This is a genomic window from Actinokineospora cianjurensis, assembly GCF_003663795.1.
Lineage (GTDB): Bacteria > Actinomycetota > Actinomycetes > Mycobacteriales > Pseudonocardiaceae > Actinokineospora > Actinokineospora terrae.
Window position 1 is genome coordinate 3038943 of sequence record NZ_RCDD01000001.1, and the last position, 230053, is coordinate 3268995.

Consider the following 230053-nt stretch of genomic DNA (forward strand, 5'->3'; position numbering starts at 1 on the left):
GACCTGCGGGTCGAGCAGACGTGGCCGGGGCTGACCCTGGCTCCCGGGCCGACCGCGGCGCCGGTGGCGCCCGCCCGCCAGGCCCGCCGGTCCGCGCGCGAGGCGCTCGTTGAGGCCAAGGCGGCGGTGAAGGAGGCGGAGTCGCAGCGCGCCGAGGCCGACCGGGCCGTGTCGAGCGCGGAGAAGGCGGTGACGAAGGCCGAGGAGCGGGTCCGGCAGCTCAACGCGGCCCTGGACGAGGCCGAGCACGCCGAGCTGGATTCCCGCCGGGCACTGCAATCGGCCCGCCGCGACGCGAAGGCCGCCGAGCGCACCGCGAGCCTCGCGTGGCGCAAACTGCAACAGGTCGAGGCGGAGTAGCCGATCCCACGACCTGGGCGGCAGACAGCCCCCGGGCGCGCTCCTCCCGACAAGGCCGCGGAAGGCCCGGGGCGGACTGGGTCCCGGGTGCCCGAGGGCTGGGTGACTGCCTGATATTCACCGGACCGCGCCCCGTCGGGCGCCTGCCGGCTCCAGTGCTGCTGATTGGGCGGTCCTAGCGGACAGCCACCTCACGAGTCCTGTCGGAATACACCGGTGGACCACCTCCTCTCTCGTGTACCACCAACGTAGGCGGTGCCGCCGGAGCCTTCAATCGGATTTCCACCGACCCAGGGACGGGTGCTGCTAGGGTTGCCCACCACAAAGGCGTGAGGTGTGAATATCACTCACTGTCGGCAAAGGGGATGGCCGGTGCGCGCTCATGAGGACCAGCCCCGCCGCGTCGCCGCGGGGGTCGTGGTCGGTGCCGTCGCCGCCGCCCTGTTCTACGAGGGGATCGCCGCGGCCCCGGTGGACCTGCCGAGGGCGCGGCCTGCCGCCGAGTCGGTGCCGGAGCCGATCCCGGCGTCGGGGCCCGTGCAGACCGCGCCGCGAACGCCTGTCTCGCACCAGGTCTTACCCGTGTCGTCGACGGCGAGCTTATCCCCGTCGGCATCGTCGTCCGCCTCTTCCGCCGCGTCGACAACAACGGTCTCGTCCACGACCACGACGACAGCGGAAGTCACCACCACGACAACGAAGTCGACTACGACAGCCCCTCCGGTCACTACGACCACCACCACGCGACCCACCCGCACGACGACCCGTGAACCGTGCGGCCTGATCTTCTGCTAGCCGACCGGCCCCGGCTGGCAAGTCGGGCAGTAGTAGGCGACCCGCTCCATGGTGCCCGCCCCCTGCGTGGTCGCGACGACCTTCCCGCCGCACACCAGGCACGGTGTGGTCCGGTGCCCGTACACCCACAGCCCCCGGTCGCGCCGCAGGTCCCCGGTGGTGCACCGGTCGTGGGTCATCTTGTTGCGGTCCAGCAGGTCCCGGCTCACCGCGACGGCGCGCTCGGCGTCCACATCGGACACCGGAGTCCACGGGGACACCCCGAGCACGAAGCAGATCTCGGCCTTGAACACGTTGCCGACACCCGCCATCACCCGCTGGTCGAGCAGCGCCAACCCGATCTCGCGGGCCGGATCGGCGCTCAGCCTGGTCACCGCCTCGGCCGCGTGCGCCGGTCCCCAGTCCGGGTCGAGCAGGTCGGGGCCGAGGTGCGCGACGAGCCGGTCCTCGTCGGTGGTCTCGACCAGGTCCATCTCCTGCAACAGGAACCCGATCGCCCTGGTGTCCGCGGTGTGCAGCACCGCGCGGGCCTGGTGCTCGGGACGCCGCCACCTGGCGCCGACGGGGGAGACCTGCCAGATGCCGTCCATCGCGAGGTGGCTGCGCAAGCTCAGGTTCTCGGAGAAGCGCAGGAACAGGTGCTTGCCCACCGGGCGGGTGCCCAGCACCAGCCGCCCTTGGAGGTCCACAGTGGAGAGTCGGGGGTGGCGCAGCTCGCCCTTGGTCAGCTCCCGGCCCGCCAGTGCCGTCGCCAGCACGGCGGCCGTGCGGTAGATCGTGTCGCCCTCGGGCATCAGGTCATTCGCCCGGGTCGTCGTCGTCCGGCCACGCGATCGCCTGGTGGCGACCCCGGCCGCTGGTGCGCAACACCCTGGCCAGCAGCAGGTTGAACGCCAACGCCACCTCGCGCGCGCCCGGGGTGTGCCAGTGGTGGATGGGCGTGCACGCGCCCTGCGCCTGCTGCACCGCCAACCGGTCCGGTAGGGCTACCGGCATCACCAGCGTCCCGAAGCTCTCCCGCAATTCGGCGATACGGAACTGGTGCTCGTAGGAATGCGTGCGCACCTTGTTGACCACCACGCCGAGGGTGACGAGGTTCGGGTTCTGCTCGCGCCGGGTGTCCTCCACCGCCTCGAACGCGCGCTGCGCACCCGACACCGCGTACATAGTGGGCTCGGTCACGAGCAGCGCGCCGTCAGCGGCTACCAGCGCCGACCGGGTCAACCGACCCAGCGACGGTGGACAGTCCAAGAGCACCAGTTGGTACGGCAGCTCACCCTCGGCCAGCAGCGTCCCCAGCTCCGCCAGCGCCCGGCCCAACTTCTCCAGCCTGCGCATCCCCGGGTCGGGGTCGTTGAGCGACTCCAGGTCCTCGGAGCCGACCATCACGTCGACCTCCTCGCCCCACGCGCTGGGGGCGATCGCCGCGCGCAACACCGCCGGTCGCGGGGTCTCCAGCACGTCGGCCAGCGTGGCCTCCGTCTCCCCGGGGTCCAGCGTCGAGGTGGCGTTGCACTGGGGGTCGAGGTCCACCACCAGCGTGCGGATGCCGCGGCGCAGGGCGGCCGAGGCCAGGCCGAGCGCCACCGTGGTCTTCCCCACGCCACCCTTGAGGCTGAGCACTGCCACCGTTTGCACGACCTAGACCTTAGAGTCTCTACAGTTCGTGTCCATGCGACCCGATGTTGTCCGCCGTGTGCTCGACGCCGAGCTGATCGCCGCGCGTGAGCGCCGAGGTGGGGAGGCGCCACGCGTCCTCGACGTCGGGGGCGGCAGCGGGGTCTTCGCCGTGCCGCTCGCCGTCGCTGGCTGCGCGGTGACCGTGGTCGAGCCCAGTCCCAACGCGCTGGCGACGCTGCACCGCCGCGCCCACGAGGCGGGCGTGTCCGACCGCATCACCGCCGTGCAGGGCGACAGCGACGCGCTCGGCGAGCTGGTCGCGCCCGAGTCCGCCGACCTCGTGCTGGCGCACGGGCTGCTGGAGGTCGTCGACGACCCCGCGGTCACCGTCGCCGCGCTGGCGGGCACCGTCGCCGCGGGCGGGGCGCTGTCGGTGCTGGTGGCCAACCGGTACGCGACGGTGCTCCAGCGCGCGATCTCCGGCAGGCTCGTCGACGCCCGCCGCCTGCTCGACCACGAGACCGGGGCGCTCGGCCTGTCCGGCGAGGCGCTGCTGCGCCGCTTCGACACCGAGGGCCTGCGCGACCTGCTCGCGGCCACCGGGCTGACCGTGGAGCTGCTCCAGGGCCAGTCCGTGGTGTCCGACCTGGTCGGCGGCGCCGTGCTGGACACCTCGCCCGCCGCGGTCGAGGCGCTGGCCGAGCTGGAGCAGCTCGCCGCCGTCACCCCGCCGCTGCGCGACATCGCCACCCGGCTGCACGCCGTCGCCCGCCGCTGAGCCGGTGCTGACCCGGGCGGCCCGCCGGCCCCGTCGGTCTTGTCGGCCCTGTCGGTGCGCTGTGGTTCGCTAGGGCCATGGGGCGCAGCGGGGACCTGCCCAAGGGGCTCGTCGAGCGGTACAAGGCCGGACCGCACGGGTGGCCGGACGACTCCGGCTGCCCGGTGCTGCACGTGGACATGGACGCGTTCTACGCCTCGGTCGAGATCAGGGAGCGCCCCGAGCTGGTCGACCGGCCGGTGGTGGTCGGCGGGGTCGGCGCCCGCGGCGTCGGCGAACTACCTGGCCAGGGGCTTCGGGGTGCGCTCGGCCATGCCGACCAGCCAGGCCCGCAGGCTGTGCCCGCAGGCGGTGTACCTGCCCCCCACCTTCGCCCTCTACCAGGAGGTCTCGGCCGGGGTGCAGGCGATCTTCCGCGAGATCACCCCGCTGGTCGAGCCGCTGAGCCTGGACGAGGCGTTCCTCGACGTCTCCGGCGCGCTGCGCAGGCTGCGCAGCACCCCGGCGGGTGTCGGCGCCGAGATCCGCCGCCGGGTGCTGGCCGAGCAGGGCCTGGTGTGCTCGGTGGGGGTGGGGCCGACCAAGTTCGTCGCCAAGCTCGCCTCCGGCCTGGCCAAGCCGGACGGCATGCTGGTCGTGCCGCGCGGCGAGATCACCGCCTTCCTGCACCCGCTGCCGGTGTCGGCGCTGTGGGGTGTCGGCAAGCGCACCGCCGAGAAGCTCTTCGACGTCGGCCTGGAACGGGTCGCCGACGTCGCCGCCGCGCCGCTGCCGAGGTTGCGCCGGATGCTGGGCACCGCGATGGCCGAGCACCTGCACGCCCTGTCCCTCGGCCACGACGACCGCGCCGTCGTCCCGGGCACCGCCGAGAAGTCGATCGGCGCCGAGGAGACCTTCGAGGTCGACCACTTCGACCGCGACCTGCTGCGCCGCGAGCTGCTGCGGCTCTCCGAGCGCACCGCCGCCACCCTGCGCGAACGCGGCCTGCGCGGCCGCACGGTCGCGATCAAGGTCAGGTTCGCCGACTTCACGACCATCAGCCGGTCCAAGACGCTGCCGGTCGCCACCGACGTCACCCAGGAGATCTTCCGCACCGCGGCCCAGTTGCTCGCCGAGCAGACCCCGCCGGGTGCGGTCCGCCTGATCGGCGTCCGGGTCGAGCAGTTGGGCAGCGGCGGCGCCGAACAACTGCTCATCGACGCCCCCGCGCAGGGCTGGCGCGAGGCCGACCAGGCAGCGGACAAGGCGCGGACCCGGTTCGGCGCGGCCGCGATCCGCCCCGCCGCGCTGCTGGGGGAGCGGCCGACCCGGGTCGGCACCACCGAACCCCGACCCGAGCGCTGATCCGGCAACCCCTGCCGCCCCCGGCTGCCGCCACGCCCGGCGGGGGCCGCGCTCGGTGATCGCTCGCCCACCGGCTGTGTCCGGTTGGTGCCAGGGCCACCACGGCGTCGCTCCGCTCCGGTAGTCCAACTCATGACCGAGTTGTCGATCACCGGAGGTCCCCAGCCGATGGCCCGTTCCCGCGCCACCGCCGCCCTCGCCACCGCGCTCGCCTGCCTCGCCCTCGTCCCGGTGGCCCCCGCCGCCCAGGCCGCCCCCGCCGCCGTGTCCGACGCGGCGCTGGCGAGCAGGTGGGCGCCGATCCACTACCAGGACACCGACTCCAGCGACTACGACGCCGACTACCTGTCCAAGGTCGATTTCGACGGGGAGTGGAACACGCTCAACAACTGGGAGTCCCAGGACGACTCCGTGGCCCGCCTCACCGGCACCGCCTACTTCTCGGTGGTCGAGACCGGCACCCACTGGTTCGTGACCTACTCCTTCTACCACCCGCGCGACTGGGAGGACTTCCCCGACCCACTGAGCCTGTTCACGCACGAGAACGACATGGAGGGCGTGCTGCTGACCGTGCGCAAGGACGGCTCCACCTACGGCGCGCTCGAGGCCATGGTCACCGTCGCGCACTCCGACTTCTACTCCTACGTCCCCGCGGGCAGCCCGTACACCAGCGGTCGGGAGAGCGTGGACGGCCCGTTGCAGCTCCAGACCTACAACGGCGCCGCGCACCCCACGACGTTCCAAGAGGCCAAGGGCCACGGCATCTACGCCAAGAACGGCGACCACGCCCCGGACAGCGACGGCGTCGTCTACTACCCGAGCGGTACAGCCGAGGTCCCCGCAGGCGGCACCGACAACTTCGTCGGCTACACACTGGTCGACGTCTTCGCTGGTGGCGGCCTCTGGGCCCGCCGCGCCAACGCCGAGACCTATGCCTCTTACGGCACCTTCCGCGGTGACAACGGCAAGGACAACGCCGCCAACGCGCCGTGGGGCTGGGACGACGGCAACGACGGCGGCGACATCCCCCGCGGGTTCCTCGCCACGGACCCCGCGCACCTCGTCTCGGAGTACTTCGCGGGCGAGGGGACCTTCGCCACCGCGTACACCAGGAATTCATACCGGTAGCGGGTTTGAACCCGGACCCGACCGGGTAACAACCACCAGGGTCCTGCCCCGCGATCTTCTCGCTGTGGGGCGGGGTGGCGACGGCACCGCGATGTGACACCGAGGTGCGAATCCCACCCCGCTCCACATTTTTCCGTGTCGCGGTACGGTCCACCGCAGCGTAAGGACGGCAGGAGGAAAGCGTGTCTGAGGTCGAGACCAGCCCGGTAACCCGCACGAACGGGGTCCGTGACGTCGAGGTCCGCGTCTGGGCGGACGCCGAGCAGGTGCCGCTGCTGCGCTCCTTCGCCGCCGACATCGCGATGCGGCTCGACTTCGACCTCGACGCCATCGAGGACCTGCGGATGGCCGTCGACGAGGCGTGCTCGCTGCTCGTGCGCGCCGCGGCCGCCGACAGCGCGCTGCTGTGCTGGTTCGAACCCGAGGACCACGGGATCCGGGTGCGGGTCCGGGTGGACGCCGAGCACGGCGAACCGCCCTCGGGCGACGCGATGGGCTGGCAGATCCTCACCGCCCTCGCCGCCACCGTCACCGAGACCGTCGAGGCCGTCGACGGCGGCCACCGCATCACCATCGAGCTGCTGGCCGTGCCGGGTCCAGGCGAAGTGGACCCCCGGTGACCACGACCCCGGGCCCGGTCACACCGGAGCCAGCCGACAGCGCGGGCACTCCCGACAACCCGGCCGAGGACGAGAAGGGCGGCAAGGGCACCGACGCCAACGTCGAGCGCTTCCGCGCCCTCGCCGCGCTCGACCCCGACGACCCCAAGCGCGCCGCGCTGCGCGGCGACCTCGTCGCCGACCACATCGACCTCGCGCGCAACCTGGCCCGCAAGTTCGACCGGCGCGGCGACCAGCTCGAGGACCTGGTGCAGGTCGCGACCATCGGCCTGATCAAGGCGGTCGACCGGTTCGAGGCCGACCGCGGCAACTTCTACGCCTTCGCCATCCCCACCATCATGGGTGAGCTGCGCAGGCACTTCCGCGACACCGGCTGGGCGGTGCGGGTGCCCCGCCAGCTCAAGGAACTGCACGTCACCGTGGCGGCCGGGCGCAACGAGCTGAGCCAGAAGCTGGGCAGGGCGCCCAAGCCCAGTGAGCTGGCCGACCACTTAGGGCTGACCAAGGAGCAGGTGTACGAGGCGCTGGTGGCCAGCGCGGCCAAGCAGGGCACCTCGCTCGACGCCAGGCTGGCCGAGCCCGCTGGTGACCGCTTCGGCTACGAGGACGACCGGCTCGCCGAGGTGGACAACCGCAGGGCACTGGGCCCGCTGATCGCCGAGCTGCCCGAACGGGAGCAGAAGATCATCGTGCTGCGGTTCTTCCGCGGCCTGTCGCAGGCCGACATCGCCCGCCGGGTGGGGGTCTCGCAGATGCAGGTCTCGCGGTTGCTGGCCAAGACGCTGGAGCGGCTGCGCGCCGCTCTCGGCGAGGACACCCTGGCGGGCTGAGGTGCTGACCGACACGGTGCTGACCGGTGACGTGCTGACCGCCACAGTGGCGCGCGTGGCGGTGTTCCCCGCTGAGGTGTTGGCCGCGGTGGTGCTGCCCGCTGCGGTGTCTCCTGTGCAGGTGCGGCGGACCGCACCGCGCTCAGGAAACCCTGAGCGCCCGCCTGCGCTGCGCGATCAGCGTGCGCCGCTCACCCTCGCCCATGGCACCCCAGATGCCGTAGGGCTCCTGCACCGCCAGCGCGTGGTCGCGGCACTGGGCCAGCACCGGGCAGGCGCGGCAGACGGCCTTGGCGCGCTCCTCGCGGGCGTGCCTGGCCGGGCCGCGCTCGGCGTCGGGGTGGAAGAAGACCATGCTGTCGGCGCCGCGGCAGGAGCCGTCGAGCTGCCAGGCCCACTCGTCGGAGACGGGCTTGGGCAGGCGGGTGATCTCGGCCATGACGCTTACCTCCTCGGTGCCCGCTCCGCACAGCGGGTTCGACCGGGAACTACCCCCGCCCCCGGCCGCCGAAACGGTCGGTGTTGGCGGGTGTGCGACAGGCCCCAGCGGGCACCGGGTCGGCGGCGTGCCACCCCGGTTGGCAACTACTGTGACGTCGGCGTGGACGGCCAGCGCGCGAGCGCGGCGACACGGCCGCGGTGAGGAAGGACCGATAGTGGAGATCAACAGCGAGGGCACCGACCCGGTCGTCGTCTCGGTCACCGGCGAGGTCGACCTGGCCACCGCGCCCCAGTTGGAGCAGGCCCTCGACGCCGCGCTCGGCCAGGAGGGCGGCACCGGCGTGCGCGTCGACCTGTCCGCGGTGGAGTTCATGGACTCGGCCGGCCTGCGGGTGCTGGTCGCCGCGTTGCGCAAGGCGGAGGACAGCGGCAGGTCCCTGGTGCTCGACGCCCCGCACGAGCGGGTGCGCCGGATCATCGAGATCACCGGGCTGGCCGAGGTGTTCGGTCTGGCCGGGTCGCAGGGCACCGCCTGATCGGCGGTTGATTCACCCGGTCACCGCCTGGGTACCTCACCCGGCGTGAAGGCAGCGGTCGCGGGCTTGGTGGCCGGTTCCCCCGGGAGCACGAGAACCGGTGGGGTCGGGCCGGTGCGCAGGGGCACCAGGGGTCCGGCGGCAGTGCGACATCGACGGCGCGCCAGTCGCGCTCGAGGGGTGGTGGCGGGTGACGTGAGCGAGTCGGCGAACACCGGGCGGGTGCGCCAACTGGCCACCCGCCTGCCACCGGCGAGTACCTCGGCAGGCGACGCCCGCGACTTCGTCAGCACCGCGCTGCGGTCGTGGTCGGTGGCCGAGGACCTGGTCTGCGACGTGGTACTGGCCACCTCGGAACTGGTCACCAACGCCATCGAGCACAGCGTCGGCGAGATCCGGGTCGAGCTCTCGCTCACCGGCGGCCGGGTGCTGCTGCGGGTCGGCGACGATGCCGACACCGTCCCGGTGCGCACCGCACCGGACTTGCTCTCCGAGCGCAGCCGCGGGCTGACCATCGTCATCGCGCTCAGCGAGTCGTGGGGGCACGAACCCGACCACATCGGGAAGTGGGTGTGGGCCGAGTTCGGCCAGGTCAGCGTCTCCGTGGGCGGGGCAGCGGCGGCGACGCGCCTGGAGTCGGCCGCGTCATTGCCGCTCGACAACCAGTAGGCTGGTCCGGGTCCCCACCCGCGGAACGGAAGCGTGGCGCAAACGATGTCCGGACCGAAGCATGCCGCCGAGCCGATCGAGGCGAGCATGCCGCCGCTGGGCGCGCACACCGCGCAGGCGCCCGACGAGCACCAGTTGCTCGCCCAGGCACGGCAGCGGGCCGCGCTCGCCGGGGAGATCACCACGCAGCTCGCCGGGTCGCTGAACCTGCGCCGCACCATCCTGCGCCTGTTCGCGCTGATCACCCCGGAGTTGGCCGACTGGGCGATGCTCGCCATGGTCGACCACCGCGGCGACCGGCTCGCCCTCTACGGCGGCGCGGAGCACACCTTCGCCACCAGCGTCGACCGCTCGGCCGTCGAGGACCTCGGTGTCGGCCGGGTGCTGCGCTCGGGCCGCGGCGAACTGCTGCACGTCGCGCTCGACGAGGACTACGCCGACGGTCTCGACAGCATGATCCCGCACGATCAGCTGCGCGAGGAGGCCACCTCGCTGCGCCCCGCCGACGTGCTCGGCCTTGCCCTGACCGCCCGCGGCACCACTGTCGGCGTGCTGGTGATCGTGCGCGGCGCGGGCCGCGGGTTCCCCGAGGACGACGTCGCCCTGGCCGAGCAGATCGCTGGTCGGGCCGCGATGGCCCTGGACTCCGCGCGGCTCTACGAGGACCGCACCAGGATCGCCTCCGTGTTGCAGGCTGGTCTGCGCCCACCGACCCTGCCCAGGGCGGCCGGGCTGCGGCTGGCCGCCCGGTTCCGCGCCGCCGCCGAACACCTCGACATCGGCGGCGACTTCTACGACGTGCACGGCTCCGGCCGCGACTGGGTGCTGGTCACCGGCGACGTCTGCGGCAAGGGCGTCGAGGCCGCCGTGCTCACCGGCCGCGCCAGACAGAGCATCCGCACCGCCGCGCACTTCGACCGCAGCCCGCACAGCGTGCTCGCCGCGCTCAACGCCGTCCTCTACGACGAGGAGTCCGACCAGTTCGTCACCGCGGTGTGCGCGCGGGTGCGCCCGGCCGACGACGGCCGCACCGCGCGGGTCGACCTCGCCGCGGCCGGTCACCCGGCGCCGCTGGTGCTGCGCGCGAACGGCACGGTCGAGCAGGTGCTGGTCGGCGGGACCGTCGCGGGCGTGGTGCCCGAGGTCGGCTACCTGGAGAGCACCATCCACCTCGCCTCGGGCGACACGATGCTGATGTTCACCGACGGCATCTACGAGGCCCGCGGCGCCGACGGCTTCTACGGGATGGACCGCCTGGTCGCGCTGCTGCCCGCCTACGCGGGCGCCGGGCCGGAAGCGGTCTGCGAGGCCGTCGAGCAGGACGTGGTGGAGTACCTCGGCGGCCGGGCGCACGACGACATGGCCCTGTTCGCGGTCTCGTGCGGAAGGTAGCCCGCCGGTGACAGGCGGAGCTCTCGACTCGGTGCTCGACGGTCTTGCCCGGTTCGACGGCGCGCTCGCCTCGGTGGACGTCGACGCGGCCATCGACGTGGTGGAGGACCTCGTCGCCGGGGGCGTCGACCCGATCACCGTGCTGGTGGACGTGATCGCCTCGGCGCAGCGCACCGTCGGCGAGCGCTGGCAGCGCGGCGAGTGGAGCGTCGCCGAGGAGCACGCGGCCACCGCGGTGTCGGTGTCGGCGACGGAGGCGGTCGCCCGCTGGGTCCGCCGCACCCCGGCCACCCGCGGCCGGGTCGTGGTCGCCTGCGCCGAACGCGAGTGGCACGCCCTGCCCGCGATGATCGTCGGCACCGCGCTGCGCGCCGAGGGCTGGGACATCACCCTGCTCGGTGCCTCCACCCCGCCCGCGCGGCTGAGCCAGTACCTGCACGACCTCGGCCCCGACGCCACCGCCGTGAGCTGCTCGGTGCTCGGCGCGCTGCCCACCACCCGCCGGTTCATCGAGGCCAGCACCGACGCGGGCATCCCGGTGGTGGTCGGCGGTTCCGCGTTCGGCGGTGACGACCGGCGCGCGGTCGCCCTCGGTGCCACCGCGTGGGCGTCCGGCGCCCGCGAGGCCGTCGCCGCGGTGCGCTCCCTGCCGACCGTCGTCGCCGCGGCCACGCCGCTGTCCAGCCCGGCCGCCGCCGAGCAGTCGACGCTGGAGCTGAACCACCGGCGGCTGGTCACCGGGCTGCGGGAGGGCTGGTCGCTGGCCGCCCAGATCGTCACCACCGAGACCCTGCCGCTCGACAGCCTGCACGCGGTGGCCGCCGACGTGGTCAACCAGGCGTTCCACGCGGTCAGCGCCGCCCTGCTCACCGGCGACCCGCGCACCATCTCCGGCACGGCGGCCTGGGTGGCCGACCTGCTCGCCGCCCGCGCGGTGGACCCCTCCCTGGTCGGCGAGCTCGGCAGGCTGCTGACCAAGGACCTGCGCGACTACCCCATCGCCCGCTCCCTGGTCCAACACCACTGGACAGACCCCATCACGACTGGACCCCGATGACCGAGTTCGCCCACACCACCGCCACCGACCAGGACCGCGCCACCATCACCGTCACCGGGGAGCTGGACACCCACACCTCGGTCGAGTTCAAGCGGGTCCTGCTCGCCCTCGCGGACAACCACGACGAGGTGGTCGTCGACCTGGCAGGGCTGGAGTTCATCGACTCCAGCGGGCTGAGCGCCTTCATCGCCGCGCACAAGCGCACCCTGGTCCGGGGGAACCGGGTGCTGCTCGACCGGGTCCCCGGCTTCCTGTCCCGCATCCTCGCCATCACCGGCCTCGCCGAGATCATCCACGTCGTCGACACCCCCGACCTGCCCCTCGCCGAGCAGTCCGCCGCCGACTGACCCCGACTGACCCCGCAAACGGCTCAGCGCCGACTCCCTGGAGCGGGTGTCGGCGCTTGGGCCTTGATGGGGATGGGGGTTAGTGCTCTTCGTCGAAGCGCTTCTTGAAGCGCTCCTCCATGCGTTGGGAGAACGAGCTCCTGCGGTGGTGGGCGGACGCGCCGCCCCCACCGTGGGGGGACTCCTGACCTGGCTCCGGTTCGGAGCCGCCCTGGCGTAGTGCTGTCAGCGTCAGCATGGCGCCGACGAACATCACCAGGAAGCCGAGCAGGCTCACCACGGGGATACCAGCCGGTTTGAACGGCAGCATCACACCGAGCACGAGGAGGGCGACGCCCAGGACGAACAGGGCGATGCCTTGCAGTCTGCGCCGCCGGGATGGCTTGCGCAGGCGGGCACCTCGGACGGTGGAGGCGAACTTGGGATCCTCGGCGTAGAGCGCGCGCTCGATCTGGTCGAGCAGTCGCTGCTCGTGCTCGGAGAGTGGCATGCGTTCCTCCTCCGGCACAGCGGTCGCGGGCGCCGGGCGATCACGGTTGCCGCCGGACCCGGCGGGCACCCCTCGGTGGAGGTGTCGCCTCCAGGATACGGGGCGTTTCCCCCCGCGACTACCCGATCCCGGATCACGACGCGGTCGCTGAGTCGGAGTCCTCCTTCCGGGGTAGTCCTGCCTGGTTGTGGACGCGCTGCGCGTCCTGTCGATCACGCTCGGCGCCCAGCGCGATCGGGGCGGCGATCAACTCGTCCGGGATGGCGAACGCCTCGACCAGGACCCCCGCGTGCGGGCGGAGGTGGTGGCAGAGGTCGTTGACCGCCCCGGTGACGGCCTTGGCCCGGCTGGTGCTGATCCGGCCGTGGCCGAGGAACCAGTCGAGGTCGGACTCGACCGAGCTGAGCACGTGCAGATCGCACACGCGGCCCAGCAGCGCGGCGGCGCCGGGGTCGGCGCAGCGGTCGATGGCGGCGACGAACGCCTCCAGCACGATCCGCTCCACGTGCACCCTGGCCGCGCGCAGCACGTGGTCCTGCGCGGCGTTGAACACCTCGAATGCCGACTCGCCCGGCTCACCCGCGCGCCGCAGCCTGCGGGCGAGGGTGTCCAGGACGTGCTTCTCCCGGTCCTCGAACAGCCGCAGGTGCCACCCGCGGTCGAGCAGGTCGGCGTCGTCGTCCCTGGTCACGGCGCCGACGAGGCGTTCGATGAGGGACCGGGCCGCGGTGCGCTCGATGACCGTGCCGACGAACTGATCCGCGATGAACCTGGCCATGCCGACGCTGCCCAGTTCGTGCAGGTCCTGCTGGTAGCCGGTGAGCAGGCCCTTGGCGACCAGTTGGTAGAGGACGGTGTTGTCGCCCTCGAACGTGGTGAACACGTCGGTGTCGGCCTTGAGCTGCGGGAGCCGGTTCTCCGCCAGGTACCCCGCGCCGCCGCACGCCTCGCGGCAGGTCTGGATGGTGCGGGTGGCGTGCCAGGTCGCGGCGGCCTTGATCCCGGCCGCCCGCGACTCGAGTTCGCGCTGTCCCCGGTCGTCGATGTCACCGTCGTGCAGCGTGGCGACCAACTCGGCCTGGGCGAAGTGCAACGCGTAAGAGGTGGCGAGCGCGGGCAGGAGTTTGCGCTGGTGGGCGCGGTAGTCGAGGAGGGCGACCTCGCCGCCGCCGTCAGGGTTGCGGAACTGGCGGCGGACCAACGCGTACCGGACAGCGATGGTCAGGGCGCTCTTGGTGGCGCTGCCCGCCGCCCCCGCGACGCTGATCCGGCCGCGGATGAGGGTGCCGAGCATGGTGAAGAACCGGCGGGAGTCGCTCTCGATCGGGCTGGCGTACGTGCCGTCCTCGGCGACGTCGCCGTACCGGTTGAGCAGGGCCTCGCGCGGGACGCGGACCTGGTCGAACCGGATGCGCCCGTTGTCCACGCCGTTGAGCCCGGCCTTGCGACCGCAGTCCTCGATGGTGATGCCCGGCAGCGGCCGACCCTCGTCGTCGCGCAGCGGTACGAGCAGTGCGTGCACCCCGCGTTCGGCCCCGCCCGCGTCGAGTTGCGCGAACACGACCGCGATCCGACCGTCCCGCGCGGCGTTGCCGATGTAGTCCTTGCGGGCCGACACATCGGGGGTGTTGACGACGAACTCGCGGCTGCTCGGGTCGTAGATCGCGGTGGTGCGCACGTGCTGGACGTCGGAGCCGTGGCCGGTCTCGGTCATCGCGAAGCAGCCGGGCAGCCCGAGGTCGATGATCTCGGGCAGGTACCGGTCGAGGTGGCGTTCGGTGCCCAGCGCCTCGACCGCGCCGCCGAACAGGCCCCACTGCACGCCCGCCTTGACCATCAGCGACAGGTCGCCGAAGCCGAGCATCTCGAACGAGGTCAGCGACCCGCCCACATCACCCCCGCCGCCGTGGCTGGTCGGGAAGCCGACCCTGGGGTAGCCCGACTCGGCCAGCTCGTGCAGCTCGGCGAACACCTGCTCGCGGTGCTGCTCGGTGCTGAGGTCGTAGGTCGCGGGCGAGGGCAGCGCGGCCATGCGGAGCCGCGCCTCCCGCCGGATGTGCGCCCACCGGCCGTCGAGGACCTCGGTGAGGACGTCAGCCGCGACGGGGCTGGTGGCCGGGACGGGCATGCTGCCTCCTCGTGCGGTGGGGTTCCCCGACGCTAGTGCGACCGGACCGCGCGCGCCGGTTGTGCGAGAACGCGCCGGGTGCGCTACCTATGGGCCCATGGACCCCGTCGCGGCGTTGAAGCAGATCGCGCTGTACCTGGAGCGCGCGGGTGAGGCGACGCAGAAGGTGCGGGCGTTCCGGCGGGCGGCGGCCAAGGTCGCCGAGATCGACCCCGACGAACTCACCGCCAGGGCCACCGCCGGGACGCTGACCGACCTGCCCGGCATCGGCAACTCCATCGCGCTGGTCATCGCCGAGTCGGTCATGGGTGGCGAACCCAGCTACCTGCTGAACCTGGTGGAGAAGCAGTCCGCGCCGGTGACGGGCGGCGGTGCACTGCGCGCGGCGTTGCGCGGCGACTGCCACACCCACTCCGACTGGTCCGACGGCGGCAGCCCCATCCGGGAGATGGCGGAGGCGGCCATCGCGCTCGGCCACGAGTGGATCGCGCTCACCGACCACTCGCCGCGGCTGCGCGTCGCCAACGGCCTGAGCGCCGAGCGGTTGCGCCGCCAGCTGGAGGTCGTCGCCGAGCTGAACGTGGAGCTGGCGCCGTTCCTGATCCTCACCGGCATCGAGGTCGACATCCTGCTCGACGGGTCGCTCGACCAGGAGCCGGAACTGCTGTCCCAGCTGGACGTCGTGGTCGCCAGCGTGCACTCGAAGCTGCGGATGCCCAAGGCGGAGATGACCGAGCGGATGCTCACCGCGGTGGCCAACCCGCACGTCGACGTCCTCGGTCACTGCACCGGGCGGCTGGTGGTCGGCAAGGGCAGGCCGGAGTCGGAGTTCGACGCGGCCGCGGTGTTCGCGGCGTGCGCGGAGCACGGGGTGGCCGTCGAGATCAACTCCCGGCCGGAGCGGCTCGACCCGCCGCTGCGGCTGCTGCGCGCGGCCGTCGAGCACGGCTGCCGGTTCGCGATCGACACCGACGCGCACGCCCCCGGCCAGCTCGACTGGCTGGCGCACGGCTGCGAGCGCGCCGAGCTGTGCGGCATCGGACCGGAGCAGGTCATCAACACCAGGACCGCGGGCGACCTGCTCGCCGACCTCGCCGCACGGGGCTAAACCGGCAACAGGGGACCAGCCGCGCGCCCGCCCGCGTGTGCGAGAGTGGTGCGCATGGCGCTGCGGCAGGTGGACGAGGTTGCCGAGACCGAGGTGGCCGCGCGAGCCCTCGGCCTGGTCCTCACCAGGGCGAACACCGACGTCTACCCCAAGGTCCCGCCGATGCAGCTGCGCGCGCTGCACTTCGTGGAGTCCCTCGAACCGGTCAACCTGACGCGGCTGACCGAGGAGCTGGGCACGATCCCGTCCTCCACCAGCAGGCTGTGCGACCGCCTGCAAGCCGCGGGCCTGCTCGACCGCCGCCCGGCCACCACCGACCGCCGCGAGGTCGAGATCGTCCTCACCATCACCGGCCGCGAACTCCTCGACCGCCTGCGCGCCGCCCGCCGAGCCGACCTCGCCGAGGTCCTCGCCGCCATGCCGCCGCAGTCCCGGGCCGCTCTCCTACACGGCCTGCGCGAGTTCACCGCCGCGACGCACCGCCGCTGACCAGCGCGGCCACGCGCGCGACCACCTCGTCGAGCGGCGCCCGGGTGTCGATCTCGACGGTCGCCGACGCCCGCAGGAGCGGCTCGACCCCAGCCGTGTCCGCCGCGATCTTGGCCCGGTCCTCGGCGGTCTTGCCGAAGGGGTTGGTGTCGCGGGCAGCGACGCGGTCGAGCATCACCGCCAGCGGCGCGGAGAGCAGGACGACCTCGGCGAACCGGGGGTAGAACCGGCCCTGGTTGACCACCGTCCCCGCGATGACGAGCGGCTCACCTGACCGCTCGTGCTCGGAGATCAGCGCGTCGATCCGGTCCTCGCGCCATTGGGGCTCGCTGGTGCCATCCGGCAGCGGGAGATCCGCCACCCAATCCCCGTGATCGCTGTCCACCACCCGGTACCCGAGCCGCGCCAACCCACCCAGCACGGCCGACTTGCCGACACCGGACATGCCCGTCACCAGGACCACGGCCACGTTGATCTCCACACCCGTTCTGAGCGGCCCCCGATGCACAGCCTACCGAGGCAGGGCGACAGGGCGTGGTGTGTGCGGGGCGGCCTGTGGACAACTTGCCCTAGTCCGGTTTCTTGGACTTTCGCTTCGGGGACACGACCGACCGGGGCAGCAGGCGACCCTTCCAGTCCAGGGGGGAGGACTTGCGCATGCCGGACACGACCTCGTCGAAAGCGCGGCCCAGTTCCGGGTCGCGTTCCGCGTGACCCCCGTACCAGGACCGCTCGACCGAGTTGACCACCGTGCGCAATGCCTGCTTCGAGCCGTCGTCCAGGCTGTGTTCCTTCGCCAGGCGGCGGGCGGCGGTGCGGACGGTGTCGGTGTCCGAGGTTTCCGCGCCCCGGTCCCAGGACTCCGCCATGAGTTCCGTCCACGCCGCGGTGGCCGCGTCCTCGCTGGACAGGGCGGTGCGGCGGCGTCGGCGGTGCAGGTCGCGGACTGTCGCCGGGATGGCGGACAGGGCGAGGACCACCAGCAGGGCGCTGAGCCACCACGACAGCAGGGACAGCAGGAACACGCCCGCCCCCAACGCCGCGATGATGGCGAACGGTCTCGCCACGGGCCTGCCCCCGGTCGTCGCGAGGATCGACAGCAGGACCGCGACGATGCCCAGGCCGATGCCGGTCCACGCCTGCCACGGCCACGCCGAGTCAGTCGAGCCGTTCGCGCCGAGCTTGCCCGCCTGCTGGTCCGGGTCGGGCCGTTCGCTGCGGGGAGCGGCGGTAGTGCTGGCCGAGCCCGTGGGGACGGTTTCCTGCGTGACGCTCGTCGACGGGCGGGTGCTGGCATCGGAGCTGACGTAAGGGGGCTCGTAGGCGCGACCGTCGGCGAGGGGGGTGGGGTCGAAGGTGACCCAACCTTGGCCGGGGAAGAAGACCTCGACCCACGCGTGGGCGTCCTGCGTCGTGATCGAGCGGTAGTCGCCGGACAGGAAGCCCGCCGTGTAGCCGATGGCGACGCGGGACGGGATGCCCGCCGCGCGGGCCAGGATGGCCATGGCGGAGGCGTACTGCTCGCAGTAGCCCACCTTGGAGTTGAACAGGAACTCCTTGAGGGCGTTCTCGTCGCTGGTGAGCGCGGTCTGCGTCTTGTACTGGAAGCCGTTGGTGGTCGCGAAGTACTTCTGCAGCGCGATCGTCTTGTCGAACACCGACTGCTGGTTGTCGGTGAGCAGCTTGGCCAGCGTCACCACCTCGGCGTCGATGCCGTCGGCGGACAGGTACACCGGGTCGATCTCGTCGTAGTCGGTGCTCGTCCGGCGCAGCTGGTCCGCGCTCGGCTGGGTCAGGTCGGCGTCCTCGACGTACCGGTCGAGCTTGCGCATGCTGTGCGAGAACACCATGCCGCCCGCCTGGTCGTAGAACATGCCCTCCGGCAGGTCGCGCAGGTTGCGGGGGGTGCCGTAGACCGGCGCCCACAGGTCCTCGTAGTTGACCGGCTCGATCTCGATCCTGGTGACCTCGCCCTGGCCGTCGTCCCCCGGCGCGAGCGGCAGGGCGAGTCCGGCGGGGACGTTGTTGGGCAGCGCGTCCGCGGCCACCCAGCCACCGTCGCGCTCGTAGCGGGGAAGGGTGATCGCGCGCAGGTAGCGGCTCTCGTTGCCGAGACCGCGCACCCGCAGCAGCTCCACGTTGCTGCCCTGGTCGAGCATGCCGCGCAGCTTCGTGAACGGCTTCAACGCCAACCCGCCGCCGCTGCCACCGCCGTTGCCGCCACCCGGCAGACTGCCGACGGTCCCGATCCAGGTGATCAGCGTGCCCGCGAGGAGACCGAGCACCAACGCGGACGAGACCATCGCGACCGGTGACCCCACGCTCGTGCCCGTCGCGGGCAACGCCGGTCGGTTGCGCCACAGCCGGTGCCGGTGCGTCCCGTCGACCGCGAGCAGCGCCGCGAACGAACTCGCGCCGAGCACGAACGACCACCAGGGCAGCAGCTCGTCGGCCAGCGACGCGGGCACCGCGTACACGCACAGCAGCACCAGCCCGCACGCCGCCGGGGCGCCCGCGGCGACCGCCAGGGTGTCGACCAGCACCGCGACCAACCCGATCGCGATGACCACCAGGCACAGCACCGGTCTCGTCTCGGCCACCGGCGGCACCCCCGTGCGCACCGCCTCCACCGAGTCGCTGAGCACGGAGCCGAGGTCGTCCAACGCGTCCGGGCCGGGGAAGATCCCCAGCACCCCGCTGTCGGTGAACAACGCGACCAGCAGGAACAGCAACCCCACCAGCTGCGCCACCCCGACCAGCAGCGTCGGGACCCGCATCGCCCGCAGGCCGAGGCCGATCGCGGTCACCACGATCACCGCGACACCGGCGTGGCCGAGCCACCTGCCGCCGGAGATGACCCCGGACAGCGCCGTCGACGCGCACAGCGTGGTCACCGCCGCGACCACCGGGGTGACCGTGGTCGACCATTGCGCCCGCGCTGCCTGCGGCGGTTGCTCATTCATGTCCCGGCTCCCGCGATCATCGTGTCGCCGCGCCGGTTGCCGGTGCGGCAGACCCCGGCCCACACCTGGGTCATCGGCACGTCCGGCCGCGCGATCGTGACGCCCCACCCGGCGCCCGCGAGCAGGCTCGCCGCCGCCGTCGGGTCCACGTCCGGGCCGTCGCCGGTGCCCCACGCCGGGGTGTCGAGCAGCACCGCGAGGCTGCGCGTGCCCCGGGTGCGGTAGCGGATCAGCTGGCTGACCGACTCCGGCGTCGCCGCGCCGAGCACCGCGATCAGCTCCTGGCCGTGCCCGGGGTCGGCCGGGCACGAGATGTCGCGCTGGTGCACCGGTTGCAGCGCGGCCAGCGCGTCGAGCACCGCGGTGTCGCTGTGCGCGCCGTCGCCCGCGTCGCTGACCAGCACCCCGCCGGTCTCGGTGACCAGCCGGATCTGGTGGCCGTGGCGGTGCAGGTGCACGCACACGCTGGCGGCGAAGGACACCGCCCACTCCAGGCTCGACCCGGCCCCCGCGCCGCGGTGCCCGGCGACCCTGCGGTCGAGCAGCACGGTCGTGCCGCCGCGCCACGGGCTCTCCTCGACCCGCACCATCATCTCGTCGCGCTTGGCGGTCGAGCGCCAGTGCACCTTGCGCAGGTCGTCGCCCTGCCGGTACGGCCGGACCACCGCGTCGTCCTCGCCCTGGCCCGCGTTCAGCCGCACGGACCCGTCGTCACCGGAGCCGAGGCCCGACCCGCCTGGCACCCCGGCCAGCCGCACCACCCTGGGCACCACGACCATCCGGGACGTGCCTGCCAACTCGCGCTCGAACTCCGCGAGTCCGAACGGGTCGGTGACGGTCGCCTTCAACGGGCCGATCTGCTGGATACCGCGCAACATCGGCTGCAGCGTGTAACGCAGCTGTGTCCCCGTGTGGCGGGGCAGGTGTTCGATGAGGAATCGGGGCTTGCCACCTAGCGCGTACGGCACCCCGTCGGAGACAAGCAAACCGACCGTGGGCAGCCTGCCCGTGCTCTGCACGGACAGCGCCACCTCCGCGCGACCCCCCACCGGGACCCGGACAGGGGAGATGTGCCGCTGCGCCCGTAAGCCCACTCGGGACACCGCGGTCACCACGCACACCAGCAGCGGTAGCGCGACCACGAACACCGACACACGCATCAGGTCGCGCTCGTTGAGCACGACCGAGCACACCGCGGCAGCGAGCCCGGCCGCGATCAGGCACCGTCCGCGGGTGGTCAGTCCCGACAGGGCTCCGGGCATCCGATTCCCCTAGCGCCCGCGCGGCCCGGTCCACGGCGCGCCACCGGCGTCCGGCGTGGCCTGCGGCACCGGGACCCGCTGCAGCAGACCCCGGATCAGGTCGGCGGGGGAGCGGCGCGACGCCTGCGCCTCCGGGGTGAGCACCAGCCGGTGCGCGAGCACCGGGACGGCCACCACGTGCAGGTCGTCGGGCACCACGAAGTCCCGGCCGGACAGCGCCGCCTGCGCGCGGGCGGCCCGCACCAGGTGCAGCGTCGAGCGCGGCGAGGCACCGATGCGGATCTCCGAGAGCCGCCGGGTCGCCGACACCAGCTCCACGGCGTAGCGGCGCACCTCCTGCGCGATCTGCACCGAGCGCACCGAGTCGATCAGCCCGCGCACCTGGTCGGCGTCGGACACCGGGCGCAGCGTCGCCCACACGTCGCGGGCCGCGTGCTCGTCGACCATCGCCAACTCGGCCTGCGGGTCCGGGTAGCCGATCGACACCCGCGCGGTGAACCGGTCGCGCTGGGCCTCGGGCAGGGCGTAGGTGCCCTCCATCTCGATCGGGTTCTGCGTCGCGATCACCATGAACGGCGAGTCGAGCGGGTAGGTGTTGCCGTCGACGGTGACCTGGTGCTCTTCCATGCACTCCAGCAGCGACGACTGCGTCTTGGGCGAGGCGCGGTTGATCTCGTCGCCGACCACGATGTTGGCGAACACCGGGCCGGACCGGAACTCGAACTCGTTGGTCTGCCGGTTGAAGATGGACACCCCGGTCACATCGCTCGGCAGCAGGTCCGGGGTGAACTGGATGCGGCTCACCGTGCAGTCGATCGAGCGGGCCAGCGCCTTGGCCAGCGACGTCTTGCCGACGCCCGGCACGTCCTCGACCAGCAGGTGGCCCTCGGCGAGCAGGGTGACCAGCGCGATGCGCACCACCTCCGGCTTGCCGACCAGCACCCGCTCCACGTTCTGCGCGATGCGCTGCGCGGTGGCGTGCAGGTCGTCGAAGCGACCCGGCTGGCGCTGCTGGGCCTGCTCGTGCGGCGCGGGGTGGGCGCCTGGCTGGGCCGGGTACCCCCCGTTGTGCCCCGCGTACGGCTCGCCACCAGGGCCTCCGTACGGGTTGCCCGGCAGGGCGGCATGCGGGGTGCTCGACGTCACGCGACCTCCTGGTGTTCCTCGGCGGCTGACCGAAGTTCTTCGGCGCCGACCGCCTACCGCCGCCACCGGTGTTCCGGGCGCGGTCGGGCTCGGCGCGCGGCGCCCCCCACGTGCTCGCCACCACATCGGCGTGGCCGCGACAGCCTGCCACGGAGTGTGTCAAACGAGGGCGAAGTACCCAACGCCTTCCACCGGGTGACCGCGCGACGGGTGGCCATCGCCCGGGCTCGCGCCCAAGGATAGGCCGCCGCGCCGCCGTGCGGTCACGATCGTGTCCACGCCCGCGACGTGCTGTTGTGGATCTTGTCACGGCACCGGTGCCCGGGTCGGCGGTGGGCGGCCCCGCCGCGCCGGGCACCCGCCCCGGCCCCAGCGGCGGCGATGACGGTCGGTGATCGGTCGGCGACACCACGAGCGGTACCCGAATGGGTGAGCACGCCGGGCTCCCCACCGCGCCCCACCGGAGCGCTCCCACCGCCACCACAACGCCCCACGCAGGGCTTTGACATGCGGTTCGGGCTGGACAGCGCGTCGGATTTGTCCGTTATAACGCAGCGGGTGGGATAGCCCGGCCCGGTTGGGCCCCCACCGCCCCCCACATCCACCCCAGCGGCTCTAGCTGCGAAAACGCCGAACCGGCCGGTCCGAATCCCGCGCGATTCGCGTTGACTGTGGTGAAAAGTGGGGTACTGTGGCGCCAAGTGGGGCAGACGGGGGCCCCATGACCGATCCGACCGGTTCGGTGGGAGGTGGGTGTGGCGGATGTTCCTCGGCACGCACACCCCCAAGCTCGACGACAAAGGGCGGCTCACGCTGCCCGCCAAGTTCCGGGAAGCGCTCGCGGGTGGGTTGATGGTCACGAAGGGTCAGGATCACTGCCTTTACGTGTTCCCACGCGCGGAGTTCGAGGAGATGGCACGCAAGGTCGCCGCGGCACCCCTGACGAACGAGGCGGTCCGCGCCTACCAGCGGTACCTGTTCGCCGGAACCGACGAACAGCGACCAGACGGGCAGGGGCGGGTCGCGATCGCGCCTGAGCTGCGCAAGTACGCGGGGCTCAGCAAGGACTGCGTGGTCATCGGTGCGATCACCAGGTTGGAGATCTGGGACGCGCAGGCGTGGCAGACCTACCTGGACGAGCACGAGGACAGCTACTCCCAGGCCCGGGAGGAGGTCCTGCCCGGCGTGTTCTGACACGGAGCGCGGGGCGCGGGTGCCGTTTGGCCTCGGTCCGCTCGCCTTCGGCCCTGGCACACCTTCCCCGGTGCCAGGTCCGACGAGCGGGCGGGGACCTGGCGGCACCCGGTGCTCATCTCGGGCGGGTTGACCTGGTGCGGAGAGGGGTGGTTGCCATGGCGGCGCGGCGCGCGTCCGGTGTGGCTGGTCGCGTGCGTGGGTCCGGTGTGCGTGGGACTTCCGGTGTGTGTGGGACCGCTGGTGTATGTGGGACTGGAGTGTGCTGGTGACGGATCGACCCAGCCACGAGCCGGTCCTGGTGCGGCGGGTGCTGGAGTTGCTGCACCCGGCGATCGCCGACCGCCCCGCCGTCCTGGTGGACGCCACCCTCGGCCTCGGCGGGCACTCCGACGCCCTGCTCTCGGCACACCCCCGGCTCACCCTGATCGGCCTGGACCGCGACCCCAACGCCCTCGCCCTCTCCGGTGAGCGCCTGGCCCGCCACGGCGACCGGGTGCACCTGGTGCACACCGTCTACGACGGACTCCCCGACGCCCTGGTCGACCTGGGACTGTCGCGTGTGGATGGGGTGCTGTTCGACCTCGGCGTGTCCTCGATGCAGCTGGACGTGGCCGACCGCGGCTTCGCCTACTCCAAGGACGCGCCGCTGGACATGCGCATGGACCAGACCACCGGGCAGACCGCGGCCGACGTGCTCAACGGCTACTCGGCAGGGGACCTGGCCAGGGTGCTGCGCGAGTACGGCGAGGAGCGCTTCGCCGCCCGCATCGCCCGGGCCGTGGTGAGCGAACGCGAACGCGAGCCGTTCACCACCAGCGCCCGCCTCGTCGAACTGCTCTACGACGCGGTCCCCGCGGCGAGCAGGCGCACCGGCGGCCACCCGGCCAAGCGGACCTTCCAGGCGTTGCGCATCGAGGTCAACGCCGAACTCGACGTCCTGCGCCGCGCCATCCCGGCCGCGCTGACCGCCCTGTCGGTCGGCGGCCGGATCGTGGTCGAGGCGTACCAGTCGCTGGAGGACCGCATCGTCAAGCGGGCCATCACCGAACTGGCCAAGTCCACCGCGCCGCACGGACTGCCGGTGGAACTGCCCCAGCACGCCCCGCAACTGCGCCTGCTCACCCGCGGCGCCGAGGTGGCCGACGAGACCGAGGTCGCCGCCAACCCCCGCGCGCAGTCAGTCCGGCTCCGCGCCGCCGAACGCGTCCGGGAGGCACCGTGACCGCCCCACCGAGCAGCACCGGCCGCCTGCCCACCCAGTCCCGCCACCCCACCCCTGACACCACCCCCGACGGCGGCACCCCAGCCCCCGCGGAGCGGCTGCCGAGGGCGCGGCGCGGCTCGGTGCGCGCCCAGCGCGAACCCGGCCAACAGCGGGAAACGACCCGGTCCGACGAGGACGACCGGGGTGTCGGTGCGGAACATGGTGAATCGGTGACCGGTAGAGCACAAGCAAGGCAAGACCCCATCCCCCCGGACGCGGACGGTCCCACCCAGACCACCCGCGTCCTCGGCACACCCCCCAGGCGAACCCCGCGTTCGACCCGGACCACGACCGCCGACCAGGAGACCTCCGGCTCACCCAGCCGCTCCCGCCGCCGCTCACCCGACACGGACGCCGACGGCCCCGGTTCGACCAGCCGCGCTGGCAGCACTCGCCGGTCGACCAAGGCCGACGTCGACGGGTCTGGTTCCGGTGGTCGTCGGTCGGATGTGGAGGGTTCGGGGGCGTCCGGGCGTCGGTCGGGTAGGGCTGACGGGGAGCGGTCTGTTCGCGGCGCGCGGGGCACGGTGCCCACTGGACGCGCGGTCCGCAAGAGCCGGGCAGCTCAGTCCACTGTGGAGACCCCTGCTCAGGTGGGCCTGCTCGAGACGCCCCCCAAGCCGCGGCGAGCTGTGCAGCGACCGCGCACGGCCGCCGCGGAACGCGCCTACGCCCGGCGGGCCCAGCGTGAAGGCGTCCGCCCGCACACGTCGTCGGCTCGGGTGGCCGAGGAGGCCAGCGCGGGCCGGGCGTCGTTCGTGGTCCTGATCATCGCGCTGCTCGCCGTCGGTGTGGCGACGACGCTGTGGTTGACCACCCAGGCCATCGCGGACTCGTACCGCCTGGAGAGCGCCAAGCGCGCGGCGGGCGAGCTCGCCGAGCAGGCCGCCCTGCTGCAGCAGGAGGTCACCCAGCAGGAGGCCGCCCCCGCCCTCGCCAAGCGCGCCCAGGACCTGGGCATGGTCCCCGCTGGCGACTCCGCCTGGCTCAGGCTCAAGCCCGACGGCACCGTCGAACTGGTCGGCACCGCCAAGCCCGCCGCCCCACCGGCCGACCCGACCCCACCCGCGGCCACCCCCACCCCCGCGGCCACCGACCCCACTCCACCGGCGGCGGACGGCACCACCCCGCCCGCAGGCCAGGCGAGCACGGGCCAACCCGCCGCGGGCCAGCCCGCGGCTGCCCAACCCCCGGCCGAACAGCCCACCCCCGGGGCGGGCACAGGCCAGGCAACCCCACTGAGCCCCAACCAGGCCCGCATCGACCCCGCCGAGGGTCAGACCACCCCACCCCCGGGCGGAGCAGGCTGATGCGGCCCCGCCGCTCGGCGACCACAGGCCCGGGGTCCCCCCGGACCCGGATCGCCCGAACCCGGCGGACAACAGCCCCCACCCGGACCACAGCCCCCACCCGGACAACGGGCCCCGACCGCGGCACCAGCCGCCCTTCGGACTCCCTCGCCGGGCCGACAAACGTGTCCGCCACCCCCGTGTCCGCCACCCCCGTGTCCGCCACCCCCACCCGAGCGATGGACCACCGCAGGTCGGAAATCTCCGCTGGATCACCTCGCCTCTCTCGGCTGCGGTCACGCGAGCCACAGGCAGTTCGACGTGATCTCGACTGGCTCCCCTCGGCCGCGGTCGGTCGGGCGCCGGGACCGGCACGCCCGTTGAGGCGGTTCACGGTGGCCCCGACTGAGTGGGTGTGCGGAAGGACGACGGACGTGGGAGCGGTGGAGAACCGCGCCGTGGGGATGAGGACAGCGTGAGTGGTGTGCGGCGGGGTGGCGGCGCGGGTGACGGCCGCGACGGTGGCGGGGACGCGCGTCCTGGTGATGGCGGCGGCGGTGCGGATCTGCCGCGGGGACACGGTCACGGACACGCTGGAAGGCCGCGCGGTGGGGACAGGGACGGCGTGAGTGGTGCGCGGCGCGGCGGTGGTTCGGGTGACGGGCGGGACAGTGGTGGGGAGCTGCCTCGCGGCAGTGGTGGTGCTGGCTCGCGGCGGGGCAGGGGGACGGGTGACGGTCGCGGCAGGGAATCGCTCCGTGGCGGTAGTGGCGGTGCTGGGGCGGGGCGGGGTAGCGGCGCGGGTGATGGGCGGGACAGTGGTGGCGAACGGCCCCGTGGCGGGGGTGCTGGGGCGTTGAGGGGTAGTGGCGGTCGGGGCGGTGGTGTGGGTGATGGGCGAGACAGCGGTGGGGACCTGCCTCGTGGCAGCGGCAGCGGCAGCGGTGCGGATGACGGACGCGGTAGCGGCGGGGAATCGCCCCGTGGCGGCGGCAGTGCTGGTATCGGCGCGGGGCGGAGTAGTGGCGTGAGTGGCGATCGCGGTAGCGGTTCGGGTGAGGGGCGGGGCAGTGGTGGGGAGCTGCCTCGTGGCAGTGGTGGTGGCTCGCTGCGGGGTAGCGGTACGGGTGGCGGTCGCGGTCGCGGTTCGGGTGAGGGGGGCAGTGGTGGGGAGCTGCCTCGTGGCGATGGCTCGCTGCGGGGGAGTGGTGGGCGGGGCGGTGACGCGGGTGAAGGGCGGGGTGGCAGTGGTGGTCAGGGTGTTGGGGCGCGGCGGGGTGGCGCTGGTGGTGGGGGGCGGGATGGTGGCAGGGAGTTGCGTCGTGGGGATGGCGGCGGTGGGGCGGGTGTTCGGCGGGTGAGTGGCGTGGGTGATGGGCGGGATCGTGGGCGGGAACTGCGTCGTGGCGATGGGGGTGCCGCGGGGCGGGGGAGTGCGCGGGATGTGCGCCGGGGGGATGGTGCCGGTGGTGTGCCGCGGGGTGGTACCGCTGGTCGGGCTGGGGGTGCGCAGCCGGGGCATGCTCGGGGGAAGGGCAAGGGGCCCAAGCGGCGGGGCGTCTCGCCGATGCGGTTGCGGCGGGTGACCAAGCGGGCGGCGGGGACCGATCACCGGGTGCGGGTGGTCGTGGTGCGGTTCCTGTTGATCGCGTCGCTGGTGGCGGCCGGGTTGAAGCTGGTGCAGGTCCAGGGGTTCGAGGCGGAGGCGCTCGCGGCCCGCGCGGAGAAGCAGCGGCTGTTGAACCTGCCCATCCCGGCGACCCGCGGCTCCATTGTGGACCGCAACGGGGTCGAGCTGGCGTTCAGCGTGGACGTGAAGGCATTGGCCTACCGGCCCGCCGCGCAGCGCAAGGCGTTGGAGGAGTTGGCGGCCAAGAGCAAGGCGAAGGACGTGGTGACCTTCGACGAGGAGACCGCCTCCATCGCCGCGGACATGGCCAGGGTGCTGGGGCCGCAGGTCTCCGAGCAGGACCTGCTGACCAAGCTGCGGTCGGAGGACAAGTTCACCTACCTCGCCACCGATGTGGAGCCCGCCAAGGCGCGTGAACTGGTGGCGTTGCACGGCTCGCTCAACGTCGAGGACCGGGCCAAGCGCGAGTACCCCGGCGGGTCGCTGGCGGCCAACGTGCTCGGGTACGCGAACTGGCGGATGGAGGACCCGGAGCAGAAGAAGCACAGCCTGCACGGCCTGATCGGGCTGGAGATGCTGCGCGACAACGACCTGTCCGGCACGCCGGGCGTGCAGGTCGTGGAGACCGCGAGCGGCACCGACGTGGTGATCGTCGGCGCGCCCAACAAGGTGCAGCCCGCCGTCAACGGGTCCGATGTCGAGCTGACCATCGACGCCGACCTGCAGTACTTCGTGCAGCAGAAGGCCGCCGAGTTCGGCAAGCGCAGCCAGGCCAAGAGCGTCAGCGTCGTGGTGCTCGACGCCAAGACCGGCGAGATCTACGCACTGGCCAACGACAAGACCTTCGACCCGAACGCGCCCGGCGGCCTCGACCCCAAGCTGCTCAACGACGCCGCGGTCACCACCCCGTACGAACCGGGCTCGGTGAACAAGATCGTCACCGCCATGGGCGCGATCGAGTACGGCATCACCACCCCGGACGCGGTGCACTCGGTGCCCGGCTCCATCCAGGTCGCCGACCGGACCGTCAGCGACGCCTGGCCGCACGGCCGGATCAACCTGACCACCACCGGGGTCTTCGCCAAGTCCTCCAACGTCGGCACGTTGATGCTGGCCGACCAGATCGGCCAGGACCGCTACGCCGCGCTGCTGGACAAGCTCGGCATCGGCAAGCGCACCGGCGTCGGGCTGCCGGGCGAGAGCCCGGGCAGGCTGCTGCCGCGCAACCAGTGGTCCGGCAGCACCTTCGGCAACCTGCCCATCGGCCAGGGCCTGTCGATGACCGTGCTGCAGATGGCGGGCATGTACCAGGCCATCGCCAACGACGGGGTCAGGGTGCCGCCCAGGATCGTGCGGGCCAAGATCGCCCCGGACGGGACCCGGGTGGAGGAACCGCGCCCGGAGGCGGTGCGCGTGGTGAGCCCCGAGACCGCACGCACGACCCGCGACATGCTGCGCGCGGTGACGCAGAAGGCGCCCAACGGCAACAGCGGTACCGCACCCGCCGCGGCGGTGACCGGCTACCAGATCTCCGGCAAGACGGGCACGGCGCAGCAGTTCGACCAGTCGGCAGGCCGCTACAGCGACTCCAAGTACTGGATCACCTTCGCCGGGATCCTGCCCGCCGACTCGCCCCGGTTCGTGGTGGGCATGGTCTACGACACGCCCTCCTACTCCACTCCGGACGGTCACTCCGCCGCGCCGTTCTTCCACGACGTGGCCTCGTTCCTGACCCAGCGCTACTCCATCCCCCTCTCCGCCTCGGCCGCGCCGGTGGTCCCGCTGGTCAAGTAGCGGTTCGCGGGGGGATCGTCCGCTGAGGACCGTGTGCCGGGGCGGGCCCGGCGACCACCCGGGCCCGCCCCGCTTCGCTGCGCGCCGTGCGCGCTGGATCGTGGTGAACACAAGTTCGACGGTACGCCGATCGCGGGGCTGTTGACCTGCGAAAACGACGACCACCCGATCGTGTGACAAGGCCGAGGTTCGGGCCGGGTGGTGATCACGGTGCGCTCACCTACCGCATACCGCCGGGGTCCCGCGATCGAGGGGCCGCGTGGTCGCCCTCCGTGCGCAGGTAGCCTTCCGCGACGTGCCCGCCAAGCTCGAAGGCAAGGCTGTCACAGCGCCGCCTCGCCCCACCCGGATCCAGCCCGTCCCGCTCGCCTCGCTGATCGCGCGCGCGGACGCCCGGCTCTCGACGGGGGACGCCACCGCGGACCCGGTGTCCGATGTGGTCGTCACAGGCGCGACGCTGCGCGCACAGCACGTCCTTCCCGGAGACCTGTTCGCCGCGCTGCCCGGCGCCCGTGCGCACGGCGCCGACTTCGCCGCCCAGGCGGTCGCCTCCGGCGCCGTCGCCGTCCTCACCGACCCGACCGGTGCCGAGCACCCGGCCGTGCGGGACTCGGGTCTGCCGGTGGTCGTCCACCCGGACCCGCGCGCCGCGCTCGGCCCACTCTCCGCGTGGGTCTACGGGGAGCCGTCGTTGGCGCTGAGCGTGCTCGGTGTGACCGGCACGTCCGGCAAGACCACTACCAGCTACCTCGTCGACGCGGGCCTCGCCGCGGCGGGCCTGACGACCGGGTTGATCGGCACCGTCGAGACCCGCATCGCGGGCAACCGGCTGGCCAGCGCGTTCACCACGCCCGAGGCCCCCGACTTGCAGGCGCTGCTGGCGGTGATGGTCGAACGCGGTGTCACGCACGTGCCGATGGAGGTCTCCAGCCACGCGCTGCGGCTGGGCCGGGTCGCGGGCACCCGCTTCGCCGTCGGGGCGTTCACCAACCTCTCGCAGGACCACCTGGACTTCCACCCCGACATGGAGGACTACTTCCAAGCCAAGGCGCTGCTGTTCGACGGCCGTTCCGCCGCCGAGGTCGTCTGCGTCGACCAGGAGTGGGGGCGCAGGCTCGTGCGCGACCACACCGCCACCGTGTCCACCACCGGGGCGGCCGACTGGACCGCGTCGGACCTGCGCGTCTCGCTCAGCGGCGAGCAGACCTTCCGGATCCACGCCCCCGGTGGCCGGACCGCCGGGGCGAGGTTGCCGATGCCCGGCACCTTCAACGTCGCCAACGCACTGCTGGCGGCGGCGATCCTGGACACCGCTGGCGTGCCGATCGAGGCCATCGTCGAGGGCTTCGCCCAGGTCAGGGTGCCCGGCCGGATGGAACGGGTGGCGCTGGGGCAGGACTTCACCGCGGTCGTCGACTACTCGCACAAGCCGGAGGCCGTCGCGCTCGCCCTCGACGCGATGCGGGCACGCACCGACGGGCGGGTGATCGTCGTGCTCGGCTGCGGTGGCGACCGCGACACCGCCAAGCGCCCGCTGATGGGCGCGGCCGCGGCCAGGCGCAGCGACCTGCTCGTGGTCACCGACGACAACCCGCGCAGTGAGGACCCGGCCGCGATCCGGGCCGCCATGCTCGCCGGGGCCACCGAGGTGCCGTCCGCGGAGCGCGGCGAGGTTGTCGACATCGGTGACCGCAGGCGGGCTATCGTCACCGCGGTCGCGAACGCGCGCGATGGGGACGTGGTCGTCATCGCGGGCAAGGGCCATGAGACCGGCCAAGAGGTCGCGGGCGTTGTGCATCCCTTCTCAGACCGCGACGAGCTCGCCGCGGCCATCCGCGAGCGACTGGGCACGGTGACCGAATGATCCCTCTTACCTTGCGAGAGGTCGCTGACATCGTCGGCGGCACGGTGCACCAAGCGGATCCGGCGGCAGTGGTGACCGGCACCGTGGAGTTCGACTCCCGGGAGATCACGGCAGGCGGCCTCTTCGTCGCGCTGCCCGGCGACAAGGTCGATGGCCACGACTACGCCGCGAAAGCGGTCGAGTCCGGCGCGGTCGCGGTCCTGGCCGCGCGGGCGGTGGACGCTCCGGCGATCCTCGTGCCGCCGGTGTCCGAGGCGCACACGCGCTCGGTGGCGCTGACCGGCGACAAAGACGGCTCGGGCGCGGCGGTGCTCGCGGCGTTGGGACGACTTGCCCGGTTTGTCGCGGACAGGCTCACCGCTGACGGTCTGACCGTTGTCGGTATCACGGGCTCCTCGGGCAAGACCTCCACGAAGGACCTCATCGCGCAGGTGCTCGCGCCGCTGGGGCCGACCATCGCGCCGCCCGGGTCGTTCAACAACGAACTGGGTCACCCCTGGACCGTGCTGCGAGCGGACAGGCAGACCAAGCACCTGGTGCTGGAGCTGTCCGCGCGCGGCCCTGGCCACATCGCCGCTCTGTGCGACACAGCCCCGCCCCGCGTCGGCGCCGTGCTCAACGTCGGCACCGCGCACCTCGGCGAGTTCGGCACCCGTGCGGACATCGCCCGCACCAAGGGCGAGCTGGTCGAGTCGCTGCCCGAGGACGGCATCGCGGTCCTCAACGCCGACGACCAACTGGTGGCCGCGATGGCGTCGCGCACGAAGGCCAGGGTCGTGCTCGTCGGCGAAGCCGAGTCCGCCCAGGTGCGCGCACTCGACATCACTCTCGACGACCAAGCGCGTGCGAGCTTCCTGCTGCGGACCCCCCAGGGCGACGCTCCGGTCTCCCTCGGCCTGCACGGAGCCCACCACGTGGGCAACGCTCTTACCGCCGCCGCCATCGCGCTGGAACTGGGTGCGACGGTGCAACAGGTGGCGGACAGCCTGACCGGCGCGCAGCGGGTCTCCGCGCGTCGGATGGAGGTCGTGACCCGCGACGATGGCGTCACCGTGGTCAACGACGCGTTCAACGCGAACCCCGAGTCCGTGCGCGCGGCGCTCAAGACGCTCGCCACGATGGCCCGCTCAGGCAACCGCCGCCGGTCCTGGGCCGTCCTCGGGGTGATGGGTGAGCTGGGCGAGGAGTCCGTGCGGGCGCACGACGACATCGGCAGGCTCGCCGTTCGACTGGACATCAACCGCTTGGTGGTCGTCGGCGAGCAGGCTCGCGCGATGCACCAGGGGGCGAGCCTGGAAGGCTCGTGGGGAGAGGAGTCGGTGCTGGTGCCGGACGTCGATGCCGCGGTGGCGCTCTTGCGCGCCGAGTTGGCGCCAGGTGACGTTGTGCTCGTGAAGGCGTCCAAGGCCGCCGCCCTGTGGCGGGTCGCCGAGGCGCTGCTGGCGGAGGGCGCCCGGTGAAGAGCATCCTGATCGCCGCCGCGATCGCCATGGTCATCTCGATCCTGCTCACCCCGTACCTGATCCGGGTCTTCTCCCGGCAGGGCTTCGGGCAGGAGATCCGCGAAGAGGGCCCCGAGGGCCACAAGAGCAAGCGCGGCACCCCCACCATGGGTGGCGTGGCGATCATCATCGCCATGTGGGCCGGGTACGGCACCTCGCACATCGTCAACGCGTGGTCCGGGCGGGGTGACTCGCCGACCGCCTCCGGCCTGCTGGTGCTGATGCTGGCCACCGGTCTCGGCCTGGTCGGGTTCCTCGACGACTTCATCAAGATCCGCAAGCAGCGCAACCTCGGCCTGAACAAGACCGCGAAGATGGTCGGCCAACTCGTCGTCGCGATCGCGTTCGCGCTCCTGGCGCTGCGTTTCCCCGACGAGCGTCAGCTCACCCCCGCCTCGGACAACCTGTCCTTCGTCCGTGACATCACCATCATCTCCTTCGGTGGCATCGGCTTCATCGTCTTCTGCTACCTGGCGGTGTCAGCGTGGTCGAACGCGGTGAACTTCACCGACGGCCTCGACGGTCTCGCGGGCGGTTCGTCGGCGATGGTCATGGGCACCTACGTGGTGATCTCGTTCTGGCAGTTCAGCCACGACTGCTCGCGGGTGGCCGAGCCCGCCTGCTTCGACGTGCGCGACCCGCTGGACCTGGCGATCGTCGCCGCGGCCGCGATGGGCGCCTGCATCGGCTTCCTGTGGTGGAACGCGGCACCCGCCAAGATCTTCATGGGTGACACCGGCTCGCTCGCGCTCGGCGGCCTGGTCGCTGGTCTGTCCATGACCACCCGCACCGAGCTGCTGATGATCGTGATCAGCGGCCTGTTCGTGGTCGAGATGGTGTCCGTGGTGCTGCAGATCGCGATCTTCCGCACCACAAGGCGGCGGCTGTTCCGGATGGCGCCGTTCCACCACCACTTCGAGTTGGCAGGCTGGGCGGAGACCACGGTCATCATCCGGTTCTGGCTGCTCGCGGGCGTCTGCGCGATGTTCGGCCTCGGCCTGTTCTACGCCGACTGGCTCGCGCTGGGCGGCGGCGTGTGACCGGGCCCTTCACCGGCCTGGTCACCGGCAGGGTGCTGGTGGCCGGTGCCGGGGTGACCGGGCGGTCGGTGGCCGTGGCGCTGCTGGAGATGGGCGCCGAGGTCACGGTGACCGACGGGAACGCCGAGCGGTTGGCGGAACTGGCCGATACCGGCGCCACGCTGGTGCCTGGCCTCACCGAGCCGCCGACGGGCACCTCGCTCGTAGTCACCAGCCCGGGTTGGCGGCCGAGCAGCCCGCTCTTGGCGTCAGCGGTGGCCGCGGGCATCGATGTCATCGGCGAGGTCGAGCTGGCCTGGCTGATGTCGCAGCGGTTGCCCCAACCGCCCGCCTGGCTCGTGGTCACCGGCACCAACGGCAAGACCACCACCGTCGGCATGCTCGCTGAGATCCTGCGCGCTGACGGTCGCAACGCCATCGCTTGCGGCAACGTGGGCCTGACCGTGATCGACGCCATCCGCGCCGGACATGACGTGCTCGCGGTAGAGCTGTCCAGCTTCCAGTTGCACTGGCAGCGGTCGCTGCGCGCGCACACCGCCGTAGTGCTCAACCTCGCCGAAGACCACATCGACTGGCACGGCTCCATGGAGGAATACGCCAAGGCCAAGGGGCGTGCCTACGCGGGCGCGGGGGTCGTCGTCCGCAACACCGCCGACGAGTGGTCCGGCCGTCTCGCCGCCGAGCACGGCGGTGTGCGGGTCGGGTTCGGCCTCGGCGTGCCGCGGCCCGGCGAGCTGGGCCTGGTCGAGGACCTCCTGGTGGACCGGGCGTTCGTGGCCGACCCGGGCGAGCAGGCCGTGGAACTGGCTGACCTCGCCGACCTCAACGTCGTCGGTGCGCACAACGTCGCCAACGCCTTGGCCGCTGCCGCGCTGGCGCGATCCTTCGGGGTGTCACCCGATGCGGTACGCGCGGGGCTGCGCGCGTTCCAGCCGGGCGCGCACAGGGCCGTCCCGCTCGGTGAGGTGAACGGGGTCTCTTACGTCAACGACTCCAAGGCCACCAACCCGCACGCGGCGTCAGGTTCCCTGCTGTCGTTCGAGTCCGTGGTGTGGATCGCGGGTGGTCTGCTCAAGGGCGCGACGGTGGATCCGCTGGTCGAGGCGGTCGCCGGACGCCTGCGCGGCGTCGTGCTGCTGGGTGCGGACGCCGACGCGTTCGCTGCCTCGCTGGCGCGACACGCCCCGGATGTCCCCGTCCGACGGCCGGCCCCGGGAGACCATGAACCCATGATCGCAGCGGTCAGCGCGGCAGGCGCCATGGCACGTCCGGGTGACGTCGTGCTGCTCGCGCCCGCTGCCGCCTCAATGGACATGTTCCGCGACTACGCCCACCGCGGCGACGCCTTCGCCGAGGCGGTCGCCCGCGCCAGGGTGAACTCGACCTTCGACGGCAGCGCGGCCACGAGCGACGGCGCCACCGGGGGCCGGTGATGACCGCGCACGATACCGCCGGGAACGTCGGTACCGCTGCCCGTCCGCGCCGCGCCGCCAGCACCGGTGGGCGGTTCCTCGCGGTCCGCACGGCGTTGACCGCGTGGCTGGGTCGACCGCTCGCCTCGTTCCACCTCGTCTTGGCCGTGTTCGCCTTGCTCACCGCGCTCGGCCTGGTGATGGTGCTGTCGGCGTCGTCGGTGATCTCGCTCAAGACGGGCGCGGGTCTCTACACCGTCTTCAAGAAGCAGCTCCTCTATGTGCTCATCGGGGCGGTCCTGTTCTGGTTGGGCCTCCGCGTCCCGCTTGAGCGCATCCGGGCGCTGAGCCCAGCCGCGCTCGCGGGCAGCATCCTGTTGCTCATGGCCGTGCTCACCCCGCTCGGTAGCACGTTGAACGGCACGCAGAGCTGGTTCAGGCTCGGACCGTTCTCGTTCCAACCGGTCGAGGTCTGCAAGCTCGCGTTGGCGCTGTGGGGTGCGCACGTGCTCGTGTTGAAACGGGCTGTCCTGCACCGGTACCGCCACCTGCTCGTGCCAGTCGTACCGGTGGCGTTGCTCATGTTCGCCCTGGTCATGTTGCAGCCAGATTTGGGCGGCACCATCACCCTCGGCGTGGTGCTCGTCGCGCTGCTGTGGTTCGCCGGGGCCCCACTGCGCCTGTTCGGCGCGCTTGCCCTGGGCGGTCTCGCGGGTGTCGCGCTGCTCGCGGTCGGTACCGACTACCGGCTGGCCCGGGTGCTGAGCTTCCTGAGCCCCGAGGAAGACCTCGCGGGCAGCAGCTACCAGGCGTTGCAGGCCAAGCTCGCCCTGGCCGACGGCGGTTTGTTCGGCCGTGGTCTTGGCCAAGGGCCGTCGAAGTCCGGCTACCTGCCCAACGTGCACAACGACTTCATCTTCGCCCTCATCGGCGACGAGCTCGGGTTCCTGGGCTGCGTCCTGGTGCTCGGCCTGTTCGCGATGCTGGCCGTGGTGGGCATGCGCATCGCCACCCGCAACATCGACCCGTGGATCCGGATGGTCGCCGCCACGCTGACCGTGTGGCTGGTCGCGCAGGCCGCGATCAACATCGGGTACGTGGTCGGGATGCTCCCGGTCACCGGCATCACGTTGCCGCTGATCTCCTCCGGCGGCACCTCGGTCGTGGTCACCATGCTGGTGTTCGGCATCCTCGCCAACTGCGCCAGGAACGAGCCCGAGGCGGTGTCGGCGCTGCGGTCCCAGGGCCCCGGCCGGTTCGGCAAGATCATGAAGCTGACCGCGCCCCAGCCGTACAAGCCGCCGAAGAAGCGCAAGCCCGCGCGGCCGACCACACCGCCGAGGGGCACCGCGCAGCGCAGGAGCACGCCGCAGGCCGAGCCGCGCAAGCGCGCCCCGGAACGTCAGGGTTACCCACGGGCGGGCGGTGCGGCCCTCGCCCGGCAGAAGACAAGCCGCGGTACGCCGCGGAACTCCAAAGGAGGACGTCGTTGACCGTTGGTCCCACCGGTGCCAGTCAGCCCACCCGCACGGGTCCGTGCGTGGTGATCGCGGGGGGTGGCACTGCCGGGCACATCGAGCCCGCGCTAGCGCTGGCCGACGCGGTCATGAGGCTGCGCCCGGACGCCCGTGTCGTCGCCCTGGGGACCGAGCGCGGGTTGGAGAAGACCATCGTCCCCGCGCGTGGCTATCCGCTGGAGATGATCCCACCCGTCCCCATGCCCCGTAAGCCCAATGTGGACTTGTTGAAGCTGCCGCTGAAGGTGCGCTCCGCGGTCAAGACCACCCGCGAGGTCCTCGAACGCGTCGGCGCTGACGTGGTGGTCGGCTTCGGCGGCTACGTCGCCCTCCCCGCCTACCTCGCCGCCCGCGGCCGCGTGCCGATCGTGGTCCACGACTCCAACGCCAAGGTCGGTCTGGCCAACAAGGTCGGTGCCCGGTTCGCCGAGCGGGTCGCGGTGGCCGTGGCCGACTCCGGCCTGCCCGGCGCGGAGGTCATCGGCATCCCGCTGCGCGAGTCGATCATCAACCTGGACCGGGCCGCGCTGCGCGCCGAGGCCCGCGCGTTCTTCGGCCTCGACCCGCACGCCCCGACCCTGCTGGTGTTCGGCGGCTCCCAGGGTGCCCGGTCCATCAACACCGCCGTGTCCGGCGCGGCGCGCGAGTTCGCCGAGGCTGGAATCGGGGTCCTGCACGCGCACGGCCCCAAGAACACGCTCGCGGTCCAGGCAGTCCCAGGCGCGCCGTCTTACGTCGCCGTGCCCTACCTGGAGCGCATGGACCTCGCCTACGCGGCCGCGGACGCCGCGTTGTGCCGCTGCGGAGCGATGACCGTCGCCGAGGTCTCGGCGGTAGGTCTGCCCGCGGTGTACGTGCCGCTCCCGCACGGCAACGGCGAGCAGGCGCTCAACGCCCAACCGGTGGTCAACGGCGGTGGCGCTGTCCTCGTCGATGACGCTGACCTGACCCCGGCCAAGGTCGCCGAACTGGTCGTCCCGATGCTGACCGACCACGGGCGCCTGTCGGCGATGAGCACGGCGGCGCAGGGCACCGGTCACCGCGAGGCCGCCGACGTGCTCGCCCGCATGGTCCTCGACGCCGCGGCCAAGGGCGTGTCGTGAACGGCCCGCTGGAGCGCGCGCACCTGGTCGGCATCGGCGGCGCGGGGATGAGCGGCATCGCCCGCATCCTGCTGGCCAGGGGCGCGGCGGTGTCGGGGTCCGACGCCAAGGAGACCCGCACGTTCCTGACCCTCCGGGCCCAGGGCGCGCGCATCGCAGTGGGGCAGGTCGCCGAGAACCTGGACCTGCTCCCCGGCGGCCCTACCGCGGTCGTCGTGTCCACCGCGATCAAGGACACCAACCCGGAGTTGGTCGAGGCTCGGCGGCGCGGGTTGACGGTCCTGCACCGCTCGCAGGCGCTGGCCGAACTGATGGTCGGCCACCAGATCGCCTGTGTCGCGGGCACACACGGCAAGACCTCGACGACCTCGATGCTCACCGTGGCGCTCCAGCACTGCAGGCTCGACCCGTCGTTCGCCATCGGCGGTGACCTCAACGAGTCCGGTGCCAACGCCCACCACGGCACCGGGGGCGCGTTCGTCGCGGAGGCCGACGAGAGCGACGGCTCGTTCCTCGTGTTCTCGCCGTCGGTCGCCGTGGTCACCAACGTCGAGGCCGACCACCTGGACCACCACGGCACCGTGGAGGCGTACGTCGCGGTGTTCGACGCGTTCCTCGACCGCATCACCCCTGGCGGCGTGCTCATCGCCTGCGCGGACGACCCCGGTTCGGCCGCGCTCGCCGAGCGCGCCCAGAACAAGGGCATCCGCGTTCGCAGGTATGGCCGCCTGGCCACGGGACCGGATGACGCCACCATCCTCGACTACCGGCCCGCGGACGGGGTTGGCCTCGCTCGGCTCACCCTGGGTGGCCAGGAGATCGAGCTCGGGGTGGCGGTACCTGGCGAGCACATGGCGGGTAACGCTGTCGCGGCCCTCTTGGCGGGTATCGAACTCGGGGCGCCGTTGGCCGAACTCGGCGAGGGCATTGCCGCGTTCGGTGGTGTGCGAAGGCGTTTCGAGTACAAGGGCACCGCGGCCGGCGTTCGCGTGTACGACGACTACGCCCACCACCCCACCGAGGTCGACGCCCAGCTGCGGGCTGTACGTCCCGCCGCGCAGGGTGGTCGTGTCGTAGTGGTGTTCCAGCCGCACATGTACTCCCGCACCGAGACCTTCTCGACCGAGTTCGGCACCGCGTTGGGTTTGGCCGACGAGGTCGTGGTCCTCGACGTGTTCGGTGCGCGAGAGGAGCCCAAGCCTGGTGTCAGTGGCGCCCTTGTCGCCGACGCGGTGCCCCTACCGGCTGAGCGCGTGCACTACGAGCCCTCGTTCGAGCGCGTGCCCGCGTTGGTCGCGGGTCTGGTCAAGAACGGCGACCTGGTGCTGACCATGGGCGCGGGTGACGTGACCATGCTCGGCCCCGAGGTGCTCGCCGAGCTGGAGCGCGAGGCGTGACCAGCACCGTCCCCGGCAGGCGTACCCGGCGCAGGCCGCGTGGCGCACAGCGGCCCGCGCGCAGGCGCACGGCACGCCGCTACCTCGTCCGCCGGTGGACGGTGCTCGGCTCGCTCCTGGCCGTGACCGGCCTTGTCGTGCTCGTGTTCTTCACCCCCGTCCTCGGGGCCAACACCGTCGAGGTCACCGGCATCAAGGACCTCACCGCGGACGAGGTCCGCGCGGCGGCCGCCATCGAACCGGGCACGCCGCTGGCCACGCTGGACACCGACGAGATCGCCGCCAGGATCCGCCAACTGCCCCGGGTGGGGTCGGTCGACGTGAGCCGGTCCTTCCCGGCGACGGTGGAGCTGGCGATCACCGAGCGGACACCGGTCGCGGTCGCGGTACGCGACGACGGCGCACACCTGCTGGACGCGGCAGGCGTGGACTACGGGACCATCAAGGCGCCCCCACCCGGCCTGCCCGTGCTCGACGCCAGCGGTGACAACGCCACCAGGGCGGCCACCGCCGTCCTCGCGGGCGTCCCGCCCCAGCTGGCCAAGGTGGTCGTCTCGGTGACCGCGCGCACCCCGACCGACATCCGGCTGACCCTCGCCGACCGGCGGGTGGTCAAGTGGGGCGACGCGAAGAACGTGACCCGCAAGGCCGCCGTGCTCGGCGCCCTGCTCACCCAGGAGGGCAAGACGTTCGACGTGGCCGCGCCGGACTTCCCCACAATCTCCTGAGTTGTCCACAGGGGACGGAAATCCGCTGTGCGGTCCCGCCGACCTCGGACACACTTCCCCCATGACCGAGATCCACGACCCCAGGGTCGAGCCGCCGTACCAGGGCGACGAGCGACTGCTGCTCACCGCGTTCCTCGATTACCTGCGCGCCACAATCGCGCACAAGTCCGCGGGCTTGTCCGAAGCGGACGCCCACCGCTCTGTCCTGCCCTCGCCGCTGATGACCGTCGCCGGGCTCTTGTCCCACCTGCGCTGGGTCGAGGCTTACTGGTTCGACGTCGCGCTGCGTGGCCGGCCCAACCAAGCCCCGTACAGCGCCGAACGCCCCGACGGCGAGTTCGAGATCGCCGCCGACCTGTCACTCGAGCGGTTGCTCGCCGACTATGCCGAGCAGTGCGCGCACAGCCGCGAAGTGACCGCGGCGATGGGCCTCGACGACACCGTCACCTTCCGCGGCGACAAGGTGCTGACGCCGCGCTGGGTGCTCATCCACATGATCGAGGAGACCGGGCGGCACGCCGGGCACCTCGACGTGATCCGCGAGCTGCTCGACGGCACCACGGGGGAGTGAACGGGGCGCCCGCACCGTCGGTGACCAACAACCGGGGCCGCGCACGGCGTGGCGGCTGGATCGAGACCAGTCCTGTGCATACCTTCCTTGCCAGGTCCGGGGTTGACATCACCCTCACTCTCTGGTTGAGGTCGAGGGTTCCCCGGATCGGGTACCCGCACCACTGATGACGACAAGGAAGGCGGCTTCGATGACGCCCCCGCACAACTACCTCGCCGTGATTAAGGTCGTCGGCATCGGTGGCGGCGGCGTGAACGCCGTCAACCGGATGATCGAGGTCGGTCTCAAGGGTGTCGAGTTCATCGCGGTGAACACCGACGCGCAGGCGCTGCTCATGTCCGACGCCGACGTCAAGCTCGACATCGGCCGGGAACTGACCAGGGGCCTCGGCGCGGGCGCCAACCCCGAGGTCGGCCACAAGGCCGCCGAGGACCACCGCGAGGAGATCGAAGAGGTCATCAAGGGCGCCGACATGGTGTTCGTGACCGCGGGCGAGGGTGGCGGTACCGGAACCGGTGGCGCCCCCGTGGTCGCCTCGATCGCGCGCAAGCTCGGCGCGCTCACCATCGGCGTGGTCACCCGCCCGTTCTCCTTCGAGGGCAAGCGGCGGGCCAGGCAGGCCGAGGACGGCATCACCGAGCTGCGCAACGAGTGCGACACGCTCATCGTCATCCCCAACGACCGGCTGCTGCAGCTCGGCGACGTCGGGGTGAGCCTGATGGACGCCTTCCGCTCCGCCGACGAGGTGCTGCTCTCCGGTGTCCAGGGCATCACCGACCTGATCACCACCCCCGGTCTGATCAACCTGGACTTCGCCGACGTCAAGAGCGTGATGTCCGGCGCGGGCAGCGCGCTGATGGGCATCGGCTCCGCCCGCGGCGAGGGCCGCGCGGTCATCGCGGCGGAGAAGGCGATCAACTCGCCGCTGCTCGAGGCATCGATGGACGGCGCGCACGGCGTGCTGCTGGCCATCGCGGGCGGCTCCGACCTCGGCCTGTTCGAGATCAACGAGTCCGCGTCGCTGGTGCAGGAGGCCGCCCACCCGGAGGCCAACATCATCTTCGGCACGGTCATCGACGACTCGCTCGGCGACGAGGTGCGGGTGACCGTCATCGCCGCGGGCTTCGACAGCGGTGGCCCGACGCACAAGAAGCTCGACCCCGTCGCGTTCGGCACCAGGGCCGCGACCACGACCGCCGCCGCGCAGGCGGGCCAGGTCCACGCGGAGCCGCAGCAGGCGCCCGCGCAGCACCAGCACCAGCCCGCGCAGCACCAACCGCCCGCGCAGCAGCAGGTCCAGCAGCCGGTGTCGCTGCCGGAGCAGGGCTACCAGACCCAGCAGCCGGTCCAGCACCAGCAGGTCCAGCACCAGCAGCCGCAGCAGACCCAGCACCAGCAGCCCGCGCAGCACCAGCAGCAGCCGGTCGGCTACCGCCAGGACTACGCGCAGCAGGGCGCCCCGGCGCAGCCGCTGCCGAGCGTGCGGGCCAGCCAGGGCGGCGTGCACGGCAGGGCGGTCCCGGTCACCGAGGACCCCGACGACGAGGTCGACGTGCCGCCGTTCATGCGGCGCTGACACCGGGGCGGTTCGCCGGGGCGCTAGGTTTGGGGTCGGCGAACTCCTCTAGCGGTGCGGGGTGTGGTGTGCGGATTCGGCGCGTGGTCACGACACGCGAAGGCGGGGCGTCCCAGGCGCCGTACGACTCGTTCAACCTGGGTGACCACGTCGGCGACGACCCGGCGGCCGTGGCCGCCAACCGCGACCGGTTGGCCCGCGAGCTCGGGCTGCCCGCCGACCACCTCGTCTGGATGGAACAGGTGCACGGCCGCACCGTCGGCGTTGTCGACGGCCCCGTGCCGGACAAGCTCGAGGCGACCGACGCGGTGGTGACCGCGCGGCCGGGCCTCGCCCTCGTCGTGCTCGTCGCCGACTGCGTCCCCGTGCTGCTCGCCGACCCCGAGGCCGGGGTCGTCGGCGCCGTGCACGCGGGCCGGGTCGGTGCCCGGGTCGGCGTCGTCCCCGCCGCGCTGGCGGCGATGGTGGACGCGGGCGCCGACGTGCGCCGGGTCGAGGTCCTGCTCGGCCCGTCGGTCTGCGGCGAGTGCTACGAGGTCCCGCAGGCCATGCAGACCGATGTGGAGCAGCACCTGCCCGGCACCGCCTGCCGGACCCGCAAGGGCACCGCGGGGCTCGACCTCAGGGCCGGGCTGTGGCGGCAGTTGGCCGACGCCGGGGTCGCCAGGATCGGGATCGACCCGCGGTGCACGAACGAGGAGCGTTCGCTGTTCAGTCACCGCAGGGAAGGCACCACTGGGCGATTGGCCGCGGTCACCTGGGTGGAGCCGTGACCGACCGCGCCGCCGAGATCGCGGCCAACCTCGCCGAGGTCCGGACCAGGGTCGACGCCGCGTGCGCGCGCGCCGGGCGCGACCCGGCCGAGGTCCGCCTGCTGGCGGTCACCAAGACGTTCCCGGTCGAGGACGCCGCCGCCCTGGTCGACCTCGGCGTGCTCGACCTGGCCGAGAACCGCGAGCAGGAGGCCGGTCCGAAGGCCGAGGCGATGGCCGGGCTGCGCCCCGGCGCCCCGGTCCGCTGGCACATGGTGGGCAGGTTGCAGCGCAACAAGGCCAGGTCGGTGCTGCGCTGGGCCGCGCAGGTCCAGTCCGTCGACTCCGGACGGCTCGCCGACGCCCTCGCCAGGGCCGCGGCAGCCGCGGTCGAGGCGGGGGAGCGCGCCGAGCCGCTGGAGGTCCTGCTCCAGGCCAGCATCGACGGCGACCCGGCCCGCGGCGGCTGCCCGCTCGAGGACCTCCCGGACCTCGCCGCGTCGGTAATTCGATCGAGTGATCTTCGACTCCGCGGGATCATGGCGGTGGCGCCGCTGGGCACGCAACCCGAGGTGGCGTTCGAACGTCTTGCGGTTGCCGCGGGCAGGCTGCGGGCCGAGTACCCCTCGGCGACGGAGCTGTCCTGCGGCATGAGTAACGATCTCGAGCAGGCGATCGACTACGGGTCGACGTGCGTGCGTGTCGGAACCGCCCTGCTGGGGGGACGCGGGCTAGCCTCCCCTTAGCAGGAACGGACCCCGGCAGGCAAGATCGCCGAAGCCCGGGGTTGAGCCTTGCGAGGACGTGGTAGTCGGACAACGCGCGCACGACCCGCTCGGGGAATCCGGAGGAACGGCTATGAGCACGCTGCAGAAGCTGAAGGCCTACTTCGGCATGGTTCCGGCGGACGAGCTCGACGACTACGAGGCCGAGGAGTACGACCGGCGCGGCTACCGCCCGGAGTACGCCGAGGACGAGTTCGAGGACTACCCGGGTGGCAGGCGCCGGTGGTTCGGCGGCCAGCGTGGTCCCTACCGGGACGAGGCCGAGGAGGACTACGAGCCTGCCGAGCGCGCCCGTCCACGTCCCGCGTGGACCCCCGCGGTGGCCCCGGAGCAGCCGACCCACGGCGCGTTGGCCGTGGAGGCCCGCCGTGAGCCGCCCGCCGTGCGCCAGCGGCAGCCGGAGCCCGCCGGATATCCACTCGGACGGGTGATCACGCTGCACCCGCGCAGCTACATCGAGGCCCGCACGATCGGCGAGCACTACCGCGACGGCCGCCCGGTCATCATGAACCTGACCGAGATGGACGACGCGGACGCCAAACGCCTGGTCGACTTCGCCGCGGGCCTGGCGTTCGCCATGCGCGGCTCGATGGACAAGGTCACCAACAAGGTGTTCTTGATCTCACCACCCAACGTCGACCCCACCGCGGAGGACAAGCGGCGGTTGGCCGAGGGTGGGTTCGCCACCCGAAGCTGAGTGATGGCACAGTTGACTCGTGGAACCACTGCTCCTCGCCGCCTTCTGGGTGTTGTTCGCCTTCTGGCTGCTGCTCACCGCGCGGGTCGTGGTGGAACTCGTCCGCACGTTCGCCAGGGACTGGCGCCCGGCGGGTGGGGTTGCGGTAACGCTGGAGACCATCTACACAGTGACCGATCCTCCGGTACGTCTTGTTCGTCGGCTCATCCCGACGATCCGGATCGGAGGCGTGGGCCTGGACCTATCGATTATGGTGCTGCTGTTGGTCGTATTCATTCTGATGCGACTGGCGTATCCCGGGTGAACGGGGAACCCCGGGAAACCCGCAGCCCTGGAGTGCGTGAGGTGATCAGATGTCGTTGACCCCCGCTGACGTGCACAACGTCGCGTTCAGCAAGCCTCCCATCGGCAAGCGGGGCTACAACGAGGACGAGGTGGACGCGTTCCTCGACTTGGTCGAGGTGGAGCTCTCCCGCCTGATCGAGGAGAACAACGACCTGCGTGCGCAGGTCGAGCAACTCGACGCGCAGCTGGAGTCCACCCGCGCCGACCTGGAGGACGCCCGCAGCGCGGGTGCCCCGGTCGCGCCGGTGCGCCCGGTGGAGGAGCCCCGGCGCTTGCAGCCGGTCCCGCCGCCGAGCTCGCTGGAGCAGACCAACCCCGGCGGTGGTGGTGACCACCACGTGCAGGCGGCCAAGGTCCTGGGGCTCGCCCAGGAGATGGCCGACCGGCTCACCGGCGAGGCCAAGGCCGAGGCGGACGGGATGCTCGCCGAGGCGCGCACCAAGTCCGAGCAGTTGCTCTCGGAGGCCCGCGCGAAGTCGGACACCATGGTCAACGAGGCCCGCACCCGGGCCGAGACCATGCTCAACGACGCGCGGACCAGGGCCGAGACGCTGGACCGGCAGGCCCGCGAGAAGGCCACCACGCTCGAGCGGGACGCCCAGCGCCAGCACACCGAGATCATCGGTGCCGTGCAGGCCGAGCGGACCACGCTGGAGAAGAAGATCGACGAGCTGCGCACCTTCGAGCGCGAGTACCGCACCCGGCTCAAGACGTTCCTGGAGTCCAGCCTGCGTGAGCTCGGTGACCGCGGTTCCGCGGCGCCGACCACCGAGGGCAGGGGCGCCGGGCAGCAGAGCGGCTACTCCTTCGGCCCGCGCGCCGAGGCGGGCTGACCAGTCCACGGGCAGGCGGCGGGTGCCTGACACCCGCCGCGCCCTGGCTGGGGACGCATGGTGCTGTTCCTCGTCTTGGTCCTCGTGCTCGGCGCCTTCGGGTTGCTGGTCGCCGCGCTCACCACGGCCAACACCGTGTGGGCGTGGATCTCGGTGGTCATCTCCGTGGTGGCCGCCGCGATCCTGCTGGTGGACTGGCTCGGGTCCCGTCGGCGCCGCGCACCGGTGGACACTCGCGCACCGGTGAATACTCCCGCGCCGGTCGACGCTCTTGCGCTGGGGCCGGTCGGGCCCCCGGACATCGAGCGGATCGACCCACCCCCACCGGGTGATCCTCCCGCTACCGACGCGCCCGCTGCCGGACCTGGTGTGGTCGACCTCGACCACGACCGGGAGCCCGCGGAGGAGGCGACCGACGCCGCCGACCTGCTGGTGATCTCCGACCTGCGGGTGGACGTCCGGGTGCTCGACGAGCGGCCGCGCTACCACCTGGCGCGCTGCGACTGGCTCGGCTCGCGGTCGTCGATAGCCTTACCGGTCGCTGAAGCCCGGCAGTTGGGTTTCACCCCGTGCGCTCACTGCACCCCGGACGCCGTTCTCGCTACCCGTCACCGCGAGGGCCGCGGTCCCAAGCGGACCGAGGAGTCGGACCAGTAGCCCCACCGGCGGGATGATCGATGTCACCCCGGATCGCCCCTGCCCAGCGGGCGGTGTCGGCAAGCTGATCCGGTGACGACCACCACACTGCCCGCTCTGGGGCCTGACTTCGCCCGCCTGTGGACGACCTCGGCGGTCACCAACACCCGCCGCTGCAACCACGGGGCGAGCGCGGAGCCGACCACCCGCCCGCGGCCACCGCGGCGAACAACAGGCCGAACCCGACCTCGGGCAGGCCCCGCCGCTGCTGGTCGTCGGCGGCTCGGTGATCGGCTCGTTGGTGGGCGGGTTCGTCGCGCGCGGGTTCGGGATCACCGCTCCCTTCTGGGCCGCAGGCGTCGCTATGGTTGTGCTGACCGCCGTGGTGTGGCGCGGGTTCCGGCCCGCGGCGTTCGCCGCCGAGGCGGGGCACCCCTAGCGGAGGTGGACATGCCGGTCGACGGGTACTGCGAGCGCACCGGGCCGGAGTTCTGGTCCGAACCGGTCAACGCCTGGACCAACGTCGCGTTCCTGATCGCCGCGTTCTTCGCCTACCGGCACGTTCGCCGCACGGGCGCGCCATGGTGCGTGACCGCGCTCGTAGTGCTCCTCGCGGTCATCGGGCTCGGTAGCTTCACCTTCCACACAGTCGCGACGCGCTGGGCGGCGACGTTGGACGTGGCGCCGATCATCGCTTTCATGATCACCTACGTGGTCGTCTTCCCCAAGGCGTTCCTCGAGCTCCGGTGGCGTTGGGCGTGGCTGGGCGCCCCGGTGTTCATCGCGTTCGCCGTGGTCGTGAACCTCGTCATCGGCGGTGGGAGCTACCTGCCCGCGTTGCTCGGGATGGTCGTGTTCGCGGTCCTGCTCCTGGTCAGGGGCGACCTGCACTACGCGCTGTGGTTCGCGGGTATCGCTGCCCTCTTCGGGGTGTCGCTTACCCTGCGCACGGTCGATGCCGCTGTCTGCGCGGGGTTCCCCGTCGGGACGCACTTCGCCTGGCACCTGTGCAACGCCGTAGTGCTCTACCTGCTCATCCGGGTGGCGGCGAACCGGGTTGCGCGGCGGAGTTAGACTCGACGGCACAGGCACTGATCCGGCCATCACCGGGGAGCCTCCGGAAGAACGGGCGCTGGCCCTGTAGAACCGGACGGGACGGCCCGTCACAGCCGACCGACGAGTGGTCGCCCGGACAGGGTGGCAAGCGGGGTGGTACCGCGGCGCGGGACGGCAGGAGCCGTCCTGGTCGTCCCCGTGTGGGTCCGACCGATCCGTACGAGGAGTACCACCCATGGGCTACCCCAGGGCGTTCAGCGGCGAGCCGACCGTGCCCGCCCAGCCGTCCTTCCCGAACCTGGAGACCGCGGTACTGGAGCACTGGTCGGCCGACCGGACGTTCCAAGCCTCAGTGGACGCCAGGCCCGCCGGGGACAACGGCGCCAACGAGTTCGTGTTCTACGACGGCCCGCCCTTCGCCAACGGCCTGCCGCACTACGGCCACCTGCTGACCGGGTACGTCAAGGACCTGGTGCCGCGCTACCAGACCATGCGCGGCAAGCACGTGGAGCGCCGGTTCGGCTGGGACACCCACGGCCTGCCCGCCGAGGTGCAGGCGGAGAAGCAGCTCGGGTTCGCGTCCAAGAGCGACATCGAGTCCTTCGGCATCGAGAAGTTCAACGAGGTCTGCCGCACCTCCGTGCTGCGCTACACCGACCAGTGGCGCGACTACGTGACCAGGCAGGCGCGGTGGGTCGACTTCGACAACGACTACAAGACCCTCGACCTGGACTACATGGAGTCGGTCATGTGGGCCTTCAAGTCCCTGCACGACAAGGGCTTGGTCTACGAGGGTTTCCGGGTGCTCTGGTACTGCTGGCGTTGTGAGACGCCGTTGTCCAACACCGAGACCAAGATGGACGACACCTACCGCGACCGTCAGGACCCTGCCGTCACGGTAGGGCTGAGGGTGCAGGCTCCTGGTACGGATCTAGACGGCGTCCAGGCTCTCGTGTGGACGACCACGCCATGGACGCTGCCGTCTAACCTCGCTGCCGCGGTGCACCCCGATGTCGACTACGTCGTTGTCGAGTCCAACGGTCAGCGCTACCTGCTCGCCGAGGCTCGCGTTGGCGCGTACGCGCGTGAGCTGGGTGAGGACCTACCCGTTGTCGCGCAGTACAAGGGCAGCGACTTGCTCGGTACGCGCTACCTGCCGCCGTTCGACTTCTTCGTCGGTCGCACCAACGCACACCAGTTCCTCGCGGCCGACTACGTCACCACCGAGGACGGCACGGGCATCGTGCACATCGCCCCTGCCTTCGGTGAGGAGGACAAGGTCGTCACCGACGCGGCGGGCATCGAGGTCGTGATCCCGGTCGACCCGCACGGTAGGTTCACCGCCGAGGTCGCGCCCTACGAGGGGCAGCACGTCTTCGACGCCAACAAGCAGATCATCCGCGACCTCAAGGACGCGGGACTGCTGCTGCGGCACGAGACCTACGACCACCCGTACCCGCACTGCTGGCGCTGCGACAACCCGCTGATCCAGCGCGCGGTCTCGTCCTGGTTCGTCGCGGTCACCCGGTTCAAGGACCGCATGGTCGAGCTGAACCAGCAGATCACCTGGGTGCCCGGCCACATCAAGGACGGCCAGTTCGGCAAGTGGCTGGACAACGCCCGCGACTGGAACATCTCCCGCAACCGGTTCTGGGGCTCGCCGATCCCGGTGTGGGTGTCGGACGACTCCGACCACCCCCGCGTCGACGTGTACGGCTCGCTCGACGAGTTGGAGCGCGACTTCGGCGTGCGCCCGACCGACCTGCACCGGCCCGCGATCGACGAGCTGACCAGGCCCAACCCGGACGACCCCACCGGGGCCTCGACCATGCGCCGGGTGCCGGAGGTGCTGGACTGCTGGTTCGAGTCCGGCGCGATGTCCTTCGCCCAGGTGCACTACCCGTTCGAGAACCGCGAGTGGTTCGAGGACCACTACCCCGGCGACTTCATCGTCGAGTACAACGGCCAGACGCGCGGCTGGTTCTACACCATGCACGTGCTGGCCACGGCGCTGTTCGACCGGCCGGCGTTCACCACCTGCGTGGCGCACGGCATCGTGCTCGGCGACGACGGGCAGAAGATGTCCAAGTCGCGCAACAACTACCCGGACGTCAACGAGGTCTTCGACCGCGACGGCTCCGACGCGATGCGCTGGTTCCTCATGGCCAGCCCGATCCTGCGCGGCGGCGACCTCGTCGTCACCGAGCGCGGTATCCGTGACGCGGTCCGGCAGGCCGTGCTGCCGCTGTGGAACTCTTACTACTTCCTTGCCCTCTATGCGAATGCCGAGGGCAAGGACGGTAGGTGGCGCACGGACTCGAAGCACGTGCTCGACCGCTACGTACTGGCCAAGACCCGGCAGTTGGTCGAGTCGGTCACGGCAGCGTTGGACGTCTACGACATCTCCGGCGCCTGCCAGACCGTGCGCGAGTACCTGGAGGTCTTGACCAACTGGTACGTGCGCCGGTCCAGGGACCGGTTCTGGGCGGGGGACACCGACGCGATCGACACCCTGCACACGGTGCTGGAGACCGTGTCCAGGTTGACCGCGCCGCTGCTGCCGTTCACCACCGAGGTCGTGTGGCGCGGGTTGACCGGCGGCCGCTCGGTCCACCTGACCGACTGGCCGGACGCCATCGACCTACCCGAAGACGACGCACTCGTCGCGGGCATGGACCGGGTGCGGCAGGTGTGCTCGTCGGCGCTGGCGTTGCGCAAGGCCAACAAGCTGCGCGTGCGGCTGCCACTGGCGAAGCTGCTGGTCGCCGCGGCCGACGCCGAGGTGCTGGCGCCCTTCACCGACCTGATCCGCGACGAGGTCAACGTCAAGGCGGTCGAGCTGACCACCGACGTCGCCGCGCACGGGCACTTCGAGCTCGTGGTCAACGCCAGGGTGTCCGGCCCCCGGCTCGGAGCGGACGTGCAGAAGGTGATCCGCGCGGTCAAGGCGGGCGAGTGGTCGACCAGCGAGTCCGGCGCGGTCGTCGCGGCGGGCATCGAGCTGCGCGAGGGCGAGTACGAGCGGCGGCTGGTGGCCACCGATCCCGGTGCGACGGCCGAGCTGCCCGCCAGCTCCGGCTTGGTCGTCCTCGACACGGAGGTGACCGCCGACCTGGCCGCCGAGGGTGCCGCGCGCGACCTGGTCCGGATCGTGCAGCAGGCCCGCCGCGATGCGGGACTTGAGGTGTCCGACCGGATCGTGCTGACCGTGGACACCTCCGCGGCGCCCGAGCTCGACGCTGTGCTCGCGGCGCACCGGGAGTTCATCGCGAAGGAGGTCCTCGCGGAGGCGGTCGACGCCGGTACGGCTACCGCTGCCGAGGGCACTGTCGGCGATGGCCTCGTAGTGCGCGTGGATGTGCGCAAGGTGTGATGGTGTGGTGCCAGGCCCGTGGCTTTCCGAAGGTTTGCTGGTAGCGGGACGCCACGGCCTGGCATCGTGTGGCCCAGTCGCGTGAGAGGCACGCGACTCGGGACGCACTGGGGGTAAGGGCGTGTCGCAGGCGCGTAGGCGGTGGATCATCGCGGTAGGTGCGGTGGCCGTTGTCGCTATCGTCGGATTCGCGTTATTCGTGTTGGTACCAGGTGATCCTGAGCAGGCGCCGGACCTTGCGGGCGCGCGAGGTGGAACTGGTCAGACCAGCACGGTCGCGGAGCCCCAACTCAGTGCGTCTCAGGTAGCCGAACAGTTCTTGCGCGCCTTCGGGACACAGCAGTTCGGTACTGCCGCCCAGATGACCGATGATCCTGCCGCCGCGGAAGCGGTTCTTACCGCGGTCAACACCGCGCTGCGGCCGGACGCTGTAATCGCTACCGCGAGCGCCTTGCCGGAAGAGGGTGCTGCGCAGCCCACGGCTACTTTTCAGCTCTCTTGGCAGATCAGCGGCGGGCAGACTTGGAAGTACGCGAGTTCCTTCGGTCTAGTCCACGCCGGGCAGCGCTGGGTGGTGCGGTGGACGCCCACGCTGGTGCACCCGCGGCTGGTACCGGGCAGCAAGCTCGCGCTGATCGGCGCCGCGGGCCAACCCACCGCCGTAGTGGACAAGGACGGCGCACCGGTGTTGACCTGGCAGGGCAGTTCGGCGCGGGCGACCGATCCCAAGCTCGCGCCGATGCTGGTCGGGGCCATGTCCAGGACGGTGACGCCGCAGGACGTGGCGGGCACCAGCCGGATCGCGCTGGTCGACGGCGGGGGCAAGGAGATCGAGAACCTGTTCGGCACCGTCACCCCGCCGAAGGAGCCGCTGCGCACCACGGTCAGCGTCAAGACGCAGAACGCCGCGCAGGCCGCGGTGGACTCGGTGTCGGCGCCCGCGTACCTGGTCGCGATCCAGCCGTCGACCGGCGGGATCCTCGCGGTGGCGCAGAACACGACCGCGGGGACCGCCCCCAAGGCGCTCAACGGCCTGTACCCGCCCGGGTCGACGTTCAAGGTGGTGACCGGCGCGGCCGTGCTCGGCTCGGGGAAGACGACGGTGAACACCGTGCTGCCCTGCCCGGGGTCGAAGGTGATCGGGACGCGGACCATCCGCAACGCCGACTTCGACCTCGGCGACGTGCCGCTGCACACCGCGTTCGCCAAGTCGTGCAACACCACCTTCGCCCAACTCGCCGCCGACCTGCCGCTCGACGCGCTGCCCAGGGCCGCGGCCCAGTTCGGTTTCGCCGCCGACTTCGAGGTCCCCGGGTTGACCACCCAGACCGGCCGGGTCGACGCGGCGAGCGGTGTCGCGCAGCAGGCGGAGAACAGCATCGGGCAGGGCACGGTGCAGACCAGCCCGTTCGGCCTGGCGATGATGGCGGCGACCGTGGCCAGGGGCGGACCGGTGACACCGCAACTGTTCACCACGGTCAAGACGACGGTGAAGAGCGGCTACCGAGCACCGTCCGGCGCCGTGATCGCGGACCTGCGCTCGATGATGCGCGAGGTCGTCACGGCCGGGCGCGGCGAGGCGCTGAAGGGGTACGGCGCGGTGCACGGCAAGACCGGTACGGCGCAGTTCGGCGACGGGTCGCAGGCGCACGGCTGGTTCGCCGGGTACCGCGATGATGTCGCGTTCGCGGTCCTGGTGGAGAACGCCGGTGCGGCGGCGCCCGCGGTAGCGGTAACGGGGAAGTTCCTCGGGGCCATCTAGCCGAACGGGATGAGCAGGCCCGCCGGGGTGCCTGCCGGGTAGCGGATCAGGACGCCCTCGGTCGTGGTTGTGACGGATTCCGGGCGCAGCACGCCGTTCTGGCTGGTGAAGAACTGCGCTATCTCGTCGGCAGGCTCCTCTGCGGCCGTGAGCAGTGCCTGTCGACGTGGCTGGTTGGCGGCGTCTTCACCCGCTACCTCAGGTAGCGCTGTTACCCGTACCGGGCGCGTTTGTGACAACGCGGCCAGCGTTGTGAGTAAGCGAGGGTCGGTGCGGCCGGTTCTTAGGGTCTGGTCGACCGTGATCGGCGCGGCGATCCTGGGGGAGTCGGCCACCTTGGCACCGACCTCCGCGCGGGCCTGTCGCTCCTCTTCGGTGTCTGTGGTGCCCACGATGGAGGGCCGATGGATCTCGACACGGTCGTCACCCGTGCCGAAGACGGCGACGGTCTCGCCTGTCGCCGCTGCTTGAGCCAGTGCTGAGCGGCGCGATAGGACTAGTCGAAGTCCGGGGGTGACCACGAGCCACGACTGGGCTGAGCAGGTGGCGGGACAGTCGATGACGAGCTTGGCCGCCTTGGGGTCGCGGCCGCCACGGACCAGTTCGACCCAGGTTATGCCGTCGGTGACCACAGGAGTGGCCAGCAGGTTCTCTTGCAGCCAGCGAGAAGCGTCCGCGACCGGCTCAGGGTCGACGCGGTTGGAGATAGACGCGCGAAGGCCACCTACCCATGAGGGGACTGCTGTAGCCGCTAGGACCACGCCCAGGATCACGGCCGGTATCCGTGGGGGACGGGTCGCCCGCTCCACTATGCCGGTGACCAGTAGAGCCGCTGGGGCGACCGCTAGGGCAAGAGCTGCCGTCCCTGGTCCGCCGGGGATGACGGCGACAGCGACAAGAGCGAGCACTCCGACTGCCAGTGGGCGTAGGCGGTAAGAGAAGAGCGCCAGCAGAGTAGCTAAGAGGCCGGCAGTTGCCAGCAGCGGGTCTGTGGCGATCCACTCCTGGGCTCGGGGCCCTTCGGCGGCGATGAGGAGTCCGGCCAGCCCTGCCGCGAGGCCCATGCCGATGCCGGTGCCCAGGACGAAGAGGGACGCGAGCATCAGGGACAGCCGTTTGCGTCTGCGGCGCCAGATCAACCAGGCGGCGGTGACGATCAGCAGCGCGGTCACCGGTGCCGTGATCACGGCGATGACGAGGAACAAGGTCGCCCACAGGTCCGGCGCGAGTCTTCGGTGCTTGCGCGGCGTCCACAGCAGGGCGATCCCGGCCAGGGCCCAGGGCATCGCGACGTTTTCGGGTCTTACGCCTAACTGGAGCCCTAGCGCCATGGGAGAGAGGGCGACAATACCGACCGCTATTGCCCCCGTCAGCCGCGATAGCCCCATCCTGCGCGATAGCACCCACATCAGGATGCCTGTGATTACCGCGAATAGGACCATCGGCTCTCTTGCGGCACCTAGCGCTGTTTCGTGCCTTACGAATGCCTCGGTAAGAGCCGTGTAGCCACCTGCTTGTAACCACGCCAAAGGAGAGGCGTTGGCATCCAACAGCGCACCCAGCGAATCGACGGCGAACACCTGCGACACGTTCCGGCCCTCGCCCGCCTGCGCGGGGGAACCGAGCGCCCCGAGCCGCAACACGGCCGCGAGGGCCGCGACGGCGAGCACCGCGGCGATGGTGAGGATGTCGAGGTCCAGAGCCCTGGCCCGCGCCTGCGCCGCGGTCCACACGCCCCGCACGCCCACCCGGTCGGCCGACTCCACGCTCCAGCGGTGAGAGGTCATGTGGCAGCCCGCTCGGCCGTCCCGGCGAGCACCGGGCGCGAGCCGGAACCCCCTTCGATGGCCGATCCGGCGTGACGGTCGCCCCATCGTAATCCCGTGCAAACGCAAGTGCACAGGGCAACTTTACGTGTTCGGCCCTAGGGCCTTACGAGTGATGCAGCAGCACCCACTGCGCCATTCGGGTGCCTGCGGTCGGCCACTCGCATTCGTTCCCCTCGCGCGCTCGGTTGGCCCTCGATCGGGTGAATTCCGCTTTCCGCCGCGCTGACCTCCAGGTCGCGCTCATCCACAACCCCGCGGTTGTCCACATGCCGGTTCGCATTTCCGCGAAACGCAACCGGGGTGCGATAAACTGGCGCAGGGACGCCCCCCGGGTGGGTGGGGGCTGGGCGAGGGTCGACCCGCGCGCGGGCGCGAACCTGGGGGGCGGGGGTAAGGGGTGGTGCGGGGGCTAAGGGCGTGGGTGGGTGCGGGCGCTGCGGTGGGGTTCCGGGTTTGGGGCTGGGCGCTGATGAGAGTGGGTTGCGCGGGGGTTGGGTGTTGTAGGTGAGGCAGTCGCGGGGCCTGGGCCTTGGTGTTATTCGCATGATGTGCGGAGGGGTGGGGAACCGAGGTGGTGGCTGCCCTGCCAAGCCTGTGGGACGTGGGGGCGATGGGGCGGGTGGCTGCCCTGTCGAGCCGGGGACGGTGTCGGGTGGGGATGAGGGGTGGGTGGTGGGGAAATGAACTCAGCGCAGGCGGCGGAGGGTGTGGACCCAGGGGGTCCAGTGGGCGGGGTGTGCGGGTGGGGTGCCCAGGGCGTGTTGGACGTTGTCCAGGAGGTCTTCCATGAGGGCGTCGTGGAGCCAGCGGAAGATCAGGGGCCAAGTGAGGTGGCCGAGGCCCTGGGGGCGGCCGTAGAGGTCGTGGCGGAGGACCGACGTGTCTGGGGTGGGGCCGGTCAGCAGGGTGAGGGCGTGGCCGCCGCGGACGGGGGCGTCGGGGGCGAAGGTGAACTCGGCGCGGTGGCCGGGGGTGTAGTCGGTGCAGGTGTAGTGGATGGGGCCGTGGCCGCCGGTCGCGCCGGGGGACAGGGGGCGGTCCAGGCGGAGGGCGGGCCAGTGCTCGGTCGGCCACGTGGTGGTGTCGGGCAGGGCTAGGTCGTCGAGGAGGTGGGCGGCTTCGGCTGGGGGGACCTGGAGCGCGCGCTGGTGCCGGTTGAAGATCATCGGATCGCCTTCCATACGGGACCGTATGGTTTGACCGTACGCTAACGTATGGCCGTGGTGCGCAGGACTCGGGAGGACTGGACGGCCGCGGCGTTGGCGGCGCTGGCGGAGGGCGGGTTGGCGGCGGTCGCCGTCGAGCCGCTGGCCGCGCGTGCCGGGGCGACCAAGGGCAGCGTCTACTGGCACTTCCCGACCCGCGACGCGTTGGTCGAGGCGACCCTGTCGCGCTGGGAGCGCGAGCACACCGAGGCGGTGATCGCGCACGCCGAGCAGGGCGCGACGCCGGTGGAGCGGCTGCGCAGGCTGATCAGCGCCGTGGTGCGCCCGGAGCGGGGGGTGGACGTGGAGTTGGCGCTGCAGTCCAGCCTCGGTGACCCGCTCGTCGCCGCTGCCGTCGCCAGGGTCGGGTCGCGGCGGATGGACTACGTGGTCACCCTCTTCACCCAACTCGGCTTCACCCGCGCCCAGGCCCGCCGCCGGGCCGCCACCGCTTACTCGATCTACCTCGGACAGGCCCAACTCCAGCGCGCCAACCCCGCGGTCGTCCCGCGCACCCCCGCCGCCAAACGCGCCTACGTGGCCGACGTGATGCTCATCCTCTTGGCCCAACCGGACGGTGACGGATGAGGTTCGCGGTGCGCGTGAAACCTGGCGCGAGGCGGGAAACCGTCGGCGGGCGCTGGGGCGATGGGGACGCGGTGGTTGTCGCGGTCGCCGCGGCCGCGGTGGAGGGTAAGGCGAACGAGGCGGTGCGGCGGGCGCTCGCCGACGCGTTCGGGGTGCGGTCGCGGGACGTGGTGATCGTGGCGGGGGAGCGCGGCCGGGACAAGGTCGTGGAGATCGACCCGGCGCCACCGGACGCGCCCCGGGTGCTCGCACGGCTGCTCGGCGCCGGTTCGTGATCATCGCCTCACCTTCGGGTGGGTGCGCGACCGCGGCGGGGGGCAAGGGACAATGCTCGCGATACGGACGGGATCTGGAGGTGGCGTGCAGGAGCTGACCTTCGCGTTGGGGATCGGTGCGGCTGTTCTGCTGGTCGCGGTGTTCGCGGTACGCGCATCGGTCCGACTCGGGTTGCCGTCGCTCTTGCTCTACCTGGGGCTCGGGCTGGTCATCGGCGAGGCGGGGCTGGGGATCGAGTTCTCCAACGCCGAGCTGACCCAGTCCCTCGGGCTCGCGGCGCTGGTGCTCATCCTCGCCGAGGGCGGGCTCACCACGCGCTGGAGCGAGGTCAAGAGCGCGCTGCTGCCCGGGATCCTGCTGTCCACACTGGCCGTGGTGATCACCATCCTGGTCACCGGCGCTGGGTTGCACTGGCTGCTCGGGTTCGACTGGCGGCTCGCGTTGTTGTGGGGCGCGGTGCTGGCCTCGACCGACGCCGCCGCGGTGTTCAGCGTGCTGCGCCGGTTGTCGGTGTCGCGCAAGCTGGTCGGGTCGCTGGAGCTGGAGAGCGGCATCAACGACGCCCCCAGCTACATCGCCGTCGTTGTTCTTACCTCGTCCGACGAAGTCGACTGGTTTCTCTCCCTCACCGCTGCCTACGAACTCGGTGTGGGTGCTGCGATCGGCTTGGTGCTCGGCTGGGTCGGGTCGCACGCACTGCGCCGGGCGGCCCTACCGTCGACCGGTCTCTACCCGCTGGCCACAGTCGCCGTGTGTGTGTTGGCGTTCGCTGGTGGACAGAGCCTGCACGCTTCCGGACTGCTGGCCACATACCTGGCCGCTCTAGTCCTGGGCAACGCACGATTGCCCCACCGCTCCGACACCATCTCCTTCGCCGAAGGACTGGGCTGGCTCGCGCAGATCGGCCTGTTCGTCCTCTTGGGACTTTTCGCCTCCCCGTCCAGGCTGCTCGACGCCGTCGTGCCGGGGTTGGTCGCGGGCGCGGTGATCACGCTGATAGCCAGACCGCTGTCGGTGGTCATCTCGATGCTGCCGTTCCGGATGCCCTGGCGCGAACAGGTCTTCCTGTCCTGGGCGGGCCTGCGCGGCGCGGTGCCGATCGTGCTCGCCATGATCCCGTTGTCGCAGGGCGTTCCCGGCGCGCAGCGGCTGGTCGACGCGGTGTTCGTCCTGGTCATCGTGCTCACCCTGGTGCAGGGCAGCACGCTGGGCCGCCTGGCCAGGCTGCTCGGCCTCGACGGCGGGGCGCGCCCCAAGGAGGTCGAGGTCGACGCCGCCACCCTCGACGAACTCGACGCCGAACTCCTCCAGCTCACCATCCCCACCGGGTCCAAACTGCACGGCGTCTACCTCTCCGAGTTGCGCCTCCCCGAGGGGGCGACCGTCAGCCTCGTGGCCAGGGACGGCGCCGGGTTCACGCCGGTCCCCACGACGCGCCTGCAGGAGGGCGACCAGATCCTCATCGTGGCGACCCAGCAGGCCAAGGCCGCGACCGAGCGGCGCATCCGCGCGGTCGACCGGGCGGGCCGCTACGCGCGGTGGCGGGGGGAGACCGGCGAGGGGTGATCCGGGCCTCACCCCCTCGAGTGGGCGGCCGAGCGTCCGATAGAGTGCTCGACAAGGTAATGAGCGCCAGCGTCAAACCCCGGTTTGCTGGCCGGCAACCCTCCTCCGCGGTGGGGTGCCCCGGGTGAATACCTGGTCCTCCCGCGCTGTGCGGGCGGACAAGCGCGGACCCGCCGATCACCGCTCCGGGTCCCGGACCTGGAGGTCGGCATGACGCTTGCTGTTCCCACCGCCCGAGCCGAGCAGGCTCCCCTCGCGCCCACCGTGCCCACGGTCGCCGGTGCGCGCCTCGACGTCCCGCTGGTCGACGGCACGCAGGTGTCTTACGCCAACCTGGACCACGCCGCCAGCGCACCGTGTCTCGACACCGTCCGCGACGCGGTCGACGAGCTGCTGCCCTGGTACGCGAGCGTGCACCGCGGCGCCGGGTTCGCCTCCCAGGTCAGCACCAAGGTCTACGAGCGGGCGCGCCGCGTGCTGCGCCGGTTCGTCGGCGCCGACGCCTCCGACACGGTGGTGTTCACCCGCAACACCACCGACAGCCTGAACCTGCTGGCCAAGGCCCTGCCCAGGGCGACGTCGGTCGTGCTGTTCGACACCGAGCACCACGCGGCGCTGCTGCCGTGGCGCGGCCCGAACGTGCACCGCGTGCAGACCCCGGCCAACGCCGGTGACGCCGTGCTCGCGCTCGACGAGGCTCTGCGCGCCACCCCGGTCGGTCCGCGGCTGGTAGTGCTGACCGCCGCCTCTAACGTCACCGGCGAGGTCTGGCCGATCAAGGCGCTCAGCGAGGTCGCCCGCCGCCACGGTGCCCGGGTAGCGCTAGACGCCGCCCAGCTCGCACCGCACCGTCCTGTCGACATCCGCGCGCTCGACGTCGACTACGTGGCGTTGTCCGGCCACAAGCTCTACGCCCCGTTCGGCACCGGCGCGCTCATCGGCCGCGCCGACTGGCTCAAGGCCGCCGAGCCGTACCTGGTCGGCGGCGGCGCCACCGCCCAGGTCGTCGACTGGGGCGACCGGCTCGGCGTCGCGTGGTCCGCGGTCCCCGAGCGGCACGAGGCTGGCTCGCCCAACGTCGTCGGCGCGCACGCCCTCGCGGTCGCCTGCGACACCCTGGCCGAGAACTGGGACGCGGTGGTCGACCACGAGCGCGCGCTGCTGCGCAGGCTGCGCGTCGGCCTGGCCTCGGTCCCCGGCCTGCGGTCGCTGAGCCTGTTCGGCGACGACCACGACCGGGTCGGCGTCGTCAGCTTCACCGTCGACGGCATCGAGTCCGGCCTGGTCGCGGCCGTGCTGTCGGCCGAGCACGGCATCGGCGTGCGCGACGGCGCGTTCTGCGCGCACATCGCCACCCGCAGGCTGCTCGGCCGGGCCGGGGCGCAGGAGGAGCGCGCCGTCCGGGTCAGCATCGGCCTGGGCACCAGGGCCGAGCACGTCGACCGGGTGATCGCCGCGCTGCGCTCGCTGGTGGCCGACGGACCGGCCGTCGAGTACGCCGTCGTGGACGGTCGCTGGGCCCCGGTCCACGACCCGCGGCCGCTGCCCGCCTTCCTGGCGGAATAGCCTGCGCGCGCTCGTGGACAATGGTCCGGTGGACAATGGCCCGGTGAGCACCGAACGTGACGACGACAGTCCCGACACCCAACAGCAGGAGGGCGCGCCCGAGCAGGGTGGGCTCGGCCGCAAGCGGGGGCTGATCCTGATCGTCGCCGCGGTGCTGGTCTACGCCGCCGACCTGGTCACCAAGATCATCGTCACCGCGGCGCTGGAGGGTGAGGCACCGATCCGGCTGCTCGGCGGCGCGGTCTACCTGCAGCTGGTGCGCAACCCCGGCGCCGCGTTCTCCATGGCGACCGGCATGACCTGGCTGTTCACCCTGGTGGCGGCCGGTGTCGTCGTCGCCATCATCTGGATCATGCCCAAGCTGCGCTCCACCGGCTGGGCGCTGGGCCTCGGGCTGGTGCTGGCAGGCGCCATGGGCAACCTGACCGACCGGATCTTCCGCGCCCCCGCGGTGTTCCAGGGCCACGTGGTCGACTTCGTGTCCGTGTTCGCGCCCGACGGCGACTTCTTCCCGGTGTTCAACGTCGCCGACGCGGGCATCTCCGTGGGCGGCGTCCTGATCGTGCTGCTCGCCCTGCTCGGCCGCGACTACGACGGCACCATCACCCGCAAGCAGCGCAAGGGGGAAGACGCGTGAGCGACTCCCGAACCCTCCCGGTCCCCGACGGCCTCGACGGCATGCGGGTCGACGCCGGGCTGTCCAAGCTGCTCGGCCTGTCCCGCACCGTGGCCGCCGCGATCGCCGAGGCGGGCGACGTGCTGGTCGACGGCAGGCCCGCTGGCAAGTCCGACCGGCTGCTGGCCGGGACCTGGCTCGAGGTCACCCTGCCCGAGCCGGAGCGGCCGGTGGAGATCAAGGCCATCAAGGTCGACGGCATGGAGATCGTCTACCAGGACGACGACGTGGTGGTGGTGGACAAGCCGGTCGGCGTCGCCGCGCACCCGAGTCCGGGGTGGAGCGGGACAACGGTGATCGGTGGCCTTGCCGCCGCCGGTATCCGGGTCTCGACCTCTGGCGCTGCCGAGCGTCAGGGAGTCGTGCACCGACTCGACGTCGGTACGACCGGCGTGATGGTCGTCGCCAAGAGCGAGCACGCGTACACAGTCCTCAAGCGCGCGTTCAAGGAGAGGACCGTCGAGAAGCGCTACCACGCGCTGGTTCAGGGACACCCCGACCCGAGCGTGGGCACTATCGACGCCCCCATCGACCGCCACCCGCGTCACGACTACCGGTGGGCGGTCGTGGCCGACGGCAAGCCGAGCATCACGCACTACGAGACGATCGAGGCGTTCCGCGCGGCGTCCCTGATGGACGTCAAGCTGGAGACCGGTCGCACTCACCAGATCCGCGTCCACTTCTCCGCGCTGCGCCACCCGTGCGTCGGCGACCTCACCTACGGCTCGGACCCGGTGCTGGCCAAGCGGTTGGGCCTGAGCAGGCAGTGGCTGCACGCGCGCTCACTCGGCTTCCACCACCCCGCCGACGGCTCCTGGGTGGAGTTCACCAGCGAGTACCCGCCGGACCTCGCGGGCGCGCTGGCCGTGCTGGAGGCGGACTACTGACCGTCGCACCCGGACCGGCCGCTGGACAGAACACGGACACCGGCTAACCCCGGGCGCGCCCGGTGCGACTACGCGGGTATGCGGAAGCTCGCGATCCTGCTCGCCGTCCTCGCCGCGGTGGCGGGCTGCGGGAACCTCGAGGTGTCGGTGCGCACCCCGGACGTCTTCCCGGTGTCGTTCAGCCTGACCGTGGGCGAGAACAAGGTCGAGGTCAAGGGCGAGGTGTCGCTGGTGACCCCGCTCGGCGAGGTGGCCATCGGCTTGCAGTTCACCGAGCCGCTGCGGCCCGACACCACCCGGGTCGTGTTCCGCGACTACCGCAGGGGAACCGACCAGGGCTTCGACCTGCGCACCGCGGGCGACGAGTTCCACGCGGTGCTGGAGGGCAAGGCGCCGCTGACCGCGAGGCCGCACGAGATCACCATCGACATCACGAACGCGACCCTGTCGGAGGTGGGGTTCCGGCAGACCGAGGCGTCCCACGACCTCGCGAACAGCTGGTGGGCCAACACCTTCTACCACCCGTTCGACGGGTTCCGGCTGGTGTACGACGACTCCGGCATCGGCTCCAGTCCGCCGCTGGGGTTCCTCGTGTTCGTGCTGCGGCTGATCCTGGCGATCCTGCTCGGGATCCTGGAGCTCTACCCGTCCGCGGTGTTCGTGATCGGGTGGCTGGTCTCGTTGGTGGCGGGCAACGCCGGGGGCAACGCCGCGACCGGGCTCGTGGTGCTGGCCACTCTTGTCGCGATCGGAGCGCTTCTTACCGCGCGCGGTAAGAAGAAGACCGCGGTCAGGGAACAGCGGTGGGCCGAGTGGGAGCGGCGCAACGTCTGGTGAGCTACTCCACCGACCAGGTCAGCGTCAGCGCTTCCTCGTCGGGGCGCGGGCTCCAGCGCACCGAGGTGATCACCGTCGGCTCCGGCACCACGTACACCGTGTGCCCGCTGGCGATCTCGCCCGGCTGCACCCCGATCCGGTGCGGCGGCCGCGACGACAGCGACACCGGCGCCTTCGAGATCGACTGGCCGTCCGGGCTGACCAGCACCAGGTACAGGTCCGGCAGGGTGGCGAACGGGGTGGTTCCCCGGTTGGTCAGCTCGGTGTGCACCACGATCGAGCGCTCGCCAGGCTGCAACCGGTAGCCCGCCGCGGTGAACAGGTAGTCGGCCGGGTCGACGACCTCGACCAGCTGGATGGCCAGCCGCTCACCCTCCAGGCCGGAGGTCTCCAGCACCGCGCCGACCTTGCCCTGGCGCGGCGTGCGCACCGCGGGCTGGGTGCGGTCCATCGGGCCGCCACCGGTGTTCGGCGGCTGGTCGCCGCGGGCCCAACTGGAGCTCTGCGGCGGCCCCCAGGTGCTGATCGGCTCGCCGACCGCCGGGAACGGCTGGCTCGGCGGACCGGTCGGCACCGGGAACGGGGTGCTCGGCGGGCCGGTGCGCACGGGTCCGCTGTGCGGCTGCTGGTAGTTCTGCCCGAACGGGTCCGGCTGCGGGACGTACTGCTGCACCGGCTGCGGCATGACCGGTTGCGGGTAGGGCTGCTGGTAGCCGGGCTGCTGCGGCGGGTAGCCCATCGGCGCCGACATCCGCGCGAGCGCCGCGCGCAGGCCGTTGGGGTCGCACTCCACGCCGACCAGCAGGGGCAGCCCCGAGCCGGAGAGCGCGACCAACCGGGCCGCCGCCTCCCTGGGGTCCATGCCTAGCCGCGCGGCCACCTCGTGCACCGCGGCCCTGCCCATCTCGGCAACCACACCGAGCAGGCGGGCGTCAACCGGATCCGTCACGCCCACGGACGCTACCCGGTCGCCCCACGGCCCGCCCCGGAAGCCGTGGGCCGACACGTGATCTTGGCCCTCGGTGATCACCCGCTCACACCGGGCGTTCGTCGAGCACCGCGGGGTGGCGCGGGTCGTCCACCCGGACGCCGAGGTCCGCGGTGTGCAACGGCCGCACCTCGGCGTCGTAGCGGGCGAACGCGGGCAGCGCCCAGTGCTCGGCCGCGGGCAGCCGCCTGACCAGCGCGGGTGCCGACAGCCACAGGTGCGCCGACACCTCGTGCGGCAGGCCCCTGCCCAACAACAACTCGCCGTCCAGCAGCAGTACGCCACCCGGGGGAAGGTCGACGTATTCGGCGCGGGTAGCCCTATCTGTCGCCGCGTTCCACAACGAGGGGAGGACCTTGCCGGTGCCTGTCTCTCCTAGAGGCGAGAGGACCTCGCGTCGCAGGCCGCTCTCATCGAGCCAGGTTTCATACCGCGCGTCCGGGTCGTGCTTGCCGCGTTCAAACCGCAACGAGGCAGGGCGGAGGAAGTCCACCGCGGACACCCGCAGCACGGGCCGACCCAGTACCCGCAGCCGCTCGGCGACGGCGTCGGCCAGGTCGGCGGGCGCGGTGGGCGCGGCGCCGTCGAGCAGCACCCTGACCCGGCCGCCGCCGGTCCGGGTGTGGACCATCGCGGTCAGCTCATCGATCACCACGTCGGGTGACACCGGGCGCAGGCGCATGGTCACACTCTGTCCCCAGCGGCGTCCTTCGTCATCCGTTTTCCCGCTTTCCCAGTCATACCAACGACTTCCGGCGCGTCGCGCACCCAATGCGGGACGATCGCCGCCCGGGTCGCTAGGGTGACCGGGTGGCTGACTCCTTCGCTCACCTTCACGTGCACACCGAGTACTCGATGCTCGACGGAGCGGCCAAGCTCAAGGACATGTTCGCCGAGTGCGAGCGGCTCGGCATGACATCGGTGGCGATCACCGACCACGGGCACACCAACGGCATCTACGACTTCTTCCGGCAGGCGAAGGGCGCGGGCATCAAGCCCATCCTCGGCATCGAGGCGTACATCGCGCCCGCCTCGCGGTTCAGCAAGGACCGGGTGCGCTGGGGCGACCCGGGTCAGAAGAGCGACGACGTCTCGGCGTCCGGCGCCTACCTGCACCAGACGATCTGGGCGCGCAACGACACCGGCCTGCGCAACCTGATGAAGCTCTCCAGCCTGGCCTCGATGGAGGGCCAGCTCGGCAAGTGGCCCAGGATGGACCAGGAGCTGATCGCGGCGCACTCCGAGGGCCTGATGGCCACCACCGGCTGCCCCTCCGGCGACGTGCAGACCCGGCTGCGCCTCGGCCAGGAGAAGGAGGCCATGGAGGCGGCGGCCACCTGGCAGGAGATCTACGGCAAGGAGTACTTCTCGGTCGAGCTGATGGACCACGGCCTGGAGATCGAGAACCGGGTCCGCAGCGGGCTGGTCGAGATCGGCCGCAAGCTCGACATCCCGTTCGTGGTCACCAACGACTCGCACTACACCTACAAGACCGACAGCGACTCCCACGACGCGCTGCTGTGCGTGCAGACCGGCAAGACCCTGCAGGACCCGACCCGGTTCAAGTTCGACGGCGACGGCTACTACCTGAAGTCACCGGAGGAGATGCGCGCGGTCGACCAGTCCGACCCGTGGCAGGAGGGCTGCCGCAACACGCTGCTGGTGGCCGAGAAGGTCGACATCGCGGGCATGTTCGAGTTCCGCAACCTGATGCCGCGCTTCCCGATCCCGGACGGCAAGTCCGAGGACGAGTACTTCCGCGAGCAGGTGTGGGAGGGGATGCGGCGGCGCTTCCCCTCCGGCGTCGACGACGTGCACGCCAAGCAGGTCGAGTTCGAGATCGGCGTCATCCTGCAGATGGGCTTCCCGGCCTACTTCCTGGTGGTCGCCGACCTGATCCAGTGGGCGAAGAACAACGGCATCCGGGTCGGCCCCGGCCGAGGATCCGCCGCTGGCGCGCTGATCGCCTACGCGATGGGCATCACCGACCTCGACCCGCTGGCGCACGGGCTGATCTTCGAGCGGTTCCTCAACCCGGACCGGGTCAGCCCCCCCGACATCGACATCGACTTCGACGAGCGCCGCCGCGGCGACGTCATCCGCTACACCACCGAGAAGTGGGGCGCCGACAAGGTCGCCCAGGTGATCACCTTCGGCACCATCAAGGCGAAGGCCGCGATCAAGGACTCCGCCCGGGTGCTCTACGGCCAGCCCGGCTACGCCATCGCCGACAAGATCTCCAAGGCGTACCCGCCCGCGGTCATGGCCAAGGACATCCCGCTCAACGGCCTGTTCGACCCCAGCCACAAGCGCTACGCCGAGGCCACCGAGATCCGCGAGCTCTACAACAGCGACCCGCAGGTCAAGGAGATCATCGACACCGGCCGCGGCCTGGAGGGCCTGATCCGCAACGCCGGGGTGCACGCCTGCGCGGTGATCCTCTCGGCCGAGCCGCTGATGGACACCATCCCGCTGTGGAAGCGGCCGCAGGACGGGTCGATCATCACCCAGTTCGACTACCCGACCTGCGAGTCGCTCGGCCTGCTGAAGATGGACTTCCTCGGGCTGCGCAACCTGACGGTGATCGACGACGCGCTGCGCAACATCGAGCGCAACGGCAAGCCGGTGCCCGACCTGGAGACCCTGGGCCTCGACGACAAGAACACCTACGAACTGCTCTCCCGCGGCGACACCCTCGGGGTGTTCCAGCTCGACGGCGGCCCCATGCGCGACCTGCTGCGGCTGATGCGCCCCGACAACTTCGAGGACATCTCGGCGGTCGGCGCGCTCTACCGGCCGGGCCCGATGGGTGCCAAGTCGCACACCAACTACGCGCTGCGCAAGAACAAGCAGCAGGACATCACCCCGATCCACCCGTCGCTGGCCGAGGCGCTCGAAGACATCCTCGGCACGACCTACGGCCTGATCGTGTACCAGGAGCAGGTCATGGCGATCGCGCAGAAGCTGGCGGGCTACACGCTCGGCCAGGCTGACCTGCTGCGCCGGGCCATGGGCAAGAAGAAGAAAGAGGTCCTGGACGCCGAGTTCGTCAACTTCTCCGGCGGTATGGAGAACAACGGATACCCGAAGGACGCGATCAAGACCCTCTGGGACATCCTCGTCCCGTTCGCCGACTACGCCTTCAACAAGGCGCACTCGGCCGCGTACGGGCTGGTGTCCTACTGGACGGCCTACCTCAAGGCGAACTACCCGGCCGAGTACATGGCCGGTCTGCTCACCAGCGTCCGCGACGACAAGGACAAGGCCGCGGTCTACCTGTCCGAGTGCCGCCGGATGGGCATCACGGTGCTGCCGCCGGACGTCAACGAGTCGGAGAAGGAGTTCGCCCCGGTCGGCCACGACATCCGCTTCGGCCTCGGCGCGATCCGCAACGTCGGCGCCAACGTGGTCGACTCGATCATCAAGGCGCGCACCGAGAAGGGCGAGTTCGCCGACTTCTCCGACTACCTGCGCAAGGTCGACGCGTCCGGCTGCAACAAGAAGGTCGTCGAGTCGCTGGTCAAGGCGGGCGCGTTCGACTCGCTCAAGCACCCGCGCAAGGGCCTGTTCCTCATCCACACCGACGCCATCGACGCCATCATGGAGACCAAGAAGGCGGAGGCCGTCGGCCAGTTCGACCTGTTCGGCGCGGCGGGCGGGGCCGACGAGAGCGTCTCCAGCGTGTTCGACGTGCGCGTGCCCGACGACGTGTGGGAGACCAAGCACCAGTTGGCGCTGGAGCGGGAGATGCTCGGCCTCTACGTCTCCGGGCACCCGCTCAACGGCGTCGAGCACATCCTGACCTCGCAGTCCGACACCTCCATCGCCGCCATCCTGGAGGGCAACATCCCCGACGGCACCCAGGTGGTCATCGGCGGCATCCTCGCCTCGGTGAACCGCAGGGTGAACCGCAACGGCGAGTCGTGGGCCTCGGCGCAGCTGGAGGACCTGGCAGGCGGCATCGAGGCGCTGTTCTTCCCCAAGACCTACGCGGTGATCGGCATGGGCGTGCTCGAGGACGCGATCGTGCTGGTCAAGGCCAGGGTGGCCAAGCGCGACGACCGGATCTCGCTGATCGCCAACGACCTGGCCGTGCCCGACCTGTCCAACGCCGCTGGCGCGCCGTTCCGGCTGAGCATGGCCGCGACCAAGTGCACCCCGCCGCTGGTCGCCCAGCTCAAGGACGTGCTCGGCGCGCACCCCGGCACCACCGAGGTGCACCTCAAGCTGATCAACGGCCCGCGGCAGACCCTGCTGCGGCTCGACGACGCGCTGCGGGTCAGCCCGTCGCCGTCGCTGATGGGCGACCTGAAGGCGTTGCTCGGCCCCGGTTGCCTTTCCTGATCCTGCCGTTCGCTTTCCTGACTCCCGGTGTGATCGCGGGTACGGTGGGTGGTGGACGCGCACCTAGGGGGAACCGTGACTGTTGAGGACGAGGTGGTCCGCATCGGCGCGGACTTCTTCCAGGACCCGCACCGGCTCTACGCCGACCTGCGCCGCACCGGTCCGGTCCGGCCGGTCGTGCTGCCGCGCGGTGTGCGGGGCTGGCTGGTCACCCGGTACGCCGACGCCAAGGCGGTGCTGTCGGACCCCAGGGTCAGCAAGGACTACGTCCGGGCGGGCGCGCTGCTGGAGATCAACCGCGAGCCGGGCAGCCCGCGCCCGGAGTTCGGCCAGGACCTGCAGGCGCACATGCTCAACATGGACCCGCCCGACCACACGCGGCTGCGCAAGCTGGTCAACAAGGCGTTCACCGTGCGCGGGGTCAGCCACCTGCGGCCCAGGGTCGAGCGGATCACCTCGGACCTGCTCGACGCCCTCGACGGCCTGGACGAGGTCGACCTCATCCCCGCGCTCGCCTTCCCGGTCCCGATGACGGTGATCTGCGAACTCCTCGGCGTCCCCGAGTCCGACCGCGAGGCGTTCCACGGCTGGACGAGCACCCTGCTGTCCACCGCGTCCTCCGCCACGGAGATCACCGAGGCCGGGGTCGCGGCGGGCGGGTACGTGATGGAGCTGATCGAGTCCAAGCGCTCCACGCCGGGCGAGGACCTGCTGACCGCGTTGGTCGAGGCCCGCTCCGACGGCGACCGGCTCAGCGAGAACGAACTGCTGTCGATGGCGTTCCTGCTGCTGCTCGCGGGCCACGAGACAACGGTCAACCTCATTGCGAACGGGGTGCTGTCGTTGCTGCAATCCCCCTCGCAGGCAGCCGCGTTGCGCGCGAACCCGGCCCTGTTGCCGCGCGCGGTGGAGGAACTGCTCCGCTTCGAGAGCCCGGTCAACACGGCGACGATGCGCTACACGACCGAACCCGTAGTGGTGGCAGGAGTGGAGATCCCGGCCGACGAGTTCGTGGTGGTCGCCCTCAGCTCAGCCAACCGGGACGACACCACCTTCCCCAACCCGGACGTCCTCGACATCGAACGCGACCTCAACACCCACCTCGCCTTCGGCCACGGCATCCACTACTGCGTCGGCGCCCCCCTGGCCCGGATGGAGGGCGAGGTGGCCATCGGCGCCCTGCTGGCCCGGTTCCCCGATCTCGCCCTGACCTCGACCCCGTTGACGTGGCGCGAAAGCACCATCGTCCGATCGCTGCACACCCTCCCCGTCAGACTGCGTTAGTCCGGCGCGCTTGAGGGCATTCGCGGATCACGCCATTTCGGCGGCGTCAACGCCAAGGGTTGACATTCGTCCTCAATACCGCGTTTTGCGAGTCCGGTTGGGTACCGTGACCGGGTGCGGGGGCGAGATGAGCAGGTGGCAGGTGGGGTAGTGGGTGCCCGGCTTCGGCGGGTGCGGCCGCACCTCGGCCTGGTCGTCACCGTGGGTCCGGTGCTCGGGGTGGTGCTCACCGCGGTGGGCGGCTGGTTGCCGGGTCTGCTGGTCCCCGCTGTCCTACTGGGACTGGGCGCCTGGTACTTCCGCAGCCGCCGGTTCCGGCCGCGCCGGTGGCCGGTCGCCGGGGCGGTTCTCGGCGCTGCCAGTGGTTCCTACCTGGGTGCCATCAGCCCGTGGCTCTCACCCGCGGCCGTCCTCTTCGGACTGGGTGGCTGGGTGGTCGCCCGCCGGGCGCGCGACAGCGTGCTCGAGCCGTACACGCCCGAACTGGCCGACTCGCCGGTCGAGGTGCCGTGGCAGGCGCGCGGGGCGAAGGGGCTCGAACTGCTCGTCGCCCACGACCGGATCACGTTGTCCGGCGGGCGGGGGCCGTTCCGGCTGGTGCGGCCGATGGTGGCGTTGAGCGGCGTGGGGACCGTCGAGCAGGTGATGGTGGCCCGCCGGGCGACGCTGCCGGTGCCCGGCGTGGGGGAGCTGCGCGTCACGGTGACGCCGGGGCCCGCGGTGCGGATCACGGTGCCGCCGGGCGAGTGGATCGTCCCGACCGACCACGGCCGGGAGATCGCCCGCCTGGTCGCCCGCCGCAAGGAACTCGCGGGCATCTAGCCGCTCGCCGTGTGGGGAACAGCGCAGGCGGTCGACGGCCAACTCGGGGACGCGGTGCCGGGCGGACGGTGCCAAGTCGGGAACGATGCCGGGTGGGCGCTGCCACGTTGGGAACGGTGCCGGGTGGCGACGTGGTGCCGGGCGGACGGTGCCAAGTCGGGAACGATGCCGGGTGGGGACGAGGGGGCGGGCGGTGGGAGAGAATGGGCACGTGTCTCTGGATGAGTTGGTTGCTCTTGATCGCGCGCATGTGTGGCACCCGTACGGGCCGATGCCCGGGACCCAGGAGCCTTTGGTCGTCGAGTCGGCGCAGGGGGTTCGGCTGAGGTTGGCCGACGGTGGTGAGCTCGTCGACGGGATGTCGTCCTGGTGGGCGACGATCCACGGGTACCGGAACCCGGTGCTCGACGCGGCGGTCACCGACCAGCTCGGTCGGATGAGCCACGTCATGTTCGGCGGCCTCACCCACGAGCCCGCCGTGCGCCTGGCCGCCCGGCTGGTGGAGATCACCCCGGAGCCGTTGCGGCACGTGTTCCTCTGCGACTCCGGCTCGGTCGGCGTCGAGGTCGCCATCAAGATGGCGTTGCAGCACTGGCGATCCTTGGGCGACACCCGCAAGACCAAGCTGCTGACCTGGCGCGGCGGCTACCACGGCGACACGTTCAACCCGATGAGCGTCTGCGACCCCGACGGCGGCATGCACAGCCTGTGGCGCGGTGTCCTGCCCGAGCAGGTCTTCGCCGACGAACCGCCCGCCGGGTTCGACCACGACTACGTCGCCCACCTCGCCGACCTGATCGAGACCCACGCCGACGACCTGGCCGCCGTGATCGTCGAGCCGGTCGTGCAGGGCGCGGGCGGCATGCGCTTCCACGACCCGCGCTACCTGCACGTGCTGCGCGAGCTGACCCTCGCCAACGACGTCCTGCTGATCTTCGACGAGATCGCCACCGGCTTCGGCCGCACCGGCGCGCTGTTCGCCGCCGACCACGCGGGCATCAGCCCCGACATCCTGTGCCTCGGCAAGGCGCTGACCGGTGGCTACCTCAGCATGGCCGCGACGCTGTGCACCGAACGCGTCGCCGACGCCATCTCCCGGGGCGAGGTCCCCGTCCTCGCCCACGGCCCCACCTTCATGGGCAACCCGCTCGCCTCGGCCGTGGCGCTCGCCTCCATCGACCTGCTCCTGGCGGGCGACTGGCGCGGCACCGTGCGGCGCATCGAGACCGAGCTGACCCACGGCCTCGCCCCGGCCAAGGACCTCCCCGGCGTCCGTGACGTCCGCGTCCTCGGAGCCATCGGCGTCGTCCAACTCGACCACCCGGTGGACATGGCCGCTGCTACGAAGGCCGCCGTCACCGCGGGCGTCTGGCTCCGCCCGTTCCGCGACCTCGTCTACACGATGCCGCCCTACATCAGCACCTCCGGCGACATCGCCACCATCACCGCGGGCGTCCTCGCCGCCGCTGCGGCGGGCTAGCCAGGAGCCGCTCACCAGGCGGGCTCACGGCCGGATCGCCGCACCTCGGCCCGCAGCCCCGCCCTCGCTCCTCGCCCCCGCCCCTTGCCCCTGCCGTCGCCCTTCACCCCCGCCGTCGCCCCTTGCCCCCGCCGCACGGCCGTCGCCCCCGCCGCCCGCCCGCCGCCCGTTTCCGGAGGCCGCCCCCGAACCGACCCCAGCCCCCACCCTCTCCGGGGGGCTGCCCCGACGCCAGTCTATCGGGCGACGGTTGCGGAGCCGGGGAGTTGGCGCGGGCTGTGGACAACTCCGGGGTTGTGGATGGCGCGACCTGGGCGTTTCGCGGGGAGGGCGGCGTGGTGGCGGGGGAGTTCACCCGGCAGGGGCAAGCGGGGTCAGCCGAGGGCGGTGGCGAGTTCGGCGTTGGTCGGTTCCACGAGCACGCCGCCGCCCGGTAGGAGCAGGACCGGGATGGTGCGGCGGCCTTCGGCGAGTGCCATGGCGATGGCGCGGGACTCGGGGTCGTTCTCGACGTCGATCTCGGTGAAGGGGATCGCGTTGGTGGTGAGCCAGGACTTGGCGCGGCGGCAGTCGCCGCACCACCCGGCGCTGTAGAGCACGACGGTATCGGTGGTCACACCCGACCCTAGCCCGGCCGGGGCGTCGTGGAAGTTATCAACCGCTAACCTGTGTGCCCGTGAGTGTCCTCGTGATCACCGGGACCGGCACCGGCGTCGGCAAGACCGTCGTCACCGCCGGGATCGCCGCGCTGGCCGCGGCCAACGGCCAGCGGGTGGCCGTGCTCAAACCGGCGCAGACCGGTGTCACCGCGACCGAGCCGGGTGACGTCGACGAGGTCGCCGCCCGGGTCCCGGCGGTGACCACCAGGGAATTGCGCCGCTTCCCCGACCCGCTCGCCCCCGACACCGCGGCCCGCCGGGTCGGCATGCCGCCGGTGCGCCCGTCCGAGGTCGCCGCCGCGGCCGTCGAGCTGGACCGCGACCACGACCTGGTGCTTGTGGAGGGCGCGGGCGGCCTCCTGGTGCGCTTCGACCCCGACGGCGGCACCCTCGCCGATGTCGCGTGGGCCCTGGGCGCGCCGGTCGTGGTGGTCGCGGAGGCCGGTCTCGGCACCCTCAACGCCACCGCGCTGACCGCGGAGGCCCTGCGCCGTCGGGGTGTCGTCTTCTGCGGCGTCGTCATCGGCTCCTGGCCCGAAACCCCCGACCTCGCCACCCGGTGCAACGTGGAGGACCTGCCGGTGGTCGCGGGCGCCCCGCTGCTCGGCGCGATCCCCGCGGGCGCCGCCGCGCTCGACCCGGCCGCGTTCACGCAGGTCGCGCGGGCCGCGCTGGCCCCCGTGCTCGGCGGCACCTTCGACGCCAAGGACTTCGCCGACACGCACCCCGCGTGACATTCATCGCTCATCCAGGCCAGGTCGATGCGGCAGACTGACGCACTGACCCCAACCTGGGCCAACCCCCCGAGGAGGACCCCTGTGACCGCCGCCGCCGACGAGCGCACCCACGACAGCGCGCCCGCAGATGACGTGCTGGCCGTCGCCCGCGAGCAGGTGCTCGAGCGCGGGGTCGGCCTCACCGAGCAGCAGGTGCTCGAGGTCCTCCGGCTGGCCGACGACCGCCTCGACGACCTGCTCGCGCTCGCGCACGAGGTCCGGATGCGCTGGTGCGGCCCGGAGGTCGAGGTCGAGGGCATCATCAGCCTCAAGACCGGCGGCTGCCCGGAGGACTGCCACTTCTGCTCGCAGTCCGGCCGCTTCCCCACCCCGGTCCGCTCCGCCTGGCTCGACATCCCCGGCCTGGTCGAGGCCGCCAGGCAGACCGCGCTCACCGGCGCCACCGAGTTCTGCATCGTCGCCGCCGTGCGCGGCCCCGACGCCCGGTTGCTCTCCCAGGTCCGCGACGGCATCAAGGCCATCCGCGAGTCCGGCAACGACATCCAGATCGCCTGCTCGCTGGGCATGCTCACCCAGGAGCAGGTCGACGAGCTGGTCGCGATGGGCGTGCACCGCTACAACCACAACCTGGAGACGGCCCGCTCGCACTTCCCGAACGTGGTCACCACGCACTCCTGGGAGGAGCGCTGGGACACCCTGCGGATGGTGCGCGAGGCGGGCATGGAGGTCTGCAGCGGCGGCATCCTCGGCATGGGCGAGACCGCCGAGCAGCGCGCCGAGTTCGCCGTGCAGCTCGCGGAGCTGGACCCGCACGAGGTCCCGATGAACTTCCTCATCCCGCAGCCGGGCACCCCGTACGAGGCGTACGAGCCGATCGAGGGCCGCGAGGCGCTCAAGCTGGTCGGCGCGTTCCGGCTCGCCCTGCCGCGCACCATGCTGCGCTTCGCGGGCGGTCGCGAGCTGACCCTCGGCGACCTCGGCGCCGAGAAGGGCATGCTCGGCGGTGTCAACGCGATCATCGTCGGCAACTACCTGACCAACCTCGGCCGCCCGGCCCAGCGCGACCTGGACATGCTGGCCGACCTGAAGATGCCGATCAAGGCACTCAGCGACACGCTCTAGGAGCCACCCGTGTACTGCGTGCACTGCGGCCGACCCGACGCCGAGGGCGAGCACCCCGGCTGCCGCGGTCCGCGCGCCGCGTTGGAGCCACCGCGCTTCTGCCCCGACTGCGCCCGCCGGATGGTGGTCCAGGTGACCCCGGTCGGCTGGTCCGCGCGGTGCAGCAGGCACGGTGACACGACCAGCGCGGCGCGGACGGGCTAGTCTCGCTGGCGGACCGGACCCGGTCCGAGTGCGGTGAGGTGGAGGTCGACGGGTGGCGGATCAGCCGGTGCGGACGCAGGACGCGCAGGAGCCACTACCCGTGCCGCCCGGAGCGCTGCCCGCGTACCCGACGTCGGTGGCCGACCGCGTCCCGCCGCAGGTGCACCTCAAGCGCGACCTGCTGCCCGCGGTGAGCGTCCTGTCCACGGTCTCGTTGCTCGGTCTCGCCGTCGGCTACCTGTGGTCGAGGCTCGCGCCGGGGCTGCTGGTGCAGGTCGTGGAGGACGGCACCCCGGTCGCGCTGCGCACGGAGAGCTACCACCGGTTCGACGACCTGGTGCTGTTCATGCTCCTCGGCCTGGCCGCGGGCATCGTCAGCGGTGCCGCGGTGTGGCTGCTGCGCGAACGCCGGGGCCCGGTGCTGCTGGTCGCCGCCGTGCTCGGCTCGGCGCTGGCCGCGTGGTTGGCGTACCAGGTGGGGCTGTCGTGGGCGCAGGCCCGGTTCGCGCTGCCCGCCGCACCCGCCGTCGGTGACGTGCTGACCCTGGCCCCCCGCCTGGAATCCGCCTGGGCCGTCCTCGCCTGGCCGCTCGGCACCGCCCTCAGCTACGGCATCGCCGCCGCCTGGAACGGCCACGACGACCTGGGCCGCCGCCTCGGCTGACCCGCGCCCCACCGGAGTCCAAGGCAGACCGCGACCCCGGCCGACGCCCCCGCCCGCCGCTCGCGCACTACCGCGACCGGCAGCGACCGCGGGACCGTCACGCCACTCGCGAGTCACCCACAGGACCACCGCCTGCTCCGCGAACCACGGAGTCGTCCACAGCCACATTGTCCAACCACGCCGTCCACAACCATCTTGTCCACATCCCCGTGACGCTCCACAGCCTCCCGCCCGCGCACCGATCCCTGTCGGTGCGCGGCGGAAGGCTGTGTATCGGGGGCTGCTCGATACGGATGATCTTGGGCGGGAAGCGGCTAGTTCAGGCAGAGCGGGGTGTTGAACTCCGACGGTGGCGCCGGAACCGCGTGCAGGGCCGAGAGGATCCCCGCCTCCCGGTTGAGCAGTTGCCCGACCATCCGCAGCCGGTGCAGCGGCCTGGTCTCCTCGAGCAGCCGCTGCCGGTCCTCCAGGCTGAGCAGGCAGTCCGCCGCGAGGGTGTGCGCCAGCTTCACCGTCTCGGTGTCGGCGTCCGGCTCGGTCCAGTCGTCGCTGCGCCAGGCCGCGTTGCAGTAGCGGCGGTGCGCGGCCCTGGCGGCGTCCACCAGCATCGTCACCGACTCCACCGCCGAGGTGGGCTGCTCGGTGTCGGGCACCCACTCCACGGTCCCCATCAGGTAGGGGGCGGCGGTGGTGTCGATCTCCAGCAGCCGGAACCGGCGGTCACCGGTGCTGATGATGTCGTAGCGGCCGTCCGGCAGCCGCTTGGCCTGCCGCAACGCCGCCGAGCAGCCGATCGGGCGCAGCTGGGAGATGTCGGTGACCTCGTGGTCGGTGGAGGGCTGCAGCGCGACCACGCCGAACACGCGTTCGGGCAGCGCGCCGGTCACCAGGTCGACGGTCAGCTGCCGGTAGCGGGGCTCGAAGATGTGCAAAGGCAGGTTCGCCCCGGGGAGCAGCACCGCCCGAAGCGGGAACAGCGGAAGCGAATCGGCCACGCGACAACGCTACGACGAAGCGCAACCGCCCGCTGTCCGATAGTGGCGGCCGGTCGCTTCCCGGCTACCTCCCGCGCTCGGCTGCAGGGGGCTTGAGCACCGCGAACGGGTCGGTGACGGCCATTGTGCTGTCGGCGAACCGGAACTGCGCCGCCGGTCGCCCACCGGCCCGACCCGGTCGCGCGGTCTCCCCGGTCGGCTCCAGCAGCCCCCGCCGCGACAGCACCCGCTGCAGGTTGGTCGCCGACACCCGGTAGCCCAGCGCGGCCGAGTACAGCTCCCGCAGCGCGGAGATGGTGAACACGGGCGGGGCGAGGGCAAAACCGATGTTTGTGTAAGACAGCTTCGCGCGCAGCCGATTACGTGCGCGTAAGGCGATCGACTCGTGGTCGAAGGCCGTCCGCGGCAGCGCCGACAGCGGCTGCCACGCGGTGTCCTCCGGCAGCTCCGGGTCCAGGTGGGAGGGCACCAGGCAGAGGAACGCGGTGGCGACGACCCGGGGACCGGGGACCCGCTCCGGCGCGCTGAACACCGCCAGTTGCTCCACGTGCGACACCTGCCGCACGTCCACCTTCTCCGCCAGCTGCCTGCGGATCGATGCCTCGACGTCCTCGTCGGCGCGCAGCCGCCCGCCCGGCAGTGACCAGCGGTGCGCGTGCGGTTCCATGGCGCGCTCCCACAGCAGCACGCGCAGTGATCCCTGCCTCACCTGCAGCACCGCGGCCAGTACTTCGTGGACGAGCGGTGGGGCGCCGGTGGTAGCATCGGTCATGTTTTCGATCCTAAGGCGAAAACCTCGGGATCGGAAATCGGACACGACAGGAGGACCCCATGACCGCGGACACGATCGACCTGACCCCCTACGGCGGGGTGGAGGCGGACGCCGCGTGGCGGGACGAGGTGCGCGAGCTCGCGCGGGAGCGGGACGCGGTGCTGCTGGCGCACAACTACCAGCTGCCCGAGATCCAGGACATCGCCGACCACACCGGTGACTCGCTGGCGCTCAGCCGCATCGCCGCCTCCAGCTCGGCATCGACCATCATCTTCTGCGGCGTGCACTTCATGGCCGAGACCGCGAAGATCCTGAGTCCCGAGAAGACCGTCCTGATCCCGGACGAGCGCGCGGGCTGCTCGCTCGCCGACTCCATCACCGGCGCCGAGCTGCGCGCGTGGAAGGCCGAGCACCCCGGCGCGGTGGTGGTGTCCTACGTGAACACCACCGCCGAGGTGAAGGCCGAGACCGACATCTGCTGCACCTCGTCCAACGCCGTCGACGTCGTGCGCTCGATCCCGGCCGACCGCGAGGTGCTCTTCCTGCCCGACCAGTTCCTCGGCGCGCACGTCAAGCGCGAGACCGGCCGGGAGAACATGCACATCTGGGCCGGGGAGTGCCACGTGCACGCGGGCATCAACGGCCCGGAGCTCGCCGAGCGGGCCGCCGCCAACCCCGACGCCGACCTGTTCATCCACCCCGAGTGCGGGTGCGCGACCTCGGCGCTCTACCTCGCGGGCGAGGGCATCGTGGCCCCGGAGCGGGTCAAGATCCTCTCCACCGGCGACATGGTGACCCAGGCGCGGGCGACCAAGGCCACGTCGGTGCTGGTGGCCACCGAGATCGGCATGATCCACCAGCTGCGCAAGGCGGCGCCGGACATCGAGTTCTCCGCCGTCAACGACCGCGCCTCGTGCCGGTACATGAAGATGATCACCCCGGCGGCGCTGCTGCGGTCGCTGCGGGAGAACCGCGACGAGGTGCACGTCGACCCCGACACCGCCGCCAGGGCGCGCGGCGCGGTGCAGCGCATGATCGAGATCGGCCAACCCGGCGGTGGGGAATGAGCCCGTGCTGGGAGGCCCGCGCCGACCTGGTCATCGTCGGGACGGGCGTCGCGGGGCTGACCGCGGCACTGCGCGCGCAGTCGTTGGGGCTGCGGGTCCTCGTGGTCACCAAGGGGGCCGCGGGCGACGGGAACACCCGCTGGGCGCAGGGCGGCGTCGCGGTGGTGCTGCCCGGTGAGCACGACGAGGGCGACTCGGTCGAGCGGCACGTCGCGGACACGCTGGTGGCCGGTGCCGGGCTGTGCGACGAGGCGGCCGTGCGCGAGATCGTCTTCGGTGGCCCGGCCGCGGTGGCCCGGCTGATGGACCTGGGGGCGGTGTTCGACTCCGGTGCCGACGGCAGGTTGGCGCGGACCCGCGAGGGCGGGCACACCGCGTTCCGGGTGGTGCACGCGGGCGGGGACGCAACGGGTGCGGAGGTCGAGCGCGCGTTGCTCTCGGCGGCTCGCGACGGCCGGCTCCCGGTGCTGGAGAACCACGTTGCCGTGCAGGCGCTGAAGACGCCGTCCGGTGCGGTGGCGGGGCTGCACGTGCTCGACGGTGCTGGCGTGCCCGGCGTGTTGACGGCCTCGGCGGTACTGCTCGCAACGGGCGGACTCGGACAGCTCTACCAGGCGACGTCGAACCCTGATGTCGCAACGGGGGACGGCCTGGCGCTGGCGTTGCGCGCTGGGGCGCCTGTTGCGGACGTCGAGTTCGTGCAGTTCCACCCGACTGTCCTGTACACGGGGCAGGGTGCGCGGGGACGGTGCCCGTTGGTCACCGAGGCCGTGCGCGGCGAGGGCGCCGTTCTCATCGATGCGCTGGGGGAGCGCGTGATGCAGGGGGTGCACCCGCTGGCCGACCTGGCCCCGCGCGATGTCGTGGCCGCCGCCATCACCCGCCACATGGCCCTGGAGCGCGGCGGCGTCGACGACCACGTCTTCCTCGACGCGACCCACCTCGACGCCGCGACGTTCCGCACGCGGTTCCCGACGGTGTACGCGGCCTGCGCCTCGGCAGGCGTCGACCCGTCCGTGCAGCCGATCCCGGTGGCGCCCGCCGCGCACTTCGCGTGTGGCGGTGTGATGTCCGATGTGGATGGACGCACGCCGGTCGTCGGCCTGTACGCGGCGGGTGAGGTCGCGAGCAACGGCCTGCACGGCGCGAACCGGTTGGCGTCCAACAGCTTGCTGGAGGGACTGGTCGTGGGGGCGCGGGCCGCCGAGGCGGTCGCCGCTGATCTGGCCTGTGGCCGGTTGGCTGACCCTCGCGCGGCCGTCGTCGGCGCGCTGCCGGTCGCCCCGGTGGCGGATCGCGACTCGCTGCAGCGGGTGATGAGCCGCTACGCCGCCATCGGCCGTGACGCCGAGGGGTTGGCCGTGGTCGGATCGGTCCTCGATGTGTCCGTTGTGGATCGTTCGCTGACGTCGCGGGTGCTGGTCGAGGACGCGGCGCTGACCCTCGTCGGCCGTGCGCTCATCGCCTCGGCCTCGCAACGGCGGGAGTCCCGCGGCTGCCACGTGCGCCTCGACTTCCCCCAGCGCGAGGAAACCTGGCGGCACAGCCAACTGGTCCGGCTGACCCCCACCGGTCAGCCGGTGCTGGGCACCATCAACGCCCACCGCGGTGCGGCGTGATCACTCCGGGGTGGGCGAACGTGACGGCTGGGCGAGGTGCGGCGTGATCGACCGGGATGACATGGTGCGGGCCGTGCGGACGGCTCTCGAGGAGGACCTGCGCTACGGGCCGGACGCGACGACGGAGGCCACGGTCCCCGCGTCGGCGGTGGCGGTCGCCGAGTTCACCCCGCGCCGGGGTGGGGTCGTCGCCGGGGTGCCGGTGGCGCTGGAGGTGTTGCGGCTGGTCGTGCCGGACCTGGCCGTCGAGTCCTGTGTGGAGGACGGGTCGGCCGTGCTGCCGGGCAAGCCGGTCCTGGTCGTGCGGGGCAACGTCCGGCAACTGCTGACCGCCGAGCGCACCGCGTTGAACTTCCTGTGCCACCTGTCGGGCATCGCGACCACCACGGCCGCCTGGGTGTCCGCGGTCGCCGACACCGGCGCCCAGGTCCGCGACTCCCGCAAGACCCTGCCCGGCCTGCGGCTGCTGGAGAAGTACGCGGTGCGCTGCGGCGGCGGCGTCAACCACCGCCTCGGCCTCGGCGACGCGATCCTCATCAAGGACAACCACGTCGTCGCCGCCGGTTCCGTGCGCGCCGCCCTGCTCGCGGCCCGCGCGCACGCCCCCCACCTGTCGGTCGAGGTGGAGGTCGACACCCTGGACCAACTCGACGAGGCCCTGGCCGAGAACGCCGAACTCGTCCTCCTGGACAACTTCACCATCCCCGACTGCGTCGAGGCCGTCCGCCGGGCCACCGGCACCAACACCCACCTCGAAGCCTCCGGCGGCCTCACCCTCCCCCAAGCCCCCGCCTACGCCGCCACCGGCATCGACTACCTCGCCGTCGGCGCCCTCACCCACTCCTCACCCGCCCTCGACCTCGGCATGGACCTCCGCGCGGACTAGCCGTCGGGCAGGCCGCGCCAGTCGCTCGCCGAAGCTCGGCTGCCCGCTGCCGCTCCCTGCTCAACGAGTGGTTGGCACGAGGCGTATCACCGTGCGCCCGTCACGTCCCCGTGGATCCGACCGACGCTGGTGATCGTCGGCGCAAGTCCTTTGTGGAGCGAACGGGGTCCATCCCGCCGCCTCCCGCTCGCAGTTTCTCCCGACTTGTGCCGCCCGCGCCCGCCGCCACCCGGCCTCACCCCCACGACCTGCGCCTCTTCGTGCGCCTCCGCGCCGGAGTTCCCCCATGTGGGCGACAAAAGTTATCCACATCTGGATCTTGGGACCCCCTGTTCCAAGATCCACTGTCGGGGGGTGCCGGTAGAGTGGGACCTGGGACGCCCCCCGGAGTGGGTGGGGGCTGGGCGGGGTCGGGACCGCGTGCGCGCGAAGCGGTTGCGGTGGGGGTACCTGCGGCGGGTTGTAGCGGTTCTGGGTGGGGCCACGGTTGGCCTGGTTGGCGCGGGCTGGTTCGCCCAGAGGTGCTGGGTTTCGCCTAGGGGGCCGGGTGCTCGCTGGCGTGTAGGCGCCGCAGGGTTGGGTGGTGGGCGAATCGTGTGGGGTTGGGGTTGCCGGGCAGGGGTAGGACCTGGCCCGGCAGTGGCAACGGGTCAGAGGCGGCGGTTGGCCAGGACTGGGATGGCGGCGCGGGCCTGCTCGACCAAGGTGGGGTCGATGTCGGTCAGGATGGTCGCGGGGGCGGGGCCCAGTTGGGCCAGGATCTCGCCGCGGGGGCTGATGGTGGCGCTGTGGCCGATGCCGAGGGGGGTGTTGCCCTCGATGGGGCCGGGGTCGGCTTGGGCGGCGGCCAGGAGCAGGGTGGTGGAGTCGAGGGCGCGGGCTCGGAGTAGGAGGTTCCACTGGTCCTGCTTGCCGGGGCCCGCACCCCACGACGCGCCGAGCAGGATCGTGGTGGCGCCCTTGTCGGCCAGGGCCAGGAACAGTTCCGGGAAGCGGATGTCGTAGCAGGTCGCGAGGCCGAAGGTGTGGCCGTCGAGGTCGAAGGTGACGACCTCGGTGCCGGGGGCGACCGTGCGGGACTCCTGGAAGCCGAAGGCGTCGAACAGGTGGATCTTGTCGTAGCCCAGGTGCAGGCCCTGGCCGGTCACCAGGGTCGTGTTGAGCACCCGGCCGTCCGGCGACGGGGTGAACATGCCCGCCACGACCACCACCCCGGCGGCGTCGGCGATCTGCCGGACCGCGGTTGCCCACGGGCCGTCCAGTGGTTCGGCGATCGGTCCCAGCGGCACCGAGAAGTTGGCCATCGTCGCCTCGGGGAACAGCACGATCCTGGCGCTGTCGGCGGCGGCGAGCGCGACCTGGGCGCGGACCTGGTCGAGGTTGGCCGCCGGGTCCGGGGTGGAGCTGATCTGACTCAGCGCTACGCGCACGGGGGTCTCCCTGGTTGTGGACTAGTGTCGGCGTCTGTGCCGATCCTGCCGCGCCGACCGGTTCTCGTCATCGTCCTGGGGGTACTTGGCTGCGCGACGCTCGCCTGCACCCCGGATCCCGCGCCGCCCGCCTCGGGTGACCCGGCGGGCACGTCGGTGGTGATCGGGGTCGCCACGGAGCCGAACTCGCTGGACCCGGTGGACGGGTACGCGCTGTTCGGGGCCGCGAAGATCTTCGACGGCCTGGTCGAGCACCAACCGAACGGCACGCTGCGCGCCGTGCTGGCCAGTGCCCTGCCGGAGCCGAGCGCGGACGGCCTGTCCTGGACCGCTCGCTTGCGCGACGACGTGTCGTTCACCAACGGCGGGGCGCTCGACGCCGCCGCGGTGACGGCCGCGTACCGCAGGGTGCTCGACCCGGCGTCTGCGCTTCGCGACCGGTTCTGGATGCTCGACAAGGTCAACGCCGTCGACCAGCGCACTGTGCGATTCGACCTCCGTCAGCCCTATGCGGACTTCTTGGACCTGCTCGTGCTCGGTATCCCCGCGCAGGCCAGCACTCCGGCGAAGCCGATCGGCACCGGGCCGTACCAACTCGTCGAGTGGCGGCCAGGTCAGCAGATGACGCTGACCGCGAACAAGGCTTACTTCGGCGGTAGGCCCGCCATCACGACCGTGACCGTCGAGTTCATCCAGGACGACCAAGACCGCGCCAAGCGCATGCGTGAGGGCAAACTCGACGGGACAGAGCTACCGCCGCGGTTGGCGCAAGAGTTCAGCAAGGCCGATGGCCTCACCGTCGTCGAGCAGCGCGCGGCGGACGTGCACGCTGTCGCGTTCGCAGACCAGGGAGTGACCGCTGACCCTGCCGTGCGGCTCGCGCTCAACCTCGCGGTGGACCGGCAAGAGATCGTGAACGACGCGCTAGCTGGCCAGGGCGTGCCGTTGTCACTACCGGTGCCGCCAGTGCTCCCGGAGTTCGTCGAGCCAGGCGCGCACATCGACCACGACGTCACTCGCGCCAAGTCCGTCCTCGACGCTGCCGGGTGGGTGCCCGGTCCGGACGGCGTGCGGGTCAAGGCGGGGGAGCGGGCCGAGTTCGCCCTGGCCTATCCGCCGACCGACGTGGTCGACCGCGACCTGGCCACCGAGTTCACGAAAGCGGCCGCCGCGATCGGCATCAAGGTCACCGCCGACTCGACGGCCAAGTCACCACCGTGGCTGTTCTCTTACGGCGACCCGTTCACCCTCGACCAAGCCCTCTACCCGCTCTTGCACCCCGCGGGCGGAGAGACCTCTTCCGCACTCGACGTCGCGCGCACCACGACCGACCCGGCCCAACGCGCCGTCGCGTTCCGCGCACTGCAGCGCGCTTACGCCACCGCGCCGTCGATGGCCGTGTTGGCCGTACCGACCCATAGCTACGTCCTACGAGACAACTGGACCGGCTACACGCCGGTGGTGGACGCCACCGGTACCGACCACACCTGGGGGCCTTGGTGGAACCTGCAAGCGTGGACACCCAACTGATCTCGGCAGAACTTGCTCAGGAAGACACCCCTAGCGCGGCCACGCAGGTCTTCCTCGACAGCGCGGGTTCGTCCCTACCGTCGCAGTCCGTGGTCGACGAGGTCATCAACCACGTTCGCCGTGAGGCCGAGGTCGGTGGCTACCGCGCATACGGAGAGCGTCTCGACGACCTAGAGGCTGGCTACGGGCTCGCGGCCGAGTTCTTCGGGTGCGCGCCTGATGAGGTGGCCTTCACCGACAGCGCTACCCGTTCCTGGTTGTCCGTCCTCGACGCGGTCCCGTTGGGGCAAGGAGACCGAATCCTCACTACCGAGGTCGAGTACGGCGGCAACGCCATCGCACTCTTGAACCTGGCCCAGCAGGTAGGCGCAACGGTCGAACTAGTGCCATCGGGCGCGGACGGCCTGATCGACTTTGACGCACTACGCGACACCCTGGACGAACGGGTCAAGCTGGTCTCGCTGGTGCACGTGCCCACCAACGGTGGCGTGGTCAGCCCGGTCGCGGGGGCCGCGGCCATCGCTCGCGAGGCTGGGGCTCTAGTCCTCCTCGACGCCTGCCAGTCGATCGGCCAACTGCCGGTCACCCTCGCGGGCACCGGTGCCGACGTGATCACCGGCACCGGCCGCAAGTGGCTGCGCGGCCCGCGCGGCACCGGCGTCCTCGTCGTCCGCCGCGACGCCCTCGCCCGCCTCCGGCCCCGCCTGGTCGACCTCGCGGGTGCCACCTGGACCGGACCGAGCGAGATCGCCCTCCGCGAGGACGCCAGGGTGTTCGAACTGTGGGAGAACAGCATCGCCGACCGGCTCGGCCTGCTCGTGGCCTTCCGCTACGCGCTGGACCTGGGCCTCGACCGCATCGCCGCTAGCGTCACCGACAGGGCCAACCGCCTCCGGGCAGGACTAGCGCCGTTGCCCAGGGTTACCGTCCGCGACCTGGGCGAGCACCCCAGCGGCATCGTCAGCTTCACCGTCGACGGTATGGCCGCCGACGACGTCAAGGCCGCTCTAGCCGAACGCGACATCACCGTCACCGTCAGCAGGGTGACCTCGACCCGCCACGACATGAGTCGGCGCGGCCTTGAGCAGGTAGTTCGGGCGTCACCGCACTACTTCGTCGCCGACGGTCAGATCGAACGGGCCGTCGACGCGGTCGCGAGGCTGTGACCTGCGGTACCGGGCGCGGACGGTCATAACGCGAGCGCATATTCTTGACGGGTCCCGTCGATGGAAGGACCCCATGCTCTCCCGTACCGATCTGCGTTCCGCGCTCCCGTCGTCCGCCGAGCTGCGCACCACGCTGCCGCGGGCCGAGGTCGACGTGGACCAGGTGCTGCATCGGGTCCGGCCGATCGTCGAGGACGTGCGCGCCCGCGGGGTCGCCGCCGCCCTGGACTACACCGAGCAGTTCGACGGCGTCCGGCCCGCCTCGGTGCGGGTGCCCGCCGCCGAGCTGACCACGGCGCTGGCCGAGCTGGACCCGGCGGTCCGCGCCGCGCTGGAGGAGTCGATCGCCCGTGCCAGGCGCGTGCACGGCGACCAGCGGCGCACCGACGTCACCACCCAGGTCGTCCCGGGCGGCACCGTCACCGAGCGCTGGGTCCCGGTCGGCCGGGTCGGCCTCTACGTGCCGGGCGGGCTGGCCGTGTACCCGTCCAGCGTGGTCATGAACGTCGTCCCGGCGCAGGCCGCGGGTGTCGAGTCGCTCGTGGTGTGCTCGCCTGCGCAGGCCGACTTCGGCGGTAGGCCGCACCCGGCGATCCTGGCCGCCGCCGCGCTGCTCGGCGTCGACGAGGTGTGGGCGGTCGGCGGCGCGCAGGCGGTCGCCCTGCTCGCCCACGGCGGCACCGACACCGACGGCGCCGCGCTCGACCCGGTCGACATGATCACCGGGCCCGGCAACATCTACGTGACCGCCGCCAAGCGCCTGCTGCGCGGCCTGATCGGCATCGACTCCGAGGCCGGGCCGACCGAGATCGCGATCCTCGCCGACGCCGGGGCCGACCCGGTGCACGTCGCGGCCGACCTGATCAGCCAGGCCGAGCACGACCCGCTGGCGGCCAGCGTCCTGGTCACCGACTCGGTCGAGCTGGCCGACGCGGTCGACGACGAACTCGCCAGGCAGGTCAAGGCGACCAAGCACAGCGAGCGGGTCACCACCGCATTGTCCGGCCCGCAGTCCGGCACCGTGTTGGTGTCCACTGTGGAGGACGGGCTGCGCGTGGTCGACGCCTACGCGGCCGAGCACCTGGAGATCCAGACCGCGAACGCCCGCGAACTGGCGGCCCGGGTGCGCAACGCGGGCGCGGTCTTCGTCGGCGCCTACGCCCCCGTGTCACTCGGCGACTACTGCGCCGGTTCGAACCACGTGCTGCCCACCGGCGGCTGCGCGCGGCACTCGTCAGGTCTGTCTGTGCAGACGTTCCTGCGCGGCATCCACGTCGTCGACTACACCGAGGACGCGCTGCGCGAGGTCGCCGGTCACGTCGTCGCGCTCGCCAACGCGGAAGACCTGCCCGCGCACGGCCAGGCTGTCACCGCGCGTTTCCGGGACCTCGCATGAGCGCCCCCGGGGAGCGGGCGGCGCTGTCAGACCTGCCGCTGCGTGAGGACCTGCGCGGTCGCACACCATATGGGGCGCCACAGTTGGACGTACCTGTCCAGCTCAACACCAACGAGAACCCTTACCCGCCGCCGCCGGAGTTGGTCGCTGATCTCACCGCCGCTGTCGCGGAGATCGCGGAGACCCTGCACCGCTACCCCGACCGCGATGCCGTCGCTCTACGCACCGACCTGGCCTCTTATCTCGCCGGAGCGACCGGTGCGCCGCTGACCGTGGCGAACCTGTGGGCCGCCAACGGGTCCAACGAGATCCTCCAGCAGATCCTGCAGGCATTCGGCGGCCCGGGGCGCACCGCGCTCGGCTTCGAGCCGTCGTACTCGATGCACCCGATCATCGCGGCGGGCACCCGCACCGACTGGGCACCCACCCCGCGCCGCGCCGACTTCTCGCTCGACGTCGACGCGGCGGTGGCCGTGCTGGCCGAGCGGGCGCCGGACGTCGTGTTCGTGACCAGCCCCAACAACCCCACCGGGCAGTCGATCCCGCTGGCCGACCTGCGCAGGCTGGTCGAGGCCACCGCGGGGATCGTGGTCGTCGACGAGGCGTACGCCGAGTTCTCCCCGCAGGACAGCGCGGTGCACCTGATCGACGAGTTCCCCACGCGGGTCATCGTCAGCCGCACCATGAGCAAGGCGTTCGCCTTCGCCGGGGGCAGGCTCGGCTACCTCGCCGCCGCGCCCGCCGTGGTCGACGCGCTGCTGCTGGTGCGCCTGCCGTACCACCTGTCCTCGCTGACCCAGGCCGCCGCCCGCGCCGCGCTCCGGCACGCCCCGAAAACGCTTGCGTCGGTGCACGCCCTGGCCGCGGAACGGGACAGGGTGGTCGCCGAGTTGACCGGGCTCGGGTTCGCCGTCGTGCCCAGCGACGCCAACTTCATCCTCTTCGGACAGTTCGGGTCGCCGCAGGCCGCCTGGCAGTCCTATTTGGACCGTGGCGTGCTCGTGCGCGATGTCGGCATCCCCGGTCACCTGCGCGTCACCGTCGGCACCCCGGCCGAGAACGACGCGTTCCTGGCCGCCAGCAAGGAGATCGTGTGATGAGCAACCGCGTCGGCCGCGTCGAGCGGACCACCCGGGAGTCCTCGGTGCTCGTCGAGGTCGACCTCGACGGCTCCGGCAAGGTCGAGATCGACACCGGCGTGCCGTTCTACGACCACATGCTGACCGCATTCGGCAGCCACGGCGCGCTGGACCTGGTCGTCCGCGCGACCGGCGACACCCACATCGACGCGCACCACACCGTCGAGGACGTCGCGATCGTGCTCGGCCAGGCCCTGCGCACCGCGCTCGGCGACAAGTTGGGCATCCGCCGCTTCGGCGACGCCTGGATCCCGATGGACGAGACCCTGGCGCACGCCGCCATCGACGTCTCCGGTCGGCCCTACTGCGTGCACACCGGCGAACCCGAGGTCATGGTCGGCTTCACCGTCGGCGGCAACTACCCGACGGTGCTCAACCGGCACGTGTTCGAGTCGATCGCCTTCCACGCCCAGATCGCCCTGCACCTGCGCGTCATCCACGGCCGCGACCCGCACCACATCACCGAGGCCGAGTACAAGGCATTCGCCCGCGCCCTGCGGGCCGCCGCCGAGCCGGATCCCCGGATCGGCGGCATCCCGTCCACGAAGGGTGTGCTGTAGTGCCCCGCGAAGTAGTCGTGGTAGCCCTGATCGCCCTGGCGGGCATCCTGGTCGGCGGCGTCTACACGACGTGGAAGACGGCCAAGGTCGTCGCCGGTGTGCTGGCGGTGCTCGCCGTCCTCGCCGTCGGCGGCGCCATCGCCTGGTACACCTCCTGAGCCGTCACCGCTCGACGACCACCTGGTCCATACCCTTGCGGACCAGGTCGGGCACCACGGCGTCGTCGGCCGGGTAGCCGATCGGGATGACCGCGAACGCCTTCTCGTTGCGCGGCCGGTCGAGCACCTCGGACAGGAAGCGCATGGGGCTGGGCGTGTGCGTCAGCGCGGCCAGACCGGACAGGTGCAGCGCGGTGAGCAGCATGCCGACCGCGATGCCGACGGACTCGCCGACGTAGTAGTGCTTGTGCTGGGTGTCGCCGTCGAGGAAGTAGCGCTGCTCGAAGACCACCAGCAGGAACGGTGCGTCGGTGAGGTGCGGTTTGTGCGTGTCGGTCCCCAGGGGGAGCAACGCGGACAGCCACTCCTCGCCGAGCCTGCCCTCGTAGGAGATGCGTTCTTCCTCTTCGGCGGCGGCCCGGATCCTGGCGCGTACGTCGGGATCGCGCACGAGGACGAACGTCCAGGGCTGCTGGTGTGCTCCGGATGGCGCTGTCGCCGCTACTGCGATCGCGTCGAGCACGAGCTGTTCTGGCACCGGGTCGGCGGAGAAGTGGCGGACTGTGCGCCGCTCCTGCATCCGTTGCCGCAGTTGGGTGGCGACCTGCAGGGACTCGTCGACCGGCATCCGCGCGGGGCGGTAGGGGACCGGGGCGAACGGCCTGCCGTGGATGGGGCTCCAGGGTTCCATCGGACCATCATGGACCCCCGGGTCAGTCGATGCCGCCCTCGCTGGCGGCCTTGAGGCGCGGGGCGCCTGGGCCGAACGCGGCCAGCCGGTCGTCGGTGTTGACCAGGTGGCAGGACTTCAGCGACAGGCAGCCGCACCCGACGCAGGAGGTCAGGTTGTCCCGCAGGCGTTGCAGCGCGTCGATGCGGGCGTCGAGTTCGGTCCGCCACGCCTTGGACAACCTGGCCCAGTCGAGCTTCGTGGGGGTGCGGCGCTCGGGCAGCGTGTCCAGGGCGGCGTGGATCTCCTCCAGGCTGAGGCCGACCCGCTGCGCGGTGCGGATGAACGCGAGCCTGCGCAGCACCGCCCTCGGGTAACGCCGCTGGTTGCCCGACGTGCGCTCCGAGAAGATGAGCCCGCGCTCCTCGTAGAACCGCAGTGCCGTGTGCGGGACACCGCTGCGGTCGGCGACCTCGCCGATGGTCAGAGAGTCGGGCAGTGTGGACACCCCATCGACCCTACCCGGCAGCTCCAGGTAGGTCGAGGTACTCCACGGGCACGTGCGCGGTGAGCCAAACACCGTTCTCGCTGATCAGGAACACGTACCCGGCCTCGGCCATCCCCTTGGCATCGACACCGAGCACGACCGGCTTGCCCCGCCTGGCACCGACGTTGGTCGCGGTCTCGAGCGTCGCGGAGAGGTGGACGTGATGCCGTTTCATGGGGCGCAACCCCTCGGCCCGGATTCCGGTCATCGCCGCAGCCACAGTGCCGTGGTAGAGAACCGGCGGAGGCGCCGCCTCCGGCAACCCGAGCTCCACGGCAACGGTATGCCCCTGGCTCGCCCGAATCCGCGTCCCACCCTCGTCGAACGCGAACCGGGACTTATTGTTCTCAGCCACAACGCGATCCAGAGTGCTCCGCGACATCCTCGTACCGTGCCGAGCGAGCGCCCGGAGCAATTCCTCCACGTCGATCCACCCAGCCGCGTCCAACGTGACACCGATACTGCCGGGATCGTGCCTGAGCACCTTCGAAAGCCTCTTCGAGAGGCGAATGATCATCTTGTCTTCCATGTCACGGAAGTAGAACACGCCCGAACAGCCACCCACACCCCATTTCCCCCACGTTCGGAGTATCCCCACCGATCCACCGGTTGCCACCGGGGCAACCCCGCTACGGTCGCCCCCGTGAGCGAGGAGACTCCCCCCGACCCCGGCCCACCCGGAGCCATCGGGGCCGCCGTGGGCCAGTTCGCCGCCTTGGCCGCCCGCGGCGCCTTCGCCGTCAACGAACACGGCGGCCAAGCCCTGCTGAAGCCCATCCGTGACATGGTGGCCTGGATAGATGACCAACGTGACCGCTTCGAGGTCCTGCGCAACGTCGCCAAGCTGGGCAGTTCGACCAATGCCGAGGTGATGAAGCCGTTCCTGCAGGACGTCGCGGGCGACGAGGCCGGGTTCATCACCCAGGTGCTCCTGCTCAGGGTTTCCTTGATCGCGGCCGAGGAGGCCATCCTGCAGGCCATGGCAAGCTATCAGCAGTCGGACGACCAAGCCGCCGACCGGCTCGGCGAGAGGTGAGGGCGATCCAGTGAGGCGTACATGGCTGCTTGGTCTCGCGTCTGCTGCCGTGTTGGTGACTGGGTGCACTTCGCAGACACCCGGAACGGCGATAGAGGTCTCGGGCGGGGATCCCGCGACGACAACGACGCGCACGACCTCGGCCGCGCCGACTACGTCCCAGTCGAACTCGATCAAGCCGTGTTCGCTCCTGTCCGCCTCGGATCGGACCGCGTTGGGGATCACTGCTGACGGCAAGCCGGATGGGGTCAAGGGCGCGAGTGTGTGCCGATGGCGAGTCGAGAAGCCCCGCGCCGCCGACAGCTACACCGTCAGTGTGACGTTCTACGCCGAGCACGGCGTCGACGACCTGGTTTCGAGCCAGGAGAAGACCCCGGTGCAGTTGGGCAAGCACAAAGGCGTCAAAGCCCTTGGCGACATGGACGCGGGCTGCGTCATCGCCCTGGAGATCTCGGCGACGTCCCGAGTCGATGTGCGAGCGATCGGTGGGGACTCGGCCGCGTTGTGTGAGCCCGCGATGGTGGCGGCGGAGAAGGTGGAGGCTCGGCTGCCGTAGCAGGCCAGATGGCGACATCGAGCCATTGGTGCGCGGTCTATGCCTCTGGTGAGTGCCCTCGACACGTTCGGAGTATCCCCTTCCGTTCCCGGATTGCGTGTGGGGCAACGTCGCTACGGTCGCTTGCGTGAGTGAGGAAACGCCGCCTGGTGACGGTGGGTTGGGTCCCGTGGGCGCGGCCATGGGGGAGTTCGTGGCCTTGGCGGCGAGTGGCGGGTTCTCGGTGAACGAGCACGGTGGCCAAGCCTTGTTGAAGGCCATCCGTGAGATGCTGGCGTGGATCGACAGTGAGCGCTACCACTTCGAGCACCTGCTCCAGCGGCCCATGCTGGGAGGTTCGACCAACGCAGAGGTGCTGAAGCCCTTCATGCAGGCGGTCGCCGGTGATGAAGCTGGGTTCATCACCCAGGTGCTCAAGCTCGAGGAGTCGTTGCTAGCGGCTGAGCAAGCCATCCTGCTGGCGATGGCGAGCTACCAGGAGTCCGACGAGAAGGCCGCTGACCGGCTTGGCGAAAGGTGAGGCATTCAGTGAGGCGTTCGTTGCTGGGGCTTGTGCTGGGCTTCGCCGTGGTGGCCGGGTGCACGTCTCAGGTAGTGGGGTCCCCGACCGCAGTGGTGGGGGACCCGCAGGTCACCACCACGCGAGACACCGCCCCGACCTCGGCGGAGACCGCGCAGTCGATCAAGCCGTGTTCGCTGCTGTCGGCCGCTGATCTCAGGGTGCTGGGTGCGGGCGCGGGGGCGGTCGAGCAGGACAAGAACTCGGAGTCCTGCCTGTGGCGCGTGGAGAAGCCGCTCGCTTCCGAAAGCTACTTGATCGGCGTGACGTGGGAGAAGGATCTCGCGGTCGGGGAGCTTGTCGCAGGGCCAGGGAAGACGCCGGTGGAGGTTGGTAGGCATAAGGGGGTCAGGGCGCCCGGGCTCACTGGTCCTGGGTGTGTTGTCTCGTTGGGGATCACCGCTACTTCGCGCGTGGATGTCCGGACCGTCGGCCGTGGGGACGTGGCGGCGTTGTGTGCGATCGCGATGGCGGCGGCGGAGAAGGTGGAAGTGCGGTTGCCGTAGGGGAGTTGGGGCCGCCGCGCGGTGGGGGCTGCGCGGCGGTGGGGGTTAGGGGCGGGTGAAATCGGTCTTGGGGAGGGTCGAAATCCAGGCGATCAGGGTGGGGGTGGGGAAGTGGAGGGCGGGGGTGTGGGGGGACTTGCTGTCGCGGATGGCGGATGTGGTGGGGAAGTGGGCTAGTTCGACGCAATCGCCGCCGCCTTGGCCGCCGCCGCCGGAGTACGTGCTCTTGCGCCATCGGGGCTGGTTGGCCATCTATGCCTCCTGGAAGTGTTGGGCGGCATCGGTTATGACCTTCACCGACTCGGCCGCTGAGAGGGACTCGGCCGTGAGCCTACCGAAGCGAAGTGTGTAGGACCGGACTTCCTCTCGGTCCTCTACGTACACGGCGCGGAGTGGACCTTCCGCGTATCCCAGGTCTGGCACAGGGTCTGGCAGGGTGAGGATGGAGAACGGCCCCTCCAGAGCAGGGCTGGCGCCCACCGATTTCGGCAGGACTTGAATCGTGATGTTGGTTTCTTCCGCGGCTTCGCCGACAAGGCTCGATTCCCACTTGTGGAATGCGTGGAAGTCCTGCGGGAGGCTCTTGCGGATGTCGAGCATCCAGCCGCGTTGGTGGGCGGTGTTGGCCAGGTCGACCAACTCCTCGCGCAGCGCCGGATCCGTCACCTGGTAGACGTCCAGGAGTTGTTCGACCTCACGGGTCTTGACGCCCTGTTCGCGGCACGCGCTGGCGGTGTTCGGCGGGCGCGCGGAGGTGACGCCGCGCGTGGTGTGGGTGGCCGACTAGGTCGACCGGTTCGCCGCTCGTCCGCGGTGGGCGAGCGGCCTAGCGGGTCGCCAGGCCGGTCGAGGGCGACATGGTCCAACCCTCCAGGGCGAGGGCTTCGCGGGCGGTGCGCGGGGCGGGGATCTCGGCGGGAGCCGGTGCGGGGAGCAGGAGCGCGGCGGCGAAGCTGATCCAGATCACGGCCAGGGCGAGGGGCCACCAGACGCCTTCAGACAGGGAAAGGTAGACGTCGGCACCGGCGGCCGCGGTGAGAACCGCGGCTAACGACCAGCGGACGCGTCTCGTGTTCCCCATGGGTGCCTCCATCCCCAGACCCACCATTCGACCAGGGTGTACCCGCCTTGGGCGCCGCTCAATCGCGGGTGGATGTCACGGTTTTGTCACAGCGGGCGGCGACTAGGCTGACCTGCGTGGCATCAGTCGTCGTGTTGGATTATGGGTCTGGGAACCTCCGGTCGGCGGAGCGGGCGTTGCGCCGGGTGGGGGCGGATGTCGAGGTGACCGGGGACTTCAAGACGGCCCTGGAGTGCGACGCGCTGGTGGTGCCCGGGGTGGGTGCGTACGCGGCGTGCATGAAGGGGTTGTTGGCGGTCCGGGGTGAGCGGATCATCGGGCGCAGGCTCGCCGGTGGGCGGCCGGTGTTGGGGATCTGTGTGGGGATGCAGATCCTGTTCGGCCGCGGCATCGAGCACGGCGTGGAGACCGAGGGCTGCGCGGAGTGGCCCGGGGTGGTCGACCGGCTGGAGGCCGACGTCGTGCCGCACATGGGGTGGAACACAGTGCGCGCGCCGGAGAAGTCCGTGCTGTTCGAGGGCATGGACGCGGACACGCGGTTCTACTTCGTGCACTCCTACGCCGCGCGCACCTGGGAGCTCAACCCCGAGCCGCCGATGCCCGCGCCACTGGTCACCTGGGCCACCCACGGCGACGACTTCGTTGCCGCCGCGGAGAACGGGCCGCTGTCGGCGACCCAGTTCCACCCCGAGAAGTCCGGTGACGCGGGCGCGCGGCTGCTGGAGAACTGGCTCGGGAACGTCACCGGTTAGGCTGTCCGGGTGAGCTTCCAGTTGCTGCCCGCCGTCGACGTCGCCTACGGACAAGCCGTCCGCCTGACCAAGGGGGAGGCCGGGACCGAGACCCAGTACGGCTCCCCGCTCCAGGCCGCCCTCGCCTGGCAGGAGGGCGGCGCGGAGTGGGTGCACCTGGTGGACCTCGACGCCGCGTTCGGGCGCGGTGACAACCGGGCGCTGGTGGCCGAGGTCGTGGGCACGCTGGACGTGAAGGTCGAACTGTCCGGCGGGATCCGCGACGACGACACCCTCGCCGCCGCCCTGGCCACCGGCTGCGCCAGGGTCAACCTCGGCACCGCCGCGCTGGAGGACCCCGAGTGGTGCGCCCGCGCCATCGCCGCGCACGGGGACCGGATCGCCGTCGGCCTCGACGTCCGCATCACCGACGGCGCCCACCGCGTCGCCACCCGCGGCTGGACCAAGGACGGCGGCGACCTCTGGGAGGTCCTCACCCGCCTCGACCGCGACGGCTGCGCCCGCTACGTGGTCACCGACGTCGGCAAGGACGGCACCCTCCAGGGCCCGAACGTCGACCTCCTGCGCGACGTGTGCGCCAAGACCACGGCCCCGGTGGTCGCCTCCGGTGGTGTGTCCAGTGTGGACGACCTGGTGGCGTTGTCGAAGGTGTCCGGTGTGGAGGGTGCGATCATCGGCAAGGCCCTCTACAACGGCAACTTCACCCTTCCCGAGGCGCTGGCGGCTGTCGCCTGACCCGGCGCTCCCGGTGGGCTCGCGGCGGCGGATCCGGGTCAGGCCGGAGGGGGGTCCTGGCTGATGGCCACGCCGATGGTGCCCTTGGTGCCTCGGCGGAGGCGGCTGCCGCCGATGGTGAGCCTGCCGAGGATGCCGTACTTGCGTTGGATGAGGCGGCGGACTCGTTCGGAGGTGGGGTCGTCCAGCAGCCGGGCCCTGGCTGCTGTCGACGGGCCGAGGGGGTTGCCGCGCAGGTCGGACGGGCCGACCTCGACGCGGGGGTCGCGGCGGAGGCGTTTGACCTTCCACGAGTCGCGGACGGTCCAGAACACCAGGTCGGTGCCGTCGACGGCGACCCAGACCGGGGTGGCGACCGGGGTGCCGTCCCGCTTGAACGTGGTCACCAGCAGGTACTTGCCCTCGCCGAGGGCGGTCCACGCGTCCATCCGGCCAGGCTAGGCGCTGCGGATTCCCCCCACCACTCTGCTTATTCCTCCCACCACCCACCCCCACGTCCCCGCCCGGCATCGTTCCCGGCCTTGCTGGGCGGGCCTCGCTGGGCGGGTGTGGCTGGGCGGGCGTGGCTGGGCGGGTGTGGCGGGTGTGGCGGGTGGGTCTGCGGGTGGGTCTGCGAGTGGGCGCGACCAGTGCGGCGGGGGTCAGCCCAGGGTCGCCAGGAGTTCGCCGAGGCGGTCGTAGGAGTCGCGCACCCCGTGCTCCATGCCGCTGGCGAGGAACTCGTCGCGGCTCTCGACCGAGAAGCCGACGCTGATCGAGTGCACCGTGGTCTTGCCGTCGACCTCGGTGAACCGGACCCGTTCCAGCGCGACCTGCCCCGGCGCGCCCTCGAACTCGAAGGTCTGCACGATGCCGTCGTCGACCGACGGGGTGCCGTGGAAGATGCCGCGGAAGTGGTACTCGCCGCCCTCGGGGTCGAGGTGGGTGTAGCGGTAGCCGCCCTCGTGGCGGGCCTCCCAGTGGTCGACCTTCATGGTCAGCCTGCGCGGCCCCAGCCACCGCGCCACCAGGTCCGGGTCGGTGTACGCGCGGAACACCAGGTCCGCTGGCGCGTCGAACTCGCGGGTGATCTCGACGTAGGGGCTGCCGGGTGCGGCGGTGATGACGGTCTCGCTCATCGGTCCTTCTCCTGTAGTTCGGTCAGCAGGTCGTCGAGGCGGTCGTGGCTGTCCAGCCAGTACGCGCGGTAGTCGCCCAGCCAGTCGCGGGCCGCGCGCAGCGGCTCGGCCCGCAGGTGGCTCAACCTGGCGGTGGCCCGCCGGGTCCTGGTGATCAGGCCCGCCTGCTCCAGCACCTTGAGGTGCTTGGACACCGCGGGCTGCGACATCGCGAACGGCTCGGCCAGTTCGGCCACCGTCGCCTCGCCGTCGCGCAGCCGCGCCAGGATCGCCCGGCGGGTCGGGTCGGCGAGTGCGGCGAAGACCGCGCTGAGCTGGTCCACCACGATCCATCTCCATAACCAGTCTGTTCTGAAACCAACGAGTTAAGAATGCAGGCCAGGCGGTCGGTAGTCAAGGGCGAGTTCCGATGATGTTCACCCCAGAGGTGGGTGTGACACTTACCTTGCCGGTGTATCACTGACAGGCGTGACTCCTATTGAGCCCACCACCACACCCTCCGCCCCGAACCGCCGCGTCTTCCTCAAGTCCTCGGCGATCGCGGGTGGCGCCCTCCTCATCCCCGCCACCCTCGCCGGAACCGCCTCCGCCGCCGCTGTCCCGCAGTTCGCGCACGGTGTCGCCTCCGGTGACCCGCTGCCCGACGGCGTCCTGCTCTGGACCCGTGTCACCCCCACCCCCGAGTCGACCCCCGGCTCCGGCGCGGGCCCGACCGTCGAGGTCCGCTGGGAGGTCGCCACCGACGCCGGGTTCGCCTCCGTCGTCTCTTCCGGCGCCGTCACCACCGGCCCCGACCGCGACCACACCATCAAGGTCGCCGCGGCGGGCCTGGCCCCCGCGACCGCCTACTACTTCCGCTTCACCCTCGACGGCGTCCGCTCCGGCACCGGCCGCACCCGCACCGCCCCCGCCGTCAACGCCGACGTCAGCAAACTGCGGCTGGGCCTGGTGTCCTGCTCCAACTGGCAGGCGGGCTACTTCTCCGCTTACCGCCACCTCGCCGCCCGCAGCGACCTCGACGGTGTCCTGCACGTCGGCGACTACCTGTACGAGTACCAGGCCGGCGGCTACGGCGCCCGCGGCGTCACGATCCGCCCGCACGTCCCGGCGAACGAGATGCTGACCCTCTCGGACTACCGCCGCCGCCACGCCCAGTACAAGACCGACCCGGACCTGCAGGCACTGCACGCGGCCCAGCCGTGGTTCATCACCTGGGACGACCACGAGTACGCCAACGACACCTGGTCCGGCGGCGCCGAGAACCACCAGCCAGGCGAGGGCGACTGGTCCGCCCGCAAGGCAGCCGCCCGGCAGGCGTACTTCGAGTGGATGCCGGTCCGCCAGGGCGCGGGCGGCGAGATCTACCGCCGGTTCCGCTGGGGCCGCCTCGCCGAACTGTCCCTCCTGGACCTGCGCAGCTACCGCTCCAAGCAGACCACCCCGTCCTCCGGCGACCCGGGCGACCCCAACCGCACCATCACCGGCGACCCGCAGATGGCCTGGCTCAAGAGCGGCCTGTCGGGCACCGACGCCAAGTGGAAGCTCGTCGGCAACTCGGTGATGATCACGCCGATCTCGCTGGGCACCGTCGAGTCGAAGTTCCTGGAGTCACTGGGTTCCCTGCTCGGCCTGCCCATCGGCAGCGTCGCGGCCAACGCCGACGCCTGGGACGGCTACACCGCCGACCGTCAGGAGCTGCTCGGGCACCTGCGCGACAACCGGGTCAAGAACACCGTGTTCCTCACCGGCGACATCCACTCCTCGTGGGGCGCCGAGGTGCCGATCGACCGGTCGAGCTACTGGTGGAACGGCAACTCCGTGGCCACCGAGTTCGTCACGACCTCGGTCACCAGCGACAACATCGACGACCTGCTCAAGGTCGCCCCGCGCACCCTCTCGGTCGCCGCCGAGGCCGCGCTGCACGTGGGCAACCTGCACGTGCGCTACGTCGAGTTGGACTCGCACGGGTACTCCGTCGTCGACGTGAACCCGCAGCGCGTGCAGACCGACTGGTACTACGTGGCCGACCGGCTCAGCCCGACCTCGACCGCGAGCCACGCCAAGTCGCTGGCCACCGCCGACGGCACGCAGAAGGTCAAGACCGTTTCCGGGCCTGTCGCCTAGGTCTCGGTTCCAGGTCAGGGGTGCCGCCCGTTCACGCCGCGGGCGGCACCACCGGCCAGACCTGCTCGGCGAGCCGCGTGACCTGCGCGCACGCCGCCGCCATGTCGGGGTTTCCCTTGAGTGTCAAGGCAAGCGATGCCTGCTCGACCTGACCGTCGGACACCGGCGCCTTGGGGCCGTTGGTCATCAGCACGCAGGTCGCGTCGCGGCCGCCGGGTGCTTCCAGCCTCAGGTTCGGCCTGCCCGCGACGGTGACCACGGGCAGGTGGCCGTTCCACAACGGGTCCGTGCGGCCGAAAGTCAGGCGCACGGTGTTGCCCGCGGTGTCGTTCCACTCGCAGGTGTGCTTGGCGGGCCAGTCTTTCCGCGTCGGGAACGGCGCGAGCGCCGCGGCCGGGGTGACCTGGCACGGGTCCATCGCGGCCATCGAGCCGGGCGGGAACGTGTGGTGCTTGACCGACTTCGGCTTCTTCTTCAAGCGCTCCAGGATCTTCTCGAAGCCCGTGCCGACCTGCGGGCACACCACGGAGGCATGCCCTTCCCCGGACAGCATCACGTGCACCGACAACGCCGTGCCGTCGCCCAGGTGCAGGAGCCTGCCGCACGGCGCCATCGGGCTGGCGTGGATGGAGGTCGAGAAACCGTCCTTGAGTTCGGGGTTGGACACCGCCTGGAAGGTGTCCAACCTGCCGACCGACCCGACCGAGACGATCTGCGACCCGCTCACCGCGGGCAGCGACACCGGGCACTCGTCCCACGAGCCGGACTGGATGACCTTGCCGCCGCCGAAGTCGGACGGCTCGAACAACGAGCACGGGTCCAGGGTGCTCAGATCACCCAGGACCTTCTTGACGTCCACCGGCTCGGGCCGGTAGCTCGGTACTGGTTTGGCGCGGTTCAGCGGTGGTGCGACCACCTGAGTGCACCCCGACACCGCCAGTACCGCGACACCGAACACGGCTAACCGAAACAGACCACGCATCAACACTCCCCGACCGTGTTTCCACTGGGGACGGATCGTAGGCGATCACCCGGTGTAGAGGACCAGACCATGGGTGTTGAGCACCGGGCGGATCGGCGCGAAGTAGCTCGTGCCGCCCGAGGAGCAGTTCCCGGAGCCGCCGATGAGCACGCCCTGCGCCTGCTTGCCCGCGAGGACCGGCCCACCGGGATCGCCCGGCTCCAGGCAGATGCTCGTCCTGGACAGGCCGGAGATCGGGCCGCCGGGGAAGTTCACGGTCTGGTTCTTGGCCTGCAACGTCCCGCACCGCCAGCCGGTGGTCGGTCCGTAGCGGCACACCGTCGCGCCGATCGCGGCCTCGGTCGTGCCCGCGACGACGGCCGTCGTGCCCGGACCGGTGCGCACCAACGGGGTGGACGTCGAGTCCGCGGGCGCGGCGACGACGGTGATCGGTGTGCTCGCGCCCGTGCACGCCCCGGTCGTGATGATCTTGCGGGCGCCCGCGGGGGTGTGGGCGTTGAAGCCGATCACGCACAGCCTGCCGTTGATGGTGACCCGGTCGCCGCCCACGAGGACCTGCCCCGCCGCTGCCGCGGTGGGAGCGGTGAGCACGCACAGCACCAGGGCGCACAGAGTTGCCAGGAACCTCATCGCAACCGCCTTCCCCGAAAGGACGAGCCCTGACGGTAAGAGGCGGACCGGACACACCGGAAGCCGCTGATCGGCCTATGTGGTTCCCGTTCAGTCCGTCTTACGGCGCAACGTGCCCGCTCCGAGCGCGAGCGCGGCGACGACGCACCCGGCCACCACGGCCAGGTCGAGCACGAGCGTGGCGTCGACGGCCGCGGACGTGGTGACCCTCGTCAGCGCGTCCACCGCGTACGACAGCGGCATCACGTCGGACAGCCAGTTCAGCAGCCAGCCCATGCGGTCCCTCGGTTGCAGCAGCCCGCACAGCAGGAACTGCGGCAGCACGAACAGCGGCATGAACTGGATCGCCTGGAACTCGCTGGTCGCGAACGCGCTCACGAACAGGCCCAGCGCCATGCCCAGCAACGCGTCCAGCACGGCGATCAGCAGCAGTGTCCACACCGAACCGACCACGTCCAACCCCAGCCACAGCACGCTCACCGTGGTCGCGATGCCGACCTGGACGACGGCGATGGCACCGAAGGCGATGGCGTAGCCCAGGATCAGGTCGAGCTTGCCGATCGGCATGGTCATCAGGCGCTCGAGCGTCGCTGTGGTGCGTTCGCGCAACGTGGTCACCGAGGCGACCAGGAACATGATGACGAACGGGAACACGCCGAGCAGGGCGGGCGCGGTGCGGCTGAACGCGTGCTCGTCGTTGAACACGAACCGCAGCAGCGTCATCAGCAAGGTGGGCACCAGTAGCAACATCACCACCGTGCGCGGGTCGTGGCGGAGTTGGGTCAGGACGCGCCGCGCGGTGGTCGTCGCCTTCACGCCGCCCTCGCCAACCGCAGGAACGCCTGCTCCAGGTCGTGCTCGCCGGTCTTGGCGCGCAGCCCGTCGGGGGTGTCCTCGGCGAGCACGTGGCCGTCGCGCAGGAACAGCAGTCGGTCGCAGCGCGCGGCCTCGTCCATGACGTGGCTGGACACCACGAGCGCGGTCCCGGCGGCGGCGAGGCGGTGGAACAGGGCCCACAGGTCCTCGCGCAGCACGGGGTCGAGGCCGACGGTCGGTTCGTCGAGCACGAGCAGTTCGGGTTCGCCCAGCAGCGCGACGGCCAGGCTCGCGCGGCCGCGCTGGCCACCGGAGAGGCTGCCGACGAGTTGTGTCGCGCGGTCGGCCAGGTCGACCTCGGCCAGGACCCGGTCGACGTCCGCGGCCGGGGCGCCGAGTACGGCGGCGAAGTAGCGGAGGCACTCGCCGACGGTCAGGTCCGCGTAGACGGCCGGGTTCTGGGTGGCGTAGCCGACGCGGGCGCGCAGGTCCGGGTGGCCCGCGGGCCTGCCCAGCACCTCGACGGTGCCCTCGGCGACGTTCTGCACGCCCACGATCGCGCGCATCAGGGTGGTCTTCCCGCAGCCGCTCGGCCCGAGCAGGCCGGTGACCGAGCCGCGCGGGATCGCGAACCCGACCCCTCGCAGCACGTCCCGCCCACCGCGGACCACCCGCAGCCCGGTCCCGGTGACCGCCGAATTCGTCATGCGTTTAATTCTGCGCCCGGCGAGTTTCGCCCGTCAAGGTCTTCACCCGGCGCCCGCTCCGGCCTAGCGTGATCACCCCCACCCGACCCGGAGGTCCGATGCCCGCCGACTCAGCCGCCCTGACCCAGGAGCTGGCCTGGACCTCCCTGCGCGGCCACCCGGCGCCGGAGCTGTTCCTCACCCGGCTGCGCGCGGGCATCGCCACCTGGGAAGCGGCCATCGCCGACCTCGACGCGGGCGGCTCGGCCGCCGCCGCGCTCGACGAGGTGACCGGCGCGTTCGACATGGAAGCCGACTTCGCCGACCAGACCCGCGACGCCATCGAGATGACCCGCCTCGACGTCGGCACCGCCGCCCACCGCTTCCTCGTCCTGCTCATCCCCATCCGCCGCGACCTCATCCGCGCCAACCACCGCCCCGTCGCCCGACTCCGCAAGGCGGTGTCGCTGGAACGCCGCACCCAGAGCCGCTGGCGCGGCCCCGACGGCCGAGCCGCCGCCATGGTCGACCGCGACCTGGAACTGGAAGAAGTCCGCGTCAGCGCCAAGGCCATGCTCGAGGAAGCCGCCACCACCGCCGACCACCTCACCCGCTGGCGCACCAGCACATAGCCCGACCGGCGTCGTCCCGGTGCACCCGGCTCTGGCCGCGGTCGCCGCGCTGTGCTGAGTCGGGACGGCGCTGAGTCGGGACGGCGCTGAGTCAGGACGGCGCTGAGAGGCAGGACGGCGGCGCGGGGCGCGGGAAGCCGGTCGGACTCGCCTGCCCGCCCTCCACCTCGCCGCTCGCCATGATCAACTCCGCGGCCGGGGCCCACCCTCCCGGGGCCCGGGGCCCCATCTCTGAACCTATCGACCCCGCCGGTTTGTCAATAGGGGGTGGCGGAGGGGTGTGGATGGTTCGCGGGGTTGTGGATAGAGGAGGGGTGTTCGGGATGTGATCCCCGGTCTTGCGACCCCGATCATGTAGGCGGCGGCCCGGGTGGAGTCGGACTTGAGGTTGAGGCGTGCCAGAGCGCCGTCACCCGCTCCTGCCGCCGCGGTCGGTGCTCGTCGCCGCGGTGGGGGCGCGAAGTAGGCTCGGCGCATGCCAGTAGCGGTCCGTGTGATCCCCTGCCTCGACGTCGACGCCGGGCGGGTGGTGAAGGGGGTCAACTTCACCGACCTCGTCGACGCCGGTGACCCGGTCGAGCTCGCGGCGGCCTACGACGCCGAGGGGGCCGACGAGCTGACCTTCCTCGACGTCACCGCGTCCTCTTCGGACCGGGAGACGACGCTGGACGTGGTGCGCCGCACCGCCGAGCAGGTCTTCATCCCGTTGACCGTCGGCGGCGGCGTGCGCACGGTCGAGGACATCGACCGGCTGCTGCGCGCGGGCGCGGACAAGGTCGGCGTCAACACCGCCGCCATCGCCCGTCCCGAGTTCCTCCGCGAGGCGTCCCACCGCTACGGCGCCCAGTGCGTCGTGCTGTCGGTCGACGCCCGCCGGGTGCCGGAGGGGTTGGCGCCGACGCCGTCCGGGTTCGAGGTCACCACGCACGGCGGCAGGCGCGGCACCGGCATCGACGCCGTCGAGTGGGCCGCGCGGGGCCAGGAACTGGGCGTCGGCGAGATCCTGCTCAACTCCATGGACGCCGACGGCACCAAGGCCGGGTTCGACCTGGAGCTGATCCGGCTGGTGCGCGCGCGGGTCGACGTGCCGCTGATCGCCAGCGGGGGCGCGGGCGACCTGGCGCACTTTCCGCCCGCGGTCGCCGAGGGCGCCGACGCGGTGCTCGCCGCCAGCGTGTTCCACTTCGGACAGTTGCGGATCGGCGAGGTGAAGGACGCGCTGCGCGGCGCCGGGGTCGAGGTCAGGTGAGGCCGCTGGAGATCAGGGTCGCCTGCCTGCTGCTGGTCGGGTCGGCGGTCGCGTTCGTCGTGATCGGCCTGGTGCGCGGCGACTCGGCCGCGCTGCGGTTCCCGGTGATCGTCGGCGCGCTCGGGGTGCTGGCCGGGGTGAGCGTGTTCCTGGGCAGGTTCGCGGGCGCGGTGGTCGCGTTCGCCGTCCTGGCCGCGGTGGCGCACGCCACGATCGCGTTGGACCCGGCGCAGGCGTGGATCCGCGTCGGCTCGGGGTTGTTGGCCGCGGCGCACGTGTACGCCGGGGTGTTGGTGCTGACCCGCCCGGCGCGGGAGTTCATGGGGAAGGTGGCACGGTGACCGGTCTCGACCCGGCGATCGCGGCGCGGCTCAAGCGCAACGCCGACGGACTCGTGTGCGCGGTGGCGCAACAGCGCGGCACCGGCGAGGTGCTGATGGTGGCCTGGATGGACGACGAGGCGCTGCACCTGACCCTCACCACCCGCCAGGCCACCTACTTCTCCCGCAGCCGCGGCGAACTCTGGGTCAAGGGCGCCACCTCCGGCAACACCCAGGCCGTCCACGACGTCCGCATCGACTGCGACGGCGACACCGTCCTGCTGACCGTCGAGCAGACCGGCGGCGCCTGCCACACGGGGGACCGGACCTGCTTCGACGCCGGGCCGCTGCTCAGTCCAGCGGCCCCGTGAGGTAGCGCTGCAGGGTCGGCCCGACCGCCTTGACCACGGTCTCCACGTCGCTGGCCGCGATCGGGTCGAACCTCGCCACGTACCGCACCACACCCAGCCCGATCATCTGCGACGCGACCAGGTTCGACCGGATCTCGCCGTGGTCGGCCGCGACGCCAGCCAGTTGGCCGAACACGTTGTTGTGGAAGAACTCCCGCAACGCCTTCGCGACCTTCTCGTGCGAGGCGACACTGCGGATCATCGCCGCGAAGATCCCGCCGTCGTGCGCGTCCCAGATGGTGAGGAACGTCCGGACGATCCGCTCACCGAGGGTCGCCGGATCGCCGCTGCCCAGGACCTGGCTGATCTGCTCGCGCGGGTTGAACGGCAACCGCAGCACCGCCTCGGCGAACAGCGCCTCCTTCCCCCCGAACCAGTGGTTGACCATGGCGGCGTCCACCCCCGCCTTGCGCGCGATGGCCCGCACAGTCGCCCCGTCGTACCCCTGCTCGGTGAACACCTCCCTGGCCGCCGTCAGCAGGGCAGCCCTGGTATCGGTCCCACCAGGCCGCCTGCCGCGCTTGCGCTCGCCGTTGGAGCTCGTCACCCGACCATCATGGACTACCGGCCCGGGGGGCTCAACACGCGTTGAAATATCGGGTGCGCCAAGCGGCGGGCCAAGCCGACCTCGGTACCTGATCGCGAGGGTTCGCTGCGGACACCCGCGGTCGCCGACTGACTGGTTGCTGGGGCACTCGACGACGAGAACGGCGAGTTGCTGCTCGTTGTCATGTTTCTGCCATCCGGTCACGACAGGCTCTGTCGTGAGGTGTTCGTGCTGGTCGGTGGGGTGGTGGTCGCGCCCGGGGGAATTGGGTCGCGGGGGCACGGCAGAATGACGCCATGGTGAGTGCGATCGGTGTGGCCGCCCGGACCGCGGTTGGTGTGGGTGGGATGGGTGGGGTGAGTCCCAGTCGGGAGGAGTTCCACGCGTTGGCGGCTGATCGGCGGGTCGTGCCGGTGGTGCGGCGGGTGTTGGCCGATGCCGAGACGCCGGTGGGGGTGTACCGGAAGTTGGCGGGGGACCGGCCGGGGACGTTCCTGCTGGAGTCCGCGGAGAACGGGCGGTCGTGGTCGCGGTGGTCGTTCATCGGGGTGAGCAGCCCGGCGGCGTTGACCGCGACCGGGGGCGAGGCGCACTGGACCGGGACGCCGCCGATCGGGTTGCCGCAGGGGGGTGACCCGCTCGACGCGCTGCGGGAGACCGTCCGGTTGCTGCACTCGGACCCGCTGCCCGGCCTGCCCCCGCTGACCGGCGGCATGGTCGGCTTCATCGGCTACGACGCGGTCCGCAGGCTCGAGCGGCTGCCCGAGCTCGCCGAGGACGACCTGGAGCTGCCGGAGCTGGTGATGCTCCTGTCCACCGACCTCGCCGCGCTCGACCACCACGAGGGCACCATCACCCTCATCGCCAACGCCGTGAACTGGGACGACTCGCCGGAGCGGGTCGACGCGGCCTACGACGACGCGGTGGCCAGGCTCGACGCGATGGTGCTCGGCCTGCAGACCACCGCGCCGCCCACCGTGGCGACCTTCGAGCAGCCCGCCCCCAGCTACACCCGCAGGCGCGAGCCCGAGGAGTTCCAGGCCGCCGTGCTCGCCGCGAAGGAGGCCATCCGCGCGGGTGAGGCGTTCCAGGTGGTGCTCTCGCAGCGGTTCGAGGTGCGCACCGAGGCCGACCCGCTCGACATCTACCGGGTGCTGCGGACCACCAACCCCAGCCCGTACATGTACCTGCTGCGGCTCGACGGCTTCAGCATCGTCGGCTCCAGCCCGGAGGCGCTGGTCACCGTGCGCGACGGCCGGGCGACCACGCACCCCATCGCGGGCACCCGGTGGCGCGGGGTCGACGCCGAGGAGGACAAGATCCTGGAGAAGGACCTGCTGGCCGACGAGAAGGAGCGCGCCGAGCACGTCATGCTGGTCGACCTGGGCCGCAACGACCTGGGGCGGGTCTGCAAACCGGGCAGCGTGCAGGTCGTCGACTTCTTCCGGGTCGAGCGCTACAGCCACGTCATGCACATCGTCTCGACCGTCACCGGGGAACTCGCCGAGGGCAAGACCGCATTCGACGCCGTCGCCGCCTGCTTCCCCGCAGGCACCCTCTCCGGCGCGCCCAAGCCCAGGGCGATGGAGCTGATCGAGGAGCTCGAACCCACCCGCCGCGGCCTCTACGGCGGCGTCGTCGGCTACCTGGACTTCGCGGGCGACGCCGACACCGCGATCGCCATCCGCACCGCCCTGGTCCGCGACGGGGTGGCGTACGTGCAGGCGGGGGCCGGTGTGGTCGCCGACTCGAACCCGGCGGCCGAGGACACCGAGTGCGTCAACAAGGCGGGCGCCGTGCTCGCCGCGATCGCCACCGCCGAGACCATGCGCCCGGCGACCGAGGCCCGTGGCTGACCCGGCGCCGACCCCGGCCCGACGTCCACTGTGGATCGTGGCGGGCCTGCTGCCGCTCGCCGCGGCCGCGCTCTGGGGCGCCTCCGCGCTGACCTGGGAGCACTCGGTGCGCGGCAGGCCGGGCACCGACCTCACGGTCACCGTCGACATCCCCGGTGGCGAGGTCGCGCCCGCGTTGGTCCCGTTGGCGGTACTCGCGGTCGCGGCGGTGGCGGGCACCCTCGCGCTCAGCGGCCTCTGGCGGCGGCTACTGGGCGTGGTCGTGGCCCTGCTCGGCTTGGTCCCGGTGTTCCAGGGGCTGGTCGAGGGCACCGGGTTCGCGGGCCGGGCACTCGCGGTGGCCGGTGGCGCGCTGATGCTCGCCGCGGGCGCCGTCCTGGTGCTCCGGGGCCACCGCGCACCCCGGCTCGGCGGCAGATACCGCAGCCCAGGAGCGGTGAAAGAGGCCGCGCGGGATGAAGAAGACCTGTGGCGGGCGTTGTCCGAGGGGGAGGACCCCACGCGTTGAAGCGAGGACCCGGTTCCGAGGAGGGGGACGGGCCGGAGTTAGCATCAATTCGGCGGGAAGGGGCAGTGGTTGTGAGGGACTACACCAGTCAGACATCGGTCCGGGGTGCGAAGTGAGCATTCTGGACTCGATCATCGACGGTGTCCGGGAAGACCTCGCCGAGCGCGAGGGGGCCGTTCCCTTCGACACCATCAAGGAGTTGGCGGCGCGCGCCGCGGCACCGCGCGACGCGCTGACCGCGCTGCGCGGCAACGACGTGGGCGTCATCGCCGAGGTCAAGCGGCGCAGCCCGTCCAAGGGCGACCTGGCCACCATCGTCGACCCGGCCGCGCTGGCCGTGGACTACGCGGCGGCCGGGGCGCGGGTCATCAGCGTGCTCACCGAGGGGCGGCGCTTCGGCGGGTCGCTGGCCGACTTCGACGCGGTCCGCGCCAAGGTCGACATCCCGTTGTTGCGCAAGGACTTCATCGTCAGCCCGTACCAGGTGCACGAGGCCCGCGCGCACGGCGCCGACCTGGTGCTGCTGATCGTGGCCGCGCTGGAGCAGAACGCGCTGGCCTCGCTGCTCGACCGGGTCGAGTCGCTGGGCATGACCGCGCTGGTCGAGGTGCACACCGCGGAGGAGGCCGACCGCGCCCTGGAGGCGGGCGCGCGGGTCATCGGCATCAACGCCCGCAACCTGCACACCCTCGAGGTCGACCGGGACGTCTTCGGCAGGCTGGCCCCCGGGCTGCCTGCCGAGACGATCAAGATCGCCGAGTCCGGGGTGCGCGGCCCGAGCGACCTGATGACCTACGCGGGCGCCGGTGCCGACGCGGTGCTGGTCGGCGAGGGCCTGGTCGCCACCGACGACCCCAAGGCGGCGCTGGTCCAGCTGGTCACCGCAGGCTCGCACCCGGCGTGCCCGAGGCCCGGCCGATGACCGACGCCCCCAAGATCGATCCGCACGTGCAGGGCGAGCACGACCCCGACACAAAGGGCCACTTCGGCCCCTACGGCGGCCGCTACATGCCGGAGGCGCTGATCGGCGCCCTCGACGAGCTGTCTGCCGAGTACGACAAGGCCAGGCTGGACCCGGGGTTCACCGCCGAGTTCACCCGGCTGCTGCGCGACTACGCCGGACGGCCCTCCCTGCTCACCGAGGCGCCGCGCTTCGCCGAGCACGCGGGTGGCGCGCGGGTGTTCCTCAAGCGCGAGGACCTCAACCACACCGGCTCGCACAAAATCAACAACGTGCTCGGCCAGGCGCTGCTCACCAAGCGGATGGGCAAGAAGCGGGTCATCGCCGAGACCGGCGCGGGCCAGCACGGCGTGGCCACCGCGACCGCGTGCGCGCTCATGGGCCTGGACTGCGTGGTCTACATGGGCGAGGTCGACACCGAGCGGCAAGCGCTCAACGTCGCCAGGATGAAGCTGCTCGGCGCCGAGGTCATCCCGGTCAAGTCCGGGTCGCGCACGCTCAAGGACGCCATCAACGAGGCGCTGCGCGACTGGGTGACCAATGTGGACACCACGCACTACCTGCTCGGCACGGCGGCAGGCGGGCACCCGTTCCCGGTGATGGTGCGCAACTTCCACAAGGTCATCGGCATCGAGGCGCGCGCGCAGTACCTGGAGCTGACCGGCAGGCTGCCCGACGCGGTCACCGCCTGCGTCGGCGGCGGGTCCAACGCCATCGGCATCTTCCACGGCTTCATCGACGACGCGGCGGTCCGGTTGGTCGGCATCGAGCCGGGCGGCAAGGGCATCGACTCCGGCGAGCACGGCGCGACGCTGAGCGAGGGCAGCCCCGGCATGCTGCACGGCGCCCTGTCCTACCTGCTGCAGGACGAGGACGGCCAGACCACCGAGGCGTACTCGATCTCCGCCGGTCTCGACTACCCGGGCGTCGGTCCCGAGCACGCGTGGCTCAAGGACACCGCCCGCGCCGAGTACCGGTCCGCGACCGACGACGAGGCCATGCACGCCTTCCAGCTGCTCTCACGCACCGAGGGCATCATCCCGGCGATCGAGTCGGCGCACGCCCTGGCCGGGGCGCTGGAGCTGGGCCGGGAACTGGGTCCCGAGGGGCACGTCCTGGTCAACCTGTCCGGTCGCGGCGACAAGGACATGGACACCGCGGCCAAGTACTTCGGCTTCTACGAGGAGAGCTAGATGGGGCTGGACCCGGTGTTCGAGCGGACCCGCGGCGAGGGCCGGGGCGCGCTCATCGGCTACCTGCCCGCCGGGTTCCCCACCGTCGACGGGTCCGTCGACCTGCTCAAGGGCATGGTCGACGCGGGCTGCGACCTGGTCGAGGTCGGCGTCCCGTACTCCGACCCGGTGATGGACGGCCCGGTCATCCAGGCCGCCGCCGAGACCGCGCTCAAGGCCGGGTTCCGGCTGCGGGACCTGTTCACCGTCGTCGAAGCGGTGTCGGCGGCCGGGGGCAAGGCCGTGGTGATGACGTACTGGAACCCGGTGTTCCGCTACGGCGTCGACAGGTTCTCCCGCGACCTCGCCGCCGCCGGTGGCCTGGGCATCATCACCCCCGACCTCATCCCGGACGAGGCCGACGACTGGCTCGCCGCCTCCACCGCGCACGGCCTGGACCGCATCTTCCTGGTCGCCCCGTCCTCGTCGGAGCAACGCATCGCCAGCACCGTGGCCGCCTCCTCGGGCTTCGTGTACGCCACCGCGGTCATGGGCGTCACCGGCGCCCGCGACCAGGTCGGCGTGTCGGCGTCGGGCCTGGTGGAGCGCACCAGGGCGCACACGTCGCTGCCGATCGGCGTGGGCCTCGGCGTGCGCTCGGGCGCCCAGGCAGCCGAGGTGGCCTCCTTCGCCGACGCGGTCATCGTGGGCTCCGCCTTCGTCACCCGCGCCCAGGAAGGCGTCCCCGGCGTCCGCGCCCTGGCCACCGAACTGGCCGACGGCGTCCGCACCACCCCGCAGCCGATCGGGTGAACAGAGCGCCCAGGTCTTCCCGATAGGGCCGGTAGGGGCACCACTTCACGGCCAGGCCACCCGGTCCCGTTACCGTAGCCCCCGTGACGAGCGCCTCCACTGTCTTCCTGGCGAGCATCCCCAGTCCGGACCGCGGCGTCTGGGAGCTGGACCTGGGGGTCTTCACCCTCCCGCTGCGGGCCTACGCGTTGTGCATCATCGCGGGGATCATCGTGGCGATCTACTGGGGTGAGAAGCGGTTCGTCGCGCGCGGCGGGCAGCCGGGGACGGTGCTCGACGTCGCGGTGTACGCGGTGCCGTTCGGGTTGGTGGGTGGGCGGCTCTACCACGTGGCCACCGACTACTACCGGTACTTCGGCGAGGGCAAGAACCCGCTCAACGCGCTGCGCATCTGGGACGGCGGGCTGGGCATCTGGGGTGCCATCGCGCTCGGGGCGGTCGGGGCGTGGATCGGGTGCCGCCGCAAGGGCGTGCCGCTGCCGGTGTTCGCCGACGCGATCGCGCCCGGGATCATCACCGCGCAGGCGATCGGCCGGATCGGCAACTACTTCAACCAGGAGCTCTACGGCGGGCCGACCGACCTGCCCTGGGGCCTGGAGATCTACCGGCGGGTCAACGAGTTCGGCCAGGAGGACCCGCTCAACGGCGTGGCCATCGACCACACGCTCATCGACGGCAGCCCGGTCCACCCCACGTTCCTCTACGAACTGGTGTGGAACCTGCTGATCGCCGTCGTCGTGGTGCTGCTCGACCGCAAGCTGCGCCTGGGCCACGGCCGCGCGTTCGCCATCTACGTCGCCGGGTACACCGTGGGCCGCGGTCTGATCGAGATGATGCGCACCGACCCGGCCACCATGGTGCTCGGCCTGCGGATCAACGTGTGGACCTCGATCCTGCTGTTGCTCGGCGCGCTCGTCTACTTCGTGCTGGCCGCCAAGCGCGGACCGCGCGAGGACCTGGCCGCGCTGACCCCCGCGACCGATCCGCCCACCGAGTCGGACGAGTCGGAGGACGAGTCCGATGAGTCCGACACCGACGACGAGTCCACCGCGGACGACGAGGACGAGGACGACGCGGACGACAAGCCCGCCAAGGAGAAGACCCCCGCGCGGGGCCCGGCGGAGTCGACCGAGGACGGCGGCACCCCCACCGCCGACGGTGGGGACACCCCCGCCAAGGCGTAGGTCGGAACATGCCGACCCTGTTTCCGGGCTGTTAAGCTCGAACCACACACTCGCGGGCCGCTGCCGTCCCGCGCCCAGGACCGGTTCGCCACCGTGCGCACCGGCCGAGCGCGTGATCCGCAGACAGGAGCCTCCATGCTGTTCTCGGCCGTTCCGCGCCCTGACGGCCTCTACGACCCCACCGCCGAGCGGGACTCCTGCGGCGTGGCGATGGTCGCCGACATCCGGGGCCGCCGCTCGCACGGCATCGTCGCCGACGCGCTGACCGCACTGGCCAACCTGGAGCACCGCGGCGCCGCCGGGGCCGAGCCGACCAGCGGCGACGGCGCGGGCATCCTCGTGCAACTGCCCGACGACCTGCTGCGCGCCGAGGTCGGCTTCACCCTGCCCGAGCCGGACGAGAGCGGCGCCCACGGCTACGCTACCGGCCTGGCGTTCCTGCCCGCGGACACCGACCGCCGCGCCGAGGCCGTCGCGCTCATCGAGCGCACCGCCGCGCAGGAGGGGCTGCGGCTGCTGGGCTGGCGGCACGTCCCGGTCGACCCGGACGCCGCCGGGATCGGGCCGACCGCGCGGTCGGTCATGCCGCACTTCGCGATGCCGCTGCTGGCCGGGTACCCCGACGGCGAGGGCAGCTGCCCGACCGGGATCGAGCTGGACCGGCTGGTGTACTGCCTGCGCAAGCGGGTCGAGCACGACAGCGCCGCCGCCGGGTGCGGGGTGTACTTCCCGTCGCTGTCGGCGCGGACGCTGGTCTACAAGGGAATGCTGACCACCGCGCAGTTGCCCGCGTTCTTCCCCGACCTGCGCGACCCCCGGCTGCGCAGCGCCATCGCGCTGGTGCACTCCCGGTTCTCCACCAACACCTTCCCGTCGTGGCCGCTGGCGCACCCGTTCCGGTTCGTCGCGCACAACGGGGAGATCAACACCGTCCGCGGCAACCGGAACCGGATGCGCGCCAGGGAGGCGCTGCTGTCCTCCAGCCTGCTGCCGGGCGACCTGAGCAGGCTGTACCCGGTGGTCGACCCGGACGGGTCGGACTCGGCGTCGTTCGACGAGGTGCTGGAGCTGCTGCACCTGGGCGGCCGGAGTCTGCCGCACGCGGTGCTGATGATGATCCCCGAGGCGTGGGAGAACCACGCCGGGATGGATTCCGCGCGCCGGGCGTTCTACCAGTTCCACGCGAGCCTGATGGAGCCGTGGGACGGACCGGCGTGCGTCACCTTCACCGACGGGTCCCTGGTCGGGGCCGTGCTGGACCGCAACGGGCTGCGTCCGGCGCGGTGGTGGCGGCTGGCCGACGACCGGGTGGTGCTGGCCAGCGAGACCGGGGTGCTGGACGTGCCGCCGGAGCAGGTCGTGGCCAAGGGGCGGTTGCAGCCGGGCCGGATGTTCTTGGTGGACACCGCCGCGGGCCGGGTGGTCGACGACCAAGAGGTCAAGGACGCCCTCGCGGCGCGTCACCCGTACGAGGAGTGGCTGCACGCCGGGCTGCTGAAGGTCGCCGACCTGCCGGACCGCGAGCACGTGGTGCAGCCGCACGAGTCGGTGCGGCGCAGGCAGCTCACCTTCGGTTACACGGAGGAGGAGCTGAAGGTCCTGCTCACCCCGATGGCGGTCACCGGGGCGGAACCGATCGGCTCGATGGGCACCGACACCCCGCCCGCGGCGCTGTCGCAGCGGGCGCGGCTGCTCTACGACTACTTCAAGCAGATCTTCGCCCAGGTCACCAACCCGCCGCTGGACGCGATCCGCGAGGAGATCGTCACCTCGGTGCAGCGGATCATGGGACCGGAGCAGAACCTGCTCGAACCGGGGCCCGCGTCCTGTCGGCACATCCAGCTGCCGTACCCGGTGATCGACAACGACGAGCTGGCGAAGCTGATCCACGTCAACGACGACGGCGACCTGCCCGGGCACTCCTGCACTGTCCTGTCCGGACTGTATGAAGTGGATGGTGGCGGCGCCGCGCTGACGGCCGCGGTGGAGCGGGTGCGGCAGGAGGCGTCGGCCGCGATCGCCGCGGGGGCCAGGACGTTGGTGCTCTCCGACCGCGACTCCGACCACCGGCTGGCGCCGATCCCGTCGCTGCTGCTCGTCTCGTCGGTGCACCATCACCTGGTGCGCACCAAGGAGCGGCTCCGGGTGGCGCTGGTGGTGGAGAGCGGCGACGCCCGCGAGGTCCACCACGTCGCGCTGCTGCTGGGCTACGGCGCGGCTGCGGTGAACCCGTACCTGGCGTTCGAGACGATCGAGGACCTGATCTCGCACGGCGCCATTACCGGCGTCGAACCGCGCACCGCGATCGGCAACTACGTCAAGGCGCTGGTCAAGGGCGTCCTGAAGATCATGTCCAAGATGGGCATCTCGACCGTCGGCGCTTACACGGCCGCGCAGGTCTTCGAGTCGTTCGGGCTCGCGACCGAGGTGCTCGACGAGTACTTCACCGGCACGACGTCGAAACTCGGCGGGGTCGGTCTTGCCGTCATCGCCGCCGAGGCGCGCGCCCGGCACCGTCGGGCCTACCCGGACAACCCGGCTGATCGCGTGCACCGGCGTCTGGACGTGGGTGGCGAGTACGCGTACCGGCGCGAAGGCGAGCTGCACCTGTTCACGCCGGAGACGGTGTTCCTGCTCCAGCACGCGACCCGCACCGGCCGTGAAGAGGTCTACCGGCAGTACAGCGCCGAGATCGACCGGCTTAACCGGGCCGGTGGGGCACTGCGTGGCATGTTCCTGTTGCAGCAAGCGGCTTCGCCGATCCCTCTAGACGAGGTCGAGCCGGTTGAGGCCATCTTGTCGCGGTTCAACACCGGCGCGATGTCCTATGGCTCTATCTCCGCCGAGGCGCACGAGACGCTCGCGATCGCGATGAACATGATCGGCGGTCGGTCCAACACCGGCGAGGGCGGCGAGGACTCCGACCGGTTGCACGACCCGGCGAGGCGATCGGCGATCAAGCAGGTGGCGTCCGGCCGGTTCGGGGTGACCAGCGAGTACCTGGTGAACGCCGACGACATCCAGATCAAGATGGCGCAGGGCGCGAAGCCGGGCGAGGGCGGGCAGCTGCCGCCGAACAAGGTGTACCCGTGGATCGCGCGCACCCGGCACTCCACCGCGGGCGTGGGGCTGATCTCGCCGCCGCCGCACCACGACATCTACTCGATCGAGGACCTCGCGCAGCTGATCCACGACCTGAAGAACGCCAACGAGAACGCGCGCGTGCACGTGAAGCTGGTGTCCGAGGTGGGCGTCGGCACGGTGGCGGCGGGGGTGTCGAAGGCGCACGCGGACGTGGTGCTGATCTCCGGGCACGACGGCGGCACCGGCGCGTCCCCGCTGAACTCGCTCAAGCACGCCGGGACGCCGTGGGAGATCGGGCTCGCCGAGACCCAGCAGACGCTGGTGCTCAACGGGCTGCGCGACCGGATCACCGTCCAGGTCGACGGGGCGCTGAAGAATGGCAGGGACGTGGTCGTCGCCGCGCTGCTCGGCGCCGAGGAGTACGGGTTCGCGACCGCGCCGCTGGTGGTGGCGGGGTGCGTGATGATGCGGGTGTGCCACCTGGACACGTGCCCGGTGGGCGTGGCTACGCAGAACCCGGTGCTGCGCGAGCGGTACACGGGGCAGGCCGAGCACATCGTCAACTACTTCCGGTTCGTCGCCCAAGAGGTGCGGGAACACTTGGCAGCGCTGGGGTTCCGCACGCTCGATGACGCTATCGGGCACGCGGAGCTGCTGGCGGTCGATGACACTATCGAGCACTGGAAGGCGCAAGGGCTTGATCTGACGCCGGTGTTCGCGGTGCCTGAAACGCCCTATGGCACCGCGCGTCGTCGTGTTCGCGTGCAGGACCACGGGCTCGCACATGCCTTGGATCGAACCCTGGTGCAGTTGGCGGAAGCCGCGCTTGAGGACGCCCACCCGGTGCGGTTGGAGCTACCGGTGCGCAACGTCAACCGGACCGTAGGCACGTTGCTCGGCTCGGAGGTGACTCGACGCTTCGGAGGCGATGGGCTGCCGGACGGGACTATCCACGTACGGCTAACCGGGTCGGCAGGGCAGTCGCTCGGTGCGTTCCTCCCGCACGGGATCACGCTAGAGCTGTTCGGTGACGCTAACGACTACGTGGGCAAGGGGTTGTCGGGCGGGCGGATCGTGGTACGGCCACACGAGGACGCTGTGTTCGCAGCCGAACAGCAGGTCATCGCGGGCAACGTGATCGCCTACGGCGCGACCTCGGGCGAGGTGTTCCTGCGCGGCCGGGTGGGGGAGCGGTTCGGGGTGCGCAACTCGGGCGCGGTGATCGTCGCGGAGGGGGTGGGCGACCACGCCTTCGAGTACATGACCGGCGGGCGGGCGGTCGTCCTCGGCCCGACCGGCCGCAACCTGGCCGCGGGCATGTCCGGCGGCGTCGCCTACGTCCTGGACCTGGACCCCGCGCTGGTCAACCCGGACATGGTCGAACTCCAGCACCCCGCCGCCGACGACCTGCGCTGGCTACGCGACACCATCACCCGCCACCACGCGTGCACCGGATCAGCCGTCGCCGCCTCTCTCCTCGGCGACTGGACCCGCCGCGCCGCCGGTTTCACCAAGGTGATGCCCCGCGACTACCAACGCGTCCTCGCCGCCATCCGCCTCGCCCAAGCCGAAGGCCGCGACGTGGACACCGCCATCATGGAGGCATCCCGTGGCTGACCCGAAGGGATTCCTGGCTCACGCGCGCGCCGACGCGGCGAAGCGGTCGGTTGACGAGCGGTTGGGGGATTGGCGCGAGGTCTACCGGGACCTGCCCGTCGTCGAGCGGGACCGTGAGGTCGGTACCCAGGCGAGCCGGTGCATGGACTGCGGGATCCCGTTCTGCCACTCCGGGACGGCGGGGTGCCCGCTGGGCAACCTGATCCCCGAGTGGAACGACCTGGTCCGCCGCGGCGACTGGGCGATGGCGGGGGAGCGGCTGCACGCGACCAACAACTTCCCCGAGTTCACCGGTCGGCTGTGCCCGGCGCCGTGCGAGGCGGCCTGCGTGCTGGCCATCTCGCCGGACGCGGGCGGCGCGGTGGCGATCAAGCGGGTGGAGAGCACGATCGCGGACGTGTCGTGGGAGCGCGGCTACGTCGAGGCGGTGCGCTCCACGGTCTCCTCGGGGCGTCGGGTCGCGGTCGTGGGGTCCGGCCCGGCCGGGCTCGCGGCGGCGCAGCAGTTGACCAGGGCCGGGCACGAGGTCACCGTGTTCGAGCGCGACGACCGGCTCGGCGGGTTGCTGCGGTACGGCATCCCGGAGTTCAAGCTGGAGAAGAAGGTCCTGGACCGGCGGCTGGCGCAACTGCGGGCCGAGGGGACCCGGTTCGTGACCGGCTGCGAGGTCGGCGGGACCGGGCCTGGTGCGTTGCCGGTAGAGCGGCTTCGGGCGGACTACGACGCCGTGGTGCTCGCTGTGGGGGCATTGCGCGGTAGGGACGTTGCTGAGGTCCCTGGGCGCGCGTTGCGCGGCGTGCATCTAGCGATGGACCATCTCGTTCCCGCTAACCGTGCCTGCGAGGGCGATGGCCCTACCTCCATCGACGCGCGCGGCAAGCACGTTGTCATCATCGGCGGCGGTGACACTGGCGCCGACTGTTACGGCACAGCGGTCCGTCAAGGCGCGTTGTCGGTGACGCAGCTGGACCAATACCCGATGCCACCACGCCAGCGCGACTCCGACCGCTCTCCTTGGCCCGTGTGGCCGTGGATCCTGCGCACTTATCCCGCGCACGAGGAGGGCGGGGAACGTCTCTTCGCGGTGGCAGTGGAAGAGTTCTCGGGCGATGCAAGCGGCGCCGTTAAGTCGCTGCGGCTGCGTGAGGTCAAGGTAGCCAAGGATCCCGCTACCGGTGTGCGTTCAGTCGTCCCGGTGGGCGACCGCGTGCAGGAACTCCCCGCAGACCTGGTCCTACTGGCAATCGGCTTCGAGGGCGTCGAACACATGCCCCTCCTAGAGGGACTCGGCCTGACACTTAGCCCCCGCAGCACCATCTCCTGCGGCCAAGACTGGCAAACCACAACCCCCGGCACTTTCGTCTGCGGCGACGCCCACCGCGGCGCCTCCCTAGTCGTCTGGGCCATCGCCGAAGGCCGCTCGGTGGCACACGCCGTAGACGCATACCTGACCGGCGCGTCAGACCTGCCCGCTCCAGTTAGGCCCAACGCGCTTCCATTGTCCGTGCTGTGATTCCACGCGATCCCCTGCCAGCTGTCTGCCGCCATCACCGTTGGCGCTGCTGACAGGACTGACAAGCGGGCCTCTTACTCCAACATCGGCTCCTGCCTGGATCTGGTTCGCCTGATCGTCTATTTTATGTTTCTTTCGGCTTGCGCTAGCTGCTATCAAGATAATGGAGTCGAGTTGGAGTGGTCGCGGCTCCGGGATGCGACCACCCTGCGTCTTGTGCACGACGCGCCTGGGTGCGGGGTCAGGGTTTGTGGACCAGCAGGTGTCCCTGCTGGAACCGCTCGCCGACGTGCGGTTCGCGCAGCACTCGGGCGACTTCCACGAACCCGGCCTGCCGCAACAGGTTCATGAGGCTGGTCGGTGACCACCGGTAGGCGGGCGCGACCTTGTGGTCGAACTCCTGCGGCACCGGATCGTCGCCCGCGAAGAACCCGAGCAACAGGTGACCGCCGGAAGCCAGCACCCTGTGGAACTCCCCGAACACCTCAGGTACCTGCTCCGGTCGCATGTGGATGATCGAGTACGACGCGAGCACCCCGCCCAGAACCCCATCGCCGAGGTCCAGCGCCGCCATCGACCCGACCTCGAACCGCACCCCCGGATGCGCCCGCCTCGCCAACTCCACCATCGCCGACGACAGGTCCACCCCGAACGCGTCCACCCCCAACCCGCCCAGGTGCGCCGTCACGTGCCCCGGCCCGCACCCCACGTCCGCGACCGGCCCCGCACCCCGAACCCGCACGAGCTCGGCGAACGCAGCCAACACCCCCCGCTCCACCGGCAACCGATCCAGCACGTCCCCGAACAGCTCCGCGTACAACCCCGCAACGGCGTCATAAGCGGCCCCGACCCCACCCAGGTTCTCCACCACACCCCAAACCTAGCCCGCCCCCGGGAGCTCGCCGATGGGGTTCTCGCGCCGCGCCCGGCTGTACGTTTGGGATCGACTCACGGGAGGCTGGCGCCATGCGGAAACTGACCTTTGCGATGAACGTGACCCTGGACGGCTACACCGCCGCGCCCGGTGATGACCTCGGCTGGAGTGGGAGTGACGGACCGGACTCGTCGCCGAGTGATGAGTTGTTCCAGTGGTGGTCCGACCGGGTGGCGGCGACGGGTCTGTCGTTGTACGGGCGCAAGCTGTGGGCGGGGATGAACTCCCACTGGCCGACCGCCGACCAGCAGCCCGGTGCCACGCCCGCGGTGGTCGAGTACGCCCGACGCTGGCGGGATGTGCCGAAGGTGGTGTTCTCCTCGACGATCGGCGCGGTCGACGGGAACGCCCGTCTGGTCACCGGTGACGCGGTCGCCGAGATCGCCCGGCTCAAGGCCGAGGACGCGGGCCCGATGGACATCGGCGGGGCGACGCTCGCCGGGGCGGCCATGCTGGCCGGGCTGATCGACGAGTACGTGCTGGTCACCGTGCCGGTCCTGGTGGGCGGCGGCACGCCGTTCTTCACGGCGCTGGACAGCTGGGTGAACCTGACCCTGGTGGAGACCAGGACGTTCCCCGGCGGCGTGCTGCTGACCCGGTACGAGACGAGGCGATGAGCTCGGGGCCGGGCGATCGGCTCGTGCGGACGGCCCGGACGCGCGCGTGGGAGACTGCGGGGCGATGAGTGCGCAGCCTGACATCCCCGCGTCCCTGGCCCTGGTCAACTACGGGCACTTCACTTCCATGCTGCTCACCGGAGGCAGAGTAAGAGGTCTCGCACGGCACCTAGAGCGGCTGGATCGTGATGCCTGGGTCGTGTTCGGCAGGGGGGTGGATGAGGGGCTCGTCCGGCAGGCGATCCGAGGAGCGGTCGAGGGGGCGACCGGGCCGCTTGCCGTGCGGGTGACGGTGCACGCGCCGGGGTTCGACCCTCGGCGGCCCGAGGTGGACGTCGAGCCGGAGGTCGTGGTGACGACCAGCGCGCCGCCCGCCGAGTCGGGGCCGTTGAAGGTGCGCACCGCCGGGTACCAGCGGGAACTGCCGCAGGTCAAGCACGTCGGCACGTTCGGGTTGTTCTACCAGCGCAGGCTCGCGCGCCGCGCCGGGTTCGACGACGTGCTGTTCATCGGGGGTGACGGGCAGGTGAGCGAGGGGTCCACCTGGAACGTCTGCTTCCTCGACGAGGACGGCACCCTCGTCATCCCGACCGCGCCCGCGTTGCCGGGGATCGCGCTCGGGCTCATCCAGAGCGGCGTCGCGCGCACCGGTGCCAAGGTCGTGGCCCGGCCGGTGCAGGTCGGCGAGCTGCCCGAGTTTCGGGCCGCCTTCGCCACCAACGCGCTCGCGCCGGTGCGGGCCATCAGCCAGGTCGACGAGGTCGAGTACAAGGTGGACGAGGACGCCACGGCGCGGTTGGCGCGGGCGTACGAGTCGACCGCGGGGGAACGGGTATGAGCTTCGACGGGTTCGGGGAGTACGCCGTCGACTTCTACGACGGCCTGGTGGTCGACAACTCCAAGACCTACTGGGACGCGAACAAGGCCACCTACGACACCGACGTGCGCGCCCCGATGACCGCGCTGCTCGGCGAGCTGGAGAAGGAGTTCGGCGGCGAGTTCGGCAGCCCGAAGGTGTTCCGCCCGCACCGCGACGTGCGCTTCGCCAAGGACAAGCGGCCCTACAAGGACCACTGCGGCGGCGTCATCGAGTCCGGCCGCGGCGCGGGCGCGTACTACGTCGAGGTCGGGCCGGACGGGCTGCGGGTCGGCGGCGGGTGCTTCCACATGGAGTCCGACCAGCTCGCCCGGTTCCGCGCCGCGGTCGCCGAGGAGATCCACGGCGACCCCCTGCGCGACATCCTGGCCAAGCTCGAGCGCGCGGGCTGGACCATCAACGGCGACCGGCTCAAGACCACCCCGCGCGGGTACGCCAAGGACCACCCGCGGCTGGACCTGCTCCAGTACCGGTCGGTCTACGCGGTGCGCGTGTGGCAGCCCGACGACACGCTGCACGAGCCCGGCTGCCTCACCCGGGTGCGGACCGCGTGGCGGCAGCTGCGGGCGTTCAACGAGTGGGCCAGTGACCACGTGGGGTTGTCCGATCGCGGTCGGTAGCTGACACGTAACCAGAGGTGGAACACTCTGAATCGAGTCGGCCAATCGGCGAGTTCATCCTGATCGGTACAGCGGGCGCGGCTAAGCTGTTCAGGTGTGAACCGACGAGCGAAGATCGTGTGCACTATGGGCCCGGCCACCGCGACCCCCGAGCGGGTGCGTGACCTGGTGGCCGCGGGCATGGACGTGGCGAGGATGAACTTCAGCCACGGCAGCCACGGTGACCACAAGCAGGTCTACGACCTGGTCCGCGCCGCGGGTGACGAGGCGGGCCGCGCGGTGGGCATCCTGGCCGACCTGCAGGGACCGAAGATCCGCCTCGGCACGTTCGCCAACGGCCCGGTCGAGTGGCGCACCGGCGACGTCGTGCGGATCACCGTCGAGGACGTGGCAGGCACCCACGACCGGGTCTCCACCACCTACAAGGGCCTGGCCAACGACGCCAAGGCGGGCGACCGGCTGCTGGTCGACGACGGCAAGGTCGGCCTGGTGGTCACCTCCGTCGAGGGCCAGGACGTGGTCTGCGAGGTCACCGAGGGCGGTCCGGTCAGCAACAACAAGGGCCTGTCGCTGCCGGGCATGGACGTCTCGGTGCCCGCGCTGTCCGAGAAGGACATCGAGGACCTCGAGTTCGCCCTGCACCTGGGCGTCGACTTCATCGCGCTGAGCTTCGTGCGCTCGCCCGCCGACATCGACCTGGTGCACCAGGTGATGGACCGGGTGGGCCGGGGCAGGCTGCCGGTGATCGCCAAGCTGGAGAAGCCGGAGGCGGTGGACAACCTGGAGGCCATCGTGCTGGCCTTCGACGGGGTCATGGTCGCCCGCGGTGACCTGGGCGTGGAGCTGCCGCTGGAGCAGGTGCCGCTGGTGCAGAAGCGCGCCATCCAGATCGCGCGCGAGAACGCCAAGCCGGTCATCGTGGCCACCCAGATGCTCGACTCGATGATCAACAACTCCCGGCCGACCCGCGCCGAGGCATCCGACGTGGCCAACGCGGTGCTCGACGGCGCCGACGCGCTGATGCTCTCCGGCGAGACCAGCGTCGGCCGCTACGCCATCGAGTCGGTGCAGACGATGAGCCGCATCGTCGAGGCCGTCGAGGCCGAGCGCCCGACCGTCCCGCCGCTGACCCACGTCCCCCGCACCAAGCGCGGCGTGATCTCCTACGCCGCCCGCGACATCGGCGAGCGCCTCAACGCCAAGGCCCTGGTCGCCTTCACCCAGTCCGGTGACACGGTCAAGCGGCTGGCCCGCCTGCACACCCGGCTGCCGCTGCTGGCGTTCACCCCGGAGGCCGGTGTTCGCAGCCAGCTGGCGCTGACCTGGGGCACGGAGACGTTCCTGGTCCCGGAGGTCGACTCCACCGACCGCATGGTCCGCCAGGTCGACCAGTCCATGCTCTCCATCGGCCGCTACCAGCCCGGCGACCTCGTGGTCATCGTCGCGGGCTCCCCGCCAGGGACGGTCGGCTCCACCAACCTCATCCGCGTGCACCGACTCGGCGAGGAAGACCACGCCTGATCATTGGGCATGGGTGCCGGGGCGGATGCTCCGGCACCATGGGGCCTTGTGATCGAGTTGACCCCGGTGGCGTTGACGGACAAGGCACTGCTGTCCCGCTGGATACAGACCTACCTGCGCGACACCTTCGGCGGCATCCACGCCGGCGGTTATCCCTACCTGGACCAGTACTTCACCGACCCTGACCGCGAAGCACACTTCATCGTGTCAGCAGGCGACCTAGCCGGCTTCGTCTTGGCCCGCGTTGATGCGAGCGCGTGGACTGTCGCGGAGTTCTATGTCGCGCCCTGGTATCGACGCCAGGGAATCGCCCGTGCGGCCGCTCTGGCCCAGTTTGCCCGCCACCCCGGCCCGTGGACGGTCGAGTTCGACCCCGCCTCTGCTGCCGCTGCCGGTTTTTGGCACTCGATGATCCCCGCGCCGGTCTCCTCGGTTGTTGTTGGCGAGCGCATCCGCTTGTCCTTCACCGTTTCCGCGCCGCTGTAGGGTCCTGCATTGAGTGTCCACTGTGGATGGTGCTGCGCTCCGCCGCGGCGTTGTTGATCACTCGCCGATCGATTCCGCGCTGTGTCGAGGGTGCTGATGGCCTTTGGTGGCCTTGACCAGGGGGTTCTGCGGTCGGGGTCGTGCGGGATTCACCCGGTTCAGGGACAGAAGTTATCCACATGTGGATCTTCGGCGGCCTGTTTCAAGATCTTTTGTCGGTGGGTGCCGATAGACTGGCACTGGGACGCCCCCCGGAGTGGGTGGGGGCTGGGCGAGGGTCCTCGCGGGCGCGCGCGAAGCGGGTGTGGTGTGGGGTTAGAGGGCTTGGCCGGTGTGGTGGGCGGCGGCGGTGGGGGCTAGACCTGGCCGGGAGCCGGGAGCCGGGAGCCGGGAGCCGGGAGCCGGGAGCCGGGAGCCGGGAGCCGGGAGCCGGGAGCCGGGAGCCGGGAGCGGGGCTTGACGGTAGGGGGTAGAGCGTGCGGTGGGCACGAGAGGGCTGGCGTGTGCGGTTGACGCTGGAGTTGGTGGGGTTGGAGCGTTCGGTGGGCTGGCGCGGTGGGTGGGACTAGGGCGTGAGGCTGGAAACTGCGGTGGGGGCTGGGTTTTGAGTGGGGGGCGGAGTGGTTACGGGTTCAGCAGGTGGAGGCCCGCGGTGATGGCGTTGAGGACCGCGGTGGCGGTTTCCTCCGGGGTCTGGTCCGTCGTGTCGATGGCGTGGTGGGACAAGGGGCCGAGGTCGGCGAATTGCTGGTGCAGGGACCTGATAGGGGCCGGGTCGGTCAGGGCGGGGGCTGGGCGGGAGGTGGCTCGGTTCAGGGCCGTGGTTTCGGTGGGGTTGAGGACCACGTAGTGCAAGGGGCGGCGGAAGGCGGGGAGGAACCAGGGGTCGATGATGCCGTCGCAGAGGACTTGGTAGTGGGTGGCGTAGGTGGCCGCCGCGGCGGCGAGGGCTTGGATGACGATGGTGTTCTGGTGGTGGGATTCGGGGAGGTGGGGTGGGAGGTAGCCCTGCCTGATGAAGTGCCAGAAGTCGTCGGCGTGCAGGTGGGCGCTGGGGGTGAGGCGGGCGGACAGCAGGCGGGCGGTGGTGGTCTTGCCCGCTCCAGGGGGGCCGGTGATGATCACCAGGTTGCTCATGGGGGTGACGGTAGCCGGGTGTCCACTTCGGACCGGGAGGGTGTGGGCACTAGCCTGGGGGGCATGACCGACTTCGCGGAAGACGGGGTGGCCCGGGGGCAGGGTGTGCTCGACCGGTTGGTCGAGCTGCTGGACCTGGAGCGGATCGAGGACGACAGCTACCGCGGGGTCAGCCCCGAGCACTCGTCGGTGCGGGTGTTCGGCGGGCAGGTCGCGGGGCAGGCGCTGGTGGCGGCGGGGCGGACCGTGCCGGTCGAGCGGGGGGTGCACTCGCTGCACGCCTACTTCATCCGCGGCGGCGACCCGAGCGTGCCGATCGTCTACGAGGTGGACCGGATCCGGGACGGCCGGTCGTTCACCACGCGGCGGGTCGTCGCGGTGCAGCACGGGAAGGCGATCTTCGCGTTGTCGGCGTCGTTCCAGGTCGCCGAGCGCGGGGTCGACCACGCGGAGCCGATGCCGCGGGTGCCGGACCCGGAGTCGCTGCCCACCCACGGCGAGCGGATGACACCCGACCTGCGGGCCAAGTTCGGCGCCTGGGCGGACCGGCCGCGGCCGATCGACGTGCGCTACGTCAGCGAGCCGCCGTGGCTGTCGCGGGAGAACGGGCCGAGGGACGCCCGCAACCAGGTGTGGATGCGCACCGACGGCACGCTCGCCGACGACCCGCTGCTGCACGTCTGCGTGCTCGCCTACGCCTCCGACATGACGCTGCTCGACGCGGTGCTCGCCAGGCACGGCGTCTACTGGGGAACCGACAAGGTCCTCGGCGCCAGCCTCGACCACGCGATGTGGTTCCACCGCCCGTTCCGCGCCGACGAGTGGATCCTCTACGACTGCGCCTCGCCCAGCGCCTCCGGCGGCCGCGGCCTGGCGACCGGCCGGTTCTTCACCCGCGACGGCAGGCTCGTGGCGACCGTGGTGCAGGAGGGCCTGCTGCGGCTGGTCGGCTGAGGGGTGGGACCCGGGTCGTCGGGGGAGATGACCCGGGCCCCACCTGGCGGGGCGCGCGAGGGGGGGTGGGTTCGCGACGCCCCGGGTCAGCCTGCCAACCTGGCGCGGTGGCGGTCGACGAGCCTGCCGCTCACGCGGCGCCGGTCGACGACCCGGTGCCCCTCCGCGGTGTCCTCGGGCGCGCAGTCCTCGGTGACCAGCACGCTCAGGTGGGCCGTCAGGTACGCCCGGCACGGCGAGGGCGCGCGGGTGAACAGCCGGGTCCGGCAGGTGGGGCAGCGACCGTCGCGGCCGGGGCGGTGTTCGTCGAGCACCGCGCGCAACGCGGCCACGACCCGGGGTAGTTCGGTGCGGGCCAACCGGGCCGCGTCGAGGTCGGACCCGGTGCGCGCGTGGTCGCTCAACTCCTCCAGGTAGTCCCGCAGCGATGCCGCCATGTGCCCGAAGATCGACCCGCTCACCCTGTGGCCTCCCGCCCTGTGATCAACACCCGCCCGACACCGCCCGTGATCAACACCCGCCCGACTCCACCCCGCTGACGGCGAAAACCGCGCCACGCCGGGAATCGGCGCACCGGTGGGCACCGGACCTGCCTCGGATCCGTGCCCGGCCAACCGTTCCCGCTGGACGCTCTCAAGCGGACGACCGAATCGGCCGATGACTCCCAGGTGCGCCCCACGCCCCCCGACGGGTTCGGCTTCCCTGTCCGCCGCGTCCGATTCGCCTGCGTCCGCGCTTTCATAACCAGAATGCATTGTGGCAGCGACATTCTGCAAGTTGCACCACACGATCGGGTGACCGTCATCGATTCGGCCGCGCGTTCCCACCTGGTGTGAGCGCGACCGCGCCGCTGCTTGTGTTCGACAAGATCAGCATCGACACTTGCCCACGGCGCGCGGATGGATCCGCGCCGAGAACGCCGGACACCCCCCGACGACCAACCCGCCCATGACCGCGCAGGCCGCGGTCGGAAACGAGGTGCAGAAGTGACGCGTGGACCCAGTCCGACGGTTCGCCGCCGCAGGCTCGCCGCCGAACTGCGGCGGTTCCGGGAAGCGGCCGTGCTGACCATCGACGAGGTCGCCGAGAAGCTCGAGTGCTCCGCGTCGAAGGTCAGCCGCATCGAGACCGGCCACGTCAGCGTGACCCCCCGCGACGTGCGGGACATGGCCGAGCTCTACGGCATCGTCGACGAGCAGCGCGACGCGCTGGTGCAGCTGGCCAGGGAGGCGCGGCAGAAGGGCTGGTGGCACGCCTACAACGAGGTGTTCACCGGCGCGTTCGTCGGCCTGGAGGCCGATTCGTCCTCGCTGCGCGCCTACCAGGCGTTGATCGTGCCCGGTCTGCTGCAGACCCCCGCCTACACCAGGGCGATGTTGCGCGCGATCCGCCCGGACGCCCAGCCTGCCGAGCTCGACATGCGGGTCGAGGCCAGGCAGACCAGGCAGCGGCTGCTCACCGACCCCAGCCCCCCGGAGTACTGGGCGGTGATGGACGAGGCGGTGCTGCGCAGGCTCACCGGTGGGCCCGAGGTGATGGTCGAGCAGCTGCGCAAGATGGTCGAGGTGGCCCAGTTGCCCAACGTGACCCTCCAGGTCGTCCCGTTCGCCGTGGGCGCGCACGCGGGCATGGAGGCGCCGTTCCTCATCCTCGGCTTCCCCGACCGGATCGACCCGGACGTCGTCTACGTGGAGAGCACCGCCAACGGCGTCTACCTCGAGTCCCCGGCGGATGTCCACAAGTACTCGTTGTTGTTCGACCACTTGCGTGCGGCGGCGTTGCGACCGGACGACTCAGTCGACCTGGTCCAACGGATCACGGAGGAGTTGACCGTGATTCCTGAATAACACGAGAGGAGTGGGGCGTGACTGTTTCTGACCTCGCGAGCGCCGAATGGCGCAGGAGTAGCCGCAGTGCGGGCAACGACTGCGTGGAGCTCGTCATAGGCGGAAGCGGCGCGACGGTGCGCGACTCCAAGAACACGGAGTTCGGGCACCTGTCGTTCGCGGACATCGAGTGGACCGCCTTCGTCGGTGCCGTGAAGGGAAACCTTCTGGCGGCCGGGTGATCCAGGCCGCGCGGCGCCCGAGCCCGGGATGATCGACAGCATCCCGGTCCCGGACCCACTCGGTGGCGGGGCCACGGCACGCCGTGGCCCCGTTCCCCATCCCACCCCTTACCCCACTGGCTCGGCCAGACCCCTTACCCCGCTCAGCGACCCCCTCCGACTGCCCCGGGTAAGGGTGGGTAAGGCCGAGACTGCGCGTTCACCCGATCTCCCACCCCCGCCCTCAGCGGCACCGTTGTCGTCAGCCGGGGAACACCGGTGGACACGGCAGAGGGAGTGATCCACGTGGAGTGGACGATCGAAGCGGTCAAGGCCGAGGTCAACTACCGCAGGAACGGCACGCTGGACCGCACCAGCCGCCTGCACCTGCGCGAGGTGCGCCGGGCGCCCTGGTGGCGGCGGCTGTCCGGGCAGCGCCCGGATCCGAGGCAGGGCGACCGCGCGGCCTGATGGTCGCGGGAACCGTCGGTGGGGTGTGCGAGCATGCTGGACATGCCGCGTCTTGGTTCCGGAATACCCCTGGTCGCGCGCGGCCGTGAACTGCGCAGGCTGCGTGCGGCGGTGGAGGCCGCCGCGGCAGGCAGGGCCGCGGCCGTGCTGCTCGCCGGGGACGCCGGTGTCGGCAAGACCAGGATGACCGAGGAGGTCGGCGTCATCGCCAGCGGCCTGGGGGCGTTGGTGCTGACCGGTCGCTGTCTTGACGCGGGCGAGACCGGCCTCCCGTACCTGCCGGTGGCCGAGGCGTTGGCCGCGGTGCGTGACCGCGCCGCGGCCCGTCCGGCGCTGGGCAGGCTCTTCCCCGAGGTAGCGCTACCGGCGCTGCCGGACCCGGGGCGGGTCGCGTCGGGCATGGCGATCCCGGTCGTCGGGCCGCGCTTCGAGCAGGACATCGGGCAGTTGCAGCTGTTCGACGCCGTCCACGGGCTGCTCACCGACCTCGCCGAGCAGACGCCGGTGGTGCTGGTGCTGGAGGACCTGCACTGGGCGGACGCCTCGACCCGCAGCCTGCTGTCGTTCCTGTTGTCGCGGTTGCGTTCGCAGCGGCTGCTGGTGCTGGGCACCTACCGCGGCGACGACCTGCACCGCCGCCACCCGCTGCGCCCGCTGCTGGCCGAGCTGGTGCGGTTGCCGCAGGTCGAACGGGTCGAGTTGGCCCCGTTCGGCACCGCGGACGCCCGCACGTTCGTCGCCGCGCTGGCCGAGGACAAGCTGTCCGAGCGGGTGTTGCGCGAGGTCGCGGGCCGCTCCGAGGGCAACGCCTTCTTCGCCGAGGAACTGCTGGCCGCCTACTCCAGCTCCGACGACGCCGGCATCCCGGCGATGCTGGTCGACGTGCTGCTGGCCAGGGTCGAGCGGCTGAGCCCGACCGCCCAGACGGTGGTGCGGGTCGCCTCCGTCGCGGGCAGGCGGGTGCCGGACGCCCGGCTGCGCGCCGTCGCCGAACTCGACGAGACCGACCTCGACGCCGCCTTGCGCGAGGCGGTCGCCCACCACGTCCTGGTCCCGGCCGAGGACGTCTACAGCTTCCGGCACGCGTTGATGCGCGAGGCTGTCTACGGGGACCTGCTGCCGGGGGAGCGGGTCCGGTTGCACGCCGCTTACGCCAGGCAGCTCGCCGACGACACGGGGGTGCGCGGCGCCGCGGCGGCGTTGGCGCACCACAGCATGGAGAGCCACGCGTTGCCCGCCGCCCTCGCCGCCTCGGTCACGGCAGGCTGGGAGGCGGAGCGTTCCGGCGCGCCCGCGGAGTCGTTGGAGCACGTCGAGCGGGCGTTGAAGCTCTGGGACGCGGTGCCCGCCGAGCAGCGGCCGGGCGACGTCGACGAGATGACCCTGCTGCAGCACGCGTCCTGGGTGGCGGGCATGTCCGGCGACCCGGAGCGGGCCATCGCCTTCGCCAAGTCCGCCGTGCGCATCGCCGAGAACGGGGTCGCCCCGGAGCGGGCCGCGAAACTGCGCAGGCGCCTGGCGCAGTCCCTCTACGCCGTCGACGGCCGCGAGGACGAGGCGCTGGCCAGCATCGAACAGGGGTGGGCGCTGGTCGCCGACCGGCCGCCCAGCCCCGACAAGGCATGGGTGCTCGCGGCGTACGCGACGATCCTGCGCGGCCAGCGCCGCAACGCCGACTCGCGCGAGCGCGCGGAGAACGCGGTGGCGATCGCCAGGCAGGTCGGCGCGGGCGGCCCGGAGGCGGACGCGCTGACCACGCTGGCGATCCTGGCCGAGGCCGACGGGCACCCCGAGGAGTCCCGCGAGCGGCTGCGCTCGGCGATGACCAGGGCGGCCGACGTCGACGCGATCACCGTCGACCTGCGGGCCAGGTACTCGCTGTGCGTCAACCTCTACGAGTCCGGGCGGCTCGACGAGGCGGCCGATGTCGTCGACGGGGGCGTCCAGCGGGCCGGGGAGACCGGCCTCACCTGGAGCACGTACGGGCTGGAGCTGCGGGTCGTGCAGGTCGTGATCCGCTACGCGCGCGGCGACTGGGACGGCAGCGAGGCGGCGGCGGAACCACCGGGGCACAAGGTGTCCAGCACGGTCTCGGCGCGCCTGGCCGCGGTCGGGGCGTACGTCGCGGTCGGTCGGGGGCGCTTCGCCGAGGCCGAGCGGCTGCTGGCCGAACTGCGCGCCGACTGGCACCGCGACCTGCAGATCCCGCTGGCCACCGGCGCGGTCGGCGCCGAACTGGCGATCTGGCGCGGCAGACCGGACAAGGCCGTCGAGAGCGTCCGCGAGGCACTGGACTGGGTGGCGCGCGCGGGCGAGCAGTGGGTCCTCGCGGGCATCCGGATCGGCGCCATCGGTCTCGCCGCCTTCGCCGACCAGGCCCTGGCCGCCCGGCGCGGCGGGCACGAGGTGGCGGAGTTCGTCACCGAGGGCGAGCCGCTGATCGCCATGGTCCGCAAGACCGCCGAGTGCGGCAGCCCGCGCACCGGCTCACTAGGCCCGGAGGGGCTCGCCTGGCTGGCCCGCGCGGAAGCCGAGCACACCCGGCTGCTCGGCACCGTCGACCCGGCCGCCTGGCAGGCCGCCGTGACCGCCTTCGACTACGGCGCGGTGTACGAGCAGGCCATGTGCCGCCGCCGCCTCGCCGAGGCCCTGCTGGCCGCCGACGACCGCGACGCCGCCGCCGAACACCTGCGCCTCGCCGACGAGGTCGCCACCCGCCTCGGCGCCAAACCCCTGGCCGAGGCCCTGCGCAAGATCGCCAAGCGCGGCCGCGTCTCCCTGCACGACACCATCGAGGTCCGCGACGAGATCGACCCCTTCACCCCCCGCGAACGCGCCGTCCTCACCCTCGTCGCCGCGGGCCGCACCAACCGCCAGGTCGGCGAGGAACTGTTCATCAGCGAGAAGACCGTCAGCGTCCACCTCAGCCGCATCATGGCCAAACTCGGCGCCAGCCGCCGAGCCGAGGCCGTCGCGGTCGCCTACGACCGTGGACTGCTGTCGACGTGATCGACCGCCGGTGGGAACGCCGGGAACGCGGAGGCGCCTGCCGATCGGCGCTGGAACGGTCGGACACGCCGCCGCCGAGGTGGGATGGCAGGGCGCTGCTTGGCGGATCGGCGCCATGGCGTCTTGCCGGTGCCAACGCGCGACTCCTGGAACACCGCCGCGCCAGGGAAGGGAAGCGGATTCGCTCGTCCCCGCGATCGGCGCCGCGACGAGCCCTCCCTCGCCCATCGCGGCTGGGGGCGGCTGGCACCACACCGCGGGCCCGGGTTCCCCGTGATCGACTTCCAGCGCGCCGGAGCGGCATCGTTGCCACCAGCGGTCCGAGCGCCGTGCTGCCCGGCCGATCCGCAGCGCGCCGCGGGCAGTGACGTGCGGTTGCTGTGTCCCTGACCGCGGACCGCGGTCGACGTGATCGACTTCTGGTGGACTGGGAACGCCGGGAACGCGGAAATGCCGGTTCGGGGGTGTCAACACCGGCGGAATGGTGGGTGTTGACGGATATCTCACCCCATTCGATGTGGTGATCGCACCGATCGGCCAGGTGGAAATCAGGCGTGCCTGATTGTCGGCGGCTGGGGGTGAGGGGGCGGCGTGGTGATCAATTGTGGGTTGTCCACTGTGGTCAGCGGGGGAGGCGTTTGAGGGCTCGGAGGCCGAGGGTGAGGGCGGCGGTCCAGGTGCGCGGTGGGAGGGGGCGGGTGGGGCGCAGGGGCAGGAGGCGTTGGGTGGCTATGGTTTGGGCCTCGGTGTACTTGAGCAGCCCCTCGGTTCCGTTGCGGCGGCCGGTGCCGGAGTCGCCCATGCCGCCCATGGGGGCGTCGATGCTGCCGAAGGTGGCGCCGTAGCCGTCGTTGATGTTGACGGTGCCCGCGTGGATCCGGGTGGCCACCTCCTCGCCGATGAGGGTGTTGCGGGTCCAGACGCTGGCGTTGAGGCCGTAGCGGGTGTTGTTGGCGGCGGCGATCGCGTCGTCGAGGTCGGTGTAGCCGTAGATAGCGACCACCGGGCCGAAGGTCTCCTCGGCGAACAGGGTCATGCCCTCGCGGACGTCACCGAGGATCGTCGGCTCGTAGAACAGCGGCCCCAGGTCCGGGCGGGGCTTGCCGCCCGCGTGCACCCTGGCTCCCTTGTCGACCGCGTCGCGCACGTGCGCGGTGATCGTCGCCAGTTGGTCGGTCGAGGTGAGTGAGCCGACGTCGACGCCGTAGTCCAAAGTGGAACCCAGGCGCAGCGCGGAAGTCCTGGCGGCGAAGGCGCGGGTGAACGGTTCGCGGATGCTCTCGTGCACGTAGATCCGCTCCACCGACACGCACAGCTGCCCCGCCGAGGAGAAGCACGCGGTGACGGCGCCGGTCGCGGTCCTGTCGATGTCGGCGTCGGCCAGGACGATCATCGGGTTCTTGCCGCCGAGTTCCATCGAGTACCCGGTCAGCAACGCGGCGGCCTTGGCGGCCAACCCCTTGCCCGTCTCGGTGGACCCGGTGAAACCGAGGTAGTCACCTTCCTCGATAAGAGCGTTGCCGATCTGCGAACCGCGACCGAGCACGACCTGCCACACGCCGTCCGGTAGCCCTGCCTCGCTTGCTAACTCGTGCAACCACAGTGCACTCAACGCGGTCTGGTTGTCCGGCTTCTGCACGAGAGCGTTACCCGCCACCAGAGCCGGGATCGCGTCCAAACCCGTCAACGCCAACGGGTAGTTCCAAGGGGAGATCATCGCGACCACGCCCTTGGGGTGACGCACCTCGATGGTCTTGGTGAACACCGGTAGCGCACCCGCCTTGCGTTTGGGCGAGAGCAACCGTGGGGCCTTACGCCCGTAGTAGGCGGCGGTCATCGCGGTTACCGCTACCTCGTCGTACGCGTCCAACCGGGTCTTACCGGTCTCCACCTGCATGAGGTCGAGCGCCTCGGCTTGCCGGTCCAGGATCAGGTCGTGCAGCCGCAGCAGCACCTCGGCCCGCTCGGCCACCGGCGTCGCCGCCCAGGACCGCTGTGCCTCGCGGGCGGTGGTGAACGCGCGCCGCACGTCGGCGTCGTCGATCTGGGGCAGGGCGACGATCGGGTCGCCGGTGAACGGCGCGGTCATCGTCACCGTCGACGGGTCCTGCCCGCGAACGGCCCGCGCGACCAACTGGGCCGCCCTGGCCGCGGTCGGGGCGCCGGGAACTGAACCGATGGTGGTCATGGGGCTCCTTCGCTCAGGAGCCCCATGTTACTTCTCAGTAGCGACGGTCGTCACCCGCTCCCGGTCGATCCCCGCCGTGAGCGTGACGCGCAGCAGGTCGTCCTCCCGGCGCACCGCCACCGGCAGTCCCGACGCCGTCGCCGCCCGCACGAACCCGGCCTCGGCGGGCAGGCACCACGCGACCAGCCGGTCGTGCCCGGTCGCCCTGGCGAGCGAGCCGAGCCTGCCGATCATCGCGGCGCCCAGGCCCTGCCGCTGCCACCCGTCCTCCACCAGCACCGAGATCTCCGCCTCCGCCGGGTCCGCGGTCCGGATCACCTGCCCGATCCCCACGACCCGCGTGCCGCACATCGCGAGCAACGTCGTCCCGCGTGGCGGTTGGAGCAACCGGTGCAGCCAGCGGCGGGGGAGTGCGCGCATACCCGCGTGGTAGCGGGTGAACAGCGTCTTGGCGGAGCAGCGGGCGTGCAGATCCGCGACGGCATCGGCGTCGGCAGGGGTACCGACCCGCAGCACGATTCCGGCGCCAGTGCGGGTGACTACCGCCGTCGCGGTGCTGTGGGTCGCCCCTAGTACTTCGCTCAACGCGGTAACCCGCGCGAGCTCGACCTCGGTGAACGGTGCCCAGCCGCGCCGCGCCACCAGCCGCGTGTCCTCGGTCAGCGCCAACACAACGCGGTGTCCGCCCTCGTCCGCCGGATCAGAACCCGGGCCGGCTGGCGCTACCGAGTCGGCACCAAGGATGACCCGCACGGCCTCCGCGGTGGCGGACGGATCGCGCAGCGCGGCCCCCGTCGCGCGGAGGGCAGCGGTGGTGCGGTCGACGAGATGGCGGACATCCGCGCGCGTGATCGCTACGGAACGCCCGCCCTCGGCGCGCAAGTCGGTGACCAGATCCGCGGGTGAACACGTGTCCGGGGTGTTGACCACGATCTCGTCGATTACCCCGCCGGGTACCGGTAGTACCGACAGGCCGAGGACGTTGCAGTCTCGCGCGGCCAGTCTCGCGGTCACTCGCGCGAGTGCGCCGGGGCGGTCATCGAGGCGTACCCGCAGGCGCCAGGTCGTGGGTCTGTCCATGGGTAGAGCGTGCGGACCGACTGTTGCCTGCGGGGTGCCCCGGTGTTTCGGTCATGTGAGCAGATCAGGCTCCCGGCCTGGGCTCCTCGGTGGTCTGCTCAGCCGGAGCCGGAGCCGGAGCCTGCGCGGCGCCCGCGGGCACCCAGGGCGGCGGTCCGGGAACCGGGGGCGCGAACACCGGCGGCGCCCACGGCGTCCGCCGCGGCAGCCAGGTGAACGCCATGCCCACCACGGCGACCAGGGCGGCGATCCCGAGCACCACCGAGCCGGGACCCACCCACAGTTCCGGCATCGGTATGCGCCCGTCCGTGATCGGGAGGTCCGGCTGCGCCTCGTCGACCATGCGGTTCATGTAGTCGACCTCGGCCTTGATCCGCAGAATCGACTGCAGCACCAGGAAGGCCGCGCTGAGCAGGATCCCCGCGGTCAGCGCGGCGGTGACCCTGGTCATGGTCGCGGTGAACCCGCTCGGCCGCACCGCCGCCACCACCCCGTACCCGGCGACCACGACCGCGAGCACGACGGCGACGAGCACCGGCAGCCACGAGCCGGGCGGGGTGACGGTGAACAGCCCCATCGACCGGTCGACCCGGTCGTCGATGCTCGACCACACGGTCGCCTCGAGCGGGTTGAAGGCAGGCTCGTCCTGGCCCGCGAACTCGTCGTCCCAGAACGACCCGCCCAGCAGTCGCAGCAGCGACCCGACCACGGCCAGCGCCGCTGCCGCCAGCATGAGCAGCGCCGCCACCAGGCCCGGCCACCACAGCGGCTCCCGGGGTGCGGGCGGGTGCCAACCGACGGGGCTCATCGGCGGGGGGCCGACCGGCTGGAGTGGCGCGGACGCGGTCTGCGCGGCGGGTAATGCGTGAGGTGGTGGCGCGCCTCCCGGGAGCACGGCGACCGGGTCGACCGGCGCGGGCAACGGGATCTCGGGGGAGGGCTCGGGTCTCGGCGGCTCAGCGCCTTCTGGAGACGTCGTCACGAAGTGATCTTGGCAGGTCGGCCGCGCTGGATGGCGCTCGCCATATTGTTTGCGGAAGCGAACGTCCCGTTGGCGTCCCGCGCCCCTCATCTACGGGTGAGCAGCGGCCGACCCGAGCGAGGGCCGGGTCGGCCGCTGCAAACCGGCAAGACAGGCACGCACCGCGGCCGCGTCCCCTCCGCCTGCACCGGAGGGGACGCGGCCGTCGTGCTGGTACCCGGCCCGCCGAAAGCTGCCGGTCCGCCCGGGGCGTCAGTCGGCGACAGCGGCGTAGCGGTCCAGGACGGTGGCCTTCCACTCCTCGAGCAGCCGGGCCCTGCGCTGGGCGCCGCCGCCGATCATCGCGTCCAGGGCCAGGCCGCGGACCAGGTTGACGCTCAGCAGCAGCAGCGTCTCCAGTTCGGCCTCCGGCAGGTCGTCGCCCGCCGCGTCCCGGTAGAGCTGGAGGGTGGCGTGGCCGAGGGCGCGGTCGACCGGCCGCAGGCGCTCGCGCAGTTCGGGATCGGTGCGGGCGGCCACCCACAGCTCCACCGCCGCGGTCGAGAGGGTGCCCGAGTACGCCTCCCACAGCAGGTCGATGCCCTGGGTGACCCGCTCGCGGCCGGGCGGCAACCCCTCGGCGGCCTCGCTGACCTGCCGGGTCAGCCGCGCGAACAGGTGCTCGAGCGCGGCGGTCATCAGCTCGGCCTTGGTCGTGAAGTGGTGCTGCTGGGCACCCCTGGACACCCCTGCCCGCGCGCACACCTCCTGCACGGTCGTGCGCGCGTACCCCAGTTCCACCAGGCAACCGATGGTCGCTTCCAGCAGTGCCTCGCGAGTCTGCTCACTGCGCTCCTGCTGGGTGCGGTGCGTGCGCACGGCCACGGCTCCGACCTCCTCACGCCACGGGTGTGCGGCACTTTACGGCCAGTTCCACGAGCAGGTACCTTCACAGCAGAACTTACATGCAGTCCGGAATGTTTTCGCCGCGAGGAGGCCCCGGTGACCCAGCGTTCCCCGTGGATGGACGACGACCTGGACGCCTTCCGCGACCTGGCCCGCACGTTCTGCGAGAAGGAGCTGACCCCCAACTCCGAGCGGTGGATCGAGAACAAGCAGGTCGACCGCGAGCTGTGGACCAAGGCCGGTGAGGTCGGGCTGCTGTGCCTGTCCATCCCCGAGGAGTACGGCGGCGGTGGCGGCAACTTCGCGCACGAGACGGTCCTCTTAGAGGAACAGGCGCGCGCGGGCGACAGCGGTTGGGGCGTCTCGCTGCACAACGGCATCGTCGCCCACTACGTGCTCGCTTACGGCACTAAGGAGCAGAAGCACGCCTGGCTGCCGAGGCTGGCCAGCGGCGAGTGGGTCGGCGCGATCGCGATGACCGAGCCGGGCGCCGGGTCCGACCTGCAGGGCATCAAGGCCAAGGCGGTGCGCGACGGCGACGAGTACGTCGTCTCCGGCGCCAAGACCTTCATCACCAACGGCGGCCAGTGCGACTTCGTCATCGTCGTGGTCAAGACCGACCCCACCAAGGGCGCCGAGGGCACCTCGCTGGTCATCGTCGAGACCGAGCGCGCGGGCTTCCGCCGCGGCCGGGTGCTCGACAAGCTCGGCCTCAAGGCGCAGGACACCGCCGAGCTGTTCTTCGACGAGGTGCGCGTCCCGGTCGGCAACCTGCTCGGCGGCGTCGAGGGCCAGGGCTTCGTCCAGCTCATGCAGCAGCTGCCGCAGGAACGGCTGATCATCGGCATCTCCTCGGTGGTGGCCATGGAGATCGCGCTGGAGCTGACCCTGCGCTACACCAAGGACCGGCAGGCGTTCGGCCGCCCGGTCTACCACTTCCAGAACACCAAGTTCACCCTCGCCGAGATCGCCACCGAGGCCCGCGTCGCCCGGGTGTTCCTCGACGACTGCATCGCCAAGCACCTGCGCGGCGAGCTCGACATCCCGACCGTGGCGATGCTCAAGTGGTGGACGAGCGACCGCGCGATGAAGGCCATCGACGAGTGCCTGCAGCTGCACGGCGGCTACGGCTACATGACCGAGTACCCGATCGCCCGCATCTACCTCGACCAGCGCGTGCAGCGGATCTACGGCGGGACCAACGAGATCATGAAGGAGATCATCTCCCGCACGCTCTGACCAGCACGCCCTGAACCGCACACGGCAGACCGAGGACACACATGGGACCACTCACCGGCCTGCGGGTCGTCGAGCTCGCCGGGCTCGCCCCCGCCCCGTTCGCCTGCACCGTGCTGGCCGACCTGGGCGCCGAGGTCGTCCGGGTCGACCGGGCCGCACCGGGCGCCGACGTGCTCGGCTTCCCCGACGACCCGCTGACCAGGGGCCGCCGCTGGATCGGCGTCGACGTCAAGTCACCGGAGGGCCTGGACCTGGTGCTGCGGCTGGTCGACCGGGCCGACGTGCTCGTCGAGGGCTTCCGCCCCGGGGTGGCCGAGCGGATGGGGCTGGGCCCCGACGCGCTGCTGGCCCGCAACCCGCGCCTGGTCTACGGCCGGATCACCGGCTGGGGCCAGGACGGGCCGCTGGCCACCGCCGCCGGGCACGACATCAACTACATCGCGGTGGCGGGCGCGCTCGACCCGATCGGGCAGGCGGGCCACAAGCCCACCGTGCCGCTCAACCTGCTCGGCGACTTCGGCGGTGGGGGACTGCTGCTGGCCATGGGCGTGCTCGCGGCGCTCGTGGAACGGCAGGCATCCGGCCAGGGGCAGGTGGTCGACGCCTCGATGGTCGAGGGAGCGGCGCTGCTGACCACCAGCCTGCACGGCCTGCGCAACCTGGGGCTGTGGCCCGGCGGCCGCGGCGAGAACCTGCTCGACGGCGGCGCGCCCTTCTACGACACCTACGAGGCGGCCGACGGGAAGTACGTGGCGATCGGCGCGATCGAGGCCCGGTTCTTCGCCGCGCTCGTCACGCTGCTCGACCTGCGCGACCCGGCCAACCACCTCGACCCGAGCACCTGGCCCGCGTTGCGCGCCCAGATCGCCGCGGCGGTGAAGACCCGCACCCGCGACGAGTGGGCCGCACTGGCCGAGGGCACCGATGCCTGCCTGACGCCGGTGCTCGCCCCGGGGGAGGCGCCGAACCACCCGCACAACGTCGCCCGTGGCACGTTCGTCGAGGTCGGCGGCAAGACCCAACCCGCGCCCGCGCCGAGGTTCAGCCGAACCGCGTCGGCGACACCGGCCCCGCCGAGCCCACCGCGCGCGGACACCGCGGCGGTGCTGGCCGAACTGGGTGTGCCGGAATCGGAGATCGCCAGACTGCGGCAGTCGGCCGTCATCGCCTGAGGCCGGGCGGAAGCTGGCAGGCGGGGCCTGAAGGAGCGGGGGCGGGGCCTGGAGGGACGGCCCGGAGAGCTGGAGTGGGCTGTGAGGGTGCTTGTGGCGTCCTCACAGCCGCGGGCGCGGCGCGCGCTGTGGCGGCCTGCCTTGGCGCCCGCCTGCTGGGCGGGGACCGAGGGCCTTCCTGGCCTGCCCGCCGGGTGATGACCCCGGCGGCACACCCCAAGTTCTACCGGCTTGATCGCGCCCGATCTGTCCCAACCCGGCCGTCGGCTCAAAGATGACACCGTTCGTGGGATCCGGCGGAGATCACCGGCCGCCCCCCGGTGTGTCCGGGCGGTGACGGGCCACTGCGCCCGTAGAGTGACGCTCTCGACGCGAGCGGTGGCGGACCGGGGTCCGCGGCCGCCCGGATCTCACGCTCGGTCGATGTCGGTGCCGAAATCCGCTCCGCCGGTCGCCGGGATGGGGGATCATGGTGCGGGACGCGCACCCGGCTGCCGGGCGGCGCGGGTCGGGGGTGGTGTCGGGTCGCGCGAGTGGCCCGGGCCGCCGGTGGTGAGGACGGAGTGGACCGATGAACGCCAAGAAAGCCGTCATGCTGGTCGCGGTGGCGCTGGTGCTGTTCTACGTGATCAGCCAGCCCACCCAGGCCGCGCAGGCGGTCCAGAGCCTGTTCTCCTGGCTGCGCGACGGCGCCGAGGCGATCATCACGTTCCTGAAGAACCTGTTCGCCTGAGGGTCGACCCGCTGGGGGCAACCGGTGCCCGGCGGGCGCAGCCATGCCCACCGGCGTGGTCACGATCGGTGATGATCTTGCCGGACCGAAGATCCATATTGGACCGTCCGGGTGGATCTGCCCGCCTCGGGGGTCCATTGGGCGAACTGGTCCGTTTTGCCTCTGGCGATCTGTCGGTCCCTGCCCCTACGGTTTCAGCCATCGAGTGATCATGAGACCTCCAGGAGGCAGAATGCTCGACGATCCCGGGGTCGATGCCCTGGTCCGCCAGTGGACCGCCGAGCGCGCGCAGGACGCGGACGCCGACGAGGCCAACCGCATCGCGTCCGAGTGGCTGGCCGACGCGCCCGTCATCGCCGCGCCGGGTATTCCCGGCCAGCGAGCCCGTGCCGGGGCCTCGCGCTGGGCGGCGGTCGAGGCGGCCGACCCGCGCTACCTCTCGGCCATGCGCAAGCGGCTGCCCGACGTCCCGCACGACCTGCTCGCCGCCGCCGCGGGCTGGTGGCAGATGGTCGGCGGCGTCGCCGAGGCCGAGGAGTGGTGGGACGCGGGGATGAGCCCCCTCGACCAGCGCGCCCTCGACTACCGGGCGGCGGGCCTGGCGCCCTCCGACCTGGCCAGGCGGCTCGGTCCCCTCACCGTCCTCGAACACCTGCGCCGGGGCAGCGCCCCCGCGTGGTGCGTGGCCAGGCTGCAGCGCCAGCGCCGAGACGGCGCCGCGTAACAGTCGCGACGGCCGCGTGGCGGTCGCGATGGCGCCGGACAGGGCGCCGCCCGGGGTCGCGATGTCCACCGAACAACGGCCGTGCCGGTGCCGCGTGCACAGCCGTGGCGGTGTCGTGTGACCTCCCCCGCGTAACGCCGCGGAGCTCCTTCGTCGATGCTGGTGGTGACCGGCGCGCTCAGCGCACCGGTCACGCACGGGTCGCGGCGAGCCAGGCTGGAGCACGGTGGCGGATATCGAGGGGTTGGACGAGCAGGCCGCCCAGGTGGGGACGCACCGCCCGGGGTCGGTCGGCCGCGGGCGCGGTGAACTGCTGCTCCGCCTCACCCTCGTGCTGCTGGTCGTCCTGGTCGCGGCCGCTGTCGTGTGGGTCGTGCGGATCGCGAACGTCGCCGCGGGCGCGGACACGCCGAGCCAGGTCGAGCCAGTCGCGGTCGACCCCGACTCCGCGGCGCCCGTCGAGGCCGTCGGCGCGGTTCCCCAGGGTGGTCAGTCCGGCGCCGATCCGTTGCGCGCGTGGGCGCAGCGCCTCGCCAGGGGCACCGAGATCCCCGCTCGGGCGCTGATGGCCTACGGCAACGCCGAGTTGGCCGTCCGCGCCGCCACGCCGCGCTGCGGGCTGTCCTGGGCCACCCTGGCCGCCATCGGGCGCGTCGAGTCCGACCACGGCCGCTACGGGGGCGCGGTGCTCGGCGATGACGGCCGCCCGTCGACGCCCATCATCGGCGTGCCGCTGGACGGGACGCCCGGCGTGCGCGCCATCACCGACACCGACGGCGGTGCCTACGACGGCGACGCCACCGTGGACCGCGCCGTCGGGCCCATGCAGTTCATCCCCTCCACCTGGCGGAAGTGGACCTCGGACGGCAACGGCGACGGTGTCGGCGACCCCCAGCAGATCGACGACGCCGCCCTGGCCGCCGCCCGCTACCTGTGCGCGGACGGCCGGGACATGACCAGCGCCAGGGGCTGGTGGCAGGGCGTCTTCGCCTACAACAACTCCGTGCCCTACGGCCAGCAGGTCTTCGGTCTGGCCGACCGCTACGCGCGCGCCGCGGCAAGCTGAGAACGGCTCTCAGCAAGCCGCCGGTGGCCGCGGGCTAGCATCGGCGGGTGCGGGAAGGACCGGGCATCAGGCGCAAACTCCTCGTGGTCGGGGTGTCCCTGCTCGCGCTCGTGCTGTGCTGCGGCCTGGCCTGGTGGCAGTGGGAGCGGTTCTCCTCGGCCAACGGCACGTTCCAGAACCTGGGCTACGTGCTGCAGTGGCCGCTGTTCGGGCTGGCCCCCGCCTACATGTTCTGGCGGCTGGGCAAGCTCAGGCAGCGGGAGCAGGACCGGGCGGCCGACGAGCAGGCGCAAGAGGTGCCGCCCGCCCCGCCCAGCGCCGAGGTCCAGGGCAGCGGCACGCACGGCAGTGACGAGGAAGACGACGAGCTCGCGGCCTACAACCGCTACCTCGCCCGGCTGAACCAGGAGTCCCGATGAGCATGACCGACGAGGAGAACCCGGCCCAGGCGGTCGCCGCCAAGGGTGTGCGGGGGGCGCTGGCCCGCTACCGGGTGCTGGCCTACGTCGTCGGCGTCGGCCTGCTCGCGCTGGTGGCGGCCATGGTCGCCAAGTACGCCTTCGACAACGCCACCCCGGTGGCCGTCGTCGGGCCCGCGCACGGGTTCCTCTACGCGGTGTACCTGCTGACCGCGTTCGACCTGGCGCTCAAGGCCCGCTGGTCGGTGAAGGGCACCCTGCTGGTGCTGGTCGCCGGGATGATCCCGTTCGTGTCCTTCGTGGTCGAACGCCGGGTCACCCGCACGACGCAGGCGGGCCAGAAGCTGTAGTCGGCTCCCGGCCCGCCCGCGGGTCGTCCTGGGTCAGAGTGCCTTGCGTACGCTGTATGGCGGGATGGTGTTGCCGCGCAGGGCGTCCGCGTCGATCGTCTCCGGCCGGTACGGCAGCGTCTCCAGCCGCTCGAGCATCCGCGCGGTGGTGTCCGGGGTGGACTCGGCGAGTCCGAACAGGAACGCCCACTCGTGCTCGTCGGAGCCGTAGTACACCGTCGAGCCGAACACGTCGTTGAACCGGCGCCACGACCGGATGAGCGTCTCGTTGCGCCACATCGTCTGGCAGCCCGCCTGGCACACCACCACGCCGCCCTCGGTCAGCACCGAGCGGCACCGGGTGAGGAACTCCTCCTCGTAGAGGCGGTTGTGCTGGGCGAACTCGGGCCGCTCGTCGGGCAGGTCGACCAGCACGACGTCGTAGCGCTCCTGGGTCTCCTCCAGGAACTTCCACCCGTCCGCGTAGTGCACCCGGACCGGCCCGTCGTGCGCGACGGCCCTGGCCAGCTCATCGCTGGTGTAGCCGTAGGGCAGGTGCTCGGCGCACAGCTCCACGGCCCGCTGGTCGATGTCGACGTGGTCGACGACGCTCGCCCCGGCGGCCACCGAGATCTGCGACACGACGCCCTCGCTGGACCCGACGACCAGCACCCGGTCCAGGGTCCTGGCCAGCAGCAGCGCGGGCACCAGCAGCGCCTCGTGGTAGGTCAGCTGGCTGAACTCGGTGCTCTGCCGGTCGTCGTCGCAGAACAGGCTGACGCCCTGCGCGGTCCTGCCGATGACCAGGTGCTGGAAGTCGGTGTTGGTGTCCACCAGCACCTCGGGCATGTCCCACGTCCGGGTGAGGCCGGTGCCCAGCGGTTCGACGATCATCGAGCGGTCTCCGAAGGTACGGGGTGTCCCCTGTGGACTGTGGTGATCCTGGCGTCGAGCGCCCCGAGCCGGTCGCGCAGCAGCGCCGCGGCCAGTTCCGGGTCCGCGGTCTCGCCGCAGGTGAAGATGTCGACGAACAGCGACCCGATCTCCGGGTAGGTGTGGATGGAGGCGTGCGACTCCGACAGCAGCGCCAGCACCGTCACCCCCTGGGGTTCGAACTGCTTGGCCACCACGTCGCAGATGGTGGCCCCGGCGTCGCGCAGGGAGGACTCCAGGGTCTCCCGCAGGAAGCCCAGATCATTGAGCAGCAACGGATCGACCCCATCGAACTCGGCCAGCACGTGCCGGCCCGCGAACAAACCCACGCCTGGTTCAGGCGCACGGTCATACGACATCTGTCTTACCTCCTGCGAGGAAATCAGCCGACGAACAACGTCGGAAGGGGCGGAAAACCGTTGAACGACACCGAGGAGTAGCTCGCGGTGTACGCGCCCGCGTCGAGGATGTCGACGTGGTCGCCCGCCCGCAGCGCCGTCGGAAGACGATACGGGGTGTTCTGGTAGATCACATCATCGCCGTCACAGGTGGGCCCCGCGATGATGACCGGCCCGCTCGGTTCCGCCGGGTGGGCGGTGCGCAGCCGGTAGGCGATGTACTCGTTCTCGGTCTCGGCCAGCCCCGAGTAGCGGCCGATGTCGAGGTAGACCCAACGGTGCTCGTCGGCGTCGGACTTGCGCGACACCAGCACCACCTCGGTCCTGATCACCCCGGCGGTCGCGACGATCGCCCGGCCCGGCTCGACCACCAGTTCCACCGGGGAGTCGAAGTGCGCGGCCACCGCGGCCCGGATGGCGGTGGCGTGCGCGGTCAGCGGCGGCGCCTGCTCCCGGTAGGAGGCCGGGAACCCGCCGCCGAGGTTGAGCGAGCGGGTCGGCACCCCGGCGTCGGCCAGGCCCCCGGCGATGCGGCCCGCCTGGGCGATCCCGGCCGTCCAGGCCGCCGGGTCGGTGTGCTGCGAGCCCACGTGGAAGCAGGCGCCGTCCACCGCGAGCCCCAGGTCGGCGGCCTTGGTCAGCAACCGCAGCGCCATCTCCGGCGAGCAGCCGAACTTCGCGCCGAACGGCGTGCCCGACGCGGGGGCGTCCACCAGGAACCGGCACCACACCCGGGAGCCCGGCGCGTGCTCGGCCAGGTTCGCCAGGTCGCCCTCGGAGTCGAAGGTGAACCGCCGCACTCCACGCCCGTAGGCGTAAGCGATGTCGCGGGCCTTCTTGATGGGGTTGCCGTAAGAGATCGCGGACGGGTCGGCGCCCTGCGCCAGGCACAGATCGATCTCGCCGGTGCTCGCCACGTCGAAGGAGGACCCCTCGTGGACGAGGGTCCGGACCAGTTCGGGCGCCGGGTTCGCCTTCACGGCGTAGAAGATCGTGGCCTCGGGCAGCGCCGCGCGCATCGCGCGGTAGTTGGTCCGCACCACTTCGAGGTCCAGCACCAGGCATGGCGTCTCGGGCGCGCGATCGTCGAGGAACGCGCGCAGCCGGGTGGACAGCCCCGGTGACCCCACAGAGTCGAGCACGGCGTGCACTGTAATACCGACCTGGCCGCAACCGGAGGGGCAGCCTGGCACCGACTCGATCACACTGGCCGTACCATCGCGCCCGGGGGACCCCGATCCGATGGGAGTCGGCATGACGGTGACGCCACGGATCCGGGTGGGCTACGCGCTCGGATCGCTTGCCACAGGGGCGTTCGCGACCGTACCCGGTCTGCTGCTGCTCCCGTTCCTGACCGACCGGCTCGCCGTCCCGGCCGCCGTCGCCGGTGTGCTGGTGTTGGTGCCCAAGGCGTGGGATGTGGCGTTCAACCCGATCGCCGGTCGAATCAGTGACCGGGCAACGCATCGGCTCGGTCCGCGCCGCCCGTTCCTGCTGCGCGGCGGCCTCGCCCTGGCCGCCCTGTTCGCCGTCATGTTCCTGCCACCTCTGTTCGGCACCCCGCTCGGCGACGGCGCCTGGGTCGCGGTGTCCTTCCTGGCCTGCGCGACCGCGTTCGCCTTCTTCCAGGTCCCCTACGTCGCCATGGCCGCCGAACTCACCGACGACTACCACGACCGCACCCGCCTGATCGCCTGGCGCGTCGCGGCTCTCGCCATCGCCATCCTCCTCTGCGGAGCGGGCGCCCCGCTCCTGCGCGACTCCGGGGGCGGCTACCGCGTCATGGCCCTCGCGGTAGCCCTCCTCATCGTGGTCGGCACCCTGGGCGTCTACATCGGTACCGCCACCGCCCCTGTTGCGCGCGTCACACCCACGGGCGCCCGCTTCCCGGAGCTCCTCGCGGCGGTCCGGTCGTCCCGGCCCTTCCGGCTGTTGCTGCTGACCTTCGTCATCCAGGCCGTCGGTATCGGGACCCTTCTGGCTGGAGTGGACTACCTCTCGCGGGTCGTTCTCCAGGACCCCGGTGCTCAGACCCTGCTGTTCGCTGCCTTTGTCGCGCCTGCGCTGCTGGTGGTGCCGGTGTGGCAGGTCGTTGGGCGTCGGTGGGGGAAGCGGGTGGGGTATCAGGTGGCTTCGGTGTTGTTCGCTGTGTCGATCGGGCTGGTGGTGTTCGTGCCCGCGATGCCTGTGCTGGTGGGGTTGGTGGGGGTCGCCGGGGTGGCTTACGCGGGGTTGCAGGTGTTTCCGATGGCGATGTTGCCGGACATCATCTCGGCTGAGGAGCGGCGGGCTGGGGTAGTGCGGGCTGGGGTGTTCTCGGGGGTGTGGACGGCGGGGGAGACGGCGGGGTTGGCGTTGGGGCCTGGGGTGTTTGGGGGGTTGTTGGGGTTGGGTGGGTATGTGTCGGGGGGAGGGGTGCAGGGGGAGGGGGTGCGGGTGGCTGTTGTGGTGGGGTTCAGTGTGGTGCCCGCGGTGTTGGTGGGGGTTACGGTGGGGTTGTTGTCCTTTGTGGAGGGTGAGCGGGGGTAGGCGGCTCTCGTTCTCGGCTGCGCCGTCGACGATTGACGGCTCGCCTGCGGCATTGCGTGGGGGCGCGATTTAAGTGACAAGCTCGATGGGGCGAACTTGTTTTGTGCGGGGCCCCTACGGAACCCGTGGCAGGACCGCAAAGCAGGGGCCGAAGAGCATGGCCCTGTCCGCGAACGACGCTACGGGCACCGTCCCCCCACACAAAACAAGTCCGCCCCATCGAGCAGGGTTGGCACCAGCGGATCCGAGGAGCGCTTGTCGGCCAACGTTGCAGAGGGGCACGTGGGGGCCAACGTCGGTGAGGGCCGGGTGGTTGGCCAACGTTGCTTGGGTGCGCGTGGTTAGCCAACGCCTGTGAGGGCTGGGTGTGGGGCAAGGGATCGGCCCCCATCCACGGGGTGTGGGTGGGGGCCGAAAGTGAGGTGGTTGTCCGGCCCGGGGGTGTGGGCGCCGGGCCGGACAACCGGAGGGGTGGTCAGCGGCCGATGCCGGTGAGGGCTCGGACTTCCATTTCCCGGGCTTTGGCGGGGTCGGCCTTGTCGCGGCTGAGGATGGTGCCGAGGTAGCCGGCGATGAAGGAGATGGGGATGGAGATGATGCCGGGGTTGGAGAGGGGGAAGAGGTGGAAGTCCACACCGGACAGGATGGAGGTGGGGGCGCCGGAAAGCACGGGGGAGAAGAAGACCAGGACCAGGCACGAGCCGAGGCCGCCGTACATGGCCCAGAGGGTGCCGGTGGTGTTGAAGCGCTTCCAGAACAGCGAGTACAGCAGCGTCGACAGGTTGGCCGACGCGGCGAAGGCGAAGGCGAGGGCCACCAGGAAGGCGACGTTCTGGCCGTTGGCGAGGATGCCGCCGAGGATGGCGAGGACGCCGATGACCAGGGCGGTGGCGCGGGCGACGCGGACCTCGGAGACCGGGTCGGCCTTGCCGCGGCGCAGGATGTTGGCGTACACGTCGTGGGCGAAGGAGGCGGAGGCGGTGATGGTGAGGCCCGCGACGACGGCCAGGATGGTGGCGAAGGCGACCGCGGCGACGACTCCCATCAGGACGGTGCCGCCGATCTCGAAGGCCAGCAGCGGGGCCGCGGCGTTCTCCCGGCCGGTGGCCGCCAGGATGCGCTCCGAGCCGACCAGGGCCGACGCGCCGTAGCCGATGATCAGGGTGGCGCCGTAGAACACCGTCATCATGCCGACCGTCCACACCACCGAGATCCGGGCCTGGCGGGCGTCGGGCACCGTGTAGAACCGCATCAGCACGTGCGGCAGACCGGCGGCGCCCAGGATCAGCGCGACCGACAGCGAGATGAAGTCCAGGGTGCTGATCGGGGTGCTGCCGTACTGCACGCCGGGGTCGAGGATCTTCTCGCCCTTGGTGTTGTTCGCCGCGGCCTGCTCCATCAGCGCGGTCAGGCTGAAGCCGAACTTGCCGAGCAGGAACACCGTCATCAGCACCACGCACAGCAGCAGCACCACGGCCTTGATGATCTGCACCCACGTGGTGCCCTTCATCCCGCCGACCAGCACGTAGAACACCATGATCAGGCCGACCACGCTGATCACCAGCGCCTGCCCGCCCTTGGTGTGCACGTCGAGCAGCAGCGCCACCACCGCGCCCGCGCCCGCCATCTGGGCCAGCATGTAGAACAGCGAGATCACCAGGGTCGAGGTCGCCGCCGCGGCGCGGACCGGGCGCTGGCGCATCCGGAACGCCAGCACGTCGCCCATGGTGAACCGGCCGGTGTTGCGCACCAGTTCCGCGATCAGCAGCAGGTTCACCAACCAGGCCACCAGGTAGCCGATCGAGTACATGAACCCGTCGTAGCCGTGGATCGCGATCGCGCCCGCGACCCCGAGGAACGACGCGGCGGAGAGGAAGTCGCCGGAGAGCGCGACACCGTTCTGCACGCCGGTGAGCCCGCCGCCCGCCGCGTAGTAGTCGGCCGTGGAGCTGCCGCGGGAGCCGACCCGGTAGACCACGAACAGCGTGATCACCACGAAAGCGCCGAACACCACCGAGTTGAGGACCGGGTCGCCGACCTGCCCCTGCGCGAGGGCGCTCATCGGCCCGCCCCCGCGCGCTCGTGCAGCCGCGCCACCGCGGGGTCGATCCGGCGCCGCGCCCACCGCGAGTACACGGCGGTGATGGCGATGGTCGAGGCGAACTGGGCGAACCCGAGCACCAGGCCCACGCTGATCGAGCCGGTCAGCCTGGTCGCCATGAACTCGTGCGCGTAGGCGGCCAGCAGCACGTAGGACAGGTACCAGAGCAGGAACAGCGCGGTGAGGGTGAAGACGAACCGGCGGAACCGCGACCGCAGCGCGGTGAACTCCGGGCTGCGGTGGATCGCCTCGAAGTCCGGCCCGCTCGCGCCGTCGGTGCCCGCCCGGCCGTCGATACCGCCGAAGGTGGCCGACGGTGTCGGTGGCGCGGTGCTGGACGCCGCCCGGCGTCCGACGACCTGGGTCATGCTTTTCCTCCGAAATGGTGGGGGCGGCGTCGACCTAGGGGTGGAAACGCGCGCGGTGGCGTTCCTCGGGCGGCGCCGGGGGTGATTTCCCCGAATGCGCGGTGGTCGCGCTCCAGGGGGCGGGCGCCATGGTAGCCACGAATGCGGCGGCCGTGCCAATGGTTGTCCACAGGGGCGGGCCCGGTTGTCGCGTCGGCGCCGCAGGTCACCGAACGGTACCGGTTCGGCGGCGAGTCGGCCGGGTCAATCGGTTCACACTTAGTGGTGAATTGCCGGGTCACTCGGTGTCTCATCAGGAGGGTGGAAACCCGGTGCCGCCGCCGCGACGGGGGAGATCCACTGTGGTCCGACCTGCGTTCACCCTGGTCAGGCTGGTGGAGGGGGCGCGAACCCGGATTTCCACCCGGGGGAATACCCGATCGAGCGATCAAGGCGGAAATTCAATGCAAAGCGTGACCGATTCCCGCAATTGATCTTCCGGTTGCCCGCCCGGGTGGCGAGATCACCCACCGCCCCGGCCATTCTCGCAGGTCAACGGGAATGGGGAGGAAGATCGCCGGATCGGGGTAGCATCGACACTCAAGTTCTCGCCGAAGCCGCGCCGATGTCGGAAGGGTCATCGACGCGGTACGGGGAATCGGCGCACCGCTGGTTTCACAGTCCTGATAGGACGCCGCGGGTCGCGCTGTGCCACGCGGATTCGTCTCGGAGGGAGATCGACGCGGTGAGGGTGTTATTCCTACGACGGCCGCGAGCCGATTCGGAGGTCCGCGAGTGAGCCGCGTGACCGGCAGCGGGCGGGCGGCGTCGGTCGCCGCCGGGCGGATCCCGGGCGCGACGACCGCGCGGCGGGCCGCGCCGGGGACGGCCGGTGGGGAAGCCGGCCGGTCCCCGGTGGCCACGCTGACCCGGTGGCGGGACTGGAACATCCCGGTCAAGCTGGCCGCGGTGATCATGGTCCCGGTCGCCTTCGCGATCGTGCTCGGCGTGCTGCGGATCAGCGGCCAGGTCGAGCGCGCCGAGTCCTACCAGCGGGTGGACAAGCTCGTCGCGGTCAACGACAGCCTGCGCAAGGCCCTCACCTGGCTGCAGCGCGAGCGCACCAAGGCCGCGGTGCTGCTCACCGGCGGGTCCCGCGACATCGCCGCGGAACTGGCCGGGGAGCGGCAGAGCGCCGACTACGCGCGGGAGGAGATGTTCCGCGCCATCGGCAAGGCCACCTTCGACACCGAGGTGACCAAGGCGCGGCTGGTCGACGTCACCTCGGCGTTCGACACCCTCACCGCGCTGCGCCGCCCGGTCGGCGCCGGGGCGGTGGACAGCGGCACCGCGCTCGCGGGCTACACCGACGTGATCCACACGCTGCTGGACTTCGACCGCGCCACCACCGGCGAGGTCGCCGACCCGGGCCTGGCCAACACCGCCGCCGCGCTGCACGACCTGGAGGCGGCCAAGGAAGAGGTGTACTACCAGCAGGGCCTGGTCGCGATCGGCATCGCCAGGGGTGGGCTCAACGCCGCCGACCTGGACAGCCTGCGCGCGTCGCAGTCCCGGCTGGCCGAGCGCACCGCCGACTTCCGCTCCATCGCCACCCTGCGCCAGCAGTCCGGCTACGACGCGCTGCACGACGCGCCCGAGGTGCGGACCAGGACGGAGCTGCTGCGCCTGGCCGTCGGCGACGGCTCCGACGGCAGCGCCAGCGTCAACGTGCCGCTGCCGATCACCTCGGTCGACTGGAACTCCTCCTCCGAGCAGGTCTCCGAGCGGATCACCGCGGTCAGCGCCCTGCTCGGCGCCGAGATCAAGGACCGCTCCTCGGCCATGCAGGACGAGGCGAGCGACGCGGCCGGTCTGGCCTCGGTGGTCCTCATCCTGGCGCTGGTCGCCGCCGCCGCGGTGATGATCGTGATCGGCAGGCAGCTGCTCGGCTCGCTCGCGCTGCTGCGCAGGGGCGCGCTCGACGTCGCCACCCGCAGGCTGCCCGCCGCGGTCGCCCGCATCCGCGACGGCGACGACGTGGTGGCGCCGGTGGTCGAACCGGTGGCCGTGCTGCCCGACGACGAGGTCGGTCAGGTGGCGCGGGCGTTCGACGCGGTGCACGAGCAGGCGTTGCGGCTGGCCACCGAGCAGGCCGTGCTGCGCGCCAACTACAGCAACGTCTTCGTCAACCTCTCCCGCCGCAGCCAGGGCCTGGTGCAGCGCCAGTTGCACCTGCTCGAGCGGCTGGAGCGCGACGAGGAGGACGCCGACCAGTTGGCCACGCTGTTCCAGCTGGACCACCTGGCCACCCGGATGCGCCGCAACAACGAGAACCTGATGGTGCTCTCCGGCAGCGACCCGGCCCGCCGGGCGCAGGCGCCGACCCAGCTCGGCGACCTGCTGCGCGCGGCGGTGTCCGAGGTCGAGCACTACGAGCGGGTGGTGATCGCCCCGCCGCCCGCGGTGCTCGTCGTGGGCTACGCGGTCGGCGACCTGGTCCGACTCACCGCGGAACTGCTCGACAACGCGACCGCGTTCTCCGCGCCTGCCACCCAGGTCCTGATCACCAGCCAGGTCACCGACACCGGCGCGATCCGGGTCGAGGTCGTCGACCGCGGCATCGGCCTGAGCGAGCAGGAACTGGCCGACGCCAACACCCGGCTCGCCGACAGCCGCACCGTGGACGCCTCGACCTCGCGCCGGATGGGGCTGTTCGTGGTCGGCAGGCTCGCCGCCCGGCTCAACGTCGAGGTGCGGCTGCTGCCCGGCGCGCAGACCGGGGTGCGCGCGGTGATCGCCGTACCCGCGGACCTCGTCGCCGGTGACGTCGGGCTCGACCTCCCGAGGGTCGTCGCCGCCCGCGAGTCCCACGGCACCAACGGTTCCCAGAGCGCCCACGGGTCCAACGGCCACACCGGCTCCAACGGTCACGGTGCCGTCAACGGAAACGGCAGTGCCAACGGCAACGGTTCGACCAACGGGCGAGGTGCGGGTAGCCGCAACGGGTCCAACGGTCACGGCAGCAACGGTCACGGCAGCAACGGTCACAACGGGACCGACCACGGCGAGAGCAACGGCACCGGTCCCAGCGGGTTCACCGCCGGACTGGCCCGCAGGCTCGCCAACGGCAAGCCGAGGTGGGAGCCGACCGGCGCCCCCGGTGGCGACGGTGCCGAACAGCCCGGCTCCTTGCCCATCCCGTCGCCGACCCCCAGCGGCGACGGGGTCCCGTTGCCGCGCCGCTCACCGAGGGCACCCGTGCAACCGGACGTGCCGCCGGTGGAGCAGACCCAGGCGCTGTTCGTCCCCGACGACGACCCGGTCGAGCACGTCGAGCGGGCCGAGCAGCCCGGGCCAGCCCAGTCCGCCTTCGACGGCGGGGTGCGGCACGACGGCGGTGTGCGGGACGGTGGCGACTTCGACGGCGACGTGGACGACGACAGCGGCTGGTGGGACACCACGCTGGTGCACCAGGCCGCGGTCGTCCCGCCCGCCGCCGCGCTGCACGAGACCACGCCGATCTTCGACGAGATGGTCTCCGCGTGGTTCCGGGCGGTCACCGACGACCCGAACTCCACCGCGGCCGACGTCACCAGGGGACCGGACTGGGACTTCGCCGCCGACCAGGGTTTCCACACCGCGCGCGCGGTGTCGGCTGCCGAGCCGGAGGACTTCACCACCTCCGGCCTGCCCCGGCGCACCCCGCGCCGCAACCTGGTGCCCGGCGGGGTGCAGCAACCCGGCAGGCGCGCGGCGGCCGCGGCGCCACCAGCGCACGCCCGCGACCCGCAGGACCTGCGCGAGCGGCTGTCCAGCTACCAGCGCGGCATCCACCGGGCCAGGGGCGCGCACCGCGCGGGCCCCGCGCACGGCGAGCCGGAGACCGACGCCCAGCCGGGCCTCGACCTGCGCGGCGCGCGGTGGCGCTTCGCGCGGGACGCGGGCTGGCAGGCCGCGGAGGCGCTCACCACCCACGACGACGCCGATCCGCTGCCAGACGGCGGACTGCCGAGGCGGACGCCGCGCGAGCGGCTGGTGCCCGGCAGCCTCGGCGCCGACACCCCGGCGCAGCAGCCCGCGGTGCTGATCGAGCGCGACGCCGAGGCGCTGCGCTCCCGGCTGGGCAGCCTGCAGCGCGGGATCGGCCGGGGCCGCAGCAGCATCGCGCAGCGGCACCCGGGACAGGACGGGGACACCGAGGAAGAAGGCGGGGATGCCTGAGCCACGTCGCACGCAGTCAAACCGACCGACGCAGCCGCCGTCACCGACGGGAAATGGAGCACGATGACGTCCACGCAGTCCAAACCAGGCCAGTTCGGGTGGTTGGTCAACGACTTCGCCGAGCGGGTGTCCGGGGTGGCGCACGCGGTGGTGGTGTCCGCCGACGGGCTGCTGCTCACCTCGTCCGCGCGGCTGCCGACCGACCGCGCCGACCAGTTGGCCGCGGTCGCCTCGGGGCTGGTCAGCCTCACCCAGGGCGCGGCCCGCTGCTTCGAGGCGGGCGCGGTCAAGGAGACCGTGGTCGAGATGGAGCGCGGGATCATGTTGCTGATGGCCATCAGCGACGGGTCGTGTTTAGCGATCCTCGCGGCCCCGACCTGTGACATCGGACAAGTGGCGTACGAGATGACGCTGCTGGTGGACCGGGTGGGCCAGATCCTGACCCCGGAACTGCGCGCGGCCCTGCAGGGGACCGCCGGGAGGATGGTGGGGCAGCCCGCATGAGCACAGCATGAGCGCCAACCAGGGCCGCTCCGGTGAGCCGGAGCGCACCATCGCCGACGTCATGGCCAACCTGACGCTGGGCGGCGGCCGGTCCCGCAGGCGCCGCAAGTCCGAAGTGGACGAAGCGGCGGTCCCTGCGCGCGACGACGAGCCGGACTGGCCGGACGGCGACGCGGCCGACCAGGTCGACCCGGCCGGGCCCGCGACGGCCACCGCGGCCGCAGCGGTGCGGGTGGCCGCCGCCGAGGACCCCTCGGAGGACGCCGCCGCCATCGTGCGGCCCTACGCCTGGACCAGGGGCCGCACCAAGTCCAACTTCGAACTGCGCGTGGAGACCATGGTGTCCACCAGCGAGCGGGCCGGGGACGCCACGGCCTTCGCCGAGTCCGAGCACCGCGCGATCGGTGCGCTCTGCCACGACCCCAGGTCGGTCGCCGAGGTGGCCACCCTGCTCGGGGTGCCACTCGGGGTGGCCAAGGTGCTGTTGGGCGACATGGCCCAACTCGGCCTGGTCGCCGTGCACAAGACCGCGACCGGTGGCGCCAACAAGGCTCACCTGGTGCTGATGGAAAGGGTACTGAGTGGACTCCGCAGGCTATGACGACCCGGCACCCGGTGGTGGGCTGACCTCGGTCAAGATCGTGGTGGCAGGCGGGTTCGGCGCGGGCAAGACCACCTTCGTCGGCTCGGTCTCGGAGATCATGCCGCTGACCACCGAGGCGGTGATGACCAGCGCCAGCGCGGGCATCGACGACACCGCGGCAACGCCGAACAAGTCCACCACCACCGTCGCGATGGACTTCGGCCGCGTGTCGCTGGACTCGGACCTGGTGCTGTACCTGTTCGGCACCCCGGGCCAGCAGCGGTTCTGGTTCATGTGGGACGACCTGGTGCGCGGCGCGATCGGCGCGGTGGTGCTGGCCGACACCCGCAGGCTGGCCGACTCGTTCTCCCCGATCGACTTCTTCGAGGAGCGCAACCTGCCCTACGTGATCGGGTTGAACTGCTTCGACGGGGTGCTCGGGCACAGCATCGAGCAGGTCAGGGACGCGTTGGCGATCGGGCAGGAGGTGCCGATCGTCCCGTGCGACGCGCGGGACCGGCAGTCGGTCAAGAGCGCGCTGATCACCATGGTCGAGTACTCGATGCGCCGGTGGGTCGCGTTGCACGGCGCAGGCGTCGGGTGAGCGGTGGGGGCGTGGTCCTCACGCCCCCACCAGCAACGACACCCCCAGCGCGGTCATCGTCGCGGCGATCACCGCGTCCAGCACCCGCCAGGACGCCGCCCTGGCGAACACCGGGGTCAGCAGGCGGGCGCCGAAGCCGAGGCCCGCGAACCAGCACACGCTGGCCAGGACCGCCCCGGCCGCGAACGACCAGCGGTCCGTGCCGTGCGCCGCGGCGATCGTGCCCAGCAGCAGCACGGTGTCCAGGTAGACGTGCGGGTTGAGCCAGGTCAGGCCGAGGCAGGTGAGCACGGCCGCGCGGGTCGACCCGGCGCCCGCGCCCACCGCGGACAGCGTGGATGCCCGGACCGCGCGCCTGGCCGCCATGAGCCCGTAGCCCATCAGGAACACGCCACCGATGATGGCGACCACGGTGAGCGCGACCGGTTGCGCGGCGACGACCGCACCCATGCCTCCCGCGCCTAGAGCGATCAGCACAGCGTCTGAGACCGTGCAGATCGCGACGACCGGTAGCACTGACTGGCGCAGGATGCCTTGTCGCAGCACGAAAGCGTTCTGTGAACCGATGGCGATGATCAGTGAAAGTCCGGTGCCGAACCCGGCAAGAACCGCGAGCCCCATGCGTCGACCGTATGGCCGCGCTCGTGGGTAACACCAGCTAATGATTCTTACGTAGCATTAGCGGTCGTGATGAACGATCTGCCCCTCGACCAGGTCCGCACGCTGCTCGCGGTGGTCGACGAGGGCACCTTCGACGCCGCGGCCGCCGCGCTGGGCGTGACGCCGTCCGCGGTCAGCCAGCGGGTCAAGGCGCTCGAACAGCGCACCGGGCGGGTGCTGCTGCTGCGCACGAAACCGGTGCGGCCCACCGAGTCCGGCACCCAGGTGGTGCGGTTCGCCCGGCAGCTCGCCCAGCTGGACCGGGACCTGCGGGTCGGGCTCGGCACGCCGGGGGAGTCGGTCCGGCTGCCCATCGCGATCAACGCGGACTCGCTGGCGACCTGGATCCTGCCCGCGCTGACCCGGGTGCCCGACGTCTACTTCGACCTGCACCGGGAGGACGAGTCGCACACCGCGGCGCTGCTGCGGGAGGGCCTGGTGATGGCGGCGGTCACGTCGTCGCCGGAGCCGGTGGCCGGGTGCTCGGTGCGCCCGCTCGGGCTGATGCGGTACCTGCCGGTGGCCGCCCCCGCGTTCGCCGAGCGGTGGCTGGCCGGTCCGCTGCGGCAGTGCGTCGCCGACGCGCCGGTGGTGGTGTTCGACCGCCGCGACGTGCTGCAGGACGTGTTCGTGCGCGGGCTGACCGAGCGCCCCGCCGCCGACCGGCGCCACCACGTGCCCTCGTCGGAGGGGTTCCTCGCGGCGATCGTCGCCGGGCTCGGCTGGGGGCTGGTGCCGACGATGCAGGCGCGGCCGCGGCTGGCGGCGGGGGAGTTGGTCGAGTTGACCGACCGGGTGCTGGACGTGCCGCTGTTCTGGCAGCAGTGGAAGCTGGACTCGCCCGCGCTCTCGGCCACCTCGGACGCGGTGTTCGCCGCGGCTAGGGCGCGGCTCGAGCCACCCGGGCGTGCAGCGCGGTCAGGCCGCGGATGAACGCGTCCAGGGCCAGCGCGAAGCTCTCGGCGTCGATCTCGTCGGCGTGCTCGCGCAGCCGGTGCGCCTGGTCGAGGTGCGGGTAGCGGTCGACGTAGACCTGCACGTCGTCCTCGAAGCCGCGGGAGAAGGAGCTCATCGCGGCGCCGAGCACGAGGTACTTGGTCGACGCGCCGATCATGGTGGCGTGCCGCGGCGGCCAGCCCGCGCCGACCAGCCCGCCGTGCACCGCGTCGGCGTGCAGCAGCGCGGTCGGCCTGCGCGCCGGGCCAGCGGCGATCACCGGCACGAGGTTGGGGTGGGCGGCCAGCGCGGCGCGGTAGGAGATCGCCCAGCCGCGCAGGCCGGTGACCCAGTCCTCGGCGAAGCCCGCGGTGTCCACCCCTGCCATGACGTCCTCGGCGATGTCCTGCAGCAGGTCGTCCTTGGTGCGGTAGTGCGAGTACAGCGACGGCGCCTGCACGCCGAGGTCGGCGGCCAGCCTGCGCATCGAGAGCCCGGCCAGCCCGTCGCGGTCGACCGCGGTCAGCGCGGCGGCCCGGATGCGCGGCCGGTCCAGCAGCGGTACGCGGGGCCGGGGCATGTCCTCACCTCACCCCGGCGGTGGTTGCCGGGCTCGGCTGCCGATCCTATCCTTGGCGAACCTAACACCGTTTGGTTTATGGACGGGAGACCGGCGTGGATCTGGCCCTCAGCGGTGAGCAGCAGGCCCTCTGGGACCTGGCGCGCGACTTCATCGACCGCGAGGTGGTGCCCAACGCCACCGAGTGGGACCGCCGCGAACAGGTCGACCGGGCCATCGTCGGCAAGCTCGGCGCCGTCGGGTTCCTCGGCATGACGCTGCCGGAGGAGTACGGCGGCTCCGGCGGCGACCACCTCTCGTACTGCCTGATGATGGAGGAGCTCGGCCGCGGCGACTCGGCCATCCGCGGCATCGTGTCGGTGTCGCTCGGCCTGGTCGGCAAGTCGATCGCCGGGTACGGCACCCACGAGCAGAAGTCCCGGTGGCTGCCCAGGATCTCCTCCGGCGAGTCGCTCGCCTGCTTCGGCCTGACCGAACCGGACACCGGCTCGGACGCGGCGAACCTGGCCACGCGCGCGGTCCGCGACGGCGACGACTACGTGCTCACCGGCACGAAGATGTTCATCACGAACGGCACCTGGGCCGACCTGGCGCTGATCTTCGCGCGCACCGGCGGGCCGGGACCCAAGGGCATCAGCGCGTTCCTGGTGCCCACCGACTCGCCCGGGTTCCAGCACCGGGAGATCAAGGGGAAGCTGGGGCTGCGCGGGCAGTCGACGGGTGAGCTCGTGCTCGACGGGGTGCGGGTCCCCGCCGACGCGCGCCTCGGCGACGAGGGCGTCGGGTTCAAGGTGGCGATGTCCGCTTTGGACAAGGGGCGGATGTCGGTCGCGGCCGGGTGCGTGGGGCTGGCCAACGGGGCGTTGCAGGCGAGCGTGAAGTACGCGAAGGAGCGCTTGCAGTTCGGTAAGCCCATTGCCGGTTACCAGCTCGTGCAGGAGATGCTGTCGGACATGGCGGTCAACACTGACGCCGCCCGGTTGCTGGTGTGGCGAGTGGCAGATCTAGTGGACCGCGGTCTGCCCTTCGGTACCGCCGCCTCTATGGCCAAGCTCTTCGCGAGCGAGAACGCCGTAACCGTCGCGAATCTGGCCATCCAGGTCTTCGGCGGTTACGGCTACCTGGACGAGTACCCCGTCGCCAAGATCCTCCGCGACTCGCGCGTCATGACCCTCTACGAGGGCACCACCCAGATCCAGAAGCTCCTCATCGGCCGCGCCCTCACCGGCATCAACGCCTTCGTCTGAGGCCGGTCCGTAGGCTCCTCGATGGCAGGGGACGGTGGCTGAGGGAGAGACATGGTCAGGGCTGCGGTGTTGCGGGCGCAGGGCGAACCGCTGGTGGTCGGGGACATCGTGGTCGGGGAGCCGGGTCCGGGGCGGGTCCGGGTCCGGGTCGTGGCGGCGGGGGTGTGCCACTCCGACCTGTCGCTGGCCGAGGGGACGTTGCGGCAGCCGGTGCCCGCGGTGCTGGGGCACGAGGGGGCAGGCGTCGTCGTCTCGGTGGGGGAGGGGGTCACGCGGGTCGCGGTGGGGGATCACGTGATCTTCAACTGGGCGCCGCCGTGTCGGGAGTGTTGGTTCTGCCTTGAAGGGGAGCCGTATCTGTGTGCGCGGGCCGCTGACGCTGCCGAGGTTCCGCACGCGGCGTTGCCCGATGGGACCCCGCTCTACCCGGGGCTCGGTACGGGAGCCTTCGCCGAGGAGACGGTTGTGCCCGAGCGGGCCGCGGTGAAGATCCCCAAAGACCTGCCGTTGGAGCAAGCGGCGGTGTTGGGGTGTGCGGTGCTGACGGGCGCAGGAGCCGTGTTCAACACCGCGCAGGTCAAACCGGGACAGTCAGTGGTGGTGGTCGGCGTTGGCGGTGTCGGGCTGTCGGTGTTGCAGGCCGCGCGGATCGCCGGGGCGTCTCCGATCATCGCGGTCGACGTGCACCCGGAGAAGGAAGCCCTAGCGCGAGCACATGGCGCTACCGACTTCCTCGTCTCGGACTCCGCGACCGCCAAGACCATCCGAGGGCTCACCGAAGGCCGCGGTGCCGATGTCGCGTTCGAGTGCGCCGGTGTCCCCGCGTCGATCCGCACCGCCTGGGCCTCGTCGCGGCGCGGTGGGCACGTGGTGGTCGTCGGTGTCGGGTCGGCCAAGGCGATCGTCGAGTTCAGCGCGCTGGAGCTGTACTTCTTCGGCCGCACGCTCACCGGCTGCCTCTTCGGCTCGTCCGACCCCGACGTGGACATCCCCCGCCTGCTGGACCTCGTCGCCTCCGGCGATCTCGACCTCGCGGGCCTGGTCACCGCCGAGGTCGGCCTGAACGACGTGGAGACCGCGTTCGCCGACATGCGCGCGGGCCGCGGCGGCCGCACCCTCGTCCGGTTCTGACACGATCCCGTGCCCCCCACCGATCACCCCGTCGTGAGCGCGCAATCCCACCCCCGGCCGGTCTCCGGCAGGTCGATCGCCCTGGTCGCGGTCGGCATCCTCCTGCTCACCGCGACCACCGTCGTGCTGCTGTGGTGGCCCGCGACCAGCGGCCTCACCGGCGACAAGCTGGTCACCGCCCGGTTCGAGGCCGTCCGGATCGGCATGAGCATCGGCATCGGCGGAGGCGGCGTGTACGCGCTGTACCTGTCGTGGCGCAGGCAGCGGACCACCGAGCAGGACCTCGACAACCGCGAACGGGCCCTCGCCCACCAGCGCGACGTGGCCGCCGACGCCAAGGCCCACCAGGACCGGATGGCCGCGATCACCGAGAAGGACGGCGTCGAGCGCCGCATCACCGACCTCTACACCAAGGCCGCCGACCAACTCGGCTCCGACAAGGCCCCGGTGCGCATGGCCGGGCTCTACGCGCTGGAGCGGCTCGCGCAGGACAACCCGGGCCACCGCCAGACCGTGGTCAACGTGTACTGCGCGTACCTGCGGATGCCGTACGACCCACCACTGGGGAGCCTCCCCGAGGGCGGTGACCTGCTCGACCACCGGCAGCGCCTGGAGGAGCGGGAGGTCCGGCGCGCTGTCCAGCGCATCCTGCTGCTGCACCTGCGCCCGGAGACCCCGGAGTCGTTCTGGCCCGACATCGACCTCGGCCTCACCGGGGCGGTGCTCATCGACTTCGACCTCGACCGGTGCCGGATCCGCTCGTCGACCTTCGCGCTGGCGACCTTCAAGCACCGGACGAACTTCACCGGGACCGAGTTCGGCAGCTACGTGTGGTTCCGCTCCGCCACGTTCACCGACGACGTCAGGTTCGACGGAGCCCGGTTCGGCGGGCTGGCGAACTTCACCGAGGTGACGTTCCAGCGGTCGGCGACCTTCGCGGGTGCCGAGTTCCACGACGAGTCGAGGTGGCGCGATACGCGGTTCGCGCGAGGTAAGCCTGACGAGCTCGCCTGGGTGGACGAGCTCGGGGACCCGGGTGACGAGGTAGCTGAGGTCACAACGGCCTGAGGTGGGTTGTTGCCAGGGTCTGGCGGTAGCGTGCCGCTCGCAACTACGCTCGATCCACCCCTGGGTCCCCGCCCCGAGTCCCCGTGAGAGGTGCGCCGATGACCGGCTCGGTCGCCATGCACATGAGCGATGGGTTGCTCAACCCCACGACCTCGCTGCTGTTCGTCGGCGTCGCGGTCGTCGGCCTCGCGGTGGCCACCGCGAAGGCGCGGGGCGACCTCGACGACCGGACTGCTCCACTGGCCGGGTTGGTGGCCGCGTTCCTGTTCGCCACCCAGATGCTCAACTTCCCGGTGCTGCCCGGGGTCAGCGGGCACCTGCTCGGCGGCGCGCTCGCCGCGATCCTGGTCGGGCCGTGGGTCGGGGCGCTGTGCGTGTCGATCGTGCTGGTCGTGCAGGCGCTGGTGTTCGCCGACGGCGGGGTGACCGCGCTGGGCGCCAACGTCACCAACATGGCCCTGATCGGCACCGCGACCGGGTTCCTGGTGGCCACCGCGCTCAAGCGGTTCGCCACCGGCAGGGTCGGGCTGGTCGTGGTCGCGTTCGTCGCGGCCCTGGTCAACACCGTCGTCGCCTCGCTCGGGTTCGTGCTGGAGTTCGCGATCGGCGGCGACCCGGCGTTCAGCCTGGGCACCGTCGCGGCCACGGTGGTCGGCGTGCACTGCCTCATCGGCATCGGCGAGGGCGTGATCACCGCGCTCACCGTTGGCGCTGTCGCGGCCGTTCGACCCGACTTGGTCTACCTGCTGCGCGGCACTACCCGCCCGCTGGAGCTGCGTGAAGGGACCCCGGCGTGACCGCTAAGACCCGAGACACCACTAAGACCCGAGACACCGCCAAGACCCGCAATCTGCCTTTCCTGCTCGGGTTCCTCCTAGTCGCCCTCGTGCTCGCGGGCGCGGTGTCCTACCTGGCTGATTCCAATCCGGACGGTCTCGACCACGCGACCCTCAAGGGCTGCGAGGTAGTGGAGACCGCGGGCGGTGAGCAGCTACAGGGCTCCTGCATCGCTCAGAACGCCAAGGATCACCAGTTCGCTGGCAGCCCTCTGGCGGACTACGCGGTCGACGGCGGGGAGAACACCACCGGCCTCGCGGGCGTCATCGGTGTCGTAGTGACCGTCGTTGTCGCGGGTGGGTTCTTCTGGCTGCTGCGCAGGCGTCCCAAGGCGTGAGCGCGGGCCACGCACATCCGCTGCACCGGCCGGGGGACACCCCGGTCCACCGGCTCGCACCACAGGTCAAGGTGGTGGCCGCGGTCGCGGGGGTGCTCTGCGTGGTGGCGACGCCCCGCGAGCGGTTCTGGGCGTTCGGCCTCTACCTCGCCGTCCTCGCCGGGGTCTGGGTGATCGCCAGGATCCCGCCGGGGTGGTTGGCCACCCGGGCGCTGATCGAGCTGCCGTTCGTGGTCCTCGCGATCGCCTTCCCGTTCCTCGCGGGCGGTCCGACCGTCGAGTTCCTCGGGCTGCGGCTCTCCGAGCACGGTCTGCTGGCGGGCTGGAACATCGCCGTCAAGGGCACCCTCGGTGTGCTGGTGTCGCTCACCCTGGCCGCGACCACGACGCCGGGCGAGCTGATCGTCGGACTCCAGCGGCTGCGGGTGCCGACCATGGTCATCACCATCGCCACCCTCATGTTGCGCTACCTCGACGTGATCGCCGCCGAGGCCCGCAGGATGCGGATAGCCCGCATCTGCCGCGGGCACGACCCGCGCTTCCTCTGGCAGGTTGGTGCCACCGCGCGCGGTATCGGGACCTTGTTCATCCGCAGCTACGAGCGCGGGGAACGCGTGCACCTCGCGATGGTCTCCCGTGGCTGGACCGGGGCCATGCCCGACCAGGGACAGCCCGCTGGGCGCCGCACCTGGCTCGTAGGGTTCATCCCGACCGCCCTAGCCGCGGTCGTGCTAGGTATAGCGCTGTGACACCCCCCGCCCTCTTGGTCGAACGCCTCGCCTACGCCTACCCCGACGGCCACCAAGCCCTCTTCGGCGTGAACCTGCGGGTCGAGCAAGGGGAACGGGTCGCGGTCCTCGGACCGAATGGCGCCGGTAAGACCACCCTCGTGTTGCACCTCAACGGCGTGCTCACCGGACAGGGCAAGGTCGAGGTAACGGGGCTGGAAGTCAATAAACAGAATATGAAAGAAGTCCGGCGCAGGGTCGGAATCGTGTTCCAGGACCCCGACGACCAACTTTTCATGCCCACCGTTCGCGAAGACGTCGCCTTCGGTCCCGCGAACTTCGGGTTGCGCGGACCTGAACTCGACGCCCGGGTCAAGCGCGCGCTCGACGACGTCGGGATGGCCGAGCACGCGGACCGCTCGCCGCTGCACCTGTCCGGCGGGCAGCGCCGCCGGGTCGCCCTGGCCACGGTGCTCGCCTGCGACCCCGACGTGCTGGTTCTCGACGAACCCTCGGCCAACCTGGAGCCCCGCGCCCGCCGTGAGCTGGCCGAGGTGCTGCTCGGTCTCGGCCGGACCACGGTCATGGTCACCCACGACCTGCCCTACGCGTTGCAGTTGTGCCCGCGCTCGGTGCTCGTCGACGGGGGGGTCGTCGTCGCCGACGGCCCCACCCGCGACCTGCTCGCCGACGACGCCCTGCTCGCCAGGCACCGCCTCGAACTTCCTTTCGGGTTCCGGCTCGACTAGTGTCCGTGGCACAACCGCATATCGGGCCGTACGAGTGGGACCGGGAGAGCCCTCGATCTTGATCGAGGCACCGAAGGAGCAAACTCCCCGTCAATCTCTCAGGTAAAGCTACCGTTCCCACCAGGCCACTCTGGAAAGCAGACGCGATCTCGGCGTCTCACCCACGGTGCAAGCCGCGTTCGCGGCGAAGCTCTCAGGTGCCATGACAGAGGGGGAGTTCCAGCGCCGGATCCGCCCGTCCGGCGCGCTGCCAAGGAGCTCCCATGTCCCTCGTCCGCCGCACCCGCCACAGCGAACAGCCGCGCGGCTGTCCACAACCCCCACACTCATCCACAGCCCGTCCGGTCGTGCTGCAGCCCGCGCGCCCGGCGTGCCACGCTGCGAACAGCACTGTTCCCAGCGCGCCGAAGGAGACCCGACTTCCATGAGCACCCCCTCCCCGCTGCACTCGGTGCACGAGGCGCTCGGTGCCTCGTTCACCGATTTCGCAGGCTGGTCGATGCCCCTGCGCTACGGCAGCGAGCTCACCGAGCACAAGGCGGTCCGCACCGCCTCCGGCCTGTTCGACCTCAGCCACATGGGCGAGATCGAGCTGACCGGTCCGGAGGCGGCCCAGGCGCTGGACTTCGCGCTCGTCGGCAAGCTGTCCGCGGTCAAGCCGGGCAAGGCCCGCTACACGATGATCTGCGACGCCGAGGGCGGCGTGCTCGACGACCTGGTCGTCTACCGGCTGGCCGCCGACAAGTTCATGGTCGTTGCCAACGCCTCCAACGCCGCCACGGTGGCCGCCGCGCTGCGCGAGCGGGCCGACGGGTTCGCCGTCGAGGTCAACGACCGCTCCGCGGAGCTGGCGCTGATCGCGGTCCAGGGCCCGACCTCCACCGCCATCATCGGCTCGGTCACCGACGCCGACCTCGACGCGCTCGCCTACTACGCCAGCGTGCCCTCGGCCATCGGCGGCATCGACATCCTGCTCGCCCGCACCGGCTACACCGGCGAGGACGGCTTCGAGGTCTACGTGGACGGTGCCAAGGCACCCGAGGTGTGGCGGCTGCTCACCGAGGCCGGTCAGGAGCACGGGCTGCTGCCCGCCGGGCTCGCCTGCCGCGACACGCTGCGGCTGGAGGCGGGCATGCCGCTCTACGGCAACGAGCTCAGCGCCTCGTTCACCCCGTTCGACGCCGGTCTCGGCCGGGTCGTGAAGTTCGACAAGGCGGGCGGGTTCGTCGGCAAGGAGGCGCTGGAGCGCCGCCGCGACGCCGACGTGGAGACCAAGGTGCTGGTCGGCCTGGTCGGTTCCGGCAAGCGCGCCCCCCGACACGGGTACGCGGTGCTCGACGGTGCCGGGGCGCAGGTCGGTACGGTCACCAGCGGCGCGCTCTCGCCGACGCTCGGCCACCCGATCGCGATGGCCTACGTGCCGGTCGCGGTCAGCGAGCCGGGCACCGCGCTCACCGTGGACATCCGCGGCACCAGCGCGCCGGTCGAGGTCGTCAAGCTGCCCTTCTACCAGCGTCAAGCCTGAAACCTGGAGATCGAGAACCCAATGAGCAACCCGGAGAACCTCGGCTACACCACCGACCACGAGTGGGTCGACCTCGGCGACCCGGCCGCGGCGACGGTCGGGGTGACCAAGTACGCCGCCGACGCGCTCGGCGACGTGGTGTACGTGCAGCTGCCCGAGGTGGGCGCCACGCTGACCACCGGTGAGGCGTGCGGCGAGATCGAGTCCACCAAGTCCGTCTCCGACCTGTTCGCGCCCGCCGACGGCGTGGTCGTGGAGATCAACGAGGCGGTCGTGGACACCCCCGAGCTGGTCAACACCGACCCGTTCGGCGACGGCTGGCTCTTCCGCGTCCGCGTCGACGGCGAGCCCGAGCTGCTCGACGCCGCCGCGTACGCCGAGCACACCAAGGAGGGCTGATGGCAGGGACACCCATGTTCGGGCAGCGGCTGGCCGAGGTCGACCCGGAGATCTCCGCCGCGGTCGACGCCGAGCTGCGCCGCCAGCAGTCGACGCTGGAGATGATCGCCTCGGAGAACTTCGCCCCGATCGGGGTGCTCGAGGCGCAGGGCTCGGTGCTGACGAACAAGTACGCCGAGGGCTACCCCGGCCGCCGCTACTACGGCGGCTGCGAGCACGTCGACGTGGTCGAGCAGCTGGCCATCGACCGGGTCAAGGCCCTCTTCGGCGCCGAGCACGCCAACGTGCAGCCGCACTCGGGGGCCTCGGCCAACGCCGCGGCCATGTTCGCCGTGCTCAAGCCCGGCGACACCATCCTCGGGCTGGACCTGGCCCACGGCGGGCACCTGACGCACGGGATGAAGATCAATTTCTCCGGCAAGCTGTACACCGTGGTGGCCTACCACGTCGACAAGGAGACCGGCCGGGTCGACATGGCCGAGGTCGAGCGGCTGGCCAAGGAGCACAACCCGAAGCTGATCGTCGCGGGTTGGTCCGCCTACCCGCGCACCCTCGACTTCGCCGAGTTCCGCCGCATCGCCGACTCGGTCGAGGCGCTGCTCATGGTCGACATGGCGCACTTCGCCGGGCTGGTCGCCGCCGGGCTGCACCCGAACCCGGTGCCGCACGCGCACCTGGTCACCACCACCACGCACAAGACCCTCGGCGGTCCGCGCGGCGGTGTGGTGCTCTGCACCAAGGAGTTGGCCAAGAAGGTCAACTCGGCGGTGTTCCCCGGCCAGCAGGGCGGCCCGCTCGAGCACGTGATCGCGGCCAAGGCGGTGGCGTTCAAGATCGCCGCGTCCGAGGAGTTCGCCGAGCGGCAGCGCCGGGTGCTCGAGGGCGCCAGGATCCTGGCCGACCGGCTCTCCGCGCCGGACGCGGCCGAGGCGGGCGTGAAGGTGCTCAGCGGTGGCACCGACGTGCACCTGGTGCTGGTCGACCTGGTCGACTCGCAGCTCGACGGCCAGCAGGGCGAGGACCGGCTGCACTCGATCGGGATCACCGTCAACCGCAACGCGGTCCCGTTCGACCCGCGGCCGCCGATGATCACCTCCGGGCTGCGCATCGGCACCCCGGCGCTGGCCACCCGCGGCTTCGACGCCGAGGACTTCGCCGAGGTCGCCGACATCATCGCGGTCGCGTTGCGGCCCGAGCTCGACGAGGCAACCGGCACGGCGCTGCGCGAGCGCGTCGCCGCGCTGGTGCGCCGCCGCCCGCTCTACCCGGAGCTGGGCTGATCGACCGCCCCCGGGTGCCGCGCCGAGAACCCGGCGCGGCCCCGGAGGCCGAAGAAGGAGGATTGTCGTGGCGGTCAGCGTCTTCGACCTGTTCAGCGTGGGCATCGGCCCCTCGAGTTCGCACACGGTCGGCCCGATGCGGGCCGCCCTGATGTTCGTCGACGGGCTGCGGGCAGCCGGGGCGCTGGCTGAGGTGGCCAGGGTGCGCACCGAGCTGTTCGGCTCGCTCGGCGCCACCGGCCACGGCCACGGCAGCGACAAGGCGGTGCTGCTCGGGCTGGAGGGCGCGCGCCCGGAGGACGTCGACACCGACTCGGTGCCGGTCCGGGTCGCCGAGATCAGGCAGAGCGGTCGGATCCGGCTGCTCGGCAGCCACGAGATCGCCTTCGCCGAGGACGACGACCTGGTCATGCACCGGCGCAAGTCGTTGCCGCTGCACCCCAACGGCATGACCTTCGCCGCCTGGGACGCCGCGGGCACCGAGCTCTCGCGCCGCACCTACTACTCGGTCGGCGGCGGTTTCGTCCTGGACGAGACCGCGGCCGACGGCCCGGTCATCTCCGCCGACACCACCCCGGTGCCGTTCCCGTTCCGCTCCGCGGCCGACCTGCTGACCCACTGCGAGAACAGCGGCAAGTCCATCGCGCAGGTCATGCTCGCCAACGAACTGGTGTGGCGCACCGAGGCCGAGGTCCGCGCCGGCCTGCTGCACATCTGGCAGGTCATGCAGGACTGCGTCACCAGGGGCTGCGAGCAGGACGGCGTGCTGCCCGGCGGCCTGAAGGTCCCCCGGCGGGCCAAGGCGCTGCACGACAAGCTGCTCGACGAGGACGGCGCGGGCGACCCGCTGTACGTGATGGACTGGGTGAGCCTGTTCGCCCTGGCCGTCAACGAGGAGAACGCCTCCGGCGGCCGCGTGGTCACCGCCCCCACCAACGGCGCCGCGGGCATCATCCCCGCCGTCCTGCACTACTACACCCGGTTCCTGTCGGTGGCCAACGAGGACGGCGTGGTCGACTTCCTGCTCACCGCCGCCGCGATCGGCGTGGTGCTCAAGGAAACCGGCTCCATCTCCGGCGCCGAGGTCGGCTGCCAGGGCGAGGTCGGCTCCGCCTGCGCGATGGCCGCCGCCGGCCTGACCGCCGTGCTCGGCGGGACCGTCGCCCAGGTCGAGAACGCCGCCGAGATCGGCCTCGAACACCACCTCGGCCTCACCTGCGACCCGGTCGGCGGCCTCGTGCAGATCCCCTGCATCGAGCGCAACGCGGTCGGCTCCACCAAGGCCATCAACGCCTCCCGAATGGCCCTGCGCGGCGACGGCACCCACGTCGTGCACCTGGACAAGGTCATCAAGACCATGCGCGAGACCGGCGCCGACATGCACACCAAGTACAAGGAGACGGCGCGCGGAGGGCTGGCCCTCAACGTCATCGAGTGCTGAGTGGATGTGTTGCGGGGCAAGGGAATCGGGCTCGCCTGCGGCTTCGCGGTGGGGGACGGCTCGCCTTCGGCATTGCGGTGGGGCGCGATTTTCTTGAAGGGCTCGATGTGGCGAACTTGTTTTGCGTGGGGCCCCTACGACACCCGGGCAGAACCGCAAAGCAGGGGCCGAAAAGCAGGCCCTGCCGCGAGGCGACGCTACGGGCACCGTCCCCCCACGCAAAACAAGTCCGCCACATCGAGCAGTTGGCACCAGCGACTCCGAGGAGCGCGGTTCGGCCAACGCCTGTGAGGGGCGCGTGTGGGCCAACGCCTGTGAGGGGCACGATAGGACAAGTGGCCGTGGCGGGCGCGCTTGGACCGATGACCGTGGTGGGCGCGCAGGGGGCATGCCTGGTGGGGCCGGGTGGAATTGGTGAACCTGGATAGGGGTCAGGCGGCGATGGGGGTCGTGCGGGCCTGAGTGAGCAGGTCGTGCGCGGTCGCGGTCAATGGGTGGCGGGACTCTGCCAGGTCCACACAGGACGGGTCGGTGCACTCGGGGAGGGTGCTGTCGGGGAGTAGCAGGGTGCCGTGGCAGTGGCTCAGGTCGTGGGCGCAGTCGGCGCACGTCATGAGGCTCTCCTTGTTGTCGCGGCCACCGCCTTCTGGAGTTCGTCGCGGGTCATCTTGGAGCGGCCCTTGATGTCCAGTTCGCGGGCCAGTTTGTCCAGGTCGGCCTTGCTGAGGGTATCGAGGTCCTCGCCGCCGGTAGTGGATCCCGGGGTGTCTCGGCGATTCCTGCGGCTCTCCACGCTCTTGCTCAGCGCCTCGAACAGGTCGACGACCTTGGTGGGGGAGCTGGGTTCCTCGCCGACGACGACCTCGCGGCCCGCCTTCTTGTCCTCGATGAGCTTCTCGACCCGCTCGGTGTAGGTGTCGTGGTACTCCCTGGGGTCCCACTGCTCGGTCATCGAGTCGACCAGCGAGATCGCCATGTCCAGTTCCTTGCCGCGGGCCGGGGTGATCTCCGGCAGCGACTTGAGCTCCTTGGCCGGGTCGCGCAGGTCCTCGGCGAACAGCATGGTGGTCAGCAGCAGCAGGTCGTCGTCCCCGGCGCGGATCGCGGTGAGGTACTCCTTGCCGCGCATGACGAACGTCGCCACGCCCGCGCGGTTGGTCTTGCGCATCGCCTGCAGGAGCAGCCCGTACGCCTTGCCGTACTCCTCTTTCGACGGGGCCAGCCAGTAGGTCTTCTGGAAGTGGATCGGGTCGATCTCCTCCAGCGCCACGAACGAGGAGATGTCGATGGTCCGGGAGCGGCCGGGCGCGATCCCGTCCAGCTCCTCCGGCTCGATGATCACGTACTCGCCGCCGCCGATCTCGGCGCCCTTGACGATGTCGGCGAAGGCGACCTCGTCGCCGGTGCGCTCGTTGACCCGCTTGTAGCGGATGCGGTCGCTCGTGCCGCGCTCGAACTGCCGGAAGCTGATCGTGTGGTCCTCGGTGGCCCCGTACATGTCCACCGGGACCGTGACCAGCCCGAAGTTGATCGCACCGTGCCAGATCGGTCGCGCCACGCCAGCCTCCCGGGTGTGTCCCTGCCTCCAGTGTGGACCAGGGACACCGGAAAAGTCCTGTTCAGCGCTCGTCGGTGACCAGTCCGGCACGCAGCGTCTCCAGGGTGCGGGTCAGCAGCCGGGACACGTGCATCTGCGAGACGCCGATCTTCTCCGCGATCTGGGTCTGGGTCATGTTCTTGAAGAACCGCAGCAGCAGGATCCGCCGCTCGCGCTCGGGCAGCCGCTCGATCAGCGGCCGCAGCGACTCGTGGTCGTCGATGCCCAGCAGTGCCGCGTCGTCCTCGCCGAGGGTGTCGGCGAGCGGGTCGGAGTCGGGGTCACCCGAGGACAGCGCCTCGTCGAGCGACACCGACTGGTACACCTGACCCGCCTCCAGGCCCTCGTACACCTCTTCGCGGCTCATCCCCAGGTGGGCGGCGATCTCGCTGGGCGTCGGCGCCCGGCCCAGCCGCTGGGACAGCTCGTTGCCCGCGGCGGTGATGGTCAGGTGCAGCTCCTTGAGCCTGCGCGGGACCCGCACCGACCAGGCGGTGTCGCGGAAGTAGCGGCGGACCTCGCCCATGATGGTCGGCACCGCGAAGGACAGGAAGTCGATGCCGCGCTCCGGGTCGAACCGGTCGACGGCGTGGATCAGCCCCACGGTGGCGACCTGGGTGAGGTCCTCGCGCGCCACGCCGCGGTGGGCGAAGCGCATGGCGATGTGCTCGGCGAGCGCCAGGTGCCCGGTGACCAGCTTGTCGCGCACCGCGTCCCGCCTGCCGTCGTCCTCCGGCAGCGAGACCAGCTCGGCGAACAACGGCGCCAGGTGGCTGTACTCGTGCGAGGATCCGGTCGGGGTCTCCGCGCTCACCCGGCACCCGCAGACTCGGCCCGCACGACGCTGATGTGCACGTTCGCTCTCCCGTCCGGCCCCGATCCCACCCCGCAGTCGACACTATCGACGAGCGCCGCGAGCACCCGCCACCCGAACGAGGTGGTATCGGGCTCGGTCAGGTCGGCGGCGTCGTCCGGGTCGGCACCGAGCCTGGCGGACACCGCCGCGGCGACCTCCCGCACCACCGGCGGGTTCGCCCGGTCGGCCCGCACCCGCACCAGGACCCGGTCGCCGACCGACCGCGGCCCCGGCACGGCGCCGGGCGCCGCCCACGGGTCGTTGCTGCCGCTCATCGTCGCCGGGCCTGCGTCATGTGCTCCACGTACCCCGAATCGCCTGCGAGGACACCTGCGCGTTCGAGTGGCCGTCGCGCGCCGGGGGCCGGTGGATCCGGCACCTAGGCGCGGGTCCCGTCCGCGATCGGGCCCAGCACGTCGTAGGGCGGGACCCAGCCCTGCTCCACCAGCACCCGGTGCAGGTCGCGCACCGCCTGGTCCACCTCGGACCGCTCCTGGCCCGCCTCGGCGAGCGCGCGGGCCGCGTCCAGCAGCGCCGCGTCCAACCGGATCGGGTCGGCCGCGGTGTCGACCGGGTCGTCGGCGACCAGGTTGCGCCGCAGGTAGCTGTCCAGCGGCTCGACCGACGGCTCGGCGAACAGGCCGACCACCAGGTGCGCCACCCGGTGCAGCTTGGTGTTGTACTGCTGCGAGAGCCGCACCAGCGCGTCGAACGCCTCCTTCGGCGAACACCGGCGCAGCACCACCAGCACACCCATCGCCTGCTCGATGGTCGCCCTGGTGCGCAGCGCGCGCCGCAGACCGTCCAACTCGGACTGCAACTGGGCCACCAGCGAGTTCGGGTCCGGCGTCACCGGCACCCCCCGGCTCGCCTATGCGGTCTTCGCACCGCGGTGCCCATGCGGTCTTCCCTCCCGGTCCACGTCCACTCGGCCGATCCCCCGCGTCCTTGGGGGACCACGCGGGGGGCGCGATCGGCGAGGGGGCGCGTCACGAGCGGCAACCGACCGCCAGGACAGGCGGGAGTCGTGCAGCACGCAGCCCCCTCGCTTCACGCGAGTGCCGGGCGGCGACGGTGCCCGGCGGCTGGGCCGCTGGGCCGATCTGCCTGGGTGTCGCCCCCGGCGTGCTGCGGCTGCTTGCTCAACCGCTACCGGAGCACTCTAAAGATCACGCCGAAGCGGCCACGAGGCGGGTCTGGGTCCGTCCGGCGAGCCGTCACCGGCGCCCCTACGGTGGGGTGCGCGAGCCGCACGACAAGGTGACACGGAAAGGAGCCAGACATGCTGGCGGTGACAGAGGCTGCTGCGGACGCGATCAGCGCGTTGACGGCCCAGGACGGCATCGAGGAGACCGGTGGGCTGCGGTTCACCCTGGTGACCCCGCAGGTGGAGGGCACGCCGCTCGCGGTGGCGCTCGCGCCGGAACCGGTGGCGGGCGACCAGGTGGTGACCGGGCCGACCGGCGCGCACGTGTTCCTCGAACCGGGCGCGGCCGAGTTGTTGTCCGACAAGGTGCTCGACGTGCAGGCCGATCCGCACGGCCAGTTGAACTTCGCGGTGCTGCGCCAGTCCGAGGACGACCGACCGGTCTGACCGCGCGCCGTGAACGCGCGCGGTGGGGCGCTTTTCCCGCCGCGGGGTCGCGTTCTCGCACAGCAGGGCTGTGTTCAACGCACAGCAGAGCCGTGTTCAACGCACAGCAGGGCTGTGATCTGCGCTATCGAGTGATTGAAACCACCCCACCCGGGTAATCCGAAATGGGGTGGATCGGACTCGGGAGGCGCTCGATGGCACGCAGCAACCGGTTGGCTTTGGTCTCGTCGGCGAAGGCACCGCTGTGGCGCGGGTTGGACTACGGTCCCGCGGTCGTGGTGCTGAGCCCGACGGCGACGCGGCCGCGGGAGCTGCCGGAGGCTTGGCGCCCGTTGGAGCAGCTGTACCAGGTCGCCTGGTGCGCCGTGCCGCCGCAAGCAGGTGGCGCGGGCTCCCTCGACCGGCTCGAGGACGTGCTGGAAACCCTCGCCGACCGCGCCACCCGCACCCAGGTCGTGGCGCACACGGCACTGACCGAGGTGGCCTGCCGGGTCGTCGCGGAGTTCCCGGAGATCGTGCGCGGCCTGGTGCTCGTCGGCCAGGGGCGCGTGCGCGAGCAGACCGGTGTCCCGACGACCGTGGTCGCGGTACCCGGTGACCCCGTCGGGCCGGGCGCACTGGCCCGGCCCGACGTGGTCGCCGACATCGCCGAGGTGCTCGCGGCGGGGGAGCGGCGGATCAGGACCAGGCCGCGGTTGGCCGGTGTGCTCGGTCTGGCAGTGGCGTCCGACACCCCGGGCGGGATCGCCGTCGGCGGCTGAGCCCTGCGTGGGCGACCACTCCGCGCGGGCGAATATCGTGGGGGCCATGAGCACACACTTCGACGTCGTGGTCGTCGGCGCGGGACCGGGCGGGTACGTCGCGGCGATCCGGGCGACCCAGCTCGGCCTCAAGACCGCGATCATCGAGGAGCGCTACTGGGGCGGTGTCTGCCTCAACGTGGGCTGCATCCCCTCCAAGGCACTCCTGCGCAACGCGGAGCTGGCGCACATCCTCCAGCACGAGACCACGACGTTCGGCATCCGGGTCGACGGCTCGATCAGCCTCGACTACGGCGCCGCCTTCCAGCGCTCCCGCACCGTGGCCGACGGCCGCGTCAAGGGCGTGCACTACCTGATGAAGAAGAACGGCATCATCCAGTACAACGGGTGGGGCACCTTCCGCGACGCCAACACCATCGAGGTCGCCCTGTCCGACGGCGGCACCGAGACGGTGACCTTCGGCAACGCGATCATCGCCACCGGCGCCACCACCCGCCTGCTGCCGGGCACGTCGCTGTCCGAGCGCGTGGTCACCTACGAGGAGCAGATCCTCTCGGACACGCTGCCGGAGAGCATCGTCATCGCGGGCGCGGGCGCCATCGGCGTCGAGTTCGCCTACGTGCTGCACAACTACGGCGTCAAGGTGACCATCGTCGAGTTCCTCGACCGCGTGGTGCCCTTGGAGGACGAGGAGGTCTCCAAGGAACTGCTGCGCCGGTACAAGAAGCTCGGCATCGAGGTGCGGGTCGGCACCAGGGTGAAGTCCATCGACGACTCCGGCGCGAAGGTCAAGGTGACGGTGTCCAAGGGCGGTACCAGCGACGTCATCGAGGCCGACAAGGTGTTGCAGGCCATCGGTTTCGCGCCGCGGGTCGACGGCTACGGCCTGGAGAACACCGGGGTCAGGCTCACCGACCGCAAGGCCATCGAGATCGACGGCTTCTGCCGCACCTCGGTCGACCACATCTTCGCCATCGGTGACGTCACCGCGAAGCTGATGCTGGCGCACGCGGCCGAGTCCATGGGGGTCATCGCCGCGGAGACCATCGCGGGCGCGGAGACCATGGAGCTCGACTACGTGATGATCCCGCGCGCGACCTACTGCCAGCCGCAGGTCGCCAGCTTCGGCTACACCGAGGCGCAGGCCCGCGAGAAGGGCTACGACGTCCAGGTCGCCAAGTTCCCGTTCACCGCCAACGCCAAGGCGCACGGCCTCGGCGAGCCGGTCGGCTTCGTGAAGCTGATCAGCGACAAGACCCACGGCGAGCTGCTCGGCGGGCACCTCATCGGCCCCGAGGTCACCGAGCTGCTGCCCGAGCTGACCCTGGCCCAGCAGTGGGACCTCACCGTGCACGAGGTGGCGCGCAACGTGCACGCGCACCCGACCCTCGGCGAGGCGGTCAAGGAGGCCATCCACGGCCTGGCCGGACACATGATCAACATGTGAGCCCGCCCCGGTCCGCGGTCGTGGCCGATCGCGGACCGGGTGTCGCTCGTCCGGGTGAAAGTCCGGTGTGGACGGCGGGAGTGGTGGCGGGCGGGTACCCGACGGGAACGGCACGTCCCCGAATCGAGGAGCGACCCGTCATGCTCTCGCCGAACCAGCGTCGCGTTCTGTCCACCGCCGTCGCACTGTCGGCGCTCGTGGTGACCGCCCAGCCCGCCACCGCCGCGGTGCTACCCGGGGTGACCGCCGCGTACTCGGTGACGGCCTCGGCGCACAACAAGCCCCGGAACCTGGTCTTCACGCTGGCCAACTCCGACATCGCGAGCACGTTCACCTTCGCCTTCACGCTCACCCTGCCGACCGGGACGACGCCGCTCGGCGGCGAGAGCAGCACCTGCACGGACACCACCATCTCCGACACCCCGCCCGTGGATCCGGGTGGCGGCGGGATCCCCGGTGGTCGCGCGGCCCTGGTGGCCGACGTCCTGTACGTCGACGGCACCATGACCAGCCTCACGCCGACCTGCACGGTGACGATCCCGCTGACCGCCGCCACCGAGGGCGTCTACAGCACGTGTTCCGCCGACCTCGCCGACCTCGCCGGTCTGACCCCGTTGGCGACCTGCGCCTCGATCTACTTCGCCGAGCCCTACGCCTCCTGACCCGCGGCCGTTCCCGCCCTCGGGCGGGTGAAAAACGCCACCTGTCCGGATGCGACGTCCACCGGGGACGGCGGTGGGCGGGCCGGACGGGGTACTCAGCAGAGGGGAGGCACTGCCCCCGGCCACTAGGTGAGAGGTGAACCTCGATGTCCAGTTCGCGCCGATTCCTGACCGCCGCCCTCGCGGTGACCACGTCGACGATGTTCGTCGTGGCCGCCCAACCGGCTGCCGCGGCAGCACAGCCGGGGCTCGACGCGGCCTACAGCGCCCGGGCCGCCGCGGCGGGCAGCGCGCGCACGCTGACGTTGACCATCACCAACTCCGACACCCCGACCGCGGTCCCGTTCGCCTTCGCGCTGACCCTGCCGCAGAACTTCACCCGCCCCAGCGCGCCCACGACGACCTGCGCGACGGCGACACTGCTCGTCACCCCTCCCGGCGGCCGCACCACCACCGTCACGGGAACCCTGGCCGCCGCGGAGGCATCGTGCACGATCGTCATCCCGGTGACCTCCGCGGTCCAGGGCAACTCCGCCACCTGCGCCGATGACATCGAGAACCTGACCGGCCTCACCCCACCCGCCCGCTGCGCCTCCATCTACTTCGAGGAGGCGAGCGCCAGCTAGCCGCGCGCGGGTCGGTGAGGTGTCCGGAGTGGACGACCGCCTCGGACAGCCAGGTCGATGCCGAGGGCTGGCCCGTGCGGGTCAGCCCTCGGCGCGTTCGCGGGCGTCGTAGGCGAGGTCGGCGTAGTCGGGGGCGGGGTCGGTCTCCTTGAGGGTCACCAGGTCCTCGGGGCGCACCCGTTCCGGCAGCTCGCCGAAGCGGGCGTGCCGCAGGAAGGCGAACTCCTCGTCGGTGAATCGCTCGGTCATGCCCACATTGTGCTGATCGTGGCGGCCAATAGCACCATTCGAGCGGGTTTAGCCCGTTCGGACGCAGGTGATCGCGTGCGGATGGGGGTGCAGTTGCCTGTGCGTTGCGCACGGACGGTATTCGAGTGAACACGTACGGCTGAACAGTTGGATCGTGCGCTGTACGGAAGACGGCGGGCGAATGGCGGGCGATGATCTTCCTGGCCCAACTCCGGGCCCGAATCGAGGAGCTGTCATGCGCAGTGTCTCCCGACGCTGGATGATGCCTGCCGCACTCGCGCTGGTGAGCGCGACCGTGGTCGGGCTGGCCCAGCCCGCCGCCGCCGCACCCCCCGCCTACTACGGATCCGCCACCGCCACCGGCGCCGAGGCCACGGTGGTCCCGCTGCTGTTGCCGCCCCTGCCGCCCGCCGCCAGGGCCAACGTGAACGTCACCAACGTGGTCCCCACCACCCAGACCACCGGGCTGCCGAACCTGACCGCCCCGGTCCTGGGCAGCCTCGGCGCCATCAACACCTCGGCCTCGCTCACCGACACCGCCACCACCCGCACCGCCGCGGGTGTCGCGGGCATCACCGACGTCGCGCTGGTCAGCCTGCTCGGCTCCGCGCTGCTCTCGGCGGACTCGATCAGCTCCTCGGCCACCGCGTCGGTCAGCCAGGGCTCGACGACGGTCGTGAAGGCGGGCGCGGTCAGCGTCGAGAACCTGACCGTCGCCGGTCAGACCTTCAACGGTCCCCTGCCGACGCAGACCATCCCGGTGACCGTCGGCGTGCTCTCGGTCACCGTCTACCTCAACCAGCAGGTCGTCTCGGGCAACCAGATCACGGTGATCCCCGTGCGCGTCGTGTCCACCGCCCCGCTGGTGGGTGTGGTCGGTGACGTGCGGGTCGGCGAGACCCGGGCGTACCTGAACCCGACCCCGTAAGCCCCCGCCGTGCCCACCTGCTGAGGGCGCGGCCAGCGCGAGAACCCCGCGTGCATCCTGAGCACAGGGGTGAGAACGGCCCCGCGAGCGTCATTGCCCGCGGGGCCGTTGTCCCTGGGGAGCCTCAGACCAGGGGGCGGTCGGTCGGCTCGATGGGGCGGGGCAGCACCGAGCGCTGGGTCAGGTACGCGTCGACCCCGGCCGCGGCCGAGCGGCCCTCGGCGATGGCCCAGACGATCAGCGACTGGCCGCGGCCCATGTCGCCCGCGGTGAACACGCCATCGACGGAGGTCTGGAAGTCCTGGCCGCGGGCGACGTTGCCGCGGGGGTCCAGGTCGACGCCCAGGTCGGTGAGCAGCGCGCCCTTCTCCGGGCCGACGAAGCCCATCGCCAGGGTGACCAGGTCGGCCGGGATCTCCCGCTCCGAGCCCGCGACCGGGGTGAACCGGCCGTCGACCAGTTCCACCTCGGCGAGCCGCAGCGCCCGGACGTTGCCCTCGCCGTCGCCCACGAACTCCGTGGTCGACACCGAGTACACCCGCTCGCCGCCCTCCTCGTGCGCGGAGGTCACCCGGTACAGCAGCGGGTAGGTCGGCCACGGGTTCACGTCGGCCCTGGCCTCCGGCGGCTTGGGCATGATCTCCAGCTGGGTCACCGACGCCGCGCCCTGGCGGTGGGCGGTGCCGACGCAGTCCGCGCCGGTGTCGCCGCCGCCGATGACCACCACGTGCTTGCCCCCGGCGTGGATGGGGGAGCGGTCGAGCTGCCCGGCCGCCACCCGGTTCGCGGGCGGCAGGTACTCCATCGCCTGGTGCACCCCGGCCAGCTCGCGACCGGGGATGGGCAGGTCGCGCCACGCGGTGGCGCCACCGGCCAGCACGACCGCGTCGAACTCGGCCCGCAACTGCGCGGCGGTGACGTCAACGCCGACGTCGACACCGGTGCGGAACTCGGTGCCCTCCGCACGCATCTGCGCCAGCCGCCGGTCGAGGCGGGCCTTCTCCATCTTGAACTCCGGGATGCCGTACCGCAGCAATCCGCCCACCGCGTCGGCCCGCTCGAAGACCACCACGTCGTGGCCCGCGCGGCTGAGCTGCTGCGCCGCGGCCAACCCGGCCGGGCCGGACCCGACCACGGCGACCTTCTTGCCGGTCCTGGTCGCGGGTACCTGCGGGGTGATCCAGCCCTCGTCCCACGCCCGGTCGACGATCGACACCTCGACCCGCTTGATCGACACCGGGTCGTCGTTGATGCCCAGCACGCACGCGGACTCGCACGGCGCGGGGCACAGCGTGCCGGTGAACTCGGGGAAGTTGTTGGTCGCGTGCAGCCGGTCGGCCGCCCGCTTCCAGTCCTCCCGCCACACCAGCGTGTTCCACTCGGGGATCAGGTTCCCCAGCGGACAACCCTGGTGGCAGAACGGGATCCCGCAGTCCATGCAGCGCCCGGCCTGCTTCTGCACGCGCTCGTTGCCGAACTCGTCGTAGACCTCGCGCCAGTCCTTGAGCCTGAGGAAGACCGGTCGGTGCGTGGCGTTCTCGCGCCGGGTGGTCAGAAAGCCCTTGGGGTCAGCCATGTGCGGCCTCCATGATCGCCTGGTCGATGTCGCGGCCCTCGGCCTCGGCGGCCGCGCGCGCGGCGAGCACCCGCTTGTAGTCGGTGGGCATCACCTTGGTGAACCGGCTGACCTCGTTGTCCCAGTCCGCGAGCAGCGCCCGGCCGACGGCCGAGTCGGTCTCGGCGACGTGCTTGGCGACGACCCCGCGCAGGAAGTCGTTGTCCGCCAACGACAGCGGGTCGAGGTCCACCATCTCCGGGTTGACCCTGGCCGGGTTCAGGTCGAGCACGTAGGCGATGCCGCCGGACATGCCAGCCGCCAGGTTGCGCCCGGTCGGACCGAGGACCACGACGCGGCCACCGGTCATGTACTCGCAGGCGTGGTCGCCCACGCCCTCGACGACGGCCAGCGCGCCGGAGTTGCGCACGCAGAACCGCTCGCCGACCTTGCCGCGCAGGAACACCTCGCCGGAGGTCGCGCCGTAGGCGATGACGTTGCCCGCGATGACGTGCTGCTCGGCGGCGAACTGCGCCCCCGGGTGCGGCCGCACGGTGATCCGACCGCCGGACAGGCCCTTGCCGACGTAGTCGTTGCCGTCGCCGACCAGCCGCAGCGTCACCCCGCGTGGCAGGAACGCGCCGAAGGACTGGCCCGCGGTGCCGGTGAAGGTCACGTCGATGGTGTCGTCGGGCAGGCCGTCGCCGCCCCAGCGCTTGGTCACCTCGGAGCCGAGCATGGTGCCCACGGTCCGGTTCACGTTGCGCACCGGTAGTTCCAGCCGCACCTTGTCGCCTGCGGACAGCGCGCCCTCGGCGAGCTGGATCAGCGTGTTGTCCAGCGCCCGGGCCAGGCCGTGGTCCTGCGCGACGGTCTGGTGCCTGGCCGCGCGCGGCTCGAGCGGCGGCACGAAGAAGATCGGCGTCAGGTCGAGCCCGGCCGCCTTCCAGTGGTCGACCGCGACCCGGGTGTCGAGCAGTTCGGCGTGCCCGACGGCCTCCTGGATCGAGCGGAAGCCCAGCGCGGCCAGGTACTCCCGCACCTCCTGGGCGATGAACTCGAAGAAGTTGACCACGTACTCGGCCTTGCCGCTGAACCTGGCCCGCAGCACCGGGTTCTGCGTCGCGACGCCCACCGGGCAGGTGTCGAGGTGGCACACGCGCATCATCACGCAGCCCGACACCACCAGCGGCGCGGTCGCGAACCCGAACTCCTCCGCGCCCAGCAGCATGGCCACCATGACGTCGCGGCCGGTCTTGAGCTGGCCGTCGGTCTGCACCACGATCCGGTCGCGCAGGCGGTTGGCCAGCAGCGTCTGCTGGGTCTCGGCCAGCCCGAGCTCCCACGGACCACCCGCGTGCTTGATCGACGACAGCGGCGACGCGCCGGTGCCGCCGTCGTGCCCGGAGATCAGCACCACGTCCGCGTGCGCCTTGGACACCCCCGCGGCGACCGTGCCGACGCCCACCTCGGACACCAGCTTCACGTGGATGCGGGCCGCCGGGTTGGCGTTCTTGAGGTCGTGGATGAGCTGGGCCAGGTCCTCGATGGAGTAGATGTCGTGGTGCGGCGGGGGAGAGATCAGCCCGACGCCCGGGGTGGAGTGCCGGGTCTTGGCGATCCACGGGTACACCTTCGTACCCGGCAGTTGGCCGCCCTCGCCCGGCTTCGCGCCCTGCGCCATCTTGATCTGGATGTCGTCGGCGTTGACCAGGTACTCGCTGGTGACGCCGAACCGACCCGAGGCGACCTGCTTGATGGCCGACCGCCTGGCCGGGTCGTAGAGCCGGTCGGAGTCCTCGCCGCCCTCACCGGTGTTGGACTTGGCGCCCAGCCGGTTCATCGCGATCGCCAGCGTCTCGTGCATCTCCCGCGAGATCGAGCCGTAGGAGATGGCGCCGGTGCCGAACCGCTTGACGATCTCGCTGACCGGCTCGACCTCCTCGATCGGCACCGGCGGCCGCACGCCCTCCTTGAACGCGAACAGCCCGCGCAGCGTCTTGAGCGCCGTGGACTGGTCGTCGACGAGCCGGGTGTAGTCCTTGAACACCTCGTAGCGCCCGGCCCTGGTGGAGTGCTGGAGCTTGAACACCGTCTCCGGGTTGAACAGGTGCGGCTCGCCCTCGCGCCGCCACTGGTAGTCGCCGCCCACGGCCAGTTCGCGGTGGTCGGCGTGCACACCGCCGACCGGGAAGGCCACCGCGTGCCGCTGCCGCACCTCCTCGGCCAGCACGTCGAAGCCGATGCCGCCCAGCCGCGAGGTGGTGCCGGTGAAGCAGGCGTCGACCACCTCGGACCCGAGGCCGAGCGCCTCGAAGATCTGCGCGCCGTGGTAGGAGGCCACAGTGGACACGCCCATCTTGGACATGGTCTTGCGCACGCCCTTGCCCAGCGCCTTGATCAGGTTGCGGGCCGCGGTATGGGGGTCGATCGCCCCTCGGATGACGCCGCGCCTGGCCATGTCCTCCACGGTCGCCATCGCCAGGTACGGGTTCACCGCCGACGCGCCGTAGCCGATCAGCAGCGCCACGTGGTGCACCTCGCGCGCGTCACCGGACTCCACGACCAGGCTCACCTGGCTGCGCGTCTTCTCCCGCACCAGGTGCTGGTGCACCGCGCCGACCAGCAGCAGCGACGGGATCGGGGCGAGCTCGTCGTCGACGCCGCGGTCGGACAGGACAACGACCCTGGCGCCCGCGCGGATCTCCCGCGACACCTGGGCGCGGATCTCGTCGAGCTGCTCGCGCAGCGCGTCACCGCCGCCGTCGACGTCGAAGCGGCCGTGCACCGTGACCGACCGGAACTCCGGCAGGTCGCCGTCGTCGTCGGCGTGCGCGATCTTGGCCAGCTCGTCGTTGTCCAGCACCGGGAACGGCAGCGTGATCCGGCGGCACGACTCGGCCGTGCCCGCCAGCAGGTTCGGCTCCGCGCCGAGCTGGGTGCCAAGCGAGGTCACCAGCTCCTCGCGGATCGCGTCCAGCGGCGGGTTGGTCACCTGGGCGAAGAGCTGGCTGAAGTAGTCGAACAGCGGCCGCTGCGCGCGCGAGAGCGGGGCGAGCGGGGCGTCGTTGCCCATCGACCCGATCGGCTCGGCACCGGTGCGCGCCATCGGCTCCAGCAGCAGGGTCAGCTCTTCCTCGGTGTAGCCGAACGCCTGCTGCCTGCGCACGAGCGACGAGTGCGTCGGGACCTCGCGCGCCCTGGCGGGCAGCTGCGCCAACGGCAGCAGGCCCTTGGCCGCCCACTCGCCGTACGGGTGCGCCGCGGCCAGCTCGCCCTTGATCTCCTCGTCGTCGACCACCCGGCCCGCGGCGGTGTCCACCAGGAACATCCGGCCCGGCTCCAGCCTGCCCTTGCGCACGATGGTCGTCGGGTCGATGTCGAGCACGCCGACCTCGCTGGCCAGCACCACCAGGCCGTCCTCGGTCACCCAGTAACGGGCCGGTCGCAAGCCGTTGCGGTCGAGCACGGCGCCGATCTGGGTGCCGTCGGTGAAGGCCACCAGCGCGGGCCCGTCCCAGGGCTCCATCAGCGTCGAGTGGAACTGGTAGAACGCCCGGCGCGCCGGGTCCATCTCGGTGTGGTTCTCCCACGCCTCGGGGATCATCATCAGCACCGCGTGCGGCAGGCTGCGGCCGCCCAGGTGCAGCAGCTCCAGCACCTCGTCGAAGGACGCCGAGTCGCTGGCGCCGCGGGTGATCACCGGGTAGATCCGCTTGAGGTCACCGGGGATCAGGTCGCTGGCGAGCATCGACTCGCGGGCGTCCATCCAGTTCCGGTTGCCGCGCAGGGTGTTGATCTCGCCGTTGTGCGCGACGTAGCGGTACGGGTGCGCCAGCGGCCACGACGGGAAGGTGTTGGTGGAGAACCGGGAGTGCACCAGGCCGATCGAGCTGGTCACCCGCTCGTCGGACAGGTCGGGGAAGAACGACTCGACCTGCGGCTCGGTGAGCATCCCCTTGTAGACGATCGTCCGTGCGGACAGCGAGGCGAAGTACACGTCGGCGGCGTGTTCGGCGCGCTTGCGCACGCAGAAGGCCAAGCGTTCCAAGGCGAGCCCGTCGACACCGTCGGCGGCGGCGAGGAACAGCTGCGAGAAGTACGGCATGACGGCCAACGCGGAGGCGCCGGTGTGCTCGGGGTCGACCGGGAGTTCGCGCCAACCCAGCACGACCGCGCCCTCCTCGGCGGCGATCGCCTCGACGGTCGCGACGACCTCGGCGCGCGCGGTCTCGTCGGTGGGCAGGAACGCCGTGCCGACCGCGTACGCACCGGGGTCGGGCAGGGCGAAACCGGTGACGTCCCGGTAGAACGCGTCGGGGACCTGGATCAGGATGCCCGCGCCGTCGCCGGTGTCGGGCTCGGCGCCACGGGCACCGCGGTGTTCGAGGTTGCGCAGGGCGACGAGTGCTTTGGCGACGATGCCATGGTCTCGGCGGCCCGCGAGGTCGGCCACGAAGGCGACCCCGCAAGCGTCGTGCTCGTACTGCTCGTCGTAGAGACCACCTTCGCGGTGGTCTTGGCGGGTCGACATGACTAGCGGCCCTCCCTGTGCTCTGGATGCGCGCACACGGGCGTGCTCTCGAGCGGCTGGGCGGGCGGGGGCGCACGACACCAGCCGCGCGTGGGCCCGGTGCCGCGCCTCGAAACGGTGCGGTGTGAAAAGACAGCTTCGCCCGGGCTCGGGCGGTGGGCGCACCTCGTCGTGCGGGATGTCGTGCCGCGAACTGCCGCGGCACGGGGGTGGCAGCGCACCTCGTCGTGCGGCCTGGGTCGCGGGTCCGGCGGTCGGTTCTCCGGTGCGGAGTCGTGCCGTCACCCACGCGGTGGGACTACCCGGGGTCGTCCGGGGTTCTCATGACAATAGTGTGAACTCGGCGTATCCGGGATAGGCCAAGCGGCCCCCGTGGTGAACACCACGTGGTCTTGACCGGCGTATCGTCGTCGACACGCGCGCTGACCTGCGGTTATTGCGCTCGGGAGCATTCCGGGCAGTTGGTGCGTTAGAGGGATATCCAGTGAAATAGCCCGTTGGCCGAGGAGTCGGAAGTGCCCATCCTGTTGATCGTCCTGCTGGCAGTGGCCGCCGAGATCACCGTGATGGTCTCGGTCGGGAGCGCCATCGGCGTGTTGCCCACCATCGGTCTGCTGATCGCCGCGACCCTGCTCGGCGGGTTCCTGCTGCGCCGCGAGGGCGCCCGCACGCTGGCCGCGCTGCGCGAGGCGGTGTTCCTGCGCCGCACACCGGAGCGCGAGGTTGTCGACGGCGTGCTGATCGCCGCGGCGGGCGTGCTGGTGGTGCTGCCCGGGTTCATCAGCGACGTGCTGGCCCTGCTGTTGCTGCTGCCGCCGACCAGGGCGCTGCTGCGCAACCGGATCATCCGGCGCGCGGAGCGGTCCCGGCCGGTGATCGTGGTCGACTCGGTGGTGGTCGACCCCGACGCGGTCGCCCCGACGGTCATCCAGGGCACCGTCGAGCGCTGAGGACCGGTTTGTCCGATTGAGGTCTAGACCAATTGTTCACCTGTTGAGGTGATCCCCTTGCCAGTGGGGGGTGTGCTGTCGCCGGCAACGGTGAGGATCGGGCCATGCGAAAACTACTGAGCGTGGTGGCTGCCGCGGCACTGGCGGCGCTGGCCGCGGTCCCCGCGTCGGCCACCGGGCACGGCGTGTTCGAGACCTGGCGCGAGGGCGCCAAGGCGGTCACCTACGACGTGCAGAAGGTGCCGGTCGGCGCCAGGGTCGCGGTCGTCCCGCTGGCGACCGGGCGCAAGACGAGCGTGCTGCTGTGGGTGCACGGCCTGCTGCCCTACCGCCACTACGGCGCCCACGTCCACGTCAAGCCCTGCGGCCCCAACCCCGCCGACGCCGGTCCCCACTTCCAGGACCAGGCCGACCCGGTACTCCCGTCGGTCGACCCCGCCTACGCCAACCCCCGCAACGAGATCTGGCTCGACTTCGCCACCGACGACAAGGGCTCCGCCATCGCGATCGCCAACGTCCTCTGGCGCTTCGGCGACCGCCCGGCCGCCGCCGTCATCATCCACAACGAACACACCCACACCGCCCCCGGCGAGGCAGGCACCGCGGGCCCCCGCCTGGCGTGCGTCAACGCCCGCTTCCGCTGACCCGGCCTTCCGTTGGGATGACGGAGCAAGGCCGGGGCCGCACCGCGTCCCCGGCCTTCGTCCCCGCTCAGTCCGGTAGGCGGTCCTGGAGCCAGCCGGGCCCGATGAAGGACGCGCCCACCGCGGTGCAGCGGGTGCGGAGTTCCCGGTCGGCGGTGACCACCAGGCTGCCGGGGTTGGCCCGGGCAACCTCGACGATCTTGTCGTCGCCGTTGTGGTCTGCGGAGACGACCTCGACGCCGGGGACCGCCGTGGTGCGCTTCGCTTGGCCCTCCACCACCAGGATGATCTCCGGGTAGGCGAGGTCGAACGGCGGCAGGCCCGCGAAGCCATCAGCGGCGGCCAGCCGGTCGCGCAGTCGGGCCGCCGCGCCTGCCCGGTCGCGCCACCAGCCGTCCGGGCGGGAGCCCATGACGTTCGCGCAGTCCACCACCAGCACCCGCGGTGCCAGGCAGTCCCGCAGCCGCGTCCAGTTCGCCGCGAACGGGCCGAACAGCGGCAGATCCGTCACCGCGTCGACCGCGACCCACGCGACCCCCGCCGTCTCGTCCGACACCGGCTCCACCGGGAACCGCGCGTCAGCCGAGGCGATCACCGTCTCGTAGGTCCACCCCCCGTGGTCCTCGACGACCACCCCGAACGGCCGCACCAGCGCCGGGTCCAGTGTGCTCTCCTCGCCCGCCTCCCGGAGCGCCGCGGTGATGGTGTCCTCATGGCTGTCCCGCGCCCCGCCGAACATCCCCCACGTCCCGCTCCCGCTGATGCCGCCGCCGCGCTCCTGCAGCAGGACGTGGCCATCGGCGACCGGCAACAACCCGGCCGCGCCGTGCTCGCCCCAGTGCTCGTGCCCCTGCCCACAAAGGACCACGCGGTCCCCGTCACCCCTGGTCATGCGCCACCTCCCTGTCGCGGGCACCCTAGGGGAGCACGCCGACGATCACCCGCCGACGCACCGGTCCTCGGGGAGATCCGCCATCGGGATCAGCCGGGCCTGCCGCAGGATCTCCTGCGCGCTCGGGGATTCCAGGTAAGTCAGGAACCCCCGGGCCAGCGTCCCGTCGTCGGGCGTCTCCTTGCTGGTGTAGGCGTACTCCCGCACGCAGAACTTGCGGGCAGCGTCGGGTCCCAGCTCGCCCACCCCGCCCAGCACCGCCTGCTGGAACACCCGGCGGGTCCCGGAATCGGTGGTGCTCCGGCTGATCATGACGATCGGCAGGTCCTTGCCGCCGACCTGAGACCAGTTGGTGGCGGTCCCGGCGTAGATCGACCGGATCTGCGCGGTGGTCAGCTTGGTCACCCCGGCCTCCCGGTGCACAGGAACACGTAGGCGAACTTGCGCCGCAGGCGCCCCAGGATCCGGGTGTCGCGGTCGACCCTGCCGCTGCGCCCGCCGCCGGTGGGGAACCCGGACAACCTTCGTGCCAGATCCGGAGCCGGAGAGCAGGAACAGCAGCTTGAAGCTGTTGCCGGGGTTCAGCGCCACCTCGGGCACCACGAACTGGTCGGAGTCGAGGTGCCGGTCGCCGTCGATCTCGTCAACCAGCATCTCGCGGATCGGCTCCGGACCGAGCGGAAAGGGTTTCCCGCACCGCCATCCGGGCCCGCCGTCACAACTCCCTGGCTGTCACAACTCCCCGACGGCGGTGATGTGCACGACGGCTGCGCCTGCCTCGTCGGAGGCGGTCAGGTCGACCTCGGCGGTGAAGCCCCAGTCGTGGTCGCCTGCCGGGTCCTCGAAGATCTGCCGGACCAGCCACCGCTCGGCTTCCTGCTCGATGATCAGCAGCGCCGGGCCGCGCGCGTCCGGGCCGACGCCGATCTGGCTGTGCAGGTCGTAGTACGGGTCCAACGCGTCGGCCCACGCCTCGGCGTCCCAGCCCGCGTCGCCGTCGAGGTCGCCGAGGGCCGCGTAGTCGCGTCGGGCGGCCAGTTGCACGCGGTGGAACAGCGCGTTGCGGACCAGGACGCGGAAGGCGCGCGTGTTGGTGGTGACCGCGGGCGGTGCCGTGTCGACCGGGGCCTGGCCGTCCTCGGTGGGGTTGGTGAGCTTCTCCCACTCGTCGAGCAGGCTGGAGTCCACCTGGCGGACCAGCTCGCCGAGCCACTCGACCAGGTCGGCGACCTCCTCGGTCTTCGCCTCGTCCGGCACGGTCTGGCGCACCGCGCGGTAGGCGTCGGCGAGGTAGCGCAGCACAAGACCCTCCGAGCGGGCCAGCGCGTAGAACGACACGTACTCGGTGAACGTCATCGCCCGCTCGTACATGTCCCGCACCACCGACTTGGGCGAGAGCTGGTGGTCACCGACCCACGGGTGCCCGCGCCGGTAGGTCTCGAACATCGGCCCGAGCAGCTCGGCGAGCGGCTTGGGGTGGGTGACCGCCTCCAGCAGCTCCATCCGCTGGTCGTACTCGATGCCCTCGGCCTTCATCGCCTGCACGGCCTCGCCGCGGGCCTTGTGCGCCTGGGCGGAGAGCACCTGCCTCGGGTCGTCCAAAGTGGACTCCACAATGGACAGCAGGTCCAGCGGGTAGGACGGCGACTCGCGGTCGAGCAGGTCGACGGCGGCCAGCGCGAACGGCGACAGCGGCTGGTTGAGCGCGAAGTCGAACTGCAGGTCGACCGTCAGCCGCACCCGGCGGCCCTGCTCGTCGGGCTCGTCGAGCCTCTCCACCACGCCGGATTCCAGCAGCCCGCGGTAGATCGCGATGGCGCGGCGGATGTGGCGGCGCTGCGCGGCCCGGTCCTCGTGGTTGTCCTCCAGCAGGTGGCGCATCGCGGCGAACGCGTCACCGGGGCGGCCGATCACGTTGAGCAGCATCGAGTGGCTCACCTGGAAGCTGGAGGTCAGCGGCTCCGGCTCGGCGTCGCGCAGCCGCTCGAAGGTCGGCAGCCCCCACGACACCATCCCCTCCGGCGGCTTCTTGCGGACGAACTTGCGTCGCTTCTTCGGGTCGTCGCCCAGCTTCGCCAGCGACTTCTCGTTCTCGATCACGTGCTCCGGCGCCTGCACCAGCACCGTGCCCAGCGTGTCGTAGCCCGCCCGACCCGCCCGGCCCGCGATCTGGTGGAACTCGCGCGCCTTGAGGATCCTGGTCCGCACCCCGTCGTACTTCGACAGCGCGGTGAACACGACCGTGCGGATCGGCACGTTGATCCCGACGCCCAGGGTGTCGGTGCCGCAGACGATCTTCATCAGCCCGGCCTGGGCGAGGCGCTCCACCAGCCGCCGGTACTTGGGCAGCATGCCCGCGTGGTGCACGCCGATGCCGTGGCGCACCAGCCGCGACAGCGTCTTGCCGAACCCGGAGGAGAACCGGAAGTCGCCGATCAGCGCCGCGATCCGCTCCTTCTCCTCGCGCGTGCACACGTTGATGCTCATCAGCGCCTGCGCCCGCTCCAGCGCCGCGGCCTGGGTGAAGTGCACGACGTAGACCGGCGCCTGGTTGGTGCTGAGCAACTCCTCCAGCGCCTCGGTCAGCGGGGTCATCCCGAAGGAGTACAGCAGCGGGACCGGCCGCTGCGCCGAGGTCACCACCGCGGTGTCCCGACCGGTGCGCCTGGTCAGGTCGTCCTTGAACCGGGTGACGTCACCGAGGGTCGCCGACATCAGCACGAACTGCACCTTCGGCAACTCGATCAGCGGGATCTGCCAGGCCCAGCCGCGGTCGGGTTCGGCGTAGAAGTGGAACTCGTCCATCACGACCTGGCCGACCTCGGCCGCGGCGCCGTCGCGCAACGCGATGTTGGCCAGGATCTCCGCCGTGCAGCAGATGATCGGCGCGGACCCGTTGACACTGGAGTCACCGGTCATCATGCCGACGTTCTCGGCGCCGAAGGTCTCGCACAGCGCGAAGAACTTCTCCGACACCAGCGCCTTGATCGGCGCGGTGTAGAACGTCCGCTGCCCGTGCGCGAGCGCGGTGAAGTGCGCCCCGGTCGCCACCAGGCTCTTGCCGGACCCGGTCGGGGTGCTGAGGATGACGTTGGCCCCGGAGACGATCTCCATCACCGCCTCCTCCTGGGCCGGGTACAGCGACAACCCCTGATCGGCCGCCCAGGAGGCGAACGCGTCGAACAGGGCATCCGGGTCGGGGGAGGCGGGCAGCCGCGCGGTGAGCGTCATGGTGTGACGATCGTGCCGGCCCGCCCCACCCCCGGCGCGCACCGCCCGTCCGGCGGCGCGGCCGCCGAGGCCGAACGCGCGGCGCGACGCCCACACCGGCAGGGGGCGGTGTGGACGTCGCGCGCGGGGGCAGGCGGTCCGCCGCGCGACGCGTGCGCGTCGCAGGGGTGCGCGGCGGACCACCGGTGGCCCAGGGGGGAACAGCTACCGGGCGGTGCGGGTCGGGATTGAGGCAGGCGACGGCCGCGGCCAAGCCGGGCGGCGGGGGGAGTCAGAACCTGTGTCCGTAGAGGACGCTGCGGACGGCGCCGATCACCGAGGTGTAGAGGGGGAGGCTGGGGTGCTCCACGTCCGGGGCGGTGGCCCAGAACGCGACCGTGCGGTCGGTCTGCGCGGTGGGCAGCAGGACCCGGGTGGTCACCGGCTCGACACCGGGGGGCAGGGGCCTGCGGTGGTGCTCGTCCGGGATGGGCTGGGTGAGGAACGTCCACTCGGTGCGCTTGCCGGGCACCGCGAGCACCGGGCCTGCCAGCATCCGCAGGCGCAGCCACCACTGCACCTCGGCGCCGAGCCCGGCCCGCATCCGCAGGCCGCCGATCTGGTCAGCGCCGAGGTCGAGGTACGCGTTGCCCGCGTCGCCGTCCACCGGCCAGCCCAATCGTCCCCGGTAGCCCGGCACGTCGAACACGGGCGTGAGGTCCACGCCCCCGTCCAGCGCGCGCAGGTCGGACAGTTCCGCCGCGGTCATGGCGAGCCACCTTTCGCCGTCGGCGTCCGGAGTGCCCTGGTTCTGGTCTGGTTGCCCGGTCGTCGACTGTCGTTCACCAGGATGGGTGACGAAAACCGGCTGGACTCATCTCAACCGGGCATAACCCCAGCGTGATACCGACCACACAGTGGTGGCTACGCCGCAGGTCAGGCCAACTGTACCGGTCCGCTGACACGGCCACAGCGGGAATTGGGAACGTACGACCCTAGACGCGCTCGCTAGCGCTCAGCACCTTGCGCAGTAGACCGTGCGGGTGGCCGTGCCTGCGCCATTCCCTCGGGTAGCCCAACGACACCTCTTGGAACCGCACCCCGTCGTAGTGCGTGATCCGCGGGATGTGCAGGTGGCCGTACACCATCACCGCGGTCGGGAACCGGGTGTGCCAGTCCGCGGTCAACTCCGTGCCGCACCACTGGGCGAACTCCGGGTACCGCAGCACCCTGGTCGGCTCCCGCACCGTCGGGTAGTGGTTGACCAGCACGAACGGCGCGGCGGGATCCGCGGCCGCCGCCAGCCTCGCCCCGGTCTCGGCGACCCGCGCCCGGCACCAGTCGTCCCTGCTCGGGTACGGGTCGGGGTGCAGGTAGTACTCGTCGGTGCAGACCACCCCGCTGGCGTGCGCGATCTCCAACGCCTGCGCCTTGTTCCCGGCACCCTCCGGGCGGAACGTGTAGTCGTAGCCCAGGAACAGCGGCGCCACCGTGACCGGACCGTCCTCGCCCGCCCACACCGGGTACTCGTCCTCCGGGCTCACCACCCCGATCCGACGGCACATCTCGACGAACGCCTGGTACCGCTCCACCCCGCGCGCCTGCACGGCATCGGCGGGCATCGTCCACAACTCGTGGTTGCCCGGCGTCCACACCACCCGCGCGAACCGCTCCGCCAACAGCCCCAGCGCCCACTCCACGTCCGCGACCTGCTCGGCGACATCACCGGCGACGATCAGCCAGTCGTCAGCCGACTCCGGGCGCAGACCGCGCACGATCTCGCGGTTCTCGGCGTAGGAGATGTGCAGGTCGCTGATCGCCAGGAGAGTGCCCACCCGGTCGATCTTTCCACCAACCGGCGCGCACGTGGGGGAGACGCGCGTCTCCGCCCGGCTACTCAGCCCGGTGCTTGCGCACTGCTACTTCGCTCGGTGCTTGCGCACCGTGATGTGCACCGGCGGCCGCACCCCGTCCCCCAACCCCGTCTCCACCTCATCGGCCAGGGTCCGCAGCACGTGCCAGCCGAAGGTGTCGGTCGCGGGCGGCCTGCCGTCGCGGGAGCGGGTGCTGGCGTGGAAGACGACCTCGGCGCCCCCGTCGGCGGCGAGCACCCTGGTGAAGCGGCACTCCAGGTCGGCGGACGGCGCGGCGAGCACGATCAGCTGCGAGCACACCTCGTCCACCGCCAACCGCAGGTCGGCGATCTCGTCGACGGTGAAGTCGGCGGCCACCGCCACCGCGACCGCCACCCCGCGCACCACGGGCAGGTTCACCAGGTCGGCCCGCAACCGCAATTCGACGTCGGCGCCCTCGGGCTGGGTGGGGTCGCTCACCTGGGCTCCTCGCGGTCGCGTGCCTGGCCGGGACCGGTGGGACGCGCCGGGGCCGCGCCCGGGTTCCCGGCCGCGCTGGGACGGCTCGATCCGACGGCGCAGAACCTACTAGGCTGGTCGCCGAAGCGGTTGAGCAGCCAGCCGCCAGACCGTCATGTCCACACTGTGAAGGGCTGCCATGAGTACGTCGGACCTGCTGACCGCCGAGTTCGCCGACCGCGACGACGCGGTGTTGCTGCACGTCCGCGGCGAGATCGACATGGGCACCGCGCCCGCGTTGCGCGAGCACCTCGAAGCCGCGGTCACCAGGGGCCCCGCCGACGCCCCCGTGCTGCTCGACCTGACCAAGGTCGGGTTCCTCGCCTCGGCCGGGCTGGCCCTGCTGGTGGAGTACCACACCAGGTGCCGGGACTCGGGCCGCTCGCTGCGGGTGCTCACCGACGGCGGCGCCGTGCTGCGCGCCATCCAGGTCAGCTCGTTGGACAACGTGCTCGAGGTCCACCCGTCGATCGAGGCCGCGCTCACCGAGCACTGAGCCCGTCGGCCACCACGGCCGCGCCGGTCCCGCCGTCCGACCGGTGGCACCGGGGTGAGCGCGCACCAATTCCCCAGCGGCAACCGCGAAGCGGTCGTGCCGGGCGTTCGGCCGGGCGGTCGTGGCACGCGTAGATTGATGACCACCAGACCGACCGCGGCGCCGGTGCACGGTGCCCGAGTGTGGTGGACGAACGTGGGAAGGGGCCCGACGGTGGATCGCGTGACGGGCCTGGTGTCGCCATGACGGCTGAGAACGTGACAGCCGCCACGCACACCGCTTTGCTCTACCGGGGCGCCGTTGAGTACCTGGGCGCCGTACTGCCTTTCGTGCGTGACGGTGTGGCCGTCGGTGACGCGGTCACGGTCGCGGCACCCGCCGCCAACCTGGAGATGCTGCGCGAGGAGTGCGCCGCCGAGGGCTTCGCCGACCGGGTCCGGTGGCTGGACATGGCCGAGGTCGGCGGCAACCCGGGCCGGATCGTGCCCGCTGTGCTGCACCCCGTGCTCGACAGACCCGCCCGCGTGGTGACCGAGGTGGTGTGGCCGAAACGGCCCTCGGCCCAGTATCAGTCCTGCGTGCGGCACGAGGCGTTGGCCAACAAGCTGCTCGACGGCAGGACCCTGCGGCTGCTGTGCCCCTACGACGCGGCCGCGCTCGGCGACACCGTTCTCGCTGACGCGCTCGTGACCCATCCCGGGGTGCTCGACCGTGGGGGTTACCGCGTCAGCACCAAGTACGCCCCCGAGGCGGCGCTAGTCGGCGGCGATCAAGCCCCGACCGCGCCGACCAAGGCTCGCAGTCTCCTTGTAGGGGTAGGGGAGTTGGGCGCGGCAAGAGCACTGGTCTCCACCGAGGCCCGCGCGCACGGCCTCTCGGAGCAGCGGGTCGGCGACGTGGCTCTAGTGATCACCGAGCTGGTCACCAACAGCATCGAGCACGGCGGCGGTCAGGCCACCTTGAGCGTGTGGGCGGTCGACGGCGAACTGGTCTGCCAGGTGCGTGACGGCGGTAGGCTCGCCGACCCGTTGGCCGGGCTGCGCCCCGCCCCGGTCGACCAAGCGCACGGACGCGGTTTGCTGCTGGTGCACACCCTCGCTGACCTGGTCACCATCCACGCGGCGGGCGACGGCACCGTCGTGCGCGCGCATTTCACCCGGTAACCAGGCGCTTGACCTCGGCGCGGATCGGGTAAGTCCCCGACAGGACAGCCGAACGCGACCTGGAGGGCAGTGGAGATGACCGAGCATCCCCGCGGTGTGGCCCGCAGGCTCGTCGCCGTGACCCGCGGCGGCGACCTCGACCCCACCGCACGCACCGGCGCGCTCGACGTGCTCGCCGGACCGGACCACCGCGACCGCCTCGCCGCCGTGCTGCACGAGCTGGTGGTGGCCACCGCCGACATGATGCTGTGCCGCGCCGAGTCGACCGGGCCGGACAAGGCTTTCGTGCTCGACCTGCGCGACGACGCGGGCGACGTCGTCGACGTGGACACCCTGGACCCGCCGGTGCGCGCCCTGGTGCGGGCGCTGCTCGCCCAGCTCAACGGGCGCCCCGACGACGTGCAGACCCAGCTCGACCTGGCGATGCTCGACGACCCGCGGTTCGACCCGGTGGACGTGCTGGTGCTGGCGCTGCTGTGGACGGTGGGATCGATCGAGTGGTGCGAGCAGCACGACGCGCCGACCCCCGGTTGGCTCGTATGAGCGGTCTGGTCACCCTCGCTGCGGAACTGGCGGAGATGACCAGGTTGGTCGAGGGCGACGACGTCCACTCCGCCTTCGACCGCTTCACCGCCAGGGCCTCGGGCACCATCCCCGGTTGCGACCACGCCGCCCTCACGGTGCGCACCCACCGCGGCGACTTCGAGACGGTGGGGACCAGTCCGGTCAACCTGCTCGAACCCGGCCCCGTCACCGAGGCATTGATCCACCACGAGCCGCGCCGCCTCGACGACGCGGCCGCCGACGAGCGCTGGCCCACGTTCTCCACGCAGTTGCTGCTGGCCGGGTGGCGGGCGTGCCTGTCGCTACCGGTGCCGACCGGCGAGCGGGGGCAGGCCGTGCTGACGGTGTTCTCCCGGGACGCCGACCGGTTCGGGGAGTCCTCTTACGACCTGGTGATGCTGTTGACGTTGAACGCGGGCGCGGTCTTCGACAACGTCTCGCTCTACCACCACAGCACCCGACTGGTGGAACAGCTGCGCACCGCGCTGACCACCCGGGCCACCATCGGCCAGGCGCAGGGTCTGCTGATGCGGCAGTTCGGCTACGACGCGGACGCGGCGTTCGACACGCTGACCCGCGCCTCGCAGAACTCCAACCGCAAGCTCCGCGACGTCGCCGCGTCCATGGTCGAGGCGCACAACAACCGCACCTTCACCGCGGTCCTCCAGGCGTTCGACCTCTCCGCGCCGGACCTCGTCTAGCACTAGTCCAGTTCGGACAGTGTGTCCAGGATCTGTTGGCCGTACCGTGCCAGCTTGGTCTCGCCCACGCCGCTTATCCCGGTCAGGTCCGACATCACCTTCGGGCGCGCAGCCGCGATCTGCCGCAGTGTCGCGTCGTGGAAGATGACGTAGGCGGGGACGCCCTGTTCCTTGGCCGAGGCCGCACGCCACGCGCGCAACGCCTCGAACACCGGCGCCGCCTCGGCGGGCATGTCCACCGGGGCCGCCTTGGACTGCCGCGACGTCGAGGCCCGGGCGACCTTCTCCGGTTCGCGCCGCATCAACACCTCGCGGCCCTTGAACAGCACCTCGGCGCTGCCGTCGGTCAACGCGAGCGTGCCGTACTCACCCGTGACGTCGAGCAGGCCCTGGGCGAGCAACTGCCTGGCCACGCCGCGCCACTGGTTCTCGCTGAGCTCGGTCCCCTTGCCGAACACCGAGAGCTCGTCGTGCCGGTGCTGGGTGATCTTCTCCGTCTGCTTGCCCAGCAGGATGTCGACGACCTGCACCACGCCGAAGTGCTGGCCGCGCTCGTGGTCGAGCCGGTACACCGCCGAGAGCAGCTTCTGCGCGGGCACCGTGCCGTCCCAGGTCTGCGGCGGGGTCAGGCAGGTGTCGCAGTTGCCGCACGCCTTGCCGCTCTGGCCGAAGTAGTTGAGCAGCTGCACGCGCCTGCACTCGACCGTCTCGCACAGCGCGAGCATGGCGTCGAGGTGCCGGTTGAGCTTGCGCCGGTGCGCGGCGTCGCCCTCGGAGCTCTCGATGAGCTTGCGCTGGGTGACCACGTCGGTGAGGCCGTAGGCCAGCCACGCGGTGGACGGCTGGCCGTCGCGGCCCGCCCGGCCGGTCTCCTGGTAGTACCCCTCCACCGACTTCGGCAGGTCGAGGTGCGCGACGAACCGGACATCGGGCTTGTCGATGCCCATGCCGAACGCGATGGTCGCCACCACGACCAGGCCGTCCTCGCGCAGGAACCGGGACTGGTTGGTCGCCCTGACCCGCGCGTCCAGGCCCGCGTGGTACGGCACGGCCGGGATCCCGTTGTCGGACAGGAACTGCGCGGTCTTCTCCACCGACGCCCGCGACAGGCAGTAGACGATCCCCGCCTCGCCCCGGTGCTCGGTGCGCAGCAGGTCGAGCAGCTGCTTGGTGGGGCTGGCCTTGGGCACGATCCGGTACTGGATGTTGGGCCGGTCGAAGCTGGCCACGAAGTGCTTGGCGGCGCCCAGGTTCAGCCGCTGCGCGATCTCGGTGTGCGTCGCCTTGGTCGCCGTGGCGGTCAACGCGATCCTGGGTACTTCCGGCCACCGCTCGTGCAGCGCTGACAGTTCCAGGTAGTCCGGCCGGAAGTCGTGGCCCCACTGGGACACACAGTGCGCCTCGTCGATGGCGAACAGCGCGATCTTGCCCCGGTCGAGCAGTTGCGCCGTCGACTCCAACCGCAGCCGTTCCGGCGCCAGGTACAGCAGGTCCAGTTCGCCGTCGACGAACGCCTTCTCCACCTCGCGGCGGGCCATCGAGTCCTGCGTGGAGTTGAGGAACCCGGCGCGCACACCCAGGTTGCGCAGGGCGTCCACCTGGTCCTGCATCAACGCGATCAGCGGCGAGATCACCACGCCGACACCGGGGCGGACCAGCGCCGGGATCTGGTAGCACAGCGACTTGCCGCCGCCGGTGGGCATCAGCACCAGCGCGTCACCGCCGTCGGCGACGGTGGTGATGATCTCCTCCTGCTCGCCGCGGAAGGAGGCGTAGCCGAACACCCGGTTCAGCACCTCGGTGACGGCGTCCCCGGTCGCCCCGGTTCCCGCCGCTGGGCTCGAGGGCACGGCGGTGGCTGGTTCGGCGCTCGACGGCGCGGTGGTGGGGGGCTCGGTGCTGGGGTGGGTTTCGCTCGGCACGGCGGACACGGCGGCGATCCTACGGGCTCGTCGGTTTTCGCCGAGGTCCGGTGCGCGCGGCCTGTGGACAACTACCCTGGCGGCATGACCTCGAGGCCCACCCCGACCCCGGTGCCGGACCGATGAGCAACACCGAGGCCGCGCCCGCGGCGCTCACCTGCAGGCCGGACCCGGCCACCCCCGGCGTCGAGGTGCTGTCCGCGCGCGAGGTGCCCCTGGGCGGTCCGCGGGCCATGCGGGTCCGGCGCACGCTGCCGCAGCGGGACCGGTCGCTGATCGGCGCGTGGTGCTTCGTCGACCACTACGGCCCGGACCGGGTCGCGGACGCCGGTGGCATGAACGTCGCCCCCCACCCGCACACCGGGTTGCAGACGGTGAGTTGGCTGTTCTCCGGGGAGATCGAGCACCGCGACAGCCTGGGCACCCACGAGTTCGTCCGCCCCGGTGAGGTCAACCTGATGACCGGTGGCGCGGGGATCTGCCACTCGGAGGTCTCCACGGCGGCGACCGAGGTCCTGCACGGCGTGCAGTTGTGGGTAGCGCTGCCGGACGAGCACCGCGACGCCCCGCGCGCGTTCGAGCACTACGCGCCTGAGCCGATCGAGCTCGATGGTGGGACCGCGCGCGTGTTCCTCGGATCGCTGGCGGGGAGTAAGTCCCCGGTCGCCACGTTCACGCCGCTGCTCGGCGCGGAAGTCGTAGTGGAACCGCGCGACAGGGTCACGCTGGATGTCGACCCGGCGTTTGAGCACGGGGTCCTGCTCGACACCGGGCAGATCTGTGTGTCGGGGGAGCCTCTTGGGCTGTCTGAGCTCGGTTACCTGGGGCGTGGTCGGACGCAGCTGGATCTGACCAACCTCGGTGACGAGCCATCCCGCGTGCTGGTGCTGGGCGGTCCGCCGTTCACGGAGCCGATTCTGATGTGGTGGAACTTCGTGGCCCGCACACACGAGGAGATCGTCGCCTACCGCGAGGCGTGGGAGAGCGAGTCGGACCAGTTCGGTCGCGTAGAGGGCTACACGGGTAGTCCAGCGCGGTTGCCCGCTCCTGTGCTGCCACCGGTCACGATCAAACCTCGCCGCAACCGCAACTCTTAGCCTGCCAGGAACTTCAGCACGGCTTGGTTCCACTGCTGCGGGTGGGTTATGTGCACGCCGTGGGGACCGCTGGGGATGACCACCGTCGGCGCGTCGACTCTGTGCGATGGCGCTACCGCGTCACCCTCACCGCAGATGACGAGCGTCGGCAAGCCTGCCGCGGCGACGTCCGCGGCTAGATCGAGCGTGGGGTCTGACCACGCGTCGATCACGGTGAGGGTCGCGCGTGCGGAGGACGCTGCCGCCGTCGACAGCAGGTGTCGGCGCGTGGCCTCATCGAGCGCGACCTCGCCGTTGACGCTGAAGAACCGAGTCAAGACGTCGTCCAGCATCGCGACCCGGTGCCATCTGGCCGCTGCGCGCAGGTCGCTTCCTAGCGCTGACGCCCCGCTCAACGGACTGGCCAACACCAGCCCGTGCACCCTGTCGGGACCGTGCGTCGCGAGGTAGCGGGCAGTCTCGACCGCGCCGGAGGAGAACCCGACCAACGTGACGTCGGTCAGGTCCAGGTGCGTGACCAGTCCGTGTAAGTCGTCGACAAGGGTCGCGGGCGTGTAGCCGTCCCACGCGCGGGTCGAGCGGCCGAACCCGCGCCGGTCGTAGGTGAGCACCCGGTGACCCGCCTCGACCAGCGCGCCGATCTGGCACTCCCACGACTCCGAGGTCAGCGGCCACCCCGGCACGAGCAGCACGGGCGGCCCCGTGCCCGCGTCCTCGTAGTACAGCTCGACGTCCGGTCCGACTCGCAGCAGCGGCACAGCACACCCCTTCACCCAGGTCCACAGCGTGGAACTCCGGGAACGTCAGTGAATCGGTCATCTGACCGCACATACATGAGGATCGTTCGGTAGGTCGTACGTAGGGCAGAGTGGGGACGTGGACGTGATCGGCCGCGCGGCGGAGCTGGCAGCGCTGCGGCGCGTGATCGATCGGGACCCCGGCGTCGAACCCAACCTGGTGCTGCACGGCGACCCGGGGGTCGGCAAGACGGTGCTGCTGCGGGCCGGGATCGAGTACGCGACCGCGCGCGGGGTCCGCGTGCTGGGCGGGTCGGGCCACGAGAGCGAGGCGCAGCTGGCGTTCGCGGGCCTGCACCAGCTGTTCGCACCCGTGCTGGCGTACCTCGACCGGGTGGAGCCGTACCACCGCGAGGTGCTGCGCCGCGTGCTCGGGTTCGAGGCGGGCCCGGTGCCCGACCGGCTGGCGATCTCGGTGGCCTCGCTCGCGGTGCTGGCCGAGGTGGCCAAGGACGGTCCGGTGCTGGTCGCGGTCGAGGACGCGCACTGGGTGGACCACCCCACCCGCGAGGTCATGATGTTCATCCTGCTGCGGCTGCGCCCGTACGACCTCAGGGCGATCTTCGCGCGCAGGCCGTTGCTGAGCCGTGAGCGAGTCACCCCCAGCATCCACATGTACGAGGTAAACCCGCTCGCCGATGTTGACGCCATCGAGCTGCTGGCTCGGTCTTACCCTGACTTGCCCGTGCGAGCGCGTGAACAGGTACTTCGCTATGCGGCGGGCAACCCGTTGGCGCTAATCGAGCTGCCCACGGTGCTCGGCACCGATGCCGCTACCGGGCTGGAGATGCTGCCCCCGGGTGCGTCGACCAGGACCAAGCTGGAGTCGACCTTCGCGGGACGGGTGCGCGAGCTCGACACCGACCTGCGCCGGATGCTGCTCCTCACCGCCCTCGACGGCGACCTGCTGGAGAACCGCGCGCACCCGACCTCGCTGGCGCCGCCGCTGCTGGCCGAGCTGGAGCGGGTCGGCCTGGTCACCCACGACTCCACCCCGTCCGGCCTGCGGTTCCGGCACCCGCTGGTCCGCTCGGCGATCATCGACTCGGCCGCGCCCGACGAGCTGCGCGCCGCCAATGCCGAACTCGCCGAGCGGTACCGGGACACCCCGGAACGGCGGGTCTGGCACCTCGCGGAGGCCGCGGTCGAGGCGGACGAGGCCGTCGCCGCCGAGATCGAGCGGACAGCGCTCGCGGCGAGCCTGCGCGGCGGCAGCGGCCTGGCCGTACCCGCGCTGCGTAGGGCTGCCGCGTTGAGCCCAGACACGGCTGACGCTGCCAGGCGGCTGCATCGGGGCGCCGAGCTGGCGGGAGAGTCCGGCCAGTTGCACCTGGCGCAGAAGCTGCTCGACGAGGCCCGCGCCCTGCTCGACGACCCGGCGCACGGCCTGGTCACCCGCGCCAGGATCGCCCTGCTGCGCGACGGTGACCTCTCCGGCGCGCGCAGGTTGCTCGAACACACACCGGTGACCGACCGGGTGCTGCATCTATGGCTGACCATCGCCACTTACACCCAGGACCCGGACGAGTGGGACAGGGTCGGCAAGGCTCTAGCGGCCGTCGAGAACCCCGACGAGTCCACGCTGCTCTTGTACGACGTCCTCTCCGGCGCCCCTGTCGCTGACGCACCCCGACGGCTTCACACCGCGTTCGATCTCTTACCCGTGACCGCGTCTCCTGGCCGGATCGTGGACCTGTGCAGGCTCGCGACCTGGCTGGACGTGCTGCACGACCACCGGACGCGCCTACGTGACCTGATCGACCGGGAAAGCGGCGGGGGAGCGGTCACCCACGTCGCCGCCTGCCACTGGTTCGCCGCCCACGACCACTTCCTGGCAGGCGACTGGGACGCCGCCGAGTCGTCCGCCGAGGCCGGCCTCGACCTGTGCGTGCGGCACGACCTGGAGTTGATCGCGCACGACCTGCGCTGCACGCTGGGCTGGCTCGCCGCGAACAGAGGAGACGTCGACAGCGCCAGGGAGTACAGCAGCACAGTCGAACGATGGGCGTCACCACGAGGCAGTGCGCTGCACTTAGCCCTATCTGCCCGGAACCTCGCCGCTGCGGCATTGGCAGAGGGCGACTACGAGACCGCTTACGCCACTTTGTCCACGGTCGCCGAGCACGCCAGTTACACCCCCTGGCTCTTGTTCGACCTGGTCGAGTCCGCGGTCCGCACCCGCCGAACCGCGACCGCGTACGTCGAAGCCGCCGAACAAGCCCACCTCGCCGACCGCTCCCCCCGCCTCCGCCTCCACGTCTTCGCAGCCAAAGCCCTGAGCACCCCAGACGACAACACCGCGATAGCCCTGTTCCGCGCGGCGCTGGCCCTCCCCCTGGTCGAACAATGGCCCTTCGACCACGCCCGAATCCGCCTGGCCCTAGGCGAAACCCACCGCAGAAACCACCGCCCCGGCGAAGCCCGCCCAGAACTCCGCCGCGCGGCAGAGCTCTTCCGCCGCACCGGCGCCACAACCTGGCAGCGCAGAGCAGAACAAGAACTCCGAGCCACTGGGCTGGCCATCGATGCGCGCCCCACCACCGACACCCTGACTGCCCAACAACTGGAAGTAGCCAACCTCGCCGCTACCGGCCTGACCAACAAGGAAATCGCGGAACGCCTCTATCTCTCTCCGCGCACGGTAAGCGCCCATCTGTACCGCATCTTCCCCAAGCTGGGAATAACTACCCGGTCCGCCCTTCGCGACGCGCTTGCGTCGCTGTGATTTGAAGGGGGTTGTGGGGTTGTCCACAGGGGACTGCTCCGGGTGGCCGGTTCTGTCGGTGTCTGCGGGTAGGCTGTATATCGGGGGCTGCTGTGGGTGGTTTGATCTTGAGCTGAGGGTGTTCCGGCTCTCGTGCTCGCCTGCGGCGTCGATGGTGAACGCCTCGCCTGCGGCATTGGCCGGGGCGCGAGTTTCGAGCCAAGCTCGATGGGGCGAACTTGTTTTGCGCGGGGCCCCTACGACACCCGGGCAGAACCACAAAGCAGGGGCCCAAGAGCAGGCCCTGCCACGGTGAGCGACGCTACGGGCATCGTCCCCCCACACAAAACAAGTCCGCCCCATCGAGCCGGCCTGGCACCAGCGAATCCGAGGAGCGGTGGTCGGCCAACGTTGTAGAGGGGCGTGTTGGGGCCAACGTTGTAGAGGGGCGTGTTGGGGCCAACGTCGTAGAGGGGCGTGTTGGGGCCAACGCCTTAGAGGGGCATGGTTGGGCCAACGTCGCACAGTCTTGACCAGTCTGAGCGGGGCGGCGGGGCGGCGAGGCGGTGGGACAGGGTTGGTGGGTGGGGTACATGCAGTCGTGTGACTGATGCGGGGGCCTGGTGGTTGGCGACAGGCTCTAGGCATGACCAACGCACATGACACCGAGCAGGTTGAGCGGGCCAACGCCTCTGGGTTGACTCCTGTTGTCTTTGTTCACGGGCTCTGGTTGTTGCCCAGTAGTTGGGACCGGTGGGCTGAACTGTTCGAGGCAGCCGGGTACACGGCGGTTACCGCTTCCTGGCCGGATGACCCCGAGACCGTCGCGGAGGCCAACGCGCACCCTGAGGTGTTCGCGAACAAGACCGTGGGGCAGATCGCTGATCACGTTGCCGAGTTGGTTGGGCGGTTGGAGCGCAAGCCCGCGGTTGTCGGGCACTCGTTCGGTGGGCTGATCACGCAGATCCTGGCTGGGCGCGGGTTGTCGGTCGCGTCGGTGGCCATTGACCCGGCGCCGTTTCGGGGGGTGTTGCCGTTGCCGATCTCGGCGTTGCGGGCGGCGGCGCCGGTGTTGCACAACCCGGCGAACCGGCACCGCGCGGTGCCGTTGACCTTCGACCAGTTCCGGTTCGCCTTCGCCAACGCGGTGGACGAGGACGAGGCGAGGCACCTGTTCGAGACCTACGCCGTGCCCGCGCCCGGTGCGCCGCTGTTCCAGGCCGCGACCGCGAACCTCAACCCGTGGACCGAGGTCAAGGTCGACAACGAGAACCCGGAGCGCGGCCCGCTGCTGATCGTGTCCGGTGAGAAGGACAACACCGTGCCGTGGGCGATGGCCAACGCCGAGTACAAGCGGCAGAAGGCCAACGAGGGCGTCACCGAGATCGTCGAGATCCCCGGCCGCGGCCACTCGCTGATCATCGACAGCGGCTGGCGCGACGTCGCCGACACCGCGCTCGAGTTCGTCCGCCGCTTCGCAGCCACCGGGAGCGCCGCGTGAGCACCTTCACCACCGCCGACGGCACCGACCTGTTCTACAAGGACTGGGGCACCGGTCAGCCGGTCGTGTTCAGCCACGGCTGGCCGCTCAACGCCGACGCCTGGGACGGCCAGGCCCGCCTCGTCGCCCAGCACGGGTACCGCGCCGTCGCGCACGACCGCCGGGGTCACGGCCGGTCCGCGCAGACCTGGCACGGCAACGACATGGACACCTACGCCGACGACCTCGCCCAGCTCATCGAGGCGCTCGACCTGCGCGACGCCGTCCTCGTCGGGCACTCCACCGGCGGCGGCGAGGTGGCCCGCTACCTGGGTCGCCACGGCACGGGCCGGGTCGCGAAGGTGGTGCTGCTCGGGGCCGTGCCGCCGCGGATGCTCCGCACGGAGGCCAACCCCGACGGTGTGCCGATCGAGGCGTTCGACGGCATCCGCGCCGGGGTGGCCGCCGACCGGTCGCAGTTCTACTGGGACCTGAGCGCCCCGTTCTACGGCTTCAACCGGGAGGGCGCCGTCGAGTCCGAGGGCGTGCGGCGGGCGTTCTGGCTGTGGAGCCTGCAGGCCGGGCTGCACCAGGCTCACGAGTGCGTGAAGCAGTTCTCCGAGACCGACTTCACCGAGGACCTCACGCGCATCGACGTCCCCACGCTCATCGCCCACGGTGACGACGACCAGATCGTCCCGGTCGACAACGCCGCCAGGAAGTCCGCCCTGCTCGTCCCCGACGCCACCCTCAAGATCTACCCCGGCGCCCCGCACGGCCTGGTCGGCGCCTACGAGCAGGAGTTCAACGCCGACCTCCTCGCCTTCCTCAGCGCGTGACCCCCCTCACCCGAAGGAGCTTCCCGATGCGCCGCCTGCGCACCGCCCTGCTCGTCCTCGCCGCCACCGGCGCCCTGCTCACCACTGCCGCGTCGACCGGCTCCGCGGGGACGGCGACCGAGGAGTCGCACCACCCCAAGCCCACGATCGTCCTGGTACACGGTGCCTTCGCGGACGCGTCGAGCTGGTCGGAGACCGCCACCCGCCTGCAGCGCCAGGGCTACCCGGTGCTCGCCCCCGCGAACCCGCTGCGCGGGCTGACCCAGGACGCGGACTACGTCGCGGCCGTGATCAAGTCCATCCCCGGCCCGGTCGTGCTGGTCGGGCACTCCTACGGCGGCGCCGTGATCAGCACGGCCGCGGCGTCGTTGCCTCAGGTCAAGGCCCTCGTGTACGTGGCAGCGTTCGTCCCGGACACCGGTGAGGTCCTCGGCGAGCTCGCGGGCCGCTTCCCCGGCTCCGAACTGGTCCCCGCCCTCAAGCAGCTCCCCCACCCCGCCGGCGTCGACCTCTACATCGACCCCACCAAGTTCCGCCACGTCTTCACCGCCGACCTCTCCCCGTCGACCTCGGCACTGCTGGCCGCCTCCCAGCGCCCCATCGCCGCCACCCTGTTCGCCGACGCCGCCCCCGCCGCCGCGTGGCGCACCATCCCCTCGTGGGCCGTCATCGCCAAGCAGGACCGCGCGATCTCCCCGGACCTGGAGCGCTTCGAGGCCAAGCGCGCCAACTCGAAGACCATCGAGCTCAACAGCTCCCACGTTCCCATGCTCTCCCACCCGGACGAGGTGACCCGCGTCATCACCACCGCGGCCCGAGCCACCAAGTAGCCCCAAAACCAGGCGCGCCACCCTCCCTCCCCCGGGGTGGCGCGCCTTCCCCGTGACACCGGGTTCGGCGCGCACGACCGCGTGATCGTCGACAAGCTCGGCGGAGCCCTGGGGCGCAACCGCGACCGCGTGTCCAGGTGGGGCAGTCGGGATCGATACCCGTCCGCCCGTTCACGCCGGATGTCCGCTGCTCGACAATGGTTCAACCACTGGCTGAAGTCGCGGTGCGCCAAGGGATCCGGTGGGTTCGCGCCCCCGGACCCCGTTCGCGGGCGTCCGCTCGCAGGCGCGGTGAGGTCGATCACTTGCTCGCCGTGGTACGCGCGTAGGCACTCCTTGCCGGTGGTCGCGCTTGGTCGTTCTCTTCTGAGATCAACCTGTCATGATCGTCGGGAACCCGCTTCGACAACGGAGAAATCGGGGAGTGTCATGCTACGCAAGGGAATCGCGCTCGTCGGCGCGACCATCGCGCTGGTGGCGCCTGCGCCCGCGGCCAAGGCCGCCGGACCGACACCGGTAGTGGTCAGCGTCGTCGCGCACCAGGACGACGACATCCTGTTCATCGATCCGGACCTGCGGAACACGATTCGCGCGGGCCGGGCGGTCACGAACATCTTCGTCACCGCGGGCGAGGCGTGGTTGGCACCGGGCGACCCGGGCGACCTGCCGGACGCGTCGGGCTGCCGAGACCACGAACTCGTCCGCGAGGCATACGCGTACTGCCGCCAACGCGGCGCGATGGCCGCCTGGGCGAACATGGCCGGGGTGGCCGACACCTGGTCCGCCGACCGCGTGACCATCCCCACCACCGCGGGCAACGTCCGGGTGGAGCGCCGAACGCTGGTACCGCGCCCCACCGTGCAGCTCCTGTTCCTCAACCTGCCGGAGAACGCCGACAGCAACCCGGACGTCGCGGGCCCGGACGGGGCCAGTCTCGTGCACCTGTGGCAGAACGACCGCACCGCCATGACGCTGGTGCCGTGGGGCAACACGAACCAGCGCTACACCTATGACCACGCGCGCCTGACGCAGGTGCTCTCCGGGCTGTTCACCCGACTGCGCGCCACGGTGATCCGCACGCAGGACCCCCACCCGGATCCGCGCTACCAGGGCGACCACGACGACCACGTGATGACCGCGCGGTTCGCGACCGAGGCGGCGGAGATCTACAACGCGACGCAGCCATCCGCGCAGCTCTACCACTACCGGGACTACAACATCTCGGACGCGCCGACCAACCTGCCCGGCCCCCTCCGCGCCGACAAGGGCGCCACGTTCTCCGCTTACGCCGCCTGGGACGGCTTCGCGGACCCGACGCCCACGGGCGCCTACCTGTCGTGGACCCAACGGCTCTACCACCGCGACTCGACCGGCACCACCTGGGTCGGGCAGAACAACGACGGCCGTTTGCAGGCGTTCGCGGTCGAGGGCGGCAAGCTGGTCACCTGGTACCAGCGCGCGAGCGGCGCGATCAACCGCGGCGAGGTGCTGCCGACGCCGTGGCCGCTGGTGCCCGGGGTGACGGTGGGCCGCAACGCCGACCGGCGCCTGCAGGTGTTCGCCCGCCGGGCCGACACCAACGAGATCGTGTCGACCTGGCAGACCGCCGTGGACGCGGGCTTCTCGACCACCTGGGTGTCGCTGGGCAACCCGAACGCGGGGTCCGACGACGCGTTCCAGGTGGGTGCCCCGGTGGTCGCGACGGGCTTCGACGGCCTGCTGCGGGTCGCGGTGAAGAACGGCGGCGGCGGGGTCAGCGTCAACACCCAGCAGGCCCCGAGTTCCGGGTTCGGCACCGCCTGGGACGACATCCAGGGCGCGGGTGCCCAGGACCCGGTCGCGGTGCAGGTCGACCGCGAGGGCGGGGTGAACGTGTTCGCCTACGCCATCGAGGACGGCGTCGGCCACATCCGGCACTGGCACGCCCCGTACGACGCGGGCACCCACACGACGGGGGCGTTCACCCAGGAGCCGTACCTGGCGGGCTACGAACCGGCGGGCCCGCCGGTGGCCGTGCACAACAAGGACGGCCGCCTCGACGTCTTCTACCGGCTGGCCACCACCGCGACCGACGACTTCGCGGGTCTTGTCGGTCACACCTGGCAACACCCGGACAACACCTGGAGCGCGGTCGGCGAGCAGATCGGCGGTCACGGCGGCGTCGGCGAGGTCGCCGCTGCCGACGCCCCGGGCGGTTGGTCGGACTCGACGCCGATCGCCGACTCCCGCATCCTGGTGTTCAGCACCAACGGGACCGGCGGCCTGAGCACCACCCGCCAGTCCGACCCCGACGGCGGCTACCCGGGAGCCTGGACCGACCTCGGTGCCGTGCACGTGGGACAGCCCGCGGCCGGGGTGGACCGGCAGGGCTGCGTGTTCTCCTTCGCCCTGACCGACTCCGGCTCCCTCACGGTCCGCAACCAGACGACGTGCTCGGGCGGCCAGCCGCTGTCCCGGGTCCGTGAGATCGCGGGCCCCTGACCCGGACGGGTGAACGACGGCTCGCTGCCCCCGGCATGGCCGGGGGCGGCGAGCGCCAACTTCCTCAGCCCAGCACAACCGCTCCGCACCCGATCACCACTTCATCGCGCACCCGTTCGAACCAGACCCTCAGGTCGCAGGCCACGCGGCCGATGTGGGGCTGGAGCGGTGACGAGACGAAGGGTCGGCTGATGGCTGCAGGGCGGCGGGGCGGTGTGCTGGGCAGGTTCAAGGACCTCCCGGTGACGGTGAAGATCTTCAGTGCGGTGGCGGTGGTCCTCGTGGCCTTCGCCGCCGTGGTGGGGTTGAGCCTGACGGGGACTGGGCAGCTGACTGATGGGGCGCGGGCGGTGTACGACCGCGGGGTGCACGCCACCCAGACCTTGGCGAAGGTGCGGGCCGACATCCTGACCGACCGCAACTTCATGTTGAACTACTACATGTCGGACGCCGAGTGGCGGCCGAAGAACAAGCAGGCGATGTCCGCGCTGGACGCCGAGATCGAGGCGACTTTCACCTCTTACGCCACCGAGACCGCCGATTCGGCCACTCTCACCGCGCTGCGCACCACCTGGAAGAGCTACCTGACCGTCCGTGACCAGGAGATCCTGCCTGCCGCCGACACCAACAACCTGAACGCCTTCTGGGACGGCTACAACAAGTCCGAGGAACTGACCACCACGCTCGACAAGCAGCTCGACACCCTGACCACCGCGCAGGCCAACGCCGCTGCCCAGGCCGCCGCTGATGTCGCCGACACCGGTGACCGGACCAACGCGTGGATCCTGAGCGGCGCGGGCATCGGCCTGGTGCTGGGTCTGCTGCTGGCGTGGCTGGTGGCCCGTGCGGTCACCGTGCCGCTGCGGCGGGTCACCGCGGTGCTGGAGGCCGTCGGCGACGGCGACCTGACCCGCCGGGCCGACGTGTCCAGCCGCGACGAGGTCGGGCAGATGGCGTCGGCGCTGAACCGGGCGACCGACAGCATGCTCGACACCGTGCGGACCATCGGGTCCAACGCCGCGGCGCTGACCGGGTCCTCCCGGGACATGGCCACCGCCGGTGACATCCTCGCCAGGGGTGCCGCGCAGACCGCCGACCGCGCCGGTGCCGTCCGCCAGGCCGCGCAGGACGTCTCGCTGCACGTCCAGACGCTGGCCACGGCCTCGGAGGAGATGGGCGCGTCGATCCGCGAGATCGCCTCGAACGCCTCCGACGCGGCCAGGGTCGCCTCGGACGCGGTGGCCTCCGCGCAGGAGACCACCGAGATCGTCGGCAAGCTGGGCGAGTCCTCGACCGAGATCGGCAACATCGTCAAGGTCATCACCAGCATCGCCGAGCAGACCAACCTGCTGGCCCTCAACGCCACCATCGAGGCGGCTCGTGCGGGCGACGCGGGCAAGGGCTTCGCCGTGGTCGCCAGCGAGGTCAAGGACTTGGCGCAGGAGACGGCGCGGGCCACCGAGAACATCGCCACCCGGGTGCAGACCATCCAGGGCGAGACCTCGTCCGCGGTCGGCGCGATCGAGCGGATCTCGCAGATCATCCACCGGATCAGCGACTACCAGACCACCATCGCCTCCGCGGTGGAGGAGCAGACCGCCACCACCAGCGAGATGAGCCGCAGCGTCTCCGAGGCGGCCGCCGGTGCCGACGCGATCGCCCAGACCGTCACCGACGTCGCCGAGGCCGCGTCCTCGACCAGCGACACGGTGAGCGCCTCGCGCGAGACCGCCGACTCCCTGGCCACCATGGCGGGTGAGCTCAACAACGTGGTCACCCGCTTCCGCGTCTGACCGGTACTAGAGCCGATGGCCGGTGTCCCCGCGCGGGGACACCGGCCATTCGCGTGTTCACCCACTGTGAGCGAGGTTTCCCGATCTCGCTCCGAGGTACGCCTGGGATATGACTGCGATCATCGACCGGCCGGGTGCGCGGCACCGTGTTGTTGTCGTCGGCGCGGGGTTCGGGGGCCTGAACGCCGCCCGGGGTCTGCGTCGCGCGGACACGGAAGTCGTTGTCGTCGACCGGGTCAACCACCACCTGTTCCAGCCCTTGCTCTACCAGGTGGCCACCGCGATCCTGCCCCCTGGCGACATCGCCCCCGCGCTGCGCGAGGTGCTGGGCGAGGACTACAGGGTCATCCTCGGTGAGGCTACCGACGTAGACGTGGGGAACCACATCGTCGACGTCATCCAAGCCGATGGCTCTATCCGCAAGCTCGGCTACGACTCGCTGGTCGTCGCGGTAGGCAGCACGGACAGCTACTTCGGCAACGACGGTTGGCGCCAGTGGGCGCCACCGATGAAGACCCTCGACGACGCCGTGAACCTACGGGGACGCATCTTGCGTGCGTTCGAGCGCGCGGCCATAGCAACCGACGAGACCACCCGCCGCCGCGAGATGACGTTCGCGATCGTCGGTGCTGGCCCTACCGGCGTCGAGCTGGCGGGTCAGATCGCTGCCATGAGGCGACGCACCCTGCGCGGCCAGTACCCCGAACTGAACCTGGACGATGTCCGCGTTGTCCTACTCGACGCTCTCGACACCGTCTTGCCCCCTTACACCGAGACCCTTCGCGACCACACCGAACGCAAGCTGCGCGAGCTAGGCGTAGACGTAAGGCTGGGTAAGAAGGTCGAGGACGTCGATGACCAAGGGATTGTCTATGCCTCAACGGGTGGAGGCCCTACCGAACGACTGGACGCCGCCACCGTCGTGTGGGCGGCAGGCGTCCGCGCAGCGCCTCTCACCGGAAAGCTCGCCGCGTCGGCAGGCGTGGAAACGGACAAGAAGGGGCGCCTGGTAGTCCAAGAGGACTGCACGGTCCCCGGCCACCCCGAGATCTTCGTCATCGGCGACACCGCCAACCACAATGACCTGCCTGGCGTCGCGGAAACGGCTCTCCAGCAGGGCAAGTACGTCGCCAAGGCCATCCGCGCCAGGCTCACCGGGGACAAGATCACGCCGTTCCGCTACCTGGACCTCGGCACCATGGCCACCATCTCCGCCGGTGACGCTGTCGCTGACGTTCGCGGCCTGTACCTACGAGGTCTGATCGGCAAGGTGGCCTGGGCTGTCGTCCACCTGGCCTTCCTCGTCGGTTGGCGCAACCGGGCTGCTGTACTCGCGGGCTGGGCTTGGACCGTAGGCACCGGGCGACGCACCCAACGCGTCATCCTGGAGCCAGTGGCGAGCTAGTCCCATGAGGCGCAGCGACGAAGAGGGCGCCACCCGCGTGGGTGGCGCCCTCTTGGCTTGTCAGCGGGACGGTGGTGCTTGTCCGTACGGCGGGATCTGGCCGTAGGGATGCTGGGGCGGCGCCGGCATCGGGCCAGGACCACCCATCTGACCGCCGTAAGGGCCTGCCTGGGGCGGCATCGCCGGGTACGAGCCGGTCTGGTGCATGCCCGGTTGGCCCATCTGCTGCTGGTTCATACCCGCCTGGTTCATACCCGGCTGGTTCATGGCTTGCTGGTTCATACCCTCGGCGCTCCACGCGGGAGCCCCCGCGTGCGCCGGTTCGCGGACCATCGGGTGGGCTTCCATGTGCTCGCGCATCCTCGGGATCTCGTGCTCCGCGCGGTCCAGCCAGCCCTCCCAGCGCCGCTGCATGGGCTTGACCAGGCCGCCGCCGACGCCGACGATCGCGATGCCGCCCGCGGTGGCCAGCACGGTGATGAGCACCGGCGTGGTCACCGTCGTGGCGATCCCGACCTGGTTGAGGGCCGCGATGATGCCCAGCGCCACGATGAACACCGACGCCGCGGTGGCCAGCGTCTTGCCGTAGGACAGCCCGCCGAGCACGGCGGTGATGAAGTCGCGGACGCCGCGGGCGATGGCCGCCGCCACGACCACGATGAGCAGCGCGACCGCCGCCTTGGGCAGCCAGGCCACGACGTCGCTCAGCAGCGCCGAGACCGGGTTGGACCCCCACACGCCGAACGCGACCTGCAGCGTGACCAGCATGATCGCGTAGAACACCAGTTTGGCGATGATGGCCGTGGCCTCGAACCGCGACCTCGCCAGCAGCTGCCGGATCCCGCCGCGTTCGACGACCCGCTCGAACCCGATCCTGGCCAGCACCTTGCCGACGACGGTGGCGGCGAACCTCGCCACCAGGTACCCGATGCCGAGGACGAGCGCGAACCCGACCAGTCTCGGCACGAACGTGATGACCATCCGCCAGGCGTCGGAGAACCCCGCTCCGATGTCGACGGCGGCCAGTTGTGACACGGCCATCCGCTCCTCCTTGCACTCGGGGCACGTACTGCGCGGTCGTGGACACCGCGAAGCCCCGATGATGACCCGACCCGCCCACCAGCGCTCGCTGACCAGCCACTATCGGGTGACGGCGGCAGCGCAGGGTGACCCGGGCCGACCTCAGGTGTCCCCGGCCCGCGGTTGTACCCGGCGATCCGCGGGTAGATCCCGGGCATGGCCCAAGTGCGCACCGAAGTCCCCACCGCGGCGGCCCACGTCTGGAACGTGATCGCCGACGGCTGGATCTACGCCACCTGGGTCGTCGGCGCGCTTCTAGTTCCGCGCAACCGAGAGACGTTGAGCAGACTCTCCGACCTGGCCGCGAAGCCCTGACTCCTTATCGAGGTCGCCACATGAGAAGTGCCCAGCCCCCTCTAGCCCTCGTCACCGGCGCTACCTCCGACATCGGCCGGGAACTCGCTCGCCAGTTCGCGGTGCGCGACTTCCACGTCGCCCTAGTCGCAAACGACCCCACCGTTCACGCTTTCGCCGCCGACCTCAATGCCCCGGCCGACGCTTTCCAGCTAGACCTAGCCGTCCCGGACAATGTTGACGCTCTCGTTGCGCGCATAGGCGTACCTGCCGCCGTGGCCATCAACGCCACGACTCATGAACATCAGTTGGCAGTAACCGACTCCACGGTCCGCGCGACCGTCCACCTGACCGAACGCTTGCTCCCGGCGATGATCGACCGCGCCTACGGCCGTCTGTTGTTCACCTCGTCAGGTACCGCCAACCAGCCGGTCCACAAGGCCGCAAGGGCATTCGTCAGCACCTACGCGGCGGCCCTGCGCGAAGAACTCCGGGGCACCGGACTGACGGTGACGGCTCTAGGCCCGGAGTCACACCCTGCCCGCCTCTACCAAGACCTCATGGCAGGACGAGCCGAGGTCGCCCCGGAGACCCCGCTCAGCAAGATCGCCGCTCAGCTCAAGCCCGACCGGCTCGTCCCCGCGGCCCTGCGGATCGTCGCCAACGCCCGCTCGGTGCTCGTCACCCGGGCGGGTGGAGGGCTCGGTGGAGACCACGCATGACGGGTCGGTAGGCGGGGCCGTACCAGGAGTTGCTCGCCAGGGCCGCCCTCGCCGCGTTCGCCCCGGGGGCACCGTGGACGCCGCCGCCGGGATGCGCCGAGGCACTGGCCAGGAACAGGCGCTCGACGACCGTGTCGGCCCTGGCCAGGCCGGGCGACGGCCGGAAGACGAGCTGCTGGTGGATCCCCGCGGTCCCGGAGTTGATGGCTCCGCCGACCAGGCTCGGGTTGCCGCGCTGGAGGTCGGCGGGTCCGGAGACCACCCGCCCCAGGACCAGGTCGCGGAAGCCGGGCGCGTGCCGCTCGATGATCTCCTCGACCCCGTCCGCCCACTCGGCCAGCCGCTCGACCGGCCAGTGCCCGCCGCGGGGAACGTGGCTGTAGAGCCAGGCCGACTCCGTGCCCGCGGGGGAGCGGCTCGGGTCGGTCGTGGTCATCTGGCCGAGCAGCAGGAACGGGGTGGTCGGGATCCGACCACTGCCGAGATCGGCGTCGACCCGCACCAGGCCATCCGCGTCGACTCCCAAGTGGACGGTCCCGGCCGCGGCGGCCTCGGCGGAACGCCAGGGGATCGGGCCGGACAGCGCCCAGTCGAGCTTGATCGTGGCGTCGTCCCAGTCGAAGCGCGCGATGTCCGACAGCAGCGACGTGGGGACAACGGCCTCGTCGAGCAGGTCGCGGAACAGCACAGGCGCGGGGACATCCGCCAGCACGGCTTTCGCGGCCCGTACATGGTCTCCACCCGCGATAACCCCCACGGCTTTCCCTTGCGCTACCAACACCCGGCTCACCGGTCGCGAACACTCGATCCGACCGCCAAGTGACTCCAGCCGCCGCACCAGCGCATCGGTAAGTGACCCTGCCCCGCCCTCTGGCGCCGGGAACCCCACGTCTTGACCCAACATCGCGAGCAACCAGCCGAACACCGCGCTACCGGCCTGGTTCGGGCCTAGGTCGGTGTGCATCGCGTTGCCCTCCAAGAGGATCCGCGCGCCCTCCCCGGCAAACCGCTCTTCCCCGTACCGCCGCGCGGGCATCGTCGCAGCACGCGCGGCCCGCAGCGCGTCGCCCACTCCTAGAGTCGTCAATAGACCCAACCCAGCCCGAACCGGGGGGAACGGGCGGAGCAAGGCGCGCAACACATCGTCTCGTACATCGAGATATCGGGCGTACTCGGCTCGCCACGCCGCCGCATCCCCCGCGGCGAACGAACCGACGGACTCCGCGGTCCGCTCGACATCGCGCGAGAGCAACACCGCACGGTCGTCCGGGAACACGTGGGCCAGAACGCCAGGCGCGTGACACCACCTCAACCCAAACCGCTCAAGGCCCAGGTTGGCTATAGCCGGTGACGCTGCGGCAAGAGGGTGGAACGCGCTGTAGAGGTCGTGACGGAACCCCGGCATCGTCAACTCTGCGGTCCGCACGGCCCCACCTGGCGTCGCGGCTGCCTCTAGCACCAAGACCGACCATCCGGCGTCAGCCAGGACGTTGGCCGCGACCAGCCCATTGGGCCCGCTGCCGATGACTACCGCGTCCGGCACCATCAACGCCTCCGCACCAGGCCGGGATAGGCCGCGCTCGCACAGTGATCCACTCCAGTGTCCATGGTGGAGGTTTCACCACCGCGACACCAGGCGAAACCTACTGCTGCGCGCGCCACTCCTCCTGCCAACCGTGGTGGGCGTCATAAGCGGTCGCGAGCAGGCGCAACGTGTCCTCGTCTGCCACAGCGATCTCCGCGCGCAGCAACGGTGCCTTCTCCTCGAACGGCACCGGCGCTCCGGCGGCCGCGACCGGCGCCAGCAGCAACCCGGTGCCGTCGTCGGTGCGCAGCACGTGCAGCCGCCCCAGCCGTTCCGCTTCCTCCAAGAGGGGAACGCCGCCCGAGGCGGCCCTGCGCTCGTCTTCGGCGAGCCGGTCGGCGAGGAACGCGCGCAGCGCGTCGAGGTCCATGGCGACCGACTACCCGGTAGCGGTACCCGTCACACGACGGGGTTAGGCTTCTCACGTTCCCGAGCCGAGGTTGAGCCACCAGCCCGCTCACCGGCCACCGCGCGGTTCGGACATCCAGGCGGACAGCCATCGTCACCCACGCGGCCCGAACGCGAACACCCTTCCGCCCTCGGCGCTAAGCTCCGCCGGTCGGCTCGACTTGGAGGCAGGATGACGATCGACACGGGGCGCACGGACAACCTCGCGGACCTGCTGCGGACCAACGCCGCGGCACTGTCGGCGCGGTGGGTCGAGATCGCCGCCGCCACGCTCAGGGGTCGGTTGACCACCGCGGAGCTGGAGCGCGAGCTGGGTGAGCTCTACGGCGCACTGCTCGCCGGGGTGGACACCGGCAGCCGCGACGCCCTCGCCGAGCCGTACGCCGAGCTGCGGGCACTGCTGACGGACATGTCCCGCCGCCGCGCCAGGTCCGGGTTCTCGCCGTCGGAGACCGCGGTCGCCGTCTACGCGCTCAAGCAGGCCGTGTTCGAGCTGGTCGACCACGTCGAGGTGCAGGGCGGGCTGCGCGAGGTCGTGGCGTTCTCCCTGCTGCTCGACGCGCTCGGGCTGCAGACCTTCGAGAGCTACGCCAAGGCCCGCGAGGAGGTCATCGACGAGCAGGCCGAGCAGCTGCTCGAGCTGACCACGCCGGTGGTCAAGCTGTGGGACGGGGTGCTCGCGGTCCCGCTGGTCGGCACCCTGGACTCCGCGCGCACCCAGGTCGTGATGGAGAAGCTGCTCGAGGCGCTGGTCACCACCGGTGCCGCGCACGCCATCATCGACATCACCGGTGTGCTCGCCGTCGACACCCAGGTCGCCCAGCACCTGCTCAAGACCGTGATGGCGGCCAGGCTGATGGGCGCGGAGTGCACCATCTCCGGCATCCGCCCGCACATCGCGCAGACCATCGTCGCGCTGGGCATCGAGTTCGGCGACATCACCACCAAGTCCTCCCTGGCCGACGCCCTGCGGCACGCCCTGCGCCGCTCCGGGGTCGAGTTCACCGCAACCGACCGGCGCCGGTGAGCGCGGTGGAACGCATCCCGATCCTCAAGATCGGCGACGTCCTGCTCGCCTCCATCCAGGTCGACCTGCAGGACCGCGACGTGCTCGCGCTGCAGGAGGACCTGGCCGAGAAGATCACCGCGACCGGCGCGCACGGGGTGGTCCTGGACATCTCGGCCGTCGACATCGTCGACTCGTTCATCGGCAGGATGTTCGCCACCATCGCCGCCACCTCCCGGCTGTTCGACGCGCACACCGTCGTGGTCGGCATGCGGCCCGCGGTGGCCATCACGCTGGTGGAGCTCGGCCTCACCCTCGGTGAGGTGCGCACCGCGCTCGACCTGGAGAAGGGCCTGGCCATCCTCGCGGAACTGGGCGAGCGAGCACCGCGGTGACCGCGGCGCGGGAGGACATCCCCATCGCCGCGGACGAGGACGTCGTGCGGGTGCGCCAGATCGTGCGGTCCTTCGCGCAGCGGGCGAAGCTGTCCCTCGTGGACCAGACGAAGCTGGTGACGGCGACCAGCGAACTCGCGCGCAACACCCTGACCTACGGTGGCGGCGGGGCGGCCACCGTCGAACTGCTCGGCGAGGGCAGGCGGCAGGGGGTGCGGGCCAGCTTCCAGGACTCCGGCCCCGGCATCCCCGACACCGCCCTCGCCCTGACCGACGGCTGGACCAGCGGCCGCGGCATGGGCCTGGGGCTCAGCGGCGCGCGCAGGCTCGTCGACGAGTTCGACCTCGACACCGAGGTGGGCCGCGGTACGACGGTCACCGTGGTCAAGTGGTCGCGGTGAGTGGCAGACCGCCCACCGACCACCTGCCCACCGCCGAGGACGTCGGCTGGCTGCCCGTCGACGAGCTCAGCGCCGTCGGCGCCGCCAGGCGCGCGGCGACCGGTCTCGCCGAGCGGCTGGCGTTCGCGCCGACCAGGGTCGCCGAGGTCGCGCTCGCGGTGACCGAGCTGGCGACCAACCTCGCCAAGCACGCCGAGCAGGGTGTGTTGCTGCTGCGGGTCCTGCGCACGGCGGACCGGGCCGAGGTGGAGGTCGCCTCGATCGACCGCGGACCGGGGATGTCCGATCCCACACTGGCCTTCCAGGACGGTCACTCGACCACCGGCACCCTGGGGATCGGCCTCGGCGCCATCTCGCGCCTGTCGGACGCCTACGCGATCCGTTCCTCGGTGGGGAGGGGCACGATCCTCACCGCGCGATTCGGACCTGAGCAGAGCCGCCGCCCCGCGCCAGTGGGCTTCGACGCCGCCGTGGGTGTCACGCGGCCGATGGGCGGCGAGGAGACCTGCGGAGATGCGTACGCCATCCGCAGGCAGGACAACCGGCTGCTGTTGATGCTGTGCGACGGCTCCGGCCACGGACCACTCGCGGCCCTGGCGTCACAAGCAGCGGTACGGACGTTCCTGGACATCGACTGGACCACGCCAGAAGACGCCGTCCGCCTACTGCACGGTGGGATGAGTGGGACTAGAGGCGGCGCGGTCGCTGTCGCGGACTTAGACCCATCAGCCGGCGTGGTGCGCTACGCGGGTGTGGGCAACATCGCGGGCACAGTGGTGACCGAGCGCAAACGCGGCATGGTGTCCCTACCGGGCATCGCGGGCTACCAAGCGCGGACCATCCGGCGGTTCGACTACGAACTTCCCGATGACGCGGTGGTGGTCCTGCACTCCGACGGGCTCACCGAGCGCTGGACGGTGGACCCGCTCGACCGCTGGAGCGCGGCCCCCCTGGTGATCGCCCTGGACCTGCTCCGCGAGGCGGGCGGTCGTCGCGATGACGCCTCCGTGGTGGTGGCCAGAGCGGGCAGCCGATGAGTGCCGTCGAGCTGCTGGCGCTCACGCTCGCCGGTGAGCAAGGAGTGTTCTTGCTCCGGCAGCGCGGCCGGGAGGTGGCGCGCGCGATCGGCCTCGACACGCAAGACCAGATCCGGATCGCGACCGCGCTCAGCGACCTCGGCAGGCTGCTGCTCGTCGGTCAGGCCCCTCTGACGGTGGCCTTCGAGCTCCGCCAGGACCCGGTGGCGTCGCTGGTGGTGCAGCTCGGCACGGGGTTGTCGAGCGCCCCGGCGTCCGAGCCGGGGTGGTCCACCGCGGAACGCCTGCTCGACGAGGTGACCGTCGAGCAGCGGTGGGGCAAGGTCCACGTCACGGTGCGCAAGGCGTTGCCGACGACCACGGCGTTCCCGGACGCGGTCGCGGGGGAGCGGCTGCGCGGTGAACTGGCGGGCCTCCAGCCGGGCAACGCGTCCGACGAGCTGCGCGCCCAGAACGAGGATTTGCTGCAGACGCTCGACAGCCTGGAACGAAAGCAAGAGGAACTGCTGCAACTCAACGCGGAACTGGAAGAGACCAACCGCGGTGTTGTCGCCCTCTATGCGGAACTGACCGAGGAGCTCGACGACACCAACCGCGGCGTTGTGGCCCTCTATGCCGAGTTGGACGAGAAGACCAACGAGCTCAAGAGGTCCAGCGAGGCGAAGAACCGGTTCTGGTCCAACGTCAGCCACGAGGTCCGAACGCCGGTCAACTCGATCGTCGGCCTCGCCCGGCTGCTGCTCGGACCAGGCGCCGATCCCCTCACCGACGACCAGCGCAGGCAGTTGGAGCTGATCGGCACCTCGGGCAGCGGCCTGCTCGCCCTGGTCAACGACCTGCTGGACGTGGCGAAGGCGGAGTCGGGCCGGTTGGCGCCCCGGGTGTCCGAGGTGGACATGCGGCTGCTGTTCGCGCACCTGCGCGACAGCTTCGCGCCCGACACCCGCGACGGCGCGGTCCGGCTGGTGCTCGACGACCTGCCCGACGCGACCGCCCCGCGCACCGACGACACGCTGCTGCTGCACATCCTGCGCAACCTGGTGTCCAACGGGCTCAAGTTCACCGAACGCGGCGAGGTGCGGGTCACCGCCGCCGCTGACGGCGACCACTGGGTGTTCACCGTCGCCGACACCGGGATCGGCATCCCGGCCGACCACCTGGACAAGGTCTTCGAGGAGTTCCACCAAGTGCCCAACCCGCTGCAGGCGCGCGCCGCGGGCACCGGGCTCGGCCTGCCCTACGCGCGTAGTGTCGCGGAGGTGCTCGGCGGGTCACTCGATCTGCGGAGTACGCCTGGTCAGGGCACGATTGTCACCGTGCGACTCCCCGTTCTCGCGGCCGAGGCCCCGGCCAGGCCCCGGTCGGTCCTGCTGGTCACCGCGGACGACACCCTCCGCGCTCGGTTGAGCACCGCGATGGACCCGCTCGTCGACGCCGTCCGGCAGACCGCCGACGGCGCGGGGGCGGTGCTGATGGCCGCCGCCGAGCCGCCCGGGCTGCTGGTGCTCGACCTGGCCGCCCCGCACGCCGAGGACTGCCTGGACGGGCTGCGCCGGGACCCGAGGCTGGCGGGCACCCCGGTGCTCGCCGTGCAGTCGGCCGAGCACCGCGACCGGGAGAGCGGCCTGGTGGTGCTGCGCACCTCGCAGTTGACCACCGAGTCGATCCGCGACGGCATCCGCCGCGCGCTGGCCGCCGCCGAGGAGCCGGGGCCGTGACCGCCGGGTTCGACGACGACCGGCCCGCGCGCATCCTGGTCGTCGACGACACCGAGGCCAGCCGGTACGTCACCGGCGGCTGGCTGCGCCGGGGCGGCCACCAGATCATCGAGGCCGACACCGGGGCGGGCGCGCTCGCCGCGCTGCGGGCGGCCGAGGTGGACCTGGTCATCCTGGACGTGAACCTGCCGGACATGAGCGGGTTCGAGGTCTGCGAGGCGATCAAGAGCGATCCGGCGACCGCCGCGCTGCCGGTGGTGCACGTGTCCGCGAGCCACATCGAGGCCAGCGACCGCGCCGCCGGGCTCACCAGGGGCGCGGACGCCTACCTGAGCGAGCCGGTCGACCCGGGCGAGTTGCAGGCGACGGTGAAGGCCGCGCTGCGGTACTACCGGGCCAGGATCGCGGCCGAGCGCCTCGCCGCCAGGTTGAGCCTGCTGACCGCTGCCAGCCTGGAGATCAACGCGGCCCGCACGTTCCCGGCGTTGGTGACCGCTGCCGTGAAGGGCGCTTCCGCAGTGCTCGACAGCGCCGCCACGGTCCTGCTCAGGCTGCGCGACGGGGCAGAACTGTGGGGGAGCAGCGAGGGCGCGGGCAGCCCGGTGACCGTGTCGAACACGCGGTTGCTTGACGGTCTCGCCGATGAGGTCTTGCCGGAGCGCATTACCTCCGCGCTGCGAACCTTGCCGGATGGCGCTAACTGCGCCGTGTTGGCGCGCACCAGGTCTGACCATCCGGTCACCTGCGTCGCCTTGCCCACGCAGGCCGTAGTGGCGCAAGAGGAGCGCGACCTTTTGGTCCAGATAGGACTAACGACAGCCGTTGCCGCTGAAGGGCTGCGCGCGTTCACCGACGAACATGACATCGCTCTCGCGTTGCAGCGGAGCCTGTTGCCGAGCGGCCTACCGCGCTCGGCTGGCGTAACCATGGCCGCGCGCTATGTTCCTGCCTCTACCGTCGCCCAGGTCGGTGGTGACTTCTACGAGGTCGCCGAACTGGGCGACCGCCTGCTCGTCGCCATCGGGGACGTGACCGGGCACTCCATCGAGGCGGCCAGCGTCATGGGCGAGGTCCGCCACGCCCTGCGCGCCTACGCCATCGAGGGCCACCCGCCCGACCTGATCGTCGAACTCCTCAACGCCATGCTCCGCCGGTTCCACCCCGAGGGCCTCACGACGCTCTGCGTCCTGCTGCTCGATCCGGTGGCGGGCAAGGCAACCATCGCGAACGCGGGTCACATCCCGCCGCTCATCGTGGACTCGTCGAGTGCGCGCTACCTGCGCTTGCCGGGGGCGTTGCTCGGGGTCAAGACACCGCGCCCGGCAGCGACCACGGTGGACATCCCCTCGGGTACCACCGTCGTCCTGATGACCGATGGGCTCATCGAGCGCCGTACGTCCGCCCTGGACGCGGACATGGAGCACCTGCGCGCGTCGATGCGGGCCGACGAGGACCCCGAGTCGATCTGCGAGAGGCTGCTGGGCACCTACGGCCAGAACAAGGACGACGACATCGCCCTCTTGGTCCTACGCAAAGACTGACTGCTCCTGATGGCAGCGGCCGGTTGCGCTATCCGGTGCAAGCGGTGAGTACCGGGTCGATCACGTTTCAACTAACGGCCGCTGACGCCCACGCGAGCGGCTGTCGTTGCTCGTAACGCTTCCGTTGGTATTAAGGGGAAATCGGCCGCGTTGGGCCGTACGGGTGGTGGGGTCGGTGACCGCTAACGGATCTTGCGGTCCGTAGTTGCCGTTGGGCATGATCCGAAGCGTTGAGCACCCGCGCCCACACGGGAAAGCCCGGCCTGAGCCCGGTGCCCACCCGCGAGGTCGGCTGCCCGCGGGGCGGTGGAACCTCCGACCCCCGGCGGGCGCGGCGTGCTCCGCACACGTCGAGGTCCGCGGGTTCCCCGGGTGCGCCGGGTCGGCTGTGGCCTCCCGCGCGAGAGGCGTAGGACATGGGCCTTGGCCCCAGATCAGCTGTCATGACAGGCGTCACGGCTGTCGCGCTCGTGTTCACCCCGCTCGGCGCGGCAGCCCAGACGGGTGTCACGGCCGACGACACGGCCGCGGGCTGGCTCGCCCGGCAACTGGTCGACGGCGACCACGTCGAGAGCGCCCCGGCGACCCCCGACTTCGACGGCACCGCGGACGTGGTCCTCGCCCTTGACGCCGCCGGGGTCGCCTCCGACGCCGCGACCAAGGCGGCCGCATTCCTCGCCGAGCCGGACACCGTGCTCGAGTACGTCGGGGACGGCGCGGCCGAGTCCTACGCCGGGCCGCTGGCCAAGCTGGCCCTCGTCGCCGAGTCGCGCGGGCTGGACCCGAAGTCGTTCGGCGAGGTCGACCTGGTCACCGCGCTCGGCGCGCTGCAGGCCCCGTCCGGCCGGTTCGTCGACGCCTCCGCCCAGCCCGACCAGTCCGACGGCCTCAGCCAGGCGCTGGCCGTGCTCGCCCTGGAGCGCGCCGGTGGGGCACCGGTGAAGGCTGTCGACTTCCTGGTCGCGAGCGTGTGCCAGGACGGCGGTTTCCCCGCCGCCCTCGACACCCCGTGCGTGTCGGATGTGGACGCCACGGCGGTCGCGATCCAGGCGCTGGTCGCGGTCGGGCGCACCGACGCCGCCACCGCCGCGGTGACCTGGCTGGTCGGCAAGCAGTCCGCCGCGGGCGGGTTCAAGACGAACCTCCCCGACGCCGCGGACAACGCGGGTTCGACCGGTCTTGCAGCGCAGGCGTTGCGCGTGGGCGGTAAGACCGCCGAGGCCGACAAGGCCGTCGCGTTCCTGACCGGCCTCCAGCAAGGGTGCACGGCCGCTGAGGCTGTGCGCGGTGCCATCTTCTCCTCGCAGGGACAGGCCACTGGCGCCGTCAGTGCTACCAGCCTGGCCATTCCGGGCATCGTCGGCATCAGCTACGCCAAGGTGAGCGCGGTAGGCGCAAGCAACGCATTGCCCATCGTGGACTGCACGACGCCTACGACCTCCAGCACCACGGCCGCGATCAACCCGATCGTCAACCCTGGTGGCAACAACGGCGTCTCACCTGCGCCGCAGGGCGGTAAGGCACCGGCTCTTGCCGCTACCGGGATCTACCGCCCGTCGGTTGCCTGGTTGGGCGTAGTCCTGCTCCTGAGCGGTACGGCTCTCGTCGCACTGACCCGCCGCCGGGCATCTACCCGCTAGAACGCGTGGTGAGAGCACCGATTCCCGGTGCTCTCACCGTCCTCTTAGTCGCCCGAGACCAATTCGGTGTATTGCTTCCTTGGCTCGATACTTGAGCCTTCCACCGCCGTGCGCTCATGCTGTGGGGACACCCCGCCGACTGACCCCCAGCCGACCGACCCCTGGAGTGCGCACTGTGACCATGGCCGCGCCGACCACCGACGACGGCGAGGACCTGTCGGCCGAGCTGGCCGCCGCCCTGCGCGCCGGACCGTTCGACCGCGCGCTCGACCTGGCCATCCGCCGCCGCGGCCTGAGCCTCGAGGCGGTCCAGCGCCGCGTCGCGCTGCGCGGCGCCACGGTCAGCCAGGCGACCCTCAGCTACTGGCGCCGCGGCGGTCGCCGCCCGGACGGCGACCGCTCGCTGCGCGCCGTGCGCGCCCTGGAGGACAGCCTCGGCCTGCCGCGCACCGCCCTGGAGCGCCTGATCAGCCCGACCCGCCACCGGGTCGCCGAGGACACCGCGGCGGGCCTGGCCAGCGCGCTCGACCTCACCACCGCCGCGATCGAGTCCTGCGACGGCATCGACCTCGCTGGCAACACCCGGCTGGCCCTGATGTCGCTGCACCAGCACGTCCACATCGGCGCCGACCGCACCGAGCAGCGGGTCCGCACCGAGGTCGTCGCCACCGCCAGGGTCAACGGCGTCGACCGCTGGGTCTGCTTCTTCCACCCTCAGGACGGCGACGGCCACCACCCCACGCTCCGCACCACCGAGTGCTGTAGCCCCGCGCGGGTCCGCACAGACCCGGAGAGCGAGCTTCTCGCTGTCGAACTCCGTTTCGACTACCCGCTCCGCGCGGGTGACACCTACGTCTACGCCTACGAGATCGGCTATGACGGCCCTCCGCCACCGACTGACTACGCGCAGTACGGTCTGCGGACCCCGGCCCGTCAACTCCTGATCCAGGTCTCGTTCGACCGCGAGCAGCCACCGGTCCGGTGCTACCGCTACTACAAGAGCCCGTCGGGCCTTAGCTCCAACGACACCGAACTCCCTCTAGGCCCGAGCATGACCACCCACATCGCTGTGCCGGACGCGCCGCCCGGTGTTCACGGCATCCGCTGGGAATGGGACTGACCGGTCGCGGGCCGAGGCCCGCGACCGGTGACAGCTAGCGGACCGGCGCCTTGCGCGCGATGGCCGCCTTCATGATGTCGAGCCCGATCAGGTTGAACTGCCTGCCCAGACTCCGCATCAGCGAGTTGTCCGTCGGCCGGTAGACACCGCGCTTGTAGTAGTACCCGCCCTGGTAGGTGCCGATGACGCCACCGTCGGGCGATGCCTTGCCGATGTAGGAGTACCACTTGACCTTGTAGCGGGTCATCGTCGCGCTCGGGTAGATGGACACGTTGGCCTCGCGGGGCTCGGAGCCCGTGTAGAGGTCGTTCGGGTAGTCGTACTCGTCGGCGAGCCCGCCGATGGAGTGGCCCAACTCGTGCGCCACGATCTGCCCGGACTGCGCGTTGCCACCGGAGGAGGTCGCGACCCCACCGCCCGCGCCGCCGTACTTCGTGCTGTTGGCCACCGCGAGCACCTGGTCGGCGCCGGGGGCCAGCGCCGCGTACTGCTTGGCCTTGGTCTCGTTGACGCACAGCAGGCGCTCCATGTCACCGCACCAGAAGTACATGTCCAGCGCGGTGCTGCGGCTCACCCCCTTGCTCGGGTCGTTGTCCACACCGGACTGCGCGGACACCACGTTGACCTGCCACACGTTGAACGAGCTCTTCATCGACTTGAACGGCTCGACCTGGGTCAGCTCGTTCCACCGGTTGAGCACGTGCTGGTGGTAGGTCGTCAGCTGGGCCGAGGTGTAGCCGTCGCCGACGAACACGAGGTCGAACTTCGAGCTCGACGGGCCCGCTTGCTGGATGGTGACCACGTCGGCACTGACCGCGGCGAGCGGGGCGGCAGTGGCAACGGGCGCGGGGACGCGCGCCCGGCTGATCTTGCCGTCGGGGGAGAAGACCTCCTTGACGACGGAGGCCGCCGCGGGGGCGACCGGTGGTGCCGCGATGGCAGCGGGCTGGACCGCGGCCACGACAGCGGCTGCGACGCCCGCCGCTGCTACAGCGGCTAACAGGGACTTCTTAGGCATAGATGCTCCGTTCAGGCAGGGAACCACGCAGGGGGACGGGTGCGCAGAGCCCGCCAACCATCGCCTGTACGCCGAGCACTCGGGTAATCACACATTGCATAACCGGTATTTATGGGTTGGATGTGATCTGTTGAACGGCGCCAACCGGCCGACCTAGGCTCGTCGGATGGAACTGGAGCTGCGTCACCTGCGGACGCTCTGCGTCATCGCCGAGACCGGCAGCCTCACCAAGGCCGCGACCGTGCTCCGGCTGTCGCAGCCCGCCCTCACCGCTCGGCTCCGGCGGGTCGAGTCCGAGATCGGCGCGGCCCTGTTCGATCGCGGTCCACGCGGTGTGGCGCCTACCGCGGTCGGTGAGTTCGTCCTTGCGCGTGCACGAGCGATCATGCATAGCGTCGCCGACCTGCACATGGGGGCCGCACGCTACTTCGACGCCACCGCGCCCGTGATCGCTCTTGGCGGCGCTGTCGGCTCGGTGTCGGTAGGGCTAGCGGAGCGGATAGGGGAGACGCTCGCAGGTATGGAAGTCCGCCTGACCATGGAGTACTCGCCGCGGCTCCTATGGGATCTCATCGCCGCGGGCAGGCTCGACGCGATCGCCACCGTCGACTACCGGGGATACGAACTCTCCTCGACGTCCGACATCGAGTGCGTCACCATCGCGCGCGAACCCATCTTCGTGGCCCTCGCTGAATGCGACCCGTTGGTCGAACACAGCGAGGTGGCGTTACCTGACCTCGCCGACCGCACATGGGTGATGACGCCTTCGGATGGCGCGGGATGGCCCGACTGCTTCCACGCCGCCTGCGAACACGCCGGGTTCACGCCACGGGTCCGGTACACCTCGCCCAGCACCGAGTCCATCCGTGACCTCGTCGCGGGTAACCGTGCGGTGACAGCCTGCCAAGCCGTCTACCGCGGCGGTGACGGCATCGCGGTTCGACCGCTGACAGGTAGCCCTGTCGAGATGCGCCACGTCTTGGCCTACCGGCGAGAAGGACCGATCGCCGAACACGCGGCATCCGTGATCCAGCTCGCTCAGGACGCTTACTGGGCCTACGCGAAGCAGTACGCCGACCAGTTCGGCGAGCTGCTGCACCACGCCCAGTTAGTCCACTGAGGACCTCTCGCGCCGCAGCAGGTAGGTGTCCATGATCCAGCCCTTGTCCTGTCGGGCCTTGTCCCGCGTGTCCTTGATCTGCTCGGCTACCTCTGAGAGCGGACCGGACACGATGATCTCGTCGGCCGTTCCCACATAAGCGCCCCAGTGAATGTGGATGCTCGGGTCGTCCGCGTAAGCCAGGTAGGCGTCTCTGGCGTCCAGCATCACCACGACGTCGTCAACCCCGTCCGGCCACGCCTGCTCCAACCGCCTGCCGGTTGTCACCTGCACCGCGCCACCGACCTGGTTGAGCGTGGTCCCGCAGCGAGCGGCGAGCGCGGAGACGCTGCTGATCCCCGGGTGCACGCGCACCTCGAACTCCAACCGTCCGCGCGCTCGGATGTCGTCGACCACCGAGATGATGCTGTCGTAGAGCGCTGGGTCACCCCAGACGAGGAACGCCCCGATCTCACCCGGCGCCAGGTGATCGGTCATCAGCTGCTCGCACGCGTCCGCCCGCCGCTTGCGCCAGTCCGCGACCGCCTCGCCGTACCCCGACTCGGTCCGCACCCGCTGCGGGTCCTGCACCCGGGCGAGCCGGTAGCGGCCACCGGGCACGTGCGCCTCCAGGACCACCTGCCGCAGGTCCGAGAGCTCACCGGCCGCGTCCGGCTTGTCGAGGAAGAAGAACACGTCGGCCCGGTTCATCGCGGCCACCGCGGCGACCGTCACGTGGTCGGGGTCACCCGCGCCGATCCCGATGATCTCCACTCGCGTCGCGTCCATGCCAAGACCCTAACCGGGCCCCGACACCCGTCCCGACCACGGCTGACAGGATGGCGGCATGGACAGCCAGCCGCGCCGGGCGCTGGTGCTCGGCGGGACCCGCTCCGGCAAGTCCGCGCACGCCGAGGGCCTGCTGGGCGGGGACACCCCGGTCGACTACCTCGCCACCGCGCGCCGCGACCCGGGTGACGCCGAGTGGTCGGCCCGCATCGCCGAGCACGTGGCCCGCAGGCCGGACCACTGGCGCACCACCGAGGTCCCCGAGGCGGCCGCCCTGGCCGCCTTCCTGCGCGCCGCACGCCCCGACGACCCGCCCGTCCTGGTCGACGACATCGCGACCTGGCTCACGGGGGCGCTCGACGACACCGGTTGGGACCGCGCGCACCGTCCCGAGGTGGCCAGGGACGACCTGGTCGCGGCCGTCGCCGAGTGCCGGACGCGGCTGGTGCTGGTGTCCGCCGAGGTCGGGCTGGGTGTCGTGCCGTCGACCAGCGCGGGCCGCTTGTTCCGGGACGAGTTGGGTGCGCTCAACGCTGCTCTAGCCGCAGAATGCGACGAGGTCCTCTTGCTCGTGGCCGGTATCCCGCTGAGGTTGCGCTGATGAACGCTCTAGACGGCTTGCGGTTGTCCTTCCACTGGCTCACGGTGCTACCGGTTCCCGCGCAGCGAACAGACCTGGATGCCCGTAGGTGGGCCATCGCCACCGCGCCGGTGGTCGGTCTCGTACTGGGCCTCGTGACAGCGGGGCTCTTGTTCTGTCTGAGAGAGATCGGGGTGCCGGGTCTTGTCTCCGGTCTTCTCGCGGTAGGTGCGATCGCGATCTTGACCCGGGGCATGCATCTCGACGGCCTCGCGGATACCGCCGATGGCCTCGGTTGCTACGGGCCTCCAGAGCGGGCGCTCGCGGTGATGAAGGACGGCGGTATCGGCGCGTTCGCGGCCGTTGCCCTTGTCATTGTCATCGGCGTGCAGGCAGCTTCGCTGGCAACGCTGAGCGCGTCCGAGCGACTACCCGCCGTCGTACTCGCTCTTACAGTCGGCAGAGCGGCCTTCTCCTGGTGCTGCCGTCAAGGCGTCCCCGCTGCGCGCCCAGAAGGCTTCGGCGCGCTGGTAGCCGGAACACAGTCGGTAGCCGTGTCCATCGTGTGGACGTTCGTGCTCTGCGTGGCCGGTGTGTTCGTGGTTCCCGGGGTCCCGCTGCTCGGTCCTGCGGGAGTCGTCGTGGCGGCGGCGGTGGTGGTAGGGCTGACCCACCACCTCCACCGCCGCTTCGGTGGAGTCACCGGAGACGTCTTCGGCGCGAACGCCGAGGCAGCCACAACGGCCGTCCTCGTCGTTTGCGCTATCGCCTAGCGGAAGTCATCAGCGTGGTCGGCCGCCCACTCGGCCAACGTCCGCGCGGGCTTGCCCAACACGTCCTCCACAGTCGACAGAGGCGTCTCCGGGACGTCGGCAGCCCCAGCCCAGATCCCCAACAGCCAGTCCGCGACCCACCCGGGCACCTCGGCCTCGACCTCGGCCTTCCACCGCTCCGGTGGCAACTCCTCGAACCGGATCTCCTTGCCGATCGCCACGCCGATCGTCGCGGCCTGCTCGACCTTGGTCCGCGCCTCCGGCCCGGTCAGCGCCAGCACCGTGCCCACGTGCCGGTCCGTGAGCAGCGCCGCCACTGCCACCTCGGCGATGTCGACCTCGTGGATCGCGGTCTGCGCCGCGGACCCGTACGGCTCTCGGACGACACCCTCCGCGCGGATCGACGGAGCCCACTCCAGCAGGTTGGACGCGAACATCCCCGGCCGCAGGTGCGTCCACTCCAAGCCGGAGTCCTCCACCGCCTCTTCCGCTACCCGGTGCGACTCGCCGATCTGGTCGTCGTCGAACCCCACCGACATCGATGACAAGAGGACCACCCGGGTCACACCGGCCCGCTTGGCCTGTTCGAGCACGCTCGCCGTCTTACCCGCCACGAACAGATACAGCCCGTCGACCCCTTCGAACGCGCCCTCCAGCGCCTCGGGGGCGTCCAGATCCCCCTTGACCACCTCCACGCCGCTCGCGAACTCCGCGGCCTCCGGACGGCGGGTCACCGCCCGCACCCGCACCCCGGCCGCCACCAGCCCCGCCACCACGTGCCGCCCGACGCTGCCCGTCGCCCCAGTGACCAGCACTCGCATGGTTCTCCTCCGCTCGGCACCGGATCGCCAAGATCCGGTCCCGGCCGACGCTAGCCACGCGTGGAGCTCGCTCGCACATAGCAATTTGCCGTAGCAAATCGACGGCAGCGTCGGGCGCCCTGCTGTCGTGCGGGGGTGGTGGCGCATCTTGGCCTGCCGAGTCTCGGTAGCGTAAACAGCTCTCCGTCTCATTGGGACGCGTAGGTAGTCCAAACGCACTAGTGCCCGGGCTCGCGCCCGACTATCCGATGTGGACTCTTCGGCCACGCGGTGGGAATCGCTCTTGTGTTACGCGGGTGAGGCGCAACCCGTATGGGTGGTTTTCGGATCGACGAACCCGGGAAACGCTGGCTCCCAGTGATGCGGGGCGGAGAAATTGCCTCATCCTTGTGGCGATCGTTCGGGTCGCTTCCGTCAAATCGAGTGAATCCCCCGGGGTCGGCCGACCACGCCGCGAACAAGATCGCCCACGCTGGTCACGGACTGTCCTTCTCTCGGCCTGACATCACGTGCGTGCGCCGCTGACCAGCGTGTTCTTGCCCGGTAGGGCGACGCGGCCCGGTCACTTCTCTGCTCTGGGTGATGAATTTCGGCTATCCCCACCCGATTGGGTAGGGCGCATGCCAACTTCTGTTTCTCCGCATAAGGTGATCTCAGTTTTCCTCTGCGACGCCAAAGGATTTGCCATGGGCGCGGTGTATCGAACCGGGGTCCAGCGGCGCACCCGAGCGGGTGTGTTCAGCTTGACCGCGGCCTTGCTGGCGACGCTACTTCCCGTCGTCGCGCCCACGCCCGCGCAAGCGATCGTGCGGGCCCCGTTCGACGCGGTGTACTCCACTGAGGACAACGGCGCCATCACGCTCATCGGCGCGAGCAACATGGACTGCCCGACGCTGTCCTCCGGCTGCACCTCCGCGCGGGCGGGCACCGCCACCGGCACGTCCAACAACAACAACGTCTACAACATGGCGTTCGTCGACGTGGACCTCGATCTGTCCACTTCGAACTCCTCGACCGCCACGCTGGCGATGCCCGCCGGGTCCACCGTCCTCAACGCGCGCCTGATCTGGGGTGGGCGCACCGTCGCTGGGGTCAACGGCGTCGCGCCGACCAAGGCCGTCAACACCATCAAGTTCCGCGCTCCCGCCGCCACCTCTTACACCACCCTCACCGCGACCAACCTGATCCAGCCCAGCGCGCTCGTCACCAGCGACGGTGGCCCCTTCCAGGCGTCGGTCGACGTCACCGACATCGTCAAGGCCGGGGGCAACGGCCTCTACATGGGCGCGGACATCGGCGCCGCCACCGGTCAGGACCGCTACGCGGGCTGGTCGCTGATCGTCTCCTACCGCAACCCGTCGCTGCCGCTGCGCAACCTGCGGGTGTTCGAGGGCTTCGCGGACATCACCTCCGCCACCGGCAACAACAGCGTCGACATCCCGGTCACCGGCTTCCTCACGCCGACGACGGGCAACGTCAACGCCTCGGTCGGCGTAGTGGCCTGGGAGGGCGACTACGGCACCACCGGTGACGCGCTGCGCCTGGCGGGCACCACCCTCAGCGACGCGACCCGTCCCGCGGCGAACTTCTTCGACTCGCGCATCAGCGACGCCGGTGTCGACCAGATCGGCCGCAACCCCGCGAACCTGAACAACTTCGGCATCGACATCGGTCGCATCGCCACCACCAACGTGCTCAGCAACGGCAGCACGTCGGCCACCATCAACCTGACCTCCAGCGGCGACTCGTACTACCCCGGCGTGGTCACCAGCCAGATCGACCTGTTCACCCCGTCGTTCAACGCGGTGAGCAAGACCGTGACCAACCTCAACGGCAACAACCCGGCCCAGCCGGGTGACACGCTGGAGTACCGGCTTACCTTCGCCAACACCGGCGGCGACTTCGCCGACACCGCCGTCGTGCGCGACCCGCTCCCCACGGGTCTGACGTTCGTCCCCGGCAGCCTCGTCGTCGAGACCGATCCCGGTGGCGCCACCGGGACCAAGACGGACGCGACCGGTGACGACACGGCCGACTACACAGCAGGGGACAGAACTGTCCGCTACCGGGTGGGTACCGGGGCCAACGCGACCACGGGCGGCACCATCGCGCCCGGCGGATCTGTCGCCACCCGGTTCCGCGCCACGGTCACCCGTGCCGCCGCGGGCTCCACGATCGTCAACACCCCGATCCTCGATTACAAGGCCCGCACGCTCAACCGCAACTACTCGTTCTCCGGCAACGCCGTGAACACGACGGTGACCGCGCTCGCCGATCTCGCCGCAGCCAAGACGGTGGCCTCGCCCACGCAGAACGCGGGCCAGACGGTCACCTACACGATCTCCGCGATCAACAACGGTCCCAACCCCGGCACCGGTGTCACCCTCACCGACACGCTGCCCACCGGCACCACCTACGTCTCCACCGCCCCGCCCGCGGGCGTGACGTGTTCGCCGTCCGGGCAGACGGTCACCTGTTCCCTCGGCACGGTCGCCAACGGCGCCACCGTCGCGATCCCGGTCGTGGCCAGGGTCAACGCCGACACCGCCGGGGGAGTGGTGATCAACTCGGTCCGGGTCGCCGGTACCACCGCCGACGACGTCTCGGTCAACAACACCGCGACCGTCCCGGTGACCGTCACCCAGTCCGCCGACCTGCAGGTCACCAGCTCGCTCAACGGCCCGGTCGTGCCAGGCACCGAGCAGACCGTGCTGACCACCACGGTCACCAACGCCGGTCCGTCGACCGCCCGCGATGTCGTGATCAGCATCCCGCTGCCGGACGGCACCACCGTGGTGTGGGCCACCGACGGCTGCACCGTCAGCGCGGGCACCCTCACCTGCGTCGTCGGCACCCTCGCCCCCGGCGCGAGCTTCACCGCCGACGTCGTGCTCGCCGTCGACCCCGGCTTCGCCGCCCCGACGCTGTCGATCACCTCGTCGGCCTCGGCCAGCACACCGGACCCGGCCAACGGCAACAACTCCTCGACCGCGACGCAGCCCACCGCGCCGCTGGCCGACCTGCGGGTGACCAAGACCGCGTCCACCCCGAACCCGGTCGCGGGCACCAGGACCAACTACACGATCACCGTCACCAACGACGGGCCGTCCGACGCGCGCAACGTGGTGGTCAACGACCCGATCCAGACCGGGGTCTCCGTGGTCAGCGCCAGCCCGCAGTCCGGCACCTGCACCACCGGGTCCACCGTCACCTGCCAGATCGGTGTCGTGCCCGCGGGCGGCTCGGTCACGGTCAGCCTGCGCGTGGCCATCGCACCCGACCGCCCGGCCGGGGAACTGACCAACGCCGCGACCGCGACGACCAGCACCCCGCAGGAGTTCACCGCCAACGACTCGGCCAGCGTGGCCACCGTCGTCGGCCGGGTCAGCGACCTCACCATCACCAAGACCGCGGTCCCGCAGCCGGTCGTGGCGGGCGGGCCGCTGACCTACAACCTGGCCGTGTCCAACCACGGCCCCTCGGTCGCCGACAACGTCGTGGTCACCGACACGCTGCCCCTCGGGCTGACCGCCACCGGTGACCAGGCCACCCAGGGCGCCTGCACCATCGTCCTGCGGACGATCACCTGCCAGGTCGGCACGCTGGCCGTCGACGGAACCGCCGCGATCACCATCACCGCGGACACCCCGGGCATCGTGCCGCCCGCGGGCTTCACCAACACCGCGACGGTCACCTCGACCAGCACCGACCCGAACCCCGCCGACAACACCGCGACGCACGTCTCGACGGTCACCGCGCAGGCCGACCTCGCCGTCACCCAGGTCGTCGCCGCGCCGTCGGTCGTCGCGGGCACCGGCACCCGCTACACCATGACCGTCACCAACGAGGGCCCGTCGGTCGCCCAGGCCGTCACCTCCAGCCAGGCCCTCCCGGCGGGCTTCACCATCGGCACCATCACGCCGACCACCGGCACCTGCCAGATCCAGGCCGGTCGGGTGGTCTGCAACTTCGGCAACCTCGCCGCGGCCGCGGCCGCCTCGGTCACCGTCGACGTGTCCGTCCCCTCGGGACAGGCGCTCGGCTCGACGGGCGCCACCGCCACCGTCGCCTCGACCACCCCGGACCCGACCCAGTCCAACAACACCACCACCACGCTGGTGTCGGTCCGCGCCGAGGCCGACGTGCGCATCGCCAACGTGCAGGCCCCCGGCACCTTCGTCGCCGGTGAGGCGTTCACCCGCACGTTCAGCGTCGGCAACGTCGGCCCGTCCGACGCCCGTGACGTCGCTGTCGTCGCCGACCTCCCGGCCGGTGTCCTCGACCTGGTCGTCGTCCTGGACGGGGTCAGCTGCCCGGTCACCGGCGGCCGGGTGAACTGCGCGGTCGGCACCGTGACCGCCGGTCGGGTGCTCAACGGCACCGTGTCCGGCCGGATCGCCGCGTCGAGCCCGCCGGGCCCGCGCAGCTTCTCCGCGACCATCAGCACCTCCAGCCCGGACCCGGTGCCGCTGAACAACTCCGTCACCGCGGCCACCGCGGTCACCGCGTTCTCCCGCCTGACCATCGACCAGTCGGTCAACCCCTCGCCGCTCGTCGCCGGTGCCCGCGCCACCTACGGCATCGTCGCCGCCAACACCGGCCCGTCCGACGCGACGACCGTCACGGTCACCTACACGGTGCCCACCGAGCTGACGGTCGTGTCCGCGGTCAGCACCCTGGGCACCTGCGCGGTCGCCGGTCAGATCGTCACCTGCGTGCTCGACCGGCTCCCGTCCGGCACCAGCGACGCCCTGTCGGTGACCGTGGACGTGTCGCCGACCGCGACCGGGTCCGTGGAGACCAGGGCCCAGGTCGTCACCGTCAGCCCGAGCCCCGGTGGCGAGGACCAGCTCGACATCCTCACCACGCCCGTCGTGCAGAGCGCCGACCTGGTGCTGACCGGCACGATGTCGCAGAACCCGGTCCGCGCGGGCACCGCGCAGACCTACACCCTGACCGTGTCCAACACCGGTCCGTCGGTCGCCACCGCCGTGGTGCTGTCCGACACGCTGCCCACCGGGATGGTCCTGCTGCCCGGCGGTGTGGCCGTCCAGGGCGGCACCTGCACCCCGACCCCCGACAACACCGGCGTGAACTGCTCGTTCGGCACGATCCCGCCCGGCAGCTCCCGGGTCGTGGTGCTCAACGCACTCGTCCCCGCGGACACCCCGGCGGGCACCGTGCTGACCGACACCGCCGCGGTCGGTTCGCCGACCCCGGACCCGACCCCGGCCAACCGGACGATCTCGCTGGCGGCCACGGTCAGCGCCGACGCCGACCTGGCCATCACCACCAACGCGACCTCGGGCAACGCCGAGGCGGGCCGCGACACCAGCTACACCATCACCGTCGCCAACAACGGCCCGTCGGTCGCCAGGTCGGTGGTCATCTCCGACCCGCTGCCCACCGGGCTGAGCTTCATCTCGGCCGACCCGAGCTGCACCCTGGTCGGCACCGAGGTCCGGTGCGCGATCGGTGACCTGGCCCAGGGCGCGATCAAGACCGTCGCGCTCACCGTCCGCCTCGCCGCCGACTACGCGTCGCCGACCGTGGTCAACACCGCGACGGTCAGCGCGGCCACCTCGGACTCCATCACCATCAACAACTCCAGCTCGGCCATCCAGTCGGTCAGCGCCAACGCCGACCTGCGCTCGGCCATCTCGTTGACCTCCGGGCCGCTGGTCGCGGGCACCCCCGCGACCTACCGAGTCAGCACCACCAACCTCGGCCCGTCGGTCGCCCCGCAGGTCGTGCTCACCGACCCGCTGCCCGCGGGCACCACGTTCGTCAGCGCCACCGCCGCGGGCGGCGGGAGCTGCGTGTTCGACACCGGCGCGGTGCGGTGCACCTGGCCGTCGCTCGCCGTCGGCGCCTCGGTGTCCGCCGACATCACGGTGAACCTGTCCAGCGGCGCCCCCGCCGGGTCCACCGTGTCCAACACCGTCACCGCGGCGGCCGCGGTGGCCGACTCGCACCCGTCCGACAACGCCGCTACCGCTACCGCCACCGTTGGTGCTGTCGCGGACGTCTCCGTCGTCCAGGTGCTCACCTCCGGTGCCCCTGTCGCGGGCGGCAAGCTCACCTGGCAGGCGGTCGTCCGCAACGACGGCCCGTCCTCGGCCTACGGCGTCACCACCACCGACCCGGCCCCGGCCGGTGTCACCTACAGCGCGGTGGCGTCCACCCTCGGCACCTGCTCGATCAACGGCAGCGGGGCCGCGGTCTGCGCCATCGGTGTGCTCGCCTCGGGGGCGACCGCCACGGTCACCGTCACCGGCACGCTCGCCCCCGACTACACCGGCACCGGTGTCACGAACACCGTCACCGTGTCCAGCACCTCCAGCGACCCCGACCCCAGCGACAACACCTCGTCCGCGGTCTCCGACACCACCAGCAGTGCCGACGTGGCCCTCTCGGTGGTCGCGCAGCCCGAGCCGGTCGTGCCGGGTTCGCAGGTGAACTGGACGTTCACCGTCACCAACAGCGGCCCGTCCACTTCACGCGGCGTCGTCGTCAACGACGAACTGCCCGCCGGGGTCACCCCGCGCCCGCAGGCCGGGTGCGCGCTCACCGGCCAGCGCTTCAGCTGCCCGATCGGCGACGTCCCGGTCGGCGGGTCGGCCTCGGTCACCGTCTCCGGCACGCTCGCCGCCGGGTTCAGCGAGGCATCGCTGCGCAACACCGGCACGATCAGCGGCGGCACCGCCGACCCCGACACGCGCGACAACACCGCGACCGCGGTCAGCACGCCGAACCCGCAGGCCGACGTCGCCGTCGTGGTCGTCCAGCCCGCCAACACCGTCGCGGGCCAGCCGGCAACCTGGACCGTGCGGGTCAGCGACGCGGGCCCCTCCGACGCGGTCGGCACCACCGTCACGGTCGCGATCCCCGCGTACCTCAACAACGCGTCCGTCCGCTGGCCGTCCGGGGTGTGCACCGTCGCGGGCGCCATCGCGACCTGTCCGATCGGCATCGTCACCGCCGGGCAGACCATCGACGTCACGCTCACCGGCACCATCGATGCCGCCTACTCCGGCCCGCTCACCGTCGGCGCGGAGGCCATCGCGCAGACCCCCGACCCGAGCCTGTCCAACAACGTCGCCGACGCCGTCTCCTCGGCCAGCCGGGCCGCGGACCTCGTCACCACCCTCACCGCCCCGACCGGTGCCGTGCCAGGCACCCGGCTGACCTGGGTGCTCAGCTCGCGCAACCTCGGCCCGTCGACCGCGGACGGCGTCACGCTCACCGCCACCCTCCCCCAGGGCGTCAGCGCGATCACCGCGACCACCCAGGCGGGCACCTGCACGGTGACCGGCCGCGACATCAGCTGCCCGGTCGGCGCCATCGCCCCCGGTGTCACCGTGCTGGTGACCCTGTCCGGGCTGCTCGCCTCGAACGTCACCGCGCCGACCATCACCGCCTCCGGCTCGTCCGCGTCGAGCACCCCCGACCCCGACTCGGCCAACAACTCGACCAGCACGAGCTCGCCGGTCACCCCGCAGGCGAA

At 71.3% G+C, this 230053-nt stretch carries 216 protein-coding genes, 1 pseudogene and 3 riboswitches (2 of these 220 only partly in view); of the genes and pseudogenes, 149 read left to right on the forward strand and 68 right to left on the reverse strand.

All coding sequences use genetic code 11. The features are described 5' to 3' along the window. Positions 1–360, forward strand: partial view of a hypothetical protein gene (locus CLV68_RS13580; protein WP_121390668.1) — the final stretch only. It extends 420 nt beyond the left edge of the window; the window shows 360 of its 780 coding nt (coding positions 421–780); the start codon falls outside the window, past its left edge; its stop codon occupies positions 358–360. A 446-nt stretch (positions 361–806) separates the two neighbouring features. Here the strand turns inward: CLV68_RS13580 and CLV68_RS13585 are convergent, their stop codons facing one another. The 3 genes from CLV68_RS13585 to CLV68_RS13595 form a co-directional block, all read right to left on the reverse strand. After that, a complete protein-coding gene (locus CLV68_RS13585) occupies positions 807–1088 on the reverse strand; it encodes a hypothetical protein (RefSeq protein ID WP_147459978.1) in 282 nt (93 codons plus the stop codon). Between the two features lie 63 nt (positions 1089–1151). Beyond that, positions 1152–1949: a DNA-formamidopyrimidine glycosylase family protein gene (locus tag CLV68_RS13590; RefSeq protein ID WP_121390670.1), complete on the reverse strand. Its 798-nt coding sequence runs from the start codon at positions 1947–1949 to the stop codon at positions 1152–1154. A 4-nt stretch (positions 1950–1953) separates the two neighbouring features. Beyond that, positions 1954–2793 carry a ParA family protein gene (locus tag CLV68_RS13595; protein ID WP_121390671.1) on the reverse strand — a complete coding sequence of 280 codons (840 nt, stop codon included), beginning with the start codon at positions 2791–2793 and terminating at the stop codon, positions 1954–1956. 34 nt (positions 2794–2827) lie between these two features. Here CLV68_RS13595 and CLV68_RS13600 point away from each other — a divergent pair, with 34 nt between their 5' ends. The 5 genes and pseudogenes from CLV68_RS13600 to CLV68_RS13620 all read left to right on the forward strand — a co-directional run bounded on the left by CLV68_RS13600 (position 2828) and on the right by CLV68_RS13620 (position 7475). After that, entirely contained in the window at positions 2828–3553 is a 726-nt protein-coding gene (locus tag CLV68_RS13600; RefSeq protein WP_121390672.1) for a class I SAM-dependent methyltransferase, read from the forward strand. 77 nt (positions 3554–3630) lie between these two features. Beyond that, positions 3631–4897, forward strand: a pseudogene (gene dinB, locus CLV68_RS13605) (DNA polymerase IV). A 132-nt stretch (positions 4898–5029) separates the two neighbouring features. Then, entirely contained in the window at positions 5030–6025 is a 996-nt protein-coding gene (locus CLV68_RS13610) for a hypothetical protein (protein ID WP_246009798.1), read from the forward strand. Between the two features lie 182 nt (positions 6026–6207). Next, complete coding sequence (locus CLV68_RS13615) at positions 6208–6645, forward strand: ATP-binding protein (RefSeq protein WP_121390673.1); 438 nt, start codon at positions 6208–6210, stop codon at positions 6643–6645. Continuing rightward, positions 6642–7475, forward strand: coding sequence for a SigB/SigF/SigG family RNA polymerase sigma factor (locus tag CLV68_RS13620; RefSeq protein ID WP_246009799.1), 834 nt, complete (start codon positions 6642–6644; stop codon positions 7473–7475). The genes CLV68_RS13615 and CLV68_RS13620 overlap by 4 nt, the downstream gene beginning before the upstream one ends. Before the next feature lie 142 nt (positions 7476–7617). Here CLV68_RS13620 and CLV68_RS13625 read toward each other — a convergent pair whose 3' ends face one another. Beyond that, positions 7618–7914 (reverse strand): WhiB family transcriptional regulator, encoded by a 297-nt coding sequence (locus tag CLV68_RS13625; protein WP_121390674.1) that lies wholly within the window; start codon positions 7912–7914, stop codon positions 7618–7620. 217 nt (positions 7915–8131) lie between these two features. Here CLV68_RS13625 and CLV68_RS13630 point away from each other — a divergent pair, with 217 nt between their 5' ends. The 5 genes from CLV68_RS13630 (at position 8132) to CLV68_RS13650 (ending at position 11917) form a co-directional block, all read left to right on the forward strand. After that, entirely contained in the window at positions 8132–8452 is a 321-nt protein-coding gene (locus tag CLV68_RS13630; protein WP_121390675.1) for an STAS domain-containing protein, read from the forward strand. A gap of 195 nt (positions 8453–8647) precedes the next feature. Beyond that, positions 8648–9121 carry an ATP-binding protein gene (locus tag CLV68_RS13635; protein ID WP_246009800.1) on the forward strand — a complete coding sequence of 158 codons (474 nt, stop codon included), beginning with the start codon at positions 8648–8650 and terminating at the stop codon, positions 9119–9121. Positions 9122–9166: 45 nt separating this feature from the next. After that, positions 9167–10513, forward strand: a complete 1347-nt coding sequence (locus CLV68_RS13640; protein WP_246009801.1) for a PP2C family protein-serine/threonine phosphatase — start codon at positions 9167–9169, stop codon at positions 10511–10513. Between the two features lie 7 nt (positions 10514–10520). Continuing rightward, positions 10521–11570 carry a cobalamin B12-binding domain-containing protein gene (locus CLV68_RS13645; RefSeq protein WP_211346491.1) on the forward strand — a complete coding sequence of 350 codons (1050 nt, stop codon included), beginning with the start codon at positions 10521–10523 and terminating at the stop codon, positions 11568–11570. Beyond that, positions 11567–11917 carry an STAS domain-containing protein gene (locus tag CLV68_RS13650; protein WP_121390678.1) on the forward strand — a complete coding sequence of 117 codons (351 nt, stop codon included), beginning with the start codon at positions 11567–11569 and terminating at the stop codon, positions 11915–11917. Before CLV68_RS13645 ends, CLV68_RS13650 begins: the two co-directional genes overlap by 4 nt. A gap of 79 nt (positions 11918–11996) precedes the next feature. On the opposite strand, the gene CLV68_RS13655 is transcribed toward CLV68_RS13650, so the two are convergent. Next, the gene (locus CLV68_RS13655; RefSeq protein ID WP_121390679.1) at positions 11997–12407 is read right to left on the reverse strand and encodes a DUF3040 domain-containing protein; all 411 of its coding nucleotides are present in this window, start codon (positions 12405–12407) and stop codon (positions 11997–11999) included. A gap of 133 nt (positions 12408–12540) precedes the next feature. Continuing rightward, positions 12541–14535 (reverse strand): acyl-CoA dehydrogenase family protein, encoded by a 1995-nt coding sequence (locus CLV68_RS13660; protein WP_121390680.1) that lies wholly within the window; start codon positions 14533–14535, stop codon positions 12541–12543. Between the two features lie 97 nt (positions 14536–14632). Between CLV68_RS13660 and CLV68_RS13665 the strand changes: the two genes are divergently transcribed. Beyond that, the gene (locus tag CLV68_RS13665) at positions 14633–15643 is read left to right on the forward strand and encodes a PHP domain-containing protein (protein WP_121390681.1); all 1011 of its coding nucleotides are present in this window, start codon (positions 14633–14635) and stop codon (positions 15641–15643) included. Between the two features lie 54 nt (positions 15644–15697). Next, entirely contained in the window at positions 15698–16132 is a 435-nt protein-coding gene (locus tag CLV68_RS13670; protein WP_121390682.1) for a MarR family winged helix-turn-helix transcriptional regulator, read from the forward strand. Here the strand turns inward: CLV68_RS13670 and CLV68_RS13675 are convergent. The 4 genes from CLV68_RS13675 to CLV68_RS13690 all read right to left on the reverse strand — a co-directional run bounded on the left by CLV68_RS13675 (position 16107) and on the right by CLV68_RS13690 (position 21503). After that, the gene (locus CLV68_RS13675) at positions 16107–16601 is read right to left on the reverse strand and encodes an AAA family ATPase (protein WP_246009802.1); all 495 of its coding nucleotides are present in this window, start codon (positions 16599–16601) and stop codon (positions 16107–16109) included. The genes CLV68_RS13670 and CLV68_RS13675 overlap by 26 nt on opposite strands. 100 nt (positions 16602–16701) lie before the next feature. Beyond that, complete coding sequence (locus tag CLV68_RS13680) at positions 16702–19095, reverse strand: transglutaminase TgpA family protein (RefSeq protein WP_121390683.1); 2394 nt, start codon at positions 19093–19095, stop codon at positions 16702–16704. Beyond that, entirely contained in the window at positions 19092–20357 is a 1266-nt protein-coding gene (locus tag CLV68_RS13685; protein WP_092778817.1) for a DUF58 domain-containing protein, read from the reverse strand. The genes CLV68_RS13680 and CLV68_RS13685 overlap by 4 nt, the downstream gene beginning before the upstream one ends. Positions 20358–20366: 9 nt before the next feature. After that, complete coding sequence (locus tag CLV68_RS13690; RefSeq protein ID WP_211346492.1) at positions 20367–21503, reverse strand: AAA family ATPase; 1137 nt, start codon at positions 21501–21503, stop codon at positions 20367–20369. A gap of 762 nt (positions 21504–22265) precedes the next feature. Between CLV68_RS13690 and mraZ the strand changes: the two genes are divergently transcribed. From mraZ to CLV68_RS13815, 25 genes are all read left to right on the forward strand, one after another. Then, on the forward strand, positions 22266–22697 hold the full coding sequence (gene mraZ, locus CLV68_RS13695) for a division/cell wall cluster transcriptional repressor MraZ (protein WP_121390684.1): 432 nt from the start codon (positions 22266–22268) through the stop codon (positions 22695–22697). 268 nt (positions 22698–22965) lie between these two features. Then, a complete protein-coding gene (gene rsmH / locus CLV68_RS13700; RefSeq protein WP_121391184.1) occupies positions 22966–23922 on the forward strand; it encodes a 16S rRNA (cytosine(1402)-N(4))-methyltransferase RsmH in 957 nt (318 codons plus the stop codon). Next, entirely contained in the window at positions 23919–25274 is a 1356-nt protein-coding gene (gene ftsL, locus CLV68_RS33360) for a cell division protein FtsL (protein ID WP_147459979.1), read from the forward strand. Before rsmH ends, ftsL begins: the two co-directional genes overlap by 4 nt. A 485-nt stretch (positions 25275–25759) precedes the next feature. Continuing rightward, complete coding sequence (locus CLV68_RS35625; RefSeq protein WP_281274659.1) at positions 25760–25882, forward strand: hypothetical protein; 123 nt, start codon at positions 25760–25762, stop codon at positions 25880–25882. A 938-nt stretch (positions 25883–26820) separates the two neighbouring features. After that, on the forward strand, positions 26821–28677 hold the full coding sequence (locus tag CLV68_RS13715) for a peptidoglycan D,D-transpeptidase FtsI family protein (RefSeq protein ID WP_121390687.1): 1857 nt from the start codon (positions 26821–26823) through the stop codon (positions 28675–28677). Positions 28678–28936: 259 nt separating this feature from the next. Further along, positions 28937–30541 (forward strand): Mur ligase family protein, encoded by a 1605-nt coding sequence (locus CLV68_RS13720; protein ID WP_483902888.1) that lies wholly within the window; start codon positions 28937–28939, stop codon positions 30539–30541. After that, positions 30538–32001 carry a UDP-N-acetylmuramoyl-tripeptide--D-alanyl-D-alanine ligase gene (locus CLV68_RS13725; protein ID WP_121390688.1) on the forward strand — a complete coding sequence of 488 codons (1464 nt, stop codon included), beginning with the start codon at positions 30538–30540 and terminating at the stop codon, positions 31999–32001. Before CLV68_RS13720 ends, CLV68_RS13725 begins: the two co-directional genes overlap by 4 nt. Continuing rightward, positions 31998–33083, forward strand: a complete 1086-nt coding sequence (mraY, locus tag CLV68_RS13730; protein WP_121390689.1) for a phospho-N-acetylmuramoyl-pentapeptide-transferase — start codon at positions 31998–32000, stop codon at positions 33081–33083. The genes CLV68_RS13725 and mraY overlap by 4 nt, the downstream gene beginning before the upstream one ends. Then, positions 33080–34516 carry a UDP-N-acetylmuramoyl-L-alanine--D-glutamate ligase gene (gene murD / locus CLV68_RS13735; RefSeq protein WP_121390690.1) on the forward strand — a complete coding sequence of 479 codons (1437 nt, stop codon included), beginning with the start codon at positions 33080–33082 and terminating at the stop codon, positions 34514–34516. Before mraY ends, murD begins: the two co-directional genes overlap by 4 nt. Continuing rightward, the gene (gene ftsW, locus CLV68_RS13740) at positions 34516–35988 is read left to right on the forward strand and encodes a putative lipid II flippase FtsW (RefSeq protein WP_121390691.1); all 1473 of its coding nucleotides are present in this window, start codon (positions 34516–34518) and stop codon (positions 35986–35988) included. The genes murD and ftsW overlap by 1 nt, the downstream gene beginning before the upstream one ends. After that, positions 35985–37115: an undecaprenyldiphospho-muramoylpentapeptide beta-N-acetylglucosaminyltransferase gene (gene murG, locus CLV68_RS13745; RefSeq protein WP_121390692.1), complete on the forward strand. Its 1131-nt coding sequence runs from the start codon at positions 35985–35987 to the stop codon at positions 37113–37115. Before ftsW ends, murG begins: the two co-directional genes overlap by 4 nt. Next, positions 37112–38512: a UDP-N-acetylmuramate--L-alanine ligase gene (gene murC, locus CLV68_RS13750; protein ID WP_121390693.1), complete on the forward strand. Its 1401-nt coding sequence runs from the start codon at positions 37112–37114 to the stop codon at positions 38510–38512. The genes murG and murC overlap by 4 nt, the downstream gene beginning before the upstream one ends. After that, positions 38509–39240 carry a cell division protein FtsQ/DivIB gene (locus tag CLV68_RS13755; protein WP_121390694.1) on the forward strand — a complete coding sequence of 244 codons (732 nt, stop codon included), beginning with the start codon at positions 38509–38511 and terminating at the stop codon, positions 39238–39240. Before murC ends, CLV68_RS13755 begins: the two co-directional genes overlap by 4 nt. Before the next feature lie 61 nt (positions 39241–39301). Further along, positions 39302–39811 carry a DinB family protein gene (locus tag CLV68_RS13760; RefSeq protein ID WP_121390695.1) on the forward strand — a complete coding sequence of 170 codons (510 nt, stop codon included), beginning with the start codon at positions 39302–39304 and terminating at the stop codon, positions 39809–39811. A gap of 190 nt (positions 39812–40001) precedes the next feature. Next, entirely contained in the window at positions 40002–41387 is a 1386-nt protein-coding gene (gene ftsZ, locus CLV68_RS13765) for a cell division protein FtsZ (protein WP_121390696.1), read from the forward strand. A gap of 68 nt (positions 41388–41455) precedes the next feature. Next, on the forward strand, positions 41456–42160 hold the full coding sequence (gene pgeF, locus CLV68_RS13770; RefSeq protein WP_121390697.1) for a peptidoglycan editing factor PgeF: 705 nt from the start codon (positions 41456–41458) through the stop codon (positions 42158–42160). Further along, positions 42157–42885, forward strand: coding sequence for a YggS family pyridoxal phosphate-dependent enzyme (locus CLV68_RS13775; protein ID WP_211346493.1), 729 nt, complete (start codon positions 42157–42159; stop codon positions 42883–42885). The genes pgeF and CLV68_RS13775 overlap by 4 nt, the downstream gene beginning before the upstream one ends. A gap of 112 nt (positions 42886–42997) precedes the next feature. Further along, positions 42998–43621, forward strand: a complete 624-nt coding sequence (locus CLV68_RS13780; RefSeq protein WP_121390699.1) for a cell division protein SepF — start codon at positions 42998–43000, stop codon at positions 43619–43621. A 19-nt stretch (positions 43622–43640) separates the two neighbouring features. Beyond that, positions 43641–43925: a YggT family protein gene (locus CLV68_RS13785; protein ID WP_372440361.1), complete on the forward strand. Its 285-nt coding sequence runs from the start codon at positions 43641–43643 to the stop codon at positions 43923–43925. A gap of 49 nt (positions 43926–43974) precedes the next feature. Next, positions 43975–44799 (forward strand): DivIVA-like cell division protein Wag31, encoded by an 825-nt coding sequence (gene wag31 / locus CLV68_RS13790; RefSeq protein WP_092778845.1) that lies wholly within the window; start codon positions 43975–43977, stop codon positions 44797–44799. Positions 44800–44856: 57 nt separating this feature from the next. Further along, on the forward strand, positions 44857–45456 hold the full coding sequence (locus CLV68_RS13795) for a hypothetical protein (protein WP_342772771.1): 600 nt from the start codon (positions 44857–44859) through the stop codon (positions 45454–45456). 265 nt (positions 45457–45721) lie between these two features. Then, complete coding sequence (locus CLV68_RS13800) at positions 45722–45874, forward strand: hypothetical protein (RefSeq protein ID WP_211346494.1); 153 nt, start codon at positions 45722–45724, stop codon at positions 45872–45874. Positions 45875–45885: 11 nt separating this feature from the next. Next, positions 45886–46509 (forward strand): ceramidase domain-containing protein, encoded by a 624-nt coding sequence (locus CLV68_RS13805; protein WP_121390700.1) that lies wholly within the window; start codon positions 45886–45888, stop codon positions 46507–46509. Between the two features lie 217 nt (positions 46510–46726). Further along, positions 46727–49864 (forward strand): isoleucine--tRNA ligase, encoded by a 3138-nt coding sequence (gene ileS, locus CLV68_RS13810; RefSeq protein WP_121390701.1) that lies wholly within the window; start codon positions 46727–46729, stop codon positions 49862–49864. A 199-nt stretch (positions 49865–50063) separates the two neighbouring features. Continuing rightward, on the forward strand, positions 50064–51626 hold the full coding sequence (locus CLV68_RS13815; RefSeq protein WP_246009877.1) for a penicillin-binding transpeptidase domain-containing protein: 1563 nt from the start codon (positions 50064–50066) through the stop codon (positions 51624–51626). Here the strand turns inward: CLV68_RS13815 and CLV68_RS13820 are convergent. Then, positions 51623–53413, reverse strand: coding sequence for an ArnT family glycosyltransferase (locus CLV68_RS13820; protein WP_121390702.1), 1791 nt, complete (start codon positions 53411–53413; stop codon positions 51623–51625). The genes CLV68_RS13815 and CLV68_RS13820 overlap by 4 nt on opposite strands. Before the next feature lie 728 nt (positions 53414–54141). After that, positions 54142–54621, reverse strand: coding sequence for an SRPBCC family protein (locus CLV68_RS13825; RefSeq protein ID WP_147459980.1), 480 nt, complete (start codon positions 54619–54621; stop codon positions 54142–54144). 54 nt (positions 54622–54675) lie between these two features. Here CLV68_RS13825 and CLV68_RS13830 point away from each other — a divergent pair, with 54 nt between their 5' ends. From CLV68_RS13830 to CLV68_RS13860, 7 genes are all read left to right on the forward strand, one after another. Then, a complete protein-coding gene (locus tag CLV68_RS13830; RefSeq protein ID WP_246009803.1) occupies positions 54676–55248 on the forward strand; it encodes a TetR/AcrR family transcriptional regulator in 573 nt (190 codons plus the stop codon). Continuing rightward, positions 55245–55523: a DUF167 domain-containing protein gene (locus CLV68_RS13835; protein WP_121390705.1), complete on the forward strand. Its 279-nt coding sequence runs from the start codon at positions 55245–55247 to the stop codon at positions 55521–55523. Before CLV68_RS13830 ends, CLV68_RS13835 begins: the two co-directional genes overlap by 4 nt. 85 nt (positions 55524–55608) lie before the next feature. After that, a complete protein-coding gene (locus tag CLV68_RS13840; RefSeq protein WP_425454832.1) occupies positions 55609–57090 on the forward strand; it encodes a potassium/proton antiporter in 1482 nt (493 codons plus the stop codon). A 55-nt stretch (positions 57091–57145) separates the two neighbouring features. Next, positions 57146–57261, forward strand: a riboswitch (SAM riboswitch). A gap of 39 nt (positions 57262–57300) precedes the next feature. After that, the gene (locus CLV68_RS13845; protein ID WP_121390707.1) at positions 57301–58656 is read left to right on the forward strand and encodes an aminotransferase class V-fold PLP-dependent enzyme; all 1356 of its coding nucleotides are present in this window, start codon (positions 57301–57303) and stop codon (positions 58654–58656) included. A 43-nt stretch (positions 58657–58699) separates the two neighbouring features. After that, a complete protein-coding gene (gene lspA / locus CLV68_RS13850; RefSeq protein WP_121390708.1) occupies positions 58700–59293 on the forward strand; it encodes a signal peptidase II in 594 nt (197 codons plus the stop codon). Between the two features lie 41 nt (positions 59294–59334). Beyond that, a complete protein-coding gene (locus CLV68_RS13855; protein WP_121391188.1) occupies positions 59335–60219 on the forward strand; it encodes an RluA family pseudouridine synthase in 885 nt (294 codons plus the stop codon). Between the two features lie 78 nt (positions 60220–60297). Then, positions 60298–61056 (forward strand): hypothetical protein, encoded by a 759-nt coding sequence (locus CLV68_RS13860; RefSeq protein WP_121390709.1) that lies wholly within the window; start codon positions 60298–60300, stop codon positions 61054–61056. Position 61057: 1 nt separating this feature from the next. Here the strand turns inward: CLV68_RS13860 and CLV68_RS13865 are convergent, their stop codons facing one another. Both CLV68_RS13865 and CLV68_RS13870 read right to left on the reverse strand, forming a co-directional pair. Next, complete coding sequence (locus CLV68_RS13865; RefSeq protein WP_170224277.1) at positions 61058–62011, reverse strand: AsnC family protein; 954 nt, start codon at positions 62009–62011, stop codon at positions 61058–61060. A 79-nt stretch (positions 62012–62090) separates the two neighbouring features. After that, positions 62091–62726, reverse strand: a complete 636-nt coding sequence (locus tag CLV68_RS13870) for a nucleoside/nucleotide kinase family protein (protein ID WP_121391189.1) — start codon at positions 62724–62726, stop codon at positions 62091–62093. 128 nt (positions 62727–62854) lie between these two features. On the opposite strand from CLV68_RS13870, the gene dnaE reads away from it, so the two are divergent. The 4 genes from dnaE to CLV68_RS13890 all read left to right on the forward strand — a co-directional run bounded on the left by dnaE (position 62855) and on the right by CLV68_RS13890 (position 69974). Then, positions 62855–66388, forward strand: a complete 3534-nt coding sequence (gene dnaE, locus CLV68_RS13875) for a DNA polymerase III subunit alpha (RefSeq protein ID WP_121390711.1) — start codon at positions 62855–62857, stop codon at positions 66386–66388. Positions 66389–66463: 75 nt separating this feature from the next. Further along, the gene (locus CLV68_RS13880; protein ID WP_121390712.1) at positions 66464–67672 is read left to right on the forward strand and encodes a cytochrome P450 family protein; all 1209 of its coding nucleotides are present in this window, start codon (positions 66464–66466) and stop codon (positions 67670–67672) included. Positions 67673–67822: 150 nt separating this feature from the next. Then, positions 67823–68494 carry a hypothetical protein gene (locus tag CLV68_RS13885; protein ID WP_170224279.1) on the forward strand — a complete coding sequence of 224 codons (672 nt, stop codon included), beginning with the start codon at positions 67823–67825 and terminating at the stop codon, positions 68492–68494. A gap of 211 nt (positions 68495–68705) precedes the next feature. Continuing rightward, positions 68706–69974 carry an adenosylmethionine--8-amino-7-oxononanoate transaminase gene (locus tag CLV68_RS13890; RefSeq protein WP_246009804.1) on the forward strand — a complete coding sequence of 423 codons (1269 nt, stop codon included), beginning with the start codon at positions 68706–68708 and terminating at the stop codon, positions 69972–69974. 374 nt (positions 69975–70348) lie between these two features. Here the strand turns inward: CLV68_RS13890 and CLV68_RS13895 are convergent, their stop codons facing one another. Then, positions 70349–70591, reverse strand: a complete 243-nt coding sequence (locus CLV68_RS13895) for a glutaredoxin family protein (RefSeq protein ID WP_121390714.1) — start codon at positions 70589–70591, stop codon at positions 70349–70351. Positions 70592–70650: 59 nt separating this feature from the next. Here CLV68_RS13895 and bioD point away from each other — a divergent pair, with 59 nt between their 5' ends. From bioD to CLV68_RS13915, 4 genes are all read left to right on the forward strand, one after another. Next, the gene (bioD, locus tag CLV68_RS13900) at positions 70651–71367 is read left to right on the forward strand and encodes a dethiobiotin synthase (protein WP_121390715.1); all 717 of its coding nucleotides are present in this window, start codon (positions 70651–70653) and stop codon (positions 71365–71367) included. 84 nt (positions 71368–71451) lie between these two features. Then, complete coding sequence (gene bioB / locus CLV68_RS13905) at positions 71452–72492, forward strand: biotin synthase BioB (protein ID WP_092778874.1); 1041 nt, start codon at positions 71452–71454, stop codon at positions 72490–72492. A 9-nt stretch (positions 72493–72501) separates the two neighbouring features. Then, positions 72502–72696, forward strand: a complete 195-nt coding sequence (gene bsaP, locus CLV68_RS13910) for a biotin synthase auxiliary protein BsaP (protein WP_092778875.1) — start codon at positions 72502–72504, stop codon at positions 72694–72696. A gap of 52 nt (positions 72697–72748) precedes the next feature. Further along, positions 72749–73360 carry a DUF2567 domain-containing protein gene (locus CLV68_RS13915; RefSeq protein WP_121390716.1) on the forward strand — a complete coding sequence of 204 codons (612 nt, stop codon included), beginning with the start codon at positions 72749–72751 and terminating at the stop codon, positions 73358–73360. A gap of 314 nt (positions 73361–73674) precedes the next feature. Here CLV68_RS13915 and CLV68_RS13920 read toward each other — a convergent pair whose 3' ends face one another. Together CLV68_RS13920 and CLV68_RS13925 are read right to left on the reverse strand one after the other, a co-directional pair. Beyond that, entirely contained in the window at positions 73675–74355 is a 681-nt protein-coding gene (locus CLV68_RS13920) for an LON peptidase substrate-binding domain-containing protein (RefSeq protein WP_092778877.1), read from the reverse strand. A gap of 64 nt (positions 74356–74419) precedes the next feature. Continuing rightward, positions 74420–75127, reverse strand: a complete 708-nt coding sequence (locus tag CLV68_RS13925) for an NUDIX hydrolase (protein WP_281274660.1) — start codon at positions 75125–75127, stop codon at positions 74420–74422. Positions 75128–75186: 59 nt separating this feature from the next. On the opposite strand from CLV68_RS13925, the gene nadA reads away from it, so the two are divergent. From nadA to nadC, 3 genes are all read left to right on the forward strand, one after another. Further along, positions 75187–76194 carry a quinolinate synthase NadA gene (gene nadA / locus CLV68_RS13930; RefSeq protein ID WP_121390717.1) on the forward strand — a complete coding sequence of 336 codons (1008 nt, stop codon included), beginning with the start codon at positions 75187–75189 and terminating at the stop codon, positions 76192–76194. Then, on the forward strand, positions 76191–77813 hold the full coding sequence (locus CLV68_RS13935) for an L-aspartate oxidase (RefSeq protein ID WP_121390718.1): 1623 nt from the start codon (positions 76191–76193) through the stop codon (positions 77811–77813). Before nadA ends, CLV68_RS13935 begins: the two co-directional genes overlap by 4 nt. Positions 77814–77874: 61 nt before the next feature. Continuing rightward, on the forward strand, positions 77875–78699 hold the full coding sequence (gene nadC, locus CLV68_RS13940) for a carboxylating nicotinate-nucleotide diphosphorylase (RefSeq protein ID WP_121391192.1): 825 nt from the start codon (positions 77875–77877) through the stop codon (positions 78697–78699). A gap of 650 nt (positions 78700–79349) precedes the next feature. Here the strand turns inward: nadC and CLV68_RS13945 are convergent. Beyond that, positions 79350–80129, reverse strand: a complete 780-nt coding sequence (locus CLV68_RS13945) for a carbon-nitrogen hydrolase family protein (protein WP_121391193.1) — start codon at positions 80127–80129, stop codon at positions 79350–79352. A gap of 36 nt (positions 80130–80165) precedes the next feature. On the opposite strand from CLV68_RS13945, the gene CLV68_RS13950 reads away from it, so the two are divergent. From CLV68_RS13950 to CLV68_RS33890, 6 genes are all read left to right on the forward strand, one after another. Beyond that, positions 80166–81659, forward strand: coding sequence for an ABC transporter substrate-binding protein (locus CLV68_RS13950; protein WP_170224280.1), 1494 nt, complete (start codon positions 80166–80168; stop codon positions 81657–81659). Continuing rightward, on the forward strand, positions 81644–82825 hold the full coding sequence (locus CLV68_RS13955; protein ID WP_246009805.1) for an aminotransferase class V-fold PLP-dependent enzyme: 1182 nt from the start codon (positions 81644–81646) through the stop codon (positions 82823–82825). The genes CLV68_RS13950 and CLV68_RS13955 overlap by 16 nt, the downstream gene beginning before the upstream one ends. 73 nt (positions 82826–82898) lie before the next feature. Further along, positions 82899–84221 (forward strand): histidinol dehydrogenase, encoded by a 1323-nt coding sequence (hisD, locus tag CLV68_RS13960; protein ID WP_121390721.1) that lies wholly within the window; start codon positions 82899–82901, stop codon positions 84219–84221. Further along, the gene (locus tag CLV68_RS13965) at positions 84218–85318 is read left to right on the forward strand and encodes a histidinol-phosphate transaminase (protein WP_121390722.1); all 1101 of its coding nucleotides are present in this window, start codon (positions 84218–84220) and stop codon (positions 85316–85318) included. The genes hisD and CLV68_RS13965 overlap by 4 nt, the downstream gene beginning before the upstream one ends. Continuing rightward, complete coding sequence (gene hisB / locus CLV68_RS13970) at positions 85318–85920, forward strand: imidazoleglycerol-phosphate dehydratase HisB (RefSeq protein ID WP_121390723.1); 603 nt, start codon at positions 85318–85320, stop codon at positions 85918–85920. Before CLV68_RS13965 ends, hisB begins: the two co-directional genes overlap by 1 nt. Beyond that, positions 85920–86078 (forward strand): hypothetical protein, encoded by a 159-nt coding sequence (locus CLV68_RS33890; protein WP_170224282.1) that lies wholly within the window; start codon positions 85920–85922, stop codon positions 86076–86078. The genes hisB and CLV68_RS33890 overlap by 1 nt, the downstream gene beginning before the upstream one ends. A 4-nt stretch (positions 86079–86082) precedes the next feature. On the opposite strand, the gene CLV68_RS13975 is transcribed toward CLV68_RS33890, so the two are convergent. The 3 genes from CLV68_RS13975 to CLV68_RS13985 are packed head-to-tail and all read right to left on the reverse strand — an operon-like array spanning position 86083 to position 87824. Further along, entirely contained in the window at positions 86083–86769 is a 687-nt protein-coding gene (locus CLV68_RS13975; protein ID WP_121390724.1) for a nitroreductase family protein, read from the reverse strand. A 22-nt stretch (positions 86770–86791) separates the two neighbouring features. Continuing rightward, positions 86792–87256: a redox-sensitive transcriptional activator SoxR gene (gene soxR / locus CLV68_RS13980; RefSeq protein ID WP_092778892.1), complete on the reverse strand. Its 465-nt coding sequence runs from the start codon at positions 87254–87256 to the stop codon at positions 86792–86794. Positions 87257–87266: 10 nt separating this feature from the next. Continuing rightward, complete coding sequence (locus tag CLV68_RS13985) at positions 87267–87824, reverse strand: RNA 2'-phosphotransferase (RefSeq protein ID WP_121391194.1); 558 nt, start codon at positions 87822–87824, stop codon at positions 87267–87269. 114 nt (positions 87825–87938) lie between these two features. Between CLV68_RS13985 and CLV68_RS13990 the strand changes: the two genes are divergently transcribed. From CLV68_RS13990 to CLV68_RS14005, 4 genes are all read left to right on the forward strand, one after another. Continuing rightward, positions 87939–88331 carry a hypothetical protein gene (locus tag CLV68_RS13990; RefSeq protein ID WP_246009806.1) on the forward strand — a complete coding sequence of 131 codons (393 nt, stop codon included), beginning with the start codon at positions 87939–87941 and terminating at the stop codon, positions 88329–88331. Positions 88332–88386: 55 nt separating this feature from the next. Continuing rightward, the gene (locus tag CLV68_RS13995; protein WP_170224284.1) at positions 88387–88887 is read left to right on the forward strand and encodes a DUF3558 family protein; all 501 of its coding nucleotides are present in this window, start codon (positions 88387–88389) and stop codon (positions 88885–88887) included. A 127-nt stretch (positions 88888–89014) separates the two neighbouring features. Continuing rightward, on the forward strand, positions 89015–89407 hold the full coding sequence (locus CLV68_RS14000; protein WP_246009807.1) for a hypothetical protein: 393 nt from the start codon (positions 89015–89017) through the stop codon (positions 89405–89407). 8 nt (positions 89408–89415) lie between these two features. Then, complete coding sequence (locus CLV68_RS14005) at positions 89416–89952, forward strand: DUF3558 family protein (protein WP_170224286.1); 537 nt, start codon at positions 89416–89418, stop codon at positions 89950–89952. A 45-nt stretch (positions 89953–89997) separates the two neighbouring features. Here CLV68_RS14005 and CLV68_RS14010 read toward each other — a convergent pair whose 3' ends face one another. The 3 genes from CLV68_RS14010 to CLV68_RS14020 all read right to left on the reverse strand — a co-directional run bounded on the left by CLV68_RS14010 (position 89998) and on the right by CLV68_RS14020 (position 91033). After that, the gene (locus tag CLV68_RS14010) at positions 89998–90204 is read right to left on the reverse strand and encodes a DUF397 domain-containing protein (RefSeq protein WP_121390727.1); all 207 of its coding nucleotides are present in this window, start codon (positions 90202–90204) and stop codon (positions 89998–90000) included. Continuing rightward, positions 90205–90618 carry a Scr1 family TA system antitoxin-like transcriptional regulator gene (locus CLV68_RS14015; RefSeq protein ID WP_121390728.1) on the reverse strand — a complete coding sequence of 138 codons (414 nt, stop codon included), beginning with the start codon at positions 90616–90618 and terminating at the stop codon, positions 90205–90207. Between the two features lie 160 nt (positions 90619–90778). Then, positions 90779–91033 (reverse strand): hypothetical protein, encoded by a 255-nt coding sequence (locus tag CLV68_RS14020; protein ID WP_147459983.1) that lies wholly within the window; start codon positions 91031–91033, stop codon positions 90779–90781. A gap of 116 nt (positions 91034–91149) precedes the next feature. On the opposite strand from CLV68_RS14020, the gene hisH reads away from it, so the two are divergent. Both hisH and priA read left to right on the forward strand, forming a co-directional pair. Then, positions 91150–91785, forward strand: coding sequence for an imidazole glycerol phosphate synthase subunit HisH (gene hisH / locus CLV68_RS14025; RefSeq protein WP_121390730.1), 636 nt, complete (start codon positions 91150–91152; stop codon positions 91783–91785). Positions 91786–91794: 9 nt separating this feature from the next. Then, positions 91795–92520, forward strand: coding sequence for a bifunctional 1-(5-phosphoribosyl)-5-((5-phosphoribosylamino)methylideneamino)imidazole-4-carboxamide isomerase/phosphoribosylanthranilate isomerase PriA (gene priA / locus CLV68_RS14030; RefSeq protein ID WP_121390731.1), 726 nt, complete (start codon positions 91795–91797; stop codon positions 92518–92520). A gap of 38 nt (positions 92521–92558) precedes the next feature. Here the strand turns inward: priA and CLV68_RS14035 are convergent, their stop codons facing one another. From CLV68_RS14035 to CLV68_RS14045, 3 genes are all read right to left on the reverse strand, one after another. Further along, positions 92559–92948, reverse strand: a complete 390-nt coding sequence (locus CLV68_RS14035) for a PPOX class F420-dependent oxidoreductase (protein WP_121390732.1) — start codon at positions 92946–92948, stop codon at positions 92559–92561. A gap of 213 nt (positions 92949–93161) precedes the next feature. Beyond that, positions 93162–93638 (reverse strand): SRPBCC family protein, encoded by a 477-nt coding sequence (locus tag CLV68_RS14040; protein ID WP_121390733.1) that lies wholly within the window; start codon positions 93636–93638, stop codon positions 93162–93164. Continuing rightward, the gene (locus CLV68_RS14045) at positions 93635–93967 is read right to left on the reverse strand and encodes an ArsR/SmtB family transcription factor (RefSeq protein WP_425454850.1); all 333 of its coding nucleotides are present in this window, start codon (positions 93965–93967) and stop codon (positions 93635–93637) included. The genes CLV68_RS14040 and CLV68_RS14045 overlap by 4 nt, the downstream gene beginning before the upstream one ends. Positions 93968–94106: 139 nt before the next feature. Between CLV68_RS14045 and CLV68_RS14050 the strand changes: the two genes are divergently transcribed. Beyond that, positions 94107–95762: an alkaline phosphatase D family protein gene (locus tag CLV68_RS14050; RefSeq protein WP_121390735.1), complete on the forward strand. Its 1656-nt coding sequence runs from the start codon at positions 94107–94109 to the stop codon at positions 95760–95762. 31 nt (positions 95763–95793) lie between these two features. Here the strand turns inward: CLV68_RS14050 and CLV68_RS14055 are convergent, their stop codons facing one another. The 4 genes from CLV68_RS14055 to CLV68_RS14070 all read right to left on the reverse strand — a co-directional run bounded on the left by CLV68_RS14055 (position 95794) and on the right by CLV68_RS14070 (position 98897). Beyond that, a complete protein-coding gene (locus tag CLV68_RS14055; protein ID WP_147459984.1) occupies positions 95794–96744 on the reverse strand; it encodes a DUF3558 domain-containing protein in 951 nt (316 codons plus the stop codon). A 45-nt stretch (positions 96745–96789) separates the two neighbouring features. Beyond that, positions 96790–97374, reverse strand: a complete 585-nt coding sequence (locus CLV68_RS14060) for a S1 family peptidase (RefSeq protein ID WP_121390737.1) — start codon at positions 97372–97374, stop codon at positions 96790–96792. Between the two features lie 90 nt (positions 97375–97464). Then, entirely contained in the window at positions 97465–98190 is a 726-nt protein-coding gene (locus CLV68_RS14065; RefSeq protein WP_121390738.1) for an ABC transporter permease, read from the reverse strand. Beyond that, positions 98187–98897, reverse strand: coding sequence for an ABC transporter ATP-binding protein (locus CLV68_RS14070; RefSeq protein ID WP_121390739.1), 711 nt, complete (start codon positions 98895–98897; stop codon positions 98187–98189). Before CLV68_RS14070 ends, CLV68_RS14065 begins: the two co-directional genes overlap by 4 nt. 98 nt (positions 98898–98995) lie before the next feature. On the opposite strand from CLV68_RS14070, the gene CLV68_RS14075 reads away from it, so the two are divergent. The 4 genes from CLV68_RS14075 (at position 98996) to hisI (ending at position 101448) form a co-directional block, all read left to right on the forward strand. Next, positions 98996–99508, forward strand: a complete 513-nt coding sequence (locus CLV68_RS14075; RefSeq protein WP_121390740.1) for a hypothetical protein — start codon at positions 98996–98998, stop codon at positions 99506–99508. A gap of 475 nt (positions 99509–99983) precedes the next feature. Next, positions 99984–100757 carry an imidazole glycerol phosphate synthase subunit HisF gene (gene hisF, locus CLV68_RS14080; protein WP_121390741.1) on the forward strand — a complete coding sequence of 258 codons (774 nt, stop codon included), beginning with the start codon at positions 99984–99986 and terminating at the stop codon, positions 100755–100757. Then, the gene (locus CLV68_RS14085; RefSeq protein ID WP_121390742.1) at positions 100754–101098 is read left to right on the forward strand and encodes a hypothetical protein; all 345 of its coding nucleotides are present in this window, start codon (positions 100754–100756) and stop codon (positions 101096–101098) included. The genes hisF and CLV68_RS14085 overlap by 4 nt, the downstream gene beginning before the upstream one ends. Then, entirely contained in the window at positions 101095–101448 is a 354-nt protein-coding gene (hisI, locus tag CLV68_RS14090) for a phosphoribosyl-AMP cyclohydrolase (protein WP_121390743.1), read from the forward strand. The genes CLV68_RS14085 and hisI overlap by 4 nt, the downstream gene beginning before the upstream one ends. Here hisI and CLV68_RS14095 read toward each other — a convergent pair. Then, positions 101429–102034 (reverse strand): TetR/AcrR family transcriptional regulator, encoded by a 606-nt coding sequence (locus CLV68_RS14095; protein ID WP_121390744.1) that lies wholly within the window; start codon positions 102032–102034, stop codon positions 101429–101431. The genes hisI and CLV68_RS14095 overlap by 20 nt on opposite strands. A 296-nt stretch (positions 102035–102330) precedes the next feature. Between CLV68_RS14095 and CLV68_RS14100 the strand changes: the two genes are divergently transcribed. The 8 genes from CLV68_RS14100 (at position 102331) to CLV68_RS14135 (ending at position 114742) form a co-directional block, all read left to right on the forward strand. Further along, positions 102331–103890, forward strand: a complete 1560-nt coding sequence (locus tag CLV68_RS14100; protein ID WP_121390745.1) for an anthranilate synthase component I — start codon at positions 102331–102333, stop codon at positions 103888–103890. Further along, entirely contained in the window at positions 103883–104398 is a 516-nt protein-coding gene (locus CLV68_RS14105) for a Trp biosynthesis-associated membrane protein (RefSeq protein WP_121390746.1), read from the forward strand. Before CLV68_RS14100 ends, CLV68_RS14105 begins: the two co-directional genes overlap by 8 nt. Before the next feature lie 112 nt (positions 104399–104510). Further along, positions 104511–105320, forward strand: coding sequence for an indole-3-glycerol phosphate synthase TrpC (gene trpC, locus CLV68_RS14110; protein ID WP_121390747.1), 810 nt, complete (start codon positions 104511–104513; stop codon positions 105318–105320). Beyond that, positions 105317–106552, forward strand: coding sequence for a tryptophan synthase subunit beta (gene trpB / locus CLV68_RS14115; RefSeq protein WP_121391197.1), 1236 nt, complete (start codon positions 105317–105319; stop codon positions 106550–106552). Before trpC ends, trpB begins: the two co-directional genes overlap by 4 nt. Then, complete coding sequence (gene trpA / locus CLV68_RS14120; RefSeq protein WP_121390748.1) at positions 106553–107344, forward strand: tryptophan synthase subunit alpha; 792 nt, start codon at positions 106553–106555, stop codon at positions 107342–107344. A gap of 83 nt (positions 107345–107427) precedes the next feature. Beyond that, entirely contained in the window at positions 107428–108528 is a 1101-nt protein-coding gene (gene lgt / locus CLV68_RS14125) for a prolipoprotein diacylglyceryl transferase (RefSeq protein WP_121390749.1), read from the forward strand. Positions 108529–108663: 135 nt separating this feature from the next. Continuing rightward, positions 108664–113229 (forward strand): glutamate synthase large subunit, encoded by a 4566-nt coding sequence (gene gltB / locus CLV68_RS14130; protein WP_121390750.1) that lies wholly within the window; start codon positions 108664–108666, stop codon positions 113227–113229. Further along, positions 113222–114742, forward strand: a complete 1521-nt coding sequence (locus CLV68_RS14135) for a glutamate synthase subunit beta (protein ID WP_121390751.1) — start codon at positions 113222–113224, stop codon at positions 114740–114742. The genes gltB (CLV68_RS14130) and CLV68_RS14135 overlap by 8 nt, the downstream gene beginning before the upstream one ends. Positions 114743–114983: 241 nt before the next feature. On the opposite strand, the gene CLV68_RS14140 is transcribed toward CLV68_RS14135, so the two are convergent. Then, on the reverse strand, positions 114984–115613 hold the full coding sequence (locus CLV68_RS14140) for a class I SAM-dependent DNA methyltransferase (RefSeq protein WP_121390752.1): 630 nt from the start codon (positions 115611–115613) through the stop codon (positions 114984–114986). A 95-nt stretch (positions 115614–115708) separates the two neighbouring features. Here CLV68_RS14140 and CLV68_RS14145 point away from each other — a divergent pair, with 95 nt between their 5' ends. The 5 genes from CLV68_RS14145 (at position 115709) to CLV68_RS14165 (ending at position 119797) form a co-directional block, all read left to right on the forward strand. Continuing rightward, complete coding sequence (locus CLV68_RS14145; protein ID WP_121390753.1) at positions 115709–116293, forward strand: dihydrofolate reductase family protein; 585 nt, start codon at positions 115709–115711, stop codon at positions 116291–116293. Positions 116294–116357: 64 nt separating this feature from the next. Next, a complete protein-coding gene (locus CLV68_RS14150; protein WP_121390754.1) occupies positions 116358–117131 on the forward strand; it encodes an aminotransferase class IV in 774 nt (257 codons plus the stop codon). Continuing rightward, positions 117128–117790, forward strand: a complete 663-nt coding sequence (locus tag CLV68_RS14155; protein ID WP_121390755.1) for a DUF2461 domain-containing protein — start codon at positions 117128–117130, stop codon at positions 117788–117790. Before CLV68_RS14150 ends, CLV68_RS14155 begins: the two co-directional genes overlap by 4 nt. Positions 117791–117886: 96 nt before the next feature. After that, on the forward strand, positions 117887–119311 hold the full coding sequence (gene pyk, locus CLV68_RS14160) for a pyruvate kinase (RefSeq protein ID WP_121390756.1): 1425 nt from the start codon (positions 117887–117889) through the stop codon (positions 119309–119311). Positions 119312–119359: 48 nt separating this feature from the next. After that, on the forward strand, positions 119360–119797 hold the full coding sequence (locus CLV68_RS14165) for a GNAT family N-acetyltransferase (protein ID WP_170224288.1): 438 nt from the start codon (positions 119360–119362) through the stop codon (positions 119795–119797). Between the two features lie 624 nt (positions 119798–120421). Here the strand turns inward: CLV68_RS14165 and CLV68_RS14175 are convergent. Beyond that, positions 120422–120934 carry an AAA family ATPase gene (locus tag CLV68_RS14175; RefSeq protein ID WP_121390759.1) on the reverse strand — a complete coding sequence of 171 codons (513 nt, stop codon included), beginning with the start codon at positions 120932–120934 and terminating at the stop codon, positions 120422–120424. 63 nt (positions 120935–120997) lie between these two features. Between CLV68_RS14175 and tesB the strand changes: the two genes are divergently transcribed. Continuing rightward, positions 120998–121888, forward strand: a complete 891-nt coding sequence (gene tesB, locus CLV68_RS14180) for an acyl-CoA thioesterase II (RefSeq protein WP_121390760.1) — start codon at positions 120998–121000, stop codon at positions 121886–121888. Positions 121889–121974: 86 nt separating this feature from the next. On the opposite strand, the gene CLV68_RS14185 is transcribed toward tesB, so the two are convergent. Then, on the reverse strand, positions 121975–122349 hold the full coding sequence (locus tag CLV68_RS14185) for a hypothetical protein (RefSeq protein ID WP_121390761.1): 375 nt from the start codon (positions 122347–122349) through the stop codon (positions 121975–121977). A gap of 525 nt (positions 122350–122874) precedes the next feature. Between CLV68_RS14185 and CLV68_RS14190 the strand changes: the two genes are divergently transcribed. The 4 genes from CLV68_RS14190 to CLV68_RS14200 all read left to right on the forward strand — a co-directional run bounded on the left by CLV68_RS14190 (position 122875) and on the right by CLV68_RS14200 (position 127415). After that, entirely contained in the window at positions 122875–123735 is an 861-nt protein-coding gene (locus tag CLV68_RS14190) for a helix-turn-helix domain-containing protein (protein ID WP_121390762.1), read from the forward strand. A 17-nt stretch (positions 123736–123752) separates the two neighbouring features. Then, positions 123753–123956, forward strand: coding sequence for a DUF397 domain-containing protein (locus CLV68_RS14195; RefSeq protein WP_092778948.1), 204 nt, complete (start codon positions 123753–123755; stop codon positions 123954–123956). A gap of 258 nt (positions 123957–124214) precedes the next feature. Next, positions 124215–124406 carry a hypothetical protein gene (locus tag CLV68_RS33365; protein WP_147459985.1) on the forward strand — a complete coding sequence of 64 codons (192 nt, stop codon included), beginning with the start codon at positions 124215–124217 and terminating at the stop codon, positions 124404–124406. Positions 124407–124439: 33 nt separating this feature from the next. Next, a complete protein-coding gene (locus tag CLV68_RS14200) occupies positions 124440–127415 on the forward strand; it encodes a helix-turn-helix transcriptional regulator (protein WP_121390763.1) in 2976 nt (991 codons plus the stop codon). 622 nt (positions 127416–128037) lie between these two features. On the opposite strand, the gene CLV68_RS14205 is transcribed toward CLV68_RS14200, so the two are convergent. From CLV68_RS14205 to CLV68_RS14220, 4 genes are all read right to left on the reverse strand, one after another. Further along, on the reverse strand, positions 128038–129603 hold the full coding sequence (locus CLV68_RS14205) for a succinic semialdehyde dehydrogenase (RefSeq protein WP_121390764.1): 1566 nt from the start codon (positions 129601–129603) through the stop codon (positions 128038–128040). 27 nt (positions 129604–129630) lie between these two features. Further along, positions 129631–130683 carry a GNAT family N-acetyltransferase gene (locus CLV68_RS14210; protein ID WP_121390765.1) on the reverse strand — a complete coding sequence of 351 codons (1053 nt, stop codon included), beginning with the start codon at positions 130681–130683 and terminating at the stop codon, positions 129631–129633. A 64-nt stretch (positions 130684–130747) separates the two neighbouring features. Continuing rightward, positions 130748–131665: a hypothetical protein gene (locus CLV68_RS14215; RefSeq protein ID WP_147459986.1), complete on the reverse strand. Its 918-nt coding sequence runs from the start codon at positions 131663–131665 to the stop codon at positions 130748–130750. A gap of 252 nt (positions 131666–131917) precedes the next feature. Then, positions 131918–132529, reverse strand: coding sequence for a TetR/AcrR family transcriptional regulator (locus CLV68_RS14220; RefSeq protein ID WP_121390767.1), 612 nt, complete (start codon positions 132527–132529; stop codon positions 131918–131920). Between the two features lie 138 nt (positions 132530–132667). Between CLV68_RS14220 and CLV68_RS14225 the strand changes: the two genes are divergently transcribed. From CLV68_RS14225 to CLV68_RS14250, 7 genes are all read left to right on the forward strand, one after another. Further along, positions 132668–133789: an acyl-CoA dehydrogenase family protein gene (locus tag CLV68_RS14225; protein WP_121390768.1), complete on the forward strand. Its 1122-nt coding sequence runs from the start codon at positions 132668–132670 to the stop codon at positions 133787–133789. Positions 133790–133830: 41 nt separating this feature from the next. Then, positions 133831–134961 carry a CaiB/BaiF CoA transferase family protein gene (locus CLV68_RS14230; RefSeq protein WP_121390769.1) on the forward strand — a complete coding sequence of 377 codons (1131 nt, stop codon included), beginning with the start codon at positions 133831–133833 and terminating at the stop codon, positions 134959–134961. Between the two features lie 571 nt (positions 134962–135532). Continuing rightward, complete coding sequence (locus CLV68_RS33895; RefSeq protein ID WP_170224290.1) at positions 135533–135694, forward strand: hypothetical protein; 162 nt, start codon at positions 135533–135535, stop codon at positions 135692–135694. A 232-nt stretch (positions 135695–135926) separates the two neighbouring features. After that, on the forward strand, positions 135927–136418 hold the full coding sequence (locus CLV68_RS14235) for a transcriptional regulator (protein ID WP_092778966.1): 492 nt from the start codon (positions 135927–135929) through the stop codon (positions 136416–136418). Positions 136419–136644: 226 nt separating this feature from the next. Next, positions 136645–137484, forward strand: coding sequence for a lytic transglycosylase domain-containing protein (locus CLV68_RS14240; RefSeq protein WP_425454833.1), 840 nt, complete (start codon positions 136645–136647; stop codon positions 137482–137484). 47 nt (positions 137485–137531) lie between these two features. After that, complete coding sequence (locus tag CLV68_RS14245; RefSeq protein ID WP_246009808.1) at positions 137532–137903, forward strand: hypothetical protein; 372 nt, start codon at positions 137532–137534, stop codon at positions 137901–137903. Then, entirely contained in the window at positions 137900–138253 is a 354-nt protein-coding gene (locus tag CLV68_RS14250) for a DUF3817 domain-containing protein (protein ID WP_121390770.1), read from the forward strand. Before CLV68_RS14245 ends, CLV68_RS14250 begins: the two co-directional genes overlap by 4 nt. A 33-nt stretch (positions 138254–138286) precedes the next feature. On the opposite strand, the gene CLV68_RS14255 is transcribed toward CLV68_RS14250, so the two are convergent. The 3 genes from CLV68_RS14255 to CLV68_RS14265 are packed head-to-tail and all read right to left on the reverse strand — an operon-like array spanning position 138287 to position 140714. Continuing rightward, positions 138287–139126, reverse strand: coding sequence for a spermidine synthase (locus tag CLV68_RS14255; protein ID WP_121390771.1), 840 nt, complete (start codon positions 139124–139126; stop codon positions 138287–138289). Continuing rightward, positions 139123–139524: an adenosylmethionine decarboxylase gene (gene speD / locus CLV68_RS14260; RefSeq protein WP_092778974.1), complete on the reverse strand. Its 402-nt coding sequence runs from the start codon at positions 139522–139524 to the stop codon at positions 139123–139125. The genes CLV68_RS14255 and speD overlap by 4 nt, the downstream gene beginning before the upstream one ends. Before the next feature lie 23 nt (positions 139525–139547). Then, positions 139548–140714 (reverse strand): type III PLP-dependent enzyme, encoded by a 1167-nt coding sequence (locus CLV68_RS14265; RefSeq protein ID WP_246009809.1) that lies wholly within the window; start codon positions 140712–140714, stop codon positions 139548–139550. Between the two features lie 103 nt (positions 140715–140817). Here CLV68_RS14265 and CLV68_RS14270 point away from each other — a divergent pair, with 103 nt between their 5' ends. Continuing rightward, entirely contained in the window at positions 140818–142092 is a 1275-nt protein-coding gene (locus CLV68_RS14270) for an MFS transporter (protein ID WP_121390773.1), read from the forward strand. A gap of 475 nt (positions 142093–142567) precedes the next feature. Here the strand turns inward: CLV68_RS14270 and CLV68_RS14275 are convergent, their stop codons facing one another. Further along, on the reverse strand, positions 142568–144154 hold the full coding sequence (locus tag CLV68_RS14275) for a solute symporter family protein (protein ID WP_121390774.1): 1587 nt from the start codon (positions 144152–144154) through the stop codon (positions 142568–142570). After that, positions 144151–144561, reverse strand: coding sequence for a DUF485 domain-containing protein (locus CLV68_RS14280; protein WP_121390775.1), 411 nt, complete (start codon positions 144559–144561; stop codon positions 144151–144153). The genes CLV68_RS14275 and CLV68_RS14280 overlap by 4 nt, the downstream gene beginning before the upstream one ends. A gap of 774 nt (positions 144562–145335) precedes the next feature. On the opposite strand from CLV68_RS14280, the gene CLV68_RS14285 reads away from it, so the two are divergent. The 4 genes from CLV68_RS14285 (at position 145336) to CLV68_RS14300 (ending at position 150452) form a co-directional block, all read left to right on the forward strand. Continuing rightward, the gene (locus CLV68_RS14285; protein ID WP_121390776.1) at positions 145336–148761 is read left to right on the forward strand and encodes a nitrate- and nitrite sensing domain-containing protein; all 3426 of its coding nucleotides are present in this window, start codon (positions 145336–145338) and stop codon (positions 148759–148761) included. A 63-nt stretch (positions 148762–148824) separates the two neighbouring features. Continuing rightward, the gene (locus CLV68_RS14290) at positions 148825–149265 is read left to right on the forward strand and encodes a roadblock/LC7 domain-containing protein (RefSeq protein ID WP_092778986.1); all 441 of its coding nucleotides are present in this window, start codon (positions 148825–148827) and stop codon (positions 149263–149265) included. A 7-nt stretch (positions 149266–149272) separates the two neighbouring features. Continuing rightward, the gene (locus CLV68_RS14295) at positions 149273–149866 is read left to right on the forward strand and encodes a DUF742 domain-containing protein (protein WP_121390777.1); all 594 of its coding nucleotides are present in this window, start codon (positions 149273–149275) and stop codon (positions 149864–149866) included. Beyond that, positions 149847–150452, forward strand: a complete 606-nt coding sequence (locus tag CLV68_RS14300; RefSeq protein ID WP_170224292.1) for a GTP-binding protein — start codon at positions 149847–149849, stop codon at positions 150450–150452. Before CLV68_RS14295 ends, CLV68_RS14300 begins: the two co-directional genes overlap by 20 nt. A gap of 18 nt (positions 150453–150470) precedes the next feature. On the opposite strand, the gene CLV68_RS14305 is transcribed toward CLV68_RS14300, so the two are convergent. Beyond that, positions 150471–151073: a LysE/ArgO family amino acid transporter gene (locus tag CLV68_RS14305; RefSeq protein ID WP_121390778.1), complete on the reverse strand. Its 603-nt coding sequence runs from the start codon at positions 151071–151073 to the stop codon at positions 150471–150473. A 69-nt stretch (positions 151074–151142) separates the two neighbouring features. Here CLV68_RS14305 and CLV68_RS14310 point away from each other — a divergent pair, with 69 nt between their 5' ends. Then, complete coding sequence (locus CLV68_RS14310; RefSeq protein WP_121390779.1) at positions 151143–152045, forward strand: LysR family transcriptional regulator ArgP; 903 nt, start codon at positions 151143–151145, stop codon at positions 152043–152045. On the opposite strand, the gene CLV68_RS14315 is transcribed toward CLV68_RS14310, so the two are convergent. Further along, positions 151993–152628 carry a TetR/AcrR family transcriptional regulator gene (locus CLV68_RS14315; protein ID WP_121390780.1) on the reverse strand — a complete coding sequence of 212 codons (636 nt, stop codon included), beginning with the start codon at positions 152626–152628 and terminating at the stop codon, positions 151993–151995. The genes CLV68_RS14310 and CLV68_RS14315 overlap by 53 nt on opposite strands. Before the next feature lie 95 nt (positions 152629–152723). Between CLV68_RS14315 and CLV68_RS14320 the strand changes: the two genes are divergently transcribed. From CLV68_RS14320 to CLV68_RS14370, 11 genes are all read left to right on the forward strand, one after another. Continuing rightward, positions 152724–153875: an acyl-CoA dehydrogenase family protein gene (locus CLV68_RS14320; RefSeq protein WP_121390781.1), complete on the forward strand. Its 1152-nt coding sequence runs from the start codon at positions 152724–152726 to the stop codon at positions 153873–153875. A 51-nt stretch (positions 153876–153926) separates the two neighbouring features. Further along, a complete protein-coding gene (locus CLV68_RS14325) occupies positions 153927–155006 on the forward strand; it encodes an alcohol dehydrogenase catalytic domain-containing protein (RefSeq protein WP_121390782.1) in 1080 nt (359 codons plus the stop codon). A gap of 33 nt (positions 155007–155039) precedes the next feature. Then, positions 155040–156074 carry a pentapeptide repeat-containing protein gene (locus CLV68_RS14330; protein ID WP_121390783.1) on the forward strand — a complete coding sequence of 345 codons (1035 nt, stop codon included), beginning with the start codon at positions 155040–155042 and terminating at the stop codon, positions 156072–156074. Between the two features lie 98 nt (positions 156075–156172). Then, the gene (locus CLV68_RS14335) at positions 156173–156871 is read left to right on the forward strand and encodes an energy-coupling factor ABC transporter permease (protein ID WP_121390784.1); all 699 of its coding nucleotides are present in this window, start codon (positions 156173–156175) and stop codon (positions 156869–156871) included. Further along, entirely contained in the window at positions 156868–157248 is a 381-nt protein-coding gene (locus CLV68_RS14340; protein ID WP_425454834.1) for a PDGLE domain-containing protein, read from the forward strand. Before CLV68_RS14335 ends, CLV68_RS14340 begins: the two co-directional genes overlap by 4 nt. Beyond that, the gene (cbiQ, locus tag CLV68_RS14345; RefSeq protein ID WP_121390785.1) at positions 157245–157997 is read left to right on the forward strand and encodes a cobalt ECF transporter T component CbiQ; all 753 of its coding nucleotides are present in this window, start codon (positions 157245–157247) and stop codon (positions 157995–157997) included. Before CLV68_RS14340 ends, cbiQ begins: the two co-directional genes overlap by 4 nt. Next, on the forward strand, positions 157994–158725 hold the full coding sequence (locus CLV68_RS14350) for an energy-coupling factor ABC transporter ATP-binding protein (RefSeq protein WP_121390786.1): 732 nt from the start codon (positions 157994–157996) through the stop codon (positions 158723–158725). Before cbiQ ends, CLV68_RS14350 begins: the two co-directional genes overlap by 4 nt. Positions 158726–158756: 31 nt before the next feature. Then, a riboswitch (glycine riboswitch) is annotated at positions 158757–158849 on the forward strand. Further along, positions 158850–158944: riboswitch (glycine riboswitch) on the forward strand. A gap of 205 nt (positions 158945–159149) precedes the next feature. After that, positions 159150–160250 (forward strand): glycine cleavage system aminomethyltransferase GcvT, encoded by a 1101-nt coding sequence (gene gcvT, locus CLV68_RS14355; protein WP_121390787.1) that lies wholly within the window; start codon positions 159150–159152, stop codon positions 160248–160250. A 21-nt stretch (positions 160251–160271) separates the two neighbouring features. Then, positions 160272–160649 (forward strand): glycine cleavage system protein GcvH, encoded by a 378-nt coding sequence (gcvH, locus tag CLV68_RS14360; protein ID WP_121390788.1) that lies wholly within the window; start codon positions 160272–160274, stop codon positions 160647–160649. A gap of 14 nt (positions 160650–160663) precedes the next feature. Then, positions 160664–161929 (forward strand): serine hydroxymethyltransferase, encoded by a 1266-nt coding sequence (gene glyA, locus CLV68_RS14365; protein WP_121390789.1) that lies wholly within the window; start codon positions 160664–160666, stop codon positions 161927–161929. Between the two features lie 67 nt (positions 161930–161996). Further along, positions 161997–163370 (forward strand): L-serine ammonia-lyase, encoded by a 1374-nt coding sequence (locus tag CLV68_RS14370; RefSeq protein ID WP_121390790.1) that lies wholly within the window; start codon positions 161997–161999, stop codon positions 163368–163370. 431 nt (positions 163371–163801) lie between these two features. On the opposite strand, the gene CLV68_RS14375 is transcribed toward CLV68_RS14370, so the two are convergent. The 5 genes from CLV68_RS14375 to CLV68_RS14395 all read right to left on the reverse strand — a co-directional run bounded on the left by CLV68_RS14375 (position 163802) and on the right by CLV68_RS14395 (position 166676). Continuing rightward, entirely contained in the window at positions 163802–163984 is a 183-nt protein-coding gene (locus tag CLV68_RS14375) for a hypothetical protein (RefSeq protein WP_121390791.1), read from the reverse strand. Next, the gene (ku, locus tag CLV68_RS14380; RefSeq protein ID WP_121390792.1) at positions 163981–164928 is read right to left on the reverse strand and encodes a non-homologous end joining protein Ku; all 948 of its coding nucleotides are present in this window, start codon (positions 164926–164928) and stop codon (positions 163981–163983) included. The genes CLV68_RS14375 and ku overlap by 4 nt, the downstream gene beginning before the upstream one ends. Before the next feature lie 61 nt (positions 164929–164989). Next, on the reverse strand, positions 164990–165781 hold the full coding sequence (locus CLV68_RS14385; RefSeq protein ID WP_121390793.1) for a SigB/SigF/SigG family RNA polymerase sigma factor: 792 nt from the start codon (positions 165779–165781) through the stop codon (positions 164990–164992). After that, positions 165778–166098: a hypothetical protein gene (locus CLV68_RS14390; RefSeq protein ID WP_121390794.1), complete on the reverse strand. Its 321-nt coding sequence runs from the start codon at positions 166096–166098 to the stop codon at positions 165778–165780. Before CLV68_RS14390 ends, CLV68_RS14385 begins: the two co-directional genes overlap by 4 nt. Positions 166099–166202: 104 nt before the next feature. Next, positions 166203–166676 carry an ANTAR domain-containing protein gene (locus CLV68_RS14395; protein ID WP_147459987.1) on the reverse strand — a complete coding sequence of 158 codons (474 nt, stop codon included), beginning with the start codon at positions 166674–166676 and terminating at the stop codon, positions 166203–166205. A gap of 429 nt (positions 166677–167105) precedes the next feature. On the opposite strand from CLV68_RS14395, the gene CLV68_RS14400 reads away from it, so the two are divergent. The 5 genes from CLV68_RS14400 (at position 167106) to CLV68_RS14420 (ending at position 170913) form a co-directional block, all read left to right on the forward strand. Then, positions 167106–167417: an iron-sulfur cluster biosynthesis protein gene (locus CLV68_RS14400; protein WP_121390796.1), complete on the forward strand. Its 312-nt coding sequence runs from the start codon at positions 167106–167108 to the stop codon at positions 167415–167417. A 194-nt stretch (positions 167418–167611) separates the two neighbouring features. Continuing rightward, complete coding sequence (locus CLV68_RS14405; RefSeq protein WP_121390797.1) at positions 167612–168178, forward strand: hypothetical protein; 567 nt, start codon at positions 167612–167614, stop codon at positions 168176–168178. A gap of 46 nt (positions 168179–168224) precedes the next feature. Next, a complete protein-coding gene (gene lpdA / locus CLV68_RS14410) occupies positions 168225–169625 on the forward strand; it encodes a dihydrolipoyl dehydrogenase (RefSeq protein WP_121390798.1) in 1401 nt (466 codons plus the stop codon). A gap of 140 nt (positions 169626–169765) precedes the next feature. Continuing rightward, positions 169766–170287, forward strand: a complete 522-nt coding sequence (locus CLV68_RS14415; protein ID WP_121390799.1) for a hypothetical protein — start codon at positions 169766–169768, stop codon at positions 170285–170287. Between the two features lie 146 nt (positions 170288–170433). Beyond that, positions 170434–170913: a DUF7933 domain-containing protein gene (locus CLV68_RS14420; RefSeq protein ID WP_121390800.1), complete on the forward strand. Its 480-nt coding sequence runs from the start codon at positions 170434–170436 to the stop codon at positions 170911–170913. 81 nt (positions 170914–170994) lie between these two features. Here CLV68_RS14420 and CLV68_RS33900 read toward each other — a convergent pair whose 3' ends face one another. Further along, positions 170995–171162: a hypothetical protein gene (locus CLV68_RS33900; protein ID WP_170224294.1), complete on the reverse strand. Its 168-nt coding sequence runs from the start codon at positions 171160–171162 to the stop codon at positions 170995–170997. A gap of 235 nt (positions 171163–171397) precedes the next feature. Between CLV68_RS33900 and CLV68_RS14425 the strand changes: the two genes are divergently transcribed. Continuing rightward, positions 171398–172090, forward strand: coding sequence for a hypothetical protein (locus tag CLV68_RS14425; protein ID WP_147459988.1), 693 nt, complete (start codon positions 171398–171400; stop codon positions 172088–172090). A gap of 124 nt (positions 172091–172214) precedes the next feature. Here CLV68_RS14425 and CLV68_RS14430 read toward each other — a convergent pair whose 3' ends face one another. Continuing rightward, the gene (locus tag CLV68_RS14430; protein WP_121390802.1) at positions 172215–173666 is read right to left on the reverse strand and encodes a glutamate synthase subunit beta; all 1452 of its coding nucleotides are present in this window, start codon (positions 173664–173666) and stop codon (positions 172215–172217) included. Beyond that, positions 173659–178179: a glutamate synthase large subunit gene (gltB, locus tag CLV68_RS14435; protein WP_121390803.1), complete on the reverse strand. Its 4521-nt coding sequence runs from the start codon at positions 178177–178179 to the stop codon at positions 173659–173661. The genes CLV68_RS14430 and gltB (CLV68_RS14435) overlap by 8 nt, the downstream gene beginning before the upstream one ends. A gap of 515 nt (positions 178180–178694) precedes the next feature. Between gltB (CLV68_RS14435) and CLV68_RS14440 the strand changes: the two genes are divergently transcribed. Together CLV68_RS14440 and CLV68_RS14445 are read left to right on the forward strand one after the other, a co-directional pair. Further along, a complete protein-coding gene (locus CLV68_RS14440) occupies positions 178695–179129 on the forward strand; it encodes an FxsA family protein (protein ID WP_246009810.1) in 435 nt (144 codons plus the stop codon). A 104-nt stretch (positions 179130–179233) separates the two neighbouring features. Next, entirely contained in the window at positions 179234–179773 is a 540-nt protein-coding gene (locus CLV68_RS14445) for a superoxide dismutase (protein ID WP_121390804.1), read from the forward strand. Positions 179774–179840: 67 nt separating this feature from the next. On the opposite strand, the gene CLV68_RS14450 is transcribed toward CLV68_RS14445, so the two are convergent. The 6 genes from CLV68_RS14450 to CLV68_RS14475 all read right to left on the reverse strand — a co-directional run bounded on the left by CLV68_RS14450 (position 179841) and on the right by CLV68_RS14475 (position 186208). Continuing rightward, positions 179841–180665 carry an NUDIX domain-containing protein gene (locus CLV68_RS14450; protein WP_121390805.1) on the reverse strand — a complete coding sequence of 275 codons (825 nt, stop codon included), beginning with the start codon at positions 180663–180665 and terminating at the stop codon, positions 179841–179843. A gap of 45 nt (positions 180666–180710) precedes the next feature. After that, positions 180711–181319, reverse strand: coding sequence for a PstS family phosphate ABC transporter substrate-binding protein (locus CLV68_RS14455; protein ID WP_121390806.1), 609 nt, complete (start codon positions 181317–181319; stop codon positions 180711–180713). Positions 181320–181397: 78 nt separating this feature from the next. Continuing rightward, the gene (locus CLV68_RS14460) at positions 181398–183896 is read right to left on the reverse strand and encodes a DEAD/DEAH box helicase (RefSeq protein ID WP_121390807.1); all 2499 of its coding nucleotides are present in this window, start codon (positions 183894–183896) and stop codon (positions 181398–181400) included. Between the two features lie 271 nt (positions 183897–184167). Next, entirely contained in the window at positions 184168–184644 is a 477-nt protein-coding gene (locus CLV68_RS14465) for a hypothetical protein (RefSeq protein WP_121390808.1), read from the reverse strand. A gap of 226 nt (positions 184645–184870) precedes the next feature. Continuing rightward, on the reverse strand, positions 184871–185719 hold the full coding sequence (locus tag CLV68_RS14470) for a metallophosphoesterase family protein (protein WP_121390809.1): 849 nt from the start codon (positions 185717–185719) through the stop codon (positions 184871–184873). Positions 185720–185794: 75 nt separating this feature from the next. After that, on the reverse strand, positions 185795–186208 hold the full coding sequence (locus tag CLV68_RS14475) for an ATP-binding protein (RefSeq protein ID WP_121390810.1): 414 nt from the start codon (positions 186206–186208) through the stop codon (positions 185795–185797). 178 nt (positions 186209–186386) lie between these two features. Here CLV68_RS14475 and CLV68_RS14480 point away from each other — a divergent pair, with 178 nt between their 5' ends. The 4 genes from CLV68_RS14480 (at position 186387) to CLV68_RS14495 (ending at position 189171) form a co-directional block, all read left to right on the forward strand. After that, positions 186387–186743: an STAS domain-containing protein gene (locus CLV68_RS14480; RefSeq protein WP_121390811.1), complete on the forward strand. Its 357-nt coding sequence runs from the start codon at positions 186387–186389 to the stop codon at positions 186741–186743. Positions 186744–186985: 242 nt separating this feature from the next. Continuing rightward, entirely contained in the window at positions 186986–187906 is a 921-nt protein-coding gene (locus CLV68_RS14485) for a sensor histidine kinase (RefSeq protein WP_121390812.1), read from the forward strand. Positions 187907–187981: 75 nt separating this feature from the next. Further along, positions 187982–188449 (forward strand): hypothetical protein, encoded by a 468-nt coding sequence (locus CLV68_RS14490; RefSeq protein WP_147459989.1) that lies wholly within the window; start codon positions 187982–187984, stop codon positions 188447–188449. Next, the gene (locus tag CLV68_RS14495) at positions 188446–189171 is read left to right on the forward strand and encodes a GAF and ANTAR domain-containing protein (RefSeq protein ID WP_121390814.1); all 726 of its coding nucleotides are present in this window, start codon (positions 188446–188448) and stop codon (positions 189169–189171) included. Before CLV68_RS14490 ends, CLV68_RS14495 begins: the two co-directional genes overlap by 4 nt. Before the next feature lie 2 nt (positions 189172–189173). Here the strand turns inward: CLV68_RS14495 and recQ are convergent, their stop codons facing one another. Continuing rightward, positions 189174–191021, reverse strand: coding sequence for a DNA helicase RecQ (recQ, locus tag CLV68_RS14500; protein WP_121391202.1), 1848 nt, complete (start codon positions 191019–191021; stop codon positions 189174–189176). 194 nt (positions 191022–191215) lie between these two features. Here recQ and CLV68_RS14505 point away from each other — a divergent pair, with 194 nt between their 5' ends. Then, complete coding sequence (locus tag CLV68_RS14505; RefSeq protein ID WP_121390815.1) at positions 191216–192190, forward strand: pirin family protein; 975 nt, start codon at positions 191216–191218, stop codon at positions 192188–192190. Here the strand turns inward: CLV68_RS14505 and CLV68_RS14510 are convergent. Beyond that, positions 192187–192948 carry an alpha/beta fold hydrolase gene (locus CLV68_RS14510; protein WP_170224297.1) on the reverse strand — a complete coding sequence of 254 codons (762 nt, stop codon included), beginning with the start codon at positions 192946–192948 and terminating at the stop codon, positions 192187–192189. The genes CLV68_RS14505 and CLV68_RS14510 overlap by 4 nt on opposite strands. Positions 192949–193066: 118 nt before the next feature. Between CLV68_RS14510 and CLV68_RS14515 the strand changes: the two genes are divergently transcribed. From CLV68_RS14515 to CLV68_RS14545, 7 genes are all read left to right on the forward strand, one after another. Further along, complete coding sequence (locus CLV68_RS14515; RefSeq protein ID WP_121390817.1) at positions 193067–195712, forward strand: AAA family ATPase; 2646 nt, start codon at positions 193067–193069, stop codon at positions 195710–195712. Between the two features lie 625 nt (positions 195713–196337). Continuing rightward, a complete protein-coding gene (locus CLV68_RS14520) occupies positions 196338–197192 on the forward strand; it encodes an alpha/beta hydrolase (RefSeq protein ID WP_121390818.1) in 855 nt (284 codons plus the stop codon). Next, positions 197189–198010, forward strand: a complete 822-nt coding sequence (locus CLV68_RS14525) for an alpha/beta fold hydrolase (RefSeq protein ID WP_121390819.1) — start codon at positions 197189–197191, stop codon at positions 198008–198010. Before CLV68_RS14520 ends, CLV68_RS14525 begins: the two co-directional genes overlap by 4 nt. Before the next feature lie 26 nt (positions 198011–198036). After that, complete coding sequence (locus CLV68_RS14530) at positions 198037–198840, forward strand: alpha/beta fold hydrolase (protein ID WP_121390820.1); 804 nt, start codon at positions 198037–198039, stop codon at positions 198838–198840. Between the two features lie 429 nt (positions 198841–199269). Next, positions 199270–201321 carry a DUF8189 domain-containing protein gene (locus CLV68_RS14535; protein ID WP_121390821.1) on the forward strand — a complete coding sequence of 684 codons (2052 nt, stop codon included), beginning with the start codon at positions 199270–199272 and terminating at the stop codon, positions 201319–201321. A 191-nt stretch (positions 201322–201512) separates the two neighbouring features. After that, a complete protein-coding gene (locus CLV68_RS14540; RefSeq protein ID WP_121391203.1) occupies positions 201513–203114 on the forward strand; it encodes a methyl-accepting chemotaxis protein in 1602 nt (533 codons plus the stop codon). A gap of 109 nt (positions 203115–203223) precedes the next feature. Beyond that, positions 203224–204519 carry an NAD(P)/FAD-dependent oxidoreductase gene (locus tag CLV68_RS14545; RefSeq protein WP_121390822.1) on the forward strand — a complete coding sequence of 432 codons (1296 nt, stop codon included), beginning with the start codon at positions 203224–203226 and terminating at the stop codon, positions 204517–204519. A 60-nt stretch (positions 204520–204579) separates the two neighbouring features. Here the strand turns inward: CLV68_RS14545 and CLV68_RS14550 are convergent, their stop codons facing one another. Further along, positions 204580–205560: a mechanosensitive ion channel family protein gene (locus tag CLV68_RS14550; protein WP_121390823.1), complete on the reverse strand. Its 981-nt coding sequence runs from the start codon at positions 205558–205560 to the stop codon at positions 204580–204582. A gap of 195 nt (positions 205561–205755) precedes the next feature. On the opposite strand from CLV68_RS14550, the gene CLV68_RS33905 reads away from it, so the two are divergent. Both CLV68_RS33905 and CLV68_RS14555 read left to right on the forward strand, forming a co-directional pair. Then, positions 205756–205914, forward strand: coding sequence for a hypothetical protein (locus tag CLV68_RS33905; RefSeq protein ID WP_170224299.1), 159 nt, complete (start codon positions 205756–205758; stop codon positions 205912–205914). Positions 205915–205934: 20 nt separating this feature from the next. Then, the gene (locus CLV68_RS14555) at positions 205935–206615 is read left to right on the forward strand and encodes an SDR family NAD(P)-dependent oxidoreductase (protein WP_121390824.1); all 681 of its coding nucleotides are present in this window, start codon (positions 205935–205937) and stop codon (positions 206613–206615) included. On the opposite strand, the gene CLV68_RS14560 is transcribed toward CLV68_RS14555, so the two are convergent. After that, positions 206575–208161 (reverse strand): phytoene desaturase family protein, encoded by a 1587-nt coding sequence (locus tag CLV68_RS14560; protein WP_121390825.1) that lies wholly within the window; start codon positions 208159–208161, stop codon positions 206575–206577. The genes CLV68_RS14555 and CLV68_RS14560 overlap by 41 nt on opposite strands. A 97-nt stretch (positions 208162–208258) precedes the next feature. After that, the gene (locus tag CLV68_RS14565) at positions 208259–208570 is read right to left on the reverse strand and encodes a DUF6221 family protein (RefSeq protein ID WP_121390826.1); all 312 of its coding nucleotides are present in this window, start codon (positions 208568–208570) and stop codon (positions 208259–208261) included. A 210-nt stretch (positions 208571–208780) separates the two neighbouring features. On the opposite strand from CLV68_RS14565, the gene CLV68_RS14570 reads away from it, so the two are divergent. From CLV68_RS14570 to CLV68_RS14605, 8 genes are all read left to right on the forward strand, one after another. After that, positions 208781–209635 carry an STAS domain-containing protein gene (locus CLV68_RS14570; RefSeq protein WP_121390827.1) on the forward strand — a complete coding sequence of 285 codons (855 nt, stop codon included), beginning with the start codon at positions 208781–208783 and terminating at the stop codon, positions 209633–209635. A gap of 5 nt (positions 209636–209640) precedes the next feature. Continuing rightward, positions 209641–210009 (forward strand): STAS domain-containing protein, encoded by a 369-nt coding sequence (locus CLV68_RS14575; RefSeq protein WP_092786992.1) that lies wholly within the window; start codon positions 209641–209643, stop codon positions 210007–210009. Then, positions 210006–210410 carry an anti-sigma regulatory factor gene (locus CLV68_RS14580; protein ID WP_121390828.1) on the forward strand — a complete coding sequence of 135 codons (405 nt, stop codon included), beginning with the start codon at positions 210006–210008 and terminating at the stop codon, positions 210408–210410. Before CLV68_RS14575 ends, CLV68_RS14580 begins: the two co-directional genes overlap by 4 nt. Then, on the forward strand, positions 210407–211447 hold the full coding sequence (locus CLV68_RS14585) for an ATP-binding SpoIIE family protein phosphatase (protein WP_121391204.1): 1041 nt from the start codon (positions 210407–210409) through the stop codon (positions 211445–211447). The genes CLV68_RS14580 and CLV68_RS14585 overlap by 4 nt, the downstream gene beginning before the upstream one ends. Continuing rightward, positions 211444–213165, forward strand: a complete 1722-nt coding sequence (locus CLV68_RS14590) for an ATP-binding protein (RefSeq protein WP_121390829.1) — start codon at positions 211444–211446, stop codon at positions 213163–213165. The genes CLV68_RS14585 and CLV68_RS14590 overlap by 4 nt, the downstream gene beginning before the upstream one ends. Continuing rightward, positions 213162–214706 carry a SpoIIE family protein phosphatase gene (locus tag CLV68_RS14595; protein WP_121390830.1) on the forward strand — a complete coding sequence of 515 codons (1545 nt, stop codon included), beginning with the start codon at positions 213162–213164 and terminating at the stop codon, positions 214704–214706. Before CLV68_RS14590 ends, CLV68_RS14595 begins: the two co-directional genes overlap by 4 nt. A gap of 443 nt (positions 214707–215149) precedes the next feature. Further along, on the forward strand, positions 215150–216346 hold the full coding sequence (locus tag CLV68_RS14600) for a prenyltransferase/squalene oxidase repeat-containing protein (RefSeq protein ID WP_121390831.1): 1197 nt from the start codon (positions 215150–215152) through the stop codon (positions 216344–216346). 175 nt (positions 216347–216521) lie between these two features. Then, complete coding sequence (locus CLV68_RS14605) at positions 216522–217466, forward strand: helix-turn-helix domain-containing protein (RefSeq protein ID WP_170224300.1); 945 nt, start codon at positions 216522–216524, stop codon at positions 217464–217466. 34 nt (positions 217467–217500) lie between these two features. Here the strand turns inward: CLV68_RS14605 and CLV68_RS14610 are convergent, their stop codons facing one another. Next, positions 217501–218484 carry a M64 family metallopeptidase gene (locus CLV68_RS14610; RefSeq protein WP_170224301.1) on the reverse strand — a complete coding sequence of 328 codons (984 nt, stop codon included), beginning with the start codon at positions 218482–218484 and terminating at the stop codon, positions 217501–217503. Positions 218485–218650: 166 nt separating this feature from the next. Between CLV68_RS14610 and CLV68_RS14615 the strand changes: the two genes are divergently transcribed. Next, complete coding sequence (locus CLV68_RS14615) at positions 218651–219604, forward strand: LysR family transcriptional regulator (RefSeq protein WP_121390834.1); 954 nt, start codon at positions 218651–218653, stop codon at positions 219602–219604. Here the strand turns inward: CLV68_RS14615 and cobF are convergent. Next, positions 219593–220372, reverse strand: a complete 780-nt coding sequence (gene cobF / locus CLV68_RS14620) for a precorrin-6A synthase (deacetylating) (protein ID WP_121390835.1) — start codon at positions 220370–220372, stop codon at positions 219593–219595. The genes CLV68_RS14615 and cobF overlap by 12 nt on opposite strands. 58 nt (positions 220373–220430) lie before the next feature. Here cobF and cobU point away from each other — a divergent pair, with 58 nt between their 5' ends. Both cobU and cobS read left to right on the forward strand, forming a co-directional pair. Beyond that, positions 220431–220973 (forward strand): bifunctional adenosylcobinamide kinase/adenosylcobinamide-phosphate guanylyltransferase, encoded by a 543-nt coding sequence (gene cobU, locus CLV68_RS14625; protein WP_121390836.1) that lies wholly within the window; start codon positions 220431–220433, stop codon positions 220971–220973. Then, complete coding sequence (gene cobS, locus CLV68_RS14630) at positions 220973–221725, forward strand: adenosylcobinamide-GDP ribazoletransferase (RefSeq protein ID WP_121390837.1); 753 nt, start codon at positions 220973–220975, stop codon at positions 221723–221725. The genes cobU and cobS overlap by 1 nt, the downstream gene beginning before the upstream one ends. Here cobS and CLV68_RS14635 read toward each other — a convergent pair. Next, the gene (locus CLV68_RS14635) at positions 221722–222546 is read right to left on the reverse strand and encodes an NAD(P)H-binding protein (RefSeq protein WP_121390838.1); all 825 of its coding nucleotides are present in this window, start codon (positions 222544–222546) and stop codon (positions 221722–221724) included. The genes cobS and CLV68_RS14635 overlap by 4 nt on opposite strands. A 686-nt stretch (positions 222547–223232) precedes the next feature. Here CLV68_RS14635 and CLV68_RS14640 point away from each other — a divergent pair. Beyond that, positions 223233–230053 carry the 5' end (the start) of a CARDB domain-containing protein gene (locus CLV68_RS14640; protein ID WP_170224310.1) on the forward strand. 12001 nt of this gene lie beyond the right edge of the window, so 6821 of the gene's 18822 nt are visible here — the first part of the coding sequence; its start codon is at positions 223233–223235; the stop codon falls past the right edge of the window.

Excerpts from the sequence above, each read along its gene's own strand:
- CLV68_RS14545 (WP_121390822.1), top strand. The coding sequence starts at position 203,224 with ATGACTGCGATCATCGACCGGCCGGGTGCGCGGCACCGTGTTGTTGTC.
- CLV68_RS14290 (WP_092778986.1), top strand. The coding sequence starts at position 148,825 with ATGACGTCCACGCAGTCCAAACCAGGCCAGTTCGGGTGGTTGGTCAAC.
- CLV68_RS14430 (WP_121390802.1), bottom strand. The coding sequence starts at position 173,666 with ATGGCTGACCCCAAGGGCTTTCTGACCACCCGGCGCGAGAACGCCACG.
- CLV68_RS13935 (WP_121390718.1), top strand. The coding sequence starts at position 76,191 with ATGAGCCCGTGCTGGGAGGCCCGCGCCGACCTGGTCATCGTCGGGACG.
- CLV68_RS14560 (WP_121390825.1), bottom strand. The coding sequence starts at position 208,161 with ATGGTGCCGGACGCGGTAGTCATCGGCAGCGGGCCCAATGGGCTGGTC.
- gltB (WP_121390750.1), top strand. The coding sequence starts at position 108,664 with ATGCTGTTCTCGGCCGTTCCGCGCCCTGACGGCCTCTACGACCCCACC.
- CLV68_RS14400 (WP_121390796.1), top strand. The coding sequence starts at position 167,106 with ATGCTGGCGGTGACAGAGGCTGCTGCGGACGCGATCAGCGCGTTGACG.
- CLV68_RS14205 (WP_121390764.1), bottom strand. The coding sequence starts at position 129,603 with ATGACCACCATCGGTTCAGTTCCCGGCGCCCCGACCGCGGCCAGGGCG.
- CLV68_RS14555 (WP_121390824.1), top strand. The coding sequence starts at position 205,935 with ATGAGAAGTGCCCAGCCCCCTCTAGCCCTCGTCACCGGCGCTACCTCC.
- CLV68_RS13760 (WP_121390695.1), top strand. The coding sequence starts at position 39,302 with ATGACCGAGATCCACGACCCCAGGGTCGAGCCGCCGTACCAGGGCGAC.
- CLV68_RS13975 (WP_121390724.1), bottom strand. The coding sequence starts at position 86,769 with ATGGAACCCTGGAGCCCCATCCACGGCAGGCCGTTCGCCCCGGTCCCC.
- CLV68_RS13670 (WP_121390682.1), top strand. The coding sequence starts at position 15,698 with ATGGCGCTGCGGCAGGTGGACGAGGTTGCCGAGACCGAGGTGGCCGCG.
- CLV68_RS14255 (WP_121390771.1), bottom strand. The coding sequence starts at position 139,126 with ATGATCGTCGAACCGCTGGGCACCGGCCTCACCCGGACGTGGGACATG.
- CLV68_RS14020 (WP_147459983.1), bottom strand. The coding sequence starts at position 91,033 with ATGGGGAACACGAGACGCGTCCGCTGGTCGTTAGCCGCGGTTCTCACC.
- CLV68_RS14295 (WP_121390777.1), top strand. The coding sequence starts at position 149,273 with ATGAGCGCCAACCAGGGCCGCTCCGGTGAGCCGGAGCGCACCATCGCC.
- CLV68_RS14565 (WP_121390826.1), bottom strand. The coding sequence starts at position 208,570 with ATGGACCTCGACGCGCTGCGCGCGTTCCTCGCCGACCGGCTCGCCGAA.
- CLV68_RS13590 (WP_121390670.1), bottom strand. The coding sequence starts at position 1,949 with ATGCCCGAGGGCGACACGATCTACCGCACGGCCGCCGTGCTGGCGACG.
- cobU (WP_121390836.1), top strand. The coding sequence starts at position 220,431 with ATGGACAGCCAGCCGCGCCGGGCGCTGGTGCTCGGCGGGACCCGCTCC.
- CLV68_RS14335 (WP_121390784.1), top strand. The coding sequence starts at position 156,173 with ATGACCGGCTCGGTCGCCATGCACATGAGCGATGGGTTGCTCAACCCC.
- CLV68_RS14075 (WP_121390740.1), top strand. The coding sequence starts at position 98,996 with ATGCCCGCCGACTCAGCCGCCCTGACCCAGGAGCTGGCCTGGACCTCC.
- lpdA (WP_121390798.1), top strand. The coding sequence starts at position 168,225 with ATGAGCACACACTTCGACGTCGTGGTCGTCGGCGCGGGACCGGGCGGG.
- gcvH (WP_121390788.1), top strand. The coding sequence starts at position 160,272 with ATGAGCAACCCGGAGAACCTCGGCTACACCACCGACCACGAGTGGGTC.
- speD (WP_092778974.1), bottom strand. The coding sequence starts at position 139,524 with ATGTCGTATGACCGTGCGCCTGAACCAGGCGTGGGTTTGTTCGCGGGC.
- hisB (WP_121390723.1), top strand. The coding sequence starts at position 85,318 with ATGAGCAACCGCGTCGGCCGCGTCGAGCGGACCACCCGGGAGTCCTCG.
- CLV68_RS14540 (WP_121391203.1), top strand. The coding sequence starts at position 201,513 with ATGGCTGCAGGGCGGCGGGGCGGTGTGCTGGGCAGGTTCAAGGACCTC.
- CLV68_RS14145 (WP_121390753.1), top strand. The coding sequence starts at position 115,709 with ATGCGGAAACTGACCTTTGCGATGAACGTGACCCTGGACGGCTACACC.
- CLV68_RS14280 (WP_121390775.1), bottom strand. The coding sequence starts at position 144,561 with ATGACCCAGGTCGTCGGACGCCGGGCGGCGTCCAGCACCGCGCCACCG.
- CLV68_RS14520 (WP_121390818.1), top strand. The coding sequence starts at position 196,338 with ATGACCAACGCACATGACACCGAGCAGGTTGAGCGGGCCAACGCCTCT.
- CLV68_RS14375 (WP_121390791.1), bottom strand. The coding sequence starts at position 163,984 with ATGACGTGCGCCGACTGCGCCCACGACCTGAGCCACTGCCACGGCACC.
- CLV68_RS13985 (WP_121391194.1), bottom strand. The coding sequence starts at position 87,824 with ATGGAAGACAAGATGATCATTCGCCTCTCGAAGAGGCTTTCGAAGGTG.
- CLV68_RS14480 (WP_121390811.1), top strand. The coding sequence starts at position 186,387 with ATGAGTACGTCGGACCTGCTGACCGCCGAGTTCGCCGACCGCGACGAC.
- CLV68_RS14530 (WP_121390820.1), top strand. The coding sequence starts at position 198,037 with ATGCGCCGCCTGCGCACCGCCCTGCTCGTCCTCGCCGCCACCGGCGCC.
- CLV68_RS13715 (WP_121390687.1), top strand. The coding sequence starts at position 26,821 with ATGCGGTTGCGGCGGGTGACCAAGCGGGCGGCGGGGACCGATCACCGG.
- CLV68_RS14550 (WP_121390823.1), bottom strand. The coding sequence starts at position 205,560 with ATGGCCGTGTCACAACTGGCCGCCGTCGACATCGGAGCGGGGTTCTCC.
- CLV68_RS14615 (WP_121390834.1), top strand. The coding sequence starts at position 218,651 with ATGGAACTGGAGCTGCGTCACCTGCGGACGCTCTGCGTCATCGCCGAG.
- CLV68_RS14455 (WP_121390806.1), bottom strand. The coding sequence starts at position 181,319 with ATGCTGGTTGACGAGATCGACGGCGACCGGCACCTCGACTCCGACCAG.
- CLV68_RS14275 (WP_121390774.1), bottom strand. The coding sequence starts at position 144,154 with ATGAGCGCCCTCGCGCAGGGGCAGGTCGGCGACCCGGTCCTCAACTCG.
- CLV68_RS14225 (WP_121390768.1), top strand. The coding sequence starts at position 132,668 with ATGGACGACGACCTGGACGCCTTCCGCGACCTGGCCCGCACGTTCTGC.
- nadA (WP_121390717.1), top strand. The coding sequence starts at position 75,187 with ATGACCGCGGACACGATCGACCTGACCCCCTACGGCGGGGTGGAGGCG.
- CLV68_RS14460 (WP_121390807.1), bottom strand. The coding sequence starts at position 183,896 with ATGACGCTCACCGCGCGGCTGCCCGCCTCCCCCGACCCGGATGCCCTG.
- CLV68_RS13725 (WP_121390688.1), top strand. The coding sequence starts at position 30,538 with ATGATCCCTCTTACCTTGCGAGAGGTCGCTGACATCGTCGGCGGCACG.
- CLV68_RS14635 (WP_121390838.1), bottom strand. The coding sequence starts at position 222,546 with ATGCGAGTGCTGGTCACTGGGGCGACGGGCAGCGTCGGGCGGCACGTG.
- CLV68_RS14155 (WP_121390755.1), top strand. The coding sequence starts at position 117,128 with ATGAGCTTCGACGGGTTCGGGGAGTACGCCGTCGACTTCTACGACGGC.
- CLV68_RS14010 (WP_121390727.1), bottom strand. The coding sequence starts at position 90,204 with ATGGCCAACCAGCCCCGATGGCGCAAGAGCACGTACTCCGGCGGCGGC.
- hisF (WP_121390741.1), top strand. The coding sequence starts at position 99,984 with ATGCCAGTAGCGGTCCGTGTGATCCCCTGCCTCGACGTCGACGCCGGG.
- CLV68_RS14040 (WP_121390733.1), bottom strand. The coding sequence starts at position 93,638 with ATGAGCGAGACCGTCATCACCGCCGCACCCGGCAGCCCCTACGTCGAG.
- CLV68_RS14445 (WP_121390804.1), top strand. The coding sequence starts at position 179,234 with ATGCGAAAACTACTGAGCGTGGTGGCTGCCGCGGCACTGGCGGCGCTG.
- nadC (WP_121391192.1), top strand. The coding sequence starts at position 77,875 with ATGGTGCGGGCCGTGCGGACGGCTCTCGAGGAGGACCTGCGCTACGGG.
- hisD (WP_121390721.1), top strand. The coding sequence starts at position 82,899 with ATGCTCTCCCGTACCGATCTGCGTTCCGCGCTCCCGTCGTCCGCCGAG.
- CLV68_RS14200 (WP_121390763.1), top strand. The coding sequence starts at position 124,440 with ATGCTGGACATGCCGCGTCTTGGTTCCGGAATACCCCTGGTCGCGCGC.
- trpA (WP_121390748.1), top strand. The coding sequence starts at position 106,553 with ATGGGGCTGGACCCGGTGTTCGAGCGGACCCGCGGCGAGGGCCGGGGC.
- CLV68_RS33905 (WP_170224299.1), top strand. The coding sequence starts at position 205,756 with ATGGCCCAAGTGCGCACCGAAGTCCCCACCGCGGCGGCCCACGTCTGG.
- CLV68_RS14415 (WP_121390799.1), top strand. The coding sequence starts at position 169,766 with ATGCTCTCGCCGAACCAGCGTCGCGTTCTGTCCACCGCCGTCGCACTG.
- CLV68_RS14610 (WP_170224301.1), bottom strand. The coding sequence starts at position 218,484 with ATGCCTAAGAAGTCCCTGTTAGCCGCTGTAGCAGCGGCGGGCGTCGCA.
- glyA (WP_121390789.1), top strand. The coding sequence starts at position 160,664 with ATGTTCGGGCAGCGGCTGGCCGAGGTCGACCCGGAGATCTCCGCCGCG.
- CLV68_RS14505 (WP_121390815.1), top strand. The coding sequence starts at position 191,216 with ATGAGCAACACCGAGGCCGCGCCCGCGGCGCTCACCTGCAGGCCGGAC.
- CLV68_RS14250 (WP_121390770.1), top strand. The coding sequence starts at position 137,900 with ATGAGCATGACCGACGAGGAGAACCCGGCCCAGGCGGTCGCCGCCAAG.
- CLV68_RS13825 (WP_147459980.1), bottom strand. The coding sequence starts at position 54,621 with ATGATCTTCAACCGGCACCAGCGCGCGCTCCAGGTCCCCCCAGCCGAA.
- CLV68_RS14405 (WP_121390797.1), top strand. The coding sequence starts at position 167,612 with ATGGCACGCAGCAACCGGTTGGCTTTGGTCTCGTCGGCGAAGGCACCG.
- CLV68_RS14590 (WP_121390829.1), top strand. The coding sequence starts at position 211,444 with ATGAGTGCCGTCGAGCTGCTGGCGCTCACGCTCGCCGGTGAGCAAGGA.
- CLV68_RS13805 (WP_121390700.1), top strand. The coding sequence starts at position 45,886 with ATGCCGGTCGACGGGTACTGCGAGCGCACCGGGCCGGAGTTCTGGTCC.
- CLV68_RS14305 (WP_121390778.1), bottom strand. The coding sequence starts at position 151,073 with ATGGGGCTCGCGGTTCTTGCCGGGTTCGGCACCGGACTTTCACTGATC.
- CLV68_RS14390 (WP_121390794.1), bottom strand. The coding sequence starts at position 166,098 with ATGAGCGGCAGCAACGACCCGTGGGCGGCGCCCGGCGCCGTGCCGGGG.
- CLV68_RS13965 (WP_121390722.1), top strand. The coding sequence starts at position 84,218 with ATGAGCGCCCCCGGGGAGCGGGCGGCGCTGTCAGACCTGCCGCTGCGT.
- CLV68_RS13665 (WP_121390681.1), top strand. The coding sequence starts at position 14,633 with ATGGACCCCGTCGCGGCGTTGAAGCAGATCGCGCTGTACCTGGAGCGC.
- CLV68_RS14310 (WP_121390779.1), top strand. The coding sequence starts at position 151,143 with ATGAACGATCTGCCCCTCGACCAGGTCCGCACGCTGCTCGCGGTGGTC.
- CLV68_RS14230 (WP_121390769.1), top strand. The coding sequence starts at position 133,831 with ATGGGACCACTCACCGGCCTGCGGGTCGTCGAGCTCGCCGGGCTCGCC.
- ftsW (WP_121390691.1), top strand. The coding sequence starts at position 34,516 with ATGACCGCGCACGATACCGCCGGGAACGTCGGTACCGCTGCCCGTCCG.
- CLV68_RS14210 (WP_121390765.1), bottom strand. The coding sequence starts at position 130,683 with ATGGACAGACCCACGACCTGGCGCCTGCGGGTACGCCTCGATGACCGC.
- CLV68_RS13860 (WP_121390709.1), top strand. The coding sequence starts at position 60,298 with ATGCGGAAGCTCGCGATCCTGCTCGCCGTCCTCGCCGCGGTGGCGGGC.
- CLV68_RS14035 (WP_121390732.1), bottom strand. The coding sequence starts at position 92,948 with ATGGACGCGTGGACCGCCCTCGGCGAGGGCAAGTACCTGCTGGTGACC.
- CLV68_RS14465 (WP_121390808.1), bottom strand. The coding sequence starts at position 184,644 with ATGACCGCGGCGGAACTGTCCGACCTGCGCGCGCTGGACGGGGGCGTG.
- gltB (WP_121390803.1), bottom strand. The coding sequence starts at position 178,179 with ATGTCGACCCGCCAAGACCACCGCGAAGGTGGTCTCTACGACGAGCAG.
- CLV68_RS13855 (WP_121391188.1), top strand. The coding sequence starts at position 59,335 with ATGCGGGTCGACGCCGGGCTGTCCAAGCTGCTCGGCCTGTCCCGCACC.
- mraZ (WP_121390684.1), top strand. The coding sequence starts at position 22,266 with ATGTTCCTCGGCACGCACACCCCCAAGCTCGACGACAAAGGGCGGCTC.
- tesB (WP_121390760.1), top strand. The coding sequence starts at position 120,998 with ATGACCGACTTCGCGGAAGACGGGGTGGCCCGGGGGCAGGGTGTGCTC.
- CLV68_RS14175 (WP_121390759.1), bottom strand. The coding sequence starts at position 120,934 with ATGAGCAACCTGGTGATCATCACCGGCCCCCCTGGAGCGGGCAAGACC.
- CLV68_RS13795 (WP_342772771.1), top strand. The coding sequence starts at position 44,857 with ATGGTGCTGTTCCTCGTCTTGGTCCTCGTGCTCGGCGCCTTCGGGTTG.
- CLV68_RS13820 (WP_121390702.1), bottom strand. The coding sequence starts at position 53,413 with ATGACCTCTCACCGCTGGAGCGTGGAGTCGGCCGACCGGGTGGGCGTG.
- gcvT (WP_121390787.1), top strand. The coding sequence starts at position 159,150 with ATGAGCACCCCCTCCCCGCTGCACTCGGTGCACGAGGCGCTCGGTGCC.
- CLV68_RS14485 (WP_121390812.1), top strand. The coding sequence starts at position 186,986 with ATGACGGCTGAGAACGTGACAGCCGCCACGCACACCGCTTTGCTCTAC.
- CLV68_RS13870 (WP_121391189.1), bottom strand. The coding sequence starts at position 62,726 with ATGCGCCTGCGCCCGGTGTCACCCGACGTGGTGATCGATGAGCTGACC.
- ileS (WP_121390701.1), top strand. The coding sequence starts at position 46,727 with ATGGGCTACCCCAGGGCGTTCAGCGGCGAGCCGACCGTGCCCGCCCAG.
- CLV68_RS14535 (WP_121390821.1), top strand. The coding sequence starts at position 199,270 with ATGCTACGCAAGGGAATCGCGCTCGTCGGCGCGACCATCGCGCTGGTG.
- CLV68_RS14490 (WP_147459989.1), top strand. The coding sequence starts at position 187,982 with ATGACCGAGCATCCCCGCGGTGTGGCCCGCAGGCTCGTCGCCGTGACC.
- trpB (WP_121391197.1), top strand. The coding sequence starts at position 105,317 with ATGACCGACGCCCCCAAGATCGATCCGCACGTGCAGGGCGAGCACGAC.
- CLV68_RS33895 (WP_170224290.1), top strand. The coding sequence starts at position 135,533 with ATGAACGCCAAGAAAGCCGTCATGCTGGTCGCGGTGGCGCTGGTGCTG.
- CLV68_RS14100 (WP_121390745.1), top strand. The coding sequence starts at position 102,331 with ATGGTGAGTGCGATCGGTGTGGCCGCCCGGACCGCGGTTGGTGTGGGT.
- CLV68_RS13835 (WP_121390705.1), top strand. The coding sequence starts at position 55,245 with ATGAGGTTCGCGGTGCGCGTGAAACCTGGCGCGAGGCGGGAAACCGTC.
- CLV68_RS14600 (WP_121390831.1), top strand. The coding sequence starts at position 215,150 with ATGACAGGCGTCACGGCTGTCGCGCTCGTGTTCACCCCGCTCGGCGCG.
- cobS (WP_121390837.1), top strand. The coding sequence starts at position 220,973 with ATGAACGCTCTAGACGGCTTGCGGTTGTCCTTCCACTGGCTCACGGTG.
- CLV68_RS13680 (WP_121390683.1), bottom strand. The coding sequence starts at position 19,095 with ATGAATGAGCAACCGCCGCAGGCAGCGCGGGCGCAATGGTCGACCACG.
- CLV68_RS14235 (WP_092778966.1), top strand. The coding sequence starts at position 135,927 with ATGCTCGACGATCCCGGGGTCGATGCCCTGGTCCGCCAGTGGACCGCC.
- CLV68_RS13625 (WP_121390674.1), bottom strand. The coding sequence starts at position 7,914 with ATGGCCGAGATCACCCGCCTGCCCAAGCCCGTCTCCGACGAGTGGGCC.
- CLV68_RS13685 (WP_092778817.1), bottom strand. The coding sequence starts at position 20,357 with ATGCCCGGAGCCCTGTCGGGACTGACCACCCGCGGACGGTGCCTGATC.
- CLV68_RS14570 (WP_121390827.1), top strand. The coding sequence starts at position 208,781 with ATGACGATCGACACGGGGCGCACGGACAACCTCGCGGACCTGCTGCGG.
- CLV68_RS14450 (WP_121390805.1), bottom strand. The coding sequence starts at position 180,665 with ATGACCAGGGGTGACGGGGACCGCGTGGTCCTTTGTGGGCAGGGGCAC.
- CLV68_RS14425 (WP_147459988.1), top strand. The coding sequence starts at position 171,398 with ATGCGCAGTGTCTCCCGACGCTGGATGATGCCTGCCGCACTCGCGCTG.
- CLV68_RS14325 (WP_121390782.1), top strand. The coding sequence starts at position 153,927 with ATGGTCAGGGCTGCGGTGTTGCGGGCGCAGGGCGAACCGCTGGTGGTC.
- ftsZ (WP_121390696.1), top strand. The coding sequence starts at position 40,002 with ATGACGCCCCCGCACAACTACCTCGCCGTGATTAAGGTCGTCGGCATC.
- CLV68_RS14070 (WP_121390739.1), bottom strand. The coding sequence starts at position 98,897 with ATGACGAATTCGGCGGTCACCGGGACCGGGCTGCGGGTGGTCCGCGGT.
- cobF (WP_121390835.1), bottom strand. The coding sequence starts at position 220,372 with ATGGACGCGACGCGAGTGGAGATCATCGGGATCGGCGCGGGTGACCCC.
- CLV68_RS13640 (WP_246009801.1), top strand. The coding sequence starts at position 9,167 with ATGTCCGGACCGAAGCATGCCGCCGAGCCGATCGAGGCGAGCATGCCG.
- CLV68_RS14150 (WP_121390754.1), top strand. The coding sequence starts at position 116,358 with ATGAGTGCGCAGCCTGACATCCCCGCGTCCCTGGCCCTGGTCAACTAC.
- CLV68_RS14055 (WP_147459984.1), bottom strand. The coding sequence starts at position 96,744 with ATGCGTGGTCTGTTTCGGTTAGCCGTGTTCGGTGTCGCGGTACTGGCG.
- CLV68_RS14270 (WP_121390773.1), top strand. The coding sequence starts at position 140,818 with ATGACGGTGACGCCACGGATCCGGGTGGGCTACGCGCTCGGATCGCTT.
- CLV68_RS14495 (WP_121390814.1), top strand. The coding sequence starts at position 188,446 with ATGAGCGGTCTGGTCACCCTCGCTGCGGAACTGGCGGAGATGACCAGG.
- CLV68_RS13610 (WP_246009798.1), top strand. The coding sequence starts at position 5,030 with ATGACCGAGTTGTCGATCACCGGAGGTCCCCAGCCGATGGCCCGTTCC.
- CLV68_RS14315 (WP_121390780.1), bottom strand. The coding sequence starts at position 152,628 with ATGCCCCGGCCCCGCGTACCGCTGCTGGACCGGCCGCGCATCCGGGCC.
- CLV68_RS14060 (WP_121390737.1), bottom strand. The coding sequence starts at position 97,374 with ATGAGGTTCCTGGCAACTCTGTGCGCCCTGGTGCTGTGCGTGCTCACC.
- wag31 (WP_092778845.1), top strand. The coding sequence starts at position 43,975 with ATGTCGTTGACCCCCGCTGACGTGCACAACGTCGCGTTCAGCAAGCCT.
- CLV68_RS14420 (WP_121390800.1), top strand. The coding sequence starts at position 170,434 with ATGTCCAGTTCGCGCCGATTCCTGACCGCCGCCCTCGCGGTGACCACG.
- CLV68_RS13650 (WP_121390678.1), top strand. The coding sequence starts at position 11,567 with ATGACCGAGTTCGCCCACACCACCGCCACCGACCAGGACCGCGCCACC.
- CLV68_RS13600 (WP_121390672.1), top strand. The coding sequence starts at position 2,828 with ATGCGACCCGATGTTGTCCGCCGTGTGCTCGACGCCGAGCTGATCGCC.
- CLV68_RS13660 (WP_121390680.1), bottom strand. The coding sequence starts at position 14,535 with ATGCCCGTCCCGGCCACCAGCCCCGTCGCGGCTGACGTCCTCACCGAG.
- CLV68_RS13845 (WP_121390707.1), top strand. The coding sequence starts at position 57,301 with ATGACGCTTGCTGTTCCCACCGCCCGAGCCGAGCAGGCTCCCCTCGCG.
- CLV68_RS33900 (WP_170224294.1), bottom strand. The coding sequence starts at position 171,162 with ATGACCGAGCGATTCACCGACGAGGAGTTCGCCTTCCTGCGGCACGCC.
- CLV68_RS13655 (WP_121390679.1), bottom strand. The coding sequence starts at position 12,407 with ATGCCACTCTCCGAGCACGAGCAGCGACTGCTCGACCAGATCGAGCGC.
- CLV68_RS13780 (WP_121390699.1), top strand. The coding sequence starts at position 42,998 with ATGAGCACGCTGCAGAAGCTGAAGGCCTACTTCGGCATGGTTCCGGCG.
- CLV68_RS13925 (WP_281274660.1), bottom strand. The coding sequence starts at position 75,127 with ATGACCGATGCTACCACCGGCGCCCCACCGCTCGTCCACGAAGTACTG.